152 protein-coding genes and 2 pseudogenes are annotated in these 173,550 nt (G+C 61.5%); 87 read left to right on the forward strand and 67 right to left on the reverse strand.

The window, feature by feature from the left end; all coding sequences use genetic code 11:
• Nucleotides 1–134 (forward strand): annotated as a pseudogene (locus HJB84_RS18740) (sugar ABC transporter ATP-binding protein); the annotation flags it as partial.
• 7 nt (nt 135–141) lie between these two features.
• Here the strand turns inward: HJB84_RS18740 and HJB84_RS18745 are convergent.
• The 3 genes from HJB84_RS18745 to HJB84_RS18755 form a co-directional block, all read right to left on the reverse strand.
• Nucleotides 142–2,388, reverse strand: coding sequence for a glycoside hydrolase family 2 TIM barrel-domain containing protein (locus tag HJB84_RS18745; RefSeq protein WP_207581915.1), 2,247 nt, complete (start codon nt 2,386–2,388; stop codon nt 142–144).
• 263 nt (nt 2,389–2,651) lie between these two features.
• Nucleotides 2,652–3,650: a LacI family DNA-binding transcriptional regulator gene (locus HJB84_RS18750; protein WP_207581914.1), complete on the reverse strand. Its 999-nt coding sequence runs from the start codon at nt 3,648–3,650 to the stop codon at nt 2,652–2,654.
• A gap of 9 nt (nt 3,651–3,659) precedes the next feature.
• Nucleotides 3,660–4,667 carry a Gfo/Idh/MocA family protein gene (locus tag HJB84_RS18755; RefSeq protein WP_207581913.1) on the reverse strand — a complete coding sequence of 336 codons (1,008 nt, stop codon included), beginning with the start codon at nt 4,665–4,667 and terminating at the stop codon, nt 3,660–3,662.
• A gap of 202 nt (nt 4,668–4,869) precedes the next feature.
• Here HJB84_RS18755 and HJB84_RS18760 point away from each other — a divergent pair, with 202 nt between their 5' ends.
• The 5 genes from HJB84_RS18760 to HJB84_RS18780 all read left to right on the forward strand — a co-directional run bounded on the left by HJB84_RS18760 (nt 4,870) and on the right by HJB84_RS18780 (nt 9,954).
• The gene (locus HJB84_RS18760; protein WP_221116577.1) at nt 4,870–6,162 is read left to right on the forward strand and encodes an ABC transporter substrate-binding protein; all 1,293 of its coding nucleotides are present in this window, start codon (nt 4,870–4,872) and stop codon (nt 6,160–6,162) included.
• Nucleotides 6,163–6,282: 120 nt separating this feature from the next.
• The gene (locus tag HJB84_RS18765) at nt 6,283–7,170 is read left to right on the forward strand and encodes a carbohydrate ABC transporter permease (RefSeq protein WP_221116578.1); all 888 of its coding nucleotides are present in this window, start codon (nt 6,283–6,285) and stop codon (nt 7,168–7,170) included.
• A gap of 1 nt (nt 7,171) precedes the next feature.
• Nucleotides 7,172–8,083: a carbohydrate ABC transporter permease gene (locus HJB84_RS18770; protein ID WP_207581910.1), complete on the forward strand. Its 912-nt coding sequence runs from the start codon at nt 7,172–7,174 to the stop codon at nt 8,081–8,083.
• A 19-nt stretch (nt 8,084–8,102) separates the two neighbouring features.
• Nucleotides 8,103–9,185 (forward strand): ABC transporter ATP-binding protein, encoded by a 1,083-nt coding sequence (locus HJB84_RS18775; protein ID WP_207581909.1) that lies wholly within the window; start codon nt 8,103–8,105, stop codon nt 9,183–9,185.
• A gap of 19 nt (nt 9,186–9,204) precedes the next feature.
• Complete coding sequence (locus HJB84_RS18780) at nt 9,205–9,954, forward strand: ThuA domain-containing protein (protein ID WP_207581908.1); 750 nt, start codon at nt 9,205–9,207, stop codon at nt 9,952–9,954.
• Nucleotides 9,955–9,992: 38 nt separating this feature from the next.
• On the opposite strand, the gene HJB84_RS18785 is transcribed toward HJB84_RS18780, so the two are convergent.
• From HJB84_RS18785 to HJB84_RS18795, 3 genes are all read right to left on the reverse strand, one after another.
• Nucleotides 9,993–10,904 carry an SMP-30/gluconolactonase/LRE family protein gene (locus HJB84_RS18785; RefSeq protein WP_207581907.1) on the reverse strand — a complete coding sequence of 304 codons (912 nt, stop codon included), beginning with the start codon at nt 10,902–10,904 and terminating at the stop codon, nt 9,993–9,995.
• Between the two features lie 94 nt (nt 10,905–10,998).
• Nucleotides 10,999–11,820, reverse strand: a complete 822-nt coding sequence (locus tag HJB84_RS18790) for an SDR family oxidoreductase (protein WP_221116579.1) — start codon at nt 11,818–11,820, stop codon at nt 10,999–11,001.
• Nucleotides 11,821–11,912: 92 nt separating this feature from the next.
• Nucleotides 11,913–13,100, reverse strand: coding sequence for a phytanoyl-CoA dioxygenase family protein (locus HJB84_RS18795; RefSeq protein ID WP_221116580.1), 1,188 nt, complete (start codon nt 13,098–13,100; stop codon nt 11,913–11,915).
• 92 nt (nt 13,101–13,192) lie between these two features.
• Between HJB84_RS18795 and HJB84_RS18800 the strand changes: the two genes are divergently transcribed.
• Both HJB84_RS18800 and HJB84_RS18805 read left to right on the forward strand, forming a co-directional pair.
• Nucleotides 13,193–14,218, forward strand: a complete 1,026-nt coding sequence (locus tag HJB84_RS18800) for a LacI family DNA-binding transcriptional regulator (RefSeq protein WP_207581904.1) — start codon at nt 13,193–13,195, stop codon at nt 14,216–14,218.
• A gap of 64 nt (nt 14,219–14,282) precedes the next feature.
• Nucleotides 14,283–15,500: an adenylate/guanylate cyclase domain-containing protein gene (locus HJB84_RS18805; protein ID WP_221116581.1), complete on the forward strand. Its 1,218-nt coding sequence runs from the start codon at nt 14,283–14,285 to the stop codon at nt 15,498–15,500.
• Nucleotides 15,501–15,522: 22 nt separating this feature from the next.
• On the opposite strand, the gene HJB84_RS18810 is transcribed toward HJB84_RS18805, so the two are convergent.
• A complete protein-coding gene (locus tag HJB84_RS18810; protein WP_207581902.1) occupies nt 15,523–16,302 on the reverse strand; it encodes an SDR family NAD(P)-dependent oxidoreductase in 780 nt (259 codons plus the stop codon).
• Nucleotides 16,303–16,381: 79 nt separating this feature from the next.
• Nucleotides 16,382–16,777, reverse strand: a complete 396-nt coding sequence (locus HJB84_RS18815) for a DoxX family protein (RefSeq protein ID WP_207581901.1) — start codon at nt 16,775–16,777, stop codon at nt 16,382–16,384.
• A 276-nt stretch (nt 16,778–17,053) separates the two neighbouring features.
• Between HJB84_RS18815 and HJB84_RS34125 the strand changes: the two genes are divergently transcribed.
• Nucleotides 17,054–17,488, forward strand: coding sequence for a lipocalin-like domain-containing protein (locus HJB84_RS34125; RefSeq protein ID WP_221116582.1), 435 nt, complete (start codon nt 17,054–17,056; stop codon nt 17,486–17,488).
• Between the two features lie 56 nt (nt 17,489–17,544).
• On the opposite strand, the gene dgoD is transcribed toward HJB84_RS34125, so the two are convergent.
• A complete protein-coding gene (dgoD, locus tag HJB84_RS18825) occupies nt 17,545–18,693 on the reverse strand; it encodes a galactonate dehydratase (RefSeq protein ID WP_207581899.1) in 1,149 nt (382 codons plus the stop codon).
• A 64-nt stretch (nt 18,694–18,757) separates the two neighbouring features.
• Nucleotides 18,758–19,513: a FadR/GntR family transcriptional regulator gene (locus tag HJB84_RS18830; RefSeq protein ID WP_207581898.1), complete on the reverse strand. Its 756-nt coding sequence runs from the start codon at nt 19,511–19,513 to the stop codon at nt 18,758–18,760.
• Between the two features lie 210 nt (nt 19,514–19,723).
• Between HJB84_RS18830 and HJB84_RS18835 the strand changes: the two genes are divergently transcribed.
• From HJB84_RS18835 to HJB84_RS18880, 10 genes are all read left to right on the forward strand, one after another.
• Nucleotides 19,724–20,707 carry an arabinose ABC transporter substrate-binding protein gene (locus HJB84_RS18835; protein ID WP_221116583.1) on the forward strand — a complete coding sequence of 328 codons (984 nt, stop codon included), beginning with the start codon at nt 19,724–19,726 and terminating at the stop codon, nt 20,705–20,707.
• 66 nt (nt 20,708–20,773) lie between these two features.
• Entirely contained in the window at nt 20,774–22,279 is a 1,506-nt protein-coding gene (gene araG, locus HJB84_RS18840) for an L-arabinose ABC transporter ATP-binding protein AraG (protein ID WP_221116584.1), read from the forward strand.
• 17 nt (nt 22,280–22,296) lie between these two features.
• Complete coding sequence (gene araH, locus HJB84_RS18845) at nt 22,297–23,247, forward strand: L-arabinose ABC transporter permease AraH (protein ID WP_207581896.1); 951 nt, start codon at nt 22,297–22,299, stop codon at nt 23,245–23,247.
• On the forward strand, nt 23,244–24,134 hold the full coding sequence (locus HJB84_RS18850) for an aldose 1-epimerase (protein WP_207581895.1): 891 nt from the start codon (nt 23,244–23,246) through the stop codon (nt 24,132–24,134). Before araH ends, HJB84_RS18850 begins: the two co-directional genes overlap by 4 nt.
• Nucleotides 24,135–24,914, forward strand: coding sequence for an SDR family oxidoreductase (locus HJB84_RS18855; RefSeq protein ID WP_207581894.1), 780 nt, complete (start codon nt 24,135–24,137; stop codon nt 24,912–24,914).
• Between the two features lie 151 nt (nt 24,915–25,065).
• The gene (locus tag HJB84_RS18860; RefSeq protein WP_207581893.1) at nt 25,066–25,497 is read left to right on the forward strand and encodes an OsmC family protein; all 432 of its coding nucleotides are present in this window, start codon (nt 25,066–25,068) and stop codon (nt 25,495–25,497) included.
• A gap of 214 nt (nt 25,498–25,711) precedes the next feature.
• Nucleotides 25,712–26,320: a TetR family transcriptional regulator gene (locus HJB84_RS18865; protein ID WP_207581892.1), complete on the forward strand. Its 609-nt coding sequence runs from the start codon at nt 25,712–25,714 to the stop codon at nt 26,318–26,320.
• Between the two features lie 49 nt (nt 26,321–26,369).
• The gene (locus tag HJB84_RS18870) at nt 26,370–27,509 is read left to right on the forward strand and encodes an efflux RND transporter periplasmic adaptor subunit (protein WP_221116585.1); all 1,140 of its coding nucleotides are present in this window, start codon (nt 26,370–26,372) and stop codon (nt 27,507–27,509) included.
• Between the two features lie 25 nt (nt 27,510–27,534).
• Nucleotides 27,535–30,678, forward strand: coding sequence for an efflux RND transporter permease subunit (locus HJB84_RS18875; RefSeq protein ID WP_221116586.1), 3,144 nt, complete (start codon nt 27,535–27,537; stop codon nt 30,676–30,678).
• A gap of 204 nt (nt 30,679–30,882) precedes the next feature.
• On the forward strand, nt 30,883–32,793 hold the full coding sequence (locus HJB84_RS18880) for a beta-N-acetylhexosaminidase (protein WP_207581889.1): 1,911 nt from the start codon (nt 30,883–30,885) through the stop codon (nt 32,791–32,793).
• Here the strand turns inward: HJB84_RS18880 and HJB84_RS18885 are convergent.
• The gene (locus HJB84_RS18885) at nt 32,790–33,707 is read right to left on the reverse strand and encodes an ROK family protein (protein WP_207581888.1); all 918 of its coding nucleotides are present in this window, start codon (nt 33,705–33,707) and stop codon (nt 32,790–32,792) included. The genes HJB84_RS18880 and HJB84_RS18885 overlap by 4 nt on opposite strands.
• 294 nt (nt 33,708–34,001) lie before the next feature.
• Here HJB84_RS18885 and HJB84_RS18890 point away from each other — a divergent pair, with 294 nt between their 5' ends.
• The 9 genes from HJB84_RS18890 (at nt 34,002) to HJB84_RS18930 (ending at nt 43,905) form a co-directional block, all read left to right on the forward strand.
• On the forward strand, nt 34,002–34,580 hold the full coding sequence (locus HJB84_RS18890) for an exopolysaccharide biosynthesis protein (RefSeq protein WP_221116637.1): 579 nt from the start codon (nt 34,002–34,004) through the stop codon (nt 34,578–34,580).
• A 125-nt stretch (nt 34,581–34,705) separates the two neighbouring features.
• A complete protein-coding gene (locus HJB84_RS18895) occupies nt 34,706–35,656 on the forward strand; it encodes a sugar-binding transcriptional regulator (protein WP_207581887.1) in 951 nt (316 codons plus the stop codon).
• A gap of 145 nt (nt 35,657–35,801) precedes the next feature.
• Nucleotides 35,802–37,112 (forward strand): sugar ABC transporter substrate-binding protein, encoded by a 1,311-nt coding sequence (locus tag HJB84_RS18900; RefSeq protein ID WP_207581886.1) that lies wholly within the window; start codon nt 35,802–35,804, stop codon nt 37,110–37,112.
• 138 nt (nt 37,113–37,250) lie between these two features.
• Nucleotides 37,251–38,123, forward strand: a complete 873-nt coding sequence (locus tag HJB84_RS18905) for a carbohydrate ABC transporter permease (protein WP_207581885.1) — start codon at nt 37,251–37,253, stop codon at nt 38,121–38,123.
• A gap of 1 nt (nt 38,124) precedes the next feature.
• Entirely contained in the window at nt 38,125–38,955 is an 831-nt protein-coding gene (locus HJB84_RS18910) for a carbohydrate ABC transporter permease (RefSeq protein WP_207581884.1), read from the forward strand.
• Nucleotides 38,956–38,972: 17 nt separating this feature from the next.
• Complete coding sequence (locus HJB84_RS18915) at nt 38,973–39,971, forward strand: ABC transporter ATP-binding protein (protein WP_207581883.1); 999 nt, start codon at nt 38,973–38,975, stop codon at nt 39,969–39,971.
• 84 nt (nt 39,972–40,055) lie between these two features.
• A complete protein-coding gene (locus HJB84_RS18920; RefSeq protein WP_221116587.1) occupies nt 40,056–41,537 on the forward strand; it encodes a mannitol dehydrogenase family protein in 1,482 nt (493 codons plus the stop codon).
• Nucleotides 41,538–41,633: 96 nt separating this feature from the next.
• The gene (locus HJB84_RS18925; RefSeq protein WP_207581881.1) at nt 41,634–42,329 is read left to right on the forward strand and encodes an HAD family phosphatase; all 696 of its coding nucleotides are present in this window, start codon (nt 41,634–41,636) and stop codon (nt 42,327–42,329) included.
• Nucleotides 42,322–43,905, forward strand: a complete 1,584-nt coding sequence (locus tag HJB84_RS18930; protein WP_207581880.1) for an FGGY-family carbohydrate kinase — start codon at nt 42,322–42,324, stop codon at nt 43,903–43,905. Before HJB84_RS18925 ends, HJB84_RS18930 begins: the two co-directional genes overlap by 8 nt.
• Nucleotides 43,906–43,908: 3 nt before the next feature.
• On the opposite strand, the gene HJB84_RS18935 is transcribed toward HJB84_RS18930, so the two are convergent.
• Nucleotides 43,909–44,763 carry a MurR/RpiR family transcriptional regulator gene (locus HJB84_RS18935; RefSeq protein WP_207581879.1) on the reverse strand — a complete coding sequence of 285 codons (855 nt, stop codon included), beginning with the start codon at nt 44,761–44,763 and terminating at the stop codon, nt 43,909–43,911.
• Nucleotides 44,764–44,996: 233 nt separating this feature from the next.
• On the opposite strand from HJB84_RS18935, the gene HJB84_RS18940 reads away from it, so the two are divergent.
• On the forward strand, nt 44,997–45,710 hold the full coding sequence (locus tag HJB84_RS18940; RefSeq protein ID WP_207581878.1) for a sulfate transporter family protein: 714 nt from the start codon (nt 44,997–44,999) through the stop codon (nt 45,708–45,710).
• 2 nt (nt 45,711–45,712) lie between these two features.
• Here HJB84_RS18940 and HJB84_RS18945 read toward each other — a convergent pair whose 3' ends face one another.
• Entirely contained in the window at nt 45,713–46,138 is a 426-nt protein-coding gene (locus HJB84_RS18945) for a VOC family protein (RefSeq protein ID WP_207581877.1), read from the reverse strand.
• Between the two features lie 82 nt (nt 46,139–46,220).
• Between HJB84_RS18945 and HJB84_RS18950 the strand changes: the two genes are divergently transcribed.
• Nucleotides 46,221–46,799, forward strand: a complete 579-nt coding sequence (locus HJB84_RS18950) for a TetR/AcrR family transcriptional regulator (RefSeq protein ID WP_207581876.1) — start codon at nt 46,221–46,223, stop codon at nt 46,797–46,799.
• On the opposite strand, the gene nth is transcribed toward HJB84_RS18950, so the two are convergent.
• Entirely contained in the window at nt 46,764–47,543 is a 780-nt protein-coding gene (nth, locus tag HJB84_RS18955; protein ID WP_207581875.1) for an endonuclease III, read from the reverse strand. The genes HJB84_RS18950 and nth overlap by 36 nt on opposite strands.
• Before the next feature lie 22 nt (nt 47,544–47,565).
• Here nth and HJB84_RS18960 point away from each other — a divergent pair, with 22 nt between their 5' ends.
• The gene (locus tag HJB84_RS18960; protein ID WP_207584381.1) at nt 47,566–48,063 is read left to right on the forward strand and encodes a DUF2244 domain-containing protein; all 498 of its coding nucleotides are present in this window, start codon (nt 47,566–47,568) and stop codon (nt 48,061–48,063) included.
• 79 nt (nt 48,064–48,142) lie between these two features.
• Nucleotides 48,143–49,015: a bifunctional helix-turn-helix domain-containing protein/methylated-DNA--[protein]-cysteine S-methyltransferase gene (locus tag HJB84_RS18965; protein WP_207581874.1), complete on the forward strand. Its 873-nt coding sequence runs from the start codon at nt 48,143–48,145 to the stop codon at nt 49,013–49,015.
• 37 nt (nt 49,016–49,052) lie between these two features.
• Here the strand turns inward: HJB84_RS18965 and HJB84_RS18970 are convergent, their stop codons facing one another.
• Nucleotides 49,053–50,078, reverse strand: a complete 1,026-nt coding sequence (locus HJB84_RS18970; RefSeq protein ID WP_207581873.1) for a sugar-binding transcriptional regulator — start codon at nt 50,076–50,078, stop codon at nt 49,053–49,055.
• 406 nt (nt 50,079–50,484) lie between these two features.
• Here HJB84_RS18970 and tal point away from each other — a divergent pair, with 406 nt between their 5' ends.
• The gene (gene tal / locus HJB84_RS18975) at nt 50,485–51,450 is read left to right on the forward strand and encodes a transaldolase (RefSeq protein WP_221116588.1); all 966 of its coding nucleotides are present in this window, start codon (nt 50,485–50,487) and stop codon (nt 51,448–51,450) included.
• 93 nt (nt 51,451–51,543) lie between these two features.
• Complete coding sequence (locus tag HJB84_RS18980) at nt 51,544–52,212, forward strand: DUF1345 domain-containing protein (RefSeq protein WP_207581871.1); 669 nt, start codon at nt 51,544–51,546, stop codon at nt 52,210–52,212.
• Here HJB84_RS18980 and HJB84_RS18985 read toward each other — a convergent pair.
• The 3 genes from HJB84_RS18985 to HJB84_RS18995 form a co-directional block, all read right to left on the reverse strand.
• Nucleotides 52,209–53,009: an anti-sigma factor gene (locus HJB84_RS18985; protein ID WP_221116589.1), complete on the reverse strand. Its 801-nt coding sequence runs from the start codon at nt 53,007–53,009 to the stop codon at nt 52,209–52,211. The genes HJB84_RS18980 and HJB84_RS18985 overlap by 4 nt on opposite strands.
• Nucleotides 53,006–53,758, reverse strand: a complete 753-nt coding sequence (locus HJB84_RS18990; protein WP_221116590.1) for a sigma-70 family RNA polymerase sigma factor — start codon at nt 53,756–53,758, stop codon at nt 53,006–53,008. Before HJB84_RS18990 ends, HJB84_RS18985 begins: the two co-directional genes overlap by 4 nt.
• Nucleotides 53,759–53,848: 90 nt before the next feature.
• The gene (locus HJB84_RS18995) at nt 53,849–54,058 is read right to left on the reverse strand and encodes a hypothetical protein (protein ID WP_221116591.1); all 210 of its coding nucleotides are present in this window, start codon (nt 54,056–54,058) and stop codon (nt 53,849–53,851) included.
• On the opposite strand from HJB84_RS18995, the gene HJB84_RS19000 reads away from it, so the two are divergent.
• From HJB84_RS19000 to HJB84_RS19035, 8 genes are all read left to right on the forward strand, one after another.
• Nucleotides 54,057–55,031, forward strand: coding sequence for an MBL fold metallo-hydrolase (locus tag HJB84_RS19000; protein WP_207581868.1), 975 nt, complete (start codon nt 54,057–54,059; stop codon nt 55,029–55,031). The two genes, HJB84_RS18995 and HJB84_RS19000, sit on opposite strands and share 2 nt — an antisense overlap.
• 20 nt (nt 55,032–55,051) lie before the next feature.
• Nucleotides 55,052–55,516, forward strand: a complete 465-nt coding sequence (locus HJB84_RS19005) for a tetratricopeptide repeat protein (protein WP_221116592.1) — start codon at nt 55,052–55,054, stop codon at nt 55,514–55,516.
• A gap of 62 nt (nt 55,517–55,578) precedes the next feature.
• On the forward strand, nt 55,579–56,022 hold the full coding sequence (locus tag HJB84_RS19010; RefSeq protein WP_207581866.1) for a DoxX family protein: 444 nt from the start codon (nt 55,579–55,581) through the stop codon (nt 56,020–56,022).
• 99 nt (nt 56,023–56,121) lie between these two features.
• Nucleotides 56,122–56,613 (forward strand): hypothetical protein, encoded by a 492-nt coding sequence (locus tag HJB84_RS19015; RefSeq protein WP_207584380.1) that lies wholly within the window; start codon nt 56,122–56,124, stop codon nt 56,611–56,613.
• A 143-nt stretch (nt 56,614–56,756) separates the two neighbouring features.
• The gene (locus tag HJB84_RS19020) at nt 56,757–57,035 is read left to right on the forward strand and encodes a hypothetical protein (protein WP_207584379.1); all 279 of its coding nucleotides are present in this window, start codon (nt 56,757–56,759) and stop codon (nt 57,033–57,035) included.
• Nucleotides 57,036–57,295: 260 nt separating this feature from the next.
• Nucleotides 57,296–58,036: a response regulator gene (locus tag HJB84_RS19025; RefSeq protein WP_221116593.1), complete on the forward strand. Its 741-nt coding sequence runs from the start codon at nt 57,296–57,298 to the stop codon at nt 58,034–58,036.
• Nucleotides 58,033–59,406: a HAMP domain-containing sensor histidine kinase gene (locus HJB84_RS19030; RefSeq protein WP_207581864.1), complete on the forward strand. Its 1,374-nt coding sequence runs from the start codon at nt 58,033–58,035 to the stop codon at nt 59,404–59,406. Before HJB84_RS19025 ends, HJB84_RS19030 begins: the two co-directional genes overlap by 4 nt.
• Nucleotides 59,407–59,533: 127 nt before the next feature.
• Nucleotides 59,534–60,235: a DUF3313 domain-containing protein gene (locus HJB84_RS19035; protein WP_405048981.1), complete on the forward strand. Its 702-nt coding sequence runs from the start codon at nt 59,534–59,536 to the stop codon at nt 60,233–60,235.
• A 17-nt stretch (nt 60,236–60,252) separates the two neighbouring features.
• On the opposite strand, the gene HJB84_RS19040 is transcribed toward HJB84_RS19035, so the two are convergent.
• The 7 genes from HJB84_RS19040 to HJB84_RS19070 form a co-directional block, all read right to left on the reverse strand.
• Nucleotides 60,253–60,426, reverse strand: a complete 174-nt coding sequence (locus HJB84_RS19040) for a DUF1328 domain-containing protein (RefSeq protein WP_007631868.1) — start codon at nt 60,424–60,426, stop codon at nt 60,253–60,255.
• 209 nt (nt 60,427–60,635) lie between these two features.
• Nucleotides 60,636–62,063, reverse strand: a complete 1,428-nt coding sequence (locus HJB84_RS19045) for a gamma-aminobutyraldehyde dehydrogenase (protein ID WP_221116594.1) — start codon at nt 62,061–62,063, stop codon at nt 60,636–60,638.
• 13 nt (nt 62,064–62,076) lie between these two features.
• On the reverse strand, nt 62,077–62,889 hold the full coding sequence (locus tag HJB84_RS19050) for an ABC transporter permease (protein ID WP_207581862.1): 813 nt from the start codon (nt 62,887–62,889) through the stop codon (nt 62,077–62,079).
• The gene (locus HJB84_RS19055) at nt 62,879–63,841 is read right to left on the reverse strand and encodes an ABC transporter permease (protein ID WP_221116595.1); all 963 of its coding nucleotides are present in this window, start codon (nt 63,839–63,841) and stop codon (nt 62,879–62,881) included. The genes HJB84_RS19050 and HJB84_RS19055 overlap by 11 nt, the downstream gene beginning before the upstream one ends.
• A complete protein-coding gene (locus tag HJB84_RS19060; protein ID WP_221116596.1) occupies nt 63,838–64,824 on the reverse strand; it encodes an ABC transporter ATP-binding protein in 987 nt (328 codons plus the stop codon). The genes HJB84_RS19055 and HJB84_RS19060 overlap by 4 nt, the downstream gene beginning before the upstream one ends.
• A gap of 182 nt (nt 64,825–65,006) precedes the next feature.
• On the reverse strand, nt 65,007–66,167 hold the full coding sequence (locus HJB84_RS19065; protein ID WP_221116597.1) for an ABC transporter substrate-binding protein: 1,161 nt from the start codon (nt 66,165–66,167) through the stop codon (nt 65,007–65,009).
• 119 nt (nt 66,168–66,286) lie between these two features.
• On the reverse strand, nt 66,287–67,195 hold the full coding sequence (locus HJB84_RS19070; protein ID WP_207581858.1) for a LysR family transcriptional regulator: 909 nt from the start codon (nt 67,193–67,195) through the stop codon (nt 66,287–66,289).
• 179 nt (nt 67,196–67,374) lie between these two features.
• Here HJB84_RS19070 and HJB84_RS19075 point away from each other — a divergent pair, with 179 nt between their 5' ends.
• Nucleotides 67,375–68,115: a hypothetical protein gene (locus HJB84_RS19075; RefSeq protein WP_207581857.1), complete on the forward strand. Its 741-nt coding sequence runs from the start codon at nt 67,375–67,377 to the stop codon at nt 68,113–68,115.
• A gap of 65 nt (nt 68,116–68,180) precedes the next feature.
• Here HJB84_RS19075 and lysS read toward each other — a convergent pair whose 3' ends face one another.
• The 5 genes from lysS to HJB84_RS19100 form a co-directional block, all read right to left on the reverse strand.
• Nucleotides 68,181–69,677: a lysine--tRNA ligase gene (lysS, locus tag HJB84_RS19080; RefSeq protein WP_221116598.1), complete on the reverse strand. Its 1,497-nt coding sequence runs from the start codon at nt 69,675–69,677 to the stop codon at nt 68,181–68,183.
• Between the two features lie 21 nt (nt 69,678–69,698).
• Nucleotides 69,699–71,153, reverse strand: a complete 1,455-nt coding sequence (gene gltX, locus HJB84_RS19085; RefSeq protein ID WP_221116599.1) for a glutamate--tRNA ligase — start codon at nt 71,151–71,153, stop codon at nt 69,699–69,701.
• Nucleotides 71,154–71,398: 245 nt separating this feature from the next.
• Entirely contained in the window at nt 71,399–72,148 is a 750-nt protein-coding gene (locus HJB84_RS19090) for a TerC family protein (protein ID WP_221116600.1), read from the reverse strand.
• 218 nt (nt 72,149–72,366) lie between these two features.
• Nucleotides 72,367–73,206, reverse strand: a complete 840-nt coding sequence (locus HJB84_RS19095; protein WP_221116601.1) for an AraC family transcriptional regulator — start codon at nt 73,204–73,206, stop codon at nt 72,367–72,369.
• Between the two features lie 116 nt (nt 73,207–73,322).
• Nucleotides 73,323–74,003, reverse strand: coding sequence for a TetR/AcrR family transcriptional regulator (locus tag HJB84_RS19100; protein ID WP_207581852.1), 681 nt, complete (start codon nt 74,001–74,003; stop codon nt 73,323–73,325).
• Between the two features lie 152 nt (nt 74,004–74,155).
• Here HJB84_RS19100 and HJB84_RS19105 point away from each other — a divergent pair, with 152 nt between their 5' ends.
• The 5 genes from HJB84_RS19105 (at nt 74,156) to xylA (ending at nt 81,222) form a co-directional block, all read left to right on the forward strand.
• Complete coding sequence (locus HJB84_RS19105; RefSeq protein ID WP_207581851.1) at nt 74,156–75,364, forward strand: HlyD family secretion protein; 1,209 nt, start codon at nt 74,156–74,158, stop codon at nt 75,362–75,364.
• A 27-nt stretch (nt 75,365–75,391) separates the two neighbouring features.
• The gene (locus HJB84_RS19110; protein ID WP_207581850.1) at nt 75,392–76,990 is read left to right on the forward strand and encodes a DHA2 family efflux MFS transporter permease subunit; all 1,599 of its coding nucleotides are present in this window, start codon (nt 75,392–75,394) and stop codon (nt 76,988–76,990) included.
• A gap of 208 nt (nt 76,991–77,198) precedes the next feature.
• Nucleotides 77,199–78,221 (forward strand): LacI family DNA-binding transcriptional regulator, encoded by a 1,023-nt coding sequence (locus HJB84_RS19115; protein ID WP_207581849.1) that lies wholly within the window; start codon nt 77,199–77,201, stop codon nt 78,219–78,221.
• 19 nt (nt 78,222–78,240) lie between these two features.
• Nucleotides 78,241–79,695, forward strand: a complete 1,455-nt coding sequence (gene xylB, locus HJB84_RS19120) for a xylulokinase (protein WP_207581848.1) — start codon at nt 78,241–78,243, stop codon at nt 79,693–79,695.
• Between the two features lie 216 nt (nt 79,696–79,911).
• Entirely contained in the window at nt 79,912–81,222 is a 1,311-nt protein-coding gene (xylA, locus tag HJB84_RS19125) for a xylose isomerase (RefSeq protein WP_207581847.1), read from the forward strand.
• A gap of 90 nt (nt 81,223–81,312) precedes the next feature.
• Here xylA and HJB84_RS19130 read toward each other — a convergent pair whose 3' ends face one another.
• The gene (locus tag HJB84_RS19130; RefSeq protein ID WP_207581846.1) at nt 81,313–82,344 is read right to left on the reverse strand and encodes a LacI family DNA-binding transcriptional regulator; all 1,032 of its coding nucleotides are present in this window, start codon (nt 82,342–82,344) and stop codon (nt 81,313–81,315) included.
• Nucleotides 82,345–82,512: 168 nt separating this feature from the next.
• Between HJB84_RS19130 and HJB84_RS19135 the strand changes: the two genes are divergently transcribed.
• From HJB84_RS19135 to HJB84_RS19155, 5 genes are all read left to right on the forward strand, one after another.
• The gene (locus HJB84_RS19135) at nt 82,513–84,039 is read left to right on the forward strand and encodes a sugar ABC transporter ATP-binding protein (RefSeq protein WP_207581845.1); all 1,527 of its coding nucleotides are present in this window, start codon (nt 82,513–82,515) and stop codon (nt 84,037–84,039) included.
• 82 nt (nt 84,040–84,121) lie between these two features.
• Complete coding sequence (locus HJB84_RS19140; protein WP_207581844.1) at nt 84,122–85,126, forward strand: ABC transporter permease; 1,005 nt, start codon at nt 84,122–84,124, stop codon at nt 85,124–85,126.
• Nucleotides 85,127–85,226: 100 nt separating this feature from the next.
• Entirely contained in the window at nt 85,227–86,174 is a 948-nt protein-coding gene (locus HJB84_RS19145) for a substrate-binding domain-containing protein (protein WP_207581843.1), read from the forward strand.
• 351 nt (nt 86,175–86,525) lie between these two features.
• Nucleotides 86,526–87,578 (forward strand): sugar phosphate isomerase/epimerase, encoded by a 1,053-nt coding sequence (locus HJB84_RS19150; RefSeq protein ID WP_221116602.1) that lies wholly within the window; start codon nt 86,526–86,528, stop codon nt 87,576–87,578.
• Between the two features lie 197 nt (nt 87,579–87,775).
• On the forward strand, nt 87,776–88,963 hold the full coding sequence (locus HJB84_RS19155) for a Gfo/Idh/MocA family protein (protein ID WP_207581841.1): 1,188 nt from the start codon (nt 87,776–87,778) through the stop codon (nt 88,961–88,963).
• A 76-nt stretch (nt 88,964–89,039) separates the two neighbouring features.
• On the opposite strand, the gene HJB84_RS19160 is transcribed toward HJB84_RS19155, so the two are convergent.
• Complete coding sequence (locus tag HJB84_RS19160) at nt 89,040–89,444, reverse strand: DoxX family protein (protein ID WP_207581840.1); 405 nt, start codon at nt 89,442–89,444, stop codon at nt 89,040–89,042.
• Nucleotides 89,445–89,657: 213 nt separating this feature from the next.
• On the opposite strand from HJB84_RS19160, the gene HJB84_RS19165 reads away from it, so the two are divergent.
• Both HJB84_RS19165 and HJB84_RS19170 read left to right on the forward strand, forming a co-directional pair.
• Nucleotides 89,658–91,031, forward strand: a complete 1,374-nt coding sequence (locus HJB84_RS19165; RefSeq protein WP_221116603.1) for a GH1 family beta-glucosidase — start codon at nt 89,658–89,660, stop codon at nt 91,029–91,031.
• Between the two features lie 206 nt (nt 91,032–91,237).
• Complete coding sequence (locus HJB84_RS19170) at nt 91,238–93,451, forward strand: bifunctional diguanylate cyclase/phosphodiesterase (protein ID WP_221116604.1); 2,214 nt, start codon at nt 91,238–91,240, stop codon at nt 93,449–93,451.
• A 48-nt stretch (nt 93,452–93,499) separates the two neighbouring features.
• Here the strand turns inward: HJB84_RS19170 and HJB84_RS19175 are convergent, their stop codons facing one another.
• The 4 genes from HJB84_RS19175 to HJB84_RS19190 form a co-directional block, all read right to left on the reverse strand.
• On the reverse strand, nt 93,500–94,429 hold the full coding sequence (locus HJB84_RS19175; RefSeq protein ID WP_207581837.1) for a rhodanese-related sulfurtransferase: 930 nt from the start codon (nt 94,427–94,429) through the stop codon (nt 93,500–93,502).
• A gap of 72 nt (nt 94,430–94,501) precedes the next feature.
• The gene (locus HJB84_RS19180; RefSeq protein ID WP_207581836.1) at nt 94,502–94,978 is read right to left on the reverse strand and encodes a VOC family protein; all 477 of its coding nucleotides are present in this window, start codon (nt 94,976–94,978) and stop codon (nt 94,502–94,504) included.
• Between the two features lie 114 nt (nt 94,979–95,092).
• Entirely contained in the window at nt 95,093–96,001 is a 909-nt protein-coding gene (locus HJB84_RS19185) for a CHAD domain-containing protein (protein ID WP_207581835.1), read from the reverse strand.
• Complete coding sequence (locus HJB84_RS19190; protein ID WP_221116605.1) at nt 95,979–96,467, reverse strand: CYTH domain-containing protein; 489 nt, start codon at nt 96,465–96,467, stop codon at nt 95,979–95,981. Before HJB84_RS19190 ends, HJB84_RS19185 begins: the two co-directional genes overlap by 23 nt.
• 153 nt (nt 96,468–96,620) lie before the next feature.
• On the opposite strand from HJB84_RS19190, the gene HJB84_RS19195 reads away from it, so the two are divergent.
• From HJB84_RS19195 to HJB84_RS19210, 4 genes are all read left to right on the forward strand, one after another.
• On the forward strand, nt 96,621–97,259 hold the full coding sequence (locus tag HJB84_RS19195; RefSeq protein WP_207581833.1) for a 2-dehydro-3-deoxy-phosphogluconate aldolase: 639 nt from the start codon (nt 96,621–96,623) through the stop codon (nt 97,257–97,259).
• 113 nt (nt 97,260–97,372) lie between these two features.
• Entirely contained in the window at nt 97,373–98,092 is a 720-nt protein-coding gene (locus HJB84_RS19200; protein ID WP_207581832.1) for a tellurite resistance TerB family protein, read from the forward strand.
• 107 nt (nt 98,093–98,199) lie between these two features.
• Nucleotides 98,200–98,895 (forward strand): GNAT family N-acetyltransferase, encoded by a 696-nt coding sequence (locus HJB84_RS19205; RefSeq protein ID WP_221116606.1) that lies wholly within the window; start codon nt 98,200–98,202, stop codon nt 98,893–98,895.
• On the forward strand, nt 98,892–99,098 hold the full coding sequence (locus HJB84_RS19210) for a hypothetical protein (protein ID WP_221116607.1): 207 nt from the start codon (nt 98,892–98,894) through the stop codon (nt 99,096–99,098). Before HJB84_RS19205 ends, HJB84_RS19210 begins: the two co-directional genes overlap by 4 nt.
• A 2-nt stretch (nt 99,099–99,100) precedes the next feature.
• On the opposite strand, the gene HJB84_RS19215 is transcribed toward HJB84_RS19210, so the two are convergent.
• The 3 genes from HJB84_RS19215 to HJB84_RS19225 all read right to left on the reverse strand — a co-directional run bounded on the left by HJB84_RS19215 (nt 99,101) and on the right by HJB84_RS19225 (nt 101,828).
• Nucleotides 99,101–100,177 (reverse strand): nickel/cobalt transporter, encoded by a 1,077-nt coding sequence (locus HJB84_RS19215; protein ID WP_207581829.1) that lies wholly within the window; start codon nt 100,175–100,177, stop codon nt 99,101–99,103.
• Nucleotides 100,171–100,812 carry a DUF1007 family protein gene (locus tag HJB84_RS19220; protein WP_221116608.1) on the reverse strand — a complete coding sequence of 214 codons (642 nt, stop codon included), beginning with the start codon at nt 100,810–100,812 and terminating at the stop codon, nt 100,171–100,173. The genes HJB84_RS19215 and HJB84_RS19220 overlap by 7 nt, the downstream gene beginning before the upstream one ends.
• 122 nt (nt 100,813–100,934) lie before the next feature.
• Complete coding sequence (locus tag HJB84_RS19225) at nt 100,935–101,828, reverse strand: LysR family transcriptional regulator (RefSeq protein ID WP_221116609.1); 894 nt, start codon at nt 101,826–101,828, stop codon at nt 100,935–100,937.
• Between the two features lie 529 nt (nt 101,829–102,357).
• Here HJB84_RS19225 and odc2 point away from each other — a divergent pair.
• The 3 genes from odc2 (at nt 102,358) to HJB84_RS19240 (ending at nt 105,599) form a co-directional block, all read left to right on the forward strand.
• On the forward strand, nt 102,358–103,491 hold the full coding sequence (gene odc2 / locus HJB84_RS19230) for an ornithine/lysine decarboxylase (protein WP_221116610.1): 1,134 nt from the start codon (nt 102,358–102,360) through the stop codon (nt 103,489–103,491).
• 94 nt (nt 103,492–103,585) lie between these two features.
• A complete protein-coding gene (locus HJB84_RS19235) occupies nt 103,586–104,176 on the forward strand; it encodes a GNAT family N-acetyltransferase (protein ID WP_221116611.1) in 591 nt (196 codons plus the stop codon).
• 265 nt (nt 104,177–104,441) lie between these two features.
• A complete protein-coding gene (locus HJB84_RS19240; protein WP_221116612.1) occupies nt 104,442–105,599 on the forward strand; it encodes a GGDEF domain-containing protein in 1,158 nt (385 codons plus the stop codon).
• A 33-nt stretch (nt 105,600–105,632) separates the two neighbouring features.
• Here the strand turns inward: HJB84_RS19240 and cysE are convergent, their stop codons facing one another.
• From cysE to HJB84_RS19265, 5 genes and pseudogenes are all read right to left on the reverse strand, one after another.
• Nucleotides 105,633–106,451 carry a serine O-acetyltransferase gene (gene cysE, locus HJB84_RS19245; protein ID WP_207581823.1) on the reverse strand — a complete coding sequence of 273 codons (819 nt, stop codon included), beginning with the start codon at nt 106,449–106,451 and terminating at the stop codon, nt 105,633–105,635.
• A 109-nt stretch (nt 106,452–106,560) separates the two neighbouring features.
• Nucleotides 106,561–107,066: pseudogene (locus HJB84_RS19250) on the reverse strand (GNAT family N-acetyltransferase).
• Nucleotides 107,067–107,072: 6 nt separating this feature from the next.
• Nucleotides 107,073–108,062: a WD40 repeat domain-containing protein gene (locus tag HJB84_RS19255; RefSeq protein ID WP_221116613.1), complete on the reverse strand. Its 990-nt coding sequence runs from the start codon at nt 108,060–108,062 to the stop codon at nt 107,073–107,075.
• Nucleotides 108,062–109,138, reverse strand: a complete 1,077-nt coding sequence (locus HJB84_RS19260) for a GTP-binding protein (RefSeq protein WP_221116614.1) — start codon at nt 109,136–109,138, stop codon at nt 108,062–108,064. The genes HJB84_RS19255 and HJB84_RS19260 overlap by 1 nt, the downstream gene beginning before the upstream one ends.
• A gap of 146 nt (nt 109,139–109,284) precedes the next feature.
• On the reverse strand, nt 109,285–110,073 hold the full coding sequence (locus HJB84_RS19265; RefSeq protein ID WP_221116615.1) for a creatininase family protein: 789 nt from the start codon (nt 110,071–110,073) through the stop codon (nt 109,285–109,287).
• 85 nt (nt 110,074–110,158) lie between these two features.
• Here HJB84_RS19265 and HJB84_RS19270 point away from each other — a divergent pair, with 85 nt between their 5' ends.
• The 7 genes from HJB84_RS19270 (at nt 110,159) to HJB84_RS19300 (ending at nt 116,735) form a co-directional block, all read left to right on the forward strand.
• A complete protein-coding gene (locus HJB84_RS19270; RefSeq protein WP_221116639.1) occupies nt 110,159–110,671 on the forward strand; it encodes a MarR family winged helix-turn-helix transcriptional regulator in 513 nt (170 codons plus the stop codon).
• Between the two features lie 116 nt (nt 110,672–110,787).
• Nucleotides 110,788–111,810, forward strand: a complete 1,023-nt coding sequence (locus HJB84_RS19275) for a LacI family DNA-binding transcriptional regulator (protein WP_007631775.1) — start codon at nt 110,788–110,790, stop codon at nt 111,808–111,810.
• 29 nt (nt 111,811–111,839) lie between these two features.
• A complete protein-coding gene (locus HJB84_RS19280; RefSeq protein ID WP_221116616.1) occupies nt 111,840–112,796 on the forward strand; it encodes a 2-hydroxyacid dehydrogenase in 957 nt (318 codons plus the stop codon).
• 200 nt (nt 112,797–112,996) lie between these two features.
• Entirely contained in the window at nt 112,997–114,172 is a 1,176-nt protein-coding gene (locus HJB84_RS19285) for a Toxic anion resistance protein (TelA) (protein WP_221116617.1), read from the forward strand.
• A 22-nt stretch (nt 114,173–114,194) separates the two neighbouring features.
• Nucleotides 114,195–114,902 carry a TerD family protein gene (locus HJB84_RS19290; protein ID WP_221116618.1) on the forward strand — a complete coding sequence of 236 codons (708 nt, stop codon included), beginning with the start codon at nt 114,195–114,197 and terminating at the stop codon, nt 114,900–114,902.
• A 70-nt stretch (nt 114,903–114,972) separates the two neighbouring features.
• On the forward strand, nt 114,973–115,953 hold the full coding sequence (locus HJB84_RS19295) for a hypothetical protein (protein ID WP_311044998.1): 981 nt from the start codon (nt 114,973–114,975) through the stop codon (nt 115,951–115,953).
• A 2-nt stretch (nt 115,954–115,955) separates the two neighbouring features.
• Nucleotides 115,956–116,735 (forward strand): VWA domain-containing protein, encoded by a 780-nt coding sequence (locus tag HJB84_RS19300; protein ID WP_207581815.1) that lies wholly within the window; start codon nt 115,956–115,958, stop codon nt 116,733–116,735.
• Nucleotides 116,736–116,785: 50 nt separating this feature from the next.
• Here the strand turns inward: HJB84_RS19300 and HJB84_RS19305 are convergent, their stop codons facing one another.
• Nucleotides 116,786–117,568: a gamma-glutamyl-gamma-aminobutyrate hydrolase family protein gene (locus HJB84_RS19305; RefSeq protein WP_207581814.1), complete on the reverse strand. Its 783-nt coding sequence runs from the start codon at nt 117,566–117,568 to the stop codon at nt 116,786–116,788.
• Between the two features lie 290 nt (nt 117,569–117,858).
• Here HJB84_RS19305 and HJB84_RS19310 point away from each other — a divergent pair, with 290 nt between their 5' ends.
• A complete protein-coding gene (locus tag HJB84_RS19310; protein ID WP_207581813.1) occupies nt 117,859–118,965 on the forward strand; it encodes a TRAP transporter substrate-binding protein in 1,107 nt (368 codons plus the stop codon).
• Nucleotides 118,966–119,056: 91 nt separating this feature from the next.
• Here HJB84_RS19310 and HJB84_RS19315 read toward each other — a convergent pair whose 3' ends face one another.
• Both HJB84_RS19315 and HJB84_RS19320 read right to left on the reverse strand, forming a co-directional pair.
• Nucleotides 119,057–120,544: a TRAP transporter large permease subunit gene (locus tag HJB84_RS19315; protein WP_221116620.1), complete on the reverse strand. Its 1,488-nt coding sequence runs from the start codon at nt 120,542–120,544 to the stop codon at nt 119,057–119,059.
• Nucleotides 120,545–120,565: 21 nt separating this feature from the next.
• Nucleotides 120,566–121,105, reverse strand: a complete 540-nt coding sequence (locus tag HJB84_RS19320) for a TRAP transporter small permease subunit (protein ID WP_221116621.1) — start codon at nt 121,103–121,105, stop codon at nt 120,566–120,568.
• A 327-nt stretch (nt 121,106–121,432) separates the two neighbouring features.
• Between HJB84_RS19320 and HJB84_RS19325 the strand changes: the two genes are divergently transcribed.
• The 6 genes from HJB84_RS19325 (at nt 121,433) to HJB84_RS19350 (ending at nt 128,358) form a co-directional block, all read left to right on the forward strand.
• The gene (locus tag HJB84_RS19325) at nt 121,433–123,736 is read left to right on the forward strand and encodes a bifunctional diguanylate cyclase/phosphodiesterase (RefSeq protein ID WP_207581810.1); all 2,304 of its coding nucleotides are present in this window, start codon (nt 121,433–121,435) and stop codon (nt 123,734–123,736) included.
• A gap of 143 nt (nt 123,737–123,879) precedes the next feature.
• On the forward strand, nt 123,880–124,632 hold the full coding sequence (locus tag HJB84_RS19330; protein WP_207581809.1) for an N-acyl amino acid synthase FeeM domain-containing protein: 753 nt from the start codon (nt 123,880–123,882) through the stop codon (nt 124,630–124,632).
• Between the two features lie 341 nt (nt 124,633–124,973).
• Nucleotides 124,974–125,198: an aa3-type cytochrome c oxidase subunit IV gene (locus HJB84_RS19335; protein ID WP_007631760.1), complete on the forward strand. Its 225-nt coding sequence runs from the start codon at nt 124,974–124,976 to the stop codon at nt 125,196–125,198.
• 208 nt (nt 125,199–125,406) lie between these two features.
• Nucleotides 125,407–126,555 (forward strand): Re/Si-specific NAD(P)(+) transhydrogenase subunit alpha, encoded by a 1,149-nt coding sequence (locus tag HJB84_RS19340; protein WP_221116622.1) that lies wholly within the window; start codon nt 125,407–125,409, stop codon nt 126,553–126,555.
• On the forward strand, nt 126,555–126,953 hold the full coding sequence (locus tag HJB84_RS19345; protein ID WP_007631757.1) for a proton-translocating transhydrogenase family protein: 399 nt from the start codon (nt 126,555–126,557) through the stop codon (nt 126,951–126,953). Before HJB84_RS19340 ends, HJB84_RS19345 begins: the two co-directional genes overlap by 1 nt.
• A 7-nt stretch (nt 126,954–126,960) precedes the next feature.
• A complete protein-coding gene (locus HJB84_RS19350; protein WP_207581807.1) occupies nt 126,961–128,358 on the forward strand; it encodes an NAD(P)(+) transhydrogenase (Re/Si-specific) subunit beta in 1,398 nt (465 codons plus the stop codon).
• Nucleotides 128,359–128,397: 39 nt separating this feature from the next.
• On the opposite strand, the gene HJB84_RS19355 is transcribed toward HJB84_RS19350, so the two are convergent.
• The 4 genes from HJB84_RS19355 to rpsU all read right to left on the reverse strand — a co-directional run bounded on the left by HJB84_RS19355 (nt 128,398) and on the right by rpsU (nt 132,042).
• Nucleotides 128,398–128,880, reverse strand: a complete 483-nt coding sequence (locus HJB84_RS19355) for a DUF992 domain-containing protein (RefSeq protein WP_221116623.1) — start codon at nt 128,878–128,880, stop codon at nt 128,398–128,400.
• Between the two features lie 59 nt (nt 128,881–128,939).
• The gene (locus HJB84_RS19360; RefSeq protein WP_207581805.1) at nt 128,940–130,592 is read right to left on the reverse strand and encodes a sensor histidine kinase; all 1,653 of its coding nucleotides are present in this window, start codon (nt 130,590–130,592) and stop codon (nt 128,940–128,942) included.
• A 235-nt stretch (nt 130,593–130,827) separates the two neighbouring features.
• Nucleotides 130,828–131,694: a tetratricopeptide repeat protein gene (locus HJB84_RS19365; RefSeq protein WP_207581804.1), complete on the reverse strand. Its 867-nt coding sequence runs from the start codon at nt 131,692–131,694 to the stop codon at nt 130,828–130,830.
• Between the two features lie 135 nt (nt 131,695–131,829).
• Nucleotides 131,830–132,042: a 30S ribosomal protein S21 gene (gene rpsU / locus HJB84_RS19370; protein WP_207581803.1), complete on the reverse strand. Its 213-nt coding sequence runs from the start codon at nt 132,040–132,042 to the stop codon at nt 131,830–131,832.
• A 357-nt stretch (nt 132,043–132,399) separates the two neighbouring features.
• Here rpsU and HJB84_RS19375 point away from each other — a divergent pair, with 357 nt between their 5' ends.
• Nucleotides 132,400–134,571 (forward strand): CHASE2 domain-containing protein, encoded by a 2,172-nt coding sequence (locus tag HJB84_RS19375; RefSeq protein WP_207584376.1) that lies wholly within the window; start codon nt 132,400–132,402, stop codon nt 134,569–134,571.
• A gap of 5 nt (nt 134,572–134,576) precedes the next feature.
• Here HJB84_RS19375 and HJB84_RS19380 read toward each other — a convergent pair whose 3' ends face one another.
• Nucleotides 134,577–135,611, reverse strand: a complete 1,035-nt coding sequence (locus tag HJB84_RS19380) for a FecR domain-containing protein (protein WP_207581802.1) — start codon at nt 135,609–135,611, stop codon at nt 134,577–134,579.
• Between the two features lie 298 nt (nt 135,612–135,909).
• On the opposite strand from HJB84_RS19380, the gene HJB84_RS19385 reads away from it, so the two are divergent.
• The 5 genes from HJB84_RS19385 to HJB84_RS19405 all read left to right on the forward strand — a co-directional run bounded on the left by HJB84_RS19385 (nt 135,910) and on the right by HJB84_RS19405 (nt 141,627).
• Nucleotides 135,910–137,163, forward strand: a complete 1,254-nt coding sequence (locus HJB84_RS19385; RefSeq protein ID WP_207581801.1) for a sarcosine oxidase subunit beta family protein — start codon at nt 135,910–135,912, stop codon at nt 137,161–137,163.
• A gap of 145 nt (nt 137,164–137,308) precedes the next feature.
• Nucleotides 137,309–137,650, forward strand: a complete 342-nt coding sequence (locus HJB84_RS19390) for a sarcosine oxidase subunit delta (RefSeq protein ID WP_207581800.1) — start codon at nt 137,309–137,311, stop codon at nt 137,648–137,650.
• On the forward strand, nt 137,647–140,640 hold the full coding sequence (locus HJB84_RS19395) for a sarcosine oxidase subunit alpha (RefSeq protein WP_221116624.1): 2,994 nt from the start codon (nt 137,647–137,649) through the stop codon (nt 140,638–140,640). The genes HJB84_RS19390 and HJB84_RS19395 overlap by 4 nt, the downstream gene beginning before the upstream one ends.
• Nucleotides 140,633–141,181: a sarcosine oxidase subunit gamma gene (locus HJB84_RS19400; protein WP_207581798.1), complete on the forward strand. Its 549-nt coding sequence runs from the start codon at nt 140,633–140,635 to the stop codon at nt 141,179–141,181. Before HJB84_RS19395 ends, HJB84_RS19400 begins: the two co-directional genes overlap by 8 nt.
• A 47-nt stretch (nt 141,182–141,228) precedes the next feature.
• Nucleotides 141,229–141,627, forward strand: coding sequence for a VOC family protein (locus HJB84_RS19405; RefSeq protein WP_207581797.1), 399 nt, complete (start codon nt 141,229–141,231; stop codon nt 141,625–141,627).
• A gap of 15 nt (nt 141,628–141,642) precedes the next feature.
• On the opposite strand, the gene HJB84_RS19410 is transcribed toward HJB84_RS19405, so the two are convergent.
• The 14 genes from HJB84_RS19410 to HJB84_RS19475 all read right to left on the reverse strand — a co-directional run bounded on the left by HJB84_RS19410 (nt 141,643) and on the right by HJB84_RS19475 (nt 165,878).
• Nucleotides 141,643–142,131 (reverse strand): MaoC family dehydratase, encoded by a 489-nt coding sequence (locus tag HJB84_RS19410; protein ID WP_207581796.1) that lies wholly within the window; start codon nt 142,129–142,131, stop codon nt 141,643–141,645.
• An 89-nt stretch (nt 142,132–142,220) separates the two neighbouring features.
• Nucleotides 142,221–144,200, reverse strand: a complete 1,980-nt coding sequence (gene glgX / locus HJB84_RS19415; protein ID WP_221116625.1) for a glycogen debranching protein GlgX — start codon at nt 144,198–144,200, stop codon at nt 142,221–142,223.
• 12 nt (nt 144,201–144,212) lie between these two features.
• The gene (locus tag HJB84_RS19420; RefSeq protein WP_207581794.1) at nt 144,213–145,844 is read right to left on the reverse strand and encodes an alpha-D-glucose phosphate-specific phosphoglucomutase; all 1,632 of its coding nucleotides are present in this window, start codon (nt 145,842–145,844) and stop codon (nt 144,213–144,215) included.
• Between the two features lie 6 nt (nt 145,845–145,850).
• Nucleotides 145,851–147,293 carry a glycogen synthase GlgA gene (gene glgA / locus HJB84_RS19425; protein ID WP_207581793.1) on the reverse strand — a complete coding sequence of 481 codons (1,443 nt, stop codon included), beginning with the start codon at nt 147,291–147,293 and terminating at the stop codon, nt 145,851–145,853.
• A 3-nt stretch (nt 147,294–147,296) separates the two neighbouring features.
• On the reverse strand, nt 147,297–148,559 hold the full coding sequence (gene glgC / locus HJB84_RS19430; RefSeq protein ID WP_207581792.1) for a glucose-1-phosphate adenylyltransferase: 1,263 nt from the start codon (nt 148,557–148,559) through the stop codon (nt 147,297–147,299).
• Nucleotides 148,560–148,578: 19 nt separating this feature from the next.
• Entirely contained in the window at nt 148,579–150,786 is a 2,208-nt protein-coding gene (glgB, locus tag HJB84_RS19435) for a 1,4-alpha-glucan branching protein GlgB (RefSeq protein ID WP_221116626.1), read from the reverse strand.
• Complete coding sequence (locus tag HJB84_RS19440; RefSeq protein WP_207581790.1) at nt 150,783–153,245, reverse strand: glycogen/starch/alpha-glucan phosphorylase; 2,463 nt, start codon at nt 153,243–153,245, stop codon at nt 150,783–150,785. Before HJB84_RS19440 ends, glgB begins: the two co-directional genes overlap by 4 nt.
• A gap of 273 nt (nt 153,246–153,518) precedes the next feature.
• Nucleotides 153,519–154,754 carry a TadE/TadG family type IV pilus assembly protein gene (locus HJB84_RS19445; RefSeq protein ID WP_207581789.1) on the reverse strand — a complete coding sequence of 412 codons (1,236 nt, stop codon included), beginning with the start codon at nt 154,752–154,754 and terminating at the stop codon, nt 153,519–153,521.
• Between the two features lie 113 nt (nt 154,755–154,867).
• A complete protein-coding gene (locus HJB84_RS19450) occupies nt 154,868–155,746 on the reverse strand; it encodes a transglutaminase family protein (RefSeq protein WP_221116627.1) in 879 nt (292 codons plus the stop codon).
• 5 nt (nt 155,747–155,751) lie between these two features.
• Nucleotides 155,752–158,169, reverse strand: coding sequence for a circularly permuted type 2 ATP-grasp protein (locus tag HJB84_RS19455; RefSeq protein WP_221116628.1), 2,418 nt, complete (start codon nt 158,167–158,169; stop codon nt 155,752–155,754).
• 53 nt (nt 158,170–158,222) lie between these two features.
• Complete coding sequence (locus HJB84_RS19460; protein ID WP_221116629.1) at nt 158,223–161,549, reverse strand: DUF2126 domain-containing protein; 3,327 nt, start codon at nt 161,547–161,549, stop codon at nt 158,223–158,225.
• Between the two features lie 207 nt (nt 161,550–161,756).
• Entirely contained in the window at nt 161,757–163,139 is a 1,383-nt protein-coding gene (locus HJB84_RS19465) for a sensor histidine kinase (protein ID WP_207581785.1), read from the reverse strand.
• Complete coding sequence (locus HJB84_RS19470; protein ID WP_207581784.1) at nt 163,136–163,813, reverse strand: response regulator transcription factor; 678 nt, start codon at nt 163,811–163,813, stop codon at nt 163,136–163,138. The genes HJB84_RS19465 and HJB84_RS19470 overlap by 4 nt, the downstream gene beginning before the upstream one ends.
• A 196-nt stretch (nt 163,814–164,009) precedes the next feature.
• A complete protein-coding gene (locus tag HJB84_RS19475) occupies nt 164,010–165,878 on the reverse strand; it encodes an adenylate/guanylate cyclase domain-containing protein (RefSeq protein ID WP_221116630.1) in 1,869 nt (622 codons plus the stop codon).
• 432 nt (nt 165,879–166,310) lie between these two features.
• On the opposite strand from HJB84_RS19475, the gene HJB84_RS19480 reads away from it, so the two are divergent.
• Nucleotides 166,311–167,180 (forward strand): ornithine carbamoyltransferase, encoded by an 870-nt coding sequence (locus HJB84_RS19480; protein ID WP_221116631.1) that lies wholly within the window; start codon nt 166,311–166,313, stop codon nt 167,178–167,180.
• Nucleotides 167,181–167,244: 64 nt separating this feature from the next.
• Nucleotides 167,245–168,291, forward strand: coding sequence for an ABC transporter substrate-binding protein (locus HJB84_RS19485; protein WP_221116632.1), 1,047 nt, complete (start codon nt 167,245–167,247; stop codon nt 168,289–168,291).
• A 5-nt stretch (nt 168,292–168,296) separates the two neighbouring features.
• Here HJB84_RS19485 and HJB84_RS19490 read toward each other — a convergent pair whose 3' ends face one another.
• Nucleotides 168,297–169,910: a right-handed parallel beta-helix repeat-containing protein gene (locus HJB84_RS19490; RefSeq protein WP_221116633.1), complete on the reverse strand. Its 1,614-nt coding sequence runs from the start codon at nt 169,908–169,910 to the stop codon at nt 168,297–168,299.
• A gap of 463 nt (nt 169,911–170,373) precedes the next feature.
• Here HJB84_RS19490 and HJB84_RS19495 point away from each other — a divergent pair, with 463 nt between their 5' ends.
• The 3 genes from HJB84_RS19495 to HJB84_RS19505 all read left to right on the forward strand — a co-directional run bounded on the left by HJB84_RS19495 (nt 170,374) and on the right by HJB84_RS19505 (nt 173,412).
• The gene (locus HJB84_RS19495) at nt 170,374–171,318 is read left to right on the forward strand and encodes a tripartite tricarboxylate transporter substrate binding protein (protein WP_221116634.1); all 945 of its coding nucleotides are present in this window, start codon (nt 170,374–170,376) and stop codon (nt 171,316–171,318) included.
• Nucleotides 171,315–171,806 (forward strand): tripartite tricarboxylate transporter TctB family protein, encoded by a 492-nt coding sequence (locus tag HJB84_RS19500; RefSeq protein WP_221116635.1) that lies wholly within the window; start codon nt 171,315–171,317, stop codon nt 171,804–171,806. Before HJB84_RS19495 ends, HJB84_RS19500 begins: the two co-directional genes overlap by 4 nt.
• 88 nt (nt 171,807–171,894) lie before the next feature.
• Nucleotides 171,895–173,412, forward strand: a complete 1,518-nt coding sequence (locus tag HJB84_RS19505; RefSeq protein WP_221116636.1) for a tripartite tricarboxylate transporter permease — start codon at nt 171,895–171,897, stop codon at nt 173,410–173,412.
• The last annotated feature ends 138 nt before the right edge of the window (nt 173,413–173,550 follow it).

The following is a 173,550-nucleotide window of genomic DNA, read 5'->3' on the forward strand; positions in this document are numbered from 1 at the left end:
AGCTCGGCGGCAAATCCGTCGTCGCCCGCCTGCGCGCCGATGCCGGCATCGCTCCGGGACAGACAACTCGCCTTGCCTTCAATCTCGACAAGGCCGTGTTCTTCGATCCGGACAGCCAGGTGCGGATCGGGTGATCAGTCGTCAGGCCGCGGCCGTCACGCTGAAGGTTACCGGCTCGAAACGCGAGGAGACCGCTTCGACGGTGATCTCGCCCACCATCCCGGTCGCCTCCAGCCAGAAGCCGGCGGTGCCGCCCTGCAGCGGCACATTGGCCGGGCCGACGACCCTTGCAGGTCCATGCACCTTCAGCGAAATCGTGTCGTTCATGAAGGGCAGGCGCTGGCCGCACTGGTCCAGTGCGCGGATGATGACGCGGGTGCTGTCGCGTTCGCGGGCTTTCAGCGTCGAGCTGTCGGCGACGATTTCCAGCGTGGTCGGCAAGGGATCGGCCGCCAGCGTCAGGCTGGCCACCGGCTCGCCGGCGATATAGCCGGTCAAGGTGCCGTCGATCCATTCGAGACCCCAGGTGCCGAGTTCATCCGTGGTGAAGTGCCGATGGTCGAGCACGACGGGCGGATGCGGCAGATGCGGATAGTTTTCGCGGTCCGGACCGATGCGCTTGCTGAGCACGCCGTATTGCAGCTCCACCTCGTCGCAATTGGTCAGGATGATCAGCGGCAGCACGCCGCCGATATTGCGTTCGCCGCGCGCCCAGAAGGTCGCCGGCTTCATGACGATCTCTTCGGACGGGTCGCACTGGCTGATATAGGCATAGGCGGCGAATTTCGGCTCGCGGAACATGTCCATGACGCCGTGATAGCAGATGCGGTCGCCGGAGCCGAAATCCTTGTGGGTGTTGTAATCGAACATGCACCAGCCGATGGCGCCGGAGATATCCGGATCGCCATAGGCGGCGTTCAGAACGTCGAGGTGGCGGCGCACATGCTCGGCCTGGCGCTGCTCCTGGTCATAGATCTTCGTCGGGTGCATGTGGCCGTTGAACTCGGTGATGAGGTACGGCACCTTGCGGGACAGGCCGGTATTTTCCTCCTGGCCGCGCAATGCAGTGCGCGGGCGGTTGGCGCCCGGCAGTTCCTCGTTACCGAGGATGAAGTCGTTCATCGTATAGACGTCCTCGAGCAGCTCGCTCTCGGTGATATAACGCACGCCGCCGGTCTGGCGGGTGCTGTCGAGTTCACGGGCGAGCCGGTTGGTCTCGGCGTAGAAATCGTGATCATCCTGCGATTCGTTGATGCGCACACCCCAGATGATGATCGAGGGATGGTTCCAGTCGCGCTCTATCATGCGGCGGACGTTCTCGATCGATTCCTTCTGCCAGTCGGCATCGCCGATATGCTGCCAGCCGGGGATCTCCTCGAAAACCAGCAGGCCGATCGCATCGCAGCGGTCGAGGAACCATTTCGATTGCGGATAATGCGAGGTGCGGACGATATTGCATTTCAGCACCGACTTCATGATGTCGGCGTCGCGCTCCTGGGCCGACCGGCCGGCGGCATAACCGACATAGGGGAAGGCCTGGTGGCGGTTGAGGCCGCGCAGTTTCAGCGGCTTGCCGTTTAAGAGGAAACCTTCCGGGGTGAATTCGGCGGTGCGGAAGCCGAAGCGGGTGGAGAGACGGTCGGAGCCGTGCTCGGTCCTCAGTTCGACGGTGACCTCGTAGAGCGTGGGATCGGTAATGTCCCAGAGGGCGATGCCGGTGAGACCGCCGAAGGAAAGCCTGGTGCGGTCGCCGATCGTTTCGGTTGCTGCGGTGGCGATCACCGCGCCGTCTGCCTGCTTCAACGTGGCGGTGACGGTCGCCGAGAAGCTGCGCTCCTCGGGATTGGCGATATCGACGCGGATGGTTGCCGACTTCTCCGAGGCGAGAACGTCTGTGGTTTCGATCTTGAGATTGCGAATCGAGACGGGGTCGGTGACTTTCAGCCAGACGTCGCGATAGATGCCGGCATAGGTGAGATAATCGATGCGGCCGCCAAACGGCGGGATGGCAGGGTTTTCGCTGCCGTCGATCTTGACGGTCACGAGGTTCTTCCCCTTGAGGAGCTTGCCGGTGAGGCGTGCCTCGAAGGGAGTGTAACCGTCCTTGTGGGCGATGATTTCTTCGCCGTTCAAATAGACAACGCTGTCTGCCATGGCGGCGTCGAAAACGAGCGAGACCTCGCGGCCCTCGAATTCAGGCAGCCAGCGCAGCACCTTCTGATAGGTGAAGGCGCGCTGATAGCTGGTCTCGTCGAAGTAGTTGAAGGGCAATTCGACGGCGGTATGGGGCAGGCTGACCGACCTGGCGGCATCGAAGTTTTCGAGCAGGCGCTGGCCGAAGCCCTCGTGGAAACTCCAGCCTTCGTTGAAGGAAACGACGGACCGCATCTCAGGCTCTCCCGGTCATGGCTTCGGGAGCGGCGCGGCGCCTTTCGGCGCGTGAAAATCGGGTCATCGGCTATTCCTCCGTGATGCAATAAGGTGCGAGCCAAATTAAAGAATTAGAGCATGATGTTGTCCGAAAACCGCTCACACTTTTCGGCATCATGCTCTGAAGCGAGTCACATCGAATCTCTTTCATGCGACGCGCTTTAGCTTTTTTCATGCCTGTCGTCATCCTGAACCGCTTCACGCTCGGCTACGAACATGCATCAGGCGGTCGAGCCCCAGCGCGCGGTGCAGGTGAGCGTGATGTTGTGCGGGCCTTCGATCTCGGCGTCATGGCGTTCGATCAATTCGACGACGGCATCGATGAAGGCGATGTGGTCGAGGCTCAGCGTGGTGAGGTCATTGCAATCCCAGGCGGCCATGGCGATGCCATCCTGGCCGACGATGGCAATATCGTCCGGCGTGTTTCTGCCGAGCACGCGGCGGGCGGCATCACGTGCGCCGATCGCCATGACGTCGTTGCCGCAGATGATGGCGTCGACCTTGTCACGGTGCAGCAGCAGCACCGCTTCCTTGAAGCCGGAATCATAGGAATAGTCGCCAAAGGCCTGCGCCTCGAAGGCCAGGCCGCGCTTAGCCAGCGCATCGGCAAACCACTTGCGCCTGAGCTTGTCGATCCAGCTTGAAGTGGTACCGGCGAGGTAGGCGAAGCGCTTCTTGCCGTCGCGGACAATCTTGTCGATGATCTCGTCGGCGGCCGCAGAGCCATCGATGCGGATGCTGGAGACATTCTCGTTTTCGAGCGGCTCGAAGGAGACGATGATCGGCTTGGTCGTGTGGAAGATATCGACGGCGTCCTGCATCGATACCATGTCGGAGAAGACGACGACGTGATCGACCTGATAGGTGGAGGCAAGACGCATCAGTTGCAGCCGGTCGGCGTGGTCGGCGCAGCAAAGAATGATCGGCAGCAATTGCCGTGCCTGTAGGCGGTGGACGAGAAGCTGCTGCTCCTCCGCCTCGCATGGGTTGCCGATCGCATTGACGACCAGGGCAACCAGACGCGAGCGCTGGTTGTTCAGCGAGCGGGCGATCGCATTCGGCTGGTAGCCATGTTCACGGGCGACGGCGAGGATGCGGTCCCGGGTGGCGCTGCCGATACGCGAATCCGGCGAGAAGGCGCGGGAAACGGTGGCGGAGGAGACGCCGGCGAGCTTTGCCAGTTCCTTCGAGGTGATCCGCCGTCTGTTCATTCCGCTCATCTTCAGCGCCTATCGGGCGGCGATCCTGACGGAAGCGCCGTCGGCCGCTGCCGATTCCTTAATTGCATCCCATAGCCTAGCGAATCTGAGGCCCATTTCAACGGAGCCGGAGTTTTCCATCTTTCCCTCGCGAATGGCGAGGAAATTCTTCATCGGATTGCCGAGAATCTCGGCCTCCTCGCGCGGCTCGGCTTTGCTGCCGACACTGATCTCGCGCCAGCCGCCCCAGGCGTCGATGCGTACGATCGCCTTCGAATAGAAGAAGGTGATGTAGGAAGCGCAGCCGGGAGGGCCTTCGCCAGCGGCGGTCAGTGTCGCCAGCGCGCCGTTCTTCAGCCGGGCGGAGACGGCGGTGGCGATATCCACCTGTCTGCCATGGTTGTTCATGTAGGCCGACACGCTGTCGAAATCTGAATTGGCCAGCAGGCAGACGGTGTTCATCATGTGGGCGCCGGTATCGAACATGAAGCCGCCGCCCGATATGGCAGGCTGCTGCTTCCAATGGCCGTGATAGTTGGACGACCAGCTTTCCCAGATCATGCCCGATATGGCGATCAGCGCGCCGAATTCGCCAGCGAGAGCTCGCCGGCGGGTGTCCAGTACCAGCGGCGACAGGCCGCCCTGGAAGGCGGTGACGATGGTGACGCCGCTTTTCCTCTGGGCGGCGATCAGCCTCTCGGCCTCGGCGACCGTCGTCACCATCGGTTTTTCCAGGAAGAGGTCGAGGCCGGCCTCGGCGACGGCGGTTGCCTGTTCGGCGTGGAAGGCATGCGGGGTGGAGACGTAGATAATGTCGAGTTCACCGCGGCACTCGGCGAGCATCGGGCGATAGTCCTCGAAGCTCTTTGGCTCGGATGTGCCGGCGGCGAGACAGACGTCGATCAGGCGCTGACGCGAAGCCGCCGTGGTGTCGGCGAGCGCTGCAAATTCGATCTCCGGCATCCTCACCCAGCTCTCGGCATACTCCGCCGCCTTCAAGCCGGCGCCAATGACGCCGAGGCGTAGTTTCTCAGACATGAAATTCCTCCTCGGATGCATTGTGCACACGATTACACAAGTAATGCAGTTATCGCAAGACTTATAATAGTATGTAGAATCAATGAATTAACTTTTACGCTCGAGTCTTTTCAAAAACGCCTTGCGACTCATTGGAATACGTGTACATTTTCACAGCCGGTGCTGGAGGGCGCCGTGTGTCTGAAAGAGGGAGGATTTTTCGTTGAAGAAAACGGTTCTTGGTGGCCTGTGGGCCATTTTGCTCAGCGCGGTTTCGACCCTGGCGCAGGCTGAGACAATCCGAATTGCAAATCATGGTCAGGCCGGCATCGATGCGATGAAATCGACGGTCGAGCGGATCGAAAAGAAATATGGGGTGACCGTCGAGGTCATCGAATATCCGGCGCCCGACAAGGACTACCTGACCAAGCTGCTGACGGAGCTCGGCGCCGGCAACGCGCCCGACCTGTTCTCTATCCCGACGACGGCGGCCGTCGCCGACATGGTCGAAGCCGGCTACCTCACGCCTGTTACCAAGGCGTTCAAGGCCTGGGACGGCTATGCCAACCTCTATGACGTCGCCAAGGAGCTTGCCGTCAGCCCCGATGGCGAAACCTATGTGATGCCGTTCATGCTCGGTATCCAGGAAATCTATTACCGCAAGGACGTTCTCGAAAAGGCCGGTATTTCAACCGAACAGCCGAAGACCTGGCAGGAGCTTCTCGACCGCGCCGCCGAGATCAAGCAGAAGACCGGTGCCTACGGCCTGCTCTTCCCGGCCGGCGTCTCCTGGGGAAGCGGCGCTTTCGACGAAGGCTTCCAGCACCTGCTCGTCGGCTCGAAGACGCCGCAGCTGGTCGATGCCGACGGCAAGCTCGATCTCAATGGCGAAGGCATCAAGGATGTCTTCAACGTCTACAAGCAGCTGATCGATAAGGATCTGATGCCGACGCAGCCGCTGCTCGGACCGGAACCCTGGGTCGTGCCGAAGTACCAGATGTTCCCGGCCGGCAAGCTTGCCGCGACCACCTGCGGTTCCTGGTGCTACATTTTCGACTGGGGCCGCGAAAGCAAGAACCCGATCCCCGAGGTGACCAAGGTTGTGGGAACCTGGACGGTGCCGGGCCAGAGCAGTGGCCAGTATGTGCTCGCCAACCTCGCCGCGCCGTGGGCCGTCAATTCCAAGTCGGCCAATACCGAACTGGCAATCAAAGCGCTAATGGAGATCGGCTCGATCGAGACGCAGGTTTCCTATGCCGCCCGCATCGGCAACATTCCGGCCAGCAAGGATGCGGCCAAGAATGCCGACTTCCAGAAGCTGACGGAACTGGTTCCGATCCATGCAGCGGCCGGAAACGGCGTCTTCCTGAAGCAGGCCTCCGGTTTCGGCACGGTCTCTGAAGGTGTCGCGCGCGCCACCGAAGCATTGCTGCGCAAGGAAACCGATGCCGCCGGCGCCCAGAAGATCCTTGTCGACTACGTCAAGGAAACCCTCGGCGACGACATGGTCAAATAAGCTGGCCTTTTTACCTCGGGAGCGGGGACGCGGCGTCATCGCCCGCGTCTTCCCGCGTTCATTCGATAGACCGGTTCATACGACAAGGCCGGATTCACATGACAAGGTTTGTGAGCTTCCATGGCCCGAAACTCTCATGAAAGGCGCGCTGAGCGGCAATGGCTGCTGATCCTGCTGCCCTCGCTGGTGCTGCTTCTGGCCTTCGTCATCTACCCGGCCATCTATTCCATCTATCTGAGCTTCACCAACGAGGCGTTGACCGGGGCGGCAGCACTTCGGCCTCGCTTCGTCGGGCTCCGCAACTATACCAGGCTGTTCAACGACGCGAAATTCTGGAACTCCCTGTTCGTCACCTTCGTCTTCGTCATTGGTTCCGCAGTGGTCGGCCAGTTTGCGCTCGGCCTGATTTCGGCAATCGCGTTGCGCCGGCCGATCCGTTTCCGGCGGGTGTTCTCGTCGATCATCCTGCTGCCGAATGCCGCCCCCGAAGTGGTCGCCGGCTTCATGTGGATATCGATGCTGGCGGGTGGCGACAATGCAACGCTCAGCCGCATCGTCAGCGTCTTCGGCATCACGCCGGCCGACTGGCTGCAGGTCTTCCCGCTTTCGATGATCATCATCGTCAACACCTGGCGCGGCATCGCCACGGCAATGATCCTGCTGACCGCGGGCCTCAGCACCATTCCGGCCGAAATCTACGAGGCGGCGCGCATGGACGGCGCCACGCCGTCGCAGATGTTCCGCCGCATTACCCTGCCGCTGATGATGCCGACGATCCTGCTCTACATGCTGATCTCGGCCGTTTCCACTATCGCCGTCTTCGGCCTCGTCTACGCGCTGACGCGCGGCGGACCCGGCGGCGCCACCGAGGTCGTCAGCATTTACATCTACAACCAGTCCTTCACGTCGTTCCAGCTGGGATATGGCGCCGCAGTCGCGGTCGTTGCGCTCGTCATCTCGCTGGTTCTCGGCATTGCCTATGTCCGGGCGATGAAAGTGGAGGTCTGACATGGCCGTCGTTTCCCCAAGCGAGACCGCCAACAAGGGCCGCTCCGACCTCATCGCCTATGCGACGCTGTCGCTGATCTCGATCTTCTGCGCCGTGCCCTTCTTCTGGGTACTGCTCGCCTCGCTCGACGGCAATGCGCAGCTCTTCCTGCATTGGCCGGAGCAATGGACGTTCGCCAACTACGTGAAGGTCTTCACCAAGGAGGATGGGGCGAAGTGGCTGTTCAATTCGCTCTTCGTGGTCGGCGGTGCGACGCTGCTCGTCATGGTGCTTTCCGGGCTCGGCGGTTATGCGCTGTCGCGCACCCGGGCCTGGTGGAAGCTGCCCTTCCTCTATGCGATCCTGCTCATCCGCGTGCTGCCCCCGACCGCACTCGTCGTGCCGCTCTACAAGTTCCTGCTGACGCTGAACAATGCGGAAGCGGCAGTCCTCAGGCCAATCTTCGGCAGCTATGCCCGCGACATCATGCGCTGGACCGGCTTCATCGACGGTTATCTCGGGCTGATCCTGGTGCTGGCGACGATGCAATTGCCGCTGGCGCTCTGGATCATGAAGACTTTCTTCGACGGCTTGCCGCGGGATTACGAGGAGGCGGCGCTAATGGACGGGGCAACACTGATCCAGCGTATCCGCCGGGTGCTGATCCCGCTGGCGCTGCCGGGGCTGGCTGCGGCCGGGCTGTTCGCTTTCATGTCGGCCTGGGGCGATTTTCTGCTGCCGCTGATCTTCCTGTCGTCGCCGGAGCTGCAGACGCTGCCGCTCGGTCTCTTCCGCGCCTTCCTGCGTATCAACGAGATCGACTACGGACTGCTGACGGCGCTGGCATTCATCTACCTGCTGCCTGCCGTCATCGCCTTCAGCTTTGCCCGGCGCTTCCTCGTCCAGACATTTTCGGGCGGCGTGAAGGGCTGAGATCCAGAAAGAGAAACGGATGATCAATCTCAGAAACGTTCGCAAATTCTACGGCGCGCTCGAGGTCATCAAAGGCGTCGACATCACCGTTGAGGACGGCGAATTCGCCGTCTTCGTCGGCCCCTCCGGCTGCGGCAAGTCGACGCTGCTGCGGATGATCGCCGGCCTCGAAGGCATCGACGAGGGCGACCTCATCCTTAACGGCAAGCGCATCAACGACGTGCCGCCCGACAAGCGCGGCATCGCCATGGTGTTCCAGTCCTATGCGCTCTATCCGCATATGAGCGTTGCCGAAAATATTGGCTTCTCGCTCAGCCTGAAGAAGGTATCGGAGGCGGAGATCCGCCGGCAGGTGGAGGGCGTCGCCGAGATCCTGCAACTCACCGACTATCTCGACCGGCGCCCGGCCGCCCTTTCCGGCGGCCAGCGCCAGCGCGTGGCGATCGGCCGCGCCATCATCAAGAAACCGGCGTTGATCCTGTTCGACGAGCCGCTGTCGAATCTCGATTCGGCGTTGCGCGTGCAGATGCGCGCCGAGCTGCAGCGGCTGCACCGCGAGCTGAAAGCAACCGTCGTCTACGTCACCCACGACCAGGTGGAGGCGATGACGATGGCGGACCGCATCGTCGTGCTGAACAAGGGCCTGGTGGCACAGGAGGGGGCGCCGATGTCACTCTACCATCAGCCGCAGAATGAATTCGTCGCGACCTTCATCGGCTCGCCGAAGATGAACGTCATTCCGGTCACGGCGACGCGGGCTTCGGCGGGTGTCCTGCATCTCGACAGCCCGATCGGGCTGTCGTTCGATCTTGCCGACACGGGTGGCGCGGTGCCGCAGGGCGAGGCCAGGCTCGGCATTCGGCCGGAGCATCTGAGGATTGCACCAGAGGGGCAGGGACATTTCACGGCCGATGTCGTCATCGTCGAGCGCTTGGGCGTCGAGACCTACATGACCGTCGGCTCGCCGCAGCAGCCGATCGTCGTGCGCGCCGAGGGCGATATCGCGGTGCGGCCGGGCGATCGCGTGTCGCTGGCAGCCGATCCTGCCGCTTGCCATCTGTTCGATTCCGCCGGCCGGGTCACCCGTTCGCCTTCCGTCTAAAAACAACACGAGGAATGCCATGACAATCAAGGTCACCATCTGGAACGAGGGGCGCCACGAGCAGCTCCACAGAGAAGTTCAGGAGATCTATCCCGATCGTATCGACGGCGCGATCGCCGCCGGCATCGCCCATACGGATTTCGAAATCCGACGCGGCACGCTGGATGATCCCGATGAAGGCCTGCCGGACAGTGTGCTCGATGATACCGACGTGCTGCTCTGGTGGGGGCACATGGCGCATGAGGAGGTGAGCGACGGGCTGATCGACCGCGTGCAGCAGCGCGTGCTGAAGGGCATGGGCCTGCTTGTGTTGCATTCCGGCCATCATTCCAAGCTGTTCCGCCGGCTGATGGGCACGAATGCCAACCTGTCCTGGCGCGAGACGCCTGATGGAGACCTGGAGCGTGTCTGGGTGGTCAATCCCTCACATCCGATCGCCGAGGGGCTGCCGCCCTATTTCGAGGTCAATGCCTCGGAGATGTATGGCGAGCCCTTCGACATTCCGCAGCCGGATGAACTGGTTTTCATCTCCTGGTATTCCGGCGGCGAGGTTTTTCGCAGCGGCTGCACCTTCCAGCGTGGGCGTGGGCGCATCTTCTTTTTCAGTCCCGGCCACGAGACTTATCCGATCTATCACGACAAGATCGTGCACAAGGTGATCTCGAACGGAATCCGCTGGGCGCAGCAGAAGCATCGCGACGGCCGAATCCTGGAAAACTGGCATCGTGCCGAGCCGCTGCACGGCAGGCCGGACGGGGTGAAGGCCTGATCTTATGCCATGGGCCGGCGCCGGCAGGGCGCCGGTGCCTACGGATATTGGGCGCCGTTGGTCTTCGTGTAGATCGAATAGACCGAGCGTGTCGCGGTGATGAAGAGCCGGTTTTTCTTGGGGCCGCCGAAGGTGAGGTTGGACACAGTCTGCGGCACCCTGATCTTGCCGAGCAGCGCACCATCGGGCGAAAAGCAGTGCACGCCGTCGCCGGCACTCGTCCACAGATTGCCGCTGAGATCGAAACGGAAGCCGTCGGGATGGCCGGCTTCGATGCTGCAGAAATAGCGGCTATTGGCGACCTTCCTGCCGTCAATGACGTCGAAAACTCTTACATGGCACGGCACTTCATGTTTTGCCGAACCGGAATCGGCAATATAGAGCTTCGTCTCGTCGGGCGAGAAGGCAAGGCCGTTCGGCTGGATGAAGTCCTCGACGACAGCCTCGATCGCGCCGCTTGCCGGGTCGATCCGGTAGACGTTGCGGGTTGGCTGCTCGGGCTCGCCCTTATGGCCCTCGTAGTCCGACAGGATGCCGTAGGTCGGGTCGGTGAACCAGACGCCGCCATCGGAATGCACGACGACGTCGTTCGGCGAGTTCAGCCGCCTGCCCTTGTAGCTGTCGGCGAGAACGGTGATGCTGCCGTCCGTCTCGGTGCGGGTGACGCGGCGGCGGCCATGTTCGCAGGAGACCAGCCGGCCCTGCCGGTCGCGGGTATTGCCGTTGACGTAGTTGGAGGGCGAGCGGAAGACCGAGACTGTCCCATCCGGTGTCCAGCGCATCATGCGTTCGTTCGGGATATCGCTCCACAGAAGGCAGTTGAGGTCGGAAAACCAGACCGGGCCTTCCGTCCAGCGGCAGCCGGAATAAAGCTCCTCGAGCGCGGCGCTGCCGATGACCAGAGCGCCGAAACGTTCATCGCGAATGTCGTAAAGCGGATTGTCGGCCACGCCAGTTTCCTCCTGAATGCTGTCGCCTTCTTCCTAGCTACAAACGCGGGCAGGTGCCAGAGCCCGCCAATTGAAATGCCGAGCGCTTGCTTCTTTAAAGCGCCGCGACCGGATGCGGCGAGCCGTCATAAGCACCCCAGATCGACTGGTCGAAGCAGATGACCGAGCCGGTCATCAGGCCGGATTCGGCCGATGACAGATAGGCGCAGGCGCGCGCCACCTCATGCGGGTCGACGAGGCGGCCGAAGGGCTGGCTTGCTGCCGCCTTCTCCAGCCAGTCGGCGGGCGCGTGGTGAAATTCGCGCTGGATCCGATCCTCACCCTCGGAAGCCATCCAGCCGATATTAAGGCCGTTGACGCGGATACGGTTGCGCAGCAGCGCATAGGCGGTGTTCTTCGTCAGCGTTTCCAGCGCACCCTTGGAGGCGCAATAGGCGGCGATGAAGGGCTGGCCCGCCTTGGCCGACATCGAGCCGATATTGACGATGGTGCCCTCGATCTTTTCGCGACGCATGACCTTCACCGCTTCCTGCATCAGGAAAAACGGCGCACGCACATTGACCGCGAACATGGCGTCGAAGAGTTCAGGGCTGGTATCGAGAATAGTGCCGCGGTCGGTGATGGCGGCGGCATTGACCAGCGCGTCGACACGGCCGAAGGCCTCATCGCAGGCACGCACGACATTCTGCGCATCCTCGACCTCGCCGAGATCAGCTCCGACGTAGAGGACCCTCACGCCCGTCGCAGCCGAAATCTCTGCGGCCTTCGCCGTGCCCTTGGCTTCGTTGCGGCCGCAAATGACGATGCCTTCCGCGCCGCGTTCGGCGAACAGACGGGCGATGGTCGCGCCCAACCCTTGCGTGCCGCCGGTGACGATAGCGATCTTGCCGTCGAGGCGGCCGTGATCCGTGCTCATGTGGTTCCTCCTTGGTGATGATATGCGAATGGCCTTCCGCGGGTGCGGGAGGCTCATATGTCAATGCGGATGAGCGGCTTTCAATTCCTTAGTCAGCTCAGCTTCTTCTGCGCTTGCTCGGCAAGTGCTGCCATAAAGGTTTGGTCGCTCCAGCCTTCCCCCAATGCCTCATGCATCAGCTGCGCCTGCGTTTTCGGCGCCAGGCCGCCGAGCGGCGGGTCGCGGTCGAGATTGGTCGGGAAGGAATAACCTTCGGCGCAGGCAGCGACGGCGTTGGTGATCTCATCGGGCGAAAGCCTGCCCTGCAAGGTCTTCAAGGCGGGAAAGAGCTTGGCGCTCATCCTCTGGCGGTTGACGGTTTCCATTGCCCGGCCGAAGGCGGAGGAGACCTGCAGCAGGTTGGCGACACGCTTGATGTCGGCGGAACGATTGGTGCCGGCAGCGTGGAAGAGGGCGGGGTTGAAGAAGACGACGTCGCCTTTTTCGAGCGGCAGCTGGACATGGTTGACCTCGAAATAATCCCGGAACTCTTGCCGCTTGAGGGCGAGATAGCCGGGCACATAGGTCTGGCTGTGCGGCAGAAACAGCGTCGGGCCGCTTTCGAGCGGCATGTCGCAATGGGCGACCGCGCCCTGGAGCGTCAGCACCGGCGAGAGCCGGTGTACATGCGCCGGAAACTGTTCGATCACCCCAGACGACTGGAAGCCGAGATGGTAGTCGCGATGCGCCGATTGGGCCGCGCCGCCCGGATTGACGCGGTTGACCTGCGCCGTCATCTGGTAGCTCGGGCCGAGCCAGGCTTCGCTTGTCAGTGCGACGATGGCATTGCCGTAATATTCGGCGAAATTCGCGGGATCGGCGAGGCAATGTTTCTCCAGCGAATTCCAGATGCGGTCGTTGGCGCCGGGCTTGGCGAAGTGATCGCCGCCGCCGGTCGAGCTGCGGTGCTGGTCCGCGATGATTTGGCCGAAGATGGTGCTGGCGCGGTCGATAATGCCGGTATCCTCGTAAGCATGCTTGAAGACGGCGACACCGGGACCCTCGCCAAAGGCCTCGCAGATCTCCGCCAGGACGGCGCGCCGGCCTTCCGGCGTTGCGACGGCCGCCATCACCTTGCGGCTGTCGTAGATCAGTACGTTTTTTTCGATCGCAGACGCCGTGGGGTAGTCGGCAAGCGCGGTGGTCTTTTCCGCCAGGCGGCGAAAATCGTCGAGATCGCAGCTGTCTTCGCTCAGCCAGACGCGGTCGGCGCGCAATTTCTGCGGGTTGTCGGTTTTCATAATGGCTCCTCCTCTTTCGATGAAGGCACTATACGCTGCGATGCCGGGTGATATAGATCAGCAATCCATCAAAAAACCATCAAGCGGATTCTATGGCCCACCTCTTCCTCGTCAAGGATATCGCCTTCCAGGCGGGGCTCAGCACCGCGACCGTCGACCGGGTGCTAAACGGCAGGCCGGGTGTGCGCCAACAGACGGCAATGCGAGTGAAGGCGGCGATCGCGGAGCTGGAGAAGCAGCAGGCGGGGGCGATGGGCAGCGGCCGTATGCTGGCCATCGATATCGTCATGGAGACTCCCCAGCGTTTCAGCGATGCGGTGCGCGCCGCCTTCGAGGCGGAGATAGCGGCCTTCCTGCCCGGCGTCTTTCGTTGCCGGTTCCACTTCGCCGAGGTGATGAAGCCGGCCGAGATGGCGCAGTTTGTCGATCGCATCCGGCTGCGCGGCACTGATGGTATCGTGCTCAAGGCGCCCGACGTCGCCGAAGTGGCCGCCGCCGTCGCGCGGGCGGATGCGGCCGGCATTCCGGTGGTGACGTTGGTGACTGATCTGCCGAATTCGGCGCGCATCGCCTATGCCGGCGCCGACAACCGGGCGGCCGGAGAGACCGCCGCCTATCTGATCGGCGAATTTCTCGGGACAAAAAGCGGCAAGGTGCTGGTGACGCTGTCCAGTGGACGCTTCCGCGGCGAAGAGGAGCGGGAAATCGGCTTTCGCCGCGTCCTCCGTGCTCATTATTCCGGCATCGGCATCACCGAAATCAGCGAGGGCCATGGCACCGATGCGGTGACGGGAACGCTCGCGGCGGCAGCTCTTGCGGCCGATCCCACGATTAACGCCGTCTATTCGATCGGCGGCGGCAACCGGGCGGTGCTGGCGGCCTTCGATGCGGCCGAGCGCCCGGTCTGCGTCTTCGTCGCCCACGATCTCGATGCTGATAATCGTGCGCTGCTTGCCGCGCGCCGGATCGGCTTCGTTTTGCATCATGATCTCAGAACCGATGCGCGTTCGGCTTTCAGGGCGATCATGAGCCGGGCGGCTTCACCGCGGCGGGCGGTCCCGGCCTCGCTTTCCTCCGTTGAAATCGTCACACCCTACAATATGCCCGCGGACGATTGAGGCAATTGGCTTCCTTCCATGCCGAAATCGGACTACAGCTTGGACGAGAGTGAAGGTGAGCGGCATGGATTATAGCGACGTCAGCACGATTGCAGCCTGGGTCACGGAGCAAGGACTGAAGGGTGCTTCGGAAGCCGAGCTCATGACCGGTTTCTGCTCGGCTTGCCGCAATACCGGGCTGCCGCTCGACCGCGGCCTGGCACTAATGGATACGCTGCACCCTGTGCACGAGGGCCGGGCCTTCCGTTGGGACAGCGAGGAGGAAGTCGAGACGGAGTTCGAATACGGCCCGACGAGCTCCGGGGAAGCCGCGGCGAACTGGCAGAGTTCGGCCTTCTATCATCTTTGGTCCAACAATGAACGGGAGATACGCCGGCGTCTCGGCTTCGGCGATCCGATCGATTTCACCATGCTCGACAAGATCGCCGAAGCCGGGCACACGGATTTCGTGGCGATGGTGCATCGTTTCAGCGAGGCCGGCACGATCGGCGAAATGGATTGTTTCTTCTCGCATTTCGCGACCAAACATCCGGAGGGCTTTTCCGATCACGACCTCGCCATCCTGCGCAAGCTCGTGCCGGTGCTGGGGCTGGCGATCAAGTGTATCGGGCTCGGGCGCATCGCCCGCACCATCGCCGAAGTCTATCTCGGCGAGGACGCGGCGCGCCAGGTGATGGAAGGCAAGATCAGCCGCGGCAAATCGGAGCGGATTTCGGCCGCACTCTGGTTTTCGGATCTTCTGAACTACACTAAGATCTCCGACAGCGTGCCGCCTGAGGAGATCATCCCGCTGCTCAACGACTATAGCGAGGCGGTAATTACAGCCATACACGAATCCGGCGGCAACGTGCTGAAGCTGATCGGCGACGGTGTGCTGGCGATCTTCAAGGGCGAGGTGCCGGCGGAGACCTGCCGTGCGGCGCTCAACGCCGAAGCGCTTCTGCGAGAAAAACTCGCCAAGTTGAATGGCGAACGCAAGGCCGGCGACCGGCCGACGACAGATGTCTATATCGGCCTGCATATCGGCGACGTCTTTTACGGCAATATCGGCAGCCAGGACCGGCTGGATTTCACGGTCATCGGCCCTGCGGTCAACGAAGTCAGCCGCATCGCCTCGATCTGCCGCTCGGTCGATCTCAATGTGCTGATGTCCTCCGATTTCGCCTCGGCGATCCCGGAGGAGGAGCGCGCTGCACTCGCCTGCATCGGGCGTTACGCACTGCGTGGCGTGCAGCGCGCCCAGCAGCTCTATACGCTCGAAAGCGCCCGGCTGAACGGCTGATCTTCACAGGGTCGGGTGAGGGCTATCGCAGCAGACCCTGGCCGCCGTCGATCCAGATCGGCGTCCCGGTGATGTGTCGGGCGCGGTCCGAGGCGAGGAAGAGAATGGTTTCGGCGACATCCTCGCTCTTGCCCGCTCTGCCGCCGGCGATCGGGATATCCCCTTGCGGCCAGATGACCGGAACCTCCGTCTCCTCGCGATGGCGGCTATTTGTGTTGGCGCCGATATTGGTCTCGATCTCGCCGGGGCAGACGGCATTGACGCGGATGCCGTGCCGGCCGAGTTCGAGGGCGAGCTGCTGAACCATGGCAACCTGGCCGGCCTTGGTTGCGGTGTAGGCGGTAGCGCCCGGCGTGGTGAATGTCCGGGTGCCGTTGATCGAGGAGACGACGATGATCGAACCGCCGCGGCGCTTCAGGTGAGGCACCGTCAGATGCAAGGTCAGATAGGTGCCGCGCAGATTGACGGCGATGGTCTTGTCCCATTCATCCGGCTTCAGATCGTCGATTGGCGCCCAGACGCCGTTGATCCCGGCGTTGGCGACAACGATGTCGAGGCCATGGAAGATATCGGTCAACCGCGCCACGGCGCTCCGCATTTGAGCCTCGTCACTGGTATCGGCCGTCAGCGCGATCGACCCGCCGCCGGCGGCCTTGATCTCGGCGCAGGTCTTTTCGACCTCGTCGGCCGTGCGGCTCAGCACGGCGATCTTTGCTCCCTCGGCGGCGAGCCTCAGCGCGGCCGCCTTGCCGATGCCGGAACCGGCGCCCGTCACCAACGCGATCTTATCCTTCAGCTCCATGGGCGGCTCTCCTTGCCGTTTGACCGTAAGCCAATGTTCGGCACCACTGTTGGTTCCGGCGGAGAGTGCCTCGAGGGAGCTATCTGAGGAGGCCGTGTCTCAACGCCCATTTCTCCGGCCCGTGGACGGCGGCAAAGAGTAGACCGGCAAGGAAGGTGAAGTGATCGATGAAAAAGCCGAACTCGGCCTGGTTCTGCTGCCAATGAGATGGACCGTGGAAAGCGAAGGCGAGGAAGATCACATAGATCCCTGCCAGCAGGCTCGCCTCGGTGAAGAAGGCCCCGGATATGAAGGCCAGCGCCAGCGCGATCTCGAAGAAGGCTGCGACCCAGGCAAGGAATGTCGCCATCGGAAAACCGGCAGCAGTGATGTAACCCGCCGTCGCACCGATGTCGGCGAACTTGAAGCCGGCGGCCATGAAGAAGATGAAGCTGAAAATGATGCGGGCGACGATGATTGCGATTGCTCTGGCCATCGTAAGATCTCCTGTTTGAGTTTCCACCATGACGGACGAGACGACCGATTTGCTACACGGCAAATAAAAAAGGCTGCTCGCGCGGCCAGCCTCTAACTCAAATGTGGAATGCTTACAGTCGCAAACATACCGTTGCAAAGACCACGCGCAAAACTAGGAGTTTCGGGGATATTTGCGATAGAGTTCACCCCAGGCAGTTTCCTCCGATGGTTATTATTCCACACGAAAGCAGTTGTTCGAGTTTCGCATTGCAACGGTGAACTAAAGGACTACCCGATGCACGCTAGAAATTTGGTCGGTATCTGGATCATCGATTCGTTTCAAATTGAGGACTGCGCAACAGGCCAGCGAACGCATCCTTGGGGCGAGCGCCCGTCTGGAATGGTGATATTCAGTCCCGAAGGCCGCATGTCCGCCCTGATCACACCTGGTGGTCGATCACGCCCAAAGACCGAAGCCGATGAGGCAGCAGCTTTCCGTTCGATGCTGGCTTACTCGGGTCGATACAGGGTCGAGCCGCCCAACCGGCTCGTTACCACCGTCGACATCGCGTGGTTTGAGCCTTGGGTCGGGAGCGAGCAAGTCAGATACTTGGACTTTTCGGGCGACAACCTGACACTCACAAGTGCACCTCTGAGTATGCCTCAACAGGATGCGCCGATGTTCGCTGTTGTGACTTGGAGGCGAGAACTGGCTCGGCAAAGCGACTGAATTCAAAGGCGCCGCAAAAAAAGACATTGTGCGACAGTTCAATGCGAAATGCGCTCTCACCACTCGGCGAAGCTGCCATCGGCGTGGCGCCAGATGGGATTGCGCCAGCGATGACCCTCCTTGGCACGTTCGATGACATAGGCCTCGTCGACCTCGATGCCGAGACCGGGGCCCTGAGGGATCGAGACGAAACCATCGGCATACTGGAACACCTCCTTGTTGGAGATGTAGTCGAGAATGTCGTTGCCCTTATTGTAGTGGATGCCCAGGCTCTGTTCCTGGATGAAGGCATTGTAGCTGACGGCATCGACCTGCAGGCAGGCGGCGAGCGCGATCGGACCCAACGGGCAATGCGGCGCCAGCGCCACGTCATAGGCTTCGGCCATCGCCGCGATCTTGCGGCATTCGGTTATGCCGCCGGCATGCGAAAGATCCGGCTGGATGATATCGACATAGCCGTCCGAAAGAACCTGCTTGAAGTCCCAGCGCGAAAAGAGGCGTTCGCCGAGCGCGATCGGCGTCGAGGTATGGTTGACGATATCGCGCAGGGCTTCCTTGTTTTCGGAAAGCACCGGCTCCTCGATAAACATCAGCTTGTAGGGATCGAGTTCCTTGGCGAGAACCTTGGCCATCGGCTTGTGCACGCGGCCATGGAAATCGACGCCAATGCCGATATGCGGGCCGATTGCCTCGCGGATGGCGGCGATGGTTTCGACCGCCTTTTCCACCTTCTCGTTGGTGTCGACGATCTGCATTTCTTCGCAGCCATTGAGCTTGATCGCCTTGAAGCCGCGGGCGACCACCTCCCTGGCATTGTTGGCGACATCCGCGGGACGGTCGCCGCCGATCCAGGAATAGACCTTGATCCGATCGCGCAGCTGGCCGCCAAGCAGGGAATGGATCGGCTGGCCGAGTGCCTTGCCCTTGATATCCCACAGCGCCTGGTCGATGCCCGAGATCGCGCTCATGTGAACAGCGCCGCCGCGATAGAAGCCGCCGCGATACATCACGGTCCAGTGGTCCTCGATCAGGAAGGGATCCTTGCCGATCAGATAGTCTTCCAGTTCGTGGACGGCAGCCTGAACGGTCAGCGCGCGGCCTTCGACGACCGGTTCACCCCAGCCGACGATGCCTTCGTCGGTTTCGACCTTCAAAAACAGCCAGCGCGGCGGAACGATATAGGTGGTGAGTTTGGTGATCTTCATCGCGTTCTTCAGTCTCTTCTTAGGTTTGCGATCAGCGGCACTTCCGCAGGTTTCCGGTGATCCATCATTTCGTTCTGCCGATCGCCTTTTCGGCGGCGGCAAGGTCGCGCACCGCAAGATCGAGCATGCGGTTGGCGCAGTCGCGGGCGCCAGCCTTGTCGCGCATGCGGAGGGCCTCGACCAACTGGCCGTGAACGAGCACCGCATCCTCGCGATTCTCGACGCCGATGTTGGAGGCATGCAGCGCATATTTCAGCGCCGCATGGATGGCGCTCGACAGGCGGCGGAAGACCTGGTTGTGACTGGCGGTCAGCAGCACCGTGTGGAACATGACGTCGGCATCGGTGAAGCCTTCCGGGTCATGGGCGCTGTCACGCATCTGCCGCCAGGCATTGTCGAGATCGGCGATCTCCTGGGCGCTGGCGCGCTCGGCGGCATATTCGGCTGCTGCCGGCTCGATGGTGCGGCGGGCTTCGAGAATGCAGCCGAGCAGGTCGAAGTCCTTGATGTAGGGTCCCATCCATTCCAGCACGTCGGCGTCGAGGATATTCCAGTCGTCCTTGTCGCAGACGGTGGTTCCGACCCTTGGTTTACCGCGGACCAGCCCCTTTGATTCCAGCACTTTCAGCGATTCGCGAATGACAGTGCGGCTGACGCCGTAGAGTTCGCAGAGGTCGTTCTCGCGGGGCAGCGGCGCGCCCGAGGGATAGCGGTCCGCACAGATATCCTGAGCGATTGCCGCCGTGACGTTGCGGCGGACGCGCGGGCGCTTCTCAATACCAGGGCTTTCGGCCTCGCCCTGTCGCTCGATTGTTTCCAACTCACCTCTCCGCTCTATCTCTGGCGCTAGGCAATCGAACCTCATTATCCGAATTCGATCCGCTATGCGACGCTCCTCCAGGCCCTCGTACATAATCCTATTATTCCAATCATCATACATTGGCAATTGACTGGTATGATGATTTGTCATAATTCATTGGACGCTGCCTGGGAGGCAGTTGCTCGGTTTTAAGAGTTCAGGGAGAGAGAAATGCGCTCGTTCAAAGCAGCCATCCTGGCTGGCACTTTCGCCATTCTGGCCGCCGGCTCGGCATTTTCGGCAGACGTCAAGATAGGGTTCATCGTCAAGCAGCCCGAAGAGCCGTGGTTCCAGGACGAATGGAAATTCGCCGACCAGGCCGCCAAGGAAAAAGGCTTCACCGTCGTCAAGATCGGCGCCGAAGACGGCGAGAAGGTCCAGTCGGCGATCGACAATCTTGGCGCTCAAGGTGCGCAGGGCTTCATCATCTGCACGCCCGACGTCAAGCTCGGCCCCGGCATCGTCGCCAAGGCCGAAGCCAATCAGCTGAAACTGATGACGGTCGACGACCGCCTCGTCAGCGCCGACGGCAAGCCGCTGGAAGACGTGCCGCATATGGGCATCTCCGCTACGAAAATCGGCGAGACCGTCGGCCAGGCGATCGTCGACGAGATCAAGAAGCGCGGCTGGGACATGAAGAATGTCGGCGCGGTCCGGGTCTCCTACGACCAGCTGCCGACCGCCGTTGACCGCGTCGAAGGCGCGATCGCGGTGCTGAAGTCGGCCGGTTTCCCGGCTGAGAACATCTATGACGCGCCACAGGCGAAGACGGACACGGAAGCGGCACTCAATGCGGCGACCACCGTTCTCAACAAACATGCCGAGGTCAAATACTGGGTCGCCTTCGGTCTCAACGACGAAGCCGTCCTCGGCGCCGTCCGCGCTTCGGAATCGGTCGGCATTCCGGCGGCCAACGTCATCGGCGTCGGCATCGGCGGTGCGGAATCGGCGATCAACGAGTTCAAGAAGCCGGCGGCCACGGGCTTTTTCGGCACGGTCATCATCTCGCCGAAGCGTCATGGCTACGAGACGGCGCTGAACATGTACGACTGGATCGCCAACGACAAAGAGCCGGCAAAGCTGACGCTCACTTCCGGTTCGCTGGCGCTGCGTGGCGATTACGAAAAGGTCCGCAAGGATCTTGGCATCGAGTGATCATCCCAGGATGATATGTCCGGCGGCCGCTCAGCGTGCCGTCGGATCCTTCTCGGCGGAGCGGCGATGGCTTTCCTCGAATTCAACAATATCTCCAAGGGTTATCCCGGCGTGCAGGCGCTGGCGAATGTTTCCTTCTCTGTCGAGAAGGGCGCCGTTCACGGACTGATGGGCGAGAACGGTGCCGGTAAATCGACGCTGATCCGCGTCCTATCCGGCGATCAGGCCGCCGATGATGGCCGCGTCCTGATCGACGGCGAGGAGCAGAAATATGGCTCCGTTCGCGACGCTTTCCATGCCGGCGTCATCGTCATCCATCAGGAACTGCAGCTCGTTCCGGAGTTGACGGTCGCCGAAAATCTCTGGCTCGGGCGCTTTCCGGCCAAGGGCGGCATCATCCATTCGAAGACGCTGATCGAGACGGTGCGCTCGAAGCTCGAGGAGATCGGCATCGATGTCGATCCGTCGGCCAAGGTCGCCTCGCTTTCGATCGGCGCCCGGCAGATGGTCGAGATCGCCAAGGCCGTCATGCTCGACGCACGGGTGATCGCGCTTGATGAGCCGACCTCCTCGCTTTCCTCGCGCGAGAGCGAGATCCTGTTTTCGCTGATCGACAGGCTGAAGGCGAAGGGAACGGTCATTCTCTACGTCTCGCACCGTCTCGACGAGATCTTCAGGCTTTGCGACAGCCTGACGGTGTTGCGCGACGGCAAGCTCGCCGCCCACCATCCGGACATCGCTGAAACGACGCGCGAGCAGATCATTTCGGAAATGGTCGGACGCGAGATCAGCAATGTCTGGGGATGGCGCGAACGCGCGCTCGGCGACATCAGGCTCCAGGTCAAGAACCTGTCGGGGCCGAGGTTGCGCAACCCGATCAGTTTCTCCGTCCGCCAGGGCGAGATCGTCGGTTTCTTCGGCCTGATCGGTGCCGGCCGCAGCGAGATGGCGCGGCTGCTCTACGGCGCCGATAGCAGGCATCAGGGTCAGGTCGCGATCGATGGCGTTGCCGTCTCGCCGAACAATCCGAAGGCGGCGATCAACGCCGGGATGGTGCTTTGCCCCGAGGACCGCAAATTCGACGGCATTGTCCAGGGACGATCGATCGAAGAGAATATCGCGATTTCGTCGCGCCGGCATTTTTCGCCCTTCGGAATTCTGAGCCCGAGACAGGAAGCGGCGCTGGCGGATCGGTTCATTGCCCGACTTCGGGTACGAACGCCGTCGCGCAAACAGGACATCATCAATCTCTCCGGAGGCAATCAGCAGAAGGTCATTCTCGGGCGCTGGCTGTCCGAGCAGGGGATCAAGGTCCTCGTCATTGACGAGCCGACGCGCGGCATCGATGTCGGGGCGAAATCGGAAATCTACGACATCCTTTACGAGCTTGCGGCCGGCGGCATGGCGATCGTGGTGATCTCCAGCGAGCTGCCTGAAGTCATGGGCATCTCTGATCGCATCATGGTGATGTGCCAGGGCAGAGTGGCGGCCAATGTTGCCCGACAGGATTTCGACGAGCGCGCCATTCTGACCGCCGCACTTCCGGACAAGAATGCGGCAGGCATCATTTAGGACCAGGAATACGGATAATGAATTCGTTGAAAAAAATTCTTCTCGGCGAGCAGGGACTGGTGGTGATTTTCGCTGCCGCCTTCGTCATCGTCTCGCTCTTCGTGCCGAATTTCCTGACCGAGCGAAACATGCTGGGGCTGCTGCAGTCGGTCGTCACGATCGGCATCGTCGCCTGCACGATGATGTTCTGCCTGGCGTCGCGCGATTTCGACCTTTCGGTCGGATCGATCGTCGCTTTCTCCGGCATGATCGCAGTGATGGTCTCGAACGCGACGGGCTCAATCCCTCTTGGTTTGTTCGCCGCCCTGCTTTGCGGCGCCGTCGTCGGCTTGGTCAACGGCATCATCATCGCCCGCTTTCGCATCAATGCGCTGATCACCACGCTGGCGACTATGCAGATCGTGCGCGGTCTGGCGCTGATCGCCTCGGACGGCCGCGCCGTCGGCATCAACGATCCTGCTTTCTACCAGCTTGCCCTATCGCGCTTCCTCACCGTGCCGACGCCGATCTGGATCATGCTGGTCCTTTTTCTGCTCTTCGGTTTCGTGCTCAATCGCACCGTCTTCGGCAAGAACACGCTGGCGATCGGCGGCAATCCAGAGGCCTCGCGGCTTGCCGGCGTCAATGTCGTCAACATGCGCATCTGGATCTTTGCGCTGCAGGGTCTCGTCTGCGGCATTGCCGGCATCCTGCTTGCTTCGCGCATCACCTCCGGCCAGCCGAATGCGGCGACGGGACTTGAGCTCTCGGTGATTTCGGCCTGTGTGCTTGGCGGCGTCTCGCTGGCCGGCGGCCGGGCGGCAATGAGTGGGGTCATCGTCGGCGTGCTGATCATGGGCATTGCTGAAAACGTTATGAATCTGCTGAATATCCAGGCATTCTATCAGTATGTCGTGCGCGGCCTGATCCTGCTGATCGCGGTGCTGCTCGACAATTTGAGATCTTCGGCTGCGGGGCGGCGTGGATGAGTGAAGGTAGAGCCGTGAGCGACATCGAACTGAGGCACGGTGATCTCGCCGTCAGGGTCAGCCCCCGGGGTGCCGCGGTCACCGCCGCGACGTTTCGAGGCATGCCCTTTCTCGTGGCCGCCGGCGGGCCGGATGGGACGATGGCGAATTTTGCGATGGTGCCGTTCGGCAATCGCGTCGAGGGCAACGCCATGTCCTTTGCCGGACGCGATTATGCCTTCGAGCCGAATACTTCCGATCCGCTCTACCGGCACGGCGACGGCTGGCTGAGCCTCTGGCAGCTTGAAGACTCCAGCCCGGAGCATGCGCAGTTTTCCTTTTCCCGCGCCGCCGACGGGGTTTCACCCTATGCCTATCTTACCCGGCAGGAGATCCGTCTCGCCGGCGATGCACTGGTGCTGACGCTGTCCGTCGAAAACCGCGGTGAAGCGGCTCTCCCCTTCGGGCTTGGTCAACATCCCTTTTTCGCACGGACGCCAAAGACGCGACTGACGATTGCGGCCGATCGCTATTGGAACGAGCGGCCGGACCATCTGCCTGAGATGCCCGGTCCTGTGCCCGGCTATTTCGATTTCGGATCCGAAAAGCTGTTGCCCCAGAGATGGATGAACAATGCCTTCGAGGGTTGGAATGGGCAGGCGGCAATCGCCTGGCCGGAGCTTGGAATTCAGGCGGCGCTGGAAGCCGACGGCGCGCTCGATCGCTTCATGCTGTATATGCCGGTCGACCGGAGCGACTTCTTCTGCCTCGAGCCGATGAGCCACCTGCCGAACGGCCACCATCTGCCGGATTTGGGTGGGCTGACGCCGCTTGCGCCGGGGGAGGTTCTTGCCGGCGGGGTAACGATCCTGATGTCGGCGCTGCCGGTTCAATCGGAGGGGAGATAGATGGGCAGCCGCCTGCAGGGCAAGCACATCCTGATAACAGGAGCCGCGCAGGGTATCGGTCTTGCGATTGCAAAGGCTTTTATGCGGGAGGATGCCGCCGTCTTTCTCGTCGACCGCGACGCCGCACTGCTGGCGAAGACGGCGAAAGAGCTTAATAGCATCGGTGGGCGGCTTGGTTATCTGCCGGCCGACATTACCGATTCTGGAACGATCACGACATTGGTCGCTCAGGCGAATGAAGAGATCGGACAGCTGAATGCGCTCGTCAACAATGCCGGTGTCAATGTCTTTGCCGAACCGCTCGAGACGACCGACGAGGTATGGAACCGCTGCTTCGACATCAATCTGAAGGGCGCGTGGAACTGTTGCAAGGCGGTGCTGCCTGGCCTGATCGAACAGGGCGGCGGCGTCATCCTCAACATTGCTTCGACGCACGCTTTCACTATCATCCCGCACACATTTCCTTATCCGCTGGCAAAACACGCGCTGCTTGGAATGACGAAATCCCTGGGTCTCGAATATGCGGCCCGCAATATCCGGGTAAACGCGCTGGCGCCGGGCTATGTCTCGACGCAGAAAGTGATCGATTACTGGAACGGCTTCCCAGATCCTGAGGCGGCAAAGGCTGAGACGATGAGGCTGCATCCCAGCGGGCGCATCGCGACGCCAGAGGAGATCGCCTTGGCCGCCGTGTTCATGATCTCAGACGAGTGCCCGTTCATGAATGCCACCTGCCTGACGATCGACGGCGGTCTCAGCGTGCTGCAGCATCCAGCCTGAAAGCGCTTCGATTCCGGCTGATTTTTACAGGCCTGTCGTCTTCTCGCGATAGAGCATTATATTGCCCATCGGGAAGGCTATCTGATCTTCCGCAGGCATGGAGCGGCGCCCTGCCGCTCCCTCGAAAGCACAATAGAAACAGGAGGACGGCATGCAGATCAATCGCACGGCTTCGGCTCATTGGACCGGTGGCCTCAAAGACGGCAAAGGCCTGATCTCGACGCAGAGCGGCGCCCTGAAGGACTATCCCTACGGCTTTGCCAGCCGCTTCGAAGGCATTGCCGGCACCAACCCGGAAGAGCTGATAGGTGCTGCCCATGCCGGCTGCTTCACCATGGCGCTGTCATTGATCCTCGGCGAAGCCGGTTTTACCGCCGAGCATATGGAAACCTCCGCCAAGGTGACGCTCGAAAGCGTCGAAGGCGGCTTTGCCATTACCGCCATCCACCTTTCGCTCACCGGTCGTATTCCCGGCGCCGATGAGGCGACCTTCACCGAACTTGCCAACAAGGCGAAGGCCGGCTGCCCGGTTTCCAAGGCGCTCGCCTCCGTTCCGATCACGCTCGACGTCAAGCTCGGCTAATTTCCGTTGCCGTTGACGAGGTGCCGCGCGCGTTTGGCGTCGCGGCATTTTTCTATTGCGTTCGATAATAACGTTCGACCGCTCCAGGAAATCCTCACATCTACCAGAAGGACGCGCATCGGTATGGTGCAGCCTGTGTGTTGACAAATGATGCCTGATATTTTACGATTGACGAAATTCAAAAATCGTCAGTCGTAATTCGAGCATCGAAACCATGGACGACATTACGGAAAATACACTGGACGTCACCCGGCAGGAGAATGTTACCCGCATTCTCGATGCGGCCGAGCGGCTGTTCCGCCACTATGGCTACAGCAAGACGACGGTGGCTGACATTGCCCGCGATCTTGGCATGTCGCCGGCCAATGTCTATCGTTTCTTCGCCTCGAAGGTGGAAATCCACCAAGCGATCTGCGGGCGTATGCTCGCCACCTGCTATCAGCTCGCCTACGACGTCCGCCACCTTCCGATCAGCGCCAGTGAACGATTGCGCCGCTATGTCGAGACTCAGCACCAGTGGACGTTGGATACGATGCTCGATGAGACGAAGGTTCATGAGATGATCGTCGTCGCGATCGAGCGCGACTGGCACGTCATCGAAAAACATATCGATCGCATTCATGACATCATCGCCGAAATTATCGCCGAAGGCATTGCAGCCGGCGAGTTCGCCGAGCAGGACCCCGTCGCCGCCTCGCGTTGCTTCGGCGCGGCGACGAACACGCTCTGCCATCCGCAAATGGTGGCGCAATGTCTCTCCAAGACGAACCGCGCGAGCATCGACGAACTGATCGACTACGTGATCAGGGCGCTGAAGAAATAACGGACGGCAGCCGCCGCCGACCCCCCAAAACGATCCAGGAGTGCGGAAGATGTTTTCGCTCAAGACCCTTAGCCATCGCATCCCGTCCGTCGCCCGCCTTGTGCTTGTCGGCGCCATCGGCATCGGTGTTTCCGCCTGCTCGGAAGAAAAGGCTGAGGTCAAGCAAGTCATCCGGCCGGTGAAGGTCGTCGAGATCGCCAAGGCCGGCGACACGCGCAAGCTCGACTATTCGGGCTCGGTCAAGGCGCGCACGGAGATGAACCTCGGGTTTCGCGTCGCGGGCAAGATCACCGAACGCCTCGTCGATATCGGCGACCGGGTGACGCCGGGCGACGTTCTCGCCCGCGTCGACGCCACCGATTACCAACTGGCGGTCAGAACGGCGGAAGCCAATCTTGCTTCGGCCGAAAGAGGCGTTGAAACCGCCGACCTCGCCAACAAACGCGCCGAGCAGCTTTTCGACAAGAGTGTCGCTCCGAAGTCGCAGGTCGAACAGGCCGCGCTCAGTCATGACCAGGCGATTTCGCAGCGCGATGCCGCCCTTTCCGCGCTCGACCAGGCGAAGAACCAGGTGAGCTACACCGAGCTCAAGGCCGGTCAGAACGGCATCGTCACATCAATCAATGCCGATACCGGTCAGGTCGTCGGTTCCGGCGCCGCCGTCGTCACCGTTGCCGTCGACGGCGAGAAGGAAGTGCAGATCGCGGTTCCGGAAAACGACATTGCCGAATTCAAGCCGGGCAAGACGGTCAAGGCAAGCTTCTGGGCCGATGCCAGACTGGTGCTCGACGGCAAGGTGCGGGAGGTGTCCGGCAGCGCCGACCAGCAGTCCCGCACCTTTGCTGTCCGGGTGAGCCTGCCGAACGATCCGCAGGTGTTGCTCGGCATGACGGCGACGATCGAGGCCGACGTCAGCAACGGCAACAGCTATGTCTCGATCCCGCTCAGCGCACTGGCTGAAACGGACGGCAAGCAGATGGTCTGGACCGTCGACCGTGACACGGCGACCGTGCATGGCCGCGACATCAAGGTCGCCGATTTCACCGGCGACGGCGTGCATGTGACCGAAGGCCTCGATACCGGCGATCTCGTCGTTGCCGCCGGCACGCAGTTCATGAGCGAAAATCTGAAGGTGAAGGCGCCGGACCAGCAGTCGGCCCTGGCCACCACGGACCAGACCGTCCGCTGATCAGGTCATAAAAGGGAACGGAACCATGGACGCCACCACCGAAAAGCGACCCTTCAATCTGTCGCGCTGGGCGATCGGCCATCCGAGCATCGCCCGCTTCCTCTTCGGACTGATCATCATCACCGGCGTGCTCGGTCTGATGCGCATGGGCCAGCGCGAGGATCCCGAATTCACCTTCCGCGTCATGGTCGTTCAGGCGATCTGGCCGGGCGCTTCTATCCAGGAGATGGAAGATCAGGTCGTCAACAAGATCGAGCGCAAGCTACAGGAAACCCCGCATATCGACTGGGTCAAGTCCTATACGAGGGCGGGCAGTGCGATCATCACCCTGCAGGTCAAGGGTGACACCAATTCGCAACAGGTAGCGGATGCCTTCTACCAGGTGCGCAAGAAGGTCGGCGACATCTCCAGCGAGCTACCGCAGGGCCTGCTCGGCCCCTATTTCAACGACGAATTCGGCGACACCTTCATCACGCTGCATTCGATCAGCGGCGACGGCTATTCCTATCCGGAACTGAAGAAATTCGCGATCGAGGCGCGCGACATGCTGCTGACGACGCCGGGTGTCGAGAAGGCGGTCATCATCGGCGACCAGCCTGAGAAGATCTATATCGACGTCTCGTCCAAGGCGCTCGCCGAGCGCGGCCTGACGATCCTCGACCTGCAGAACGCCATCAACGGCCAGAACAATGTCGATCCGGCGGGCTCCGTCGATACCGGCCTGCGCTCGGTGCGCATCTCCGTCGAAGGCGACGTGAAGAAGGCGGCCGATATCCGCGAATTGCGCCTTCGCGCCGGCGGCCAAGTGACCCGGCTCGGCGATATCGCCACCGTCAGTTCCGGGCTCGAGGATCCCTATCAGCGCAAGTACCGTTTCAACGGCCATGACAGCGTCCAGGTCGGCGTCGTGATGGCCAAGGGCTTCAACGTCACCGATGTCGGCAAGGGCGTCGAGGCGACCTATCAGCGCTTCGAGGAGGCGCTGCCCTACGGCGTCGCGGTCGATCAGATCGCCAACCAGCCCGACGTGGTGACGGATGCGGTCAGCGAATTCATGCATGCGCTCGGCGAAGCCCTTGTCATCGTGCTTATTGTCTCGTTCCTGTCGATCGGCTGGCGCTCGGGCCTCGTCATCGCCATTGCCATTCCGCTGGTGCTCGCTGCCACCTTCGCGCTAATGTACGAACTCGGCATCGACCTGCAGCGCATCTCGCTCGGCGCGCTGATCATCGCGCTCGGCCTGCTCGTCGACGATGCGATGATCGTCGTCGAGATGATGGAGCGAAAGCTGGAGGAGGGGCTGGTCAAGATCGAAGCGGCAAGCTTCGCCTATTCCTCGACCGCTTTCCCGATGCTGACGGGTACGCTGATCACCACGGCCGGCTTCATTCCCGTCGGCTTCGCTACATCGACGGCCGGCGAATATGTGCGTTCGCTGTTTTATGTCGTCGGCATCGCGCTGGTCACCTCGTGGTTCGTCGCCGTCTATTTCACGCCGTGGCTCGGCTACATGATCCTCAAACAGCGCCATCACGCCGGCGAGCATCACGACGCGTTCGACACCGGCTTCTATCGCCGTCTGCGCGGCACGGTCGGCTGGGCGGTGCGCCACCGGGTCATCGTGCTGCTGCTGACGCTCGGCACCTTCGTCACCAGCCTCTGGGCCTTCCAGTTCATTCCGCAGAATTTCTTCCCGCAATCGTCGCGGCCGGAAATCCTTGTCGATCTGTGGCTGCCCGAGGGCACCAGCATCAAGGAAGTCGAGGTGCAGGCAAAGGCGCTCGAAGCCAAGATGATGGATGATCCCGACAAGAAGTTCATCGCCACCTATATCGGCGAAGGCGCGCCGCGCTTCTTCCTGCCGCTCGACCAGCAGTTGCGCAACCCGAACTTCGCCCAGCTCCTCGTCATGGCCAATGACGAACCGGCGCGTGAGCGGCTGATCGTCAAGCTGCGGGCGATTCTTGCAGAGGATTTCCCGGAGATTCGCGGCAAGGTCGATCGTCTCTTCCTCGGCCCGCCGACTGGCTGGCCGGTGCAGATGCGCGTCATGGGGCCGGACCGACAGGAAGTGCGAGCCATCGCCGATCAGGTAAAGGCGCGCTTCCAGGCCAATCCGATGCTCGGCGCCATTCATGACGACTGGCTGGAACAGGTGCCGGCGATGAAGCTAGTGATCGACCAGGACCGCGCCCGGGCCCTTGGCGTCACCTCGCAGCGGGTTCGCCAGATGCTGCAGACCGCCATGTCCGGTGCGGCACTCGACGATTTCCGCGACGGCGAGGAGACGGTCTCGATCGTCGCCCGTGAGCCGGATGCCAGCCGTTCGCTGCTGTCGGCGGTGAACTCGGTCTATGTGCCGACGGATTTCGGCGGCTTCGTGCCGGTCTCGCAGGTGGCCAAGGTCGTGCCGGTCATGGAGCAGGGCATCGAATGGCGGCGCAACCGCCTGCCGACGATCACCGTGCGGGCGACGTTGCCCGATGGCGTGCAGCCGAACGACGTGGTGATGAAGATGTATGCCGACATGAAGGACATGCGCGATAGCCTGCCGGCCGGCTACAATGTCGAAATCCAGGGCGGCGCCGAGGATGCGGCGGAAAGCCAGATGTCGATCGCCGCCAAGGCGCCGATCATGCTCGCCGTCATCATCGTGCTGCTGATGGTACAACTGCAGCACTTCGGCAAGGCGATGCTGGTGCTGGCGACCGGTCCGCTCGGGATTATCGGCGCGGCGGCCGCCTTGCTGATCAGCGGCGCGCCGTTCGGCTTCGTGGCGATCCTCGGTGTCATCGCGCTGCTCGGCATCATCATGCGCAACTCGATCATCCTGGTCGACCAGATCGACCAGGATATCAAGGCCGGCATGCACCGGCAGGAGGCGATCGTCGGTGCTGCCGTGCGGCGTTTCCGGCCGATCATGCTGACGGCGCTGACCGCCGTGCTCGCACTGATCCCGATCTCGCGCGGCGTCTTCTGGGGTCCGCTCGCCTACGCCATGATGGGCGGCATCCTGGTCGCGACCGTGCTTACGATTCTGGTTCTGCCTGCCGGTTACGCGCTTTTCTTCGGCCGGGAGCCGAAGGCAAAGGACGAGCCAGGCCAGGATGCCGACGCCATCCAGGAAGAGGCGGATGACAGACATCCGCCGGCGTTGGCAGCAGAGTGAGGACGGCGCGGCGAAAGCCGCGCCGTTTTCCTTACGAGGTCGCAGCTCTCTCATCAAACCACGTTGCGCTGCCCGCTCGCCTTTGAACCTGCGTGCCGATTCCATTGCCGCCCCGAAAGAGCTAAGCTGCGAAAACATGCCGGAAGAGCAAGACGGCGTCTCGGCGATGCATTGCCGCCGACGAGTTTGCGGGGAGGCACGATCATGGCCGATTATCGTTTGGACGCGAGCTGGAGCCCGATCGAGGACAGTCTCGGGCGTTTGACCTTCACGCTCTTCAATCTTTCGGCCGAGCCGCTTTCCGGCTTCTCGCTTTCCTATGTATCGGCAACGCGGGTTGCCGACGCAAATGTCTGCGACGGCGCCAGCCGGACGCGGCAGGTTGCGAATTTCCATGAATTCCTGCCGCCCGACGGGCTGAGCATTGCCCCGGGCGGGCGCTGGCGGTTCACCGTCGAAGGGCTGGCCAGCGAACCGAAACATAGGACGGATGGTATCAAATCTGCCCATCTGACGCTTATGGACGGCCGTCACGTTCCGGTTACTTTCGGCGATCTCATGCTCGAAGGCCGGGATGGCGGTGTGGCGCCGCCGCTTCTGCCGCCGGGCCGGATCGAGGAGCCCTATGCGCTGCTGCCCTGGCCGCTGTCGCTCGGGCTGAAGGCGGGAGACTTGCCGGTCGTCCTTTATCCCGTTGAAAGGACCCGGCCCGATGCGATCAAGGCGCTCTCCCTGGTTCTCGCGCTTTGCCAGCGGCTCTATCCGGCCGACAGCGCGCCGTTCTCGCTCGGTGCCGTCAAAGGCGGGCGAGCCATTCGTTTCGTCACCGAATCATCGATCGCCGCCTTCGCTTACGAACTGCGTTTCTCCTCGCATGAGATCGTGCTTTCGAGCGCGGACCCAGCGGGGCGGCAATACGGGCTGATCAGCCTGGCGCAATTGCTGCACGGCGCCCGCGCCGATCGCGAGCGCTTCCAATTTCCCAATTTCGGCACGATCGCCGACCAGCCGCGCCATGACTGGCGCGGCTGTCATCTCGATGTGTCGGGGCGGTTTTATCCGGTGGCGGACGTCATGCGGCTGATCGATATCCTGGCGTGGAACAAACTCAATATTTTCCATTGGCACCTGACCGATGACGAAGCCTGGCGGTTGGAGATCAAGGCCTATCCCGCGCTGACGGAAATCGGCGCACGGGGTGGGCCTGACGAAGCGCTGGCGGCGCAGTACGGCGACGGGCCGGAAACACGCACCGGCCATTATACGCAAGACGACGTCAGGCGGATCGTTGCGCATGCCGCATCGCTTGGTGTCGAGGTGGTGCCGGAAATCGATATTCCCGGCCACAGCGCCGCAGCGCTGTCTTCATTACCCGATCTCGTCGATCCGCAGGAGGCTGAGGATAGTTACCGCTCACCGCAAGGTTATGCCAACAATGCCCTCAACCCGGCGGTCGAATTCACTTACGAATTCCTCGGCAACGTGTTCGACGAAATGGTGGCGCTGTTTCCCGGCGAGTATTTTCATATCGGCGGTGACGAGGTTGCGTCCGGCGCCTGGCTTTCCTCGCCGCTCTGCCAGGCGCTGATGGAGCGGGAGAAACTGGCCGGCGCCGCCGCGCTGCAATCTCACTTCCTGAAGCGCGTCCAGGGCATGCTGTCGGAACGCGGCAGGAAGCTTGCCGGCTGGAATGAGGTCTCGAACGGTGGCGGCGTCGATCGCGACGGCACGCTGTTGATGGCCTGGGAAAGGTCCGATGTCGGCATCGAACTGGCGCAGGCAGGTTACGACGTGGTGATGACGCCGGGACAGGCCTACTATCTCGACATGGCGCAGGCGGAAGCCTGGTCCGAGCCCGGCGCAAGCTGGGCAGGCTTCACGCCGCCGGAGCGGACCTATTGTTACGAGGCCGAGGGCGAGTTGCCGGAGGCGCTGAAGGGGAAGATGCGCGGCATCCAGGCCTGTATCTGGAGCGGCAACATCGCCTCGCGCACCCATTTCAACCGGCTGGTCTTTCCGCGCCTTCCGGCAATCGCCGAGGCGGCCTGGACGCCTCTGGCGCGCAAGGACTGGGATCGGTTCGCAGCGATCGTGCGGATGTGGCCGGTGCTTTAGGCCACCACCACGTCCGCCTTCAATCCCAGCAGTGCTGCGCCGATCAGGCCGGGTTCGATACGGCATTGGCTGCGCACCACCAGCGGCCGGTCGAATTTGCGCAGGATGCGGGCGCGCACGGCGTGATCGAGCTCGGCAAGCAGCGGCTCGACATTGGACAGCCCGCCGCCGACCGGCACGATGGTGGCGCCGGTGATGTTGATCGTCAGCGCCAGGGGCGAGGCGACGAGATCGACATAGACGTCGATCGTCCGTGTCGCCTTCTCCTCATCATGTTGCCATTGAGCGATGATTTCTTCGCTCGAAAGGTCGAGATCATGCAGCGTCTTGTGCAGGCGCTCCAGGCCACGGGCGCCGCCGACCGTGTCGACGCATCCCCTCTGGCCGCAGCCGCAGGCATAGGCAGGAATGGTGGCAGGCGGATAACCGGCTGCGGATGCGATGATCGGCCCGTGACCCCATTCGCCGGCAAAACCGCCGGCCTCATTGACGAGGCGCCCGTCGGCAACCAGGCCGCCGCCGACGCCGGTGCCGAGGATGGCGCCGAAGACGATGCGGTGGCCGCGACCGGCGCCGAGGCCGGCTTCGGCCATGGCGAAACAGTCGGCGTCGTTGGCGATCAGCACCGGAAGGCCGAGTTCCGCTTCGAGATCTGCCGCCAGCGTGCGGCCATGGATGCAGGGAATGTTGGCGCAGGTCAGCCGCTGCGTATCGGGATCAACGACGCCGGCGATGGAGAGGGCAATGCGGCTCGGCTCTTCGCCGGTTTCAGTGATGATGGCGCGCAAGGTCTCGACGAAAGCGGCGAAATCATCCCTCGGTGTCGGATGCCGGCCGAGGGGGACGATGTCCGTCTCGGAGCGAGCGATGCCACCCTTGATGGCGGAGCCGCCGATGTCGAATGAAATGATCATTGCCACCCTGCCGTTTCTCTGGTCTGTGATGTCTGCTCGCACTGTTGGCGGGGAATTACAAGCCTTCATTCCGCCGCGCGCCACGCGCTTGCGGCGCGAAGAGGAATGATCGAGCCAAATCGCCACCAACAGCTATTCCTGTCTCACAAGTCATTCAATTGGCATATTGCGCGGCCAAAATCTGCGCCTGTACTTCCATCATCTACTGGTATCATGACCATCGAAAACGCCGATTCCCATAGACGCAGAAGACCACGTCCACCCCGTCCCAAAGGCCGCCGCCTCTCATCCATCCTGCGTCAGCTGGCCGCCGACCGGAGCCGGGAGCGGATTTCGATCGGCGACCTGTTCCAGACGATGGGCGACAGGGCGATCATCGCGTTGATGCTGATCTTCGCGCTGCCGAACGCTTTTCCCACGCCGCCCGGCACTTCGGCAGTGCTCGGCGCTCCGCTCGTCTTCCTGGCCGCGCAGTTGACCTTTGGGCTGAAACCCTGGCTTCCGAGGATAATTGCCGACCGTTCGATGCGGCGGGAGGATTTCGAGACCATTGTCGGCCGCATCCACCGCTGGCTCGCCTGGGCGGAGCGCATGCTGAAGCCAAGGCTTGCGATCTTTGCCGAGCCGCCAGCGGAATATCTCGCCGGGGCCGCGTGCCTGCTGCTGTCGATCGTGCTGCTGCTACCGGTCCCGCTCGGCAACATCCTGCCGGCGATCACGATCTCGGTCTTCGCTTTCGGCATATCGGGCCGTGACGGGCTCTTCGCCCTGATCGGCTTCGTGATGACGGCGGTGTCGCTGGTCGTTGCCGGCGGCGTGATTTACGGTCTCGTGAAGGCGGCGATCTATCTCGTCTTACAATGGTTTGCCTGAGCATTTCTGCAGGGTTCCTTTCAACAGGCTCGACATTTGCCGGAATTTTGTTTTGATCTGGCGGTTACAGATTCAAATCATGTTCGGCGGCGGCACGCCGGCTCACTTTGCGTGGTAGGCATTCAATGGCAAAAAGATCCGAGACCCCTGCACGGCTCGACGATGCGGCGCGTGCCGGCTGGCTCTATTACGTCGCCGGGCGTACGCAGGATGAAATCGCCGCCGCGATGGGGATCTCGCGGCAATCGGCGCAGCGGCTGGTATCTTTGGCGGTTGCCGAACGTCTGATCAAGGTGCGTCTGGATCATCCGATCGCCGCCTGCCTGGAACTCGCCAGTCAACTTCGGCGGAAATTCGGGCTGAAACATGTGGAGGTGGTGCCGAGTGATTCCGGGTCCTCGGCGACGGTCGGCATTGCCGAGGCGGCCGCGGCCGAGATCGAGCGGTGGCTGAAACGGGCCGAGCCGATCGTGCTTGCCGTCGGTACCGGCCGGACGCTGAAGGCGGCCGTCGACCAGCTTCCGGCGATCGAATGTCCCCACCACCGTATCGTCTCGCTGACCGGCAATATCGCCCCGGACGGATCGGCGGCTTATTACAATGTCATCTTCAGCATGGCCGATGCCGTGAAAGCGCGGCACTATCCGATGCCGTTGCCGGTGCTTGTCACCTCGGCGGAAGAGCGGGAACTGCTGCATGGCCAGCAACTGGTGCGCTCGACGCTTGACATCAGCGCGCAAGCCGACGTCACCTTCGTCGGCATCGGTGAGCTCGGCATCGACGGGCCGCTCTGCGTCGACGGTTTTCTCGAGAAGGACGAGATGATGGAGCTGATGCGCGGCGGGGCGGTCGGCGAGATCTGCGGCTGGATCTTCGACGTCGACGGCGGGTTGCTCGACAACCCGATCAACGAGCGCGTCGCGTCGGCGCCGATTCCGTCCCGCGACGCGTCGATGGTCATTGGGCTGGCCAAGGGCAAGCGCAAGTTCAAGGCGATCAGGGCCGCCGTTGTCGGCCATCAAATCAACGCTCTGATTACTGACGAAGAGACTGCTGAGTTTTTGCTCAGGAATTGAGCAAAAAATACGATATTTAAATCAATGAGATAACTACCTCCTTCGGCACTGCAGCAACGATTGCCGATTGACATTCTGTATCGTTTATTGAGTAATTGCCCATGAGCGAAGCGAATGCTCACACCCCATCTTCTGGGAGGAAGATATGACATTGAGAACTTTTCTGCTGGGCGCCTGCTCAGCACTGGCGTTTGCCGGCATGGCCTCGGCCGAGACGCTGACAATCGCAACCGTGAACAACGGCGACATGATCCGGATGCAGAAGCTGACGGATGATTTCAAGGCGAAGAATCCCGGCATCGACCTTGAATGGGTCACCCTCGAAGAAAACGTGCTGCGCCAGAAGGTCACGACCGATATCGCGACCAAGGGCGGCCAGTACGACGTTCTGACGATCGGCACCTATGAAGTTCCGATCTGGGCAAAACAGGGCTGGCTGCTGCCGCTCGACAACCTCGGCAAGGATTACGACGCCGACGACCTGCTGCCGGCGATCCGCAGCGGCCTGACCACGGACGGCAAGCTCTATGCGGCGCCGTTCTACGGCGAAAGCTCGATGGTCATGTACCGCAAGGACCTGTTCGACGCCGCCGGCCTGAAGATGCCCGACGCCCCGACTTGGGACTTCGTGGCGGACGCTGCCCGCAAGATCACCAACAAGGACAAGGAAATCTACGGCATCTGCCTGCGCGGCAAGGCCGGCTGGGGCGAGAACATGGCCTTCCTGACAGCCATGTCGAATTCCTTCGGTGCACGCTGGTTCGATGAAAAGTGGAAGCCGCAGTTCGATCAGCCCGAGTGGAAAGACACGCTCGACTTCTACGTCAAGCTGATGAAGGATGCCGGCCCTCCGGGCGCTTCCTCCAACGGCTTCAACGAAAACCTGGCGCTCTTCCAGACCGGCAAGTGCGGCATGTGGATCGACGCAACGGTTGCCGCTTCCTTCGTCGCCGATCCGAAGCAGTCGCAGGTCGCCGACAAGGTCGGCTTCGCGCTCGCCCCGGACAAGGGCCTCGGCAAGCGTGGCAACTGGCTCTGGGCCTGGAACCTCGCCATCCCGGCAGGTTCGCAGAAGGTCGAAGCCGCTGAGAAGTTCGTCGCCTGGGCAACGAGCAAGGACTACACCAACCTCGTCGCCGAGAAGGAAGGCTGGCTGAACGCACCTCCAGGCACCCGCACCTCGCTCTACGCGAATGCGGACTACCAGAAGGCGGCTTCGTTCGCCAAGATGACGCTCGACTCGATCAACTCGGCCGATCCGACCAAGCCGACCGTCAAGCCGGTCCCCTATGTCGGCGTCCAGTTCGTGGCGATCCCGGAATTCCAGGGCATCGGTACGGCAGTGGGCCAGCAGTTCTCCGCAGCGCTTGCCGGCCAGCTTTCGGTCGACCAGGCCCTGCAGGCCGCCCAGCAGTTGACCACTCGCGAAATGACCAAGGCCGGCTACATCAAATAAAAACCTCCTGAGCAAGAGGCGGATTCTTGACGATCCGCCCCTCTGGGCCGCCGATTGCCCGAACAGCATCGGCGGCCGCTTTTTCAGACAAAGCTTTCCTGCGGCCGCTCCCCGCTTCAGATCAGATCGGTGATTGCCATGGCAACCTTGCATACTCGCTCCGCAGCGCGCCTGATGATTGCGCCCTCCGTGCTGCTCCTCTTTGCATGGATGATCGTCCCGCTGGCGATGACGATCTATTTTTCGCTGCTGAACTACAATCTGCTCAGCCCCGGCATGGAGAGCTTCGTCGGCTTTCTGAACTACGAATATTTCCTGTCCGATCCTGCCTTCTTCGCGGCGCTGATCAATACGCTGGTGCTCGTGGCCGGCGTTCTGTTGATCACCGTCATCGGCGGCATCGCTTTTGCGCTGCTGCTCGACCAGCCGATGTACGGCCAGGGTATCGTGCGCATCCTGGTGATTGCGCCGTTCTTCGTCATGCCGACTGTGGCCGCGCTGGTGTGGAAGAACATGTTCATGAACCCGGTCAATGGCCTCTTTGCGCATCTTGCCAAGGCCCTCGGCCTGCAGCCGATCGACTGGCTGGCGAATGCGCCGCTGCTCTCGGTCATTCTCATCGTTGCCTGGCAGTGGCTGCCCTTTGCGACGCTTATCATGCTGACGGCGCTGCAGTCGCTCGACGAGGAGCAGAAGGAAGCCTCCGAAATGGACGGCGCCGGGCCGATCTCGAAATTCATCTACATCATCCTGCCGCATATGGCCCGCGCCATCACCGTGGTGATCCTGATCCAGACGATCTTCCTGCTTTCGGTTTTCGCCGAAATCCTCGTCACCACCAACGGCGGGCCAGGCACCGACAGCACCAACCTCACCTATCTCGTCTATGCCCAGGCGCTCCTGCAGTTCGATATCGGCGGCGCTTCGGCGGGCGGTATCGTCGCGGTGGTGCTTGCCAATATCGTAGCGATCTTCCTCGTCCGCCTCGTCGGCAAGAATCTGGAGGCTTGAGATGGCCAGAAAAATCACCACCCGGCGCAAGGTCATTTTTACCGCGGTCGCCTGGACGCTCGGCATCCTGATCTTCTTCCCGATCCTCTGGACGTTCCTGACCAGCTTCAAGTCGGAAGCCGACGCCATCGCCTCGCCGCCGCAGTTCCTGTTCTTCCACTGGACGACAGAAAACTACGCGGAGGTGCAGAGCCGGTCGAACTATCTCAGCCACTTCATGAACTCGGTGATCATTTCCTTCGGCTCGACGCTGATCGGCCTGATCATCGCGATCCCGGCCGCCTGGGCGATGGCGTTTGCGCCGACCAAGCGGACCAAGGACGTGCTGATGTGGATGCTGTCGACCAAGATGATGCCGCCTGTGGGCGCGCTGATCCCGATCTATCTGTTGTTCCGCAATTCGGGCCTGCTCGACACTCGCACCGGCCTGGTGGTCGTGCTGACGCTGATCAACCTGCCGATCATCGTCTGGATGCTCTACACCTATTTCAAGGAAATTCCCGGCGAGATCCTCGAAGCGGCCCGCATGGACGGGGCCTCGCTGATGAAGGAGATCGTCTACGTGCTGACGCCGATGGCGGTGCCCGGTATCGCCTCGACGCTGCTTTTGAACATCATCCTTGCCTGGAACGAGGCGTTCTGGACGCTCAACCTCACCGCCTCGAAAGCGGCACCGCTGACGGCCTTCATCGCTTCCTACTCCAGCCCGGAAGGCCTGTTCTACGCCAAGCTCTCGGCGGCTTCGACGATGGCGATCGCGCCGATCCTGATCCTCGGCTGGTTCAGCCAGAAACAACTCGTCCGCGGCCTGACCTTCGGCGCAGTGAAATAAGATAAAGGGAGACAAACATGGGCAGCATTACCCTTCAGAAGGTTTCCAAGGTCTTCGGCGAAGCCAAGGTCATCCCTTCGATCGATCTCGACATCAGGGACGGCGAGTTCGTCGTCTTCGTCGGCCCGTCGGGCTGCGGCAAGTCCACGCTGCTCAGGCTGATCGCCGGGCTCGAGGACGTCTCCGGCGGCAAGATCGTCATCGACGGCCGGGACGCCACCGAAAAGGCGCCGTCGGAACGCGGCCTTGCCATGGTGTTCCAATCCTACGCGCTTTATCCGCATATGAGCGTGCGCAACAACATCGCCTTCCCGCTGAAGATGGCGGGCATCGACAAGGCGGAGATCGACCGCAAGGTGACGGATGCGGCCCGCGTGCTCAATCTCACCGACTATCTGGAGCGCAAGCCGCGTCAGCTTTCCGGCGGCCAGCGTCAGCGCGTCGCGATCGGCCGCGCCATCGTGCGCCAGCCTTCGGCCTTCCTGTTCGACGAACCGCTGTCGAACCTCGATGCGGCGCTCCGCGTCAATATGCGCCTCGAGATCAGCGAATTGCATCAGCAGCTGAAGACGACGATGGTCTACGTCACCCACGACCAGGTCGAGGCGATGACCATGGCCGACAAGATCGTCGTGCTGAACAGGGGCAATATCGAGCAGGTCGGCTCGCCGCTCGAGCTTTACAGCCGCCCGCGCAACCTCTTCGTCGCCGGTTTCATCGGCTCGCCGAAGATGAACTTCATCAACGGACAGAACGCGGCTCAGCTGGGCGCCCATACGATCGGCATCCGACCCGAACATATGTTGTTGTCGATGGAGAGCGGCGACTGGAAGGGCAGGGTCGTGGTCGCCGAACATCTCGGCTCCGACACCTTCCTGCATATCGACGCCGAGGGCATCGGTATGATGACAGCGCGCGGCAGCGGCGATTTTGCGGCCAAAGCTGGAGACACGGTCTATCTGACGCCGGATCGTTCGCGTATTCACAAATTCAACGAGGGCGGCCTTGCCATCTGAGGCGGGCTGCCGGGCTGGGGGCAGGCATGCGAGCCGGGCGATGGCGCCCGGCCGTTTGGGCAAGACCTTCAAGAGGACTGAAACATGACGTGCAAACTATCGCTGGCAACGCTTTCGGATGTGGCGCGCACCGCGGCCATCCCTGGATATGACAGGGCGTCGCTGAAAGCCGGCATCGTGCACTTCGGCGTCGGCAATTTCCACCGCGCCCATCAGGCGGTCTATCTCGACGATCTCTTCAATGCCGGCGCGGATCACGATTGGGCGATCGTTGGCGCCGGCGTGTTGCCATCCGATGCCGCGATGCGTGAAAAGCTTGCGGCACAGGATTTTCTGACGACGGTGGTCGAGCAGGACAACAACAAGACGGCGGCGCGGGTCACCGCGCCGATGATCGACATCCTGCCGGTCGGCGACCCCGCCGTGATCATCGCCAGGCTCGCCGATCCCGAGATCCGCATCGTTTCGCTGACGATCACCGAGGGCGGCTATTTCATCGACGCATCAGGAACCTTCAACCCGGCGCATCCGGCGATTGCTGCCGATGGCGACAGCCCCGACGCGCCGAAGACGGTGTTCGGCCTGATCGTTGCCGGGCTGAAGGCGCGCAAGGAAAGGGGCATCGAACCCTTTACCGTCATGTCCTGCGACAACATTCCCCATAATGGCATCGTTACCGCCAATGCCGTGGTCGGCACGGCCGCCCTCTCGGACACTGGCTTTGCCGAGTGGATCCGGGCGAATGTCGCCTTCCCGAATGCGATGGTCGACCGCATCACGCCGGCAACCGGCAAGCGCGAAATCGATTTCCTCAGGGACAATTTTGCGATCGAGGACAATTGGCCGGTCTATTGCGAGGAATTCAAGCAATGGGTGCTTGAGGATAAGTTCACCGCCGGTCGGCCGGCATTGGAAAAGGTCGGCGTGACCTTCGTGCCCGATGTCACGCCCTACGAGCATATGAAGATCCGCATCCTGAACGGCGGACATGCTGCGATCGCCTATCCGGCGGCACTGATGGACATCCATTTCGTTCACGAATCCATGGAAAACCCGCTAATCCGCACCTTCCTCGCCAAGCTCGAGAAAGACGAAATCATCCCGATCGTGCCGCCGGTGCCGAACACGTCGCTGACGGATTATTTCGCGCTGATCGAACATCGCCTGCTCAATCCGAAAATTGCCGACACCGTTCCGCGGCTGGCGCAGGACGGATCGAACCGTCAGCCGAAATTCATCTTGCCGTCGACGCTCGACAATCTGCGCCAGGGCAGGGACGTCGTCGGTCTGGCGCTGGTTTCGGCGCTCTGGTGCCGTTACTTCGCCGGCAAGACCGATAGCGGCAAGGATATCGTCTTCAACGACGCCAGCGCCGAGCGCCTGCATGCGGCGGCGCTGAAGGCGAAGACCGATCCGTCAGCCTTCCTGGTCTTCGACGATATTTTCGGCGAAGTGGCGAAATCCGAACTTTTCCGCAAGCGTTTTGCCGATGCACTCAAAAGCCTGTGGGAAAAGGGCACGCGGGAGACGCTGCAACTCTATCTCGACGGCAAGCTCGCAGTGTAAGGAATCCGGATGGCGGCATCTGCTGCCGTCATTCATCCGGCCTTGCGCGCAAGCGGGGCGGTGACGCGCTCGAATTGAACTCAGGTTGGGTCTTCCATGGCTGATGCTGAACCACGGCTGGTCATCTTCGATTGCGACGGCGTGCTCGTTGACAGCGAGCCGATCTCGATCAGCGTGCTCGTCGGGGCGATGAACGATCTCGGCGTCTCGATCACCGAGGATCAGGCCTACGAGCGCTTTCTCGGCCGCAGCCTTTCGACCCTCATCGATACGCTGGAAACCGAATTCAACGTCCGCGCCGGTGAAGAATTCCTCGAGCGCATTCGCACCGATCTCTACACCCGTTTTCGTACCGAACTGAAGCCGATCGAGGGTATTGCGGCGACGATCGATGGACTTGGCGTTCGCTGCTGCGTCGCCTCGTCCAGCCAGATGGAGCGAATCCGGCTGTCGCTGTCCGTCACCGGACTGCTCGACAAGCTGCCCGACATCTTCAGCGCGACGATGGTCAAGCGCGGCAAACCGGCGCCCGATCTTTTCCTGCATGCGGCGCGTGAAATGCAGGTGGCGCCTGCTCAGTGCATTGTTGTGGAGGACAGCCCTGCCGGCATTGCCGCCGCCAAGGCAGCGGGAATGACGGTCTTCGCCTTCACCGGCGGATCACACGCCAACTTCGCCGGCTATCGCGCCGAACTCGACCGGCTTTCGCCGGAAGTGGTGTTTGACGCCATGCCGGATTTGATCCACCTTGTCCGCAACCATAGCTGGACGGGACCAAGATTTGATGCGTGATCATGTGGTTGCGGTGGATATCGGCACGGGCAGTGCGCGCGCCGGCGTCTTCGATGCGCGCGGCCGTCTGCTTGCCAAGGCCGAGCATCCGATCGTGATGAACCGGCCGCGTGAAAACCATGCCGAGCACGATTCCGAAGATATCTGGTCCGCAGCCTGCACGGCGGTGCGCAAGGCGATGGAGCAATCCGGCATCGCCGCCGCCTCGGTCGGCGCAATCGGCTTCGACGCCACCTGTTCGCTCGTCGTGCGTGACGTCGAGGGCCGGCAGCTCAGCGTTTCCACCGGCGGCGAGACACGCTTCGACACGGTCGTCTGGCTCGATCACCGGGCGCTGAAGGAAGCCGATTTCTGCACGGCGACGGAGCACACGGTGCTCGAACATTCCGGGCACGTCATGTCGCCTGAGATGGAAATGCCGAAGCTGATGTGGCTGAAGAAGAAGCTGCCTGCCACATGGGAGAAAGCCGGTTATTTCTTCGATCTCGCCGACTTCATGACGTGGAAATCGACCGGATCGCTTGCCCGTTCGCGCTGCACGCTGACAGCGAAGTGGAACTATCTCGCCCATCGCGAAAAAGGCTGGCAGCAGGATTTCCTGGAGCGGATCGGCCTTGAGGACCTTCACGAGCGCGGCCACCTACCGGATGAAACCACGCCTGTCGGAGGCAACGTCGGTTGGCTGACGCCGGAAGCGGCGCAGGCGCTCGGGCTGACCACGGACTGCCATGTCTCCGCCGGCATGATCGACGCCTATGCCGGCGCGCTCGGCGCGCTCGGCGGCTACGCTGCCGATCCTGTAAAACGAGAGCACCAGCTGGCGCTGATCGCCGGCACGTCGAGCTGCATCGTCACATTCTCGCGGGAACGCAAGCCGAGCCATGGCATGTGGGGCCCCTATTACGAGGCGGTCTTTCCAGAATCCTGGCTGGTGGAGGCGGGGCAATCGGCGACTGGCGCGCTGCTCGACCACATCGTGCGCATGCACGCGGCGGGCGGTGAGCCGACGGCGGCACTGCATCAGAGGATCGTCGCACGCATCGCCGAATTGCGGGCCGAGGAGGGCGATGCCTTCGGCGCACGCATTTTCGTGCTGCCGGACTTTCATGGCAACCGTTCGCCGCTCGCCGATCCGCATGCCGTCGGTGTCGTCAGCGGGCTGACGCTCGATACGTCCTTCGATGGGCTTTGCACGCTTTACTGGCGCACGGCCGTGGCGATTGCGCTCGGCATTCGCCACATCCTCGAAATGATGAAGGAATACGGCTACGTGCCCGATACGCTGCATATTGCCGGCGGGCATGTGAAGAACCCGGTGCTGATGGAGCTCTATAGCGATGCCACCGGCTGCAAGGTGGTGGTGCCGAAAATGAACGAGGCGGTGCTGCTCGGCACGGCGATCGCGGCATCCGTCGCCTGCGGCCTGTACAGGGATTTGGCGGCAGCCGGCGAGGCGATGTATCCGGGTGGCGACGAACGGCTGCCTGACAAAACGAAACAGGCGCTCTACGATCGCGACTACCGCCGTCTTCTCGCCATGCACCGGCATCGTGCCGAACTGGAGACGATGAAGTAGCCCTCAGTGATTCGCCGTCTCGCCGAGGACGGTCGCGAATTCCAACATGCGGCGGCGGCGGAGAGCGGCCTCTTCTCCGACTTCGAGGATGACGGATTCCGACAGGCAATCGAGCAGCGCGATCAGCGGCGGAAGATTGTCGAGATCGGGGGCGCGCGCGGGCGGTAAGGGCAGCATGACATTCGACTGGTCCGCCATCCAGTCCGCTTGCTGCGGTGAAATGAGCACGACCTTATAGCCGTAGCGCCGAGCGGTTCGGGCAAGCAGCCGCGCCTTGGCGAAGCGGCGACAATCGATGATGACCAGTAGCGCGTCATCAACGGCCAGCCGGGCGAAAAGCTCGGCAAAACGGTTGTCGGCGCCGTCGAGCGTGCGCACGCCGTCGCGGGCTTGCGTCAGCCGCTGGCAGAAATGATGGGCGAGGCTTGCAAGCCGGGCATGCGTGACGATCGACACTTCGCGGGCAGTGCTGATCAAGCTGACGGCTTCGGACCAGTGTGGCTGCGCCGTCAGATGATAGATATGATGGAGCGCCTGGATCTGTTCGGCAACCAGCACGGCGAGCGGTTTGCCCTCCCCAGCGTCCTGATGCAGCTCGCTCATGGCGCTTTGCAATTGCGCCGGCGATGTCGTCACGGTCTCGCGAATCTCCACTTTGACGCTGTCCAATCCCTGATAGCCGAGCGAGCGCAGGAAGCGCCCGACGGTCATCGGCGAGAGATCCAGGCGATCGGCGACCGATGCAGCTGTCTCGAACGGCAGGTCGTTCAGGTGTTCGGTGAAATATTTCGCAATGCGACGTTCGGCCGGTGTGCCGGTTTTTGCGTATTGCCTGAGTTTTTGCACAAAGTCTTCCACATCAGCCTCCCCCGTTTTTCCTTAGAGGCGTTCCGTGGATGCGCTGTTGCGACCCCTTGTCTTTGCAACTATTTCGGAAGCTGCTTCTTAGGCCCGTGCATATTGGATACGTGACAATACTATATTAGCATTTAATTTTCGACAAGTTTTCTATTACCGCATGCAATTTATTCTCTCTTGTCGGTAGCCTCCATCTTTCCTACATCTTCGGCGCAACCGGAGACGCCTGAGATATGATTCTTGCCGCCGCTCGACTCTCGCTCACCAATTTGTTCGCGCCGGAAACACGTTCGGTCTTCTGGAAAGTGCTCGGCCTGACGATTCTCGTCCTGGTCGGTCTCTGGTTCGCGCTGCGTGGGGCCTTCATGGCTTTTCTCTTTCCCTGGCTCACCGGCTTCTTTCCCGATGTGCCGGATTGGGCGGGGTGGCTCGCTTTGGTTTTCGCAATTCTTGCCGGTGTCGGCCTTGCACTGATGCTGGCGTTATTGCTTTCGCCGGTGACGGCGCTGATCGCCGGCTTGTTTCTCGACGATGTCGCCGATGTCATCGAAAAACGCGATTATCCCAAGGACATGCCGGGCACCGCCATGCCGCTCGGCCCGGCGATGGCAAGCTCGATCAAGTTCCTCGGCGTGGTGATCCTCGGCAATATCGTGGCGTTGCTGCTGCTGGTCATTCCCGGCGTCAATCTGATCGCGTTCTTTCTGGTGAACGGCTATCTGCTCGGACGAGAATTTTTCGAATTCGCTGCCATGCGCTTCCGTTCGCCTGAGGAGGCGCGGCTCCTTCGCGCCAAACACGCCTCCACCGTCTTTCTTGGTGGGCTGGTGATCGCCCTGTTTCTGGCGATCCCGTTCGTCAATCTTCTGACGCCACTTTTTGCCGCCGGCATGATGGTGCATCTGCACAAGCTGATTTCCGCGCGTGACATCGGTTCGCGGGCCTGAGATCAACCGGGCAGGGCGGCGGCGGCGTACAGCGCCGCGAATTCGGCGCTCGGTGGAATCGGCGTGATGATATCGATCAGCACGCCGTTCGGATCGGCGGTGATGAAATGCCGCTGGCCGAAATTCTCATCGCGGATCTCGCGGAGAATTGGCAGGCCGGCGCTCCGGCAGGTTTCGTAAACACGATCGACATCCTCGACCTCGAAATTGAGCAGCAGGCCGGAGACCCTGCCGCGGGCCATGGCCGGGATAGTCTCATGGCTGCCGTCAAGGATGGCGAGCGCTATCTGCACGTCCTCAGCCGATTGCAGGTGAACGTACCAATCGCTTTCGAACAGCGCGTTGAAGCCGAAATGCGAGCAATAGAAGCTGGCGGTGCCTGTGACGTCGCCGGTCATGATGACCGGGTAGTAGCTGGTCGATTTCACGTCTCGCTCCTTTTCCATTTTACATACAGGTTGTATGTTTTTGGCTATTAACATACATGCAGTTTGTATGTAAATAGCCCACATGAGCCGGAGCAATCGCGAGAGAACGGAACAGACAAGGCAGGCGCTGATCGACGCCGGACGGCGCATCTTTGTCGAGAAAGGATATGCCGAAACGGCGACACCGGAAATCGTCACCGCGGCAGGGTTGACGCGTGGGGCGCTTTACCATCATTTCGAGGACAAGAAGGCGCTCTTCCGCGCGGTGATTGCGTGCGAAATGCAAGAGGTGACCAAGACAATCGAGGCGTCTTCAGCGCCTGAGGACGGGCCGCGCGATGCGCTGATTGCCGGCGCTTCGGCCTATTTCACCGCAATGACGCAACCCGGCCGAACACGGCTGCTGCTGATGGAAGCGCCTGCGGTTCTCGGCTTGCCGGCGATTGCGGCACTGGATGCCGAGAATACGGAGGCGACTTTGCGTGGGGGACTCGCAGCGCTTATACCTGCGGCAGGAACCCTGCTCGACCCGCTGACGTCGCTGCTGTCGGCAAGTTTCGACCGCGCGGCGATCGCGATCGAAGCGGGTGGGGAGAGGCGGGATTACGAGCAGGCGATTGCAGCTTTACTCGATGGCCTCGCCGATCACCTGCGGCGGTAGCTCGACGAGCGGCGCTGGCACATCCCAACTTTTCTCCGGCGATTTGCAGAGATCGGCGATGACGCAGCGTTCGCATTCGGGGCGGCGTGCCTTGCAGGTGTAGCGACCGTGCAGGATCAGCCAGTGATGGGCGTGATAGAGGGAATGTTTCGGGATCACCTTCATCAGCCGCGCCTCGACCTCGTCCGGTGTCTTGCCGGGGGCAAGGCGGATGCGATTGGCAATGCGGAAGATATGCGTATCGACGGCCATCGTCGCCTGACCGAAGGCCATGGACAGCACGACGTTGGCGGTCTTGCGGCCGACGCCCGGCAATCGCACCAACTCGTCGCGCGTCTCCGGCACCTTGCCGCCGAATTGGTCGACCAGCATCTGCGAAAGCGCGATGACGTTTTTCGCCTTGTTGCGGTAGAGGCCGATCGTTCTGATATGATCTCGCAGCCGCTCCTCGCCGAGATCGAGCATCTTTTCCGGCGTATCGGCAATCTGGAAGAGTGCCCGCGTCGCCTTATTGACGCCGACATCGGTCGCTTGCGCTGAAAGCGCGACCGCAACGACCAGAGTGAAGGGGTTGGTGTGCTCGAGCTCGCCCCTCGGTTCCGGCCGCTGCACCGAGAAACGGCGGAAGATCTCCTCGCGCTCGGCCAGGGAATAGGCCGTCTTCACCGCCGCCGGTTTGCGGCGGGCGATCACATTCGAGTTTTGCGATGGTCTGGTAACGGATTTGAGTTTCGGATTTGCCATGGAGAATCTATACTCAACGGCTATGATGGAAAGCAACGCCGACAGCTTCAACGAGCAGCCTGTTTTCGCCGCCGAGCTTTTCCCCCACCGGTCGCTCGGCCGCCGGGGCTTCAGGGTGCTGCTTATCCTATCCGGTTCCGTCTGCCTCCTCTATGGCATGTTCTTCATCGCGACCGGCGCTTGGCCGATCGGCTTCTTTTTCGGACTGGATTTCGTGCTTCTCTACGGTGCCTTCTGGCTGAATTACCGCTCCGGCAAAGCGCGCGAACAGGTGACGGTGTCGCGCACGGACGTATCGGTGCGCAAGTTCACAGCGTCGGGACGGATGGTTGAACATCACTTCAATCCGTTCTGGGCGCGCTTCCTCGTTCGCCGGCACCAGGAGATCGGCATCCTTTCCATGCAGATCTTCGGCGAGGGCCGGCGCACGGATATCGGCTCCTTCCTCAATCCCGACGATCGTGAAAGCTTCGCCAAAGCCTTCAAGGGCGCACTCGCCACGGTCAAGCAGCGTATCTGAGCTTACTTGGTGCATGCGCAAGAAACGGGTGGTTTGCCAACACCCTATTGATTATCTCCTTGTGACAAGGAGAAAGACGATGAACATGATTGCGAACCTGCAGACAGACATGACGCCTGACGGCCCTGATTACGACATTGTCCGTCGGGTGATCGAACTCATCACCGAGGATTACCGCGACCAGCCTTCGCTGGAGGCGATCGCGGCCCGGCTCAACCAGTCGCCGACGCAGTTGCAGAAGACCTTCACCCGCTGGGCCGGCCTGTCGCCCAAGGGTTTTCTGCAGGCAGTGACGCTCGACCACGCCAAGCGGCTGCTGCGCAAGGAAGACATGCCGCTGCTCGAGACCTCGATCGAGGTCGGCCTCTCCGGGCCGAGCCGCCTGCACGATCTGTTCGTCACGCATGAGGCGATGTCACCCGGCGAATGGAAGGCGAAGGGCGGCGGTCTCACCATCCGCTACGGCTTCCACATCTGCCCCTTCGGCATCGCACTGATCATGGTGACCGACCGCGGCCTCGCCGGCCTTGCCTTCAGCGATTCCGGCGACGAGAAGGCCTGCCTCGACGATATGACCTGCCGCTGGCCGAACGCCTGTTATGTCGAGGACCTGCAGGCGACGGTTCCCTATGCCGCCCGCATCTTCGAGCCGGGCAAATGGTCCTTGGAACAGCCGCTGCGGGTCGTGCTGATCGGCACGGATTTCCAAGTGAGTGTCTGGCAGAGCCTTATGAAAATCCCGTTCGGCAAGGCCGTCACCTATTCCGATATCGCCAATGATATCGGCCGGCCGACGGCGCAGCGCGCCGTGGGGGCCGCGGTCGGGGCGAACCCGATCTCCTTTGTGGTGCCATGCCATCGGGCGGTCGGCAAGAACGGCGCGCTGACGGGTTACCATTGGGGCCTCACCCGCAAGCGGGCGATGCTCGGCTGGGAATCGGCGCACGCCTGATAGCGTTCCGACCCTCGCTCGCCCCCTCATCGCCTTGCTAACGCTCCGGCACGTCTCCCCGCTGGGGAGAAGAGACAGGCGGTGATGTCTCAGCCAATTCCAGCAGTGCCCGTGCGGCACTTTCATCGGTGATCAGTGTGTTGCAGCCGATGCGTTTGATCGTGGCGCGGATGGCGACGGCCCGGTGGGCACCGCCGGAGGAGAGCACGATATGCTTGGCCTCCTTCAGCGTGTCGAGATCGACGGACATGACGCGGCGATTGATCGAGTGGTCGACAGACTTGCCGTTCTCGTCGAGGAAATTGAACATGGTGTCGCAGACGCAGCCGGCGTCGATCAACTCCTGCAGCTCGGCCTTCGAGATCCAGCCTTCCGACAGCGAGGTCGAATGCGGACCGATATCGCCGCAGCTGACAATCGCCAGATCGAGGTTTTCGGCGAGACGGTAAATCGTATCCAACCCGCATTTTTCGATCAGATTGCGCTTGGTCTCGATGGAATCGACGAGAAGCGGTGCCAGGAACATGTAACATTCGGCGCCGAGCTGGTTTGCCAGCCGCCAGGTATAATCGATCGGGTTCGTCTGGTGTACGGCGACGATGCCGCCCAGAAGCGAGACGATTTTGCAATTGGCGCGGCGTGGCGGCCGGAAGCTCGACAGGGAGGCGGTCATGGTGCGGCCCCAGCCGACGCCGATGGTATAGTCGTCGGGAATGGCTTCGGAGAGGAACTGGCCAAGCGCCAGGCCGACATTTTTCGCCAGCGCATCGACGTCGCAGTTGACCGGTGCTGGTACGACGATCGCCTCGTCGAGGCCATAGGCGCGCTCCAGTCTCACCGATAGCTCGACGCAGTCGCCGATCGAATCGTTGATCCAGATCTGGACTTCGCTGCGCTTCATCGCCTCATCGAGCAGGCGGATCACGGTGGTGCGGCTGATGCCGAGTTGTTCGGCGACGTCCTTCTGGGTCAAGCCCTCGTTGTAATAGAGCCATGCCGCCCTCAGCCGCAGCGAGGATGCTTCCGAAAAGGCCGTGTGCGTGCCGCGTTTAAGCTTGACCACATCTCCTCCGCACAATTCCTGGCCTTAGACCCCTCATGGAGGCGAGAGGTTGCGATGACGCGTTTGTTGCGGGGGATAATGACGGGTGTGACACTTATGTCAATTGAAATGCACAAATGTCCTTGACTTTTCGTCAGGCGAATGGCGATAGTCCGGATGATACAAGTCGTTCCTGTCCGTCCGAGGAGGACATAGTGCGGGCATGCCGAAAGTCACGATCGGCCTTCCAGCCGCAGGCGGTGTCGCTTGCGTTCGGGAACACGGCTACTGTCCTTCACGTTTATGAATCATCCGTGACGGATGCGCGCATTTTCGCCTGCAGCATGCAAATAACCTGTCGATAGACCACCTTTGCCCGGCGGAACTCGTGCCGGTCGCAGCCCAAGTTCAACAAGGATTATTGACCATGACATCCAAGCTTGACCAACTCCGCGAGATTACCACCGTCGTCGCTGACACCGGCGATATCGAAGCCGTCGCCCGCCTGAAGCCTGTCGATTGCACGACGAACCCGAGCATCGTGCTCAAAGCCCTCGGCACGCCGATGTTTGCCGACGCCATCAAGGAAGCCGTCGCCTGGGGCAAGAAGCAGGGCGGCAATCCTGAAGCCGTTTCTTCCGCCGTCGCCGATCGCCTCGCCATCTCGGTCGGCGCCGCCCTGGTGAAGCTCGTCCCAGGCCGCGTGTCGACCGAAGTCGACGCCGATCTTTCCTTCGATACCGAGGCTTCGCTTGCCAAGGCGCGCGCGATCATCGCCGCCTACAAGGATCGCGGTATCGGTCAGGACCGCATCCTCATCAAGCTCGCCTCCACCTGGGAAGGCATCCGCGCCGCCGAAGTGCTGCAGAAGGAAGGCATCGACTGCAATCTGACGCTTCTGTTCAGCAAGGCCCAGGCGATCGCCTGCGCCGATGCCAAGGTGTTCCTGATCTCGCCCTTCGTCGGCCGCATCCTCGACTGGTACAAGAAGTGGACCGGCAAGGACTACACTGCCGAGGAAGATCCGGGCGTCATCTCCGTCCGTGAAATCTACAACTACTACAAGGTGAACGACATCAAGACGATCGTCATGGGCGCCTCCTTCCGCAGCGCCGGCGAAATCGAAGCCCTTGCCGGCTGCGACCGCCTGACCATCAGCCCGAACCTGCTCGACGAGCTCGCCAAGGATGACGGCAAGCTGGAGCGTAAGCTCTCGCCGGAGAGCCGCAAGCCGGATCCGAAGGTCTCTGTCGACGAGAAGACCTTCCGCTGGATGATGAACGAAGACGCAATGGCGACGGAAAAACTCGCCGAAGGCATTCGCGCCTTCGCCAAGGATCTGGGAACGTTGCGCACCATGGTGCAGAAGGAACTGCAGCTCGCCGCCGCCTGATAAGGTCCGGCATGCAATCGAAGGCGCGGCTGTTGCTGGCAGGCGCGCCTTTTTTCATGCTGTTATCAAAGGCATATGCAGTTGGAGACCGATATGGCGGGTGAGAACCGGGCAAGTTCGCTGGCGGCATTTGCCTACAAGCATGCGAGCTTCATCATCGCCATCCTGGCCGGACTGGTGGTCTTCTTGGCTGTGACCTCGCGCGAAGTCAGCGCCGGCAACATCTTGTTCGGCTGGAATGTCAGCGCCGGCGTTTTTGTCGCGCTCAGCTGGCGCAAGATGCTGCGGGCAACGGTTGAAAGCATCCGGAAACGCTCCGAGGATCTCGATTTCTCCGACACCGTATTGCTGGCTCTTTCGATCGGTGCGGCGCTTGCCAGCGTCGCCGGTATCGGCCTCGAGCTTCATTCGATCAAGGAAGCAACACCTGACGTCGCGCTGGCCCGGGCAGGGGCCGCGGTGCTGACGATCCTGATCTCCTGGATCTTTCTGCACACCCTCTTCACCATCCATTATGCCCATTATTTCTATGGTGGGGCGGACGAGGAGGGTGGCCTCAAGTTTCCTGACGGGATCGAAGAGCCTGGCTATTGGGATTTCCTCTACTTCTCCTTCACGATCGGCGTTGCCGCGCAGACGGCGGATGTCGCGGTCAGTTCGACCAGCATGCGCAAGCTGACGCTGCTGCATGCCGTGCTGTCGTTCCTGTTCAACACGACGATCCTGGCGCTGGCGATCAATGTCGGGGCGAGTCTGCTTTAACCCTTCGCCGCCGCCCTGAAAAAGGTCTCGAACTCGGCCAGGTCGCCTGCGGCGACATCCGAAACCGCCCAGAACACCAGCCCTCCATCCGACCATTGCGTCATATTGTAGCCGTCATGCACCGTCGTCGTCTGTGCGGCCGATGCCGCCGGCCAGATGAACAGGTTGATGACATGGCCGTGGCGCCGGTAGACGAGGGCCGCGACGGCGCGATCTCCGATATAGTCGACACGCCCGCCGGTCAGCGGAAAGCCATCCTTGGAGAGATCGCTGACCGGTGGCGAAAAATCGATCTTGCCGTTGAACCAGGGCTTTACCGTGTGCTGATCCGAGGTCAGCACGTCGGTCAGATGATCGGCCATCATCGACCTGACATGGCTTGCCATGATCTGGTCCTGCAAAAGCAAGGTCTGCGACGGTGCATTGATGAACAGGAAAGCGCCTGCCGCCAGTACTGCGAGCGAAGGCACGAAGCTCCATTGTCGGATGAAATCCAAGGCGTGGCGCCAGACCGGCGCCTGGCGTGGCGGGGGCAGGCTGGACGTCGCCGCTGCCTGTTCAAACGACAGCATTGACAGGACTTGCGAACGCAGTGCCTCCGGCGGCCGCCACTTGACGCCATCCTGATCGATGATCTCTCTCACGGCACGGACCCCTTCCATCTCCGCCCTGCAATTCGCGCAGGTGCCAAGATGATCCTCGAATTGCGCTGCATGGACGGAATCGAGCTCGCCGTCGACGAAGCCGTGCAGCATGATGCGCCATTCCGGGCAACCTCTCTGTTGGGCTTCACTCATCCTGCCGTCTCGTTTTTGCTGCATGCATCCCAGGCTTCGCCAAATTCACGCCGCGCCCTGGCAAGCCGCGACATGACCGTGCCGATCGGCGCATCGATGATCTCGGCGATCTGCCGGTAGGAAAGATCTTCAAGCTCGCGCAAGACAAGGATTTCCCGCATCGCCTCCGGAAGCCGACTGATAACCGCGCGTACACGTTGCTGTTCGCTTCGCCGGATCGTCGCCGTTTCCGGCGAATCCTCCTCCGAGGCGATCTGGTATTCGCCACCTTCATCGGGGTCAGCGTAGCCGTCATTGCCCAAAGGCTGCTCGAACCGCGCTTTGCGGCGATCCTGCTGGCGCCAAACATGGCAGCAGTTCCTGACAATGGCAAAGAGCCAGGCGCGCGGATCGCCGCCACGATAGGTTTCGAAATTGCGATAGGCACGCAGGAAGGCTTCCTGGACAATATCCTGTGCGGCATCTGCATCGCGGCTGAGGAAGCGGGCAAAATTATAAGCCGCGTCAAGATGCGGAACGATCATGTCCTGAAAGCGCTGCATGAATTCATGCTGCGCCGTCGCATCGGCTGTCGAAGCGACTCGATCGCTGCTCGATTTTTCCGAGACCATGAAGTGGAATAGCCGCACCGCGCCGCCCAGAAGCGCCGTCAGCGGTGATGGTCGAATGCGGGTCTTCGACGCTTGCCGGCCCAGCAGCAACCAGTCGTTCGATCCGACGGGATAGGTGATCTGAGCGTTTGTCATCATTCTCCCTGCCTCAACAGCGGCCGAATTTAGGCGTGAGACCCACAGGCATGCAATGCGGTCCTTGCCGTCTAGACCGATCGGCACATGGTTTTATTCCACGTCGACGCCAGTTTTTTGCATGCAGCGGGCCGTTAATCGCACGCGATAGAAATCGAAAAACATTTTCAACAGCTTGAAGAAATAACTCCCCAGATTGGGAATAAGCGGGCTGTGCCAGCGATCTAGTTCGGCAGTGAGGACATCTGAACAGTTCCAGTCTTCGCCACCAGAAATGCCATCAACAAGAGGAGGCATATCCATGTTTACCATGTCACGTCGCGCCGTCCTGGGATCGGCTGCCGCGGCGGCCGCATTCGGTCTGTCGTCAAAGCTCGAATTCGTCATGCCGGCGCTCGCCGCGACGCCGCTGGAGCCGATGGTCGGCTTCTATAAATACAAGGTCGGGGATGTCGAGGTCACGGCGATCTATGACGGTATCTGGAAAAAACCGCATGACCCGACCTTCATCAAGAACGCTTCGATCGAGGACACCAAGGAGGCGCTTTCCAAGGCCGGGCTCACGACCGAATTCATGCCGATCCCGTTGACGGTGGTCGTCCTGAAGCTCGGCAACCGTCTGATCATGATGGACGCCGGCTCGGGCGTCGGTCAATGGCAGGCAAATGCCACCCACCTGCCGGCGAACATGGCGGCCGCCGGCATCGACTACAAGACGATCGATACGATCTTGATCTCGCATTTCCATCCGGACCATGTCTGGGGACTGATGGAAAAGGGAACGAACGATCCTGTCTTCCCGAACGCCGAACTCATCGTCAACGCCGTCGAATACAACTGGTGGACGGAACCCGGCCGGGTCGAGAAGCTTGCGGAAGGCCGCAGGCCGGCCGGCAAGCGTATCGCCGAGGTTTTCCCGAAATGGAAGAACTGGAAACTGGTGGACGATGGGGCCGAGGTTGCACCGGGAGTGCGGCTTCTCGCAGCTTTCGGCCACACGCCCGGCCATTCGACCTACCTCGTTACTTCAGGCAGCAAGCAACTGCTCGTCTCGGCCGATATCATGTATGTGCCGGCCCTGCTCGCGCCGCATCCCGAATGGCAAGGCAGCTACGATCAAGACGGGCCGATGGCCGTCGACACGCGCCGCCGTCTCATCGACCGCATCATTGCCGACAATATCGCCATTTGCGGCTCGCACTTCCCTTTCCCCGGCTCGGGCACCTTCGTCAAGGACGGAAGCGCTTTTGGCTTCACACCGACAATCCAGGCCTGAAAGGCCGGAAGGAGATCACCATGATGAAATATGCAATTCTCGGATTCATCTGGCTTTGTGCCATATCCGCCGGCTTTTCGGCGGTGACGGCGCTTCCCGCCTTTGCCGTCGACAACATGCAATCGACGGACGCTCCCGACTTGACGTCGGTGCGCGCCAAGATCGATGTCAAAGACTATGCCGGCGCCCTGGCGGAGCTTCGCGGCCTTGCCGAGGACAACCAGCAGGCAGATGTCTATAATCTGATGGGATATACGCTGCGCAAGACGGGCGACTACAGAACGTCGCTGACCTACTACACCAAGGCGCTGGAGCTTCAGCCCGACCACAAGGCAGCGCGTGAATATCTCGGCGAACTCTATGTTGAAACAGGCGAGACGGCGAAGGCCGAGGAGCAGGTGTCATCACTGAAGCAACTTTGCCCGAGCGGCTGCGAGGAACTCGAAGAGCTGCAAAAGGCAATTGCGGCCAAGGGAGGGAATTGACGAGTATATGAATGTAAGAGCAGGCGGCGGAACCGTCTGCTCTTCTCAAACCGGAGGATATGATGGAAAACGCCCCAAGCCGGCTGCAACTGGCCGATCTCGTTCTTCTCCTGGGCAGGCTGCTGCTGTCGCTGATCTTCCTGCATGAAGGGTTGTCTCTCGCGACCAATATCGCCGCGACCATCGACACTTTCGCAACGCTCGGCCTGTCGGCGCCGGTTGCGCTTGCGGTGATCGTCCTTCAGATCGGCGCCGGCCTTTCTATTGCTGCAGGTTTCCTCAGCCGACTTGGCGCACTTGCATTGGCGCTCTTCTGCCTGGCGACCGCCTTTCTCTTCCACACGAATTTTGCGAGCCAGAACGAGCTGCTGCATTTCGAGAAGGACCTGGCGATTGCCGGCGGCATGTTCGTCCTGGCGGCTTCAGGCGCGGGATCGATATCGATCGACAATCTGCTGCGAAAGCGAACAAACAGACTGCATCCCTGGCTCCGGGCGGTGCTGTAATCGAAGCTTCGCGAGCCGTCCCCCGGCGCAATAAAACCGAATAAAACCGAACAACCCGAAGCGCCGATGCGGGCTACACTTATGGCGACAGTCAGGAGTGTGCCAATGATGTCTTCCGCGCAACGCGATCAGCAAAAGCCAATTCTCGTCTTTCTCGGAAAAGGCGCAGCCTGCGATATCGTCTCGAAATTGAATGAGAACGGATATGCCGCGGCGGCTGTATCCTCGGTGCCGGAGCTCTTTGACGCCTTGCGTTCGGACCAATATTTTCTGGCAGTAACAATGCGGTCGGATATCGATATGGTCCGGAACATCAAGCCGATACCAGTCATCAATCTGGAGGTGTTTTTCCATGCTGTCCAGTCGGCAGCACAGTCCGTTCAATCCGCGAAAGAATTCGACAGCGACGCATTCCTGAGAAGGATCGCCGCCCTCACGGAGTCAAGAACAAGCACGATTTCTGCCGTCCAAAAAGCCCCGGCTGCAAACGGGACGTCGATTGCAAGCACGGTCAAGGCATCTCGCTGGCGTGCCGCCACATCTCTTCTTTTAAGTCGCCGCGCCACGTCAAATGCAGAGCGGGCTGATTAGACGTGGGCAAATTCCCACCGCCGACGGACCGGACGCTGCGTCGCGCTCCGGGCGGGTCCGATAGGCATCTTTCTGCCTGGTCTCGTCGGCTTGAAGGCGTAGTTCCGAAACCGGAGCTTTTCACTTGGTGCGGGTGTCTTCTCATGTTTCAGTTGTTAGGAGCAGCTTCGGTAAGCGGATATATCATCACGGCGTTGTTCCTGCTCGTGGCGATCGGCCGTCTCGTCAGAGACGCCCTTCATAAATTCACCGCAAGGCTGCCGAAGCGCTCGGCGTTGAAACACTATACGACGGCCATCATGTCTTTGGTGTTCTTTTGCCTGCTGGTCGTTCGGATGTGTTTCATCGCAACTGTCATCATCGATTGCGCAATTCAAGGTGACAAGGTGGAAATCAGCGGCGGTTCCGGAAGCCAGTTTTGACGCCGGATCCATGTCGGAGATCCCCGCAACATATCTCAACATTATCGAACACATCAGTGCACGACAGTTGATACCCTGAGGTGGATCCCGCGTCGGCACGGCAACCGATATCGTGTGGTATCCGATTGCTCGGAGATCTCCTGTTCTAAATTAATAGTTAGAGGATGATGTCATCCGAAAACCGCTGACACTTTTCGGCACCATGCTCTAGCCACGGTGAAACGTGGTAATTTCGCGCCGTATCTCCGGCAAAAGAACGAATGACGATGGTATTTGAAATGGCAGTTTCCAATCAGGCTCATATCCTCATTGTCGAAGACGATCCCGCCATCGCGGATATGCTGGTGGACCTTGTTCGAAACAGCGGCTTTGGGGCCTCGTCGGTGGAGAGCGCGGCGGCTATGGATCGAATAATAGCGCGACAGCAATTCGATCTCATCGTCCTTGACGCGATGCTGCCGGGCGAGGACGGCTTCAGCATCTGCAGGCGGCTTCGTGCTTCGTGCCCGGTGCCGATCCTGATGCTGACGGCACTCCAGGAGGATATCGACCGCATTCTGGGCCTGGAGCTCGGAGCCGACGACTATGTTACGAAACCCTTCAACTCCCGCGAGCTGCTGGCCAGGATCAAGAGTATTCTCCGCAGAGCGTCATACGCTCATCATCAGGAGGAAGCCCTTGGCCCCATGACGTTCTCGGGATGGCGCATCGATCCCAAAAGCCGTCAGCTCCACGACGCGGACGGCGCGCAGGTTTCTATGACCACCGCGGAGTTCGATATCCTTCTGGCATTCTGCTGCAATCCGAACAAGGTTTTAACCCGCGAACAACTTCTGTCGATGACGCATGCCGGATCGGCGGGGCCGGTTGAGCGCAGCATCGACGCCCACATCAGCCGGGTCAGGCAAAAGATAGAGCCGAACCTGAAAGACCCGACGTTCATAAAGACGGTGCGGCTGGGCGGCTATCTTTTCGCATCCAAGGTAGAGCGCCTCTCTTGAGAAATTTTCGGCGAGCTTCGATCCAGAACCAGATCCTCATCCTGGCGACCCTCCTTGTCGTGCTGGTTTCCGTGGTGGCGACGGCCATGGAGCCATTCATCTATGGCCGTCATGATCGCGGCTTTCAGAACGGCCTTTTTGCTGCGAGAGCGGCAATGATCGCGGAGCAATTTGCTGACGCAAATTCAACGCAGGGCGAAGACGCCGTCCTCGACAGAGCTGCGGCCCTCAGCATTACGGTCGAAAGGACGTCCTCGGTTCAGTCAGGCGCAGTGGATCAACGGATATCTCCAAGCGAGTTGGTGGCGCGTATCGACGCGATGCTCGCCGACAATGTTCTGACGGCATTTCATCGCTTCGCCATGGGTCAATCGCGCCCTGACGTCTTGACTGTCGGAATTGACGGCAAGCGTGCCCTCGTCTTCCAACTGCCGGTTTTTCCCAGCTATTTGTGGTTCGTTCCGGCAGCTGCAAGCGGATTTCTGAAAATCGTCATTCCCTTAGTGCTGCTTGCCTATTTCAGCAGCCGGCTGATCACCGAACCTCTCAGGCGCTTTGCTGCCGCTGCGAAGCAAGCGTGCATGGAAGGCAGTCTGGAAAAACCTTTCGAACCGGACGGCGGAGCCGAGATTCGCAGTCTGGCGGAATCTCTTAACGTCATGAGCGATCGAATCCAGAGCATGGCGGAGGATCGGACAAGAATGCTGAGCGGAGTGGGTCATGATCTGAGGACACCGCTGACGAGACTGCGGATGCGGGCCGAGCGCTCCGCAGAGCCGGAACTTCGCAGCCTGATGCTGGCCGATATCGCCACATTGAGCTTCATGATCGACGAGTGCCTGGCCTATTTTAAAGACCCGTCGGTGAGAGCGGTCGATCGAAAGGTCGATATCTCGAGCCTGCTGCAGACGATCGCGACCGATTTCGCCGACACCGGCGTCGATGTGAGTTTCACCGGCCCGCGGCGGCTGGCGTTTATCTGCAAATCTCAGGCGCTCAGCCGCGCTATTACGAATCTGGTGGAGAATGCGTCCCGTTATGCGACGCAGGTCGAAATCGGCTTGGAATGCCGCGAGGATGGCGGGATCAAAATAAGGGTGAGCGACAACGGCCCCGGCTTGACGGATGAGCTCAAGGCGAAGGTTTTAGAGCCATTCTTCAAAGCGGATAAATCGCGACAGATCGACGCTAAGGGTGGTTCGGGGCTTGGGCTCGGTCTGCCGATCGCCAAAGGGATTGTCACTAAAGGGCACAATGGACAATTGACGTTGTTGGACAGGAAGCCGAGCGGCTTGGTTGTCGTGATCAATCTTCCGGCCGGTCAGTTGGCCCAGCCTGAAGGCCGGCCGTCGATCCCTTCATCACATTAGATTCCGGCCGCCCGGCGGAGTCGTCAAGCTTGGCGTCGTGTCTGCGTCGCAAAAATGCTCGCGAACATTTCCGCATATTATAGCAAACACAGCAATATTCGAATTCCATAAAACCGGTTCCAGATCCATGCCGTTCGGCATTTCCAAAGCTGGAGCCAAAACCTTGATAAAGAAATTAAAAGTCGGTGCCGCACTGATGCTCGCCAGTTCGGCCATCGCCGGATGCTCGACCCCTGACCCGACTGTTTATTCCGGACTTGCTTCGGCCCGGCAGCTTCAGCCGAACATGGCGGACAAAACCGGCCGCGTGCCATATCGTTATCAGACGAATGTTAACTGGAGCCAATATACCAGGATCATCGTCGATCCCGCTACGGTCTATAACGGTCCCGACAATCAGTTCGGCAAGGTCCCCGAAAAAGACAAAGCGTTGCTTGCCAACTATATGCAGGCTCAATTCACAGAAAAATTGAAGACGCGCTTCGCCATCATCAGCACGCCTGCTCCGGCAACGCTCAGATTGCACCTGACGCTGACGGGCGCCAAGGCGACGACTGCGGTGCTCGGAACGGCCTCACACATCGACGTCGCAGGTGGATTGTACAATACCGTCCAGGCCGTTCGTGGCCGAGAAGGCTCGATGACCGGTTCGGTGAACTATGCTGTGGAGATCTATGATGCGGCGAGCAATCGTCTGCTGTCGTCTTACGTCACCAAGCAATATCCCAATGCGATGAATATCGGTGCTAGCTTCACGGCATTGGAAGCGTCAAAGGTAGGCATCCGCAAAGGTGCGGACGCTCTGCTTGCCGAGTTCAACAGGCTGTAGGAGGGGCTGCGTTCCGCTCACAAGATCGCCTGGCCGGCCATCAGTGCCAGGACCAGGAAGATGAGGAAGATCACCAGCGCAATGCCGAAGAGAACGCGGGCGATCGTCGCGGTGGCCGCGGAGACGCCGGAAAAACCGAAGAAGCCGGCGATCAGTGAAATCACGAAAAATATCAAAGCCCATTTCAACATGACATGATCCTTTGCATCTATCTGAGAAAGACGCGTCAACCGGGAAAATGTTCCAAGTCGTTTGAATGGGATGGCGTCTCTGCGGAGAAATGACGCTGCTTGTGCGGCTCATCGTCTACGCGCGCGCCATGATCCGGAACGGTGGCGGGCGAGTGCTGGCGCTTTGCCGCCACACCGCCCGAGTCTCCGGATCCTAGCTTTCTCGCCGCTCAGCCGTGATTGATCATCACGTGGCGCACGGCGGTGTAATCCTCCAGCGCGTAGACCGACATGTCCTTGCCGTATCCCGACTGTTTGAGGCCGCCATGCGGCATCTCGTTGACCAGCATGAAATGCGTGTTGATCCAGGTGCAGCCATATTGCAGGTGGGCGGCAGTCTTAATGCCGCGGCCGATATCCTTGGTCCAGACGGAGGAGGCGAGGCCATAGTCGCTGTCGTTCGCCCAGGTGACGGCATCCTCGGCGTCGGTAAATCGGGTGACGGAAACCACCGGGCCGAAGACTTCACGGCGGACGATCTCGTCGTCTTGCGTGGCGCCTGATATGACGGTCGGGGCGAAGAAGAAACCCCTGTCGCCGGAGACCTTTCCGCCGGTGGTGATCTCCATGTGCTTGTGTTCTGAAGCGCGGGCGACAAAGCTTTCGACGCGGTCGCGTTGGCGCTTGGAGATCAGCGGACCGATCTCATTTTCGGTATCGTCGGCCTGATTGAAGCGGATGCTCGACACTGCCGAGGAGAGATCAGCGACGAAATTGTCGTAGACCCTGGCGTCGGCATAGATGCGGCAAGCGGCAGTGCAGTCCTGGCCGGCATTGTAGTAGCCGAAGGTGCGGATGCCGGCGACGACGGCGTCGATATCTGCATCGTCGAAGACGATGACCGGTGCCTTGCCGCCGAGTTCCAGGTGCGTGCGCTTGACGGTCTTCGCGGCAGCCTGCAGCACCTTCTTACCGGTGGCGATATCGCCGGTAATCGAGACCATGCCGATCTTGGCATGATTGATCAGGGCATTGCCGACACTTTCGCCGCGGCCGAGGATGAGGTTGACGACGCCTTCGGGAAGGATATCCGAGAGCAATTTGGCCATCTTCAGCGCCGTCAGCGGCGTCTGCTCCGAGGGCTTGAAGACGACCGTATTGCCACCGGCGATCGCTGGCGCCAGCTTCCAGGCCATCATCATCAGCGGATAGTTCCAGGGCGCAATCGAGCCGACGATGCCGATCGGATCGCGACGGATCATCGACGTGTGGCCGGGCAGATATTCGCCAGCGGCCGGTCCATGCAGATTGCGCACGGCGCCTGCGAAGAAGCGATAACAATCGACGATCGCCGGGATTTCGTCGTTCAGCACGGCATTGATCGGCTTGCCGCAGTTCAGCGCCTCAAGCGTCGCGAAGCCGGCGGCATCCTTCTCGATGGCGTCGGCAATCCTCAACAGGTAACCGGAACGTTCGCCCGGCGTCGTCCGCGACCAGCTTGCGAAGGCTTTTTCGGCGGCATCGACGGCGGCGTCGACCTGGGAAAGCGAGGCTTCAGGAAGGTCGATTACCGTCTCGCCGGTCTTTGGGTTCAGGATGCGCTCTTCCGTCTCCGTGCCTATTTCGAAGCGGGAACCGATCAGCATTTGGGTGTCCATGATGTTCTCCCTGTTATTTGCCGGCACCGGCGATCTGATCGCCGTCGCGGGTGAGGTAATAGGCTGCCAGGATCGGCAGGAAGGTGACGAGCACCACGACCATGGCAACCACATTGGTGACCGGGCGCTGGCGCGGGCGGATGAGTTCTTCCAGCATCCAGATCGGCAAGGTCGATTGCTGGCCGCCGGTGAAAGTGGTGACGATGACCTCATCGAAGGAAAGAGCGAAAGCGAGCATACCGCCGGCAAGAAGGGCGGTGCCGATATTCGGCAGGATGATATGACGGAAGGTCTGGAAGCCGTCGGCGCCGAGATCCATCGAAGCCTCGATCAGCGAGCCGGAGGTACGGCGGAAGCGGGCAACTGCATTGTTGTAGACGACGACCACGCAGAAGGTCGCGTGGCCGAGCACGATGGTCCACACCGAAAACGGAATGTCGAAAAGACTGAAGGCGGAGCGTAGCGCAATGCCGGTGATGATGCCGGGTAGGGCGATCGGCAGGATGACCAGCAGCGAGATCGCCTCGCGGCCGAAAAACCTCGTCTGGCTGACGGCTGCCGCGCAGAGCGTGCCGAGGAGGAGCGCGATCGCGGTGGCGATGACGGCGACCTGCACGGAGAGGCCAAGCGCCGACCAGACGTCTGGCCGGTTCCAGGCAATGGTGAACCATTGCAGCGTCAGGCCGGGCGGCGGCCACTGATAGCTCTTTTCCTCGGTCGTGAAGGCATAGACGAAGATCAGCAGGATCGGCAGGTGCAGGAAGAGCAATCCGACGGCTGCGGCGATCTTCAGGGTCAGTGGCGATCTCTTGAGGTCAGAGCGCATCGAAGGCTCCCATTTTCCTGGCGAGCGACAGATAGAGCGCCATGATGACGATCGGCACCACGGAGAAGGCGGCGGCGAGCGGCACGTTGCCGGCCGTTCCCTGCTGGGCGTAGACGGCCTGGCCGATGAAGAGCCTGGACGAGCCGATGATCTGCGGGATGATGTAATCGCCCAGTGTCAGCGAGAAGGTGAAGATCGAACCGGCGACGATGCCGGGGAGCGCCAAGGGCAGCAGCACGGTGCGGAAGGTCTGCCGTGGTGTGGCGCCGAGATCGGCCGAGGCCTCGATCAGGTTGCCGGGCACACGCTCGAGGGCCGCCTGGGTCGGCAGGATCATATAGGGAAGCCAGATATAGACGAAGACGATGAAGGTGCCGAGGTAGCTTACCGACAGCGAATTGCCGCCGAGGACGGGCAGGTCCAGGATGCCGTCGAGCAGCCAGGAGAGGTGAAGCTTCTCGAAGATCCAGGTGAGGATGCCTTCCTTGGCGAGGATCAGTTTCCAAGCGTAGATCTTGACGAGATAGCTCGACCAGAGCGGCAGCATGACGCCGAGATAGAAGAGCGCCTTCCATCTGCCTTGCGCATAACGCGCCGCGTAATAGGCGATCGGGAAGGCAATCATAGCGGCAGCGACGGTGACCAGCGCTGCCATAACGACGGTGCGAATGATGATGTCGAAATTCGTCGGGCTCAGAAGCTGGGCATAGGTCGCAAGGGTGAATTCGTAATTCACCAGCCCGGAAAAATCGTCGATCGAGAAGAAGCTCTGCAGCAGCAGGGCGATCAGTGAGCCGATATAGATGATGCCGAGCCAGAGCAGCGGCGGCGTCAGCATCAGGAAGAGCAAGAGCTTCGGGTGCCGCCAGAAGGCATCCGACAGCCGGCCGAAAAGGCCGCCGCGCCCCGGGCGGATCGATGTCTTGCCGCCTGATAGGGTGAGCGCCGTCATGCCGCATCGTCCATGTAGTGAATATCGCCAGGCTGCCAGGCGAGATGGATGCTGGCGCCGACCTCGGGCACCGGCGCGCCCGCCGGCAGCATGACATGCAGCCGGCTGCCCCTGAGATCGACGCCGAGACGGGTGGCAGCGCCGAGGAAGCTTGCATTTTCGACTTTTGCCTCGATGCCGTCGCTTGCCAGGCGGATGGCCTCGGGGCGGAGGCTTGCCCAGCGCTTCTTGCCGCCGAGGAGGGCCATCAGATCAGGCGCAATCACGTTCGATGAGCCGACGAAATCGGCGACGAAGCGGGTCTTCGGGCAGCGATAGATATCCTGCGGCGTGCCCTGTTGAACGATGTTGCCATCGTTGAAGACAGCGACGCGATCGGCCATCGATAGCGCCTCGCCCTGATCATGCGTGACGAAGACGAAGGTGATGCCGAGCGCGCGCTGCAGGCTTTTCAACTCCTCCTGCATCTGCTCGCGAAGTTTCAGATCGAGCGCGCCGAGCGGCTCGTCGAGCAGCAGCACCTTCGGCTTGTTGACCAGCGCGCGAGCGAGCGCCACGCGCTGGCGCTGGCCGCCGGACAGTTGACCGGGCCGGCGGGCGCCATAGCCCGGCAGCTTGACAAGATCGAGGGCTTCGCCCGCAGCCTTCATCCGTTCTGTCTTGCCGATGCCCTTGACCATCAGCCCGTAGGCGACATTGTCGAGAATGTTGAGATGCGGGAACAGCGCGTAGTCCTGGAACACGGTGTTGACATTGCGGCGATAGGGCGGAATGCCGTCTGCAGTCTCGCCGAAGATCTGAATATGACCGGCGCTCGGCTGCTCGAAGCCGGCGATCAATCTCAGGCAGGTCGTCTTGCCGGAACCGGACGGTCCGAGCATGGCGAAGAATTCGCCGGGCGCGATCTCGAGATCGACGCCGTCGACGGCGCGAACCTGGCCGAAATGGCGCGATACCTGCTGGAAACGGACGGCTGACGTCATGGGGGGACTCCGGGATCACTATGTTCGCAGTGTCGGCCCCTCATCCGCCCTGCCGGGCGCCTTCTCCCCACCAGCGGGGAGAAGGAGACACGTGGCGCTGCTTTCGTTCGCAGGGCTTGTCGCAGGGCACGTCCCCTCTCCCCGCAAGCGGGGAGAGGGTTAGGGTGAGGGGCTTGACGCAATTACCGCCCGCCGATCACGCCGATATAATCAGACACCCAACGATGATAGGGCACACATTCGCTCTGCGTGGTGCATTTGGCGACCGGGGTTTTCCAGAACTTGATCTTGTCGAAGTGATCGAAGCCGTTGGTGGCGCAGCCGGCGTCTCCCATCAGTTCGTTGCCCTTGCAGGCGGCGGGAACCGAAGGCACGGCGCCGAACCAAGCCGCGGCATCGCCCTGGACTTTGGCCTGCAGCGAATGTTCCATCCACATATAGGCGCAGTTCGGATGTTCGCTGTCGGCGTGCAGCATGGTGGTGTCGGCCCAGCCGGTGACGCCTTCATCGGGGAAAGTCGAGGCGATCTTCTGTTTGTCGGCCTGCAACAGGTTCACCTGGAAGGGCCAGGAGCCAGAGGCGACGACGCCTTCGTTCTTGAAGTCGTCGATCTGGATCATCGCGTCGTGCCAGTAGCGGGAGATGAGCTTGCGCTGGCCGCGTAGCAGATCGAGGGCAGCCTTGTACTGGTCCTCGGTCAACTCGTAGGGATCCTTGATGCCGAGATCCGGCTTGTGCGCCATCAGATACATCGCCGCGTCGGCGATATAGATCGCGCCGTCATAGGCCTGAACGCGACCCTTGTTCGATTTGCCATCCGGCAGCGTCTGCTCCTCGAAGACGACATTCCAACTGGTCGGCGCCTTGTCCTTGAAGGCATCGGTATTGTACATCAGCACATTCGGCCCCCAGAGGTAGGGCACGCCGTAATGGACGTCGCCGACCGTATACCACGGGCCCTTTTGCAGACGCTCGTCGACGGTCTTGAAGCTCGGAATCAGGTTGGTGTTGATCGGCTGGACCCGCTTGCCGGCGATGAGGCGGAGCGAGGCGTCGCCCGATGCCGTGACGAGATCGAAGCCGCCTTCGTTCATCAGCGATACCATTTCATCCGAGGTGGCGGCGGTCTTGACGGAAACCTTGCAGCCGGTCTCCTTTTCGAAACCCGTGACCCAGTCGTAGTTCTTGTCGGTTTCGCCGCGCTCGATATAGCCGGCCCAGGCGACGATGCTGACGGCACCTTCGCCTTTGCCGAGCGCCTTCAGCGGTTCGGCGGCGATGCCCTGCGTCGCGAAGCTCAGGCAGGCAAGCGCTGCCGTGCAGGATTTCAAGAGATGCGTCATCATCCGTCTCCCCGTCTGGTGCCACTTTTGCGGCGGTTTGTTCCCGAATGAAAAGGTGGCGCGAAAAGGCCGCTTTCGCAAATTCATTTATCAGAAAGGTGTTATCGGAAATTCCGATATCAGCGGATGCGGCCGGAGCGCAGACTTTCGGCGATGCCGACGAAATCGCGTGCCGCCTGCGGCAGGCTGGAGCCCTTGCGCCAGACCATGCCGACCTGGACGACCGGCAGCGAACCGGAGACGTCGCGGCTTTCGATGCGGTCGCCTTCGAGCGACCACGGGCGGTACACGAGATCGGGAAGCAGCGCCACGCCGGCGCCCGTGGCAACCAGACTGCGCACCGCCTCCACCGATCGGGTGCGGAAGGCGACATGCGGGCGGGCGCCGAGGGCTGACAGCAGCTTGCCGGTATTCTCCTCGATTTCGTCGACCGTCAGCATGATCAGCGGTTCGCGGGCAATGTCGGCGACCGAGATGATTTCGGCCGAGACCAGCGGATGGCCCATCGGCAGCCAGAGCCGATAGGGCGAGGTTTCGAGGATCTCGGCCTGCAGCGCCATGCGGTCGCGCAGGTTTGATATCACCATGACGGCGACATCGAGTTCGCCGCCGACCAGGAGGTGTTCGAGGTAGCCGCCATTGTCCTCGATGGCGCTGACCTCGATGCCAGGGCAGGCGCGCCGGTATCGCGCCAGGAGGTCGGAGAGCACGTAGCCGGCGACAAGCGAAGTGACGCCGATGTTCAGCGTGCCGGAAAGGGCGCTTTGCTGGCCGGAGAAGCTGGTGCGCGCATCGGAAACGGACGCGAGGATCTTCGTCGCGTGACGCAGGAACTGATGGCCGTTATGGGTGATCGTCAGGCCGCGCGGGTGGCGCTCGAAGAGCGTAACGCCGAGGTCCGTTTCGAGCTCCTTGAGCGCTTCCGTCACCGAGGATTGCGAGATCGAAAGGTTCTGTGCGGCGCGCGTTACCGAACCCTGTTCGGCGACGGCGACGAAATATTGAACCTGGCGAAGCGTGAAGGCCATGGGCGTTTAGAGCATGGCGGAACAGGCCGTGGCAAGCGGCCGGGAAAAGCGGACCTTTTTTGGTGTTTTCTCAAAATGGCGCAGGCTTTGCACCCCCACTTAAACTTTCGGAAACGTCATTTCCTTAGCATTATCAGCACTTGTCCTGCGTTGGAGTTTCAGATGGCGGAGCAGTTGGCGTGAAGGCCTTACTGCGCATGTTCCGGCCTTCCCGGAAATTGGCAATCATCATCGGTGGAGTCGCTCTTCTGGCGGGCGTTTCCGGCGGCGCGGCTGTTTATGTCGGCAAGGACAGGCTGATGGGTGCCGCCGGTGGTGGCTACGGGCTCGAATGCAGCGACATCAACCTGGTGACGATCCGGAAGCAGGACCACATCTGGGTGCGCAAATACATCAAGACCGAACCGACCGACGGGATGACGCGCGTCAAGACAGCGCTTCGGGTCGCCCAGGCCGTTTACGAAGCGCAGAAGCCGGATCTGGTCCAGGTGGTGGTGCTCGACGAGAACGGCCCGACATTGCGCGCCGACATCCGCGGCCGAGCGATCGGCGCCGACGTCGTCTATATCCCGCATCCCGACAAGACCGTTCCCGGCCTCGACGACAAGACGTATACGGCGCGCTATTATGACGGAAAGGCCAGCAAAAACGGGCTGTTTTTCGGCGAGCGCATAGATATGCCCTCCGACGAAATCGCCATGATCAGTTCCGGTTTCAAGGATCCCGAGGATTGCGTCGATCCGGTCGCCGTTGGCTCCACGAAAAACGGGGAAAAGGGCAAGAAGGTCGCAGGCGGCGCACATGGCGCAGCACCGGCGGCCGAAAGCAAGGCCGTGCCTGCTGCGGAGAGCGGCGGGGCGGATGTGGTGGCGGAGGCACCGGCCGAAGAGCCGCCGGCGGAAGCCGCCAAGACCCACTGAACGGCGGCATAAAAACGGAGCGCCGGCCGGCACTCCGCTTATTTTGTTTCGATACTTTATTTCCGTCAGTCGGCCTTGTTGCGGCGAGCCGGGAAGAGGATGACGTCGCGGATCGACGGGGCGTTGGTCAGCAGCATGATGAGGCGGTCGACGCCGATGCCGAGGCCGCCTGCTGGCGGCATGCCCTGGTCGATCGCATCGAGGAATTCCTCGTCCAGCTGCTTTTCCTTTTCGCCGCGGGCATGCGCCTGTTCGAGTTGCTCGACCATGCGGCGGCGCTGCTCTTCGGGATCGTTCAGCTCCGAGAAAGCGTTGCCGAGTTCCCAGGCATTGCAATAGGTCTCGAAGCGCTCGACGAGCCGCGGCTCGCCCGGCACTTCCTTGGCGAAGGGCGAGATGTCCTTCGGGAAATGCGTGACGTGAGACGGCTGGATCAGCGTCGATTCAACCTTTTCCTCGAAGATGAAGGCGAGGCATTCGCCCCAGGTCCAATCCTTCTCCACCGCGAAGCCGGCTGCCTTGGCGGCGGCGCGGGCTTCCTCGTCGGTCTTGATCGCAATGAAATCGATGCCGGTGGCGTGCTTGACGGCATCGGGCATCGGCACGCGCTCGAACGGCCCCTTGAAGGACAGGCGCTTGTCGCCGAAGTCGAATTCCGTCGTGCCATGGATGGAGAGCGCCAGGGTTTCGAACAGCCGCTCGACGAGGTCCATCATGTCCTCGTAATCGGCATAGGCCCAGTAACATTCCATCATCGTGAATTCAGGATTGTGCCGGGTAGAGACGCCTTCGTTACGGAAGTTTCGGTTGATCTCGAAGACCTTGTCGGTCAGGCCCGAAACCAACGTGCGCTTCAAGAACAGTTCCGGCGCGATGCGCAGGTACATGTCGAGCTTCAGCGTGTTGTGATGCGTCTTGAACGGCTCGGCGGTGGCGCCGCCATAGATCGATTGCAGCATCGGCGTCTCGACTTCCATGAAGCCGTCATTCTCCATGAAGCGGCGGATGCCGGATACGATCCTCGAGCGCTGCTGGAAGCGAAGCTTCGAATCCTCATTGGTCATGATGTCGAGATGGCGCTTGCGATAACGCAGCTCGATGTCGGAGAGGCCGTGCCACTTCTCGGGCATCGGCAACAGCGACTTGGTCAGCATTTCGATCTTCTGAGCGTTGATCGTCAGTTCGCCGCGCTTGGTGCGGCGTACGATGCCGGTGACGCCGATGATGTCGCCGATGTCGATCATCGGCAGCAGCGCCCGGGCCTCTTCCGGCGTCGTATCCTTATGGCTGAAGATCTGGATCTTGCCGCCGGCGTCGTGGATGTCCATGAACATGCCGGAGTTGCGCGAGGAATAAACGCGGCCGGCAACGGTGACGATGTCCTGCGTCTCGACGTCTGGTTCCAGAGATTCGTATTTGGCGCCGAGCTCGGCATTGGTCATCGTCCGGTGGAAATGCGCCGGATAGACCTCGCCGATCTGCTCGCGCAGCAGCTTCAGTTTCTGGGCGCGCACCTCAGTCGCGTCGGAGGAAAGGGTGTTTTCGGTCTTGTTGTCAGCCACTGTGGAATCCTCTGACTGTTCTTACTTCGAGCCAACGAGGGCGGCGACCGCCTGCGAGGCGAGCTTCAGGCGCTGACGCACGACGGACCGGCCGAGGATCGCCATGGAATCGAAGAGCGGCAGGGAACGCGACGAGCCGGACACAGCGACGAAGAGGGGCGAGACCACGACCTTCAGCTTCTTGCCCATGCGGTCGGCGATCGCGCGCAGCTCCGCCTCGATCGTCTCGACATTCCAGTCCAGGATCTTTTCGAGATCCGGCTGAACGGTGTTGAGGATCTCCAGGATCTCTTCCGGCGGCGACTTGATCTTGGCGAAGTCGGAAGGCTGCAGGCCGAGATCGGACTTCAGCAGAAAGCCGGCAAGGTCGGGCAGTTCGCCGAGCTTTGAAATGCGCGTCTGCGACAGGCGCAGGCCCGCCATCAGGCGATCGTTTTCCATCGCCCAGCTCAGCACGCGGCCACGGAACTCTTCTTCCGACAGCTTCTCGCGGATCCAGCGGCCGTTCAGCCAGTCGAGCTTCTGGATGTCGAAGATCGCGCCGGCCTTGGAGAGGTTTTCCGGGTCGAACTTCTCGGAGAGCTCATCCACCGTCAACAGCTCCTCGCCTTCGGCGATCTGGATGAAGAACAGGCCGAGGAAGTTCATCAGCGCTTCCGGGATATAGCCGAGCGCGGAATAATAGGAGATCGAGGTCGGGTTCTTGCGCTTCGACAATTTCGATTTGTCGGCATTGCGCATCAGTGAGAGATGCATGAAGACCGGCTGATCCCAGCCGAAATAGCGATAGAGCAGAATGTGCTTCGGCACTGACGCCAGCCATTCCTCGCCGCGTGCCACATGGGTGATCTTCATCAGATGGTCGTCGATGACGTTGGCCATATGATAGGTCGGCATGCCATCGGCCTTGATCAGCACCTGCATGTCAACGGAATCCCAGGGGATGGAGACATCGCCGTAGACACCGTCGTTGAAGTCGCAGGAGCCTTCGGCCGGGATCTTCATCCGGACGACGGTCGTCTCGCCGGCTGCCATGCGCGAGGTCACTTCCTCTGCGGTCAGGTTGAGGCAGAGGCCGTCATACTTCGGCGGCTTGCCGGCGGCGCGCTGGGTTTCGCGCATCTGTTCGAGGCGCGCGGGGGTGCAGAAACAGCGGAAGGCATGCCCCTTTTCCAGCAATTCCTCGGCGTAAGGCTGGTACATCGGCTTGCGGTCGGACTGGCGATAGGGGCCGTAGGGACCGCCGATATCCGGGCCTTCCTTCCATTCCAGGCCGCACCATTTCAGGGCGTCCAACACCTTCGTCTCGAATTCCGGGGTCGAGCGCGTCGCGTCGGTATCCTCGATACGCAGAATGAACTCGCCGCCGTGCTTCTTGGCGAAAAGGTAGTTGAAGAGAGCGATGTAAGCGGTGCCGACATGCGGCTCGCCGGTCGGCGAGGGAGCGATGCGGACGCGGACGCCGGAAGTTGTCATTGGTATGGCCCGTCAATGAACGGCGGACGGCTTTCCAGGGAAAGCGACGTTCGGCCGAAGGATGCAGATATCTTCATCGGCAAACCGGCCGAAAAAGGGCATGCGCCCGCACTATCCGCCAATCGTCCGTTCGGCTGGCCTTAGGCCATATTCAACCGGGCGCGTCAAGAAAAACCACGCCTGCAAAGGCCCGATGGCATTGAGGAGCGGCGCGCCGGTTTTCGGCGCGCCTTCCCGCTTCAACCTCAATGCGCGCCTTCCCGCTTGCGCTTGCGGGCATTGCGCGCAAACATGTTCAGCACCTCGACCAGCGCCGAGAAGGCCATGGCGGCGTAGACGTAGCCCTTCGGCACATGGAAGCCCATGCCTTCGGCGATTAGCGTCGTGCCGATCATCAGCAGGAAGGCGAGCGCCAGCATGACGATCGTCGGGTTCCGCTCGATAAAGTTGGCAAGCGGGGTTGCGGCAACCAGCATGACGGTAACGGCGGCGGCGACGGCGACCACCATGATCGGCAGATGCGGCGTCATGCCGACGGCGGTGATGATGCTGTCGACCGAAAAGACAAGGTCGAGCAGCAGGATCTGGCCGATCGCCGATGCAAAGCCTGTCGTGGTGGATTTCGCGATGAAATCCTCCTGCTGGTCTATAGGATCGACGCTGTGGTGAATTTCCTTGGTGGCTTTCCAGACTAGGAACAAGCCGCCGGCGATCAGGATCAGATCCTTCCAGGAGAAGCCGTGTCCGAAAGCCTCGAACAGCGGTTCGGTCAGCTGCACGATCCAGGCGACGGTGCCGAGGAGTGCCAGGCGCATGACGAGCGCAAGACCGATGCCGATCTTGCGAGCCTTCTCCCGGTGCTCGGGCGGCAGTTTGTTGGTGAGAATGGAAATGAAGATCAGGTTGTCGATCCCGAGAACGACCTCCATCACCACCAGCGTGATGAGCGCCACCCAGGCGGCCGGATCCTGAATAAGCGTCATGATTCCCTGCATAAGCGTATATCCCTCTTGCGTCACATGCGTGAATGACGCGCGCAATGTAGTGTCGGTAGCCTGCTACGCAAGCGCCGCAAGGGGGTATACGAAATCGTTGTGACTTTTATTCCCTAGAACAGGATGATTTAAGGCCGGGTCGGCCTTAAATTTGAATACTGTTCTAAATTAAAGAGTTAGAGCATGATGTCATGAGAAAACCGCTCACACTTTCGGCATCATGCTCTGATCGGCAGCCAGATTTCGGTGACGCCCATGCCTGTATGGAGGTCGAAGCGCTCATCGTAGCGTTCGAACATGTCGGGCGTCTCGCCATGTTCCAGGCCCGAGGTCGGCCACCATGTGCCGAAGATCCTGTGCATGGTCGCGGGAATGCCGGAGACATGGCCGCGGTGGGCAAAGACGACGTAACGTTGGCCGGGAAGCTTGAGTGTGGCAAAATCCGCCGGCAGATCACCGGCATCGGCGACTTCGGCCGCGGCTATATAGCGGAATATCTCCGCCTCGCCGTCGATATGGGTGCAGATGCCGTAGGCGACATTGCCTTTCTGTCCCGAGATATGGCCGAAATGGGCATTGAACTTCTGCCAGAGAGACGGGATGGCGGCGTTGCCGCCATGGGGGTAGGTTTCCTGCAAGCCGGCAAACAGCATCGGCGGAAGGGTTTCGAGGCGGGGCGGTTCGAGGTCGTTGAGGTGGGTGGGGTCCATTCTGATTGGCTCCAGCAGGACAAGGTTACGGGCGTGCCCTTGCCGACGCGCAGCATCCGGCGTCACGCCGAACTGGTCGCGGAAGGCGCGGGTGAAAGCCTCGTGCGAGCCATAGCCCGCACAAAGCGCAACCTCGAGAATGGTGGATGAACCGCCGATCAATGCGGGCACGGCGCGGCTGAGGCGCCGCCCTCTTATGTAGCTGCTGATCGAGTGGCCGGTAACGAGCCCGAAGACGCGCGACAGGTGGTAACGCGACAATCCGGCTGCTTCCGATATCTCTTCCAGCGACAGATCGTTTTCGAAATGGCTCTCTATGAACCAGATCGCCCGTCCGACGGCGCTCATTCTCAATCTCCTGGTTGCGGCTTCTTCCTTAACGAAAAGCCGGTATCCGGATTTGATCGCTATTGCGGGATTCTGGCCGATGGAGCGCGGCAGTCAACGGTGGGGCCAAAGGTGGATCAGACGGTCTCGTGCTGGCGCGCGCCGTAGGCGGCCATGAAGACCCGGATTGCGCCGCAGATGACGCGCTCGATTTCGTCGCGATGCGGCGGCTCTTCCATGCTTCCGAACAGGCGGAGCTTGAAGAAACTGCCGCTGGCGAGGTCGAGAAACTGGCCGGCGGCCAGATCGATATCGTCGATTTCGAGCCTGCCTTCGGCGATGTGCCGTTCCAGGAAGTCGCGCATGATGGTGCGCAGGTTTTCCGGGCCCTTGAAGAAGCGTTGGCAGAGCACCGGCATGCGGTCGCGCACGCCAAGAACGGTGCGCATGGCACTGATGACCTTTTCATCGGTCATATGGGTGACGAAGCTCACCCCGAATTCGTACAGACCGGCTTCGGGATCGTCATGTTCGGCAAGCGCCGTGCGCACGGCCGCCACGAAGGCGGCGCGCTCGGCCTCGATCATCGCCGAAAACAATTCTTCCTTGTTGGTGAAATAGACGTAGAGCGTTCCCTTGGAGACGCCGGCCTCGCGCGTCACGTCGTTCATGCTGGCGGCGTCGAAACCCATCTTCATGAAGACGCGCTTGGCGCCGGCGAGAATCTGCTGACGCTTGGCCGGATCTTCGCCCGCAGCAAATCGGCCTCCTCCAACGGGAGGGCTGAAGACGGCGGCGTGGTCGGGTTTCAGCGTCATTTATCCTTAACCGTGTTCACGGTTTCGTTTTTTCTTTAAAAGAAATCGAACCGATTGGTTCTATACATCTTGATATGACGGTAAAACAGGTTTAAGTCAACTGAACCGAACCGTTCAGTTCGATTACTTACTCCAAGATCGGTAAAGTGGCCATGTCGAGCAACCAGAAAAGCAGCGTCGCGCGGATCGTTAGCGAAAACGCCGGAGCCGAAGAGGCCACTGCTGAAGTCGCGGCCGTTGCAGAAGCTCCGACGGCGGAAGCCCGCGAGATGCCATCTGCGCCTGCGCAGTCGGCGCCGGCTCCGGCCGCTGCAGCTGCGAAGAAGCGCCGCAGCCCGGTGCTGCCGATCTTTGTTCTCGCTCTTCTCGCGGGCGGCGGCTGGTATGGTTACGAATGGTGGACGAACGGCCGCTTCATGGTGTCGACTGACGACGCCTATATCGAGGGCGATATTGCAACGATTTCGCCGAAGGTCACGGGCTACGTCGCGAAAGTGAATGTAGTCGCCAACCAGGAAGTCAAAGCGGGCGACGTGCTTGCCACGCTTGATAACGGCGACTATCAGAACGCCCTCGATCAGGCCGAGGCCCAGATCGCCACTGAACAGCTTTCGCTGCAGCGCATTGACGCGCAGATCGAAGGCGCCAATGCCAGCCTCGTGCAGGCGCGGGCGCAAAAGGTGGCACTCGAAGCGGCCGTTCGCGGTGCCGAGATCACCCAGAAGCGCCAGAGCGATTTGCAGGCGAAGTCGGTCGGCACCGCCGCCGATCTCGATAATGCCAATATCGCTCTCGACCAGGCCAAGGCCAATCTTGCCGGCGGCGATGCCAACATCACTGCTGCGCAGGCTAACATCACCATTCTCCAGGCCCAACGCAAGGAGGCCGAAGGCTCGGTCCGTTCGCTGGAAATCTCGCGCGACAAGGCCGCCCGCGACCTGTCCTTCACCGTGCTCAAGGCACCTTATGACGGCATCGTCGGCAACCGCTCGGTTCAGGAAGGCGATCTCGTTTCTCCCGGTCAGCGTCTGATGGCGCTTGTTCCGGTGCGCCGGCTTTATATAGACGCCAACTTCAAGGAAACGCAGATCCAGCATCTGGTGCCCGGCTCGAAGGTCAACGTCCATGTCGATGCCTATAGCGATCATCCTGTGGTCGGGACCGTCGAATCGATCTCGCCGGCTTCCGGCTCGGTCTTTTCGATGCTGCCGCCGGAAAATGCCACGGGCAACTTCACCAAGGTGATCCAGCGCGTGCCGGTGCGCATCGCGCTGCCGCAGGATGCGCTCGACAGCGGGCGTCTGCGCGCCGGCCTCAGCGTCGTCGTCGACGTCGACACCCGCACGGCGCCGAGCAAGTAAGCCTTTAGAAAAGGCGGAGGTGGTCCGATGGCCGGAAGTGCGACAGCAACAGCAGGGACGATTCCGGCAGCGCCCGCCCACGCCGAGGATCACATGGATCCGAGGAAGCTCATCGCCTTCTTCGCGATGGTGCTCGGCATGTTCATGTCGATCCTCGACATCCAGATCGTCTCGGCCTCGCTTGCCGAAATCCAGGCCGGCCTCTCGGCCGGCAGCGACGAAGTCGGTTGGGTGCAGACGGCCTATCTGATCGCCGAAGTGATCATGATTCCGCTTTCGGGCACGCTGGCGCGCATCATCTCGACGCGTTATCTCTTCGCAATCTCCGCTGCCGGGTTCACCATGGCGAGCGCGCTTGCGGCGACGGCGACGAATATCGACCAGATGATCGTCTACCGGGCCATCCAGGGTTTTATCGGCGGCGGCATGATCCCGTCGGTCTTCGCGGCCGCCTTCACCATCTTTCCGGCGTCGAAGCGCAGCATCGTTTCGCCGATCATCGGCCTGATCGCGACGCTGGCGCCGACCATTGGCCCCACCGTCGGCGGCTATCTCAGCCATGCCTTTTCCTGGCACTGGCTGTTCCTCGTCAATATCGTTCCCGGCATCATCGTCACGATCGTCACCTGGAACTTCATCGATTTCGACAAGCCGGAACTGTCGCTTTTCAAGAAGTTCGACTGGTGGGGGCTTTTCTCGATGGGCATCTTCCTCGGTGCGATGGAATATGTGCTCGAAGAGGGCAATTCGAACGATTGGTTCAACGACAGCTCCATCGCCATCGCTGCCGTCGCCTCGTGCGTTGCGGCCATCATCTTCTTCTATCGCGCCTTCACGGTGGAGTTCCCCGTCGTCGACCTCAAGGCCTTTTCGAACCGGAATTTCTCCTTCGGCTCGATCTTCTCCTTCGTCATGGGCATCGGCCTCTATGGCCTCACCTACATCTACCCGGTCTATCTTGGACGCATCCGCGGCTATGATTCGCTGATGATCGGCCAGACGATGTTCGTCTCCGGGCTTGCGATGTTTTTCACCGCGCCGATCGCCGGCAAGCTGTCGACGAAGATGGACCTGCGCCTGATGATGGTGATCGGTTTCACCAGCTTCGCCGCCGGTACCTACATCATGATTCACCTGACGGCGGATTGGGATTTCTACGAACTGTTCATCCCGCAGATCCTGCGCGGTTTCGGGCTGATGATGTGCATGGTGCCGATCAACAATATCGCACTCGGCACGATGCCGCCGTCGCGCATCCGCGGCGCATCCGGCCTGTTCAACCTGACCAGAAACCTCGGCGGCGCCGTCGGTCTTGCCGTCATCAACACCGTGCTCACCAACCGACAGGACGTGCACTATGAACGGCTGCGGGAGAATATGGACTGGGGCAATCCGGCGGCGATCGACCAGATGAACAACATGACCGCCAATTTCAACACCTATGGCATGGATGGCGCCTCGGTCGCGATCAAGCAGATGGTCGGTCTGGCCACCAAGCAGGCGATCGTCCTCTCTTTCAGCGACGTGTTCCTCATCCTGACCGCGCTTTTCGTTGCGATGATCCTCGGTGTCGCCATGATCAAGAAACCTGCGCCGCAAGGCGGGGGAGGCGGTGGCGGCCACTGACCTCCGGCCTGCCGCCCCTTGAAAGGCCCTCTCCGGAGGGCCTTTTTGTTTGCCGGTTTCCGACCTCTATGCCATCGGGCGGATGATCGCTGGCGGGATCAGTCCGAAGCAGATATCAATACCGGAAAATCGATAAGGGAACCGGCCTGTTCGATTTTTTGATTTACGTACATCAAATTTGGCGCTAATGGTCTCGTCAGGAGGAATGATGAGGCCTACAGTTCACGATATCGCCGCTGCCGCCGGTGTCAGTCTTGCGACTGTCGACCGGGTTCTCAACCAGCGCCCAGGTGTGCGTCACGTCACGCGGGAGAAGGTCGAAACGGCGATCCGTGAGCTCGGTTATATCAGAGACGTCGCCGCCGCCAATCTCGCCAAGGGACGTACCTATCCACTGGTGTTCATCCTTCCGGCCAGCGACAATTCCTTCATGCACGGGCTCAATGCCGAGATCCGGCAGGCGGTGCTTCGCTCGCCGGCCGAGCGTACCGATATCCGCACCATCGAGGTGCCGGCTTTCGATCCGGCAGCCCTTGTCTCCGTGCTCGAAGAGCTTTCCCGGGAGAGGCCTTGCGGCATCGCGATGGTCGCGACCGATGCACCTGACGTGCGCGCCACCGTCGACAGGCTGGTGCGCGAGCGCTTTCCCATCGTCACCCTGGTTTCCGATCTCACCGGATCGCTGCGCCATCATTATGCCGGCGTCGACAATATCGCGGCCGGCCGTACAGCGGCCCGCTTGCTCGGGCGATTTCTCGGATCGCGAAAGGGCGAGATCGCCGTGCTCGCCGGCTCCATGCTGGTGCGCGACCATCGCGAGCGGCTGGAGGGCTTTGCCGCAGTCATGGCTGCGGAGTTTCCGCATCTTGCGATCCTGCCGGTTCTCGAAGGCCGCGACGACCCCGAGGTCGCCCATAGGCTCGTTGCCGACGCGCTCGGGAATGCCGATATCATCGGCGTCTACAGCCTAGGCGCCGGCAATCGCGGCCTGATCCGGGCGTTGAAGGAGAAGGCCGTCGGCCGGACGCTGACGGTCATCGCCCACGAGCTCACCGCCCATACGCGCGCAGCACTCGTCGACAATACGATCGATGCGATCCTCAACCAGGACGCCGGCCATGAAGTGCGTAGCGCCATCCGTGTATTGAAAGCCAAGGCGGACGGGCTTGCCGTCATCGAAGCGCAAGAGCGCATCCGCCTCGACATATTTCTGAAAGACAATCTGCCGTAACGGCAAAGGAGAATACCCCATGTATCTCGGTCTCGATCTCGGAACCTCCGGCGTCAAGGCGATGCTGATCGACGGCGATCAGAAGATCGTCGGCTCGGCCAATGGTGCGCTCGACGTCTCGCGTCCGCATTCTGGCTGGTCGGAGCAGGAGCCGGCCCACTGGGTGCGTGCGACGGAGGAGGCCGTCGCCGGCCTCAAGGCGAAACATCCGAAGGAGCTGGCTGCAGTCAAGGGCATCGGCCTTTCCGGCCAGATGCACGGCGCGACGCTCATCGATGCCACCGACAAGGTGCTGCGTCCCTGCATTCTCTGGAACGACACGCGCAGCCACGTCGAGGCTGCGGCCCTCGATGCCGATCCGCGCTTCCGCGCGCTTACCGGCAATATCGTCTTTCCTGGCTTTACGGCGCCGAAGCTCGCCTGGGTCGAGAAGCATGAGCCCGATGTCTTTGCCAGGATCGCCAAGGTGCTGCTGCCGAAGGACTATCTGCGTCTTTGGCTGACCGGCGAATATATCTCCGAAATGTCGGATTCGGCCGGCACTTCCTGGCTTGATACCGGCAAGCGGGCCTGGTCGTCCGAACTGCTGGCTGCCACCAATCTTTCCAAGGAGCAGATGCCGGCACTCGTCGAAGGCACCGAGCAGGCCGGCAAGCTGCGGGCGGAACTTGCTACGCAATGGGGCATTTCCGGCGATGCCGTCGTTGCCGGCGGCGCGGGCGACAATGCAGCCTCGGCCTGCGGCATGGGCACGGTCAGCGACGGCGCCGCCTTCGTCTCGCTCGGCACGTCGGGCGTGCTTTTTGCCGCCAACGGCTCCTATCTGCCGAAGCCGGAAAGCGCCGTGCATGCCTTCTGCCACGCGCTGCCGAACACCTGGCACCAGATGGGCGTCATCCTGTCGGCCACCGATGCGCTTAACTGGCATTCCGGGGTCACCGGCAAATCGGCCGCCGACCTGACCGGAGAACTCGGCGAGACGCTGAAGGCGCCGACCGGCGTCAGCTTTCTCCCCTATCTCTCCGGTGAGCGCACGCCGCACAATGATGCCGTCATCCGCGGCGCCTTCATCGGCCTCGAACATGAAAGCAGCCGTGTCGTGCTGACCCAGGCGGTGCTCGAGGGTGTTGCCTTTGCCATCCGCGATAATCTCGAAGCGCTGCGCTCGGCCGGCACCGGCATATCCCGCGTCACGGCAATCGGCGGCGGTTCGCGCTCGCGTTACTGGCTGGCGTCGATCGCGACCGCGCTCGGCGTTCCGGTCGACCTGCCGGCCGATGGCGATTTTGGCGCGGCCTTCGGCGCCGCCCGCCTCGGTCTTATCGCGGCAACCGGGGCAGATCCGATTGCCGTCTGCACGCCGCCGGTGACATCGGGCACGATCGAGCCGGTGTCTGCACTGAGCGGCACTTATGAGGATGCCTACAAGCGCTACCGCGCACTCTATCCGGCGATAAAATCGCTGGCGCATTGAGAACTGGAGCCAGCGGCCCCCTCATCCGCCGGCCGGCACCTTTGCCTGGTCGAGCCGCGGGTCTCGCCCGTCCTTCGGACCCCGGAGGGGAGAAGAGACTCGCAGCGGTGCCTCCGTTCCTCTTCTCCCCTCGGGGAGAAGGTGGCCCGAAGGTCGGATGAAGGGGCTGGATGGCACAGACGATAAGACTGAACTACCGACCCAAGGAGACCCAAGATGAGCACCGGATTTTTCGGCGATATCCAGAAAATAAAATACGAAGGCCCCGACAGCACCAATCCGCTGGCCTTCCGCCATTACCAGCCGGACGAGATCGTCATGGGCAAGCGCATGGAAGACCACCTGCGCTTTGCCGTGGCCTATTGGCACACCTTCACCTGGCCGGGCGGCGACCCCTTCGGTGGCCAGACCTTCCTGCGCCCCTGGTTCGAGGACACGATGAAGGCCGCCAAGCTCAAGGCCGACGTCGCCTTCGAATTCTTCTCGCTGCTCGGCTCGCCCTATTACTGCTTCCATGACGCCGACGTGCGTCCGGAGGGCAAGAATTTCGCCGAGAACACCAAAAACCTCAATGAGATCGTCGACTACTTCGCCGAGAAGCAGGCCGCAACCGGCACCAAGCTGCTCTGGGGCACGGCAAACCTGTTCTCCAACCGCCGCTACATGTCCGGTGCGGCGACCAACCCGGATCCTGACGTTTTTGCTTTCGCCGCCGCGACGGTCAAGACCTGCATCGACGCGACGCAGAAGCTGGGCGGCGAGAACTACGTGCTCTGGGGCGGCCGCGAAGGCTACGAGACGCTGCTCAACACCGATCTCAAACGTGAGCTCGACCAACTCGGACGCTTCCTCAACCTCGTCGTCGAATACAAGCACAAGATCGGCTACAAGGGCACGATCCTGATCGAGCCGAAGCCCCAGGAGCCGACCAAGCACCAGTACGATTACGACGTTGCGACCGTCTATGGCTTCCTCAAGAAGCACGGACTTGAAAACGAGGTGAAACTCAATATCGAGCAGGGCCACGCGATCCTCGCCGGCCACTCCTTCGAGCACGAGCTGGCGCTTGCCAATGCGCTCGGCATCTTCGGCTCGATCGACATGAACCGCAACGACTACCAATCTGGCTGGGATACCGACCAGTTCCCGAACAATGTTCCCGAAATGGCGCTCGCTTACTATCACGTTCTGGCAGGCGGGGGCTTCAAAACCGGCGGCACCAATTTCGACTCGAAGCTGCGCCGCCAGTCTCTCGAGCCGGCGGATCTGCTGATCGGTCACATTGGCGGAATGGATTGCTGCGCCCGCGGCCTGAAGGCCGCTGCCAGGATGATCGAGGACAAGGCTCTGTCGCAGCCGCTCGCCGATCGTTATGCCGGCTGGGAATCCGCCGAGGCGCAGAAGCTCTTCCGCGGCGAGTATTCGCTGGATGAGATCACGACTTGGGTCGAGACCAAGGACGTCAATCCGCAGCCGAGATCCGGCAAGCAGGAACTGCTCGAGAACGTCGTCAATCGTTACGTCTGATCAAGCGCGCCGGCGGCGGCCAGCGGTCGTCGGCGCAACCCTTTCTGAACGGCTGCGGGCGCTATGTCCTCAGCCTCTATCTCTATCGGCTCAACGCTTCGACCAGTTGCGCGACGGCGCAGAGACGGAGTTTCGAACCACCAGATCCGGCCGGAGCAGGATTTCCGTTTCGGTCGGCCGGCCATCGGACAGGAGTTCGAGCAGCAGCGCCATCGCCTGTTTTCCGATCGCCGTTCTCGGTTGGCGGATCGTAGTCAGCGGCGGGGATATGAAGACGGCCTGCGGCACGTCGTCGAAACCGGTCACCGAGAAATCCCCCGGAATGTCGTAGCCTCGCGCGCCGAGCCCGATCATGACGCCGATCGCGGTCTGGTCGTTGACGCACATGAAGGCGGTCGGAAGCGTGTCGCGCATGAAAAGCTGTTCGACCGCATGCCGCCCGCTCTCGATCGTGCCATCGCCTTCGAGCACGATCCGCAAGTCGGGCGGGACGCCGGCGGCGTCGAGGCCGGCATCATAGCCCATGCGGCGTCTGGTATAGGCAAGCCGGGTGCGCGAATCGCCGATGAAGGCGATCTTTCGATGCCCTTCGGCCAGCAGCAGGTCCACCGCTTTCCTGGCGCCCTCGGTATCGTCGACGCCGACATAGGGAATGCCGCCGTTGAAGACAGGCTCGAAAACGCCGACGCTCGGCGGCAGCCGCGCAGTCATCGTCTGATGCCCGAAGGGCAGGATGCCGGTAAACAGGATAAGCCCGGCTGCCTGGTTGGAATTCAAGAATTTCAGATATTCGAGCCCGCGCTGGGCGTCGTTCTGCGTGTGGCCGATCAGGATGCCGTAGCCGTGCGCGCGCGCCTCGTTTTCCAACCCGACGAGAATGTTGGAGAAATTGGGGTCGCCGATATCGGGCGCCACGACGAGAATCATGTTGGAGCGGCCGAGCCTCAGGCTGCGCGCCATGGCATTGGTGGTGTAACCGGTGATCGCGATCGCCTGGTTGACCTTGAGGCGGGTGGAATTGGCGACCTTCTCCGGCATATGGATTGCCCGGGACACCGTCGCGATGGAGACCTCGGCGATCCGGGCGACGTCTTCGATTGTTGCGGGCGTGGAATTCGACACTGGGCTCTGCCTTGGGCTGTCTTCGCCGCGACACTACACAGACTTGTCGGGAGGTCAAAGGCAGGCTTCAACTGATCTGTGTAAATCAACGATGTAAACCTTTACACGATGTATGTAAAGGTTTACATAAGGTCCTTAGCGGCCGGAGAACCGCTTGGGGAGGATCTGATGACCGTGGAGACTGCCGACACTGCACCCGTGGTGCTGTCCGCTAGGCGCATATGCAAATCCTTCAGTGGGGTGCAGGTCCTCTTCAGCGTGAATTTCGATCTCCGCGCCGGCGAAATCCATGCGCTGATGGGTGAAAATGGCGCCGGCAAATCCACGCTTGTCAAGGTATTGTCCGGTTTCGAACAGCCGAGTTCCGGCGAAATCCTGCTCGACGGCAAGCCTGTCGTCCTGCCGCCCAACGGCGCTGCCGAGGCGCTTGGCATCGTCATCATTCACCAGGAATTCAACCTCGCCGAACATCTGACCGTGACGGAAAGCCTCTTTCTCGGGCGCGAAGTCACGCGCTTCGGCGTGCTCGACCGCAAATATATGAGGTCGGAGACACGCAAAGTTCTCGATGTGCTCGGTTCGCATGTCGATGAGAATGCGCAGATCAGCACGCTTTCCATCGCCGACAAGCAGATGGTCGAAATCGCCAAGGCAATCAGCCGCGACGCGCGGGTCGTGTTCATGGACGAGCCGACCGCGGTGCTGTCGCGGGAAGAGACCAATATGCTCTTCAAGCAGGTTCGCAAGCTGCGTGACCAGGGTACGAGCTTCGTCTTCGTGTCGCACAAGCTCGACGAAGTGATGGAGTTGACTGATCGTGTCACCGTGCTACGCGACGGCCAGTGGATCAAGACGTCGCCGACGTCGATTCTGGACGGGGAATCGATCGCGCAGCTGATGGTTGGCCGCGAGCTTTCGAGCCTTTATCCCGCCAAAGTGGAACCTGATGTCGACGAGGAGGTCGTCCTCAGTGTCGCTTCGGTGTCGACGGGCTATGTGAGGGATGCGAGCTTCGAGGTGCGCAAGGGCGAGATCATCGGCTTTTCCGGTATGATCGGCTCCGGCCGCACCGAGCTGATGGAAGCGATCGCCGGGTTGCGGACCCGTCTCGAGGGTGAGGTGGTCATCAAGGGGGAAGCGGTTCCCTCCGGCGATGTCCATGCCGCCAATCGCTGCGGGCTCGCCTACATGACCAAGGACCGCAAGTCGAAGGGCCTGCTGCTGCGCTCCGGCATGATGACCAATTTGACCCTGCAATCGCTCGGAAGGCATTCTCGCCGAGGCTATCTCAGCCCGGGCAGCGAAGCGGGTGCTCTGGCGAAGGCCAAGCGCCGTTTCGACATCAGGGTGCGCGACGGCAATATCGTCGCCGGCCGGATGTCGGGTGGAAACCAGCAGAAACTGCTGCTGGCCAAGGTCATGGAGACCGAGCCCGACATCATCATCATCGACGAGCCGACGCGCGGCATCGATGTCGGCACCAAACAGCAGATCTATCATTTCATCTCGGCGCTGGCCCGGGACGGCCGTTCGATCATCGTCGTCTCGTCGGAGATGCCGGAGGTCATTGGCCTCTGCACGCGGGTGGTGGTGATGCGTGAAGGACATATCGTCGGCGTGCTCGAGGGCGATGAGATTTCCGAGCAGGAGATCATGCGTTACGCCGCCGGGCTTAAAAAGAAGGCGGCTGCCTAAGCCGAACACGAAGCGTCGTCGCGACGACGCCGATCACAGACAAGACGCCCAGCAGGTATGGGACGGGAGGTTGGTTTTGGAAATGAGTGTCAACGAGGAGACCAGGGAAATCCGGCGCCGATCCTGGCGGGATGTCGATCTGCGTGCGGTCGCGCCTTTCGTCGCCCTGGCACTGCTCCTGATCGTCGGGGCCCTGGTCAATCCCAATTTCATCGGCATCACCAACCTTGCCAATGTCGCAACGCGCAGCGCCTTCATTGCCATCATTGCGGTCGGCGCGACCTTCGTGATCTCAGCAGGCGATCTCGACCTGTCGGTCGGCTCGATGGTGGCCTTCGTCGCCAGCCTGATGATCCTGCTGATGAATTCGGGCGCCATCGAAAACCCGGTCCTGATGCTGACGGTCGCGGCCGTCTTCACGATCGTCGCCGGCGCGCTTTGCGGCCTGGCGAACGGCCTGATCACGACGGTGGGCAAGATCGAGCCCTTCATCGCAACGCTTGGCACGATGGGCATCTATCGCGGCCTGACGACATGGCTGTCGCAGGGCGGCGCAATCACTCTTCGCTCCGCCGATATCCAGACGCTCTATCGTCCTGCTTATTTCGGCACTATCGCCGGTGTGCCGGTACCGATCGTGGTGATCCTGGCAGTGACGGCGGTTGCCGCCTTTATCCTCTATCGCACACGTTATGGCCGCCACGTTGTTGCTGTGGGATCAAACAGCGATGTTGCCCGCTATTCCGGCATCGCGGTCAATCGCGTCAGGACGATTGCCTTCGTCATCCAGGGCCTGTGCGTCGCCATTGCCGTGTTGCTCTATGTTCCCCGTCTCGGCTCGACGTCGGCAACAACGGGCATCCTGTGGGAGCTCCAGGCGATCACGGCCGTCGTCGTCGGCGGCACGGCGCTGAAGGGCGGCGCCGGCAGGGTCTGGGGGACGATCTGCGGCGCCTTCATTCTCGAACTCGTCGGCAATATCATGCTGCTTTCGAACTTCATCAGCGAGTATCTGATCGGCGCCATCCAGGGTGCGATCATCATCATCGCCATGTTCGTCCAGCGCTCGCTGGTGCGCAAATCATGAAATAATCCGGTTTGCATTGACCGGGGCTTGCAATTGACCGGGCTTCAGGGCGTCCGGTCCCGATATGGAAAAGTCCCTGAAATTATTGGGAGGAAATAGCATGCATAGATTGATGTTGGGCCTGGCGGTTGCGGCGGTGACGTTCGCCGGCGCCGCTCACGCCGAGGACAAGAAATTCACCATCGGCGTCTCCATTCCGGCCGCCGACCATGGCTGGACGTCGGGCGTGGTGTTTCATGCCGAGCGCGCCGCCAAGTTGTTGATGGCCGAACATCCCGGTCTCAACGTCATCGTCAAGACCTCGCCGGACGCTGCCAGCCAGGCAAACGCCGTGCAGGATCTCGATACACAGGGCATCGACGCCCTCGTCATCCTGCCGTCGGATCCGGATCCGCTCGTCAATGCCATCAAGGAAGTCAAGGGCAAGGGCAAGTTCGTCGCCCTCGTCGACCGCGCGCCGTCAAGCAACGACAACTCCGTGCGCGACCTCTATGTCGCCGGCAATAATCCGGCTCTCGGCGAAGTCGCCGGCAAGTACATCAAGGACACCACGCCTGATGCGCAGGTCGTCGTCATCCGCGGTCTGCCGATCCCGATCGACCAGCAGCGCCAGGACGGCTTCGACAAGGGCATTGCCGGCTCGAACGTCAAGGTTCTCGACCGCCAGTACGGCAACTGGAACCGCGACGATGCCTTCAAGGTCATGCAGGACTACTTGACCAAGTACCAGAAGATCGACGTCGTATGGTGCCAGGACGACGACATGGCCGTCGGCGTTCTGCAGGCAATCGAGCAGGCCAAGCGTACCGACATCAAATACGTCGTCGCAGGCGCTGGCTCCAAGGACATGGTGAAGAAGGTCATGGACGGCGACAAGCTGATCCCGGTCGACGTCCTCTATCCGCCGGCAATGGTCGGCACGGCAATGGAGCTGACGGCGGCGGCACTCTACGATCAGGTCCCGGTTCACGGCAGCTACATCCTCGACGCGACGCTCGTCACCAAGGACAATGCCAAGGACTTCTACTTCCCGGATTCTCCGTTCTGATCCATCGACTGGAGACATGCGCCCATTCGAAAGGATGGGCGCATTTTTAATGCGTCGATCCAGGGTACAGCCGAAAATGCTGCACGTACCTCTTGTCCGCCAAAGCCCACCGTGATTAGCTCGCGCCATTCGCTTCCGGCCTCGCGCCAAATCCGCTGGCTACTGCATAATTCCTTAAATCGGAATCGATTTAAGGATAAAATTATGCAGCGATCCTAAGTGTTACAGCGTCCTTTGCGCGTCTTTTCAGACGCGCGGCGCTGTAAGGTAAGGAGGCGCCTTGCGCCCGCCAAATTGCGTGCTACAACACTTCAGAAACGTTTACGGTCGATATTCAGGGAGGAATCTGACATGAAGACGATCAAAGGCCCCGGCCTATTCCTTGGCCAGTTCGCGGGCGATACCGCTCCTTTCAACTCGTGGGACGCGATTACCAAATGGGCGGCCGACATCGGTTACAAGGGCGTCCAGGTGCCGACCTGGGCAAGCCAGCTGATCGATCTGAAGAAGGCCGCCACGTCCAAAGATTATTGCGACGAATTCGCCGGCAAGGCCCGCGAAAACGGCATCGAGATCACCGAACTCTCCACCCACCTGCAAGGCCAGCTCGTCGCCGTTCACCCAGCCTATGACGAAGCCTTCGACGGATTTGCCGCACCCGAGGTGCGGGGCAATCCGAAGGCGCGCCAGGAATGGGCGGTCGAGCAGGTCAAGATGGCGCTGACGGCCTCGAAAAACCTCGGCCTCAAGGCGCATGCGACCTTCTCTGGCGCGCTCGCCTGGCCGTTCATCTATCCCTGGCCGCAGCGTCCTGCCGGCCTGGTAGAGACCGCCTTCGACGAACTCGCCCGCCGCTGGACGCCGATCCTCGACCATGCGGATGAGAACGGTATCGACGTCTGCTACGAGATCCATCCGGGCGAGGATCTCCACGATGGTATCACCTTCGAGATGTTCCTGGAGCGGGTGAAGAACCATCCGCGCGCCAACATGCTCTACGATCCCTCGCACCACGTCCTGCAGTGCCTCGATTATCTCGACAATATCGACATCTACAAAGACCGCATCAAGATGTTCCACGTCAAGGATGCGGAGTTCAATCCGACCGGCCGCCAGGGCGTCTATGGCGGCTATCAGGGCTGGGTGGAACGGGCCGGCCGCTTCCGCTCGCTCGGCGACGGCCAGGTCGATTTCGGCGCGGTGTTCTCGAAGATGACGGCCAATAATTTCGACGGCTGGGCCGTGGTCGAATGGGAATGCGCGCTGAAACATCCGGAGGACGGCGCCCGCGAAGGGGCCGAATTCGTGGCCGCCCATATCATCCGCGTCACCGAAAAGGCCTTCGACGATTTTGCCGGCAGCGGCACCGACCAGGCGGCGAACCGGCGCATGCTGGGGCTCTAAGACATAGGGCGTGCTGCGAGGCTGCCCCTCACCCTAACCCTCTCCCCGTTCTGACGGGGAGAGGGGACCTGCCCACATCAAACGGTAGAGAGTGGCGAGGGACATAGCGGCATCGTCCTTCTCCCCGCCTGCGGGGAGAAGGACGATGCCGGATGAGGGGCGCATCCGCACCAAGTTTTAAATTTCAGGAGGACAGAATGGCAATCGAAGCATCATCGGAACAGACCCGCGAGCCGCGGATCCGCCTCGGCATGGTCGGCGGCGGCGCCGGCGCGTTTATCGGTGCGGTGCACCGGATCGCGGCACGCATCGACGATCAGTACGATCTTATCGCCGGCGCGCTGTCGTCGACGCCTGAAAAGGCGGTTCAGTCAGGCCGCGATCTCGGCCTCGATCCGTCGCGGACCTATTCCAGCTACCGCGAGATGGCGATCCGCGAGGCAAAGCTGAAGAACGGCATCGAGGCGGTGGCGATCGTCACGCCGAACCATGTACATTACGACGCCGCCAAGGAATTCCTGAAGCGCGGCATCCATGTCATCTGCGACAAGCCGCTGACATCGAACCTTGCTGACGCGAAGAAGCTGAAGAAGATTGCCGACGAGAGCGGCGCGCTCTTCGTGCTCACGCATAATTACACCGGTTATCCGATGGTCCGCCAGGCGCGCGAGATGATCGCGAACGGCGAACTCGGCGATATCCGTGTCGTCCAGGCCGAATATCCGCAGGACTGGCTGACTGAGGCGGTCGAGCAGACCGGCCAGAAGCAGGCCGCCTGGCGTACCGATCCGGCACAATCCGGCGTCGGCGGCTCCACAGGCGATATCGGCACGCATGCCTATAATCTCGCCGCCTTCATGTCAGGCCTGGAGCTCGACAGTCTCGCTGCCGATCTCGACAGTTTCGTTCCCGGCCGCCGGCTTGATGACAACGCCCATGTGATGCTGCGCTTCAAGGCCAAGGGCTCGGAGAAGCCGGCCAAGGGCATGCTCTGGTGCAGCCAGGTGGCGCCCGGCCATGAAAACGGCCTGATGGTCCGCGTCTACGGTTCCAAGGGCGGGCTGGAATGGACTCAGAAGGACCCGAACTACCTCTGGTACACACCGTTCGGCGAACCGAAGCGGCTGATCACCCGGGGCGGCGCCGGTTCGGGCGCGGCTGCCGGCCGCGTCTCGCGCGTGCCGTCTGGACATCCGGAGGGTTATCTCGAAGCCTTCGCGACGATCTATACCGAAGCCGCGCATGCGATCAATGCCCGCAAGAAGGGCAAGGCCGTCGACAAGGCAGTGGTCTACCCTACTGTCGATGACGGTGTGAAGGGTGTGGCCTTTGTCGAGGCTTGCGTCGCCTCTTCCAAGAAAAACGGCGCATGGGTCAAGGTCTGAATCTGCCGATCCGCGTCGCCCAATGAAAAACGCCGAGGCGAGCTCAAAGTCGCCTCGGCGTTTTTGTTTATTGTGATTAGGCTGCGGCCGTGCGGCCACGCTTCAGCAGGTTGTCCACGCTCAACGGTCCTGCGCCTGCCGCCACCAGATATAGAAACACGAAGCAGAACAGGATTGCCGCGACGCCGCCGTTCTGCGCGGGGTAGATGCCTTTCGGCGCATGCCCGATGAAATAAGCGAAGGCCATCAGGCCGGAGAGCACGAAGGCTGCGATACGGGTCTGGAATCCCACCAGGACCAGGAAGCCGAGGGTGAGTTCGATAAGCCCGGCAATCCAGGAGAGCGAGCCCGCGGCCGGCACGCTTGCCGCAACCGGAAAATGCAAAATCTTCTGCGTTCCGTAGCTGAAAAGTACAAGTGACGAGACGATGCGCAGCAGGCTCAGCAGATGAGGCTGCAGCAGATGGACCGAAGAGAGCATGGGATTCCTTTCACATTTGTGATGCCATTTCCCGTGTAAGGATCGTGGCCTCAACAGCAAGTCACGCCTGCTGACATTGCCGTTATGAGTGCGGGCAGACGGGAAGAGGGGACTTCCTGCAACGTTGCAGTTTTTCTCGCTGCCAGCCTGTACTTTGCCTTCACGCTTGGCTAAATCCCGCGCAAACGGCCAACCTAGAGATAGGATTTTAAGATGATCGATCCGCAGAAACTCGCACAGCGCTTCCCCGGCGACTTCACCTTCGGCGTCGCCACCGCCGCCTTCCAGATCGAAGGGGCCAGCAAGGCCGACGGCCGCAAGCCATCGATCTGGGATGCCTTTTGCAATATGCCCGGCCGCGTCTATCATCGCGACAATGGCGACGTCGCCTGCGACCACTATAACCGACTGGAGCAGGACCTCGATCTCATCAAGGAGATGGGCGTCGAAGCCTATCGCTTCTCGATCGCCTGGCCGCGCATTATCCCCGACGGCACGGGTCCGGTGAATGAGGCCGGTCTCGATTTCTACGATCGGCTGGTCGACGGCTGCAAGGCGCGGGGGATCAAGACCTACGCGACGCTCTACCACTGGGATCTGCCGTTGCTGCTCGCCGGCGACGGCGGCTGGACGGCGCGCTCGACCGCCTATGCGTTTCAGCGCTATGCCAAGACGGTGATGAACCGCCTTGGCGATCGCCTCGATAAGGTCGCGACCTTCAACGAGCCCTGGTGCATCGTCTGGCTGAGCCACCTCTACGGCATCCATGCTCCGGGCGAACGCGATATGCAGGCCGCCCTTCACGCCATGCATTATATGAACCTCGCCCACGGCCTCGGCGTCGAGGCGATCCGCTCGGAAGCCCCCGATGTGCCCGTCGGGCTTGTGCTCAACGCCGCTTCGATCATCCCCGGCTCCGACAGCCCGACCGATCTTGCAGCCGCCGAAAGGGCGCACCAGTTCCACAACGGCGCCTTCTTCGATCCGGTCTTCAAGGGCGAATATCCGAAAGAATTCGTCGAGGCGCTTGGCGACCGCATGCCCGCCATCGAGGACGGCGACATGAAGCTCATCAGCCAGAAACTCGACTGGTGGGGTCTGAATTACTACACGCCCGAGCGGGTCACCGACGATGCCGAACGCAAGGGCGATTTCCCGTGGACGGTGAAAGCGCCGCCGGCAAGCGACGTCAAGACCGATATCGGCTGGGAAATCTATGCGCCGGGATTGAAGCTCCTGATCGAGGACCTCTACCGCCGGTACGAACTGCCGGAATGCTACATCACCGAGAACGGCGCCTGCGACAACACCGATATCGTCGACGGCGAGGTCGACGATAGGATGCGTCTGGATTATCTCGGTGACCATCTCGATGTGGTGGCCGGTCTGATCAAGGGTGGTTACCCCATGCGCGGCTATTTCGCCTGGAGCCTGATGGACAATTTCGAATGGGCCGAAGGCTACCGCATGCGCTTCGGCCTCGTCCATGTCGACTATCAGACCCAGGTACGCACAATAAAACAGAGCGGCAAATGGTACCGCGAACTTGCTGCCAAATTCCCGAAGGGCAATCACAGGCCGGGTTAGCGCCGTCGGCCTGATATAGGCGCCGGTTTGGAGTCTATTGCGTCTCATTTAAGCTCTCCGGCGCGGCACGGCGAGTCGATGCTGCTTGCCGTCATTTCGCGATGGCAATCCAGGCAGAAAAATAGATCGTTCGAAACCTGCAACAGCCGGTTGCTTAAACGTTTTTGAACCCTTGGCTGGCAAAGTCTGACGGTCAGGGAGCCGTAATGCAGACAGCCGGAAAGCCGCAGAGCAAGGGATTGGGAATAGGCCGTCACATTACCGTTACGGGCGTGCTTTTTTCCTTTGCCGTCATCGTCGCAATCGTCACCGTCATGGTGCTGACGGCGCTTGAACGCGTGGCCGAAAATGCCAATCTCCTCGATGATGAGCGCTCGCGCGAAACGACGATCGGGGCGTTGAAGACTTTCGAGGACCAGCTTGGCGCGACACTCGACGATTACGCTGCCTGGGACGATGCCGCCGTCAACGTCTATTCGCCCGATGGCATGGCCTGGACGGTGAGCAATTACGGCGAGATGTCGGTCAACAGCGCGCTTTTCGACATGGCGATCATCATCGATGACGGGAAGACGCCGATCATGGCCTATCGCGACGGCAAGCCGATGGAAGAGCCGCTCGCGGATTTCTTCGCGCCGTCGCTCTGGACCCTGTTCGAGACGGCGAAGACGGCCGGCCCGGCCGGTACGCCCCAAGCGGTCGGGTTCGTCACCACCAAACGCGGTGTCGCTGCTGTCGGCGTCGCATTGGTGCGGAAAAAATCCGGCGCGCTGGATGTGCCCGCCGGCCAACACCGCTATCTCGTTTTTGCCCGCCATCTCGACAATGACCGGGTGGCGGCGCTCGGCCAGACCTATGTCATCGGCGGGCTGAAGCTGGCGTCGGCGAGCTACGAGGCCGATTATTTCGTACCGATCGTCGATCCGGCCGGGGGAACGCTCAAAAAACTCGTCTGGACCTCGCGTTCACCGGGTGATGTCGGCTACGCACAGGTGCGGCCGATGGTCCTGCAGGCGCTCGGCCTCGTCGGTCTGTTCTTCGTGGTGTTGCTGGTCATCGGCTGGCTTGCCGGCCGCCGGCTGAAGGCCGAGGAAAACAGCGCCCGCGAGGAGGCGCTGCGTGACCGGCTGAGCGGTCTTTCCAATCGCGATGGTCTCGGGCTTGCCGTCGACCGCTTCGTCGTCGAGGCGCGCCAGTCCAAGCGCAACGTGCTGCTCCTCTATCTCGACCTCGATGGCTTCAAGGAGGTCAATGACAGTTATGGCCACGGCACTGGCGACCAGTTGATCCGCGCGGTTGCGGCCGGTCTCGACGTGCTCATTCCGCAAGGCGCAGTTCTCGCCCGGATCGGCGGCGATGAATTTGCGATCGCCTTTCTCTCCGACAGCGAGAATGCCGCCGCACTGCAGCTTGCCGAGCAGATCCTCGATTTTCTTGTCGAGCCGCTGGAGATCGGTCGCCGCGTTGTCGTCGTCGGCGCAAGCATCGGCATCGCCATGTCGCCTTGCGGCATGATCGAGCGTGAAGAACTGGTGCGCCGCTCCGACCTTGCCATGTACAAGGCGAAGGAGGCCGGCCGCGCGCGGATGATGCTCTACGATCCGTCGATGGATGCGGATCGAGAGCAGCGCAATGCGCTGGAACTCGATCTCCGGATGGCCATCGAGAGCGGCGACCTGACGCTGGCCTACCAGCCATTGATCGATGCGGTCTCCCATGCGCCGACCGGTGTCGAAGCACTGGTGCGCTGGAACCGTCCGGGTCACGGGCCTGTTTCACCAGAGGTATTCATCCCGATCGCCGAGACCAGCGGTCTCATCGAATCGCTCGGCCTGTTCGTGCTGCGAAAGGCCTGCGAGACAGCCAAGCAATGGCCGGAACTCAACGTCTCGGTCAACGTCTCGCCCGGCCAGTTCCGCAATCCCGCCTTTGCCGACTATGTGCGCTACGTGCTGAAACAAACGGAAATCGAGGCCGGCCGTATTACGCTCGAGATCACCGAAGGCTACATGATTCAGAATCCGCAGCGTACCCGCCAGTCGATCGACCGGCTGAAGGCGCTGGGGGTCAAAGTGGCGCTCGACGATTTCGGCTCCGGTTTCTCCTCGATCGGTTATCTCAGGCAGTTCGGTTTCGACCGGATCAAGATCGACCGCTCGCTGGTCATGGGTGTCAACGAGGACAAACGCCAGCGCGAGATGCTGCAGGCGACGGTGGCGCTTGCCCGCTCGCTCGACATTCCGGTGACGGCCGAAGGCATCGAGACCGAGGAGCAGGCAATCGCCATGCGCCTCTTCGGCTGCGATTGCCTGCAGGGCTATCTGTTCGGAAAGCCGGTGACGGCCGAGCTTATCACCGAGATGCTGAACGAGCGACGCGCAGCGGAGCCGGCGGCCCGGCGCCGTATCGGCGCAGCCTGACCGGCAACGCCTCCCTCAGGCAGCGAGGCTGATCCCCTGAATATCGGCTCAGCTGCCGATATGCCGCTGGCCGCGCTTTCGTGCGAGGGCGATCTGGTGCTGCCGCTGACGATAACGCAGCCGGTCTTCTTCCGTCCGCGTGTTGTAGCAGTGGCTGCAGGAAACGCCTTCCTCGTAGTGCGGCGAGGTGACTTCCTCTGAAGTGATCGGGTTGCGGCAGGCGTGGCATAGCCTGTGTTCGCCTTGCTGCAGCCCATGCTCGACGGACACGCGTTCGTCGAAGACGAAGCAGGCGCCATCCCAGAGACTTTCCTCCTGCGGCACTTCCTCGAGATATTTCAGAATGCCGCCCTTCAGATGATAAACCTCGTCGAAGCCCTCAGCCTTCATGAAGGCGGTTGCCTTCTCGCAGCGTATGCCGCCGGTGCAGTACATGGCGACCTTCGGCTTGTTGTGCAGGCCGGGATTGTCGCGCACCCAATCGGGAAATTCGCGGAAAGTCTTGGTCTTCGGGTCGAGCGCGCCGCGAAAGGTGCCGATTGCCGTTTCGTAGTCGTTGCGGGTGTCGATGACGATCGTATCGGGATCGGAAATCAGCGCGTTCCAGTCCTTCGCCGCGACATAGGTGCCGACCACCTTGTTGGGGTCGATGTCCTCGACGCCCATGGTGACGATTTCCTTTTTCAGCTTCACCTTCATGCGCAGGAAAGGCATTTTCAAGGCGCGGCTTTCCTTATGCTCCAGGCTTGAAAATTCCGGCTGGGCGCGCAGGAATGAAAGCACGGCGTAAATGCCGGCATCCGGGCCGGCGATCGTCCCATTGATACCCTCATGCGCCACAAGCAGCGTCCCCTTGACGCCGTTCTCCTCGCAAAGCGTCTGCAGCGGGCCGTGCAGGCTGGCAAAGCGCGGCACGGAAACGAAATGGTAGAGTGCGGCCACGAGGAACGGGCTGATGGGTGTGAGGCTGTCGGTCATCGAGCGGAAATACAGAAAATCGGCGGCTCGCGCAATTGCCTTCGCCGGTTGGCGGCCTTGGCGGTCGAACGACTATGCTCGTGCCTGCCATTCGGAAAACGGCCGCACGCCGAAGCTTCGGTCGGGGATGTCGTCGAGAAGGCTGATGAACTCGATCGAGTGTCCGTCCGGATCCTTGAAGTAGATCGACAGCGCCGGCATCCACCCGAGAACCACCGGCTCCGTCACCGGTTCACCAGTAAAGCCGAGTGGCTCAACACCTTTTGCCTTGAGTATGGCGGGCGCCTGCAGCACGCCGTCGGCGGTCATGCGGAAGGCGATATGCAGCCGCATCTTCAGGGGGCCGGTTCCGGTTTCCCAGAGGCCAAGCATACCGGTCTTCCTGTCGTCTACCCAGAGGAAAGCCACTTTGCGCTCCTCGAATGAGGCCGCCGGTTTGAGCCCGACGACATCGCGGTAGAAATCGGTGGAGGTCTTGAGATCGGCAACGGTCAGATGGGTCTCGTAGAGTCCGAGCACCATTGGCATCGCGGCGTTTTCGGCGGTCATTTCTTCCTCACGGGTCAGGGCTCTGCTTGTTTGACCAACGGAGGCTAGGACCTCAAGATTGGTCGAGGTCAATAGATTTACCTTGGGAAATTTCAGATGCGCCGGCGTAGCCTCTCAACCGTCGGCCGTCAGCCAGAGAAGCTCGATGCGTTGCGCTTCCTCGTCGGGATCGTCGGCGAAGACGGTTTTGGCTTTGAGAAGCGCTTGTCGCCGGTCCTCCTGCTGGCGAAAGATGATGGCGTCGAGCAGATGGGCGAGGTCGTCATTGCGGGGGAAGAGCTGCGGCTCGGCCTCGACCAGTTCGGAGAGCACGGCAAGATCGTGAATGTGGCCGAGATCCTCGGCGAGCTCCTTGGCCGCATCGCGCTTGGCCTTCATCGCGCCGGGCCAGACGTCGCGCAAAAGGCCGTGATAAAGCTGATAGTCGTAGGTGCGTTTGCGCAGATCGTGGAAATCGTCGGCCGATGCCTCGCCGTGGCAAGCTGCGAGTGCTGCCTTGGCCTTCCCAGCGGTGCGGCGCCAGCTCTTTGCCAGCATGCGGGCATTCTTGCGGTGGCCGCCATCAAAGGAGACTGCATCCAGGGCGGTGATCGCCTCCTTCAGGACGTCGGAGGTTTCCTTCAGCCGCCGTTCCAGGCCGCTTTCGGCTTCCACCATCCAGTCACGGCGGCCTTCGAGAATCGTGACGATACGGACGAGCGCCTCGCTCTCCTCGTTCCCGCGGGCTGCATGCTGCAGATATTGCGCCGTGCCGATGAGGGCGGCAGCGTCGCGGATTGCAGACAGCGACTGCGCGGCATCGCGCAGCCTGGCGTTTTCGAGGCTCTGAAAATCCGGCACCTTGCGAGCCACGAGGCGGTAGAGCGAACGCAATCGTTTCAGATTCTTGCGGAAGGAATGGATCGCCTTATGTGCGCCGTCCGGCCGCTCCTCCAGAATCATGACGGCGCGTTCCAATTGCTCAGTCGCGACGCTGCGGAACTCGTCGGTAAAATCGGCGTCAGGCCGAATGCGATAGCCCATGCCTGTCGTGCCCATATTCTGTGGCGAGGGCCTGGTTGGAATAGCGGGAATCGCCGGTCACTTCGCGGCCGAGCCAGGCGGGCAGAGCCGGATCGTCGGTTTCCGCCGTCATCTCCACCTCGGCGATCACCAGCCCACGATGCTCGCCGGCAAAGACATCGACCTCCCAGACGAAGCCTTCGTGCGGAACCCGGTAGCGCGTCTTCTCGATGACGATGCCGATGGCGTTCTGCAAAAGCTCTTTGGCATCGGCGATTGGGATGTCGTATTCGAATTCGTCGCGGGTGATGGCGCTGCGGCCGATCTTGATCGTCAGTTTCGCCTTCCTGTCGTCGAGGATACGCACGCGGACGGAACGATCGTCCATCGAGGCGATATAACCCTGCTTCAGGACAGACTTCGTCTCGACGGCGGAACGCCATCCATCGCTGCGTACGAGAAACTTCCGCTCGATCTCTTTCGCCATATCGGTGAACCTTTTGTGACGATTGCGGCACGGTAGACCAATTTCCACGCATTTCCTACCCATCTTGTCATGTGGTCTGGTTTTATCTCGACAAGGTTCGACGGGGGCGTTATTCGGGGACGAATTCAATCGTTTCAAGGAGGTCGCGCGACCATGGGCGAGAAAACAGAGAAGCTCCTTTCCATCCTGAAACTCCAGCCTGTCGTTCCGGTCTTGATCGTCGACGATGTGAAATCGGCGGTGTCGCTGGCCCGCGCGCTCGTTGCGGGCGGTCTGAAGGCGATCGAGATCACCATGCGCACGCCGGCGGCACTCGAGGCCGTACGCGCCGTCGCCGCTGAGGTCGAGGGCGCCGAAGTCGGCGCCGGCACGATCCTCAATGCCGCTCATTGGGAAGCCGCCGTCGAGGCCGGTTCGAAATTCATCGTCAGCCCGGGCACGACGCAGGAACTGCTTGATGCCGCTGCCGATTCCGATGTGCCGCTGCTTCCCGGCGCTGCGACCGCCAGCGAAGTCATGGCGTTACGCGAAGAAGGCTACCAGGTGCTGAAGTTCTTCCCGGCGGAGCAGGCCGGTGGCGCGGCCTTGCTGAAAGCGCTCTCTTCGCCGCTTGCCGGCACGCTGTTCTGCCCGACCGGCGGCATTTCGCTGAAGAACGCCAATGACTATCTCTCGCTGCCGAACGTCATCTGCGTCGGCGGCTCCTGGGTGGCGCCGAAGGAGCTGGTCGCAGCCGGCGACTGGGCGGGGATCACCAAGCTCGCGGCAGAAGCGGCGGCGCTGAAGGCCTGAGGTCGGTAGGCGGCGGGGAGCGTCACGCTACAACCCCGCTCAACCCCATATTTGTATTCCAGCCGTCGCAAACCTATGTACGCTTCCAGCCTCAAACAGGGAGATGACGAGGAATGTTCGACGCAAGGAAGCTTCTCGACCAGTTCTTGGGTTCGCAGGTGCCGGGTCTCGGCGGTTCGGTCCGCGACAGGGCGGGTGATGCGGTCCAGACGGCCAGGAACAACCCGCTGGCGACCGGTGCGATCGCCGCCGCGCTTCTCGGCACCAAGACCGGCCGCGGTATTGCCGGCAATGCACTGGCGATCGGCGGGCTTGCCGCCATTGCCGGCCTCGGCTATCAGGCCTACAAGAATTACCAGGCGGGGCAAGCGCCCGCAGCCCCTTCGGATGCACCCTCGGCAAACAATCCGGTTCTCCTGCCGCCGCCTGTCGAATCCGGTTTCGGGCCGACGTCACCAGCCGGCAGCAATGAATTCGTGCTGGTGCTGATCCGCGCGATGATCGCCGCGGCCAAGGCCGACGGCCATATCGACGATGCCGAACGCGCCCTGATCATGGACAAGGTCAAGGCTGCCGATGTCAGCGGCGAAGCCGCCGCCTTTATCGAGCGCGAACTTGCGTCGCCGACCGATATCGATGCGCTGGTGGCCGCCGCGACGACGGAAGAACAGCGCGTCGAACTCTACACCGCCTCGCGGCTCACCATCGAGCCGGATTCGCGCGCCGAGCGCGGTTATCTCGATCTGCTTGCCGGCAGGCTCGGCCTTGCCGACCAGTTGGTCGATCATATCGAGGCGACGGTCGCCTCCGCCAAGGTTACCTTGTCCCAGTGATGGGGTCCCGGTGATGGGGTCCCAGTGATTGGGTCACAGTAACAAGTCGGCCGGTTGCCTTTGTCGGGCGGCTGGCCTATCCACTCTTCGGATAAAGGGGAGTGAACATGCGCGATCTTGCAAATTTCAAGGGCTGTCCGGCGCCGAAGCCGGTCACACTGAAGGGCCGTTTCGTCACCGTCGAACCCTATCGGCGCGCCGAACATCTCGAAGCGCTGTGGGACGGGCTTGGCGGCATGGGCATCAACCCGTTGCTTCTCTATTTTGCTCAAGACGACTTTTCCGGTATCGAGGATTTCGCCAACTGGCTTGAAACCGTCTATACCAACTCCGGCTGGCTCACCCATATCTTCCGTGACAATGCCACCGGCAAGATTCTGGGGATGGCGAACTACATGCGCGCCGACCCGGCAAACGGCGTGGTCGAAATCGGCGGGGTAGCGCATGGTCCTGAGATGAAGCGTTCGCCGCTGTCGACCGAAGTGCATTACCTGATGGCCAAGCATGTCTTCGAGGATCTCGGCTACCGCCGCTACGAATGGAAATGCGACAATAACAACGAGGCGAGCAAGACGACGGCCGCCCGTTACGGCTTCAGCTTCGAAGGGGTCTTCCGCCAGCACATGATCTCCAAGCGTCGCAACCGTGACACTGCCTGGTTCTCGATGATCGATACGGAATGGCCGCTGATCAACGATGCCTTCGAAACCTGGCTTTCGCCGGAAAATTTCGACGCGGCCGGCAACCAGATCCGCCGCCTGCAGGATATTCGTGCCGATCTGGAAAAGGAAAGGCTCGCGTGAGCCCGGAGAGCCGCTCGCAGGCCATTGCCGCCGCCGTCATCTTGCTTGGCGCCGGCCTGGTCATCTATTTCCTGCCAAGCATCGTTCTGTGGATCGGCAATTTCTCGCCGACGCTCGGCATCGCAGTCGGCGCCTGCCTGATCCTGGCGTTTTTCGCGGTCTTCTGGCTACGAGCGCGCTATCAGCGGAGCAGGGGAAAGTAGGCCTATCCCTGCAGCGATGCCGCGAGCAGCAGGGCGCCCATCAGCATGACGAGCACGGCGCCGAGGATTTCGATGGCATTGCCGATCCAGATCGAGGCGGTCGAGCCGCGCCCGGAGAGGCGCACAGCGGCACTCTTGGCGGTTACTGCAAGCGTGGCAAGCAGCGAAACGGTAATCGCCGTGCCTAGCGACATGGCGGCGACCGACAGCACGCCGCCGAGATAGAGCCCGTTCAGCATCGAGAAGGTCATCACCAGCAATGCGCCGGAGCAGGGGCGAAGACCGACGGCGACAATCGCCGACCAGGCCTCGCGGGCGCTGAACCTGTCGCCGGCGAGCAGGGCCGGATCAGGCACATGGGCATTGCCGCAGGTTTCGCAGGCCATGCCGGGAACGAAGGTATGGCCCGCGTCGACAGGCTGCGCCTTGCCGTTGAAGGCATAGGCCTGGCGTTCGGCTGCATTGTCCTTCCAATCGAGCATTATGCTGACCGGACCGGCTGGCGTCGCCACCAGACGGCGGCGCGGCATGTTGCCCGCCATCGAGCGCAGTTTGCGAAATAGCAGCCAGCCGCCGAAGAGGATGACCATGACGAAGCTTGCGATCTCCATCGCATGGGTCGCCGCCGTCAATGTGATGCCGGTGCCGCGCAGCACCAGCCAGGCGCCGCCAACCAGCGCCACTGCCACCACGCCCTGGACGAAAGCCGAAATGAAGGAAATCACCACGCCGCGTTTCAGCTCGATCTCGTTGGCGATCATGTAGGAGGAGATGACCGCCTTGCCGTGGCCGGGGCCAGCGGCATGGAAGACGCCATAGGCGAAGGAGAGGCCGATCAGCGATGTTAGCTGCCACGGGTCTTGGCGCATGCCCTTTAATGCGCCGGTCAGCGCCCGGTAGAAGGCCTGCTGCTCATAGTTCACATAGAGCAAGAGCGGTGCGAGCGGCCCGCCGGTCGGCTGAAAGCTCGGCTCCGCCGTGCCGATGCCGAGCGGCGATTGCGCATGGACAAGGCTTGCCGCCGTCAGGAGCGTCAAGGCAGCGGCGGAAAAGATGAAGGGCAGGCGTTTTGTCAGCATGTGACCTCCAGCCGGGTGGCGAAGAGCTTGGACATGTTGGTGCCGGTGGGATCATTGAAGAAGGCGTCCGTCAGCGACTGCTTGTTCTGCGAGATCACCTGGTCGGCATCGGGTCGCACCACCTGACGCTTGCAGGCCTTGAAGCCGTCGCCGACGATTGCCAGTTCGTCGTCGGTGGGAAAGTCGATTGAGGTGTAGAGCGTCGGGTCGTAGACGCCAAAGGTGAGCCTGCCCTTAAGCGGCATCTTCTCCGCCGGCTTGACCGCGAAGAACATCAGGAGCTGGCCGTCCTTATAGTCGACATGGATGATGTCGGGCTTCTGAACGGTGATGTTCTTCCCGTTGATGGTCAGGTTCATGTAATAATCGTATTCGGAAAGCGACTGCTTCACCGTTTTCCCGACCTCCGCGAGTTCGTTCGGCTCCAGCTTCAGGTCGGTGTTCTTGTCGAAATCCATGACCACTGAGGAAGAGAAGACTTCGTCGAAGCGCCAGACGTTGCGCAGTTCCTCGATGTTGCCATCCTTGTCGGCCACGACCTCGAGGCGGGCCTCCACGAAGATGTGTGGATGGGCAAGGGCGGCGGCCGGCGCCAGTGAAGCAAGCGCGGCCATCAGTATCGTCGAATATCTCATCTATCCCGCTGCCCTGTTCGGTGACCCTGACTTCTTGCCAGAAATTGGGACGGAATTGGGACCGGATTCCCTACTGGATTCAGATAGCCGCGGGTCGCGATGTCGCATCCGCAAGGGCGGCGCTACGGATGTTTCTTGAACCAGTTGTTGAGGTAGTCGACGAAGATCCTCACCTTGGCCGGCAGGTAGCGGCGGTGCGGATATACGGCATAGATGCCGCGGTCGGTCGGGATATAGTCATTGAACAGTGTGACCAGTTCTCCGCTCTCGATTGGCTTGCGAGCGATGAAATCCGGGATGAAGGCAATGCCGATGCCGCTGAGTGCGGCGCGCAATGTCGCATGCGGACTGTTGACCTCCATCGGCCCGGAAACGGCGACGGCGAACGAGGTATTATCGGGGTTGTGGAATCGGATGCTCGCCTGGGTGCGCGCATTGGTATCGACGATGAAGGGGACGTTGGAAATATCGGTGGGATGCTCGATGTTGGGATAGCGCTCGAGAAATTCCGGCGTGGCGCAGAGATGGATCCGGAAATCGGAGATCTTGCGGGCGATCATGCCGGAATCCTCGAGCTTGGTGATGCGGATCGCCACGTCGAAGCCTTCCTCGATCAGATCGACAAACCGGTCGTCGGCGGCGATCTCCAGCGAAAGGTCCGGATTCTCCTTGGCAAAATCGATCAGCGACTGGCCAACATCGGCATCGACGAAGGTGCGCGGCACTGAGATGCGAAGCCGTCCTTTGAGTTGCGCATTGTTTTCGCGCACGAGATCGGCGAGGTTGTCGATCTCCTTGAGGATATCGGAGGCGGTGCGGTAATAGGTATGGCCGGCCTCGGTCATGGAGAACTGCCGGGTGGTGCGGTTGAGGAGCAGCGCGCCGAGCTCATCCTCCAACTCGCGCACATATTTGGAGAGCAGCGCCTTGGAGCGGCCGGTGCGCCGCGCGGCGGCGGAAAATCCTTCGGCTTCGACGACATCGATGAAAGCACGTATGCGGGTCAAGGTATCCATGGACGTCCCTTACGCTGTTTCGGAATGTTGAACAAATCGGCTCGTTTTGTTCAATTATTTTTTTGGCCCCGCGATCAAAAAATCGCTTGATTATGAAGGCGAATATTCTTATTTCCACATCAGCCCAAAGTCGCACGTGCCCATGGGTGTCCGCCGAACCCTCGAATTGGTGAGGAAATCGGTAAGGTACCTGGAATTAACCCCTCCAGTCGCTATTCCGGCCAACCGGAAAATGCGAGGACGCCTGAAGCAACGACGGTGCGGGCCTTTTTGTTCTCTCCCTGCTTTCCATCAGCGGGGGTTACTGAAGAGGCACACCATCATTGCCGGAAGTGCGGTTGGGATTCTCCCTCCAATCCATGGCAGACAAAGCCGAACTTACACCGCATGGCGGCGTTGGTTCACTATCTGCGCATCGAGCGCTTGCTATGGTTCCGGGGTCTCCACCGGCTGGTTCCAATGCGGGTTCTCGTATGCCCTTTGTCCTCCGGTTCATGCCGGAGCTCTGGAACTGGAAGAGGGAATCGATATGACCACCCAGCGCATCCGCGACTTTCTCGCAACCCGACGTCCCGACGGTCCCTGCCTCGTGGTTGACCTCGACGTCATCAGTGACAATTTCCACGCTTTCCGTCACGCAATGCCGGACAGCGCCATCTACTACGCCGTCAAGGCCAACCCGGCCCCCGAAGTGCTGAAGCTGCTTGCAGGCCTCGGCTCCAATTTCGATTGCGCATCCGTTGCCGAAATCGAAATGGCGCTCGAAGCCGGTGCGACAGCCGCTCGCATCTCCTTTGGCAATACGATCAAGAAGGAACGCGACGTTGCCCGCGCGCATGCGCTCGGCGTCAGCCTCTTTGCTGTCGACAGCCACGAGGAAGTCGAGAAGATCTCGCGCGCTGCTCCCGGCGCCCGTCTCTTCTGCCGCGTGCTGACGGATGGCGAAGGCGCCGAATGGCCGCTGTCGCGCAAGTTCGGCTGCGTCCCGCAGATGGCTGTCGACGTTCTCGTCTACGCCCATCAGCTTGGCCTGCAGTCCTACGGCGTCTCGTTCCATGTCGGTTCGCAGATGACCAAGGTCGATGCCTGGGATTCGGCGCTTGCTGATGCCAAGCGCGTCTTCGTATCGCTTGCCAAGCAGGGCATCCACCTGCAGATGGTCAACATGGGCGGCGGCTTCCCGACCAAGTACCTGCGCGACGTTCCGTCCGCAGAAGCTTACGGCAAGTCGATCTACCAGGCACTGCGAACGCATTTCGGCAACCAGATCCCGCAGACGATCATCGAGCCGGGCCGCGGCATGGTCGGCAATGCCGGCGTCATCAAGGCGGAAGTCGTGCTGATTTCGAAGAAGTCGGACAATGACGATGCCCGCTGGGTATTCCTCGACATCGGCAAGTTCGGCGGTCTCGCCGAGACGATGGACGAAGCCATCCGCTATCCGATCCGCACGGATCACGACGGCGACGAGATGGAGCCCTGCGTCATCGCCGGCCCGACCTGCGATTCGGCCGACGTGCTCTACGAGAAGAACCTCTATCCGCTGCCGATCTCCCTTTCGATCGGCGACGAGGTCCTGATCGAAGGCACCGGCGCCTATACGACGACCTATTCGGCCGTCGCTTTCAACGGTTTCGAGCCGCTGAAGGCCTACGTCATCTAAGATCGTTTCCGCCGGCCCCGTAACCAGCCGGGGCGGCAAATTCACAATTTTCCTTCATCGCCGCTGATAACGGTATTGGGTACGGGAGGCCAAGATGGCCGCTGTTCTTGATTCTGTCCGCGCATTCTTTGCGCCTACCACTTTTGCCATCGACGCCGAAAATCCCTCGGATGTCGTAGCCCGCGAGACCTTGCTCGACCGCGTCATGGGCGCCGATCGCCGCAAGAAGTCGTCGGAAAAGATCCGCCGCAACCGCATTCCGGCCGAAGGCCTGGCGCTGGTCGCGCGCGATCGCGACGGCCATGTCATCGGCTCGGTGCGGCTCTGGAACATCGAGGCCGGCGTCAATGACGAGGGCACGCCGATTAATGCGCTGCTGCTCGGTCCGCTCGCCGTTGCGCCCCATCTCGGCGGCAAGGGCATCGGTTCGGCGCTGATGCGCGCGGCGATCCTCGAAGCCAAGAAGCGCGGACATGGCGCCGTCCTGCTCGTCGGCGATGCTGCCTATTACGAGCGTTTCGGCTTTTTTGCCGAGAAGGCTCGCCATCTTGTCATGCCGGGTCCGTTCGAACGCTCGCGCTTTCTGGCGCTCGAGTTGACGGAAGGCTGGCTCGACGGCGCGGCCGGCATGATCGTCCCCTCGGGGCGCATGCTGGCTGGCGCGCCGGTTCGCCGCGCAGCCTGAAGCAACAGCCGGTCGGGTCGGACTCGTTCCGCCTAGCCGGCAATATCCGCGCCGTTTGATCATGGAGGCAGGCGGGCCTGCCGTGATTGCGGCGCGGATTATTCTTTTGGGTACCGCGGCGCATGGTTACCGGGATGCCCTGTGAAGATGCCAACACAATCGCCTGCAGCAGGGAAAAACCCGTAATCGTTAAACTTTTAGCGAAGCCCCCAATCAAACCGCAAAACGCTTCCTGTACGTTCCCCGAGAATTTCGGGAAAGCGTCATGCTGCTGGATCTCAGGACAATCTATTTCATTGTGGCCGTGAGCTGCTTCGTGCAGGGCATGCTCCAGCTTGCAGCCTATGCGACCGGCCGCTTCGAGAGGTGGCCGCTGTGGTGGGGCCTGAGCAACATTCTTGTCGGCCTCGGTTCTTTCCTCGTCGCCTTGCGCAATCTCGTTCCCTACTCCGTCTCGATCGACGGCGGTAACGTGGTGACCATCGCCGGCTACATGCTGATGTTCTTTGCCGTGCGCGTCTTTTCGGGACGAGCGCTCGAGCAGCGCTATTTCTGGCTTGCCATCGTTCTCGTCAGCGTGCCTGTCGCACTTATTGTCAGAGATCCTTCGGCAGTGTCGGCGAGGCTTCTCTATGTCTCCGTCATTTGCTGCCTCTGCGACCTTGCCGTCGCAAGGGAGGCAATCCGTATTGCCCGGTGCGAGAGGCTGTATTCGGCAGCCCTGCTTGTCGGCCTGTATGTTTGCACTGCCTCGATCTTTGCGGTTCGCAGTCTTCTTGCGGCGACCGGCGAAATCGGCGGGCCGGATCCATTCGGCAGCAGTGTGGTCCATAGCTGGATGGCGGTATCGGCGGTTGCTTTCATCATGCTTCGCAGCGTGGCCATGGTGCTGATGGCCGCCGAGCGCAGCCGAAATCAGCTGACTGAACTCGCCCACCGCGACCCGCTGACCGGCGCGCTCAATCGCGGTGGCCTTGCCCAGCATCTGCCTACTCTCGGTTCGCAGCCGGTATCGCTGCTCATCATCGATATCGACCATTTCAAGCAGTTGAACGACCGGCATGGCCACGCCGCCGGCGACGATATCCTGCGGCTTTTCGCCAGCGTTTCGAGAGGCATCATGCGCTCGGACGATCTGCTCGCCCGTCAAGGCGGCGATGAGTTTCTTGCCGTGCTGAAAAATGTCTCCCTCGAAGATGCTATGGTGATTGCCGATCGCATCCGTCTCGCCTTCGCCGCCGCCGTGATGCAGTGCCCCGATCTGGCCGTCTTTCCGACCCTGAGTATCGGCGTTGCCGCGTGTGGGCAAAACGGCGGAGATTTTGAAAGGCTGATTCAGAAGGCGGATGAGGCACTCTATCGTTCGAAACGCGAAGGCCGCAACCGGGTCGAAGCCTTCGGAGAAACGCACCAAGCCGCGTAGGAACGGCGCGAACTCGCCCATCTCAAAGTGATCCTAGATATTCTGGTCCATCGTCTCGGCCGGGATTTCGTCGGCGCGGTGGACGCGCACGAGCGTTGCCGGCACGCCGGCGACCGTGCAATGCTCCGGAACCGGCTTCAGCACGACGCTGCCGGCGGCGACCTTGCTGAAGGCGCCGATTTCGATATTGCCGAGGATCTTGGCGCCCGCGCCGATCATCACGCCGTGGCGGATTTTCGGGTGGCGATCGCCAGTCTCCTTGCCGGTGCCGCCGAGCGTGACATTCTGCAGGATCGATACCTCATCCTCGATCACCGCCGTTTCGCCGATGACGATGCCCGAGCCGTGATCAAGCATGATGGAAGCGCCGATCCGCGCGGCCGGATGGATATCCGGGCCGAAGACTAGCGAGGCGAGATTGGCGAGCCAGCTGGCGATCTCCGGTCGGCCGGCGTTCCAGAGCGCGTGGGCGATGCGGTGGGTCTGCAGCGCATGAAACCCCTTGAGGTTCAGGAGCGCGTGCAGAAATGTCGTGCAGGCCGGATCGCGCTCACGCACGGCAACAAGATCCGCCTCGATCTTCCGCATGATATCATCATCAAGCATGGACAGGATGAGATCGAACAGATCGCCAGTTGCCACCTGCGTCGCGGACAGCCGCGCGGCCAGCACATGGGCGATGATTTCTTTGTTGCCTGCAGCATTGGTTATTTGCACCGCAAGCAATTGCTGCAAAATCGGCTCGCGTCCGGCAAGCGCAACTGCCTCGGCGCGGATGACGGCCCAGACGGATGCGCCGTCCGAAGGCTGCGACTGTTGCTCGGCCAAACCGAGGTCGGTCGATTTCGACATTCCCGTTTCCTCTGTCCGAGGCGGCGCAAGACGCCGCCTGCGCGGGGCACATATTTGGCCAGCCAAGACATTTGGCATGCCCGCCACTTTGCGGCGTTAGTCCGTTATTCTAGCCGCCAGACGGTTGCAGGCCGGGCATCAGCTCCGGAAGCCTGCGCCAATAATAGAGCACATCCGGCTCTCTTTCCTCATTATCAGTACCGTCGGTCTCCTCCTCGGCGGCAAAACCGTGTCGTACCTAGAACGCCCGTGCGCCGGTATTGCGCTGAAACGGCCAGAGCCTGATCTTGTCCATTTCCTGCTTGGCACAGCCGAGGAGCAGAGAGCCGGTGCCCAAACCCTGGAAATCCGGGAGAACGTAAAGCTGCTCTATCCAGCCGTCGCCATAGGCGATGACACCGACGAGCCGGTTTTCCAAGGCGGCGCCAAGGATCGTGCAATTCGGCAGCAGATGCATGCGCCAGTACTGTTCTTCCTCTTCGGGCGTATGAAGATCCGGCAGCCAAGGCAGTCGTTGCCGCAGGGAGACACGCCTGATTCCGGCTACGGCTTGCATGTGGTCGGCGGTGAGCGTCACGACTTCAGGCCCGATAGGATATCGTCCGTTGCCGCCAATGTGCGTCAAGCCGAAATATCGATGACGCCGCAGTCGCCGGCTTCGGAAGCGAAGGCGAGCAGCTTGCCGTTCTTGCTCCAGCTCATCGCTGTGACGGCGCCTTTGCCGGGGCGGCGCAACAGCGCCTCCTTGCTGTCGGCGATGCGGACGGCCAGAATCATGCCGTCGATGAAGCCGATGGCGAGGATATCTTCGAGCGGATGGAATTTCACCGCGGTTGCCATGATATTGGCGCGAGTGCCGAGTTCGAGCGGCGCCTTGCCCATCGGCCCGTCCTTGCCCTGGAAGGGCCAGACGATGGCGGCCGGCGCGCCAGACGAGGCGAGCCATTTGCCCTTGACCGACCAGGAGAGCGATTTGACCTTGGCGGGGTAGCCGGTCATGCGCATGTGGCGGGCTTCGGAGCCCGGCTTGCTGTCGAGTTTCCAGCCGTGAAGCGCGTTTTCCTGCATCGAAGTGACGAGGAAATTACCGTCCGGCGAAAAGGTGACGCCGGTATGCGCACCCTTCCATTCGAGATCGACTGGTTTGGCGGTCGTGCCGATCCAGTGCAGCGACACGCCGTTATACCGCGCGGCCGCGATGCGCAGGCCCTTCGGCGCAAAGGCAAGGCCCTCGACCGTGCGCTCCTCTGCAAATTCCTTGGTCGTCCCGTCGGCAAGGCGCACGAGCGAACTTTTGCCGTAGGAATAGGCAATGGCCCCTTGCGGGCCGGCCGCGACCTGCGAGATCCACTTGCGCGGCGCGGTGGCGAGTTCGCTGACGCTGCCGTCGGCTGAAATGCGCAGCACCTTGCCATCCTCGCCGCCCGAAATCAGGCTCTCGCTATAGGGATCGCGGATGGCGGTGAGCATGCCCTGATGGGCTTCAGAAACCCTGTCGCCGCCGTCCAGCCGGTGAAACGTGCCGTTGGCGCTGGCGAAGAAGGGGACATCACCTAAAAATTCGACGGCCAGAACGTGGCCGTCGAGATCAAGCGGTGCAACTGTCGGCATCAGGCGGCTGCCTCGCAGGCCTTGAAGGAGGCTTCGAGCTTCTCGCGGTCGAGATCGCGGCCAATGAAGACGAGACGGCTCTCGTGCTTTTCGCCTTCCTTCCACGGCCGCTGGTGATCACCTTCGATGATCATGTGCACGCCTTGGACGACGTACCGCTCGGGATCATCCTTGAAGGCGATGATGCCCTTGAGGCGGAGAATGTTCGGTCCCTGCGTCTGGGTGATCTTCTGGATCCAGGGGAAGAAGCGCTCCGCGTTCATCTCGCCGCCGCGCAGCGATACCGACTGCACCGTCACATCATGGATCGCCGACATGGCGCCATGGTGATGATGCTCGTGCCCGTGGTGATCATGATCGTGATGATGGTGGTCGTGATCGCAATCCGGGCCGCAGACATGGTCGTCATGGCCGTGCTCGAGGAAATGCGGATCGTTTTCGAGCGCGCGCTCCAGGTTGAAGGCGCCCTGATCGAGCACACGAGCGAGGTCGACGCCGGAGCGGCTGGTCTTATAGACGCGGGCGGCCGGGTTGATGGCGCGGACGATGTCCTCGATCACAGCAAGTTCTTCAGGAGTCACGAGGTCGGTCTTGTTGATGACGACGACGTCGGCGAAGGCGATCTGGTCTTCGGCCTCGCGGCTGTCCTTCAGACGCAGCGGCAGGTGCTTGGCGTCAACCAGGGCGATGACGGCGTCGAGCTCGGTCTTGGCGCGCACATCATCGTCCATGAAGAAGGTCTGGGCGACCGGCACCGGATCGGCAAGACCGGTCGTTTCGACGATGATGCCGTCGAAGCGGCCGGGACGGCGCATCAGCCCTTCGACGACGCGGATCAGGTCGCCGCGCACTGTGCAACAGACGCAGCCGTTGTTCATCTCGTAGATTTCTTCGTCCGACTCGACGATCAGGTCGTTGTCGATGCCGATTTCGCCGAACTCATTGACGATGACCGCATATTTCTTGCCGTGGTTTTCGGAAAGGATGCGGTTGAGCAAGGTCGTCTTGCCGGCGCCGAGATATCCGGTGAGCACGGTAACGGGAATAGGCTTCTGGGTGGGAATCGCGTCGGTCATGAGAACCTCTAGGATTAGGCGTGCGGCCGAGTAGCTTCAGATCGGCTGCTTGAACGGTTGGTCTCATATAATGGCATGGGCGCGGCAGTTCAAAGGGTTTTATAATGTTATAAGATCACATCATCCGTCCGGCCCAGATGACCCATTCACCGGAGCTGCGTGACATCGAAGGCATCGACATCTTCCAGCAGTTCCACCAGTCCCTTGACCGCATGCGCAATCAGCGCCTCGCCCTTTTCAGCTGTCGCCGCCGCGGCGTTGCCCACCACGCCTTCTGCGTTGAGATCCGACATCTTCCAGCCGAATGCGTGCGGCCCATAGGCGCGCAGATGCTTGAAACGCCTGGCAAATTCGCTCTGTCGCGAAGGGAAATCCGCCGCTTTCGTCATATCCACCCTGCCCGGATGAAGCGCCAGCATCACCGAGGTCTCGATATCGCCGCCGTGGATGCCGACCGCCTTTTCCTCCGGCGGGATGACGCCATCGGGCAGGCCGAAGCGGGTCCAGCTCGTCGCCACCGCCAGCATGGCAAAGCGAACCCGCGCCTCGGTCGCGACAATGGTCATGATGGGCGAATTGCCGCCATGAGCGTTCAACATCACCAGTTTGCGGATGCCCTGCTTCGCCAAGCCTTCGGCGATTCCGAGCCAGCGGTCCACCGCTTCGCCGAAGGCAAGCGTCTTCGTTCCTTCAACATTCATATGCTCTATGGAATAGCTGACGGATTCGGCGGGCAGGAATGTGACGGGAAGGCCAGCCGGTAGGGCCATCCTCAATCGCCTGGCGATGCCTTCGGCAATCAGCGTGTCGGTTTCGAAGGGCAGATGCGGGCCGTGCTGTTCATGAGCGCCGAGCGGCAGCACGGCGATCAGGCAACGCACGTCAACGGCAGAGGCCGGGTCGCTGTCTTCGAAACGGGGCGAAGGCGTCATCATCCAGTCGTTGCCTCTTGTTTATGACGAGATCCTGGGCAATGTCATATCGCAGCGGCGCCAAGGCTTAAAGATCAAAGGGATGGCTATGGGAAAGAAGCAGAAGGACGGCAAGAAGCACAAGTCCAAGAAGAAGGACAAGACCGAGTATACGCTCGTCGACCTCTCTCCAGCGCTCACCCAGGCGGCTCGCTCCATGCGCACGGTGCTTTCGCGCAACCTTCTCGAAAGCGGGCTCTATGCCGGCCAGGACGGCGTCATCCACTCGCTTGCCGAGAGCGACGGCATGACGGCCGGCGGCCTTGCCCAGAAACTCGGCGTCAAGGCGCCGACGATGACGCGCACGATCGGCCGCATGGAGGCGCAGGGCTTCCTCGAGCGCAAGCCCGACGCCGAGGATGCGCGCCTCACCAAAGTCTATCTCACCGAGCTCGGCCGTGGCAGCGTGGAGGGGATCGAGATGGCGGCCGCGGCCTGCGACAGGCTGGCGACGCTGGAATTCTCCGAAAAGGAAATCCGCAATCTCGTCCGCCTGCTGAAGGCGATCGATGCCAATCTGCAGGCCGAAGCTCTTCATATCGAAGATCCGGATGAAGACTGAAATTTCGCAGAAAGACGAATTGCTTCCACCGATTAAATCTTTTAATTAAACATTTTAAGGGCCACGCCGGTTTTCCGGCGGCTCTTGCTGCTTGCGTGCTGCCTGGAGGAGGACACGTGGTCCAGAAGATCAAGCTTTCGACGATCGCCGAAACGCTCGGCATTTCAACGGCGACCGTATCGCTTGCCTTACGCGACAGTCCGCTCGTCGCCAGCAATACGCGGGACAAGATCAAGGAACAGGCGCGCGCGCTCGGCTATATCTACAATCGCCGCGCTGCCAGCCTTCGCACCTCGCGTTCCGGCATCATCGGCGTCGTCGTGCACGACATTATGAACCCCTTCTACGGGGAGATCCTGAAGGCGATCGAAAGCGAGCTCGATCGCAGCCGCCACACCTTCATCCTTTCCAATCATTACGACAATGTCGAGAAGCAGCGCACCTTCATCGAGACGCTCCTGCAACTCGGCGGCGACGGCGTCATCATGTCACCGGCGATCGGCACGCCGCCTGAGGACGTGCAACTGGCGGAAGACAATGGCATGCCGGCGATCCTGGTTGCGCGCTCGATGGAGGGCCAAGACCTGCCGACCTATCGCGGCGATGACAGCTATGGTATTTCGCTTGCCACCAACCACCTGATCGGCCTCGGCCACCGCTCGATTGCGATGATCGGCGGCACGGACCAGACATCCACCGGCCGCGACCGCTACCAGGGTTACGTCAATGCGCTGCGCAAGGCCGGCATCGAGGTCGATCCGAACCTGCGCATTCCCGGCCCGCGCTCGAAGCAGGGCGGTTTCGAAGCCGCCGTGCATTTCCTCTCGTTGCCACAGAAGCCGACGGCCGCCGTCTGCTGGAACGATCTCGTGGCGATCGGCCTGATGAACGGCATTGCGCGCGCCGGCCTGGTGCCGGGACGCGACATCTCCGTCACCGGTTACGACGATCTTGAGGAGGCATCGATCGCCACCCCGGCGCTGACGACCGTCTGGAACGGCCAGACCGAGGTCGGTCGCCTGGCGGCGCGGGCGCTGCTCGATCGCCTTGCCGGCAGCCACGAGCCCGACGGCATGCATCTGATTAAACCGGAAATGCGCATTCGTCAGTCCACCAGCCCTCATCGGCCCCGCGCCTGAACCAAGACGGTCATCCAAGAGGAAAAGCCATGTCCCGCATCGCCATTCTCGTTCCCGGGAAGATACACGAGCGTGTTCTCGAAAGGCTGAAGGATCGTTTTGAGATCATCGCCGTCGCCCGGGAGGAAAGGCTTGCCCTCGACGACGGGACTGCCGGCCGCATCCGCGGTGTCGCTGTCTCCGGCCCGTTCCCCGGCGCCTGGATCGACCAGCTGCCGCATGTCGAGGTGATCGCCAATTTCGGTGTCGGCTACGACGGCGTCGATGTGAAACAAGCCGCCGAGAAAGGCATCGTCGTCACCAACACGCCTGATGTGCTGAACGACGAGGTCGCCGATACGGCGATCGGCCTGCTGCTCAATACCGTTCGCGAGTTGCCGCGGGCCGAAGCCTGGCTGCGTGCGGGCAACTGGAAGCCGGGCGCGACCTATCCGCTGTCGCGCTTCTCGCTCAAGGGCCGTCATGTCGGGCTTTATGGCCTTGGCCGCATCGGGCTTGAGATCGCCAAGCGGCTGGAGCCGTTCAAGGTGAAGATCAGTTACCACACACGGTCGCGACATGCCGATGCACCCTACGATTATCACCTGACGCTGAAGGGGCTAGCGGAAGCGGTGGACACGCTCATCGCCATCGTTCCGAAGACGCCGCAGACGCATAAGACGATCGACGCCGATATTCTGGCAGCACTCGGCCCGAACGGCATTCTCGTCAATGTCGGCCGCGGCTGGACGGTGGACGAGGCGGCGTTGAGCGCGGCGCTTGCCTCCGGGGCTCTCGGGGCGGCCGGCCTCGATGTCTTTTATGAAGAGCCGACTGTGCCGGGTGACCTGTTGGAGCCGACCAATGCCGTGCTCTTGCCGCATGTCGCTTCCGCATCGGTGCCGACGCGCAATGCGATGGCCGATCTGGTCGCCGACAATCTCATTGCCTGGTTCGAGAAAGGTGCAGCGCTGACGCCGGTGTCGGAGACGCCGCAAAAGGGCTAGGCGCGCCGCATAGAAGTTGATTTATGCGAGGTATACAGCGCTGCCAAATCGACTGTGGTTCGTGGATGATATGTTGCCCAGTGCGATGCCGTCGGTTACATTCTCGCCGATTTTACAACTAAGATTCTCAACCTTTCCGTGCGTTTGGGAATTGCGCCGGCGGGCTGCAGGATAAAGGCCGAACAAAGGGGATTGACGGCATGTCGGAGCCAAGTGCGTCGAACACGAAGAGCCTCGAGACCAGCCCGGGCTTGATGCCCGCGCTTTCGACCGGCGGCCTGCCGGCCGTGGTGACGGTCGTTCTTCCGCCGGAGAAAGCCGGCGAGGTCGGCGACCTCGCAGAGCGGTACAGGCTGGCAACGGTCGAGCCGCATCATTTGATTACCTTCGGCCAGGAAGCCATCGGCGGCTTCGGCGCCAAGCTCGATGCCATCCTTTCCCAGATCACCAATGCGCAGTCGCCGGTGCTGTTCGAATTGTTCCGGACGATCCGGGACGGCATCAATGACGCCGATCTCAAAGGGCTCGAAGCAAGCATCCGCGAGAAGCTGAAGGGCAATTTCCTCGAACGCCTGTTGACGGCCGTCGGTCTCGGCGACCCCGCCAAGCGCCTCAAATCGGTGACGGACGAGGTTCGCGGCATGCTGCAGAGCAAGGCCAAATCCCTCGGAGATCTGGTCAGGCCGATGGAGGCTGAGATCGAGGAGGAGAGCGGCAAGCTCATTCTCGAAGTGTCGCGCATGAGCACGCTGGCCGAGGGATATCGCGATACGATCGTGTCTCTCGGCGTTTTCGTCGAGGCCGGAAGACGCATCCTTGCCGATGCCGGCCGCGAGCTCGACCGGTTGACGGAAGAGGCGGCTTCCGGCGATCCGCTCAAGGTGCAGGAAGCCCGCGACTTCTCGCAGAAGCGCGATATCTTCCAGAACCGGGTCCTCGTTCTTGAAACCGCCTATGCCAAGGCGCCGGCCGACCTCGACTCGATCGGCATTGCCCGGGGTGCAGCGCTTGCCACCCTTGCAGATACCGTCACCTCGGCCAATGCGGAATTCAACGACATCAAATCGATGCTGATCCGCCTGCACGCGCTCTTCCAAATGCAGTCGATCCAGCAGATGAACACGATGCGACGTGAACTGCGCGCGTCGCTGCAGCACTATGGATCCGAGGTGCTGGAGGATGTTTCGGTCAATTCGGTCAGGGCGGCCGGCGAGACCCGGCTTGCCGATGCCGATCTGGTGCTCGGCACCGCGCAGCGGCTGCGCAATATCGCCGACAAGGTGGTCGCCGAAGGCGAGCGAAACAAGGAACGTTATGCCGCCGCCCGCGCCAAACTCGAACAAGCCCGGCAAATCGTGACCGATCGTCCGATCTGAGACTTCAGGAGAAAGACAGCGCATGGCAACTTTCAAGCTCAACAAGGGGCAATCATTCCAGATCCAGAAGGAGATCCAGCTCGTCCATTCGGGACTTGTTTGGGATCCGCCCGAAGGTTCGGGGCCGGCCTTTGATCTCGACGTGCATTGTTTTGCGCTGGTCCATCCCGGTGGCGATGCGAACCGCGCGCGGCTCTACAATGAAGGCTCGCATGCACTCTGCTATGCTTTCGTGCGCAGTTCCAGCAATCCGGAAGGGTCTTTGAGCAAGAATGCCGACGGTTCCTTCCAGACGGATGACGGCTCGATGTGGCACGAACGCGACGACCGGACCGGGCGCGGCGGCCTGGTCAAAGGGTCGGAACCCGATGAGGACGGCGACGATGACGATCATGGCGGCGGCCACCATGACGAGGGTTTCCGCGAGGAGTTCAAGATCGTGCTGGCGAAGCTGCCGGACGAGGTTTCCGAGCTTGCCGTCTGGGCGACGATTCATGATGCGGAGCGCAAGAAACAGGATTTCGGCAAGGTCAAGAACGCCTATATCGAAGTTTGTGACGCGATGGATGACGAGCTTTGCCGCTACCAGCTCACCGCCGAATTTGCCGGCAAGACCACGATACAGGTGGCTTCCTTCCTGAAGCAGCCGGACGGATCCTGGCGATTCCATGCCGTCGGTGCAGGATCGAATGCCGGGCTTGGCGACGTCATCCAGGCTTATTTCAACTGAACGGGGGCCTCGTTTGATGAGCGGCAAGGCAGATGGACCGCCGGGAAAGGAGCCGGGCCGGTTGCCCAAGGTGCTTTTTCCAAAAAGCGCCTCGCCTGACGTTGCCCAACCTCCCGGACAATCCACCCAGCCGAAAGTCCTATTCGGTTCGCCGCGACCGCCGATGCTCAAGGGTGACAAGCCGCGTGTTCTCGGCGCCGGGGAAATTCGCCGGCGCATTCCCTGCAGCGTGGAGGCGTTCCTGAAGATCGATCCCGGCGCTGCCGCATCGGTCGCGACGGCAGCGTTGCGCATCGTCGACGGCACCAATCTCGACGATCATTATTTCGACGACGTCGTGCGCTTCGGCGCCCGCCTTCAGACAGAGCATGGCAGGCTTGCCGAAAGCGAACTCGCGCTTGCCGACAGCGAAGCCTTGGCGATGGGAAGGCGTCTTAGCGCCGAACTGCTCCAGCGTCTCGGCGATCTGGATCCAGACCGTGTGTTTGCCGTTCGCGGCGGCGTCTTGAAGGCAATCAAGGCGCTGGCGGCTCCGCGCGATCCCGACAGCCTCTTTCTGCAGCTTTATCCCGACGTGCAGGCCCTGGCGAAGGAGCTCGATGCGCTTGCGCCCGAAATCGTTGCGGTCGCAAAACGGCTTCGCGCCATCGGCAAGGCCTATGCGGCGCTCGGCCGTGATCTCGCCGCACACATCCTGGCGGCGCGCTTCCTGGTCGATCATATCGGCGGAGTTCAGTTTTCCGATCGCGAACGGCAGGCGCATTACACCTCGCAAGCCGACGCGATCGAGACGAGGATTGCCAGCCTGTCGGCGACGAAGGCCACGATCGAGATGAGCATGCATACCGTTGCCGGGCTCGCGCGGCACGTGGACGCGCTCGGACACGCTGGCGATGGCCTGTTGCACGAGGACCTGCCTGCCTGGCATGCAGCCTATTCCGCGGCGCTGACGGCGGCCCGAAGCGCGCAACCGCCAGCGCAGGCTGGCATCAGATCACTGCTTCGCGACATTCATGCGCGCATTCTTGGAAAACTCAGATCGGAGGGATGATAATGACGACATTCAAACTGCACAAGCCCGAGGAAGAAGTTCGACGCGTCGGCTTCGTCCTTCAGAAACAAGGCATTCACGAGCGCATTCCCGCCCAGGTCGGCATCAACATCGATGTCTCGGGCTCGATGACCGACCTTTTCAAATCTGGTGTGGTCCAGGCTGCGCTCGAGCGTATTCTTCCCGTCGCTCTTTATTTCGATGACGACGGGCGTATCGATACTTGGGTGTTTTCCAATCAGGAGAGGATGGCATCGATCGCACCGGCCACCGCCAAAAATTACGAGGGTTACGTCGAGCGTGAAATCATCGGCAACGATGCGCTGAAAGCCGTACTTTGGGGTGGCACGGATTACGGACCGGTCATCCGCTCGAACCTGATGACGTACGGTTTGATGGAAGAGGAGGCGGCTGGCGGCTTGCTCGGCATGATCTTCGGCATGAGCCGCGATACATTCGGCGAGGAGACACGGTCGGGCATTCCGGCGATCAATTACTTCCTCACCGATGGCGAGAATGCCGACAGAGATGCAGCCTGGGCCCTGCTGCAGAAGGCCGAGCATGCCGAATCGCAGATCTACTATGTCATGGTCGGTGTCGGTGACGAGCGTTTCGACTTCTTGCGCAGCGCGGCCGAGCAATTTCCGAATGTCGGCTTCGTCAGCGTCAAGGATCTTGGGGAGTTCGTCGGCAGCGACGACGCCTATGAGAAACTGCTACCGGCGGAGCTCTGCACCTGGCTCAAGCACGAGCATGACGACGAGGACGACGATCACCATTGATGGTTGCTGCTCAACGCTCGGCGGGCTGATAGCGCGCCGGCGCCGCACCGTCAGGCGGTCGCCTTCGCGGGGATGAGCGGGAGCTTGGCGGCGGCGGCGTAGGCGCGGACGGCGTCGCCGAAAGCGGCAAACAGCTTGTTCGAAGGCCTGTCGGTTTCGGCCCAGTATTCCGGATGCCATTGCACTCCAACGGCAAAGGCCTTGGCGTCGATGACGGAAACGGCCTCCACCGTGCCGTCCTCGGCGCTTGCCTCCACCTGCAGCCGCGGTGCGGTTCTGGCGATTGCCTGTCGGTGCAACGAATTCACGCGGACCTCGCCCGGGCCGAGAATGCCTGCGATGCAGGAGCCTTCCTTGACGTAGACGCTCTGGCGAATGGCGTACATGCCGTCGCGGTCGACGCCTTCCGGCCGGCGGTGGTCTGAGATGCCCGGCTGCTCCTGGATCTCGCTTGCCAGCGAGCCGCCGAGCGCGACATTAAGCTCCTGGATGCCACGGCAGATGGCGAGCAGCGGAATGGCGCGGTCGATGGCGCGGCGGATGAGCGGCAGGCTGGTGGCGTCGCGGGCGAGGTCGAAGGGACCGTCCCTATCGCTGGCATCGGCACCGTAGAGCGAAGGATGCACGTTGCTGGCCGAGCCGGAAACCAAGAGGCCATCGACACGGTCGAGGATCGCGTCGGTATCGTAGCCCTCCTCGAAGGCGGGGATGATGAAGGCCATAACGCCGGCCGCAGTCAATGCGGCACTGAGGTACTGATGTTGTACGGCGTGCCAGGTCGCGCCGTCGAAGCTGCGGATATCTGCAGGAATAGCAACGATTGGTTTCGTCATATCAGCCCCGATAAAATCTTTCTGCACATCGTTTTGCCGCCAGAACGGCGGTCAAGTCAACGCTTGGCTGTGTCAGGTGACCAAAATGCGGCGGAAGCGCTGCCGCGGCTCCGGGTTCGCTGCTAAGCCGCTGATTTTGATGGATGCGTGCCCGTTGTCCTATTGCCGTCTTGATGCCAAAGGCTAACAGACTAACGCTTGAATCGCGGCTCTCGCCATGCTTAGCTTCCCCTCGCTGCGGATAGGGGTGAAGATTGCCCGCGCAGTGCCATCTATACGGGAGGTTTTTGATGGATCGTCGTTCGTTTTTCAAGAAGGCGGGAACCGCCGGTGCCGGCGCGGTGGCCGCAACGGCATTGGCCGCGCCTGCGATCGCGCAGGAGAATCCGAAGATTGCGTGGCGCATGACGTCGTCGTTTCCGAAGAGCTTGGATACGATCTATGGCGGCGCCGAGGATATCGCCAAACATGTCGCCGCGGCGACAGACGGCAATTTCACGATCCAGCCTTTTGCTGCCGGTGAAATCGTGCCCGGCCTGCAGGCCGTCGATGCGGTTGCCGCCGGTACGGTCGAGGCTGCCCATACGACCTCCTATTATTTCGTCGGCAAGGACCCGACCTATGCCATCGGAACGGCCATTCCGTTTGGCCTGAACAGCCGCCTGACCAATGCCTGGTATTACGAGGGCAACGGCAATAAGCTGATGAATGAATTTTATGCCACACAGGGTATGTATGCGCTGCCGGCCGGCAATACCGGTGCGCAAATGGGCGGCTGGTTCCGCAAGGAAATCAATACGCTAGATGATCTCAAGGGCGTCAAGATGCGCATCGCCGGCCTTGCCGGCCGCGTCATGGAGAAGGTCGGCGTCATCCCGCAGCAAATTGCCGGCGGCGACATCTATCCGGCGCTGGAAAAAGGCACGATCGATGCGGCGGAATTCGTCGGTCCCTATGACGATCTGAAGCTCGGCTTCCACAAGGTGGCGAAGTATTATTATTATCCCGGCTGGTGGGAGGGCGGCCCGACGGTGCATGGATTCTTCAATCTCGAAAAATGGAGCAATCTGCCGAAGCATTATCAGGCGGCGCTGACCGATGCCTGCGCTTTCGCCAACACCAACATGCTGGCGAAATACGACACGAAGAACCCGACCGCGCTGAAGCAGCTCGTTGCCGAAGGCGCGACGCTGCGCCCGTTCAGCCAGGAAATCATGGAAGCCTGCTTTCAGGCGGCAATTGGCATCTACAGCGAAATCTCGGGCACCAACCAGTATTTCAAGAAGATCTACGACGACCAGACCGCCTTCAAACGCGACGCCTATCTCTGGATGCAGCTTTCGGAATACACTTTCGATACGTTCATGATGATCCAGCAGCGGGCCGGAAAGCTCTGAGAGCTTCCATCGGCGCATTACACGAACGCATACCAAAACCCCGGATCACGCTTGGTCCGGGGTTTTGTTTTGGCTCTGTTACTTGGTGGGGTTATTTGGCGGGTAGAGGCGGTGCTTGCGGCAGGCCGAGTGGCGGCAGGGTCAGGCCGGGGATCTGCGGCGAGCCATTGCCGCCGCCCAGCGGCGGCAGGCCGAGCTGGCCGCCGAAGCCCGGGACTTCGATCTTGATCGAGTTCGGGTCGACCTTCGGACCGTGATCCAGCCAATAGGTTACCGATTGCGGCCAGAAGATCACGATCGCCACCAGGATCAGCTGCATGCCGACCCAGGGAAGGGCGCCGATATAGATATCGGAGGTCTTGACGTCCTTGCCGGCGATCGAGCGCAGGTAGAAGAGCGCGAAGCCGAACGGCGGATGCATGAAGCTCGTCTGCATGTTGACGCAGATCAGCACGCCGAACCAGATCAGATCGATGCCGAGACTGGAGGCGACGGGGGCGAGCATCGGGATGACGATGAAGGCGATCTCGAAGAAATCGAGGAAGAAGGCGAGCACGAAGATGAAGATGTTGACGAAGATCAGAAAACCGACCGGGCCGCCGGGAATGCCCGACAGCATATGCTCGATCCAGCGCGAGCCGTCCATGCCCTGAAACACCAGGCTGAAACAGGTGGAGCCGATCAGGATCATCACCACCATGGATGTGATGTGCGTGGTCGACGCCATCGCCTCGCGGATCAGCGGCCAGGTGAGGCGGCGATGCAAGGCGGCGAGCGCCATGGCGCCGACGACGCCAAGCGCGCCTGCTTCCGTCGGTGTCGCAAGGCCCATGAAGATCGTGCCGAGCACCAGGAAGATCAGCACGATCGAGGGCACCATGCCCATCAGCACCTTGATGAGCAGTGCCCAGTTGAAATCGCCGCGCACCTCTTTCGGCAGCGGCGGCATCGATTTCGGCCGGATGATCGACATCACCAGGATGAAGAGCACGAAGATCGTCACCTGCAGGATCGAAGGGCCGATCGCGCCCAGATACATATCGCCGACCGACCTGCCGAGCTGATCGGCAAGAACGACGAGCACGAGCGAGGGCGGGATGACCTGGGTGATCGTGCCCGAGGCGGCGATGACGCCGGTGGCAAGGCGTGGGTTGTAGCCGTAGCGCAGCATGATCGGCAGCGAGATCACCCCCATGGTGATGACGGAGGCGGCCACCGTGCCGGTGATTGCGCCGAGCACCGCGCCAACGAGGATGACGGCATAGGCGAGGCCGCCGGGTATGCCACCGAAGAGTTTGCCAGTGCCTTCGAGCAGGTCTTCGGCCAGCCCGCAGCGCTCCAGCACCGCACCCATGAAAGTGAAGAAGGGGATGGCGAGCAGGAGGTCGTTGGAAAGGATGCCGAAGAAGCGCAGCGGCAGCGCCTGCAGAAAGACTTCGCCAAAATGGCCGGTGACGATGCCGATGATGCCGAACAACAGGCCGACGGCGGCAAGCGAAAAAGCGACCGGGAAGCCGTAGAGCATGAAGATGACCATGCCCAGGAACATCGCCGGCGGGATGATACCGAAATCAAACAAATGTGTTTCTCCCAGCCCGCGTTACTGCAGCGGCTTTTCGTAGGTCATGTCGATACTGATATGGCCGGTAATGGCTGCGATCCGCTTGATCAGTTCGGAAACGCCCTGAAGGGAAAGCAGCGCGAAACCGGCGACGAGCACCAGCTTGACGGGCCAGCGGATCAGCCCGCCGGCATTGCCCGAGATTTCTCCCTGTTGGTAAGAAAGCGCAAAGAAGGGCCAGCAGACCCAGGTGAGGAAGACGCAGACGGGGATGAGGAAGAGGATCAGGCCGACGATGTCGATCCAGATCTTCGCCTTGTCGGAAACCGAACCATAGATCAGATCGACGCGGACATGCTCGTTGTTGCGCAGCGCATGCGAGGCGCCGAGCATGACGACGAAGGCGAAGAGATACCATTGAATCTCAAGCCAGCCGTTCGAACTGTAGTTCAAGGCATAACGGACGATGGCGTTTCCGGCGCTGATCAGACAGCAGAGCAGCACCATATATTCGGAAATTTTGCCCATGACGCGGCTGACCCGGTCGATCAGCCGACTGGCGGCCAGGAATACCGACATTCGCCTCCCCTTGTTCTTGTCCTGCCGGTTTTCCAGCAGTTTTCCCTCTTGCAATCGATGTAGACCACGGCCTTTGAAATTGGAAGGATAAATGCCTGGCGTTGGAGTATAGTCTTAGATGCGCCGGTTGGCCGATATGACCGCCGAATATTTCAACAACCCAGGCGTGGACGAATATTTCAATAATCTCGCCATAAGGCTGCAATAACGCGCGTAGGCTGTGCTGTTCATCCTGTGGTTTTAGAAAATTTGACCAAATGTTTGATTCCATTGAAATCAATTTTTAAAGGGTTGGGCTTAGAATTCCCGCGCACAGGGAAAGTGTGGATGAAGCCAGATAACCCGAACAGGGTCCCTTTAGATGTCTATCTGTCGTTTGTGAGTTCCCTGTCCGGGAACCGCATGACGCTTTTTGTTGGCGTGATCGTGCATATTGCTACGTGCCTTGCCGTGGCCGCCAAAACGCAATCCTCCGTCTATATTCCGCTGTCGGTTGCCTTTCTTCTGGTTTTCAGCGTTCGCATGGCCATCTTCCGACGGTTCGATCGTGTCGACAAGGAGAGCTTGTCGCATGCCGGAATCGAGCGCTGGGAGCGGATTCTGGTCGCCAGTGGGGCTTGCACCACCGCCCTGCTTGGCTTTGCCAGCGGCTACGCCATCTTCGTCGTGCACGATTCCTTTGCCGAACTTGCCTGCATTTCCGTCACCATGGCGACCATGGTTTCCGTCGTCGGCCGCAACTACGGCTCACGCTTCGCAGTCGATCTCCAGACGTTCTTCTGCTGCCTGCCGATGATCGTCTGCAGCCTGCTGGCTATGGATTTATATCGCGGCCTGCTGTCGATCTTCCTCATTCCCTTCTGGCTGACGACGCGAGCCATGGCGAACGGTGTGCGCGAGTTCCTTTATGAGAATGTCATCGCGCGCCGGGAAATCACCATCATCGCCGACCGCTTCGATACAGCGCTCAACAACATGCCGCATGGCCTGGTCATGGTCGATGCCGAAAACCGTATCCAGGTCGTCAATCGCAAGGCCTGCGAGCTTCTGAAGATAGGCGCGCCGGAGCGGCTGAAGGACCGCGACCTCGGCGCCGTCCTGCGTTACGGCGCGCGCTACAGTTTCATGGACGCCTCGCAGCCGGAGCTCATCCTGCGCCAGCTCACCCAGGTCGCCGAAGGCAACCTGTCGCGCACCCTCATTCATTTTCCCGAGGGCCTGTCTCTGGAATTCTCTGCCAGCCGAAGGGCTGACGGCGGCGCCGTACTGATCTTCGAGGACGTTTCGAGCCGCGTGAAGGCGGAGCAGAAGATCATGCACATGGTCCGCTTCGATGCGCTGACCGGCCTGCCGAACCGGGAATATTTCGGGCAGCTGGTGCAGGACTATCTCGCCAAACATCAAAGGAAGTCCGGGCCGCTCGGCTTCATGGTTCTCGATATCGACGAATTCAAACATGTCAACGACATGCGCGGCCATATCACCGGCGATCATCTGCTCTGCGCTATCGCCGCACGCGTCAAGCAGGCCTCCGGCAACGCCATTCTCGGCCGGCTGATGGGCGACCAGTTCATCCTGTTCTTCCCGCACGCGAAGGACCCGGCCTTGCTCGACGTCGAGATCCGCCGCGTGCACGCCGCGATCCAGGGTCATTACGAGGTCGATGAGCTGACCTTCCTCGTCTCGCTCAGCGCCGGCTACGCGATCCTCGAAAGTACCGCGTTCGCGATGGACGAATGGAGCGTCAAGGCGGATCTTGCCCTGTTCGAAAGCAAGTCGCGCTTCAAGGGCGGCATATCAGGCTTCGAGCGGGAGATGGATGGCCGCTATATCGAGCAGCAGAAGCTGAAGGCGGATCTGCGCGATGCGGTTTCGGCGCAGGCGCTGCATCTCGTCTTCCAGCCGATGTTCCGGGCCGATGGTTCGCGGATCGAATGCGCCGAGGCGTTGGCGCGCTGGGTGCATCCGGAGAAGGGCTTGATCCCGCCCGATGTCTTCATCCGGCTCGCCGAGGATATGGGCATCATCTCGGACATCACCCGCTTCGTCCTGTTCAAGGCATGCAGCGAATGCATGAACTGGCCGGACCATATTGCCGTCTCGGTCAACCTTTCGGCGCGGGACCTCAGGGATGCCGACATTCTCCAGGTCGTCGCCGATGCGCTTGCCCATTCCGGCCTCGATTCGGCGCGGCTGCATCTCGAGGTCACCGAAAGCTGCCTGATCGACGAGCCGGCGGCGGTGCGCGCCATTCTGGCGGAGCTCAGGGCCCGCGGCATCACCATCGCGATCGACGATTTCGGGACTGGCTTCTCCAGCCTCAGCTATCTCGACACGCTGCCGCTTGATATCGTCAAGATCGACCGCTCCTTCGTCCGCAACATCGTCGAGGATAACCGCCGCCACAAGCTCCTGCGCGGTACGGTCCATCTCGCCCGCGAACTGGGGCTGAAGATCGTCATCGAGGGCGTCGAGACCGAAGAGCAGCTCGCTCTGCTCAACAAGCACCGCAGCACCGATCTCGTGCAGGGCTATGTTTTCTCTCAGCCGGTGCCTTCCCAGAATATCCCGCTATTGCAGCAGGGCATCGGCCGCCGCCCCGTTCAGCGTCGGCGCAACAAGGTCGCCTGAGCGCTCTGCTACGGCCGCTTTTCCGCTGACAATCCTCCGCGCCGTTAACCTTAATACTTTATAAACGGCCCGAATTATCGGATTTTCTTGCCTAAATCTCGCCGGCATATGATTAATGATCCGTTAACGAGCGGATCGAGAAAATGTCAGAGACACTGTTCAAGCGTAGCGATTTCAGCGCGAAAATTTTGGAAGTTTTGGATCATGTCGAGTATCGCCGCGTCGAAAGCAGCGAAGACATGGAGCAGGTAGAACGCCTGCGCTACAAGGCCTACAAGGCCCACGACGCGCTGTCGCTTGCCCCGGGAGGCCTATTGGACGATGTCGATTTCGACAGCCATGCCTATATCTTCGGCCTGTATTATTATGGGGAATTGGTCAGCACCATCCGGGTTCATTATGTGACACCCGAGCACCGTATCAGTCGGTCCGGAGAGGCCTTTCCCGAGGCGATGGATGAGCTTTTGGACGCCGGGCTGACCTTGATCGACCCCGCGCGTTTCGCGGCCGATCCCGAGCTCACCGCCGATCTGCCCTGGGTTCCCTATCTGACGCTGCGGCCGACCATCGTTGCGGCAGCGTATTTCAGGGCGGACCGCGTTCTTCAGTCCGTCCGGCCCCCACATGCCGCCTTCTATAAGCGGGTTTTCTATGCCGATACCATTGTGCCGGGCCGACTGGCGGAGAGTTACGGGGTTGACGTGACGTTGATGGCGACGAATGTGATCGAGGTCGGGCGCAAGCTGTTGACGCGCTACCCCTTCTTCATCTCCAGCGCCAGCGAGCAACGCATGATGTTTTCGCGCAATCCCAACGACACATTGCCGCCGCTCACCATCATTCCGACGGCGCGCTTCGTGCCGCAAGGCGAACTCGGCACCGACCTGCCGCTCTGATTTCTTCCTCTCTCACCGGGCTAGCATCTGAGTGAGAACAATGAGGGGCGGCAACAATTATCCGCAGTCGTCGCCCCTCATGCTTTTGCCGCCTGGAAATAGCTGGTTTTGACGCCTAAAGCGCGTCGTATCAAATTTGATTCATGCGACGCGCTTTAAGCCTTTGTTTTATGCATGTCGTTGTCCCGGAACCGCTACACACTTCCCGGCGACATGCATTAGCTGCGGCGTTCTCATGCATTGCGCTTTCGCCTGTCATTGTGTAATTCCTGCAGGCAGGGACTTCCCTCGCGGGGCGGGGGAATCAGGCAGCGCAGAGGCATTTCAGGGAGACGATATTTATGGCCGAACATCATACCGGACCGGTCGAGACCGGCGCGCCGATGGATTACAAGGAACATGAAAACACCTACGACATGTTCATTGCTGCCGCGAAATACGGCTCGATGCTTCTCATCTGCCTCCTGCTTGCGATGACCGCCGGTTTCTTCGGCGGCGCCGGCCTCCTTGGCGGCCTCTTCGTCTTCATCATTCTTCTCGCCATCGGCATCTTCCTGTTCCGCTGATCGCGGCAAGGGGAGGAGGGGCTTCTCCGAAGCTTTGTGACTAAAGCGCGTCGCGATCTTTCAGATCCGCTCCACGCGCTTCAGGTCGTTATTTTTGCGCATGTCGTTATCGCAACGCGCCGTACAGTTTTGCGCGACGACATGCTTTAGGTGCTTGGCCCGCGCAGGAAAGCCTGCGGCGGTCCGGCTGACCCGGAGGAGGGGGCAGTTGGGCAATATCGTTTTCGTTGCAAGGGAAATTGCGGGCGAGGAGACGCGTGTCGCGGCCTCCGCCGAGACCGTGAAAAAAATGAAGAGTTTCGGCTTCGACGTTGTCGTCGAAGCCGGTGCCGGTGCGGCTTCGCGCATTCCGGACGGAGAGTTCGAGGCAGCTGGCGCAAGGATCGGCAGTTTTGCCGATGCTGCCTCGGCCGACGTCGTGCTGAAGGTGCGCCGCCCGAGCGAACACGAAATCGCAGGCTATAAAAGCGGCGCCGTGGTCATCGCCATCATGGATCCCTATGGCAATGACGAAGCCATCGCAGCTCTGGCAAGTGCCGGACTTTCGGCCTTCGCGATGGAGCTGATGCCGCGCATTACCCGCGCCCAGTCCATGGACGTGCTTTCATCCCAGGCCAATCTCGCCGGCTACCAGGCGGTCATCGAGGCGGCGGCGGTCTATGACCGCGCCATGCCGATGATGATGACGGCTGCCGGCACCGTGCCGGCCGCCAAGGTCTTCGTCATGGGCGCCGGCGTTGCGGGTCTTCAGGCGATTGCGACGGCGCGGCGCCTCGGCGCGGTGGTCTCAGCCACCGACGTCCGCCCGGCCGCCAAGGAGCAGGTTGCCTCGCTCGGCGCCAAGTTCATCGCTGTCGAGGACGAGGAGTTCAAGGCGGCGGAGACGGCCGGCGGCTATGCCAAGGAAATGTCCGCCGACTATCAGGCGAAGCAGGCCGCACTCGTGGCCGAACATATCGCCAAGCAGGATATCGTCATTACTACCGCGTTGATCCCGGGTCGCGCGGCGCCGCGGCTGGTTTCGCGCGCCATGCTCGCAGCAATGAAACCGGGCGCGATCGCCGTCGACCTCGCAGTCGAGCGCGGCGGCAATATCGAGGGCGTCGTTGCCGGCGAGATTGCCGATGTCGACGGCGTCAGGGTGATCGGTTTCGCCAACATGCCGGGCCGCGTTGCGGCCAGCGCCTCGGCGCTCTACGCCAAGAACCTCGTGACCTTCCTCGAGACCATGGTCAACAAGGAAAGCAGGAGCGTCGTCGTCAACCTCGACGACGAACTCGTCAAGGCGACGATGCTGACCTATGCCGGCGACGTGGTTCATCCCGCATTCGGCGGCGCGAAGAAGGGAGATCTCTGATGGCCAGTGAAGCAATGGACAGAGCGCTGGAGCAGCTCGACCAGGCGGTGACTGCCGTCGTCACGGCAGCCGCCCACGCACCGGAAGCGGCAAGTGCTGCGACCGGCGGGGCAATCGATCCGTTCGTCTTTCAGCTGGCGATCTTCGTCTTGTCGATCTTTGTCGGTTACTACGTTGTGTGGTCGGTGACGCCGGCGCTGCATACGCCGCTGATGGCCGTCACCAATGCGATCTCCTCCGTCATCGTCGTCGGCGCGCTTCTGGCGGTCGGCATCTCCACAAGCGGACTTGCGACCGGCTTCGGCTTCGTCGCCCTCGTGCTCGTCTCGGTAAACATCTTCGGCGGCTTCCTCGTGACGCAGCGGATGCTCTCGATGTACCGCAAGAAGGACCGGTGAGGATCTGATGACCAATATCGCAGCTTTCCTCTATCTCGTCTCCGGCGTTCTCTTCATCCTGGCGTTGCGCGGCTTGTCGCATCCGGCCACCAGCCGTAAGGGCAATCTCTACGGCATGATCGGCATGGCGATCGCCATCCTGACGACGCTGGTGCTGGCCACGCCGAATTTCGGCGGCTTCGTGCTGATCGTCCTTGGACTTGCCATCGGCGGCAGCGTCGGCGCCTATATCGCCCGCACCATCGCCATGACCTCGATGCCGCAGCTCGTCGCCGGCTTCCATTCGCTGGTCGGTCTGGCCGCCGTGCTGGTCGCGGCTTCGGCGCTCTATACCCCTGCCTCCTTCGGTATCGGCGAGATCGGCTACATCCACACCGAAGCGCGGGTCGAAATGGCGCTCGGCGTGGCGATCGGGGCGCTGACCTTCACCGGTTCGATCATCGCCTTCCTGAAGCTCGACGGACGCATGTCCGGCAAGCCGATCCTGTTGCCCTACCGGCATGTGATCAATGCGAGCCTGCTCGTGCTGATCGTGCTCTTCATCATCGGGCTTGCCGCCACCGAGAGCCATTTCGACTTCTGGGCCGTGGTGGCGCTGTCGCTGGCGCTCGGCGTTCTGCTGATCGTGCCGATCGGCGGCGCCGATATGCCCGTCGTCGTTTCGATGCTCAATTCCTATTCGGGGTGGGCTGCGGCTGGCATCGGCTTCACGCTGGGCAATCTGGCGCTGATCATCACCGGCGCGCTCGTCGGTTCCTCCGGGGCGATCCTCTCCTACATCATGTGCAAGGGCATGAACCGCTCCTTCGTCTCGGTCATCCTCGGCGGTTTCGGCGGTGAGATGGCATCGGGCGGGCCCGACACATCGGACAAGACGGTCAAGCTCGGCTCGGCCGAGGATGCCGCCTATCTGATGGCGAATGCATCGAAGGTCATCATCGTGCCGGGCTATGGCATGGCGGTCGCCCAGGCCCAGCATGCGCTACGAGAACTCGCCGACAATCTCAAGAAGAACGGCGTCGAGGTGAAATATGCGATCCACCCGGTCGCGGGCCGCATGCCCGGTCATATGAACGTGCTGCTTGCCGAAGCGAATGTTCCCTATGATGAAGTCTTCGAGCTCGAGGACATCAACTCGGAATTCGCCCAGGCTGACGTCGCCTACGTCATCGGCGCCAACGACGTCACCAATCCGGCGGCGCGCGACGACAAGACCTCGCCGATCTACGGCATGCCGATCCTCGACGTCGACCGGGCAAAGACCTGCCTGTTCGTCAAGCGCTCGCTCGGTTCAGGCTATGCCGGCATCGACAATACGCTGTTCTACAAGGACGGGACGATGATGCTGCTCGGTGACGCGAAGAAGATGACCGAGGATATCAACAAGGCGATCGCGCATGGATGACGCAGATACAGCCGCTCAGCTCGAACGCGGCCGCTTCGCTCAGGTTTCACCCGGCACCAACGTCATCTTCTCGACGCCGATGGCGAGGTTCAGTCCTTCCTGGGCCTGAACATTCAGTGGCTGCAGCATGAAAGCCTTGTTGGTGCCGCCGGCGATCACCTTGGCGCCGCCGCCAGCTCCGATGCTCGCATCGGCGCCGACCCCGTAATATTCGCCGGCCAGCGCGAATTGCGGCATATCCGTGCCGGTCTTTGCCAGTACCTGCCAGATCATCACGGTCTTGCCGGTCTGGCCGAGATCGATGCCGAATTTCTCGATCTTGCCTGCGTAGACCGCCTTGGCGCCGCCTGATGCCGGGGTATAGGTGCAGATGAGGTTCTTCTGCGAGGTGACGATCAGACCTTGACCGCCATCCGATCCACAGATCAAACGGCCAAGCGCGACATAATTTTCCGCGCCCGCCGGGCTTGCCCAGGCAGCGGCCGCCAGAGCCACCGCTGTGATCATCGTTTGTTTGAACATGGTCTTTCTCCTTGGGAATGACCTGTTCGAAACGGGTAGAGGTGGCGAATGTTCCTAGCTTATTCCCGCTCCAGCGTGCCACGCTGTGCCGTCAGCACCCATAACAGGCCTTCGGGCCGAAAATCGACCTGCACCGTGCCGCGGAAGGCGGAGGCGGCATGGGCCTTGATAACGGTCGTGCCGAAGCCAGAGCGCGATGGCTCTACGACCGGCGGGCCGCCGCGCTCCTCCCAACTGAAGCGGAGCAGGGCATCCGGCTTGTCTTCCTCCGCGACATCGCGCCATTCGAAGCGGACACGGCCTTGCGGGACGGATAGCGCACCGTATTTCACCGAATTGGTGGCAAGTTCATGCAGGGCAAGACCAAGGTTCTGAACGGCATCCGGCTTCAGGATGAAATCTTTTCCTGTGATTTCGATCTGTTCGCGCGATTGCGGGAAGGCCTGCAGGTGGATGTCGACCACCCGCCGCAGCGACACGCCTCCCCATTGCTCGCTGGTCAGGAGCTCGATCGAACGCACCAGCCCCTCGAGGCGGTCGGCGACGGCGGCCTGGAAGGTCTCGACGCTGTCGGCTTGTTTGGCGAGCTGGCGCATCATTGCCTGGGCTAGCGTCAAAAGGTTCTTGGTGCGGTGGACAAGCTCGTGCATAACGAAGCGCAGCCGGTCCTCGTTTTGACTGCGATCGAAGGAGGCGTTCGACAGGGCGATCGCTACCTGGTTCGCCTCGATGACGCTGGTTTCGACCGGCGAGACGATATGGCCTTCGCCCATGCGGTTCGCCATTCCGGCAATATCGCGGATGGTGGTGCGCACCTGCCGTGCGACGGCATAGGCGCCGAGCACGGCGACCAGCAGAAGGGCCACGCCGCCGATGATGAGGAAACGCCAGGTGCTGAGGATCGACGCCTGAGCGATCGGTCCCCAGATCACCGTTTTCCACGACCAGCCGGGAATCCTGGCATAACCGAGCAGCATGTGTGGCAGGATCGCCTCGTCCTGGAAGACGCCGCGTGGAGCGGTGAACGCCGGCAGGATGCGCGGATCGAAGGGCGTGCCGGGTTCGAGATTGGCCGGGCCGGTGGCGGCGACCACGTGGCCGCTTTGATCGATGACAGCGGCCGACCAGCCGGGAGCAAGGCCCTCGGTTGTCACGAGCTTGCTCAGATCCTTGGCATCCTGGGTGATGATGAGGGCTGCGACGGGATCGTTCGCCCGCGGCAAGGTGACGTTATACACCCAGTCGCCGCTGATGCGGCCGCGAAAGACGTCGGAAGCCTCGATTCGGCCGGAGGTCATGACCGACTGGAGGGCGGTGATGTTCGCTACCTCGCCGAGTGGCGTGCCGAAGGCTCGGCGCGTGTTCAGGAGTTGCTGGCCGGTGCGGTCGACGGCGATGACGAACAGCGTATTGTCTCGGAGGGCGGTTTCCGTGCGCTCGTGGAAGGCGGCAAGATTACCGTTTTCGAGCTCCGGTGAGCTCGAAAGCAGCCGCAGCGTCGTCGCCATGTCCTGAAGCTGACGGTCGATGATCCGCGAAAGGGCGAGTGCATCCTGGGCCGTCTCGCGTCTCAGCGTCGAACGCTGGTTGTCTTCCAGCTGCAGCAGAAGCAGCGTCACAAAGGCGAAGATCGGCAGGGCGATCGCCACCGCCATGGCGACGAGGTAAGTGCCGATCGAGGCTTTGGGAAAGAACAGCGCGACGATCTTCATCTGTTGCGCCACGTCTCATGCGCTGGCGAAAGACAACAGAGTTCGCGAGCGGTCAGGAAAGCAAAGATCCGCATCTCTCGCAAGCCGCCCTCAATAAGTTTCGAACACCCGATAGCAGGCTATCGAAGCAGCGCCATGTTAGGGGGAGCAAGAGCAGGTTGCAACATACTATGATATGTCATCGAGGACGACGAGCCCTGCGGCGGCCGATTTGCCCGCCGCCCAGCTGATGTCCTTAGCCGGCGGAAGCACCGACGCGGGCGAGACCGTCGCGAGCTGGCTGGTACTTCGGATCGAGGCCGACGGCGTGACGATAGGACCGGGTGGCCTTCGCCTTGTCGCCGCGGCGTTCGTAGACGAGCGCCTGGTTGGCCCAGGATTCGGCAATGTTGCCGTTAAGCTCGATCGCGTGGTTGAAATCGGCAAAGGCGTTGTCGTTGTCGTTCAGTGCGATGTAGGAAATGCCGCGGCCATTATAGGGCTCGGGCGAATTCGGCGCGAGCGAGATCGCCTTCGAGAAATCGTCGATCGCCTTATCCTGCTGATTGCGCTTCTGATAGATCAGGCCACGATTGTGATAGGCACGGCCATCGGTGGTGCCAAGCTGGATCGCCTTGTCGAAATCGTTGAAGGCCTGATCATCCTGGCCGGCCGTGCGGTAGACATTGCCGCGGCCGATATAGGCGACGTCATAGCTCGGATTGATCTGCAACGCGGCATTGTAATCGCCGATCGCCTGGGCCTGCTGACCCATGTTGCGATAGACGAGGGCACGATTGGCGTAGGCCTGGAAAAACCGTGGATTGATCTGCAGCGCCGTATTGAAATCATTCAGAGCCGGACGGAACTGGCCGGCGCGGCCATAGGCGGAGCCACGGACATTGTAGCCTTCGGGATCCTTGGGATTGGCGTTGATAACCGCCGTCAGCGAGGCGATATTCTCTTCCGAGCCCTGCGCCTTGTCGATGCGGATCACCGCATCCGAGGTATTGGTCGTCTCGCAGCCGGCGAGGGCGAACATTGCCGCTAGCGCCAAAGCGGGCAGGAATGCGGTTTTCTGCAAGCGCAAAGCGCGGGACGGATTGAAGGTGTTGACAGCCATTCGGGCTCGATTTCCCCATGCGGCATATCCGGTGCGCGGATATGCGATCTTCAGCGGCAAACTAAAAAAGGCGGCGGCGAACCCATCGCCCCCGCCACAATGCATCTGAAAACGTCGAAAAAACGACGGCAACGCTCAGTGTGCGACCAGACCTTCGCGCTGGGCGCGCTTGCGGGCCAGCTTGCGAACGCGACGAACAGCCTCGGCCTTTTCGCGAGCACGCTTCTGCGACGGCTTCTCGTAGTAGTCACGCATCTTCATTTCGCGGAAAACGCCTTCGCGCTGCATCTTCTTCTTGAGAACGCGGAGAGCCTGATCAACATTGTTATCGCGGACAAGTACCTGCACGAGAATCACGTTCCTTTGGTTGGTTGATGCCGGCGGCGGCGCAGCGCCAGGGGCAAAAATATAACGTTCGCGCGGCCGCAGCCTTGCGATTGGTCATGCCAGATAGCAGATCGGGTTTAGGAAGTCCAGATGGATATGGGAAGCGGGGTGGAAAAATCCCGCTTGCCCTATCAGGTCAAGATCCGGCTCTGGCGCGACTTCGTCCAGCGCGGCGATCTCCTCCATGAGAGCGGTCCTGGCCCGGAGGCGATCGTTTACCCGGATGCATGCGCGAATGGCATTTGGACCGAAAGCGGCGTAGCCTATCGGCAGGTGCGAGCCGTTCTGCCGGCCGTCGAGGGAACACCCGGTGAGATCATGACGCGCGTCCAGCAAATCGGTGTCGCTATCGGCCTGGCGATCGTGGCTCTGCTGACGATCCTGCGGGCAGGCGATCCCGCGATTTTCAAGCTGATCCGCGGCGTGACTTTCGACGAATATCAGCGTCTGGTTCCGAGGACCTTCGAGCCGATGCCGGTCCGCGTGATCGACATCGACGAGGCCTCGTTACGGGAATTCGGTCAATGGCCATGGCCGCGGGACCGTTTGGCCCTGCTGGTGGACCGGCTTTCGCAGATGGGCGCTTCGGCCATCGCCTTCGATATTCTTTTCGCCGAGCCGGACCGGCTGTCGCCGCGCAATGTTGTCAGCGAGGTTGCAGGCGTCGATCCTTCCCTTGCCGAGAAACTGCCTGATAATGACGAAATATTCGCCCGCTCGATTGCCGGCAAGCCCGTCGTACTCGGCTTCGGCCTTTCCAACGAGGGCCATTATCGGCCGCCTGTGAAGGCGGGTTTCGCCTTCACAGGCGAAAGCCCTGTCTCGGCTCCTCCCTATCTCGGCGCCTCGACGCCGCTCAGGCCGCAATTGGAGGCCAATGCGGCGGGGCTCGGCCATATCAGCCTCAACCCCGGCAACCCCTCGCCGGTGGTGCGGGCGGTTCCGCTGTTCCTGACCGACGGCGAGCAGCTCTATCCAAATCTCGCCATCGAGGCCCTGCGCGTCGCCCAGGGGGCGTCGACCTATGTGCTATCAGGCGCGCCCGATCGCGCCGGCATTATGACATCGGCGAAGATCGGCGATTTCGTCGTGCCGCTGACGGCGGCGGGCGAACTCTGGCTTTATGTCAGCCCCGACCGGGCTGAGCGGTACATATCCGCCCGGCAGATGCTTGCGGCCGAAGGGGCTTCTCCCGAGGTCGCGGCTGCCATTAACGGCAGCATCGTCTTCGTCGGCACATCGGCGGCCGGGCTCCAGGACATCCGCGTCACGGCGCTCGGCGAGAACGTTCCTGGCGTTTCGCTGCATGCGCAGGCCGTCGAGCAGATCCTCTCCGGCCATTTCCTGTCGCGGCCCGACTGGGCGGACGGGCTGGAAATCCTTGTCATCGCGGTGCTCGGATGCCTTCTCGTCGTGGTGACGACCTTCGTCAGCCCGGCCGTCGCGCTGATCTGCGGCCTGTTGATTACGGCAATGGCGCTCGTGGCATCCTGGGTGTCGTTTCTTTATGCGGGGCTTCTTTTCGATCCGCTGGCGCCGATTGTCAGCGGATCAATCATCCATTTTGCCGCGACCTCATTCCGGATCCTGGTGATCGACCGGGAACGGCGGGCGGTGCGGCGCGCCTTCGGGCATTATCTTTCGCCATCGCTGCTCCATCGCATCGAGCATACCCGCGATGCATTGCGCCTCGGCGGCGACGACCGTGAACTGACGGTCATGTTCGTCGATGTCAGGAACTTCACCGAGATCAGCGAGCGGCTGGCACCGACGGATGTCGTCGCATTCCTGAACACGTTGCTCGATGCGCTGAGCCGCCATGTGGTGGCCAATGAAGGTACGCTCGACAAGTTCATCGGCGATTCGATCATGGCGTTCTGGAATGCGCCCATCGATGTGGCCGATCATCAAACCAAGGCGGTCCGCGCAGCGCTTGCCATGCGTGAAACCCTGGCCGAGTTGAACGCCGGCGACGCTTTCGGCTTCGGACCCGGACAACAGGTCGGGATCGGCATCGGCATCCACACCGGCCTCGCCTGCGTCGGCAATATGGGCGCCAAAACGCGCTTCAACTATTCGGCGGTCGGTGATGCCGTCAACGTCGCGGCGCGGCTGGAATCATGCTGCAAGGAAGTCGGCTTCGACATTCTGATATCCGACAGCACGGCAAGGTCGGTGCAGGGAATGGCGCTGATCGAGGCTGGCGCCATTCCGCTCAAAGGAAAGAGCATCCGAACGCAGATCCTTGCCGTTGTCGGCGACGAACGCGTTGCCACATCGGCCGAATTTTCAGCCCTTGTTGTCGCCCACCAGCAGCTGATGCAGGCCCTGCTTGCGCATTCGAAGAACACCCGCAAGCTTGTCGGCGCAGCAAAGCTCAGGGCGGCGGGGGTGATCGACGGCCTGGCGGAATTCTATCGGCGGGTATCCGGCAGGACCGATCATTTTCGCGAGGTGAGTGATCGGTTCGAGAAGAGCGCGGCCGACTGAACGGGTCAGCGGTTGCGATTGAAACCCCAGCCCCCGTCGTGATGCCGATCCCTGTCGTAATCGTGATCGCCATCGTGATTGCCATCGCGGTCGTGTCCTTGATGATCCTGGTCATTCCCGTGATGCTGGTCGTGGTTCCCGGGCCGGTCGTGATCATCATGACCATCATGCTTGTCGGGACGATCGGGCCTGTCATGATGCGGCCTGTCGTGATCTGGCCTGTCATGATCTGGCTTGTCGTGATGCGGCTTGTCCGGCTTGTTCGGCCGCTCCTTCTGCGGCTCGGCCTGCCTCTGCGGCGGATCCTGCCTTTTGGGAACTGGCGCAATCGCCGGCGGAGGCGGTTTTCTGTCTTTTCTTTCCGGCGCGGCTGACGCCATATTGCAGCCGCCGATCATGCCGATGCCGCCTGAAAGCCGCTGATTGCCGGAGAGAAAGGGGAGCGCGCGGGGATTTCCGAGCGTATCGAGAATGCTGGGATCGACCCGGCGTGCCGCCGACATATTGCCGTTCGGCTTGGCCACCACGCAATCGCAGCGTTGCTGCAACTGCCGGCAGCCGCCCGGGCCGCAAAACCGAGCCGCGCCATTCAACAGGACGACGGCGGTCGTGCCATCAGGGCCGACGTAGAAATCGAAAGCGGTGCCGCGCACCCCGATCGTGCCGGCGGGCGTCAGGATCTGGTAGGCTGAGGAGTTGGAACTGCCGCTCACCCAGCGGAACGTACCCTTTGCCGCTCTGATGGTCAGTTTCTTGACCGATTGGGAATCATCGAAGACATATTTGTCGATCACGACCGACGAGCCCCAGCCCACTGCGAGCTTCGTGCCGTCACGGAACAGGAACTGGCCAAGTCCCGATGGGGATGTCTTGATGCGTTCGTTGCGATGGACGCTGGTGTCGACTTCGATCGGGCCGCTCTCTCCCGTCACCTCCGTCTTGATGACGACAGCTTGGCCGACCGGCTCGGCGGCGAGTGCCGGTTGCGCGCCAACAACCACAATGCAAAACGCCTGGAGTAATGAACGCCGACCCCACATGATACAGGAACCCCGGAAACATAAGGTGAATTAACATTTTAGTAACTGGTTGTCTTCTCGCCCACTTGGGCTAGGACCGGGCGGCTGGCCGAGGAAAGGTCAGCTTTGCCTTATCCCGCCGAACGGCTTTCGCAAGCAGCGCACGATGTCGTCTGAAAACCGCGCCGTTTTCGGCATCATGTCGCTTAGTGTCAAAAGCAAAGCTCTCGCGCGTCGCAAAACAACCGTTGTGCCGCATTTGGATTTGCGATTTGTATGGGCGCGGAGAACAGCCCTTTCCTGAAGGAGAAGAAGGCGGATGCGGAAATATTCGGTTTTTGCCGTGGCGAGGGAAGCCCTTCGTGGCCACAAGGGCTGGGAGAAGCAGTGGACTTCGCCGGAGCCGCGCGCCGAATATGATGTCATCATCATCGGCGCGGGCGGCCACGGGCTGGGTGCTGCCTACTATCTCGCCAAGGAGCACGGCATCACCAATGTGGCGGTGATCGAGAAAGGCTGGCTCGGCGGCGGCAATACCGGGCGCAACACCACCATTATCCGCTCGAATTATCTCTACGAAGAGAGCATGCACATTTACGAGCATTCGATGAAGCTCTGGGAAGGGCTTTCCCAGGAGCTCAACTACAACGTGATGTATTCGCCGCGCGGCGTGATGATGCTCTCGCACAATATTCACGACCAGCAGTCGTTCAAGCGGCATATCCATGCCAACCGGCTCTACGGCATCGACAATGAATGGCTGACGCCGGAGCAGGCGAAGGCCTATTGTCCGCCGCTCGATATCTCGGCCAGCGCACGTTATCCGATCAACGGGGCAGCGCTGCAGCGGCGCGGCGGCACGGCGCGGCACGACGCGGTCGCCTGGGGTTATGCGCGCGCAGCCTCAGACCGCGGGGTGCACATCATCCAGAATTGCGAAGTGACCGGCATCCGCCGCGGCCCCGATGGGCGCGTGACCGGGGTCGAGACCTCGCGCGGCTTCATCGGCGCCAAGAAAGTCGCCGTGTCGGCGGCCGGCCATACGACGACAATCATGAAGATGGCCGATGTACGCGTGCCGCTGCAATCGAGCCCGCTGCAGGCCCTGGTCTCCGAGCCGTTGAAGCCGATCTTTCCGTGTGTCGTCATGTCGAACACGGTGCATGCCTATATCTCCCAGTCCGACAAGGGAGAGCTCGTCATCGGTGCCGGCACCGACCAGTATAATTCCTATTCACAGACCGGCGGCTTGCAGATCATCACCCACACGCTCGACGCCATCTGCGAGCTTTTCCCGATGTTCCGCCGCGTCAAGATGATGCGGCAATGGGGCGGCATCGTCGACAATACGCCGGATCGTTCGGCGATCCAGTCGAAGACGCCTGTTCCCGGGCTCTACGTCAATTGCGGCTGGGGAACCGGCGGGTTCAAAGCGACGCCGGGCTCGGCCAATCTCTTCGCGCATCTGATTGCTCGCGATGAGCCGCACAAATTCAATGCCGGGCTGACACTGGAGCGTTTCCGCAGTGGCCGGCTGATCGACGAGGCGGCGGCGGCGGCGGTGGCGCACTGATGACGAATATCATGACTGAGATTTTGTGGGGCGTGCCATCCTCGCTTCCCACTCGGATGCTCGCTCCTTTCGTCGCTCACCCCCTCATCCGCCTTTCAGGCACCTTCTTCCCGCTGGGGAGAAGGGGAGGAGAAGGAAATCACATATGCTGCTGATCCATTGCCCTTACTGTCAGGAAGAGCGCTCGGAGCTTGAGTTCCGCGGTGCCGGTGACGCGCATATCGTGCGGCCCGCCGATATCGCCTCGATCTCGGACGAGGAGTTCGAGGCCTATTTCTTTATGCGCGACAATCCGAAGGGGCTGATCTTCGAACGCTGGCGGCACATCCATGGCTGCGGGCGCTTCTTCAACGCGGCGCGCGATACGGTGAGCGACAAGTTCATCGTGACTTACAAGGCGGGTGAACCGAAGCCTGAGATCGGTGCGGCGGCCCAGCAGCATGCGCCTGTCGAGACATATGAAGCCGTGGAAGGAGAGGCGCAATGAGCGGCGTGAACCGTATCGTCGGCAAGGGGCGCCTGACACCGGCCAAAACAGCGCGCTTCAGCTTCGACGGCAAGCCCTATACGGCGCTCGAAGGCGATACCGTCGCCTCGGCGCTGATCGCCAACGGTGTGCATCTCGTCGGCCGTTCGTTCAAATATCACCGGGCCCGCGGCATTCTGTCGGCAGGGGCCGAGGAGCCGAATGCGCTGATCGACGTTGCCCGCGATACGGCGCGCAAGCAGCCGAACGTGCGCGCCACCGTGCAGGAAGTTTTCGACGGCATGATCGTCATCTCGCAGAACCGTTGGCCGTCGCTTGCCTTCGACGTCGGCGCGGTCAACAACCTGATGTCGCCGTTCTTCGCCGCCGGTTTCTACTACAAGACCTTCATGTGGCCGCGTGCCGCCTGGAAACATGTCTACGAACCGATCATTCGTCGCGCCGCTGGTCTCGGCGTCGCGCCGACGGAAGAGGATCCCGATCATTATGCCAGCCGCTATGCCCATTGCGACGTGCTGGTGGTTGGCGCCGGCCTTGCCGGGCTTTCAGCGGCGCTGGCCGCTGCCGAGAGCGGCGCCAGGGTGATCCTGTGCGACGAGCAGGCGGAAGCGGGCGGGGCGTTGCGTTACGATACCGGCGTGACGATCGACGGACAGGACGGCAATAGCTGGGCGCAGAAGGCCGTGACTCGCCTGAAGGCTATGGACAATGTCGAAGTGCTGGTCCGCACGACCGCCTTCGGCTACTACAACCACAATTTCGTCGGTCTTGCCGAGCGCGTCACCGATCATATCGCCAAGCCTTCCCGCGATCTGCCGCGCGAGCGGTTATGGCAGGTCCGGGCCAAGCGGGTGATCCTGGCCACCGGCGCGATCGAGCGGCACATGGTATTTCCGAACAACGACCGGCCGGGCATCATGCTGGCCTCGGCGGGGCGGATGTATCTCAATCACTACGGCGTCGCCGTCGGGACCAAGGTCGGCATCTACACGGCGCATGATTCGGCCTATGAGGCCGCTTTCGATCTGAAACGATCCGGTGTGTCGATCGCCGCCATCGTCGATAGCAGGCAGGCGCCGGGAGCGGCGGTGCTGGAAGAGGCGCGAGCGCTCGGCATCGATGTTCTGGCCGGCCAGTCGGTCGTCAACACGTCGGGACGGCTGCGCATCTCATCGATGACGGTGGCGCGCAACGGCGGTGGTTCGCCGCGCAAGATCGCGGTCGATGCGCTGCTGGTTTCGGCCGGCTGGACGCCGTCGGTGCATATGTTTTCGCAGTCGCGCGGCAAAGTGGCCTTCGATGCCGAAAGCCAACGTTTCCTGCCCGGCTCCTATGCGCAGGACTGCCTCTCGGTCGGCGCCTGCAACGGCACCGACGACCTGCAGCGGACGATCGAAGAATCGCTTGCCGCCGGCGAGCTGATGGCGCAGGCCACCGGCGGAAGCAGCGGCGAGAAGATCGCAATTTCGGCCGAGCAGGCCTATGACTGGACAGGCGGCATGATCGGCGCTGCCGAAGGCGCCGGACCGAAGACCAATGCCAAGGCCTTCATCGATTTCCAGCACGACGTCTGCGCCAAGGATATCCGCCTTGCCGTGCGCGAGGGCATGCATTCGATCGAGCATATCAAGCGCTTCACGACCAACGGCATGGCCTCCGACCAGGGCAAGCTCTCCAACATGCACGGCCTGGCGATCGCCGCCGAAATGCTTGGCAAGGAAATCCCGCAAGTCGGGCTCACCACTTTCCGTGCGCCCTATACACCGGTCACCTACGGCACGCTGATCGGCCATTCGCGCGGAGAGCTGTTCGATCCGACGCGCAAGACGCCGCTGCACGACTGGGAAGAAGCCCACGGCGCGGTCTTCGAGGATGTCGGCAACTGGAAGCGCGCCTGGTTCTATCCGCGGGCGGGCGAGACCATGCATGAGGCGGTCGGCCGCGAATGCCGGACGGCACGCGAGGCGGCAGGCATCTTCGATGCCTCGACGCTCGGCAAGATCGAGGTGGTGGGGCCGGATGCGGCGAAGTTCCTCAACCTCATCTATACCAATGCCTGGGACACGCTGAAGCCCGGCAAGGCCCGCTACGGCATCATGACCCGCGAAGACGGCTTCGTTTATGACGACGGCGTCGTCGGACGGCTGGCAGACGACCGTTTCCATGTGACGACGACGACAGGCGGTGCGCCGCGCGTTCTCCATCACATGGAAGATTATCTGCAGACGGAATTCCCGGATCTGAAGGTATGGCTGACCTCGGTGACCGAGCAATGGGCTGTCATTGCCGTGCAGGGACCGAAGGCGCGCGACATCGTCGCGCCGCTGGTCGAGGGGCTCGATCTTTCGAACGAAGCCTTCCCGCATATGAGCGTTGCCGAGTGCACGGTCTGTGGCGTGCCAGCACGGCTTTTCCGCGTCTCCTTCACCGGTGAAACCGGCTTCGAAATCAACGTGCCGGCCGATTACGGCCAGTCGGTGCTCGAAGCGGTCTGGGCCAATGCCGAGCCGCTCGGCGTCTGCGTCTACGGCACCGAGACGATGCATGTGCTTCGCGCCGAGAAGGGTTACATCATCGTCGGCCAGGATACCGATGGGACCGTAACTCCCGATGACGCCGGACTTTCTTGGGCGGTCTCGAAGAAAAAGACGGATTTTGTCGGCATCCGCGGGCTGAAGCGGCCGGACCTCGTCAAGGATGGGCGCAAGCAGCTCGTCGGCCTTATCACCAACGACCCGAAGCTGGTGCTCGAAGAAGGCGCGCAGATTGTCGCAAGCCCGAACGAGCCGAAGCCGATGACCATGCTTGGTCACGTCACATCGGCCTACTGGTCGGATAATTGCGGCAGGTCGATCGCCTTCGCGCTCGTCGCCGGCGGCCGGGCGCGGATGGGCGAGACGCTCTATGTGCCGATGGCGGACCGGACGATCGCCGTCGAAGTGACGGATATGGTGTTCTTTGACAAGGAAGGAGGCCGCATCCATGGCTGATGTTGCAATTCGCAAACCGGCGCTTGCCGGCCGTCTCGGCGGTTCCGCAACGGTGCGGCTGACGACCGCACCCACTGCAAGCCGGGTGGCGCTGCGCGCCCCGGCGGAATCGCTTGCCGCGCTTTCCTCGGCGCTCGGTCTATCCGTGCCGACCGCCCCGAAAACATCGGTCCGGGCCGGCGCCCGATCGGTGCTCTGGATCGGGCCAGACGAATGGCTGGTGATCGACGAGGACGGCGCCGATCTGATGACAGTGCTTTCGCGCGTGGGCGCCGTGCATTCGGCGACCGACGTTTCTCACCGCAATCTCGCGATCATCGTCTCGGGGCCGGGTGCGGAAAAGACGCTTGCCGCCGGCTGCCCGCAAGATCTGTCGTTGTCTTCTTTTCCGGTCGGAGCCGCGTCGCGCACGATCCTCGGCAAGGCGGAGATCGTGCTTCTGCGCACGGAAGAAGACACGTTCCGGGTGGAGTGCTGGCGGTCGTTTTCGGATTTCGTCTTCGGGCTGCTCAACGAGGCGGCTCATGACGCCGGCCATTGAGCCCGTACGGATCCCGGCTTCGTAAGTCTCATTCAAGGGATAGGTGAATGCTGCACCATGCCTCCCTCGGCGTTTCCGATATCGAGCGGTCAGCGGCATTTTACGATGCCGCCCTTGGTGCCCTCGGCTATGTCAGGGTCTGGGATGACATGAGGCCGGGGCAGACGGGACAGGCGGTCGGCTACGGCCTTCCCGGCGGCGGAGACAAACTGGCGATCAAACATCGGCCGGATGGCCAGCGTCCGGCCGGCCCGGGTTTTCATCTGGCCTTTGCCGCCCCGAGCCGCCAGGCGGTCGATCAGTTCCATGTCGCGGCAATCGCACATGGCGGCGGTGACAATGGTGGTCCAGGCTTGCGCGCCCACTACGGCGAACACTATTATGCGGCGTTCGTGATGGATCCGGACGGGCACGCACTCGAAGCCGTCTGCAATTCGGCCGAGTAACAAGCCGCGTTTCGCTCAAACGTCCTCGGGACGGTCCTTGGGGTCGAATTGGATAATGGTGATCCATTTTGCCGTCAGCGCCGGCTTCTTCTCGTTTTCGATTTCGATCGAAACGTCATAGGTGGTCATCAGCATGCCGGCGCCGCGGAAGCGGGCGTCGGAAAGCAGGAAGCGACCACGGACGCGGGCGCCGCTTTTCACCGGCGTCATGAAGCGGACGCGATCGAAACCGTAATTGATGCCCATGGTCTGCTCGCGCACTTTCGGCAGGCAATTGTAGTTCAGCGTCGACAGCAGAGATAGCGTCAGGAAACCGTGGGCGATGGTGCCGCCGAAAGGGCTCTCCGCCGCCGCGCGCTCAGGATCCACATGAATGAACTGATGGTCGTCGGTTGCCCCTGCAAAAGCGTCGATCATCGTCTGGTCGACGGTGATCCAATCCGAAAGGCCCGTTTCCATGCCGATCAATCCCCGCACGTCGGAGAGTGAAATTTCCGTGACCATAAATTCCTCGTGAAACAAGCCGCCGGCCCAAGCCTTATCGTGCATTTGTGACGATTGCGACAAGGATTTGCGCAAGCGAGAGGCGGCGGTCAATTTTCTACGAAAAAGGCGACGGACCGCGGCTCGACGGTTGCGCGGTCGCCGATTTTCTTCGCGCCCTCCGGTGTCAACTGGCGCCAGCCCGGCTCGGCCCCGGACGGCAGCGTGAAAAATTGGCGATCCCCCGAACGGTTGAAAAGCACGGCAAGCCGGGTCTGCCTGCCGCGCAAGGAGCGGTCGCCGGTCGACAGCAGCATGCCGAGCGTGGAAAGCGACGGCGTCTCCCATTCGACAACCGTCATCGGCTCGCCGGAGAGCGAAATCCATTCGACATCGCCGTTTCCTGACAGCAATCCCGTTTCGGAGAAGGCGGTGAAGCGGCGACGCAGGCCTGCGACGAAGGCGGTATGGGCGACCAGACCTTCGTCCAGCGCCTTCCAATCCAGCCAGGTGATCTCGTTGTCCTGGCAATAGGCGTTGTTGTTGCCGTGCTGGCTGCGGCCGCCCTCGTCGCCCGCCGTCAGCATGATGCTGCCGCGGGTGGCAAACAGCGTCGATATCAGCGCCGTCACATCGTCCCGGCGGCGCTTGCGGATCGTCGGATAGACGGTTTCTCCCTCGACGCCGCCATTCCACGAGTGGTTCTCGTTGTGGCCATCACGATTGTGTTCGCCATTGGCGTCATTGTGCTTTCCGGCGTAGGAGACGAGATCTGTCAGCGTGAAGCCGTCATGGGCGGCGAGGAAGTTGACGCTACGCGTCTGCCTGCCGTCGTTGCGGGAGAAGATGTCGGAGGAGCCGGCGAGTGCGGTCGCCAGCGCGCCGGTCTTCCAATCGTCGCCGCGCCAGTAGCAGCGCAGATCGTCACGAACACGATCGTTCCATTCGAGGAAGGAGCTGGGGAAATTGCCGAGCTGATAACCGCCCGGGCCGATATCCCAGGGTTCGGCAATCATGATGCGGTCGGCAAGCACTTTGTCGGCGAGGATCGCGGCAAGCGTTCCGCCGTCGCGCTCGAAGCCTGTCGCGGTGCGGCCGAGAACCGGGGCAAGATCGAAGCGAAAGCCATCGACGCCGGCGTTCAACACGAAATGGCGTAGGCTATCAATGATGAGACGCCGGACCTCTGGATGGTCGCAGGCGAGCGTATTGCCGGTACCGGTGTCGTTGACGAGCTCGTTAGGGCTGCTGTGGGCGTGGCGATAATAATGCAGGTTGTCGAGACCGCGCAGCGATAGCGTCGCGCCGTAACGGTCGCTCTCGCCGGTATGGTTGAAGACGAGATCGAGGATGACGGCGATGCCTTCGGCATGGAGGGCCGCGACCGTCTGGCGCAGCTCGGCCATGCCGCCGGGGGCGAGCCGCGGATCGAGCGCCATGAAGGCGACGGGATTGTAGCCCCAGCCATTGGTGAGGCCGAGCGGCGGCAGGTGGCGTTCGTCGATCCAGGCGGTTATCGGCATCAGCTCGACGGCATCGACACCGATCCGCTTCAGATGGGCGATGACGGAGGGATGGGCAAGGGCAGCGACCGTGCCGCGCTCGGCCTCCGGCACGTCGGGATGGAGAATGGTGAAGGGCCGTACCGCCACTTCATAAATAAAGCCGCCCGGTTTGAAGAGCGGCTTGCGGATTTCGGCAGGCGTATCGGTGGTGACGATCGCCTTCGGCATCAGATCCTGGCTATCCTCGCCATAGATGCCGAGGCGGGGATCGTAGCGGAACGGCCTATCGATTTCCTTGGCGTAGGGATCGATCAGCAGTTTGGAGGGATCGTACCAGAGGCCGTTGTCAGGGGCGTAGATACCGTCGGCACGATAGCCGTAGCGAGCCCCCGCCTTCAGCCCGTCGACAAAGAGACGGTGGGTGTAGTTGCTGTCGCGCGCCATCGGCAAGCGCGCGAACTCCCTGTTGCCGTCATCCTCGAAGAGGCAGAGTTCGATTTGTGCGGCATGATGCGACCACACGCCAAATTCGACGCCGGTCTCGAAGACGATCGCGCCGCTTTGCGCCGAACTGTTCCCCCGCATGTTCCCCCCGGATCAGGTGATCACGGTTGGCGCATCGCGTCCCGTGCGTTCACGAATGCTGGCAATGCTTTCGGCGGCCGCAATCAGATCGGCGAGCGCTTCCTGCGTTTCGATGTTGTGGCGAGTCGAATCCGGCTCGTAGCGCTCGATATAGACACGCAAGGTTGCGCCAGACGTGCCGGTGCCGGACAGGCGGAAGACGACGCGGGAGCCGCCTTCGAAGAGCACGCGGACACCCTGATGCTCGCTCACCGATTTGTCGATAGGGTCGTGATAGGCGAAGTCGTCAGCCTTTTCGACCTTCAGGCTGCCGAAGCTCTTGCCGGGCAGGGTGGAAAGCTGGCTGCGGAGATTGTCCACAAGGCCGTTCGCCGCATCGGTGTCGAGACCTTCGTAATCATGGCGCGAATAATAATTGCGGCCGTAGGTCTGCCAGTGCTGGGTGACGATATCGGCGACGCTCTCGCCGCGCACGGCAAGAATGTTCAGCCACAGCAGCACGGCCCAGAGGCCGTCCTTTTCGCGGACGTGACTGGAGCCGGTGCCGGAGCTTTCCTCACCGCAGATCGTCGCCATGCCGGCGTCGAGCAGGTTGCCGAAGAACTTCCATCCGGTCGGCGTTTCGTACATGCCGATGCCGCGCTTTTCAGCGACACGATCGGCCGCGCCCGATGTCGGCATCGAGCGGGCGATGCCGGCAAGGCCGCCGGAATAGCCGGGAGCGAGATTGGCGTTGGCGGCCAGAATCGCCAGGCTGTCGGAGGGCGTGACGAAGATGCCGCGGCCGATAATCAGATTGCGGTCGCCGTCGCCATCGGACGCGGCGCCGAAATCGGGCGCGTCATCGCCCATCATCTCATCGAAGAGTTCTTTGCAGTGAACCGGGTTGGGGTCCGGATGATGGCCGCCGAAATCCGGCAGCGGCATGAAGTTGCGCACCGATCCCAAGGGAGCGCCAAGGCGATTTTCGAAGATTTCCTTGGCATAGGGGCCGGTGACGGCGCTCATCCCATCGAAGGCAATGCGGAAGCCGAGGCTGATCAGGTTGCGGATGGCGCCGAAATCGAACAGCTCTTCCATCAGCGCGGCATAGTCCTCGACCGGGTCGATGACCGACAGGATCGTGCCGCCGGGAAGCTCGTCCTTGCCGATGCGGTCGAGATTGACGTCGGCGAAATCGGCGATCTTGTAGCTGTCGATCGTCTTGGAGCGTGCATAAATCGCGTCGGTGATCTTTTCCGGCGCCGGGCCGCCATTGTTGATGTTGTATTTGATCCCGAAATCTTCGGTCGGACCGCCGGGATTGTGGCTGGCGGAAAGAATGATGCCGCCGAAAGCCTTATACTTGCGGATGATGTGGGAGGCGGCCGGCGTCGACAGAATGCCGCCTTTGCCGACCATGACCTTGCCGAAGCCGTTGGCGGCGGCCATCTTGATCGCCTTCTGGATGACTTCGCGATTGTAGTAGCGTCCGTCGCCGCCGATGACGAGGCACTTGCCCTGAAAGCCTTCCAGTGAATCGAAGATCGACTGGATGAAGTTCTCCGCATAGTTCGGCTGCTGGAACACCGGAACCTTCTTGCGCAGGCCCGACGTCCCGGGCTTCTGGTCCAGATAGGGCGTGGTGGGTACAGACTTGTTCATTTTAGTTCACATGCCTTTCGAGACGAGGCTTGAATAGAGGGCAGCGTAGCGTTCGGCGCTCTTCTCCCAGGAGACATCCGATTTCATGCCTTGCTTTTGCAATTGGGTCCAGAGTTTCCGGTCCGCGTAAAAATGCATTGCACGGCGGATTGCCTGTAGCATGCCCGTTTCCGTCACAGGTGAGAATTGTATGCCGGTTGCCACTTTCGCCGCAAGTGCGGCGTGATTGGCGTCGATCACCGTGTCATTCAGTCCGCCGGTGCGGGCGACGATCGGCACGCAGCCATAACGCAGGCCGTAAAGCTGGGTCAGGCCGCAGGGTTCGAAGCGCGAAGGGATGATGATCGCATCGCAGCCGGCCTGCATCAGATGCGACATCGGCTCGTTATAGCCGATCGAGACGCCGATGCGGCCGGGATGGCGGGCGGCGGCGGCCAGCAACGCGCCTTCAAGTGCCGCTTCGCCGGAGCCGAGCACAACGAGCTTGCCGCCCATGGCAACAATCTCGTCGGCGACGTTGGCGACGATATCCATGCCCTTCTGCCAGGTGAGACGGCTGATGACGCAGAAAATCGGGGCGTCGTCATTGTCGAGATGGAAGAATTCGGCGATCGAGCGACGGTTCTCCTCGCGGTTCTTCAGCGTCGTCGCGCCGTAATGGGTGTGGACGACGGGATCGGTCGCCGGGTTCCAGATATCGGTGTCGACGCCGTTGACGATGCCGTGCAGATTGTCGATGTGGCTGGCAATGACGCCCTCGAGCCCCATGCCGAATTCCGGCGTCAGAATCTCGTCGGCATAGGTCGGGCTGACCGTCGTAATCGCATGGGCGGTCTGCAGGCCACCCTTGAGGAAACCGACAGTTCCGTAATATTCGATGCTGTCGGTGGCGAAGGCATGGGCGGGCAGGCGCAGGCCGGGAAAGATCTCGGACCCGAACTGGCCCTGGAAGGCGATATTGTGGATGGTCAGCACGCTCGGCAGTTCCGGCGTCGGATAATAGCGCATGTAGACCGAGGTCAGCGCCGCCTGCCAGTCGTGGGTATGGACGAGATCCGGCCGCCAGCCGGGCAGCAGGCCGGCGGCGATCTCGGAGGCGGCGAGCGATAGAGCGGCGAAACGCCGCCAGTTGTCGGGATAGTCCTTGCCGAGCGGATCGACGTAGGGGCCGCCCGGCCTGTCGTAATAGGCCGGCGCATCGAGAATGAGCAGATCGAGGCCCTCGTGCTGGACCTCAAGTACGGTCGCCGGCTCACCGAGCAGGTCGGGGAGTTCGAGCATGACGACCGGGTCGCGAATGACCTTCATGACGGCGGGATAGCCGGGCAGAAGGGTCTTGGTCTCGACCCCGAAGGCTTGCAGAGCAATCGGCAGGGCGCCTGACACATCGGCCAGGCCCCCTGTCTTGATCAAAGGGAAGACTTCGGATGAAACCGAAAGAACTTTCATAAGTCAGATATCCAGCTTGTCGATCATCGGTTGGGTGATCAGGCAGATGCCGCTTTCCGTCCGCCGGAAGCGCTTGGCGTCGAGTTTCGGATCTTCACCGACGACCAGGCCTTCCGGAATGACGACACCATGGTCGATCACCACATCCTTGAGCTGCGCCCGCCGTCCGATCTTCACGTTCGGCAGGATGACCGCTCCTTCCAATTTGGAGAAGGAGTTGGCCCTGACACCGGTAAAGAGCAGGCTGTTGTTGAGGCTGGCGCCGGAGATGATGCAGTCGCCGGAGACAACGGAGGAGGTGGCCGAGCCGCGGCGATCCTCGTCGTCGTGGACGAATTTCGCCGGCGGGGTGATCTCGGCATAGGTCCAGATCGGCCAGGACTTGTCGTAGATATCAAGCTCCGGAACGATCGCCGTCAGGTCGATATTGGCCTGCCAATAGGCGTCGATCGTGCCGACGTCGCGCCAATAGGGCTCGTGCTCGAAATCGGAACGGACGCAGGACTTGGCGAAACGGTGGGCGACTGCCTTACCGTTGTTGACAATATAGGGGATGATGTCCTTGCCGAAGTCGCGGCTGGAGTTCGGGTCGGCGGCGTCGCGGCGCAGCGCATCGAGCAGGAACTTGGTGTGGAAGACATAGATGCCCATCGAGGCGAGGGCGAAATCCGGCTTGTCGGGAATGGGCGGCGGATCGGCCGGCTTCTCGACGAAGGCGATGATCTCGTCTTTCTCGTTGACATGCATGACGCCGAAGCCGGTCGCCTCCATGCGTGGCACTTCCAGGCAGCCGATGGTGACGTCGGCGCCGGAATCGACGTGCTGCTGCAGCATCCATTCATAGTCCATCTTGTAGACGTGGTCGCCGGCGAGAATGACCATGTATTCGACACCATAGTCCTCGATGATGTCGATGTTCTGATAGACGGCGTCGGCTGTGCCTTCATACCACTGCGTTTCCGAAACGCGCTGGCTGGCAGGCAGGATGTCGAAGCTCTCGTTGCGCTCAGGGCGGAAGAAGTTCCAGCCGCGCTGCATGTGGCGGATCAGCGAATGCGCCTTGTATTGCGTGGCAACCCCGATGCGGCGGATGCCGGAATTCAGGGCGTTCGACAGGGCGAAATCGATGATGCGGGCCTTACCGCCGAAATAGACGGCCGGCTTGGCACGCCGGTCGGTGAGTTCCTTAAGACGGCTCCCCCTGCCGCCGGCCAGAACATAAGCCATTGCATCGCGGGCAAGTGGCTGAACGCGCTTCTCTACCATTTTCTCCTCCCACCAGTCACTAATTTTCAGGTTCAAGCATGATTGTCGCCAAGGGCGGCAAGGTGATCGAGCAGGTGATGTCGCCGCCGGCATCGACGGCCTGCACGCGCCCGCCATTGCCCTTGCCGCTGCCGCCATAGATGTCGGCATCGGTGTTCAGGATTTCCCGCCAGCGGCCTGCGGAGGGCAGGCGGATCGTGTAGTTCTCGCGGTAGACGGGGGTAAAATTGGTGATGACGGCGACCGGCTTTTGGCCCGGCGACTTGCGCAGCCAGGCAAAGACCGAGTTCTGGTGGTCGTCGGCGACGAGCCATTCAAAACCTTCGCCCTCGCAATCGCGTTCATGCAACGCCGGCTTGCTGCGGTAGGTGAAATTGAGATCGCGCACCAGGCGCCGCATGCCCTCATGCATGCGATACTGCAGCAGGTTCCAATCGAGCGACTTCTCCTCGCTCCACTCGCTCCACTGGGCGAATTCCTGGCCCATGAACAGCAGCTTCTTGCCGGGATAGCCCCACATATAGGCGTAGTAGGCGCGCAGATTGGCGAATTTCTGCCAGTCATCGCCCGGCATCTTTGCGATCAGCGAGCCTTTGCCATGGACAACCTCGTCATGCGAGAGCGGCAGGACGAAATTTTCGGAATAGGCATAGAGCAGGCCGAAGGTAAGCTCGTTGTGATGGTGTCCGCGGTATATGGGATCGCGGCTCATGTAGCTCAGCGTGTCGTGCATGAAGCCCATATTCCACTTGAAGCCGAAGCCGAGGCCGCCTTCATGGACCGGCTGCGAGACCTTCGGCCAGGAGGTCGATTCCTCGGCGATGGTCATGACGTTGGAATGATTGCCGTAGATGTAGATGTTGAGGTCCTGCAGAAAGCGAACCGCTTCGAGGTTTTCGTTGCCGCCATATTCGTTCGGGATCCATTCGCCGTGTTTGCGCGAATAATCGAGATAGAGCATCGAGGCGACGGCATCGACGCGCAGACCGTCGAGATGGAATTTCTCGGCCCAGTAGAGCGCGTTGTTGACGAGATAGGAAACGACCTCGGTACGGCCGAAATTGTAGATCGCCGTGCTCCAGTCCGGGTGGAAGCCCTTGCGCGGGTCTTCGTGCTCGTAGAGTGCCGTGCCGTCGAACCAGCCGAGGCCGTGCTCGTCGGTCGGGAAATGCGCTGGCACCCAGTCGAGGATGACGCCGATGCCGACCTTGTGGCAGCCGTTGACGAAACGGGCGAAACCCTCCGGCTCGCCGAAACGAGCGGTCGGTGCGTAGAGACCTGTCGTCTGGTAACCCCAGGAGGGGTCGTAGGGGTGCTCGGTGATCGGCAGGAATTCGATATGGGTGAAGCCCATGTCGTCGCAATAAGGGATGAGGCTGGAGGCGAGCTCGTCCCAGGAAAGCATCGTGCCATCGTCCCGGCGCCGCCATGAGGCGGCATGCACCTCGTAGATCGAGATCGGCTGGCGGCGCTTGTCGGTCTCGCGCCAGTGCTTCAGATGAGCTTCGTCATCCCACTCCTGTTCCAGATCGGCAGCGGTGATAGAGGCGGTCTTCGGTCGGAGCTCGCTGCGGCGGGCGAAGGGATCGGCCTTCAGCGGCAGCAGCACGCCGTCCTGGCCGCGGATTTCGAACTTGTAGGCAACGCCGATCGGTACGTCTGGGGCGAAGATTTCCCAGATGCCGCTATCGGAGCGGAAGCGCATGACGTGGCGACGGCCATCCCAATTGTTGAAATCACCGACGACGGAGACGCGCTGCGCATTCGGAGCCCAGACGGCGAAATGGATGCCCTGGGCGCCATCATGCTTGATGAGGTGGGCGCCCATCTTGTCGAACAGGCGCAGGTGTGAGCCTTGGCGGGCAAAATAATCGTCCATCGGCCCGAGCACCGGACCGAAGCTGTAGGGATCGGTGACAGCCCATTCGGCATCGCCGCGCCGGGCGCGGTAACGCACCGGCTGGAGCTTGGTGAGGGAAACCGGGCCGGCGAAGACGCCGTCGGCATGGAGCTGTTTCAGTTCGCCGATGACGCCGCCGTCGAGCGTCATCGCGGTGACTTCCTCGGCACCCGGGATGAAGCACCGGGCGACGAAGGCATCGCCTGCCTGGTGTGCACCTAGGACGGCAAAGGGATTGGAATGCGAGCCGGCAAGGATCGCCGCGATTTCATCTGCCGAAATTTCCCAGGAAAGCTTTACCTCAGGGACGGTTTTCGGCGTTTTCATCCGGCTCTCCAGATTTCGTCTGCATATTGCCTGATCGTACGGTCGGAAGAGAACCAGCCCATCCGCGCCGTGTTGTTGATTGTCTTGGTGTACCAGGCGGACTGGTCGGTCCAAATCTGATCGACTTCGCGCTGCGCCTGGGCATAGGCGTCGAAATCGGCAGCGACCATGAACCAGTCGTGCGAATAGATGCCGTCGATCAGCGCCGTGTAACGGTTGCGGTCATCGGGCGAGAAGACGCCGGAGCTGATGGCAGCGAGCGCCTGGGCGAGTTCGCGCGAGCCCTCGATGATGGCGCGGGGATTGTGACCATCGCTGCGGACCTTTGAGACCTCGTCGGCCTTGAGGCCGAAGATGACGATGTTGTCCTCGCCGACATTGTCGCGCATCTCGACGTTGGCGCCATCGAGCGTGCCGATGGTCAGCGCACCGTTCAAGCCGAACTTCATGTTGCCGGTACCGGACGCTTCCATGCCGGCGGTCGATATCTGTTCGGAGAGGTCGGCGGCCGGAACCATGACTTCGGCGAGCGAGACATTGTAATTCGGCACGAAGACGATCTTCAGCAGGCCGCGCACCGACGGATCATTGTTGATCGTGCGGGAGACGTCGTTGATCAGTTTGATGATCAGCTTGGCGTTGTAGTAACTCGGCGCCGCCTTGCCGGCGAAGAGTTTCACGCGCGGCACCCAGTCGAGCTCGGGATGCGAGCGGATCTGGTCGTAGAGCGCGACGGCTTCGATGATGTTCAGCAGCTGACGCTTGTATTCATGGATGCGCTTGATCTGGATGTCGAATATCGCCGACGGATCGAGCTTCACGCCCATGCGGCTGGCGACCAGGTTGGAGAGCGCCACCTTGTTCGCCCGCTTTACCGCTGCGAACTTCTCCTGGAAGCTCGGATCCGAAGCATGCGCCTCGAGCGGGCGCAGCTTCTCGGCGTCGTCGAGGAATTCGTCGCCGATCGCCTCGCGGATCAGGCCGGTGAGACCGGGATTGCACTGCTGCAGCCAGCGGCGCGGCGTGATGCCGTTGGTCTTGTTGTTGATGCGATTGGGATAGAGTTTATGCAGGTCGGCAAAGACCGTGACCTTCATCAGGTCGGTGTGCAGGGCAGAGACGCCGTTGATCGAATGCGAGCCGACGAAAGCAAGGTTACCCATGCGCACGCGGCGGTCGCCACTTTCATCGATCAGCGAGATCGAGCGGATTTCCCCGTCGGAGAAGTTTTTGCCTTTGCGCGCGTCGATCAGAATCTTGGCGTTGATCGCATAGATGATCTGCATGTGGCGCGGCAGCAGACGCTCGAACAGCGGCACCGCCCAGCTTTCCAGCGCTTCCGGCAGAAGCGTGTGGTTGGTGTAGGAGAAGGTCCGGCGGGTGATATCCCAGGCCTGGTCGAAATCCATCCCGTGTACATCACAGAGCAGACGCACGAGTTCGGCGACCGAGACGGCGGGATGGGTGTCGTTCAGCTGGATCGCTACCTTGTCCGGCAGCGAAGTGAAATCGTCATATTGCTGCAGATGACGGCGCAGGATGTCCTGCAGCGAGGCTGAGGAGAAGAAGAATTCCTGGCGCAGGCGCAGTTCCTGGCCGGCCGGGGTGGCGTCGGCAGGATAGAGGACCCGGGTCAGGCTTTCGGCCTTGTTGCTTTCGCGCAGCGCCCCGATGTGGTCGCCGGCATTGAAGGCATCGAGCAGGATCGGATCGATCGGCTGCGCCGACCAGAGGCGCAAGGTGTTGACGCGCTTGCCGCGCCAGCCGACGGCCGGCGTGTCGAAGGCGGCGGCGATGACGCGCTCGGCCGGTTTCCAGACGTAACGCGGCTGGTCGTCATGGGTTGTGATGAATTCGACGGCGCCGCCGAAGCCGATTTCATAGGCGCTCTCGCGGCGCTCGAACTCCCAGGGATTACCGTGGGCGAGCCAGTTTTCCGGCAGCTCCACCTGCCAGCCGTCGGCCAACTGCTGGCGGAAAAGGCCGTGGACATAGCGGATGCCGTAGCCATAGGCGGGGACGTCGACCGTCGCCATGCTTTCCATGAAACAGGCCGCCAGACGGCCGAGGCCGCCGTTGCCGAGGGCGGCATCCGGCTCCAGGCCGGCAATGACGTTGACGTCGACGCCGAGCGAGGCGAGTGCATCGCGCACCTCCTCCATCAGCCCGAGGTTCGAGACGGCATCGCGCATCAGGCGGCCGATCAGGAATTCGAGGGAAAGATAATAAACGCGCTTGGCGCCGGTCGCGTAAACTTCGCGGGTGGAGGCCATCCATCTGTCGATGATGCGGTCGCGCACCACCAGGATTGTTGCCGTCAGCCAGTCATGCGGCTTTGCCACCTTGGCATCCTTGCCGATGCGGTAGGTCAGGCGTTCGATGATTTCTTCGGCGAGAATTTCCGGCTTTGAGCTGCGCGGGGCGGGGGAGGGGATAACCGGCTTGGAAACGGTGTTCATTGTCAGGTCTCGCCAATTTTAATTTGGTTTCAGGATGTTATGCCTGATCTAATCGATTTGTCGCTCGCATCGACGACAGTTTATGCATCGTTACTAAGCACTTGCAACAAAGGATTTGGACAAACGAAAAAATTGCGAAACCTTCATATTCACAGGGTTCAAGGGGGTTGATTTCAATCGCTTTTCCCGATCAGATGGATGGGATAGCGATAACGAAAAGCCGCCCCGGTTTGTTCCGGAGCGGCTTTTTGGTTCCCGTTTCTCGAGCGTTTATCAGTTCGTCAGACGTGTCATCTGTGCAGAGGCCTTCGCTCCGATCGCCTTGAAGGCGGCAAGCAGATCTTCCATTTTTTCCGCCTGGAAATAATGGGCGTCATCGGAAGCGCAATAATGCAGCAGCGCCTGTCCGCCCGCGGGCGCCATGAAGGCGATCGTGTAAATTTCGATGCCCTTGGATTTCGCGGTGTCGCATGTTGCCTTGGTCAAGGTGTCGTATGAACGGCCGTAGCTGCTGTCGTCGTTGTTGTCGCCATCGGTCATGAAAACGATGTACTTCTTGGGTACTTGCCCGGTCTTGAGCTTGTGAGCTGCGTCCTCGGCGTCATTGCCCGCGGCGTTCTTGGCGGTCAGAGATGTGTAAGCCGTGTTCACTGCGCCGCTTGAATTCGTGCCGCCTCCCGATTGAAGCGCGTTGACATAACTCGTGACAGCGGTGATCCCCCAAGCGAGCTTGCTCGGCGCGTATTGATTGATATCGTAGGATACGGCGCCGGTGCGCACATATTCGGCATTGGGATCAGCGCTGTTGAGCTGGCTAAAGAGACTGCCGGCGGCGATCTTCAGCGCCTCTATCTTGGTGTAGTAATTTGCGCGGCTGCCGGTGCATTTGTCGTAAACCCACTTATTATTCTTGCTGTTGTAGTGGAGGTTGCAGTCGTAGGTGAATGGTTCCGTCGGATCATCCACGTTGACGGTTTCGGTAGGATCTCCCATCGACCCTGATTTATCGAGCGCGAGATACATCGAGAGCGAGCCCTGGGTTTCCGAATGGCCGCCGACGGTCGTGCTTGATGTCGAAAGATGCTGCGTGCTGAAACCGACCGCCTGCATCAGCGGGTTGACGGTGAGGTCGTAACTTGGTGAAACCGTCACCTGATAGGATGTCGATTTGCCCGACGTCGTTGTCTTGATATCGACGCCTGTCGCGCTCTTGATATCGGCGCTGCTCTGCAGGTAATTCGCCATTTGTCCGGCGACGAAATTCCGCGCGAAGGCCTCGGCCTGCGAAGTCTGGATCGTGCCGTTCGCCAGCGCGGTCGCGGTTGCGAGCGCGGCGGAATCGGCGGCTTCCTGCAATTGCTGTTTGGAGAGCAATATATCGCCCACCTGGATCGCCATGCCGGCTGCACCGAAAAGAACGGGCAGCAGGATCGCCGTCATCATACCGAAATTACCGCCACGGTCGCTGAACATGCGACGCAGGCGGGGATGCAAAAAAGAGGTGCTCATCATGTTCACCCGAAATAGACCCTGTGGGTGACATTAGGCACGCTCCTCCTTTCCGTTGTCCTTACGACGTCAATACAATTTTAACGAATCGGCGGATTCTTCCAGTTTTGGGATTATTTCAGCGGGATCACGTCGACCGCCTGGTCGGCGCGTTGGCCGCCATAGCTTTTCAACACGCCGATGACGGGGACGACGTCGGAATAGTCCCGGCCGTAGGCGACGACGATGTGGTCGGTGCCGGCGGCGATGTTGTTGGTCGGGTCGAGCTCGATCCAGCCGATCGTCTCGCCGCACCAGACCCGCACCCAGGCATGCATGGCATCTGCACCTTCCAGCCGTTCCTTGCCCGGTGGGGGGATGGTGCGCAGGAAACCGGAGACGTAGCCGGCCGGAATGCCGAGGCTCCGGAGCGCCAGGATCATGATGTGGGTGAAATCCTGGCAGACGCCGCGCTTCAGCGTGAATGCTTCGAGCGGCGTCGTGTCCACCGTCGTCGCCTCGGGGTCGTAGGTGAAATTCTTGTTGATGCGGGCACAGAGCGCATGGGCGATCTGCATCGCCGTCAGATCAGGCATGGCGCAGCTTCGGGCATAGTCGCTGATCTCGCGCGCTTGGGTCAGGCGCGGGCTGTCGCCGAGGAAGTGGTGCGGCGAATCCGGCGCCAGCGACCAGATGCCTGATATCTCCTCCGGCAAGTCGGCGAGCAATGGCGAGAAATCGGCGGCGATCGGCTGGCTTTCCACCTGCACGCGGGCCTGCATGCGAATGTCGAGCGTCTCGTGCGGCGCGCGCAGCATGAAGGAGGTGGCGGGATGATCGAAGAAATCGACGAAATGCGACTGCTCGTCCGGCGTCGGCGAGATGGTGATCGAGCCGGCGACCAGCCGTTGCCGGTTGGTCAGTGACAGCGGCATCAGGCGCATGATGTGGCGGGCGCCGGAGGCCGGCACGTCGTAGCTGTAACCCATCCGAAGCGAAAGATCGTAGAGCATTGATGTCACCCGAGATAGGTCTGGGCGAGCAGCTCGGAAAGCTGCTCCAATTCGCGTTCGAGCCGTTGATAGACCTCGACCCCCATGCCCTCCGGCGTCATCACTGCCAGGCCGGAATGGAGCCGCATCGCCTCGCGGTAGAAGGGCGACATCTGGCCGTTGATCAGGGCGTTCGGCAGTTGCTCGACCTCGTGGTGGATCTCGTTCACCTGGAAGAGGACCGAGCGGGGGTTGAGGGGGTCGAGCGCCAAAAGGTCGGTGACGGTCAGCCTCGCCGTGTTGACGTTGTAGCGGCGGCGGTGGGTCATGACGCTGTCGCCGATCTCGAGCAGCATGTCGAGCGCGCCGTCGGGTGCTTCCGGGCCGGACATGTGGCCGAGCAGCCGCGTCATGTGCAGGCCGCGCTCGATATAACGGCCGAGCGAGAGGAAGCGCCAGCCCATGAAGCGGTACATGTTCTCGTGCACCAGCCCGGCGAAGCCCGCAAGCTTGCGCAGAAGGATGGTCATCGCGTGACTAGCGTCATCGCCTGCAGCGACGCTGACATGGAAACGGCGGGCGGTCTTGGCGAGATCGTTGAGGGCGAGCCAGCCATCCGGCGAGAAGCGGTCGCGGATGTTGCTTGCGGAATAAACGGCGCTGTCGATGTGGCGTAAAAGCGTTTCCGGCACGGCCTCGGCGGTATCGATATCGACAGCCGTGAGATACTCGGAGACGTCGGCGAGCAGCGGCTGGCTCGGATCGGCAGCCTCGGCATAACGCGCATGCCAGGCGCGCAGGATGCGCAGCGCCCCTTCGGCGCGCTCGATGTAGCGGCCGAGCCAAAACAGATTGTCGGCCGCCCGGCTTGGCAGGCTGCCCGGCATGTTGCGGGTGAAGCTGCCTTCGGCCGGCAGCAGAGTGTGGCGCTCGACCGGCTTGTCGCTGACGATCCAGACGTCGGCGGCCGCCCCGCCTGACTGCATAGCGATCGCCGCGACATCGGCGCCAGAGCCGATGCGGGCAAAACCGCCGGGCATGATCTGCCAGCCGTTCGCGGTGCGGGCGGCGAAGACGCGCAGCGACATCGGCCGCGGCACGAGCTTGCCGTCCACCCAGGCGGGCGTCGTCGAGAGCGTGACGACCTCCTGTCCCACAAGTTTCGGTCCGTCCGAACTCAGCCAGTCGGTGATGGAATCCTTGGCGGCCGCACGCAGTGACGAGCCGAGCACGGATTCGCCGCTGTCGTCGAAGAAGGGGGCGCGGGAATAGGCCGGGCCGATCACCATCTTCTCGATATTCTTTGCGACGTGCTCGCGCTCTTCCTCCTGGCCGCACCACCAGGTGGCGATCGATGGAAGTTGCAGATCCTGCCCCAGTAGACGGTGACAGATGGTCGGCATGAAGGCCAGAAGCGCCCGGGTTTCGAGAACCCCCGTACCGAGCGCATTGACGATGGTGACGCTTTCGGCGCGCAGCGCTTCGACGAGGCCGGGCGTGCCGATATGCGAATTCTGGTTCAGCTCCAGCGGGTCGGCAAAGGCCGAATCGAGACGGCGCCAGAGCACGCCGATCGGCTTCAGGCCGGCGACGGTGCGCACCATGACGCGGCCCTTGACGACGGTGAGGTCCTCGCCCTCGAGCAGCATGAAGCCGAGATAGCGGGCGATGTAGGCGTGCTCGTAATAGGTCTCGTTGGCGGGGCCTGGCGTCAGCACGGCGATGCGGTCGTCGCCCGAATGTTTCATGCCCTGCAGCGCGTCGCGGAAGGCGCCGAAGAAGGAGGCGAGGCGGTGGACCGGGGTTTCGGCGTAGATATCCGAAAAGGCCCGGGTCGTCGCGACGCGGCTTTCCAGCGCGAAACCGGCGCCCGACGGCGCCTGCGTCCGGTCGGCCAGCACCCACCAGTTGCCGTCCGGTCCGCGGCCGATCTCGAAGGCGCAGAAATGCAGATAATGGCCGGAGGCCGGCCGGATGCCGGCGAGCGGGCGTTGGAATTCGGGATTAGCGGCCATCAGCGCCGGCGGCAGCACCCCTTCCTGCACCAGCCGGTTGTCGCCGTAGATATCGGCAACGATCGCCTCGAGCAGGTCGGCGCGCTGGACGAGGCCTGCCGACAGCGTCTGCCATTCGCGCTCGTCGATCAGCACCGGAATATGCGAGATCGGCCAGGCGCGTTCGCCGGTGCCCTTGCTGCCGTAGGCACGGTAGAAGACGCCGGCATCCCGGAGATAGCGGTCGGCGCGGGCGAAACGCTCGGCGAGATCCTTTTCCGGCATTGCGCTCAGATGCGACAGGAAATTCTTCCAGACCGGGCGGACAACACCTTTATTGTCGACCATCTCGTCGGCGGTGCCAGGAAGCGGCGCATAGTCGAAGGCCGCATCCTTGCCGATGCGGTCCTCTGCTTCTCCCCTGCGCTCAACTGCCGGCCTCTTACCCATCAAAACCCAAGCCTTAAACCCCCGGCCTTAACCTCAGCCTCAATCCCCCGGCTTCAAATTCCGGCGGGCCGCCTCAGATCCAGCGTTAGCGGGAATTCAAGAGAACCCGTCTCGGCGCGCGGGATATAACCACCCGCCGTATGTCCCCACGGCTCGAAGCGGGCGAGCCGCCTTGCTTCCGCCTCGTTGCCGTTGACCGGGAAGGTGTCATAGGTCCGGCCGCCCGGATGGGCAACATGATAGATGCAGCCGCCGATCGAACGCTTCGACCATGTATCATAAATGTCAAAAGTCAAAGGCGTGTTGATCGGCAAGACGGGATGCAGGCCGGAGGACGGCTGCCACGCCTTGTAACGGACGCCGGCGACCGAAACGCCGGAGGTGCCGGTCGGCGTCAGCGGCAGAGTGCGGCCATTGCAGGTGACGGTGTAGCGCGCCGCATTGCTGGTCTCGAGCCGCACTTGAAGGCGCTCGACGGAGCTGTCGACGTAACGGGCAGTGCCGCCCGGCGCACCTTCCTCGCCCATGACGTGCCAGGGTTCAAGCGCCTGGCGCAGCTCCAGTTTGGAGCCTTCGTATTCGACCTCGCCGCAGAAGGGGAAGCGGAATTCGAGCTGAGCCTTGAACCATTCCGAACTGACGTCGAAGCCGTTTTCGCGAAGGTCGGCAAGCACGTCGAGGAAATCGGCCCAGACGAAATGCGGCAGCATGAAACGGTCGTGCAGAGTTGTGCCCCAGCGGACGAATTTGCCATCGACCGGGTTGACCCAGAACCGGGCGATCAGCGCGCGGACCAGCAATTGCTGGGCGAGCGACATGCGGGCGTTCGGCGGCATTTCGAAGCCACGGAACTCGATGAGGCCGAGCCGTCCGGTCGGACCGTCCGGCGAAAACAGCTTGTCGATACAGATCTCGGCGCGGTGGGTGTTGCCGGTAACGTCGGTCAAAAGGTGGCGGAACAGGCGGTCGACGAGCCAGGGCAGCGGCTGCTGGCCGCGGCCGGGTGCAGCGATCTGCGCCATGGCGATCTCCAGCTCGTAGAGGCTGTCGTGACGAGCCTCATCGATGCGCGGCGCCTGGCTGGTCGGGCCGATGAACATGCCGGAGAAGAGGTAGGAGAGCGAGGGGTGCCGCTGCCAGTGCAGGACGACGCTCTTTAAGAGATCGGGACGGCGCAGGAACGGGCTGTTGTTCGGATTGGCGCTGCCGACGACGACATGGTTGCCGCCGCCGGTGCCGGTATGACGGCCGTCGATCATGAACTTGTCGGCGCCAAGCCGGGTGTCACGCGCCTCCTCGTAGATCGCCGTAGTGATATCGACGCAGTCCTTCCAGTTCGAGGCCGGATGAATGTTGACCTCGATGACGCCGGGATCCGGGGCGACGCGGATGACATTGATGCGCTCGTCCTGCGGCGGCGGGTAACCTTCGATGTGGACAGGAAGCTTGAGCTCGGCGGCGGCGTTTTCGGCAGCGGCGATCAGCTCGAGATAATCTTCGATGCGCTCGACCGGCGGCATGAAGACGCAGAGCCTGCCGTCGCGCGGCTCGACCGACATGGCGGTGCGCACGGCCCCGCGGAGTTCACCGAGCGTCTGTTCGATCCGGCCGCGATTGCCCTCGTCGGCATTGAAAGAGGCTTCAGGCATGGCGCGGCCGGCCGGTGCAAAGACATCAGGCAGCGGTTCACGTGGGATCGTCGGATCGGCGGGGTGGATATAGGGATAACGCGCCGGGGGAACATAGGGCAGTGTGCCGAGCGGCAGGCGGTAACCGATGGGACTGTCGCCCGGGACGAGAAAGATATTGCCGCGGCGGGTGCGCCATTTCTCGCTGACCCAGACGCGGCTTTCAGCCGCCTTGGCGTTCCATGCTTGAACCGGGAGGATGTAACCCGTGGGGACGGTAAGGCCACGGGCAAACACCCGGGCGATGCGGTTGCGTTCTTCGGGATCCTTCAGCTTCGAATTCGACGGATCGACGTTTTCGGGAAGGCTGCCTTCCTTGATGATCCAGTCGGCTGGATCCTCATAGGCCGGCTGCACCATGTCAGGCTTGATCGCCAGTTCCTTTGCGATCGCCGTCAAAAACTTCTCGGCATCCTCGGCGGTGACGCCGGTATCTTTGCCTTCGACAGCCACCAGATCGAGGTTCTGCCAGACCGGCTTGCCGTCGCGGCGCCAGTAGAGCGAGAAGGTCCAGCGCGGCAGGCTTTCGCCCGGATACCATTTGCCCTGGCCATAATGCAGGAAACCGCCGGGGGCGAAGCGTTCGTGCAGCCGGCGGATCAGGCTGTCGGCCTTTTCGCGCTTGGTCGGGCCGACGGCGGCGGTGTTCCACTCCTCGGACTGGAAATCGTCGATCGAAACGAAGGTCGGTTCGCCGCCCATCGTCAGATGCACGTCCTCGGCTTCGAGGACACGATCGACCTTCTCGCCGAGTTCGTTGAGTTCGTCCCAGCTTTCATCGGAGAAAGGCTTGGTGATGCGCGGGTGTTCGGCGACGCGCGAGACCTTCATGTCGAAGGCGAATTCGGTTTCGGCCTCGCCGAAATAACCGCCCGAGATCGGCGCGGCGTTGCGATAATGCGGCGTGGCGGCAAGCGGGATGTGGCTTTCGCCGGTCAGCAGCCCAGACGTCGGATCAAGGCCGACCCAGCCGGCGCCGGGCAGATAGACCTCCGCCCAGGCATGCAGGTCGGTGAAATCGACTTTGGTGCCGGAGGGGCCGTCGAGTGCTTTCAGGTCCGGCGTCAGCTGGATGAGGTAGCCGGAGACGAAGCGGGCGGCAAGGCCGAGATGGCGAAGGATCTGGACGAGCAGCCAACTGGTGTCGCGGCAGGAGCCCTTGGCGCTTTCAAGCGTCTCCTCCGGCGTCTGCACGCCGGTTTCCATGCGGATGACATAGCCGATCTGCCGCTGCAGGCGGGCATTCAGGCCGACGATCATATCGACCGTCGGCTGGTCGGGCGACCAGTCGAGCGTCGGCAGCATTGCCTTCAGGCGGGGACCGGCCGGTTCCGGCGTCATATAGATCGAGAGATCTTCCTGGATCGTCTCAGGGTACCCGAAGGGCCACTTGGTTGCCTCTTCCTCGACGAAGAAGTCGAAGGGATTGTAGACCGTCATGTCGGCGACGAGATCGACCTCGATCTTGAACTCCGTCACCGGGTCCGGAAAGACGTAGCGGGCGAGGTAATTGCCGTAGGGATCCTGCTGCAGGTTGACGAAATGGTTGGAGGGCGTGACCTTCAGCGAGTGGCTGAGCACCCGTGTCTTCGAATGCGAGGCAGGTTTCAGTCGGATGATCTGTGGGCCGAGGCGGATCGGTTTATCATAAGTGTAATGGGTCAGATGATAGATGCTGGCTTTGATCGACATATTTCTCTTTTATCCGGCGCGCATCGTCGTGCGGCTTGCTGTTCCCGAAATCAGTGTGTGCAATGCAGCGAAAGAAAGCAAGCTGGAAAGGTCACCGGCATAATTCCTTAAATCGGAATCGATTTAAGGAATTATGCCGCGATTCAAAATGCTACGGCGTCCTTAGCGCGTCCGAAAGACGCGCGGCGTTGTAGAGGCTGAAGGCTTTTATGCGGCCTTGGCGAAGGTGACGGCCGCCTTCAGGCCCCTGCCATCCGGGCCCGGCTCCAGCGTCAGGTTGGCATTGAAAAGATTGGCGATTTCCTCGACGATCGGCAGGCCGAGGCCGGCGCCCGGCGCACCTGTCTCATTGCCGCGCGAAAAACGCCCGCGCACCGCCTCCAGCTTGTTGCGTGGAATGCCGGGGCCGTTGTCCTCGACTTCGAGGCGGATCGTCTCTGCTGCTGCGATGATGCGGACGGTGACCTCAGCTCCCTTGCCGGCATAGGCGATGGCATTTCCGGCAAGGTTGCGCAGCATTTCGCCGATGAGCAGCGGCTCGGCGCGGATCATCGCCGGGCTTCCGCCCTCGAAACCGAGATCGATGCCGGCGACGGCAGCCGTCGGGATCTGCTCACCGGTAATTTCCTGGGCGATGGCGGCAAGATCGATGGCGGAGGCGGTCAGTGCTTCCTTGGCGGTGGCCGCGTCGATCTTTGCCATCAGGAGAAGCTGGGCGAGGATGCGCTCGGCATGCGCCACCGCCTGATCGCCCTTCAGAGCTGCCGCCTGCGCCTCCTCAAGCGAGCCGGCGCGGGCAGAGAGAGCAAGCTGGGTGCGGATGATCGCCAGCGGCGTGCGCAGCTGATGGCTGGCATTGCCGGTGAAGTGGCGGAGCGCATCGAGGGCCGATTGCAGGCGGACCATGAAGCTATTCACCGTATCGACCAGCGGCTGGACCTCGCTCGGCACCGTCTGCTCGATCGGATGCAGATCATCGGGGCTGCGTTCGCCGATGGCGTCGCCGAGTTTGTAGAGCGGACGCAGGGCCACCGTGACCGAGATCCAGACAATGACGGCGGCACCCGCGATCATGAAGGCGAGGCGGAGTGCCGAGCGAACGAGGATTGCTTGCGCCAGCTGCCGTCGGCCAATGGTGGTTTCGGCGACCGTCACCACGAAGGGCACGGAGCGGATGCCCGTCGAGGCGGAGCGTTCGAGTGTGGCGACGCGGATCGGCTCTCCGCGGAAGCTGTCGTCGGCGAAGGCGGCGGCATTGGCGGGTGTCTTCTTCAGGACCGGCAGCGACTGGTAACCGGTGATAAATTTGCCCGGCGGACCGTCGACGCGGTAGAAGACGCGGTCCTGCGCGGCCGAGGTCAGCATTTCAAGCGCAACATAGGGGATATCGACCTGCAGGGTGCCGTCTTCGGCAACGACGACGCGTTCGGCGATCGCCAGCGCGGAGCCGGCGAGCACACGGTCGGAGACGATGTTCGAGGTCTGGACCGCCTCGCGATAGGTATCGGCGAGCGCCAGCGTGCCGATGACCGCTGTGGACACAAGTAGCCAGAAGAGCAGCCGGCGCCTGAGGGAATAGGCGGCTTTCATGAGGCCTCGGGAAGCTTGTCGAGATAATAGCCGATGCCGCGGGCGGTCTTGACCGTCAGGCCGTGCGGTGAGAGACGTTTCCTCAGGCGGCTGACATATTGCTCGATGGCGTTTGCCGAAATGTCGTCGTCGAAGGCCGTCAGCGACTGGATGATCGCCTCCTTGGCGACGACCTTGCCGGCCCGCATGAAAAGAATTTCGAGCAGCCCAAGTTCGCGGGCGGGAATGTCCAGCGGCGTGGCGCCTGCCGAAAAGGCTCGGGAATTGAGATCGAACGAGATGCTGCCAAAACTGACAGTCGCCGAGCGCAGGCCTGCCTGGCGGCGCAGCAATACGCGCACGCGGGCCTCGAATTCGGCGATGTCGAAGGGTTTGATCAGATAATCGTCGGCACCGAGATCGAGACCCTTCACCCGTTCTTCCGGCGTACCGCGTGCGGTCAGGATGAGCACGGCTGCCTGGTTTTGCCGGGCGCGCATGGCGCGCAGCACGTCGAGCCCGTCCATCTCGGGCAGGTTGAGGTCGAGGATCACCAGATCGAAATTTTCAGCGGCGATGACCGCATTGGCGGATGCGCCGTCGTGAACGACATCGACGGCATGGCCCGTGCCGCGCAAGATCGCCGACAGGCCGTCGGCCAGCGCGATATTGTCTTCGGTGAGCAGGATGCGCACGGATCTCCCCCTGTTTTTCAAAGGAGATTACAGAGGTGGGGGAGCGATGTCACAGCGATTTTGGAGCTTACAGCGCCGCGCGCCTGTCAGACGCGCAAAGGACGCTGAAACACTTTCAATCCTCGCATCGTGCTTTCCGAAAATCGATGCTGATTTTCGGGCCGATGCGCCAGTGAACGGCGGGAAGGGCCTGGCTTCAGCTCCCGGTCCTTTCGACCCGTTCGCGCTGCATCATCGCGGCGGCCAGCAGCCTCTGGAAGCGAGGATCGTCGCGGATGTTGTCGAGATCGGAATCATTGTTGAACCATTTGATATGGTAGACGGAGCTGTGAGGCAGCAGCCTTTCAAGGAGATCGATCGCCTGGTCGACATCGCCGAGGACGGAATAGACGCAGGCGAGATTGTACTGCGCGACGATGTCATCAGGATCGATGGCGATCGCGCGCGCAGCCCAGTCGCGTGCCCTCATCGCGTCGCCCATATGGGCAAGCGCCAGCGCGCCGCGATGGGCCGGGCCGGAATTTTCCGGATTGACGTTCAGCGCGCGTTCGGCGCGCAGCAGGCCGAGGCGCGCCCAGTTTTCCGTATCCGACACACGGCCGAGCGAGCGGTAGGCGGACATCAGGTGGATCGGCGAGACGTAGTCGTCAGGGCGGATCGCGGCGGCGCGGGTGAAATATTGAACCGATTCGGCAAAGTTGCCGTGCATGAAGAAGAACCGGGCATAATGGAAATTCGCCTCGAAAAGGTTCGGGTCCAGCGCCAATGCACGTTCGAAGGCCGCCGCCGCCCTCCCGTCAAAGCCGCTCTGATGCAGGGCCAGACCATGAGAAGCGTGGGCCTCGGGAAGGTCGGGATCAAGCGCAAGCGCGCGGGCGCTCATCTCGAGGATGCGCCTCAGCGGCACGTCATCAGGTGCCCAGTCGCGGATCGCCGCGTCGCAATCGGCGATGCCGGCATAAGCGCGGGCATAATCCGGGTCGAGTTCAACCGCCTTGCAGAACATGCGCCTTGCGAGTTCGAGATAGGATTTGGTCCAGGTATGGGAGAGCTGGCGGCCCCTGAGATAATAGGTATAGGCCTCGACATTGGCGGTCGGCTCATTGGCGATCGCCTTCTTTTCTTCCGGCAGCAGACGCACCTTCAACTGGCCGACGATCGCATGGGTGATCTCGTCCTGGATGGCGAAGATGTCGGTCAGGTCGCGGTCATAACGCTCGGCCCAGAGATGATCGCCATTGGCGGTGTCGATCAATTGGCCGGAAATGCGCACGCGATTGCCGAAGATGCGCACGCTTCCTTCGAGCACGTAGCGCACGCCAAGTTCCTGGGCGAGCCGCTTCACCTTCACCGAGATGCCCTTGTAGGTGAAGATGGTATTGCGCGGCACGACGTGCAGGCTGGAGATCTTGGAGAGATCGGTGATGATGTCTTCGGTGATGCCGTCGGAGAAATAGTCCTGATCGGCGTCGCCGCTCATATTGGTGAAGGGCAGCACTGCGATGAAGCAGGTATTGCGGTTCTGCGCGACCAATTTCGCCGAGGAGGGCGGCGCCAGGGTGACGGTATAGACCTGAACCGGCTGCCGGATGTTCTTCAGCATATGCTCGCCGATGAATTCGAAGCCGAGATTGAGGCGCGAGCCGACCTGATCGCGCACCGAGGCCGACACAGCGATGCCGCCCGGCGCTGCGATACGCTCAAGCCTGGCGGCGAGATTGACGCCATCTCCGAAGATATCGCCGTTCTCGACCACGACGTCGCCAAGATTGATGCCGATGCGGAATTCGACGCGTTCGTCCTTGGGCACGTTCTCGTTGCGGGCCGCCATGCTGCGCTGGATTTCGGCGGCGCAGGCGACCGCGTTTACCACGCTCTGGAATTCGGCAAGGATGCCGTCGCCGGTGAGTTTGACGATCCGGCCCTTGTAGTCTGAAATCCGAATGTCGACCAGCTCGCAGCGATGGCGGTTCAGCGCCTGCAACGTGCCGGATTCATCGATGCCCATCAGTCGGCTGTAGCCAACGACATCCGCAGCGAGAATAGCGCTCAGTCGTCGTTCCATGACCCCTCCCCAGGATCTTCCCAGTTTAGTCCAGCTTTTTATAGAGTTTTTGTCGCGTAGAGTCGTCCCCCGAATAGAAATTCGGGCGAATTCGACGTTTTGACACGGCAGCGCGACCATATAGCGTCGCCGATCTTCATCAATACTCTGAATGGGTGAAGGATGATGCTTGTCGCTAATCCTTTGTGATGAAGGGTCGATTCTAATCGGAGAAATCGGGTTTTTTGCTTTGGCCGATGCTTCCGGGGGTCGGTACATAAAACCGATCGCCGGTCGATTTTAGGCTTGAGCCGGACCCAGGGGGCATAACCTAGAAGACGATTCGCGATCGTATCCAACGCGGTATGAATGCGATTCACGGTTGCTTCGGCGGTTGCCGTGAGGCCGGCGCCGGTTATTGTGGTGATGTTTCATGCGCGGCGGAGATTTTGGATGACAGGTTCGGCCCGGAATTTTCTGGAGTTTAACGATATTCCGGAGGCCGGGCTTCGGTCGATTATCGCGCGCGCCGGTGAGTTCGCCAAAGCCTGGGATGGAAATGCGATGCCGCAGAGCCTTGCGGGCAAACGCGTTGCGCTGATTGCCGATGACGGCGGCTGGCGCAATACGACTGCCTTCGATCTCGGCATTCAGGCAATGGGCGGCATCTGCGTGCATGTGCCGATCGGCTTCAATGCCCGGGAGGAGACCGGCGATCTTGCGGGTTATCTCGGCAACTGGTTCGACATGCTGGTGATCCGCACAAGGGAATTGGCGACGCTGAAGGCGGTGGGGGCAGTCGCGCCGATGCCGGTCATCAATGCGCGCACCCGTTCCAACCACCCTTGCGAGACGCTCGGCGACCTTGGCTATATCAAGAGCCGGCGCGGTTCGATCGACGGGCTAAAGGTCGTTGGGGTGGCGGCGGACGCAAATATTCTCCGTTCCTGGGTCGAGGCGTCGATCGTATTGCCGATCGAGGTGGTGCAAGTCTACCCCGAACGCTGGCATATCCGTGACATCGGGCTGCTCAACGGACGTTTTCGCGCGAGCACCGATATGGGCGAACTGCTGGATGCCGACATCGTCATCACCGATTCATGGCCCGGTGACGCTGCCGCAGACGCGCTCGCCGACTACCGGATCGGAGCCGATCTGCTCGATCGGCTGCGGGAGGATGCGATCTTTCTGCCATGCCCGCCGGTTAGGCGCGGCGAGGAGGTGACGACCGAAGCGATGGAGCATCTGCTGTGCCAAAGCCGCGCCGCCAAGGCTTTCCTGCTGCATGCACAAAACGCCCTGATGGAATGGATCCTCGCCTAGTTCCACCGCCCTTGCTCCTCCCCGCGCCCTCAGGCATTGTTACGGCATGAGGAGAGTTTTGATCTTGCTGCTGGCGTTCTGGCCGGGCTTTGCGCTCGCCGATCAGGCCTTCTATCCGGCGAAATCGGGCAATTCCGATGCGCCGGTGCTGACGGTTTATTCCTCGCTCGACGAGCCGTTGGCGCGGCCGATGATCCGGGGATTCCAGGAAGCCAATCCCGACGTCGCGGTCAAATACGAGGACATGCTGACCGGCGATATCCACGACCGGATCGTCAGGGAGACGGATGCCGGCAAGAAGACCGCGGATTTCGCCTTTTCCTCGGCGATGGACTTGCAGGTGAAGCTGTCCAATGACGGATATGCGCAGGTCAGCAACCTGCCGATGAGCGCCGCATGGCCGAAATGGGCGAACTGGCGCAACACCGCCTATGCGCTGACCTTCGAGCCGGCGGTGTTCGTCTATCACAAGCCGAGCTTTGCGCATGAGCCGGTGCCGAGCTCGCGGGCGGAATTCGTCGATTACCTCAAACGCAAGGGCAACGACGTCTATGGGCGGATCGGCACCTACGATATCGAGCGCTCCGGCGTCGGCTTTCTGTTCATGGCGCGCGACCAGGAGCAGTTCGGTGACATCTGGTCGGTGATCGGGGCGATGGGGGCTGCCGGCGTCAAGCTCTATTCGACGAGTTCGGCGATCCTCGAACGTGTTGCCGACGGGCGCTTCGTGCTCGGCTACAATATTCTCGGCTCCTATGCAGCCGACTGGGCCTCGCGTTATCCGGATGTCGGCATCGTGCTGCCGAAAGACTATACCGTGGTGATGTCGCGGATCGGGCTGGTGCCGCAGGCCGCCGCCGAGCCGGAGCTCGGCCGGCGTTATCTCACCTTCTTCATGTCGAGGGAAGGGCAGACGATCATGGCGCGCGAGCTGCAAATCCCGGCCGTCAGCCCCGAGGTGGCGGGGGAAAATACCGCCAATACGCTGCAGGAACTGCTCGGCGCCCAACTGCGGCCGGTGCCGGTCAGCCCCGGGCTGATGGTCTATCTCGACCAGGTGAAACGGGCGCGGCTGATAGCACGCTGGAACGAGGTCCTGCGCGCGCAGTGAAAGCGTCAGCTTTCAGCCGGTTCGTTCTTTCCGCACAGTTCCGGATAGAGCCAGTATTCGTAGAACATGGGTTCCTTAACCGTAAAGGGATGTTCGCCCTGCCAGGCTCCGACGGCGTAATTCGAGCCGGCGATGATCTGCTTGCGCCCATCGGGGAGCTTCATCTGGAAGGGGACTGCCGGAACCTGTGCGGTCAGTTGCAGCCCGTCGGGGATGCCGAAGCCGGTCGAGCGGAAGGGAACCGGCCCGGGGTTAGCATCCACGCCGATCGGATATCCCGCATCACGCAGCAGGTCGGGGAAATATTTATGATCGATCAGATCGCCATCGAAGCGGATGTCGAGCTCCTGCCAAAGCCTGGTGAAATGCTCGCCTTCCAGCGACGCTTCATCCTGTCCCGCCTTTGGCGTGCTCTGCCAGCCCGCGCCAAAGGGGGCGGAATCCTGCAGCGTCGACAGGCCTGCCGCGCCGTAATAGCCGATCGCATTGTTCAGATGATGGAACTGGCTGATACGGTTGCGCTTGCTGATCGGGCCTCTGAGCATCCATGAATTGTTGAAGACGTAGTGCGGGCCGACTGCTTCGTGCTTTTTGGGAAATTTGAAAAGCTGGCCGAAATTGCGATCGTCGTCATCGGGGCCGGGGCGATGACGGTTCCAGCCGAGATTGCCGTAGATATAGAAGTAGCCGGATCGTTGCATCTCCAGCGAAAAAGGCATGTAGCAGTCGACAAACCTGTTGCCGCGCACCGTCCAGTTCCAGGCATAGTCTTCCGCCTCGACGGCGTTGTCACGAATGCGGACGAACCAGTTGTCTTCGATGACGATGTTGCGGCAGAAATCCTCCGTCGCGGAATCGGAGGCATCGTTGAAGAGATGGATGCCGTTGAAGGCATCGAGAATGACGTTGTTGCGCAGGACGACATAGCCGGCGATGGTCCATGCCCGGAAGAAATCGCCGTCAAAACCGCGCTCGTCTTTTTCGACGTTCACGCGGCTGCTGGTGTCTTCGATATTGCCATGAACCTGCGCCCACGAGAATTTTCGCCAGAGCCTGCAATCGCCGGGATCGAGCCCGGCTTCGATCGCGCCGGTCTTCCTGATCGCTGCAAGGTCCGCCTCGCCGTGGGATTGCTCATCCTGTATCCAGTCACATCCTTCGATCAGCAGATGGCGCGTGTAAGGCCCGGCAGCGCCGATGGCGATCGTGCTGCCGCGAATATGCAGGCGGCGGAGCGTAATGTGCCGGCAGTTGTCGAGATAGATCGCGGTCGGCCAGCAGCCTTCGAACTTGAGATCCTCGATGACGACCCACTGGCAATTCCGCAGCATGAGTGCTGCGTTATCGGCAAGGTAGTAAATACCGGGGAAACGGCCATTGGCTTCCTGTACGGCGGAGAGGCGGTTGGCGGTCTGGCGATAGTCTTCGTAGGTTGCGCCGCCATCGATGACGGCGCCGTTGCCGCGGATCACGACCGGTTGCTGCTGGGAGCCGCTGACTGAGGAAAGGACAAGCGGCGTTGGGTATCGTCCGCCTTCCAGCGTTAGGGTTGCGCCGGGGCGCAGCAATCGCATGTCGTCGTAAATCCGGTCCGGATCCGTGTGCAGGCAGCGCGACATATCGTTTCCTATGGGGATCGGCGAAATAAAGATCTGCAGAAATCGAGGTAGCGGGAAGAAGAACCCCGAATTGATCAAGATGTAATCGATTTCGGGCTGTAGTTTCAAGGCATTAAACCACAGGTATTGCGGGCGATGCAGGAGTCGAGAGCTTGGCGCCCTGCAGCCGTTTCTGGCGACGGATAATGCACTGGCCATACGGCGGAGAAAGACCGGGATTAGACCGCCATCCGCCAATTACGGCAAAAAAGTGGCCTCTTCTCCTGGATATCTCGCCGATGTCAGCTAAATGACAGCTTGTTGTGGTGGCTTTGGCTACTTCTTCTCCGTGGAGGCGGAGAGCTGAAGCCTTGGGAGGTATTCTGCTCGTCATTCAGGACGCTTGCGTCCGCTGGCCGGCCATTCCTTCCGATTCCCTGGAGAATAACAGGCGGTTTGCTCAGCCGCCGACGGAGGACACATCGTGAAGCACACATTCATCGCAACCCTTCTCGCCGCGACCATCGCGCTGCCGGCCTATGCGGCCGACTACACCATCATCGCGCCTGCCGCTCCAGGCGGCGGCTGGGACCAGACGGCCCGCTCGCTGCAGACCGCGCTGCAGCAGGAGAAGATCTCCGGCAACGTGCAGGTCCAGAACGTTCCGGGCGCCGGCGGCACCATCGGGCTCGCGCAGTTTGCCAGCCAGGCTGCCGGCAACCCGAACTCGCTGATCGTCGGCGGCTATGTCATGGTCGGCGCGATCCTCACCAACAAATCGCCGGTGACGCTCAAGGAAGTCACGCCGATCGCGCGTCTGACCGGCGAGTATGAGGCTGTCGTTGTTCCCGCCTCGTCCGAGATCAAGACGATGGCCGATCTGGTTGCGGCGCTGAAGAAGGATCCGGGCGCCGTTTCCTGGGGCGGCGGTTCGGCCGGTGGTACCGACCACATCACCGTCGGCCTGATCGCCAAAGCCTCCGGCGTCGATCCGACGAAGATCAACTATGTCGCCTTCTCCGGCGGTGGTGAGGCGCTCGCCGCCATTCTCGGCGGCCAGGTGACAGCCGGCGTTTCGAGCTACAGTGAGTTCGAATCGCAGGTGAAATCCGGCACGCTCCGTCTTCTCGCCGTCTCCAGCGACAAGCGCATCGACGGCGTCGATGCCCCGACATTGAAGGAAGCCGGCACCGACGTCGTCATCCAGAACTGGCGCATGGTTGCCGCTGCTCCCGGTCTGTCGGCAGAACAGGTGGCAAGCGTCACCGCCGATTTCGAGAAGCTGCACAGCTCCGCCACTTGGCAGGAAACTCTGAAGACCAAGGGTTGGGCCGACACCTATCTGTCCGGCGATGCCTTCAAGGCGCAGCTCGAGAAGGATGTCTCCGCCACCGAAGGCATTCTCAAAGATATCGGACTTGTTCAATGAACGAGGATAACACCTCCTCGGCAACGACACGCCGCCCTGATTGGGCGGCGTTTATCATTGCCGTTTTCCTCTTCGTCATCGCGGGCGTGATGGGCTGGGATGCCTCGCATCTGAAGACGATCGCGCAATACGACCGCATCGGCCCGGCGACGGTGCCTCAGGTGGTGGCGTTCGGCCTCTTCTGTCTCGGGATCTGGACCACCTTCGAAGCCTGGCGCGGCGATTTTCCGGAACGCGAGCGGCAGGAAGTGGCGCCCGTCATCTGGATCGTCGCCGGCCTGGCCGGCCAGATGCTGCTTCTACGCGTCGCCGGTTTCTCGATCGCCACCGGCATCCTCTTTGCGCTGACGGCACGCGGCTTCGGCAAACGCAAGCTCTGGATCTCGCTGCCGCTTGGCATCGTCCTCAGCTTCGTCGTCTGGGCGATCTTCTCGCAGCTGCTGCAGTTGACGCTGCCGGCCGGCCCGCTCGAACATCTGTTCTTCTGATCGCGCGGACGCGCTGTCAGCTCTTTTGATTTTGCGCGGCGCCTGACCTCGAAATCGCATGGTTGGGAACACCGCTTGGGACACCAAGATGAGCACATTCGAATTCCTATGGCAGGGTATCCTGGTTGCGATGCAGCCGATGAACCTGGTTTATGCGCTGGTCGGCGTGACGCTCGGCACCGCCGTCGGCGTGCTGCCCGGCATCGGCCCGGCACTCACCGTGGCGCTGCTGTTGCCCGTCACCTACAAGCTCGATCCCGGCGGCTCGCTGATCATGTTCGCCGGCATTTATTACGGCGGCATGTATGGCGGTTCGACCACCTCGATCCTGCTCAACACGCCGGGTGAAAGCGCCTCGATCGTCACCGCGCTCGAGGGCAATAAGATGGCGCGCGCCGGGCGCGGCGGGCCGGCGCTGGCGACGGCAGCGATCGGCTCCTTCGTCGCTGGTCTGATTGCCACGCTCGGGCTTGCCTTCATCGCTCCCTATATCGTCAAGCTGGCGCTGGTCTTCGGGCCGCGCGAATATTTCGCGCTCATGGTGCTTGCCTTCGTCACCGTCTCCTCGGCCTTCGGCGATTCGGCATTGAGAGGGCTGACGTCGCTGTTCATCGGGTTTGCGCTCGCCATGGTCGGCATCGACCAGCAGACGGGACAGGCGCGGCTTTCCTTCGGCATTCCCGACCTGCTCGACGGTGTCGAGGTGACGACGCTGGCAGTGGCGATGTTTGCGATCGGCGAGACGCTTTATATCGCCGCGCAGGGCAACCGGATCGCGGAGAAGGTCGAGGCGGTCAAGGGTTCGCTGTGGATGACGGCTGAGGACTGGGCGCGATCATGGAAGCCCTGGTTGCGCGGCACCTTGATCGGCTTTCCGATCGGCGCGATGCCGGCGGGCGGCGCCGAAATCGGCACCTTCCTGTCCTACGCGACCGAAAAGCGGCTGGCGAAGAACCCGGAGGAGTTCGGCCATGGCGCGATCGAAGGCGTGGCCGGGCCTGAGGCGGCCAACAACGCGTCGGCCGCCGGCACGCTGGTGCCGCTTCTGACCCTCGGTCTGCCGACGACGGCAACCGCGGCAATCATGCTTGCCGGCTTCCAGCAATACGGTTTGCAGCCGGGGCCGCTGCTGTTTGCCACCAATCCGCAGCTTGTCTGGGGTCTGATCGCCAGTCTGCTCATTGCCAATGCGATGCTGCTGGTGCTGAACCTGCCGATGATCGGGCTCTGGGTAAAGCTGCTGACGATCCCGAAGCCGTGGCTCTATGCGGGCATCCTGCTGTTTGCAACGCTCGGGACGATCGGCGCCAACCCGTCGGTGTTCGAGCTCGGCATGTTGCTCGCCTTCGGCGTTCTCGGCTATCTCATGCGGCTCTTCGGCTATCCGATCGCGCCTGCGGTCGTCGGCCTGATCCTCGGGCCGCTTGCCGAGCAGCAGTTGCGCCGGGCGCTGGCGATCAGCCAGGGCGACGTCACGACGCTGGTAATGTCGCCGATCGCCGCGGGCCTGCTCATCGTTGCGGCGGCAGCCTTTCTCATTCCACTGATCCTGCGGATTCGCGGCCGCGGCCAGGTGTTGTCGCAACTCGCTGCAAACGAAGACTAGAACAAAGAAGGCTAGCAGGCTGCTGAAAAACCCACTGGCTTTTGGGCTGGACACATGATTCCATCTTGCAAGTGATTTCGAGGGAATTTGGATGCGCGGCGGGGATGATCGGACGGGGTCGCTGTTTTCGTATGTCGA

It is taken from the genome of Rhizobium sp. NZLR1b (assembly GCF_019685155.1).
Lineage (GTDB): Bacteria > Pseudomonadota > Alphaproteobacteria > Rhizobiales > Rhizobiaceae > Rhizobium.

What these genes read in the sequence shown, in the direction of transcription:
- HJB84_RS18745 (WP_207581915.1), bottom strand. Translation starts at nt 2,388, where the DNA reads ATGCGGTCCGTCGTTTCCTTCAACGAAGGCTGGAGTTTCCACGAGGGC.
- HJB84_RS18750 (WP_207581914.1), bottom strand. Translation starts at nt 3,650, where the DNA reads ATGAGCGGAATGAACAGACGGCGGATCACCTCGAAGGAACTGGCAAAG.
- HJB84_RS18755 (WP_207581913.1), bottom strand. Translation starts at nt 4,667, where the DNA reads ATGTCTGAGAAACTACGCCTCGGCGTCATTGGCGCCGGCTTGAAGGCG.
- HJB84_RS18765 (WP_221116578.1), top strand. Translation starts at nt 6,283, where the DNA reads ATGGCCCGAAACTCTCATGAAAGGCGCGCTGAGCGGCAATGGCTGCTG.
- HJB84_RS18770 (WP_207581910.1), top strand. Translation starts at nt 7,172, where the DNA reads ATGGCCGTCGTTTCCCCAAGCGAGACCGCCAACAAGGGCCGCTCCGAC.
- HJB84_RS18775 (WP_207581909.1), top strand. Translation starts at nt 8,103, where the DNA reads ATGATCAATCTCAGAAACGTTCGCAAATTCTACGGCGCGCTCGAGGTC.
- HJB84_RS18780 (WP_207581908.1), top strand. Translation starts at nt 9,205, where the DNA reads ATGACAATCAAGGTCACCATCTGGAACGAGGGGCGCCACGAGCAGCTC.
- HJB84_RS18790 (WP_221116579.1), bottom strand. Translation starts at nt 11,820, where the DNA reads ATGAGCACGGATCACGGCCGCCTCGACGGCAAGATCGCTATCGTCACC.
- HJB84_RS18795 (WP_221116580.1), bottom strand. Translation starts at nt 13,100, where the DNA reads ATGAAAACCGACAACCCGCAGAAATTGCGCGCCGACCGCGTCTGGCTG.
- HJB84_RS18800 (WP_207581904.1), top strand. Translation starts at nt 13,193, where the DNA reads ATGGCCCACCTCTTCCTCGTCAAGGATATCGCCTTCCAGGCGGGGCTC.
- HJB84_RS18805 (WP_221116581.1), top strand. Translation starts at nt 14,283, where the DNA reads ATGGATTATAGCGACGTCAGCACGATTGCAGCCTGGGTCACGGAGCAA.
- HJB84_RS18810 (WP_207581902.1), bottom strand. Translation starts at nt 16,302, where the DNA reads ATGGAGCTGAAGGATAAGATCGCGTTGGTGACGGGCGCCGGTTCCGGC.
- HJB84_RS18815 (WP_207581901.1), bottom strand. Translation starts at nt 16,777, where the DNA reads ATGGCCAGAGCAATCGCAATCATCGTCGCCCGCATCATTTTCAGCTTC.
- HJB84_RS34125 (WP_221116582.1), top strand. Translation starts at nt 17,054, where the DNA reads ATGCACGCTAGAAATTTGGTCGGTATCTGGATCATCGATTCGTTTCAA.
- dgoD (WP_207581899.1), bottom strand. Translation starts at nt 18,693, where the DNA reads ATGAAGATCACCAAACTCACCACCTATATCGTTCCGCCGCGCTGGCTG.
- HJB84_RS18835 (WP_221116583.1), top strand. Translation starts at nt 19,724, where the DNA reads ATGCGCTCGTTCAAAGCAGCCATCCTGGCTGGCACTTTCGCCATTCTG.
- araG (WP_221116584.1), top strand. Translation starts at nt 20,774, where the DNA reads ATGGCTTTCCTCGAATTCAACAATATCTCCAAGGGTTATCCCGGCGTG.
- araH (WP_207581896.1), top strand. Translation starts at nt 22,297, where the DNA reads ATGAATTCGTTGAAAAAAATTCTTCTCGGCGAGCAGGGACTGGTGGTG.
- HJB84_RS18850 (WP_207581895.1), top strand. Translation starts at nt 23,244, where the DNA reads ATGAGTGAAGGTAGAGCCGTGAGCGACATCGAACTGAGGCACGGTGAT.
- HJB84_RS18855 (WP_207581894.1), top strand. Translation starts at nt 24,135, where the DNA reads ATGGGCAGCCGCCTGCAGGGCAAGCACATCCTGATAACAGGAGCCGCG.
- HJB84_RS18860 (WP_207581893.1), top strand. Translation starts at nt 25,066, where the DNA reads ATGCAGATCAATCGCACGGCTTCGGCTCATTGGACCGGTGGCCTCAAA.
- HJB84_RS18865 (WP_207581892.1), top strand. Translation starts at nt 25,712, where the DNA reads ATGGACGACATTACGGAAAATACACTGGACGTCACCCGGCAGGAGAAT.
- HJB84_RS18870 (WP_221116585.1), top strand. Translation starts at nt 26,370, where the DNA reads ATGTTTTCGCTCAAGACCCTTAGCCATCGCATCCCGTCCGTCGCCCGC.
- HJB84_RS18875 (WP_221116586.1), top strand. Translation starts at nt 27,535, where the DNA reads ATGGACGCCACCACCGAAAAGCGACCCTTCAATCTGTCGCGCTGGGCG.
- HJB84_RS18880 (WP_207581889.1), top strand. Translation starts at nt 30,883, where the DNA reads ATGGCCGATTATCGTTTGGACGCGAGCTGGAGCCCGATCGAGGACAGT.
- HJB84_RS18885 (WP_207581888.1), bottom strand. Translation starts at nt 33,707, where the DNA reads ATGATCATTTCATTCGACATCGGCGGCTCCGCCATCAAGGGTGGCATC.
- HJB84_RS18895 (WP_207581887.1), top strand. Translation starts at nt 34,706, where the DNA reads ATGGCAAAAAGATCCGAGACCCCTGCACGGCTCGACGATGCGGCGCGT.
- HJB84_RS18900 (WP_207581886.1), top strand. Translation starts at nt 35,802, where the DNA reads ATGACATTGAGAACTTTTCTGCTGGGCGCCTGCTCAGCACTGGCGTTT.
- HJB84_RS18905 (WP_207581885.1), top strand. Translation starts at nt 37,251, where the DNA reads ATGGCAACCTTGCATACTCGCTCCGCAGCGCGCCTGATGATTGCGCCC.
- HJB84_RS18910 (WP_207581884.1), top strand. Translation starts at nt 38,125, where the DNA reads ATGGCCAGAAAAATCACCACCCGGCGCAAGGTCATTTTTACCGCGGTC.
- HJB84_RS18915 (WP_207581883.1), top strand. Translation starts at nt 38,973, where the DNA reads ATGGGCAGCATTACCCTTCAGAAGGTTTCCAAGGTCTTCGGCGAAGCC.
- HJB84_RS18920 (WP_221116587.1), top strand. Translation starts at nt 40,056, where the DNA reads ATGACGTGCAAACTATCGCTGGCAACGCTTTCGGATGTGGCGCGCACC.
- HJB84_RS18925 (WP_207581881.1), top strand. Translation starts at nt 41,634, where the DNA reads ATGGCTGATGCTGAACCACGGCTGGTCATCTTCGATTGCGACGGCGTG.
- HJB84_RS18930 (WP_207581880.1), top strand. Translation starts at nt 42,322, where the DNA reads ATGCGTGATCATGTGGTTGCGGTGGATATCGGCACGGGCAGTGCGCGC.
- HJB84_RS18940 (WP_207581878.1), top strand. Translation starts at nt 44,997, where the DNA reads ATGATTCTTGCCGCCGCTCGACTCTCGCTCACCAATTTGTTCGCGCCG.
- HJB84_RS18950 (WP_207581876.1), top strand. Translation starts at nt 46,221, where the DNA reads ATGAGCCGGAGCAATCGCGAGAGAACGGAACAGACAAGGCAGGCGCTG.
- nth (WP_207581875.1), bottom strand. Translation starts at nt 47,543, where the DNA reads ATGGCAAATCCGAAACTCAAATCCGTTACCAGACCATCGCAAAACTCG.
- HJB84_RS18960 (WP_207584381.1), top strand. Translation starts at nt 47,566, where the DNA reads ATGATGGAAAGCAACGCCGACAGCTTCAACGAGCAGCCTGTTTTCGCC.
- HJB84_RS18965 (WP_207581874.1), top strand. Translation starts at nt 48,143, where the DNA reads ATGAACATGATTGCGAACCTGCAGACAGACATGACGCCTGACGGCCCT.
- tal (WP_221116588.1), top strand. Translation starts at nt 50,485, where the DNA reads ATGACATCCAAGCTTGACCAACTCCGCGAGATTACCACCGTCGTCGCT.
- HJB84_RS18980 (WP_207581871.1), top strand. Translation starts at nt 51,544, where the DNA reads ATGGCGGGTGAGAACCGGGCAAGTTCGCTGGCGGCATTTGCCTACAAG.
- HJB84_RS18985 (WP_221116589.1), bottom strand. Translation starts at nt 53,009, where the DNA reads ATGAGTGAAGCCCAACAGAGAGGTTGCCCGGAATGGCGCATCATGCTG.
- HJB84_RS18990 (WP_221116590.1), bottom strand. Translation starts at nt 53,758, where the DNA reads ATGATGACAAACGCTCAGATCACCTATCCCGTCGGATCGAACGACTGG.
- HJB84_RS19000 (WP_207581868.1), top strand. Translation starts at nt 54,057, where the DNA reads ATGTTTACCATGTCACGTCGCGCCGTCCTGGGATCGGCTGCCGCGGCG.
- HJB84_RS18995 (WP_221116591.1), bottom strand. Translation starts at nt 54,058, where the DNA reads ATGGATATGCCTCCTCTTGTTGATGGCATTTCTGGTGGCGAAGACTGG.
- HJB84_RS19005 (WP_221116592.1), top strand. Translation starts at nt 55,052, where the DNA reads ATGATGAAATATGCAATTCTCGGATTCATCTGGCTTTGTGCCATATCC.
- HJB84_RS19010 (WP_207581866.1), top strand. Translation starts at nt 55,579, where the DNA reads ATGGAAAACGCCCCAAGCCGGCTGCAACTGGCCGATCTCGTTCTTCTC.
- HJB84_RS19020 (WP_207584379.1), top strand. Translation starts at nt 56,757, where the DNA reads ATGTTTCAGTTGTTAGGAGCAGCTTCGGTAAGCGGATATATCATCACG.
- HJB84_RS19025 (WP_221116593.1), top strand. Translation starts at nt 57,296, where the DNA reads ATGACGATGGTATTTGAAATGGCAGTTTCCAATCAGGCTCATATCCTC.
- HJB84_RS19035 (WP_405048981.1), top strand. Translation starts at nt 59,534, where the DNA reads ATGCCGTTCGGCATTTCCAAAGCTGGAGCCAAAACCTTGATAAAGAAA.
- HJB84_RS19040 (WP_007631868.1), bottom strand. Translation starts at nt 60,426, where the DNA reads ATGTTGAAATGGGCTTTGATATTTTTCGTGATTTCACTGATCGCCGGC.
- HJB84_RS19045 (WP_221116594.1), bottom strand. Translation starts at nt 62,063, where the DNA reads ATGGACACCCAAATGCTGATCGGTTCCCGCTTCGAAATAGGCACGGAG.
- HJB84_RS19050 (WP_207581862.1), bottom strand. Translation starts at nt 62,889, where the DNA reads ATGCGCTCTGACCTCAAGAGATCGCCACTGACCCTGAAGATCGCCGCA.
- HJB84_RS19055 (WP_221116595.1), bottom strand. Translation starts at nt 63,841, where the DNA reads ATGACGGCGCTCACCCTATCAGGCGGCAAGACATCGATCCGCCCGGGG.
- HJB84_RS19060 (WP_221116596.1), bottom strand. Translation starts at nt 64,824, where the DNA reads ATGACGTCAGCCGTCCGTTTCCAGCAGGTATCGCGCCATTTCGGCCAG.
- HJB84_RS19065 (WP_221116597.1), bottom strand. Translation starts at nt 66,167, where the DNA reads ATGACGCATCTCTTGAAATCCTGCACGGCAGCGCTTGCCTGCCTGAGC.
- HJB84_RS19070 (WP_207581858.1), bottom strand. Translation starts at nt 67,195, where the DNA reads ATGGCCTTCACGCTTCGCCAGGTTCAATATTTCGTCGCCGTCGCCGAA.
- gltX (WP_221116599.1), bottom strand. Translation starts at nt 71,153, where the DNA reads ATGACAACTTCCGGCGTCCGCGTCCGCATCGCTCCCTCGCCGACCGGC.
- HJB84_RS19090 (WP_221116600.1), bottom strand. Translation starts at nt 72,148, where the DNA reads ATGCAGGGAATCATGACGCTTATTCAGGATCCGGCCGCCTGGGTGGCG.
- HJB84_RS19095 (WP_221116601.1), bottom strand. Translation starts at nt 73,206, where the DNA reads ATGAGCGCCGTCGGACGGGCGATCTGGTTCATAGAGAGCCATTTCGAA.
- HJB84_RS19100 (WP_207581852.1), bottom strand. Translation starts at nt 74,003, where the DNA reads ATGACGCTGAAACCCGACCACGCCGCCGTCTTCAGCCCTCCCGTTGGA.
- HJB84_RS19105 (WP_207581851.1), top strand. Translation starts at nt 74,156, where the DNA reads ATGTCGAGCAACCAGAAAAGCAGCGTCGCGCGGATCGTTAGCGAAAAC.
- HJB84_RS19110 (WP_207581850.1), top strand. Translation starts at nt 75,392, where the DNA reads ATGGCCGGAAGTGCGACAGCAACAGCAGGGACGATTCCGGCAGCGCCC.
- HJB84_RS19115 (WP_207581849.1), top strand. Translation starts at nt 77,199, where the DNA reads ATGAGGCCTACAGTTCACGATATCGCCGCTGCCGCCGGTGTCAGTCTT.
- xylB (WP_207581848.1), top strand. Translation starts at nt 78,241, where the DNA reads ATGTATCTCGGTCTCGATCTCGGAACCTCCGGCGTCAAGGCGATGCTG.
- xylA (WP_207581847.1), top strand. Translation starts at nt 79,912, where the DNA reads ATGAGCACCGGATTTTTCGGCGATATCCAGAAAATAAAATACGAAGGC.
- HJB84_RS19135 (WP_207581845.1), top strand. Translation starts at nt 82,513, where the DNA reads ATGACCGTGGAGACTGCCGACACTGCACCCGTGGTGCTGTCCGCTAGG.
- HJB84_RS19140 (WP_207581844.1), top strand. Translation starts at nt 84,122, where the DNA reads ATGAGTGTCAACGAGGAGACCAGGGAAATCCGGCGCCGATCCTGGCGG.
- HJB84_RS19145 (WP_207581843.1), top strand. Translation starts at nt 85,227, where the DNA reads ATGCATAGATTGATGTTGGGCCTGGCGGTTGCGGCGGTGACGTTCGCC.
- HJB84_RS19150 (WP_221116602.1), top strand. Translation starts at nt 86,526, where the DNA reads ATGAAGACGATCAAAGGCCCCGGCCTATTCCTTGGCCAGTTCGCGGGC.
- HJB84_RS19155 (WP_207581841.1), top strand. Translation starts at nt 87,776, where the DNA reads ATGGCAATCGAAGCATCATCGGAACAGACCCGCGAGCCGCGGATCCGC.
- HJB84_RS19160 (WP_207581840.1), bottom strand. Translation starts at nt 89,444, where the DNA reads ATGCTCTCTTCGGTCCATCTGCTGCAGCCTCATCTGCTGAGCCTGCTG.
- HJB84_RS19165 (WP_221116603.1), top strand. Translation starts at nt 89,658, where the DNA reads ATGATCGATCCGCAGAAACTCGCACAGCGCTTCCCCGGCGACTTCACC.
- HJB84_RS19170 (WP_221116604.1), top strand. Translation starts at nt 91,238, where the DNA reads ATGCAGACAGCCGGAAAGCCGCAGAGCAAGGGATTGGGAATAGGCCGT.
- HJB84_RS19175 (WP_207581837.1), bottom strand. Translation starts at nt 94,429, where the DNA reads ATGACCGACAGCCTCACACCCATCAGCCCGTTCCTCGTGGCCGCACTC.
- HJB84_RS19180 (WP_207581836.1), bottom strand. Translation starts at nt 94,978, where the DNA reads ATGACCGCCGAAAACGCCGCGATGCCAATGGTGCTCGGACTCTACGAG.
- HJB84_RS19185 (WP_207581835.1), bottom strand. Translation starts at nt 96,001, where the DNA reads ATGGGCTATCGCATTCGGCCTGACGCCGATTTTACCGACGAGTTCCGC.
- HJB84_RS19190 (WP_221116605.1), bottom strand. Translation starts at nt 96,467, where the DNA reads ATGGCGAAAGAGATCGAGCGGAAGTTTCTCGTACGCAGCGATGGATGG.
- HJB84_RS19195 (WP_207581833.1), top strand. Translation starts at nt 96,621, where the DNA reads ATGGGCGAGAAAACAGAGAAGCTCCTTTCCATCCTGAAACTCCAGCCT.
- HJB84_RS19200 (WP_207581832.1), top strand. Translation starts at nt 97,373, where the DNA reads ATGTTCGACGCAAGGAAGCTTCTCGACCAGTTCTTGGGTTCGCAGGTG.
- HJB84_RS19205 (WP_221116606.1), top strand. Translation starts at nt 98,200, where the DNA reads ATGCGCGATCTTGCAAATTTCAAGGGCTGTCCGGCGCCGAAGCCGGTC.
- HJB84_RS19215 (WP_207581829.1), bottom strand. Translation starts at nt 100,177, where the DNA reads ATGCTGACAAAACGCCTGCCCTTCATCTTTTCCGCCGCTGCCTTGACG.
- HJB84_RS19220 (WP_221116608.1), bottom strand. Translation starts at nt 100,812, where the DNA reads ATGAGATATTCGACGATACTGATGGCCGCGCTTGCTTCACTGGCGCCG.
- HJB84_RS19225 (WP_221116609.1), bottom strand. Translation starts at nt 101,828, where the DNA reads ATGGATACCTTGACCCGCATACGTGCTTTCATCGATGTCGTCGAAGCC.
- odc2 (WP_221116610.1), top strand. Translation starts at nt 102,358, where the DNA reads ATGACCACCCAGCGCATCCGCGACTTTCTCGCAACCCGACGTCCCGAC.
- HJB84_RS19235 (WP_221116611.1), top strand. Translation starts at nt 103,586, where the DNA reads ATGGCCGCTGTTCTTGATTCTGTCCGCGCATTCTTTGCGCCTACCACT.
- HJB84_RS19240 (WP_221116612.1), top strand. Translation starts at nt 104,442, where the DNA reads ATGCTGCTGGATCTCAGGACAATCTATTTCATTGTGGCCGTGAGCTGC.
- cysE (WP_207581823.1), bottom strand. Translation starts at nt 106,451, where the DNA reads ATGTCGAAATCGACCGACCTCGGTTTGGCCGAGCAACAGTCGCAGCCT.
- HJB84_RS19255 (WP_221116613.1), bottom strand. Translation starts at nt 108,062, where the DNA reads ATGCCGACAGTTGCACCGCTTGATCTCGACGGCCACGTTCTGGCCGTC.
- HJB84_RS19260 (WP_221116614.1), bottom strand. Translation starts at nt 109,138, where the DNA reads ATGACCGACGCGATTCCCACCCAGAAGCCTATTCCCGTTACCGTGCTC.
- HJB84_RS19265 (WP_221116615.1), bottom strand. Translation starts at nt 110,073, where the DNA reads ATGATGACGCCTTCGCCCCGTTTCGAAGACAGCGACCCGGCCTCTGCC.
- HJB84_RS19270 (WP_221116639.1), top strand. Translation starts at nt 110,159, where the DNA reads ATGGGAAAGAAGCAGAAGGACGGCAAGAAGCACAAGTCCAAGAAGAAG.
- HJB84_RS19280 (WP_221116616.1), top strand. Translation starts at nt 111,840, where the DNA reads ATGTCCCGCATCGCCATTCTCGTTCCCGGGAAGATACACGAGCGTGTT.
- HJB84_RS19285 (WP_221116617.1), top strand. Translation starts at nt 112,997, where the DNA reads ATGTCGGAGCCAAGTGCGTCGAACACGAAGAGCCTCGAGACCAGCCCG.
- HJB84_RS19290 (WP_221116618.1), top strand. Translation starts at nt 114,195, where the DNA reads ATGGCAACTTTCAAGCTCAACAAGGGGCAATCATTCCAGATCCAGAAG.
- HJB84_RS19300 (WP_207581815.1), top strand. Translation starts at nt 115,956, where the DNA reads ATGACGACATTCAAACTGCACAAGCCCGAGGAAGAAGTTCGACGCGTC.
- HJB84_RS19305 (WP_207581814.1), bottom strand. Translation starts at nt 117,568, where the DNA reads ATGACGAAACCAATCGTTGCTATTCCTGCAGATATCCGCAGCTTCGAC.
- HJB84_RS19310 (WP_207581813.1), top strand. Translation starts at nt 117,859, where the DNA reads ATGGATCGTCGTTCGTTTTTCAAGAAGGCGGGAACCGCCGGTGCCGGC.
- HJB84_RS19320 (WP_221116621.1), bottom strand. Translation starts at nt 121,105, where the DNA reads ATGTCGGTATTCCTGGCCGCCAGTCGGCTGATCGACCGGGTCAGCCGC.
- HJB84_RS19325 (WP_207581810.1), top strand. Translation starts at nt 121,433, where the DNA reads ATGAAGCCAGATAACCCGAACAGGGTCCCTTTAGATGTCTATCTGTCG.
- HJB84_RS19330 (WP_207581809.1), top strand. Translation starts at nt 123,880, where the DNA reads ATGTCAGAGACACTGTTCAAGCGTAGCGATTTCAGCGCGAAAATTTTG.
- HJB84_RS19335 (WP_007631760.1), top strand. Translation starts at nt 124,974, where the DNA reads ATGGCCGAACATCATACCGGACCGGTCGAGACCGGCGCGCCGATGGAT.
- HJB84_RS19345 (WP_007631757.1), top strand. Translation starts at nt 126,555, where the DNA reads ATGGCCAGTGAAGCAATGGACAGAGCGCTGGAGCAGCTCGACCAGGCG.
- HJB84_RS19350 (WP_207581807.1), top strand. Translation starts at nt 126,961, where the DNA reads ATGACCAATATCGCAGCTTTCCTCTATCTCGTCTCCGGCGTTCTCTTC.
- HJB84_RS19355 (WP_221116623.1), bottom strand. Translation starts at nt 128,880, where the DNA reads ATGTTCAAACAAACGATGATCACAGCGGTGGCTCTGGCGGCCGCTGCC.
- HJB84_RS19360 (WP_207581805.1), bottom strand. Translation starts at nt 130,592, where the DNA reads ATGAAGATCGTCGCGCTGTTCTTTCCCAAAGCCTCGATCGGCACTTAC.
- HJB84_RS19365 (WP_207581804.1), bottom strand. Translation starts at nt 131,694, where the DNA reads ATGGCTGTCAACACCTTCAATCCGTCCCGCGCTTTGCGCTTGCAGAAA.
- HJB84_RS19375 (WP_207584376.1), top strand. Translation starts at nt 132,400, where the DNA reads ATGACGCGCGTCCAGCAAATCGGTGTCGCTATCGGCCTGGCGATCGTG.
- HJB84_RS19380 (WP_207581802.1), bottom strand. Translation starts at nt 135,611, where the DNA reads ATGTGGGGTCGGCGTTCATTACTCCAGGCGTTTTGCATTGTGGTTGTT.
- HJB84_RS19385 (WP_207581801.1), top strand. Translation starts at nt 135,910, where the DNA reads ATGCGGAAATATTCGGTTTTTGCCGTGGCGAGGGAAGCCCTTCGTGGC.
- HJB84_RS19390 (WP_207581800.1), top strand. Translation starts at nt 137,309, where the DNA reads ATGCTGCTGATCCATTGCCCTTACTGTCAGGAAGAGCGCTCGGAGCTT.
- HJB84_RS19395 (WP_221116624.1), top strand. Translation starts at nt 137,647, where the DNA reads ATGAGCGGCGTGAACCGTATCGTCGGCAAGGGGCGCCTGACACCGGCC.
- HJB84_RS19400 (WP_207581798.1), top strand. Translation starts at nt 140,633, where the DNA reads ATGGCTGATGTTGCAATTCGCAAACCGGCGCTTGCCGGCCGTCTCGGC.
- HJB84_RS19405 (WP_207581797.1), top strand. Translation starts at nt 141,229, where the DNA reads ATGCTGCACCATGCCTCCCTCGGCGTTTCCGATATCGAGCGGTCAGCG.
- HJB84_RS19410 (WP_207581796.1), bottom strand. Translation starts at nt 142,131, where the DNA reads ATGGTCACGGAAATTTCACTCTCCGACGTGCGGGGATTGATCGGCATG.
- glgX (WP_221116625.1), bottom strand. Translation starts at nt 144,200, where the DNA reads ATGCGGGGGAACAGTTCGGCGCAAAGCGGCGCGATCGTCTTCGAGACC.
- HJB84_RS19420 (WP_207581794.1), bottom strand. Translation starts at nt 145,844, where the DNA reads ATGAACAAGTCTGTACCCACCACGCCCTATCTGGACCAGAAGCCCGGG.
- glgA (WP_207581793.1), bottom strand. Translation starts at nt 147,293, where the DNA reads ATGAAAGTTCTTTCGGTTTCATCCGAAGTCTTCCCTTTGATCAAGACA.
- glgC (WP_207581792.1), bottom strand. Translation starts at nt 148,559, where the DNA reads ATGGTAGAGAAGCGCGTTCAGCCACTTGCCCGCGATGCAATGGCTTAT.
- glgB (WP_221116626.1), bottom strand. Translation starts at nt 150,786, where the DNA reads ATGAAAACGCCGAAAACCGTCCCTGAGGTAAAGCTTTCCTGGGAAATT.
- HJB84_RS19440 (WP_207581790.1), bottom strand. Translation starts at nt 153,245, where the DNA reads ATGAACACCGTTTCCAAGCCGGTTATCCCCTCCCCCGCCCCGCGCAGC.
- HJB84_RS19445 (WP_207581789.1), bottom strand. Translation starts at nt 154,754, where the DNA reads ATGAGCACCTCTTTTTTGCATCCCCGCCTGCGTCGCATGTTCAGCGAC.
- HJB84_RS19450 (WP_221116627.1), bottom strand. Translation starts at nt 155,746, where the DNA reads ATGCTCTACGATCTTTCGCTTCGGATGGGTTACAGCTACGACGTGCCG.
- HJB84_RS19455 (WP_221116628.1), bottom strand. Translation starts at nt 158,169, where the DNA reads ATGGGTAAGAGGCCGGCAGTTGAGCGCAGGGGAGAAGCAGAGGACCGC.
- HJB84_RS19460 (WP_221116629.1), bottom strand. Translation starts at nt 161,549, where the DNA reads ATGTCGATCAAAGCCAGCATCTATCATCTGACCCATTACACTTATGAT.
- HJB84_RS19465 (WP_207581785.1), bottom strand. Translation starts at nt 163,139, where the DNA reads ATGAAAGCCGCCTATTCCCTCAGGCGCCGGCTGCTCTTCTGGCTACTT.
- HJB84_RS19475 (WP_221116630.1), bottom strand. Translation starts at nt 165,878, where the DNA reads ATGGAACGACGACTGAGCGCTATTCTCGCTGCGGATGTCGTTGGCTAC.
- HJB84_RS19480 (WP_221116631.1), top strand. Translation starts at nt 166,311, where the DNA reads ATGACAGGTTCGGCCCGGAATTTTCTGGAGTTTAACGATATTCCGGAG.
- HJB84_RS19490 (WP_221116633.1), bottom strand. Translation starts at nt 169,910, where the DNA reads ATGTCGCGCTGCCTGCACACGGATCCGGACCGGATTTACGACGACATG.
- HJB84_RS19500 (WP_221116635.1), top strand. Translation starts at nt 171,315, where the DNA reads ATGAACGAGGATAACACCTCCTCGGCAACGACACGCCGCCCTGATTGG.
- HJB84_RS19505 (WP_221116636.1), top strand. Translation starts at nt 171,895, where the DNA reads ATGAGCACATTCGAATTCCTATGGCAGGGTATCCTGGTTGCGATGCAG.